At 67.9% G+C, this 224,566-nt stretch carries 213 protein-coding genes, 3 tRNA genes, 1 pseudogene and 1 riboswitch (2 of these 218 only partly in view); of the genes and pseudogenes, 105 read left to right on the forward strand and 112 right to left on the reverse strand.

Annotated elements, in window-relative coordinates; all coding sequences use genetic code 11:
• The 7 genes from GOY17_RS16270 to GOY17_RS16300 form a co-directional block, all read left to right on the forward strand.
• Positions 1-269, forward strand: the end of a protein-coding gene (locus GOY17_RS16270; protein ID WP_157031162.1) for an aminotransferase class IV. Its footprint begins 688 nt before the window's first position; the window shows 269 of its 957 coding nt (coding positions 689-957); the start codon falls outside the window, past its left edge; it ends in the stop codon at positions 267-269.
• A gap of 1 nt (position 270) precedes the next feature.
• Positions 271-1,359 carry a threonine dehydratase gene (locus GOY17_RS16275; protein WP_157031163.1) on the forward strand — a complete coding sequence of 363 codons (1,089 nt, stop codon included), beginning with the start codon at positions 271-273 and terminating at the stop codon, positions 1,357-1,359.
• Positions 1,356-2,933 (forward strand): 2-isopropylmalate synthase, encoded by a 1,578-nt coding sequence (locus GOY17_RS16280; protein ID WP_157031164.1) that lies wholly within the window; start codon positions 1,356-1,358, stop codon positions 2,931-2,933. Before GOY17_RS16275 ends, GOY17_RS16280 begins: the two co-directional genes overlap by 4 nt.
• A gap of 23 nt (positions 2,934-2,956) precedes the next feature.
• A complete protein-coding gene (leuC, locus tag GOY17_RS16285) occupies positions 2,957-4,405 on the forward strand; it encodes a 3-isopropylmalate dehydratase large subunit (protein ID WP_157031165.1) in 1,449 nt (482 codons plus the stop codon).
• Positions 4,405-5,004: a 3-isopropylmalate dehydratase small subunit gene (leuD, locus tag GOY17_RS16290; protein ID WP_157031166.1), complete on the forward strand. Its 600-nt coding sequence runs from the start codon at positions 4,405-4,407 to the stop codon at positions 5,002-5,004. Before leuC ends, leuD begins: the two co-directional genes overlap by 1 nt.
• Positions 4,994-6,082: a 3-isopropylmalate dehydrogenase gene (leuB, locus tag GOY17_RS16295; protein WP_157031167.1), complete on the forward strand. Its 1,089-nt coding sequence runs from the start codon at positions 4,994-4,996 to the stop codon at positions 6,080-6,082. Before leuD ends, leuB begins: the two co-directional genes overlap by 11 nt.
• Before the next feature lie 78 nt (positions 6,083-6,160).
• Positions 6,161-6,769, forward strand: a complete 609-nt coding sequence (locus tag GOY17_RS16300; RefSeq protein WP_157031168.1) for a hypothetical protein — start codon at positions 6,161-6,163, stop codon at positions 6,767-6,769.
• 51 nt (positions 6,770-6,820) lie between these two features.
• Here the strand turns inward: GOY17_RS16300 and GOY17_RS16305 are convergent, their stop codons facing one another.
• Together GOY17_RS16305 and GOY17_RS16310 are read right to left on the reverse strand one after the other, a co-directional pair.
• Complete coding sequence (locus GOY17_RS16305; protein ID WP_269750048.1) at positions 6,821-9,988, reverse strand: efflux RND transporter permease subunit; 3,168 nt, start codon at positions 9,986-9,988, stop codon at positions 6,821-6,823.
• A gap of 200 nt (positions 9,989-10,188) precedes the next feature.
• A complete protein-coding gene (locus GOY17_RS16310) occupies positions 10,189-11,301 on the reverse strand; it encodes an efflux RND transporter periplasmic adaptor subunit (protein WP_157031170.1) in 1,113 nt (370 codons plus the stop codon).
• 77 nt (positions 11,302-11,378) lie between these two features.
• Between GOY17_RS16310 and GOY17_RS16315 the strand changes: the two genes are divergently transcribed.
• The 3 genes from GOY17_RS16315 to GOY17_RS16325 all read left to right on the forward strand — a co-directional run bounded on the left by GOY17_RS16315 (position 11,379) and on the right by GOY17_RS16325 (position 14,360).
• On the forward strand, positions 11,379-12,086 hold the full coding sequence (locus GOY17_RS16315) for a TetR/AcrR family transcriptional regulator (RefSeq protein ID WP_115844221.1): 708 nt from the start codon (positions 11,379-11,381) through the stop codon (positions 12,084-12,086).
• Positions 12,087-12,216: 130 nt separating this feature from the next.
• Positions 12,217-12,873 carry a protein-L-isoaspartate O-methyltransferase family protein gene (locus GOY17_RS16320; protein ID WP_198173714.1) on the forward strand — a complete coding sequence of 219 codons (657 nt, stop codon included), beginning with the start codon at positions 12,217-12,219 and terminating at the stop codon, positions 12,871-12,873.
• 68 nt (positions 12,874-12,941) lie between these two features.
• On the forward strand, positions 12,942-14,360 hold the full coding sequence (locus GOY17_RS16325; protein ID WP_157031171.1) for a TolC family outer membrane protein: 1,419 nt from the start codon (positions 12,942-12,944) through the stop codon (positions 14,358-14,360).
• 67 nt (positions 14,361-14,427) lie between these two features.
• Here GOY17_RS16325 and GOY17_RS16330 read toward each other — a convergent pair whose 3' ends face one another.
• Both GOY17_RS16330 and waaA read right to left on the reverse strand, forming a co-directional pair.
• Positions 14,428-15,303, reverse strand: a complete 876-nt coding sequence (locus GOY17_RS16330; RefSeq protein WP_157031769.1) for an acid phosphatase — start codon at positions 15,301-15,303, stop codon at positions 14,428-14,430.
• Between the two features lie 169 nt (positions 15,304-15,472).
• On the reverse strand, positions 15,473-16,768 hold the full coding sequence (gene waaA / locus GOY17_RS16335) for a lipid IV(A) 3-deoxy-D-manno-octulosonic acid transferase (protein WP_157031172.1): 1,296 nt from the start codon (positions 16,766-16,768) through the stop codon (positions 15,473-15,475).
• Between the two features lie 131 nt (positions 16,769-16,899).
• On the opposite strand from waaA, the gene lpxL reads away from it, so the two are divergent.
• Entirely contained in the window at positions 16,900-17,832 is a 933-nt protein-coding gene (gene lpxL / locus GOY17_RS16340) for an LpxL/LpxP family Kdo(2)-lipid IV(A) lauroyl/palmitoleoyl acyltransferase (protein WP_232338461.1), read from the forward strand.
• A 3-nt stretch (positions 17,833-17,835) separates the two neighbouring features.
• On the opposite strand, the gene GOY17_RS16345 is transcribed toward lpxL, so the two are convergent.
• The 6 genes from GOY17_RS16345 to GOY17_RS16370 form a co-directional block, all read right to left on the reverse strand.
• A complete protein-coding gene (locus GOY17_RS16345; protein ID WP_157031173.1) occupies positions 17,836-19,140 on the reverse strand; it encodes an O-antigen ligase family protein in 1,305 nt (434 codons plus the stop codon).
• Positions 19,127-20,248 (reverse strand): glycosyltransferase, encoded by a 1,122-nt coding sequence (locus GOY17_RS16350; protein ID WP_157031174.1) that lies wholly within the window; start codon positions 20,246-20,248, stop codon positions 19,127-19,129. The genes GOY17_RS16345 and GOY17_RS16350 overlap by 14 nt, the downstream gene beginning before the upstream one ends.
• Positions 20,249-20,294: 46 nt before the next feature.
• Positions 20,295-20,495, reverse strand: coding sequence for a zinc-finger domain-containing protein (locus GOY17_RS16355; protein WP_115844233.1), 201 nt, complete (start codon positions 20,493-20,495; stop codon positions 20,295-20,297).
• Between the two features lie 83 nt (positions 20,496-20,578).
• On the reverse strand, positions 20,579-21,289 hold the full coding sequence (locus GOY17_RS16360) for a pirin family protein (RefSeq protein ID WP_157031175.1): 711 nt from the start codon (positions 21,287-21,289) through the stop codon (positions 20,579-20,581).
• A gap of 73 nt (positions 21,290-21,362) precedes the next feature.
• Positions 21,363-21,956: a YceI family protein gene (locus tag GOY17_RS16365; RefSeq protein WP_232338462.1), complete on the reverse strand. Its 594-nt coding sequence runs from the start codon at positions 21,954-21,956 to the stop codon at positions 21,363-21,365.
• Positions 21,957-22,002: 46 nt separating this feature from the next.
• On the reverse strand, positions 22,003-22,602 hold the full coding sequence (locus tag GOY17_RS16370) for a malonic semialdehyde reductase (protein WP_115844239.1): 600 nt from the start codon (positions 22,600-22,602) through the stop codon (positions 22,003-22,005).
• Positions 22,603-22,708: 106 nt separating this feature from the next.
• Between GOY17_RS16370 and GOY17_RS16375 the strand changes: the two genes are divergently transcribed.
• Entirely contained in the window at positions 22,709-23,686 is a 978-nt protein-coding gene (locus GOY17_RS16375; RefSeq protein WP_157031177.1) for a mitochondrial fission ELM1 family protein, read from the forward strand.
• Here GOY17_RS16375 and glnE read toward each other — a convergent pair.
• From glnE to groES, 4 genes are all read right to left on the reverse strand, one after another.
• Positions 23,668-26,499, reverse strand: a complete 2,832-nt coding sequence (gene glnE, locus GOY17_RS16380) for a bifunctional [glutamate--ammonia ligase]-adenylyl-L-tyrosine phosphorylase/[glutamate--ammonia-ligase] adenylyltransferase (RefSeq protein WP_157031178.1) — start codon at positions 26,497-26,499, stop codon at positions 23,668-23,670. The genes GOY17_RS16375 and glnE overlap by 19 nt on opposite strands.
• A 296-nt stretch (positions 26,500-26,795) precedes the next feature.
• Positions 26,796-27,404 carry a DUF6445 family protein gene (locus GOY17_RS16385; RefSeq protein ID WP_157031179.1) on the reverse strand — a complete coding sequence of 203 codons (609 nt, stop codon included), beginning with the start codon at positions 27,402-27,404 and terminating at the stop codon, positions 26,796-26,798.
• A 110-nt stretch (positions 27,405-27,514) separates the two neighbouring features.
• Positions 27,515-29,152 carry a chaperonin GroEL gene (gene groL, locus GOY17_RS16390; protein WP_115844248.1) on the reverse strand — a complete coding sequence of 546 codons (1,638 nt, stop codon included), beginning with the start codon at positions 29,150-29,152 and terminating at the stop codon, positions 27,515-27,517.
• A 137-nt stretch (positions 29,153-29,289) separates the two neighbouring features.
• Entirely contained in the window at positions 29,290-29,577 is a 288-nt protein-coding gene (gene groES / locus GOY17_RS16395; RefSeq protein WP_115844288.1) for a co-chaperone GroES, read from the reverse strand.
• 528 nt (positions 29,578-30,105) lie between these two features.
• Here groES and GOY17_RS16400 point away from each other — a divergent pair.
• Positions 30,106-30,513: a helix-turn-helix transcriptional regulator gene (locus GOY17_RS16400; protein WP_157031180.1), complete on the forward strand. Its 408-nt coding sequence runs from the start codon at positions 30,106-30,108 to the stop codon at positions 30,511-30,513.
• 4 nt (positions 30,514-30,517) lie between these two features.
• Here GOY17_RS16400 and GOY17_RS16405 read toward each other — a convergent pair whose 3' ends face one another.
• The gene (locus tag GOY17_RS16405) at positions 30,518-30,976 is read right to left on the reverse strand and encodes a hypothetical protein (RefSeq protein ID WP_157031181.1); all 459 of its coding nucleotides are present in this window, start codon (positions 30,974-30,976) and stop codon (positions 30,518-30,520) included.
• 141 nt (positions 30,977-31,117) lie between these two features.
• Between GOY17_RS16405 and cutA the strand changes: the two genes are divergently transcribed.
• The 7 genes from cutA (at position 31,118) to GOY17_RS16440 (ending at position 37,969) form a co-directional block, all read left to right on the forward strand.
• On the forward strand, positions 31,118-31,459 hold the full coding sequence (cutA, locus tag GOY17_RS16410) for a divalent-cation tolerance protein CutA (RefSeq protein ID WP_157031182.1): 342 nt from the start codon (positions 31,118-31,120) through the stop codon (positions 31,457-31,459).
• The gene (locus GOY17_RS16415) at positions 31,452-33,881 is read left to right on the forward strand and encodes a protein-disulfide reductase DsbD (protein ID WP_157031771.1); all 2,430 of its coding nucleotides are present in this window, start codon (positions 31,452-31,454) and stop codon (positions 33,879-33,881) included. The genes cutA and GOY17_RS16415 overlap by 8 nt, the downstream gene beginning before the upstream one ends.
• The gene (locus tag GOY17_RS16420) at positions 33,881-34,477 is read left to right on the forward strand and encodes a TlpA family protein disulfide reductase (protein WP_157031183.1); all 597 of its coding nucleotides are present in this window, start codon (positions 33,881-33,883) and stop codon (positions 34,475-34,477) included. Before GOY17_RS16415 ends, GOY17_RS16420 begins: the two co-directional genes overlap by 1 nt.
• Before the next feature lie 139 nt (positions 34,478-34,616).
• The gene (gene aroQ / locus GOY17_RS16425) at positions 34,617-35,072 is read left to right on the forward strand and encodes a type II 3-dehydroquinate dehydratase (RefSeq protein WP_157031184.1); all 456 of its coding nucleotides are present in this window, start codon (positions 34,617-34,619) and stop codon (positions 35,070-35,072) included.
• Positions 35,073-35,122: 50 nt separating this feature from the next.
• On the forward strand, positions 35,123-35,593 hold the full coding sequence (accB, locus tag GOY17_RS16430) for an acetyl-CoA carboxylase biotin carboxyl carrier protein (RefSeq protein ID WP_115844262.1): 471 nt from the start codon (positions 35,123-35,125) through the stop codon (positions 35,591-35,593).
• A 66-nt stretch (positions 35,594-35,659) separates the two neighbouring features.
• Positions 35,660-37,027 (forward strand): acetyl-CoA carboxylase biotin carboxylase subunit, encoded by a 1,368-nt coding sequence (gene accC, locus GOY17_RS16435; RefSeq protein WP_115844264.1) that lies wholly within the window; start codon positions 35,660-35,662, stop codon positions 37,025-37,027.
• 69 nt (positions 37,028-37,096) lie between these two features.
• Positions 37,097-37,969, forward strand: coding sequence for an energy transducer TonB (locus tag GOY17_RS16440; protein WP_157031185.1), 873 nt, complete (start codon positions 37,097-37,099; stop codon positions 37,967-37,969).
• Positions 37,970-37,996: 27 nt separating this feature from the next.
• Here GOY17_RS16440 and GOY17_RS16445 read toward each other — a convergent pair whose 3' ends face one another.
• Positions 37,997-38,428: a hypothetical protein gene (locus GOY17_RS16445; RefSeq protein WP_232338463.1), complete on the reverse strand. Its 432-nt coding sequence runs from the start codon at positions 38,426-38,428 to the stop codon at positions 37,997-37,999.
• Complete coding sequence (locus GOY17_RS16450; protein ID WP_232338464.1) at positions 38,425-39,393, reverse strand: hypothetical protein; 969 nt, start codon at positions 39,391-39,393, stop codon at positions 38,425-38,427. The genes GOY17_RS16445 and GOY17_RS16450 overlap by 4 nt, the downstream gene beginning before the upstream one ends.
• A 200-nt stretch (positions 39,394-39,593) precedes the next feature.
• Between GOY17_RS16450 and prmA the strand changes: the two genes are divergently transcribed.
• From prmA to purD, 6 genes are all read left to right on the forward strand, one after another.
• Positions 39,594-40,514 (forward strand): 50S ribosomal protein L11 methyltransferase, encoded by a 921-nt coding sequence (gene prmA / locus GOY17_RS16455; RefSeq protein ID WP_157031186.1) that lies wholly within the window; start codon positions 39,594-39,596, stop codon positions 40,512-40,514.
• A gap of 34 nt (positions 40,515-40,548) precedes the next feature.
• Positions 40,549-41,463 carry a DUF3426 domain-containing protein gene (locus tag GOY17_RS16460; protein ID WP_157031187.1) on the forward strand — a complete coding sequence of 305 codons (915 nt, stop codon included), beginning with the start codon at positions 40,549-40,551 and terminating at the stop codon, positions 41,461-41,463.
• Between the two features lie 98 nt (positions 41,464-41,561).
• Positions 41,562-41,834, forward strand: coding sequence for a DNA-binding transcriptional regulator Fis (gene fis / locus GOY17_RS16465; RefSeq protein WP_115844272.1), 273 nt, complete (start codon positions 41,562-41,564; stop codon positions 41,832-41,834).
• A 370-nt stretch (positions 41,835-42,204) separates the two neighbouring features.
• Entirely contained in the window at positions 42,205-43,794 is a 1,590-nt protein-coding gene (gene purH, locus GOY17_RS16470) for a bifunctional phosphoribosylaminoimidazolecarboxamide formyltransferase/IMP cyclohydrolase (protein WP_157031188.1), read from the forward strand.
• A 353-nt stretch (positions 43,795-44,147) separates the two neighbouring features.
• Complete coding sequence (locus GOY17_RS16475; RefSeq protein ID WP_157031189.1) at positions 44,148-44,642, forward strand: GNAT family N-acetyltransferase; 495 nt, start codon at positions 44,148-44,150, stop codon at positions 44,640-44,642.
• 133 nt (positions 44,643-44,775) lie between these two features.
• Positions 44,776-46,074 carry a phosphoribosylamine--glycine ligase gene (gene purD / locus GOY17_RS16480; protein ID WP_157031190.1) on the forward strand — a complete coding sequence of 433 codons (1,299 nt, stop codon included), beginning with the start codon at positions 44,776-44,778 and terminating at the stop codon, positions 46,072-46,074.
• A gap of 155 nt (positions 46,075-46,229) precedes the next feature.
• On the opposite strand, the gene GOY17_RS16485 is transcribed toward purD, so the two are convergent.
• Positions 46,230-46,502 carry a hypothetical protein gene (locus GOY17_RS16485; RefSeq protein WP_157031191.1) on the reverse strand — a complete coding sequence of 91 codons (273 nt, stop codon included), beginning with the start codon at positions 46,500-46,502 and terminating at the stop codon, positions 46,230-46,232.
• 209 nt (positions 46,503-46,711) lie between these two features.
• Here GOY17_RS16485 and GOY17_RS16490 point away from each other — a divergent pair, with 209 nt between their 5' ends.
• The 4 genes from GOY17_RS16490 to GOY17_RS16505 all read left to right on the forward strand — a co-directional run bounded on the left by GOY17_RS16490 (position 46,712) and on the right by GOY17_RS16505 (position 51,485).
• Positions 46,712-48,493, forward strand: a complete 1,782-nt coding sequence (locus GOY17_RS16490; protein ID WP_198173716.1) for a serine hydrolase domain-containing protein — start codon at positions 46,712-46,714, stop codon at positions 48,491-48,493.
• 236 nt (positions 48,494-48,729) lie between these two features.
• Entirely contained in the window at positions 48,730-50,631 is a 1,902-nt protein-coding gene (locus GOY17_RS16495) for an MFS transporter (RefSeq protein ID WP_157031193.1), read from the forward strand.
• 75 nt (positions 50,632-50,706) lie between these two features.
• Complete coding sequence (locus GOY17_RS16500) at positions 50,707-51,069, forward strand: CD225/dispanin family protein (RefSeq protein ID WP_157031194.1); 363 nt, start codon at positions 50,707-50,709, stop codon at positions 51,067-51,069.
• On the forward strand, positions 51,066-51,485 hold the full coding sequence (locus tag GOY17_RS16505; protein ID WP_157031195.1) for a DUF2752 domain-containing protein: 420 nt from the start codon (positions 51,066-51,068) through the stop codon (positions 51,483-51,485). Before GOY17_RS16500 ends, GOY17_RS16505 begins: the two co-directional genes overlap by 4 nt.
• Before the next feature lie 3 nt (positions 51,486-51,488).
• Here the strand turns inward: GOY17_RS16505 and GOY17_RS16510 are convergent, their stop codons facing one another.
• The 6 genes from GOY17_RS16510 to GOY17_RS16535 all read right to left on the reverse strand — a co-directional run bounded on the left by GOY17_RS16510 (position 51,489) and on the right by GOY17_RS16535 (position 56,551).
• A complete protein-coding gene (locus tag GOY17_RS16510) occupies positions 51,489-52,433 on the reverse strand; it encodes a hypothetical protein (RefSeq protein ID WP_157031196.1) in 945 nt (314 codons plus the stop codon).
• Positions 52,434-53,104: 671 nt separating this feature from the next.
• Complete coding sequence (gene nudC, locus GOY17_RS16515; RefSeq protein ID WP_157031197.1) at positions 53,105-54,052, reverse strand: NAD(+) diphosphatase; 948 nt, start codon at positions 54,050-54,052, stop codon at positions 53,105-53,107.
• Positions 54,049-54,423, reverse strand: a complete 375-nt coding sequence (gene erpA / locus GOY17_RS16520) for an iron-sulfur cluster insertion protein ErpA (RefSeq protein WP_181902748.1) — start codon at positions 54,421-54,423, stop codon at positions 54,049-54,051. Before erpA ends, nudC begins: the two co-directional genes overlap by 4 nt.
• 82 nt (positions 54,424-54,505) lie before the next feature.
• Complete coding sequence (locus GOY17_RS16525) at positions 54,506-55,027, reverse strand: DUF6776 family protein (RefSeq protein ID WP_425482314.1); 522 nt, start codon at positions 55,025-55,027, stop codon at positions 54,506-54,508.
• Between the two features lie 322 nt (positions 55,028-55,349).
• A complete protein-coding gene (locus tag GOY17_RS16530; RefSeq protein WP_115841831.1) occupies positions 55,350-55,766 on the reverse strand; it encodes a bactofilin family protein in 417 nt (138 codons plus the stop codon).
• 53 nt (positions 55,767-55,819) lie between these two features.
• Positions 55,820-56,551: a DUF6776 family protein gene (locus GOY17_RS16535; protein ID WP_232338466.1), complete on the reverse strand. Its 732-nt coding sequence runs from the start codon at positions 56,549-56,551 to the stop codon at positions 55,820-55,822.
• Between the two features lie 75 nt (positions 56,552-56,626).
• On the opposite strand from GOY17_RS16535, the gene GOY17_RS16540 reads away from it, so the two are divergent.
• Entirely contained in the window at positions 56,627-57,208 is a 582-nt protein-coding gene (locus tag GOY17_RS16540; protein WP_157031198.1) for a DUF4126 domain-containing protein, read from the forward strand.
• A gap of 68 nt (positions 57,209-57,276) precedes the next feature.
• Here GOY17_RS16540 and bfr read toward each other — a convergent pair whose 3' ends face one another.
• The 3 genes from bfr to GOY17_RS16555 all read right to left on the reverse strand — a co-directional run bounded on the left by bfr (position 57,277) and on the right by GOY17_RS16555 (position 58,756).
• The gene (gene bfr / locus GOY17_RS16545) at positions 57,277-57,747 is read right to left on the reverse strand and encodes a bacterioferritin (RefSeq protein ID WP_157031199.1); all 471 of its coding nucleotides are present in this window, start codon (positions 57,745-57,747) and stop codon (positions 57,277-57,279) included.
• Between the two features lie 115 nt (positions 57,748-57,862).
• On the reverse strand, positions 57,863-58,066 hold the full coding sequence (locus tag GOY17_RS16550) for a (2Fe-2S)-binding protein (RefSeq protein WP_157031200.1): 204 nt from the start codon (positions 58,064-58,066) through the stop codon (positions 57,863-57,865).
• Positions 58,067-58,168: 102 nt separating this feature from the next.
• Positions 58,169-58,756 (reverse strand): RNA pyrophosphohydrolase, encoded by a 588-nt coding sequence (locus tag GOY17_RS16555; RefSeq protein WP_157031201.1) that lies wholly within the window; start codon positions 58,754-58,756, stop codon positions 58,169-58,171.
• Positions 58,757-58,875: 119 nt separating this feature from the next.
• Here GOY17_RS16555 and GOY17_RS16560 point away from each other — a divergent pair.
• A tRNA-Met gene (locus tag GOY17_RS16560) sits at positions 58,876-58,952 on the forward strand.
• Positions 58,953-59,092: 140 nt separating this feature from the next.
• Here GOY17_RS16560 and GOY17_RS16565 read toward each other — a convergent pair.
• The 3 genes from GOY17_RS16565 to GOY17_RS16575 are packed head-to-tail and all read right to left on the reverse strand — an operon-like array spanning position 59,093 to position 61,080.
• Entirely contained in the window at positions 59,093-60,295 is a 1,203-nt protein-coding gene (locus GOY17_RS16565; RefSeq protein ID WP_157031202.1) for an NAD(P)/FAD-dependent oxidoreductase, read from the reverse strand.
• 10 nt (positions 60,296-60,305) lie between these two features.
• On the reverse strand, positions 60,306-60,575 hold the full coding sequence (locus tag GOY17_RS16570) for a hypothetical protein (RefSeq protein ID WP_115841844.1): 270 nt from the start codon (positions 60,573-60,575) through the stop codon (positions 60,306-60,308).
• Between the two features lie 49 nt (positions 60,576-60,624).
• Positions 60,625-61,080, reverse strand: a complete 456-nt coding sequence (locus tag GOY17_RS16575; protein WP_157031203.1) for a PA2169 family four-helix-bundle protein — start codon at positions 61,078-61,080, stop codon at positions 60,625-60,627.
• A gap of 188 nt (positions 61,081-61,268) precedes the next feature.
• Between GOY17_RS16575 and GOY17_RS16580 the strand changes: the two genes are divergently transcribed.
• The 9 genes from GOY17_RS16580 to GOY17_RS16620 all read left to right on the forward strand — a co-directional run bounded on the left by GOY17_RS16580 (position 61,269) and on the right by GOY17_RS16620 (position 71,882).
• Positions 61,269-62,009, forward strand: a complete 741-nt coding sequence (locus GOY17_RS16580) for a response regulator transcription factor (RefSeq protein WP_115841846.1) — start codon at positions 61,269-61,271, stop codon at positions 62,007-62,009.
• Positions 62,010-62,079: 70 nt separating this feature from the next.
• A complete protein-coding gene (locus GOY17_RS16585) occupies positions 62,080-62,622 on the forward strand; it encodes a biliverdin-producing heme oxygenase (protein ID WP_157031204.1) in 543 nt (180 codons plus the stop codon).
• Positions 62,619-64,322 carry a GAF domain-containing protein gene (locus tag GOY17_RS16590; protein WP_157031205.1) on the forward strand — a complete coding sequence of 568 codons (1,704 nt, stop codon included), beginning with the start codon at positions 62,619-62,621 and terminating at the stop codon, positions 64,320-64,322. The genes GOY17_RS16585 and GOY17_RS16590 overlap by 4 nt, the downstream gene beginning before the upstream one ends.
• 402 nt (positions 64,323-64,724) lie before the next feature.
• Positions 64,725-65,504 (forward strand): DUF2092 domain-containing protein, encoded by a 780-nt coding sequence (locus tag GOY17_RS16595; protein ID WP_198173717.1) that lies wholly within the window; start codon positions 64,725-64,727, stop codon positions 65,502-65,504.
• On the forward strand, positions 65,501-66,067 hold the full coding sequence (locus GOY17_RS19010) for a hypothetical protein (protein WP_232338467.1): 567 nt from the start codon (positions 65,501-65,503) through the stop codon (positions 66,065-66,067). The genes GOY17_RS16595 and GOY17_RS19010 overlap by 4 nt, the downstream gene beginning before the upstream one ends.
• 111 nt (positions 66,068-66,178) lie before the next feature.
• On the forward strand, positions 66,179-67,981 hold the full coding sequence (locus tag GOY17_RS16605; RefSeq protein WP_198173718.1) for a hypothetical protein: 1,803 nt from the start codon (positions 66,179-66,181) through the stop codon (positions 67,979-67,981).
• 916 nt (positions 67,982-68,897) lie between these two features.
• A complete protein-coding gene (locus tag GOY17_RS16610) occupies positions 68,898-69,851 on the forward strand; it encodes a SphA family protein (protein ID WP_198173719.1) in 954 nt (317 codons plus the stop codon).
• A gap of 22 nt (positions 69,852-69,873) precedes the next feature.
• A complete protein-coding gene (locus tag GOY17_RS16615) occupies positions 69,874-70,671 on the forward strand; it encodes a transporter (RefSeq protein WP_157031208.1) in 798 nt (265 codons plus the stop codon).
• Positions 70,671-71,882, forward strand: a complete 1,212-nt coding sequence (locus GOY17_RS16620; RefSeq protein ID WP_157031209.1) for a BamA/TamA family outer membrane protein — start codon at positions 70,671-70,673, stop codon at positions 71,880-71,882. The genes GOY17_RS16615 and GOY17_RS16620 overlap by 1 nt, the downstream gene beginning before the upstream one ends.
• A 7-nt stretch (positions 71,883-71,889) precedes the next feature.
• Here GOY17_RS16620 and GOY17_RS16625 read toward each other — a convergent pair whose 3' ends face one another.
• The gene (locus GOY17_RS16625) at positions 71,890-72,381 is read right to left on the reverse strand and encodes a low affinity iron permease family protein (protein ID WP_157031776.1); all 492 of its coding nucleotides are present in this window, start codon (positions 72,379-72,381) and stop codon (positions 71,890-71,892) included.
• A 177-nt stretch (positions 72,382-72,558) separates the two neighbouring features.
• Between GOY17_RS16625 and GOY17_RS16630 the strand changes: the two genes are divergently transcribed.
• Genes GOY17_RS16630 through GOY17_RS16640 form a run of 3 tightly spaced genes read left to right on the forward strand, consistent with a single transcriptional unit; the run spans position 72,559 to position 74,702 of the window.
• The gene (locus tag GOY17_RS16630) at positions 72,559-72,747 is read left to right on the forward strand and encodes a hypothetical protein (protein WP_115841854.1); all 189 of its coding nucleotides are present in this window, start codon (positions 72,559-72,561) and stop codon (positions 72,745-72,747) included.
• A 7-nt stretch (positions 72,748-72,754) separates the two neighbouring features.
• A complete protein-coding gene (locus GOY17_RS16635; RefSeq protein WP_157031210.1) occupies positions 72,755-73,924 on the forward strand; it encodes a DUF3182 family protein in 1,170 nt (389 codons plus the stop codon).
• Complete coding sequence (locus GOY17_RS16640) at positions 73,914-74,702, forward strand: alpha/beta hydrolase family protein (protein WP_157031211.1); 789 nt, start codon at positions 73,914-73,916, stop codon at positions 74,700-74,702. The genes GOY17_RS16635 and GOY17_RS16640 overlap by 11 nt, the downstream gene beginning before the upstream one ends.
• 629 nt (positions 74,703-75,331) lie before the next feature.
• On the opposite strand, the gene GOY17_RS16645 is transcribed toward GOY17_RS16640, so the two are convergent.
• From GOY17_RS16645 to GOY17_RS16655, 3 genes are all read right to left on the reverse strand, one after another.
• A complete protein-coding gene (locus GOY17_RS16645) occupies positions 75,332-76,333 on the reverse strand; it encodes an SDR family oxidoreductase (RefSeq protein WP_115841856.1) in 1,002 nt (333 codons plus the stop codon).
• 93 nt (positions 76,334-76,426) lie between these two features.
• Positions 76,427-76,789: a BON domain-containing protein gene (locus GOY17_RS16650; protein ID WP_115842069.1), complete on the reverse strand. Its 363-nt coding sequence runs from the start codon at positions 76,787-76,789 to the stop codon at positions 76,427-76,429.
• 135 nt (positions 76,790-76,924) lie between these two features.
• A complete protein-coding gene (locus GOY17_RS16655; protein WP_157031212.1) occupies positions 76,925-77,857 on the reverse strand; it encodes a S41 family peptidase in 933 nt (310 codons plus the stop codon).
• A 93-nt stretch (positions 77,858-77,950) separates the two neighbouring features.
• Here GOY17_RS16655 and queD point away from each other — a divergent pair, with 93 nt between their 5' ends.
• Positions 77,951-78,304, forward strand: a complete 354-nt coding sequence (gene queD, locus GOY17_RS16660; protein ID WP_157031213.1) for a 6-carboxytetrahydropterin synthase QueD — start codon at positions 77,951-77,953, stop codon at positions 78,302-78,304.
• Between the two features lie 24 nt (positions 78,305-78,328).
• Here queD and GOY17_RS16665 read toward each other — a convergent pair whose 3' ends face one another.
• Positions 78,329-80,608, reverse strand: coding sequence for a patatin-like phospholipase family protein (locus tag GOY17_RS16665; protein ID WP_157031214.1), 2,280 nt, complete (start codon positions 80,606-80,608; stop codon positions 78,329-78,331).
• 189 nt (positions 80,609-80,797) lie between these two features.
• On the opposite strand from GOY17_RS16665, the gene GOY17_RS16670 reads away from it, so the two are divergent.
• The 3 genes from GOY17_RS16670 (at position 80,798) to GOY17_RS16680 (ending at position 82,331) form a co-directional block, all read left to right on the forward strand.
• Positions 80,798-81,214: a phasin family protein gene (locus GOY17_RS16670; protein WP_157031215.1), complete on the forward strand. Its 417-nt coding sequence runs from the start codon at positions 80,798-80,800 to the stop codon at positions 81,212-81,214.
• A 194-nt stretch (positions 81,215-81,408) separates the two neighbouring features.
• Positions 81,409-81,789 carry a DUF2384 domain-containing protein gene (locus GOY17_RS16675; protein ID WP_157031216.1) on the forward strand — a complete coding sequence of 127 codons (381 nt, stop codon included), beginning with the start codon at positions 81,409-81,411 and terminating at the stop codon, positions 81,787-81,789.
• Entirely contained in the window at positions 81,786-82,331 is a 546-nt protein-coding gene (locus GOY17_RS16680; protein ID WP_157031217.1) for an RES family NAD+ phosphorylase, read from the forward strand. The genes GOY17_RS16675 and GOY17_RS16680 overlap by 4 nt, the downstream gene beginning before the upstream one ends.
• 78 nt (positions 82,332-82,409) lie before the next feature.
• Here the strand turns inward: GOY17_RS16680 and GOY17_RS16685 are convergent, their stop codons facing one another.
• The 3 genes from GOY17_RS16685 to bioD all read right to left on the reverse strand — a co-directional run bounded on the left by GOY17_RS16685 (position 82,410) and on the right by bioD (position 87,604).
• On the reverse strand, positions 82,410-85,577 hold the full coding sequence (locus GOY17_RS16685) for a multidrug efflux RND transporter permease subunit (RefSeq protein ID WP_157031218.1): 3,168 nt from the start codon (positions 85,575-85,577) through the stop codon (positions 82,410-82,412).
• Positions 85,578-85,586: 9 nt separating this feature from the next.
• The gene (locus tag GOY17_RS16690; RefSeq protein ID WP_157031219.1) at positions 85,587-86,813 is read right to left on the reverse strand and encodes an efflux RND transporter periplasmic adaptor subunit; all 1,227 of its coding nucleotides are present in this window, start codon (positions 86,811-86,813) and stop codon (positions 85,587-85,589) included.
• 122 nt (positions 86,814-86,935) lie between these two features.
• Positions 86,936-87,604, reverse strand: coding sequence for a dethiobiotin synthase (gene bioD / locus GOY17_RS16695; protein ID WP_157031220.1), 669 nt, complete (start codon positions 87,602-87,604; stop codon positions 86,936-86,938).
• Positions 87,605-87,700: 96 nt separating this feature from the next.
• On the opposite strand from bioD, the gene GOY17_RS16700 reads away from it, so the two are divergent.
• The 4 genes from GOY17_RS16700 to GOY17_RS16715 all read left to right on the forward strand — a co-directional run bounded on the left by GOY17_RS16700 (position 87,701) and on the right by GOY17_RS16715 (position 91,826).
• Positions 87,701-88,186, forward strand: a complete 486-nt coding sequence (locus GOY17_RS16700) for a free L-methionine (R)-S-oxide reductase MsrC (RefSeq protein WP_157031221.1) — start codon at positions 87,701-87,703, stop codon at positions 88,184-88,186.
• Complete coding sequence (locus GOY17_RS16705) at positions 88,183-88,575, forward strand: TfoX/Sxy family protein (protein WP_115841866.1); 393 nt, start codon at positions 88,183-88,185, stop codon at positions 88,573-88,575. Before GOY17_RS16700 ends, GOY17_RS16705 begins: the two co-directional genes overlap by 4 nt.
• 302 nt (positions 88,576-88,877) lie before the next feature.
• A riboswitch (cobalamin riboswitch) is annotated at positions 88,878-89,077 on the forward strand.
• Positions 89,078-89,238: 161 nt separating this feature from the next.
• Positions 89,239-91,107, forward strand: a complete 1,869-nt coding sequence (gene btuB, locus GOY17_RS16710; RefSeq protein ID WP_157031222.1) for a TonB-dependent vitamin B12 receptor — start codon at positions 89,239-89,241, stop codon at positions 91,105-91,107.
• A 173-nt stretch (positions 91,108-91,280) separates the two neighbouring features.
• Positions 91,281-91,826: a cysteine hydrolase family protein gene (locus tag GOY17_RS16715; RefSeq protein ID WP_198173720.1), complete on the forward strand. Its 546-nt coding sequence runs from the start codon at positions 91,281-91,283 to the stop codon at positions 91,824-91,826.
• Here the strand turns inward: GOY17_RS16715 and GOY17_RS16720 are convergent.
• From GOY17_RS16720 to GOY17_RS16770, 11 genes are all read right to left on the reverse strand, one after another.
• Positions 91,813-93,642, reverse strand: a complete 1,830-nt coding sequence (locus GOY17_RS16720; RefSeq protein WP_157031223.1) for a carboxypeptidase regulatory-like domain-containing protein — start codon at positions 93,640-93,642, stop codon at positions 91,813-91,815. The two genes, GOY17_RS16715 and GOY17_RS16720, sit on opposite strands and share 14 nt — an antisense overlap.
• Positions 93,639-95,816: a hypothetical protein gene (locus GOY17_RS16725; protein WP_157031224.1), complete on the reverse strand. Its 2,178-nt coding sequence runs from the start codon at positions 95,814-95,816 to the stop codon at positions 93,639-93,641. Before GOY17_RS16725 ends, GOY17_RS16720 begins: the two co-directional genes overlap by 4 nt.
• On the reverse strand, positions 95,813-96,976 hold the full coding sequence (locus tag GOY17_RS16730; protein WP_157031225.1) for a BatA domain-containing protein: 1,164 nt from the start codon (positions 96,974-96,976) through the stop codon (positions 95,813-95,815). The genes GOY17_RS16725 and GOY17_RS16730 overlap by 4 nt, the downstream gene beginning before the upstream one ends.
• Positions 96,973-97,887, reverse strand: a complete 915-nt coding sequence (locus GOY17_RS16735) for a DUF58 domain-containing protein (RefSeq protein WP_198173721.1) — start codon at positions 97,885-97,887, stop codon at positions 96,973-96,975. The genes GOY17_RS16730 and GOY17_RS16735 overlap by 4 nt, the downstream gene beginning before the upstream one ends.
• 13 nt (positions 97,888-97,900) lie before the next feature.
• Positions 97,901-98,896 carry an AAA family ATPase gene (locus GOY17_RS16740; RefSeq protein ID WP_115841871.1) on the reverse strand — a complete coding sequence of 332 codons (996 nt, stop codon included), beginning with the start codon at positions 98,894-98,896 and terminating at the stop codon, positions 97,901-97,903.
• Between the two features lie 119 nt (positions 98,897-99,015).
• Positions 99,016-99,717, reverse strand: coding sequence for a DUF4159 domain-containing protein (locus tag GOY17_RS16745; protein WP_157031226.1), 702 nt, complete (start codon positions 99,715-99,717; stop codon positions 99,016-99,018).
• Positions 99,714-101,339: a TldD/PmbA family protein gene (locus GOY17_RS16750; protein WP_157031227.1), complete on the reverse strand. Its 1,626-nt coding sequence runs from the start codon at positions 101,337-101,339 to the stop codon at positions 99,714-99,716. Before GOY17_RS16750 ends, GOY17_RS16745 begins: the two co-directional genes overlap by 4 nt.
• Before the next feature lie 15 nt (positions 101,340-101,354).
• Positions 101,355-102,689, reverse strand: a complete 1,335-nt coding sequence (locus tag GOY17_RS16755) for a TldD/PmbA family protein (protein ID WP_115841874.1) — start codon at positions 102,687-102,689, stop codon at positions 101,355-101,357.
• Between the two features lie 23 nt (positions 102,690-102,712).
• Complete coding sequence (locus GOY17_RS16760) at positions 102,713-104,341, reverse strand: TldD/PmbA family protein (protein ID WP_181902753.1); 1,629 nt, start codon at positions 104,339-104,341, stop codon at positions 102,713-102,715.
• Between the two features lie 252 nt (positions 104,342-104,593).
• Positions 104,594-105,427, reverse strand: a complete 834-nt coding sequence (locus GOY17_RS16765) for a PhzF family protein (RefSeq protein ID WP_157031228.1) — start codon at positions 105,425-105,427, stop codon at positions 104,594-104,596.
• Positions 105,428-105,553: 126 nt separating this feature from the next.
• Positions 105,554-110,149, reverse strand: coding sequence for an autotransporter domain-containing protein (locus GOY17_RS16770; protein WP_157031229.1), 4,596 nt, complete (start codon positions 110,147-110,149; stop codon positions 105,554-105,556).
• A 310-nt stretch (positions 110,150-110,459) separates the two neighbouring features.
• On the opposite strand from GOY17_RS16770, the gene GOY17_RS16775 reads away from it, so the two are divergent.
• Positions 110,460-111,839 (forward strand): DUF1214 domain-containing protein, encoded by a 1,380-nt coding sequence (locus tag GOY17_RS16775; RefSeq protein WP_157031230.1) that lies wholly within the window; start codon positions 110,460-110,462, stop codon positions 111,837-111,839.
• A 44-nt stretch (positions 111,840-111,883) separates the two neighbouring features.
• Positions 111,884-113,404: a DUF1254 domain-containing protein gene (locus GOY17_RS16780; protein ID WP_157031231.1), complete on the forward strand. Its 1,521-nt coding sequence runs from the start codon at positions 111,884-111,886 to the stop codon at positions 113,402-113,404.
• Between the two features lie 159 nt (positions 113,405-113,563).
• Here GOY17_RS16780 and GOY17_RS16785 read toward each other — a convergent pair whose 3' ends face one another.
• The 7 genes from GOY17_RS16785 to GOY17_RS16815 form a co-directional block, all read right to left on the reverse strand.
• Complete coding sequence (locus tag GOY17_RS16785; RefSeq protein WP_157031232.1) at positions 113,564-114,646, reverse strand: fimbrial protein; 1,083 nt, start codon at positions 114,644-114,646, stop codon at positions 113,564-113,566.
• Between the two features lie 102 nt (positions 114,647-114,748).
• Positions 114,749-117,304 carry a fimbria/pilus outer membrane usher protein gene (locus GOY17_RS16790; RefSeq protein WP_198173722.1) on the reverse strand — a complete coding sequence of 852 codons (2,556 nt, stop codon included), beginning with the start codon at positions 117,302-117,304 and terminating at the stop codon, positions 114,749-114,751.
• 146 nt (positions 117,305-117,450) lie between these two features.
• The gene (locus GOY17_RS16795; protein ID WP_232338468.1) at positions 117,451-118,176 is read right to left on the reverse strand and encodes a fimbrial biogenesis chaperone; all 726 of its coding nucleotides are present in this window, start codon (positions 118,174-118,176) and stop codon (positions 117,451-117,453) included.
• Between the two features lie 76 nt (positions 118,177-118,252).
• Positions 118,253-118,822: a fimbrial protein gene (locus tag GOY17_RS16800; RefSeq protein WP_157031234.1), complete on the reverse strand. Its 570-nt coding sequence runs from the start codon at positions 118,820-118,822 to the stop codon at positions 118,253-118,255.
• Between the two features lie 285 nt (positions 118,823-119,107).
• Positions 119,108-119,725: a dihydrofolate reductase family protein gene (locus GOY17_RS16805; protein ID WP_157031235.1), complete on the reverse strand. Its 618-nt coding sequence runs from the start codon at positions 119,723-119,725 to the stop codon at positions 119,108-119,110.
• A 72-nt stretch (positions 119,726-119,797) separates the two neighbouring features.
• Positions 119,798-120,193 carry a GFA family protein gene (locus tag GOY17_RS16810; protein WP_157031236.1) on the reverse strand — a complete coding sequence of 132 codons (396 nt, stop codon included), beginning with the start codon at positions 120,191-120,193 and terminating at the stop codon, positions 119,798-119,800.
• Positions 120,190-121,461: an amidohydrolase family protein gene (locus GOY17_RS16815; protein WP_157031237.1), complete on the reverse strand. Its 1,272-nt coding sequence runs from the start codon at positions 121,459-121,461 to the stop codon at positions 120,190-120,192. The genes GOY17_RS16810 and GOY17_RS16815 overlap by 4 nt, the downstream gene beginning before the upstream one ends.
• Before the next feature lie 214 nt (positions 121,462-121,675).
• Here GOY17_RS16815 and GOY17_RS16820 point away from each other — a divergent pair, with 214 nt between their 5' ends.
• Positions 121,676-122,926 (forward strand): threonine synthase, encoded by a 1,251-nt coding sequence (locus tag GOY17_RS16820; RefSeq protein WP_157031238.1) that lies wholly within the window; start codon positions 121,676-121,678, stop codon positions 122,924-122,926.
• A gap of 143 nt (positions 122,927-123,069) precedes the next feature.
• Here GOY17_RS16820 and GOY17_RS16825 read toward each other — a convergent pair whose 3' ends face one another.
• The 3 genes from GOY17_RS16825 to GOY17_RS16835 form a co-directional block, all read right to left on the reverse strand.
• A complete protein-coding gene (locus tag GOY17_RS16825) occupies positions 123,070-124,182 on the reverse strand; it encodes an L-dopachrome tautomerase-related protein (protein ID WP_157031239.1) in 1,113 nt (370 codons plus the stop codon).
• Between the two features lie 17 nt (positions 124,183-124,199).
• Positions 124,200-125,339 carry a glutathione-independent formaldehyde dehydrogenase gene (locus GOY17_RS16830; protein ID WP_157031240.1) on the reverse strand — a complete coding sequence of 380 codons (1,140 nt, stop codon included), beginning with the start codon at positions 125,337-125,339 and terminating at the stop codon, positions 124,200-124,202.
• A gap of 532 nt (positions 125,340-125,871) precedes the next feature.
• On the reverse strand, positions 125,872-127,422 hold the full coding sequence (locus GOY17_RS16835) for an ATP-binding response regulator (protein WP_198173723.1): 1,551 nt from the start codon (positions 127,420-127,422) through the stop codon (positions 125,872-125,874).
• A gap of 267 nt (positions 127,423-127,689) precedes the next feature.
• Here GOY17_RS16835 and GOY17_RS16840 point away from each other — a divergent pair, with 267 nt between their 5' ends.
• Together GOY17_RS16840 and GOY17_RS16845 are read left to right on the forward strand one after the other, a co-directional pair.
• The gene (locus GOY17_RS16840; protein WP_198173724.1) at positions 127,690-128,706 is read left to right on the forward strand and encodes a glycoside hydrolase family 43 protein; all 1,017 of its coding nucleotides are present in this window, start codon (positions 127,690-127,692) and stop codon (positions 128,704-128,706) included.
• A 174-nt stretch (positions 128,707-128,880) separates the two neighbouring features.
• A complete protein-coding gene (locus GOY17_RS16845; protein WP_157031242.1) occupies positions 128,881-129,663 on the forward strand; it encodes an alpha/beta fold hydrolase in 783 nt (260 codons plus the stop codon).
• A 29-nt stretch (positions 129,664-129,692) separates the two neighbouring features.
• Here GOY17_RS16845 and GOY17_RS16850 read toward each other — a convergent pair whose 3' ends face one another.
• A complete protein-coding gene (locus GOY17_RS16850) occupies positions 129,693-130,133 on the reverse strand; it encodes a HEPN domain-containing protein (RefSeq protein ID WP_157031243.1) in 441 nt (146 codons plus the stop codon).
• A gap of 423 nt (positions 130,134-130,556) precedes the next feature.
• On the opposite strand from GOY17_RS16850, the gene GOY17_RS16855 reads away from it, so the two are divergent.
• Complete coding sequence (locus tag GOY17_RS16855) at positions 130,557-133,550, forward strand: sensor histidine kinase (RefSeq protein WP_198173725.1); 2,994 nt, start codon at positions 130,557-130,559, stop codon at positions 133,548-133,550.
• 30 nt (positions 133,551-133,580) lie between these two features.
• Here GOY17_RS16855 and GOY17_RS16860 read toward each other — a convergent pair whose 3' ends face one another.
• Entirely contained in the window at positions 133,581-134,120 is a 540-nt protein-coding gene (locus GOY17_RS16860) for a hypothetical protein (protein ID WP_198173726.1), read from the reverse strand.
• A 195-nt stretch (positions 134,121-134,315) separates the two neighbouring features.
• Here GOY17_RS16860 and GOY17_RS16865 point away from each other — a divergent pair, with 195 nt between their 5' ends.
• Positions 134,316-134,942, forward strand: coding sequence for a response regulator (locus tag GOY17_RS16865; RefSeq protein WP_157031781.1), 627 nt, complete (start codon positions 134,316-134,318; stop codon positions 134,940-134,942).
• Between the two features lie 14 nt (positions 134,943-134,956).
• Here GOY17_RS16865 and GOY17_RS16870 read toward each other — a convergent pair whose 3' ends face one another.
• From GOY17_RS16870 to GOY17_RS16880, 3 genes are all read right to left on the reverse strand, one after another.
• Entirely contained in the window at positions 134,957-136,816 is a 1,860-nt protein-coding gene (locus tag GOY17_RS16870) for an amidohydrolase (RefSeq protein ID WP_198173957.1), read from the reverse strand.
• 101 nt (positions 136,817-136,917) lie between these two features.
• Positions 136,918-137,196: a XapX domain-containing protein gene (locus GOY17_RS16875; RefSeq protein WP_157031245.1), complete on the reverse strand. Its 279-nt coding sequence runs from the start codon at positions 137,194-137,196 to the stop codon at positions 136,918-136,920.
• A gap of 64 nt (positions 137,197-137,260) precedes the next feature.
• Positions 137,261-137,917, reverse strand: a complete 657-nt coding sequence (locus tag GOY17_RS16880; RefSeq protein ID WP_157031246.1) for a hydrolase — start codon at positions 137,915-137,917, stop codon at positions 137,261-137,263.
• A gap of 299 nt (positions 137,918-138,216) precedes the next feature.
• Between GOY17_RS16880 and GOY17_RS16885 the strand changes: the two genes are divergently transcribed.
• The 4 genes from GOY17_RS16885 to GOY17_RS16900 are packed head-to-tail and all read left to right on the forward strand — an operon-like array spanning position 138,217 to position 141,847.
• Positions 138,217-139,221, forward strand: a complete 1,005-nt coding sequence (locus tag GOY17_RS16885; RefSeq protein WP_157031783.1) for an alpha/beta fold hydrolase — start codon at positions 138,217-138,219, stop codon at positions 139,219-139,221.
• A 52-nt stretch (positions 139,222-139,273) separates the two neighbouring features.
• The gene (locus tag GOY17_RS16890; RefSeq protein ID WP_157031247.1) at positions 139,274-139,771 is read left to right on the forward strand and encodes a hypothetical protein; all 498 of its coding nucleotides are present in this window, start codon (positions 139,274-139,276) and stop codon (positions 139,769-139,771) included.
• Positions 139,772-139,817: 46 nt separating this feature from the next.
• Positions 139,818-140,897, forward strand: coding sequence for an NHL repeat-containing protein (locus GOY17_RS16895; RefSeq protein WP_157031248.1), 1,080 nt, complete (start codon positions 139,818-139,820; stop codon positions 140,895-140,897).
• 35 nt (positions 140,898-140,932) lie between these two features.
• Positions 140,933-141,847 (forward strand): alpha/beta fold hydrolase, encoded by a 915-nt coding sequence (locus GOY17_RS16900; RefSeq protein ID WP_157031249.1) that lies wholly within the window; start codon positions 140,933-140,935, stop codon positions 141,845-141,847.
• Positions 141,848-142,002: 155 nt separating this feature from the next.
• Here the strand turns inward: GOY17_RS16900 and glmU are convergent, their stop codons facing one another.
• Positions 142,003-143,373 carry a bifunctional UDP-N-acetylglucosamine diphosphorylase/glucosamine-1-phosphate N-acetyltransferase GlmU gene (gene glmU / locus GOY17_RS16905; protein ID WP_157031250.1) on the reverse strand — a complete coding sequence of 457 codons (1,371 nt, stop codon included), beginning with the start codon at positions 143,371-143,373 and terminating at the stop codon, positions 142,003-142,005.
• A gap of 113 nt (positions 143,374-143,486) precedes the next feature.
• Between glmU and GOY17_RS16910 the strand changes: the two genes are divergently transcribed.
• Positions 143,487-143,891, forward strand: a complete 405-nt coding sequence (locus GOY17_RS16910; protein ID WP_157031251.1) for a GtrA family protein — start codon at positions 143,487-143,489, stop codon at positions 143,889-143,891.
• A 94-nt stretch (positions 143,892-143,985) separates the two neighbouring features.
• Here the strand turns inward: GOY17_RS16910 and GOY17_RS16915 are convergent, their stop codons facing one another.
• The 9 genes from GOY17_RS16915 to GOY17_RS16955 form a co-directional block, all read right to left on the reverse strand.
• Positions 143,986-144,411 (reverse strand): F0F1 ATP synthase subunit epsilon, encoded by a 426-nt coding sequence (locus GOY17_RS16915; RefSeq protein ID WP_157031252.1) that lies wholly within the window; start codon positions 144,409-144,411, stop codon positions 143,986-143,988.
• A gap of 144 nt (positions 144,412-144,555) precedes the next feature.
• Entirely contained in the window at positions 144,556-145,956 is a 1,401-nt protein-coding gene (atpD, locus tag GOY17_RS16920) for a F0F1 ATP synthase subunit beta (protein WP_115841919.1), read from the reverse strand.
• Between the two features lie 63 nt (positions 145,957-146,019).
• Positions 146,020-146,883, reverse strand: a complete 864-nt coding sequence (atpG, locus tag GOY17_RS16925; RefSeq protein ID WP_157031253.1) for a F0F1 ATP synthase subunit gamma — start codon at positions 146,881-146,883, stop codon at positions 146,020-146,022.
• Positions 146,884-146,950: 67 nt separating this feature from the next.
• Positions 146,951-148,501, reverse strand: coding sequence for a F0F1 ATP synthase subunit alpha (gene atpA / locus GOY17_RS16930; RefSeq protein ID WP_115841921.1), 1,551 nt, complete (start codon positions 148,499-148,501; stop codon positions 146,951-146,953).
• A gap of 48 nt (positions 148,502-148,549) precedes the next feature.
• Positions 148,550-149,077, reverse strand: coding sequence for a F0F1 ATP synthase subunit delta (locus tag GOY17_RS16935; RefSeq protein ID WP_115841922.1), 528 nt, complete (start codon positions 149,075-149,077; stop codon positions 148,550-148,552).
• A gap of 48 nt (positions 149,078-149,125) precedes the next feature.
• Complete coding sequence (locus tag GOY17_RS16940; RefSeq protein ID WP_115841923.1) at positions 149,126-149,596, reverse strand: F0F1 ATP synthase subunit B; 471 nt, start codon at positions 149,594-149,596, stop codon at positions 149,126-149,128.
• Positions 149,597-149,691: 95 nt separating this feature from the next.
• Positions 149,692-149,970 (reverse strand): F0F1 ATP synthase subunit C, encoded by a 279-nt coding sequence (gene atpE / locus GOY17_RS16945; RefSeq protein ID WP_115841924.1) that lies wholly within the window; start codon positions 149,968-149,970, stop codon positions 149,692-149,694.
• A gap of 77 nt (positions 149,971-150,047) precedes the next feature.
• Positions 150,048-150,878, reverse strand: a complete 831-nt coding sequence (gene atpB, locus GOY17_RS16950) for a F0F1 ATP synthase subunit A (protein ID WP_115842075.1) — start codon at positions 150,876-150,878, stop codon at positions 150,048-150,050.
• Between the two features lie 10 nt (positions 150,879-150,888).
• Positions 150,889-151,257, reverse strand: a complete 369-nt coding sequence (locus GOY17_RS16955; protein ID WP_232338469.1) for a hypothetical protein — start codon at positions 151,255-151,257, stop codon at positions 150,889-150,891.
• 260 nt (positions 151,258-151,517) lie between these two features.
• On the opposite strand from GOY17_RS16955, the gene GOY17_RS16960 reads away from it, so the two are divergent.
• A complete protein-coding gene (locus GOY17_RS16960; RefSeq protein WP_157031254.1) occupies positions 151,518-151,712 on the forward strand; it encodes a DUF2061 domain-containing protein in 195 nt (64 codons plus the stop codon).
• A gap of 434 nt (positions 151,713-152,146) precedes the next feature.
• Positions 152,147-152,950, forward strand: coding sequence for a hypothetical protein (locus GOY17_RS16965; protein ID WP_115842077.1), 804 nt, complete (start codon positions 152,147-152,149; stop codon positions 152,948-152,950).
• Positions 152,951-153,022: 72 nt separating this feature from the next.
• Here GOY17_RS16965 and lpdA read toward each other — a convergent pair whose 3' ends face one another.
• The 4 genes from lpdA to GOY17_RS16985 form a co-directional block, all read right to left on the reverse strand.
• Positions 153,023-154,843 (reverse strand): dihydrolipoyl dehydrogenase, encoded by a 1,821-nt coding sequence (lpdA, locus tag GOY17_RS16970; RefSeq protein ID WP_157031255.1) that lies wholly within the window; start codon positions 154,841-154,843, stop codon positions 153,023-153,025.
• 19 nt (positions 154,844-154,862) lie between these two features.
• Complete coding sequence (locus GOY17_RS16975) at positions 154,863-155,540, reverse strand: hypothetical protein (protein WP_232338470.1); 678 nt, start codon at positions 155,538-155,540, stop codon at positions 154,863-154,865.
• A complete protein-coding gene (locus GOY17_RS16980; protein ID WP_157031256.1) occupies positions 155,537-156,976 on the reverse strand; it encodes a dihydrolipoyllysine-residue acetyltransferase in 1,440 nt (479 codons plus the stop codon). Before GOY17_RS16980 ends, GOY17_RS16975 begins: the two co-directional genes overlap by 4 nt.
• A 92-nt stretch (positions 156,977-157,068) precedes the next feature.
• On the reverse strand, positions 157,069-157,953 hold the full coding sequence (locus GOY17_RS16985; protein ID WP_232338471.1) for a DUF2884 family protein: 885 nt from the start codon (positions 157,951-157,953) through the stop codon (positions 157,069-157,071).
• Positions 157,954-158,206: 253 nt separating this feature from the next.
• Between GOY17_RS16985 and GOY17_RS16990 the strand changes: the two genes are divergently transcribed.
• The 3 genes and pseudogenes from GOY17_RS16990 to GOY17_RS17000 all read left to right on the forward strand — a co-directional run.
• Complete coding sequence (locus GOY17_RS16990; RefSeq protein ID WP_157031257.1) at positions 158,207-158,857, forward strand: OmpW/AlkL family protein; 651 nt, start codon at positions 158,207-158,209, stop codon at positions 158,855-158,857.
• A gap of 180 nt (positions 158,858-159,037) precedes the next feature.
• Positions 159,038-159,232, forward strand: coding sequence for a hypothetical protein (locus GOY17_RS16995; protein WP_115841930.1), 195 nt, complete (start codon positions 159,038-159,040; stop codon positions 159,230-159,232).
• 7 nt (positions 159,233-159,239) lie between these two features.
• Positions 159,240-159,971: pseudogene (locus GOY17_RS17000) on the forward strand (DNA-formamidopyrimidine glycosylase family protein); the annotation flags it as partial.
• A 192-nt stretch (positions 159,972-160,163) separates the two neighbouring features.
• On the opposite strand, the gene GOY17_RS17005 reads toward GOY17_RS17000, so the two are convergent.
• Together GOY17_RS17005 and GOY17_RS17010 are read right to left on the reverse strand one after the other, a co-directional pair.
• On the reverse strand, positions 160,164-161,051 hold the full coding sequence (locus GOY17_RS17005; protein WP_157031258.1) for a DMT family transporter: 888 nt from the start codon (positions 161,049-161,051) through the stop codon (positions 160,164-160,166).
• 726 nt (positions 161,052-161,777) lie between these two features.
• Positions 161,778-162,848 carry an NAD(P)-dependent alcohol dehydrogenase gene (locus tag GOY17_RS17010; RefSeq protein WP_157031259.1) on the reverse strand — a complete coding sequence of 357 codons (1,071 nt, stop codon included), beginning with the start codon at positions 162,846-162,848 and terminating at the stop codon, positions 161,778-161,780.
• Positions 162,849-163,006: 158 nt separating this feature from the next.
• On the opposite strand from GOY17_RS17010, the gene GOY17_RS17015 reads away from it, so the two are divergent.
• Both GOY17_RS17015 and GOY17_RS17020 read left to right on the forward strand, forming a co-directional pair.
• Positions 163,007-163,489, forward strand: coding sequence for a YajQ family cyclic di-GMP-binding protein (locus tag GOY17_RS17015; RefSeq protein ID WP_157031260.1), 483 nt, complete (start codon positions 163,007-163,009; stop codon positions 163,487-163,489).
• Between the two features lies 1 nt (position 163,490).
• Complete coding sequence (locus tag GOY17_RS17020; protein WP_157031261.1) at positions 163,491-164,027, forward strand: DUF1415 domain-containing protein; 537 nt, start codon at positions 163,491-163,493, stop codon at positions 164,025-164,027.
• 5 nt (positions 164,028-164,032) lie between these two features.
• Here GOY17_RS17020 and GOY17_RS17025 read toward each other — a convergent pair whose 3' ends face one another.
• The 3 genes from GOY17_RS17025 to GOY17_RS17035 are packed head-to-tail and all read right to left on the reverse strand — an operon-like array spanning position 164,033 to position 166,460.
• A complete protein-coding gene (locus GOY17_RS17025) occupies positions 164,033-164,701 on the reverse strand; it encodes an HAD family hydrolase (protein WP_157031262.1) in 669 nt (222 codons plus the stop codon).
• Complete coding sequence (locus GOY17_RS17030) at positions 164,698-165,405, reverse strand: pseudouridine synthase (RefSeq protein ID WP_157031263.1); 708 nt, start codon at positions 165,403-165,405, stop codon at positions 164,698-164,700. The genes GOY17_RS17025 and GOY17_RS17030 overlap by 4 nt, the downstream gene beginning before the upstream one ends.
• On the reverse strand, positions 165,402-166,460 hold the full coding sequence (locus tag GOY17_RS17035) for a class I SAM-dependent methyltransferase (protein WP_157031264.1): 1,059 nt from the start codon (positions 166,458-166,460) through the stop codon (positions 165,402-165,404). Before GOY17_RS17035 ends, GOY17_RS17030 begins: the two co-directional genes overlap by 4 nt.
• 133 nt (positions 166,461-166,593) lie before the next feature.
• Here GOY17_RS17035 and GOY17_RS17040 point away from each other — a divergent pair, with 133 nt between their 5' ends.
• Positions 166,594-166,854, forward strand: a complete 261-nt coding sequence (locus GOY17_RS17040; RefSeq protein WP_115841939.1) for a hypothetical protein — start codon at positions 166,594-166,596, stop codon at positions 166,852-166,854.
• Between the two features lie 40 nt (positions 166,855-166,894).
• Here the strand turns inward: GOY17_RS17040 and GOY17_RS17045 are convergent, their stop codons facing one another.
• Positions 166,895-169,405: an ABC transporter permease gene (locus GOY17_RS17045; protein ID WP_157031265.1), complete on the reverse strand. Its 2,511-nt coding sequence runs from the start codon at positions 169,403-169,405 to the stop codon at positions 166,895-166,897.
• Complete coding sequence (locus tag GOY17_RS17050) at positions 169,402-170,103, reverse strand: ABC transporter ATP-binding protein (protein WP_157031266.1); 702 nt, start codon at positions 170,101-170,103, stop codon at positions 169,402-169,404. The genes GOY17_RS17045 and GOY17_RS17050 overlap by 4 nt, the downstream gene beginning before the upstream one ends.
• 73 nt (positions 170,104-170,176) lie before the next feature.
• Here GOY17_RS17050 and GOY17_RS17055 point away from each other — a divergent pair, with 73 nt between their 5' ends.
• The 3 genes from GOY17_RS17055 to GOY17_RS17065 all read left to right on the forward strand — a co-directional run bounded on the left by GOY17_RS17055 (position 170,177) and on the right by GOY17_RS17065 (position 171,708).
• Complete coding sequence (locus GOY17_RS17055) at positions 170,177-170,899, forward strand: arylesterase (RefSeq protein ID WP_269750032.1); 723 nt, start codon at positions 170,177-170,179, stop codon at positions 170,897-170,899.
• 669 nt (positions 170,900-171,568) lie between these two features.
• Positions 171,569-171,639: transfer RNA gene (locus GOY17_RS17060), tRNA-OTHER, on the forward strand.
• Between the two features lies 1 nt (position 171,640).
• Positions 171,641-171,708: transfer RNA gene (locus tag GOY17_RS17065), tRNA-Leu, on the forward strand.
• A gap of 16 nt (positions 171,709-171,724) precedes the next feature.
• Here GOY17_RS17065 and GOY17_RS17070 read toward each other — a convergent pair.
• Entirely contained in the window at positions 171,725-172,012 is a 288-nt protein-coding gene (locus GOY17_RS17070) for a hypothetical protein (RefSeq protein ID WP_157031267.1), read from the reverse strand.
• Between the two features lie 74 nt (positions 172,013-172,086).
• On the opposite strand from GOY17_RS17070, the gene GOY17_RS17075 reads away from it, so the two are divergent.
• Both GOY17_RS17075 and GOY17_RS17080 read left to right on the forward strand, forming a co-directional pair.
• A complete protein-coding gene (locus tag GOY17_RS17075; protein ID WP_157031268.1) occupies positions 172,087-173,214 on the forward strand; it encodes a slipin family protein in 1,128 nt (375 codons plus the stop codon).
• 57 nt (positions 173,215-173,271) lie between these two features.
• On the forward strand, positions 173,272-174,498 hold the full coding sequence (locus GOY17_RS17080) for an RtcB family protein (protein ID WP_157031269.1): 1,227 nt from the start codon (positions 173,272-173,274) through the stop codon (positions 174,496-174,498).
• 719 nt (positions 174,499-175,217) lie between these two features.
• Here the strand turns inward: GOY17_RS17080 and GOY17_RS17085 are convergent.
• Entirely contained in the window at positions 175,218-175,739 is a 522-nt protein-coding gene (locus GOY17_RS17085) for a hypothetical protein (RefSeq protein WP_157031270.1), read from the reverse strand.
• Complete coding sequence (locus GOY17_RS17090; protein WP_115841943.1) at positions 175,736-176,308, reverse strand: RNA polymerase sigma factor; 573 nt, start codon at positions 176,306-176,308, stop codon at positions 175,736-175,738. Before GOY17_RS17090 ends, GOY17_RS17085 begins: the two co-directional genes overlap by 4 nt.
• Before the next feature lie 154 nt (positions 176,309-176,462).
• Here GOY17_RS17090 and GOY17_RS17095 point away from each other — a divergent pair, with 154 nt between their 5' ends.
• On the forward strand, positions 176,463-176,789 hold the full coding sequence (locus tag GOY17_RS17095; RefSeq protein ID WP_115841944.1) for a DUF6249 domain-containing protein: 327 nt from the start codon (positions 176,463-176,465) through the stop codon (positions 176,787-176,789).
• Between the two features lie 138 nt (positions 176,790-176,927).
• Here GOY17_RS17095 and GOY17_RS17100 read toward each other — a convergent pair whose 3' ends face one another.
• The gene (locus GOY17_RS17100; RefSeq protein WP_115841945.1) at positions 176,928-177,362 is read right to left on the reverse strand and encodes an Lrp/AsnC family transcriptional regulator; all 435 of its coding nucleotides are present in this window, start codon (positions 177,360-177,362) and stop codon (positions 176,928-176,930) included.
• A gap of 99 nt (positions 177,363-177,461) precedes the next feature.
• On the opposite strand from GOY17_RS17100, the gene GOY17_RS17105 reads away from it, so the two are divergent.
• Complete coding sequence (locus GOY17_RS17105; protein ID WP_157031271.1) at positions 177,462-178,079, forward strand: cysteine hydrolase family protein; 618 nt, start codon at positions 177,462-177,464, stop codon at positions 178,077-178,079.
• A 216-nt stretch (positions 178,080-178,295) separates the two neighbouring features.
• On the opposite strand, the gene GOY17_RS17110 is transcribed toward GOY17_RS17105, so the two are convergent.
• Both GOY17_RS17110 and GOY17_RS17115 read right to left on the reverse strand, forming a co-directional pair.
• Positions 178,296-179,969: a M28 family metallopeptidase gene (locus tag GOY17_RS17110; protein WP_157031272.1), complete on the reverse strand. Its 1,674-nt coding sequence runs from the start codon at positions 179,967-179,969 to the stop codon at positions 178,296-178,298.
• Positions 179,970-180,236: 267 nt separating this feature from the next.
• The gene (locus GOY17_RS17115; protein ID WP_157031273.1) at positions 180,237-180,668 is read right to left on the reverse strand and encodes a PepSY domain-containing protein; all 432 of its coding nucleotides are present in this window, start codon (positions 180,666-180,668) and stop codon (positions 180,237-180,239) included.
• A gap of 307 nt (positions 180,669-180,975) precedes the next feature.
• On the opposite strand from GOY17_RS17115, the gene GOY17_RS17120 reads away from it, so the two are divergent.
• From GOY17_RS17120 to GOY17_RS17140, 5 genes are all read left to right on the forward strand, one after another.
• Complete coding sequence (locus GOY17_RS17120; RefSeq protein ID WP_157031274.1) at positions 180,976-182,265, forward strand: CynX/NimT family MFS transporter; 1,290 nt, start codon at positions 180,976-180,978, stop codon at positions 182,263-182,265.
• Positions 182,266-182,371: 106 nt separating this feature from the next.
• Positions 182,372-182,563 (forward strand): hypothetical protein, encoded by a 192-nt coding sequence (locus tag GOY17_RS17125; RefSeq protein ID WP_157031275.1) that lies wholly within the window; start codon positions 182,372-182,374, stop codon positions 182,561-182,563.
• Positions 182,564-182,648: 85 nt separating this feature from the next.
• Positions 182,649-183,416 carry a HipA family kinase gene (locus GOY17_RS17130; protein WP_181902769.1) on the forward strand — a complete coding sequence of 256 codons (768 nt, stop codon included), beginning with the start codon at positions 182,649-182,651 and terminating at the stop codon, positions 183,414-183,416.
• A complete protein-coding gene (locus GOY17_RS17135) occupies positions 183,403-183,813 on the forward strand; it encodes a DUF3037 domain-containing protein (protein ID WP_157031276.1) in 411 nt (136 codons plus the stop codon). The genes GOY17_RS17130 and GOY17_RS17135 overlap by 14 nt, the downstream gene beginning before the upstream one ends.
• 109 nt (positions 183,814-183,922) lie before the next feature.
• Positions 183,923-185,572: an outer membrane protein assembly factor BamB family protein gene (locus tag GOY17_RS17140; protein ID WP_157031277.1), complete on the forward strand. Its 1,650-nt coding sequence runs from the start codon at positions 183,923-183,925 to the stop codon at positions 185,570-185,572.
• 108 nt (positions 185,573-185,680) lie between these two features.
• Here GOY17_RS17140 and GOY17_RS17145 read toward each other — a convergent pair whose 3' ends face one another.
• On the reverse strand, positions 185,681-185,890 hold the full coding sequence (locus GOY17_RS17145; RefSeq protein ID WP_115841954.1) for a cold-shock protein: 210 nt from the start codon (positions 185,888-185,890) through the stop codon (positions 185,681-185,683).
• 237 nt (positions 185,891-186,127) lie between these two features.
• Between GOY17_RS17145 and GOY17_RS17150 the strand changes: the two genes are divergently transcribed.
• Together GOY17_RS17150 and GOY17_RS17155 are read left to right on the forward strand one after the other, a co-directional pair.
• The gene (locus GOY17_RS17150; protein ID WP_157031278.1) at positions 186,128-186,412 is read left to right on the forward strand and encodes a DUF4031 domain-containing protein; all 285 of its coding nucleotides are present in this window, start codon (positions 186,128-186,130) and stop codon (positions 186,410-186,412) included.
• Positions 186,413-186,499: 87 nt separating this feature from the next.
• Positions 186,500-186,751, forward strand: coding sequence for a DUF3297 family protein (locus GOY17_RS17155; protein ID WP_115841956.1), 252 nt, complete (start codon positions 186,500-186,502; stop codon positions 186,749-186,751).
• Between the two features lie 3 nt (positions 186,752-186,754).
• On the opposite strand, the gene GOY17_RS17160 is transcribed toward GOY17_RS17155, so the two are convergent.
• Positions 186,755-187,474, reverse strand: a complete 720-nt coding sequence (locus GOY17_RS17160) for a M23 family metallopeptidase (RefSeq protein WP_198173729.1) — start codon at positions 187,472-187,474, stop codon at positions 186,755-186,757.
• 299 nt (positions 187,475-187,773) lie between these two features.
• Here GOY17_RS17160 and GOY17_RS17165 point away from each other — a divergent pair, with 299 nt between their 5' ends.
• Positions 187,774-188,328 carry a DUF3016 domain-containing protein gene (locus tag GOY17_RS17165; protein WP_157031280.1) on the forward strand — a complete coding sequence of 185 codons (555 nt, stop codon included), beginning with the start codon at positions 187,774-187,776 and terminating at the stop codon, positions 188,326-188,328.
• 66 nt (positions 188,329-188,394) lie between these two features.
• On the opposite strand, the gene GOY17_RS17170 is transcribed toward GOY17_RS17165, so the two are convergent.
• The 3 genes from GOY17_RS17170 to GOY17_RS18855 form a co-directional block, all read right to left on the reverse strand.
• Positions 188,395-189,156, reverse strand: a complete 762-nt coding sequence (locus tag GOY17_RS17170; protein ID WP_115841959.1) for an ABC transporter permease — start codon at positions 189,154-189,156, stop codon at positions 188,395-188,397.
• Positions 189,153-190,091, reverse strand: a complete 939-nt coding sequence (locus GOY17_RS17175; RefSeq protein WP_115842082.1) for an ABC transporter ATP-binding protein — start codon at positions 190,089-190,091, stop codon at positions 189,153-189,155. Before GOY17_RS17175 ends, GOY17_RS17170 begins: the two co-directional genes overlap by 4 nt.
• A gap of 104 nt (positions 190,092-190,195) precedes the next feature.
• Positions 190,196-190,465, reverse strand: coding sequence for a DUF2798 domain-containing protein (locus GOY17_RS18855; protein WP_181902759.1), 270 nt, complete (start codon positions 190,463-190,465; stop codon positions 190,196-190,198).
• A gap of 205 nt (positions 190,466-190,670) precedes the next feature.
• Between GOY17_RS18855 and GOY17_RS17185 the strand changes: the two genes are divergently transcribed.
• On the forward strand, positions 190,671-191,045 hold the full coding sequence (locus GOY17_RS17185) for a YciI family protein (protein ID WP_115841961.1): 375 nt from the start codon (positions 190,671-190,673) through the stop codon (positions 191,043-191,045).
• Positions 191,046-191,051: 6 nt separating this feature from the next.
• Here the strand turns inward: GOY17_RS17185 and GOY17_RS17190 are convergent, their stop codons facing one another.
• The 4 genes from GOY17_RS17190 to GOY17_RS17205 form a co-directional block, all read right to left on the reverse strand.
• Complete coding sequence (locus GOY17_RS17190; RefSeq protein WP_157031282.1) at positions 191,052-191,936, reverse strand: bifunctional helix-turn-helix transcriptional regulator/GNAT family N-acetyltransferase; 885 nt, start codon at positions 191,934-191,936, stop codon at positions 191,052-191,054.
• Between the two features lie 40 nt (positions 191,937-191,976).
• The gene (locus GOY17_RS17195) at positions 191,977-192,201 is read right to left on the reverse strand and encodes a hypothetical protein (RefSeq protein ID WP_157031283.1); all 225 of its coding nucleotides are present in this window, start codon (positions 192,199-192,201) and stop codon (positions 191,977-191,979) included.
• Positions 192,202-192,358: 157 nt separating this feature from the next.
• Positions 192,359-195,121 (reverse strand): S8 family serine peptidase, encoded by a 2,763-nt coding sequence (locus GOY17_RS17200; protein ID WP_157031284.1) that lies wholly within the window; start codon positions 195,119-195,121, stop codon positions 192,359-192,361.
• A 324-nt stretch (positions 195,122-195,445) separates the two neighbouring features.
• Positions 195,446-196,774 carry a metal-dependent hydrolase family protein gene (locus tag GOY17_RS17205; RefSeq protein ID WP_157031285.1) on the reverse strand — a complete coding sequence of 443 codons (1,329 nt, stop codon included), beginning with the start codon at positions 196,772-196,774 and terminating at the stop codon, positions 195,446-195,448.
• A gap of 333 nt (positions 196,775-197,107) precedes the next feature.
• Here GOY17_RS17205 and GOY17_RS17210 point away from each other — a divergent pair, with 333 nt between their 5' ends.
• The 4 genes from GOY17_RS17210 to GOY17_RS17225 all read left to right on the forward strand — a co-directional run bounded on the left by GOY17_RS17210 (position 197,108) and on the right by GOY17_RS17225 (position 198,746).
• Entirely contained in the window at positions 197,108-197,446 is a 339-nt protein-coding gene (locus tag GOY17_RS17210; RefSeq protein WP_115841965.1) for an RcnB family protein, read from the forward strand.
• 165 nt (positions 197,447-197,611) lie between these two features.
• Positions 197,612-197,821 (forward strand): hypothetical protein, encoded by a 210-nt coding sequence (locus GOY17_RS17215; protein ID WP_115841966.1) that lies wholly within the window; start codon positions 197,612-197,614, stop codon positions 197,819-197,821.
• Between the two features lie 9 nt (positions 197,822-197,830).
• A complete protein-coding gene (locus GOY17_RS17220) occupies positions 197,831-198,007 on the forward strand; it encodes a hypothetical protein (RefSeq protein ID WP_157031286.1) in 177 nt (58 codons plus the stop codon).
• 136 nt (positions 198,008-198,143) lie between these two features.
• Complete coding sequence (locus GOY17_RS17225; protein WP_157031287.1) at positions 198,144-198,746, forward strand: hypothetical protein; 603 nt, start codon at positions 198,144-198,146, stop codon at positions 198,744-198,746.
• Between the two features lie 132 nt (positions 198,747-198,878).
• Here the strand turns inward: GOY17_RS17225 and GOY17_RS17230 are convergent, their stop codons facing one another.
• Positions 198,879-199,865 carry an NAD-dependent epimerase/dehydratase family protein gene (locus GOY17_RS17230; protein ID WP_115841968.1) on the reverse strand — a complete coding sequence of 329 codons (987 nt, stop codon included), beginning with the start codon at positions 199,863-199,865 and terminating at the stop codon, positions 198,879-198,881.
• Between the two features lie 167 nt (positions 199,866-200,032).
• On the opposite strand from GOY17_RS17230, the gene GOY17_RS17235 reads away from it, so the two are divergent.
• Positions 200,033-200,515, forward strand: coding sequence for a Cif family virulence factor (locus GOY17_RS17235; protein WP_157031288.1), 483 nt, complete (start codon positions 200,033-200,035; stop codon positions 200,513-200,515).
• 259 nt (positions 200,516-200,774) lie between these two features.
• Here the strand turns inward: GOY17_RS17235 and GOY17_RS17240 are convergent, their stop codons facing one another.
• Entirely contained in the window at positions 200,775-201,179 is a 405-nt protein-coding gene (locus GOY17_RS17240; RefSeq protein ID WP_157031289.1) for an SRPBCC family protein, read from the reverse strand.
• Between the two features lie 290 nt (positions 201,180-201,469).
• Here GOY17_RS17240 and GOY17_RS17245 point away from each other — a divergent pair, with 290 nt between their 5' ends.
• Complete coding sequence (locus GOY17_RS17245) at positions 201,470-202,000, forward strand: DUF6630 family protein (protein WP_157031290.1); 531 nt, start codon at positions 201,470-201,472, stop codon at positions 201,998-202,000.
• A 3-nt stretch (positions 202,001-202,003) separates the two neighbouring features.
• Here the strand turns inward: GOY17_RS17245 and GOY17_RS17250 are convergent, their stop codons facing one another.
• Positions 202,004-203,155, reverse strand: coding sequence for a PAS domain-containing sensor histidine kinase (locus GOY17_RS17250; protein ID WP_198173730.1), 1,152 nt, complete (start codon positions 203,153-203,155; stop codon positions 202,004-202,006).
• Positions 203,156-203,184: 29 nt separating this feature from the next.
• Between GOY17_RS17250 and GOY17_RS17255 the strand changes: the two genes are divergently transcribed.
• Positions 203,185-204,528, forward strand: coding sequence for a serine hydrolase domain-containing protein (locus GOY17_RS17255; protein WP_232338473.1), 1,344 nt, complete (start codon positions 203,185-203,187; stop codon positions 204,526-204,528).
• A 207-nt stretch (positions 204,529-204,735) separates the two neighbouring features.
• Here the strand turns inward: GOY17_RS17255 and GOY17_RS17260 are convergent, their stop codons facing one another.
• Positions 204,736-205,950 carry an MFS transporter gene (locus GOY17_RS17260; protein ID WP_157031292.1) on the reverse strand — a complete coding sequence of 405 codons (1,215 nt, stop codon included), beginning with the start codon at positions 205,948-205,950 and terminating at the stop codon, positions 204,736-204,738.
• Positions 205,951-206,230: 280 nt separating this feature from the next.
• On the reverse strand, positions 206,231-206,854 hold the full coding sequence (locus GOY17_RS17265; RefSeq protein WP_157031293.1) for an HAD-IA family hydrolase: 624 nt from the start codon (positions 206,852-206,854) through the stop codon (positions 206,231-206,233).
• A gap of 63 nt (positions 206,855-206,917) precedes the next feature.
• On the opposite strand from GOY17_RS17265, the gene GOY17_RS17270 reads away from it, so the two are divergent.
• Positions 206,918-207,328, forward strand: a complete 411-nt coding sequence (locus tag GOY17_RS17270; RefSeq protein WP_157031294.1) for a DUF2784 domain-containing protein — start codon at positions 206,918-206,920, stop codon at positions 207,326-207,328.
• Between the two features lie 58 nt (positions 207,329-207,386).
• On the opposite strand, the gene GOY17_RS17275 is transcribed toward GOY17_RS17270, so the two are convergent.
• Both GOY17_RS17275 and GOY17_RS17280 read right to left on the reverse strand, forming a co-directional pair.
• Positions 207,387-208,133 carry an SDR family NAD(P)-dependent oxidoreductase gene (locus GOY17_RS17275; protein ID WP_157031295.1) on the reverse strand — a complete coding sequence of 249 codons (747 nt, stop codon included), beginning with the start codon at positions 208,131-208,133 and terminating at the stop codon, positions 207,387-207,389.
• A 217-nt stretch (positions 208,134-208,350) separates the two neighbouring features.
• Positions 208,351-209,754 (reverse strand): vanadium-dependent haloperoxidase, encoded by a 1,404-nt coding sequence (locus GOY17_RS17280; protein WP_157031296.1) that lies wholly within the window; start codon positions 209,752-209,754, stop codon positions 208,351-208,353.
• A 273-nt stretch (positions 209,755-210,027) separates the two neighbouring features.
• Here GOY17_RS17280 and GOY17_RS17285 point away from each other — a divergent pair, with 273 nt between their 5' ends.
• Positions 210,028-210,882 carry a hypothetical protein gene (locus GOY17_RS17285; RefSeq protein WP_157031297.1) on the forward strand — a complete coding sequence of 285 codons (855 nt, stop codon included), beginning with the start codon at positions 210,028-210,030 and terminating at the stop codon, positions 210,880-210,882.
• Between the two features lie 81 nt (positions 210,883-210,963).
• Here GOY17_RS17285 and GOY17_RS17290 read toward each other — a convergent pair whose 3' ends face one another.
• Positions 210,964-211,206 (reverse strand): XAC0095 family protein, encoded by a 243-nt coding sequence (locus GOY17_RS17290; RefSeq protein ID WP_157031298.1) that lies wholly within the window; start codon positions 211,204-211,206, stop codon positions 210,964-210,966.
• A 378-nt stretch (positions 211,207-211,584) separates the two neighbouring features.
• Here GOY17_RS17290 and GOY17_RS17295 point away from each other — a divergent pair, with 378 nt between their 5' ends.
• The 5 genes from GOY17_RS17295 (at position 211,585) to GOY17_RS17315 (ending at position 215,135) form a co-directional block, all read left to right on the forward strand.
• Positions 211,585-212,178: a PAAR domain-containing protein gene (locus GOY17_RS17295; protein WP_198173731.1), complete on the forward strand. Its 594-nt coding sequence runs from the start codon at positions 211,585-211,587 to the stop codon at positions 212,176-212,178.
• On the forward strand, positions 212,175-212,951 hold the full coding sequence (locus tag GOY17_RS17300; protein ID WP_157031300.1) for a peptidoglycan recognition protein family protein: 777 nt from the start codon (positions 212,175-212,177) through the stop codon (positions 212,949-212,951). Before GOY17_RS17295 ends, GOY17_RS17300 begins: the two co-directional genes overlap by 4 nt.
• Positions 212,948-213,571, forward strand: coding sequence for a hypothetical protein (locus GOY17_RS17305; RefSeq protein ID WP_157031301.1), 624 nt, complete (start codon positions 212,948-212,950; stop codon positions 213,569-213,571). Before GOY17_RS17300 ends, GOY17_RS17305 begins: the two co-directional genes overlap by 4 nt.
• A 241-nt stretch (positions 213,572-213,812) precedes the next feature.
• Positions 213,813-214,136, forward strand: a complete 324-nt coding sequence (locus tag GOY17_RS19100) for an excalibur calcium-binding domain-containing protein (protein ID WP_198173732.1) — start codon at positions 213,813-213,815, stop codon at positions 214,134-214,136.
• 129 nt (positions 214,137-214,265) lie between these two features.
• A complete protein-coding gene (locus GOY17_RS17315; RefSeq protein WP_157031303.1) occupies positions 214,266-215,135 on the forward strand; it encodes a protein NO VEIN domain-containing protein in 870 nt (289 codons plus the stop codon).
• Between the two features lie 77 nt (positions 215,136-215,212).
• Here the strand turns inward: GOY17_RS17315 and aceE are convergent, their stop codons facing one another.
• A complete protein-coding gene (gene aceE, locus GOY17_RS17320) occupies positions 215,213-217,912 on the reverse strand; it encodes a pyruvate dehydrogenase (acetyl-transferring), homodimeric type (protein ID WP_157031304.1) in 2,700 nt (899 codons plus the stop codon).
• Between the two features lie 547 nt (positions 217,913-218,459).
• The gene (locus GOY17_RS18860) at positions 218,460-218,804 is read right to left on the reverse strand and encodes an EF-hand domain-containing protein (protein WP_198173733.1); all 345 of its coding nucleotides are present in this window, start codon (positions 218,802-218,804) and stop codon (positions 218,460-218,462) included.
• Between the two features lie 55 nt (positions 218,805-218,859).
• Between GOY17_RS18860 and GOY17_RS17330 the strand changes: the two genes are divergently transcribed.
• The 3 genes from GOY17_RS17330 to GOY17_RS17340 all read left to right on the forward strand — a co-directional run bounded on the left by GOY17_RS17330 (position 218,860) and on the right by GOY17_RS17340 (position 221,960).
• Positions 218,860-221,001, forward strand: a complete 2,142-nt coding sequence (locus GOY17_RS17330; RefSeq protein ID WP_198173734.1) for a TonB-dependent receptor family protein — start codon at positions 218,860-218,862, stop codon at positions 220,999-221,001.
• Between the two features lie 69 nt (positions 221,002-221,070).
• The gene (locus tag GOY17_RS17335; RefSeq protein WP_157031307.1) at positions 221,071-221,580 is read left to right on the forward strand and encodes a hypothetical protein; all 510 of its coding nucleotides are present in this window, start codon (positions 221,071-221,073) and stop codon (positions 221,578-221,580) included.
• 92 nt (positions 221,581-221,672) lie between these two features.
• Positions 221,673-221,960, forward strand: a complete 288-nt coding sequence (locus GOY17_RS17340) for a hypothetical protein (RefSeq protein ID WP_157031308.1) — start codon at positions 221,673-221,675, stop codon at positions 221,958-221,960.
• A 140-nt stretch (positions 221,961-222,100) separates the two neighbouring features.
• Here GOY17_RS17340 and GOY17_RS17345 read toward each other — a convergent pair whose 3' ends face one another.
• Together GOY17_RS17345 and GOY17_RS17350 are read right to left on the reverse strand one after the other, a co-directional pair.
• Positions 222,101-224,395, reverse strand: a complete 2,295-nt coding sequence (locus GOY17_RS17345; protein WP_157031309.1) for an NADP-dependent malic enzyme — start codon at positions 224,393-224,395, stop codon at positions 222,101-222,103.
• 114 nt (positions 224,396-224,509) lie between these two features.
• A protein-coding gene (locus GOY17_RS17350; RefSeq protein ID WP_157031310.1) for a flavohemoglobin expression-modulating QEGLA motif protein crosses the window boundary here: on the reverse strand, positions 224,510-224,566 show its 3' portion. Its footprint extends 1,206 nt past the window's final position; only the last 57 of its 1,263 coding nucleotides appear in the window; its start codon lies beyond the right edge, outside the window — the gene reads right to left on this strand; its stop codon occupies positions 224,510-224,512.

Here is a 224,566-nt window from a genome sequence, read left to right on the forward strand (position 1 = left end):
CCGTGTCGCATCGCGACGCGCTGCCCGGGATCACGCGCGACAGCGTGATCGCGCTGAGCGGCGCGCAATCGCGCGCGGTCACGCATCACGAACTGCTGGATGCCGACGAAGTCTTCGTCTGCGGCACGGCGGCGGAGATCGCACCGATCAGCGCGCTCGACCGGCGCGAGTTCGGCGACAACCCCGTCACGCGCGAGCTGCAGGCATTGTACGGTCGCGTCGTTCGTGGCGAAGAGTCGTCGTACACGCACTGGCTGACGGCCGTCTGACATGGACGGCGACGTACCCACCGACGTACGCGTCACCGCGGCCGACGTGCTCGCGGCACAGGCGCGGCTGCGTCGCTACCTGCCGGCGACGCCGCTGCACCACGCCGAACGCTTCGGCTGCTGGCTGAAGCTGGAGAACCTGCAGCGCACCGGTTCGTACAAGGTGCGCGGCGCGCTCAACGCGCTGCTCGCGGCGCGCGAACGCGGCGACCATCGACCCGTGATCGCCGCCTCCGCCGGCAACCACGCGCAGGGCCTGGCGTGGGCCGCGTATCGCCTGGGCGTCAACGCGATCACCGTGATGCCGCGCAACGCGCCGCAGACGAAGATCGCCGGTGTCGCGCATTGGGGCGCGACCGTGCGCCTGCATGGCGACACCTACGACGAAGCGAAAGCCTTTGCCGCGGAGCTGGCCGAGCAGAACGGCTACCGCGTGCTGTCCGCGTTCGACGACGCCGACGTGATTGCCGGCCAAGGCACGGTAGGGCTGGAGCTGGCCGCGCTCGCGCCGGACGTCGTGCTCGTGCCGATCGGCGGCGGCGGGCTCGCGTCCGGGGTTGCGCTGGCCTTGAAGTCGCAGGGCGTTCGCGTGATCGGCGCGCAGGTCGAAGGCGTCGATTCGATGCTGCGCGCATTGCGTGGCGACCGCACGCCGCGCGATCCGGTCGCGACGCTCGCCGATGGCGTGCGCGTGAAGGAACCCGGCCATCTCACGCAACGCCTGCTCGCCGAACTGCTCGACGACGTGGTCGTCGTGCGCGAGGCCGAACTGCGCGAAACGCTGGTGCGCCTTGCACTGGAAGAGCACGTCATCGCCGAAGGCGCGGGCGCGCTGGCCCTTGCCGCCGGCCGTCGCATCGCCGGCAAGCGCAAGTGCGCCGTCGTGTCCGGCGGAAACGTCGACGCGGTCGTGCTCGCGCAACTGCTGTCCGACGTGCGCCCACGTGCGCCGCGCCGGCCGCGTCGCCGCCATCGCGATGCGATGCCCGCGCCCGCGCTGGAGCCCGCCATCGCGACCCTGAATCCCGCTTTCCCATCCAAGCCGCGCGCCGCCGTCGCCGCGCGCGACCACGAGGAGCTCACCGCATGAACGACCCCGCCGCCCGAGTACGGATCTTCGACACCAGCCTGCGCGACGGCGAGCAATCGCCCGGCTGCAGCATGACCGCGCCGCAGAAGCTCCGCTTCGCGCACGCGCTCGCCGAGCTGGGTGTCGATGTGATTGAAGCGGGCTTTCCGGCGAGTTCGGAAGCCGACATGGACGCGGTGCGCGCCATCGCGCGCGAGGTGCGCGGCGCAACCGTTGCGACGCTGGCGCGCTGCCACGTCGGCGACATCGAAGCCTGCGCGCGCGCGCTCGACGGCAGCGTGCATCCGCGCATCCACGTGTTCATCTCCACCAGCCCGCTGCATCGCGAACACAAGCTGGGGCTGACGCGCGAGCAGGTGCTCGAACGTGCCGTCATGGCGGTCGAACTGGCCAAGCGCCACGTCGACGACGTCGAGTTTTCCGCCGAGGACGCGCTGCGCACCGAGCCGGACTTCCTCGCGCAGGTCTGCATCGCCGCGGTGCAGGCGGGCGCGCGCACGCTCAATATTCCCGACACCGTCGGTTACACCACGCCGAGCGAGATCCGCACCCTCTTCGAATACCTGCGCGCGTCCGTCGTCGAATCGGGCGTCGCCGGCGCGAACGAAGCGGTGTTCAGCGCGCACTGCCACAACGACCTCGGCTTGGCCGTCGCCAACTCGCTGGCCGCGATCGAAGGCGGCGCGCGGCAGGTCGAATGCACGATCAACGGCATCGGCGAGCGTGCGGGCAACTGCGCGCTGGAGGAGCTGGTGATGGCGCTGCGTGTGCGCGGCGAGTACTACGGCGCGCACACGCGCATCGACACGCGACGCCTGGTTCCCACCTCGCGCCTGCTCTCGCGCATCACCGGCATGGCGGTGCAGCGGAACAAGGCCGTGGTCGGGCAGAACGCCTTCGCGCACGAGTCGGGTATCCACCAGCACGGCATGCTCAAGCATCGCGGCACGTACGAGATCATGCGGCCGGAGGACGTCGGCTGGGCGCAGTCGCAGATGGTGATGGGCCGCCACAGCGGCCGCGCGGCGCTGAGCGATCGCCTGCAGGCGCTGGGCTTCACGCTGCCCGAAGCGCAACTCAACGCGGTCTTCGCCGGCTTCAAGTCGCTGGCCGAAAAGAAGCGCGAAGTGTTCGATGCCGACCTGGAAGCGCTGGTGCTCGGCGCCGACGCACGCGCGGCTCGCGGGCATCGCCTGGCGCGTTTCCACGTCAGCACAGGCGTCGCGCAGGACAGTCTGCCCACCGCGAGCGTGCAGCTGGTCGATGCCGAGGGCGCATCGGTGAGCGAGGCGGCGGTCGGCGACGGGCCGGTGCACGCCCTGTTCGCGGCGCTCGCGCGCGCCACCGGCATCGCGCTGGAGATCGACAGCTACCAGGTCTCCAACGTCACCACCGGCGACGACGCGCAGGGCCAGGCGCAGGTGATCGCGCGCGTGGACGGGCGCGAGTTCACCGGCTCGGGCACCAGCACCGACATCCTCGAAGCCAGCGCGCTCGCGTGGCTCGACATCGCCAACCGCCTGCAGCGCACGCGTGCGCAGGCCGCAGACACGCGCGCCGCGGCGATCGCCTGACCTCATTCCAGAAAGCCAAGTCAATGACGAGCCAAGCAAAAACCCTGTTCGACAAACTGTGGGACGCCCATGTCGTGACGCCCGAATCCGAGGCGGCGCCGGCGATCCTCTACATCGACCTGCACCTGATCCACGAAGTGACCTCGCCGCAGGCGTTCGCCGAACTCGACGCGCGCGGCCTGCCGGTGCGCCGGCCCGAACGCACCAAGGGCACGCTCGACCACTCCACGCCGACGTTGCCGGTCACCGCAAACGGGCAGCGTCCTTACGTGAACGATGAAGCACGTGCGCAGGTCGACACGTTGCGCGCGAACTGCGCGCGCTTCGGCGTGGAGCTGTTCGATTACGACAGCCCGCAGCGCGGCATCGTGCACGTGATGGGGCCGGAGCTCGGCCTCACCCAACCCGGCCAGACCATCGTCTGCGGCGACAGCCACACGGCCACGCACGGCGCGTTCGGCGCGCTTGCGTTCGGCATCGGCACCAGCGAGGTCGGCCACGTGCTCGCCACGCAATGCCTGCTGCAGCGCAAACCGAAGACGCTGGCGATCACCATCGACGGCGAACTCGCGCCGGGCGTCGGCGCGAAGGATCTGATCCTGCATGTCATCGGCGTGATCGGCGTCAACGGCGGCACGGGCCACGTCATCGAGTACCGCGGCAGCGCGATCCGCTCGCTGTCGATGGAGCAGCGCATGACGGTGTGCAACATGTCGATCGAAGCCGGCGCGCGCGCCGGGCTGATCGCGCCGGACGAAGTCACTTTCGAGTACCTGCGCGGCCGTCCGCGCGCGCCGCAAGGGGAAGCGTTCGAGGCCGCGGTCGCAGCGTGGAAGGAACTGCGCACCGACGAAGGCGCGACGTTCGACCGCGAGGTGCGCATCGATGCGCGCGACATCCAGCCGACCGTCACGTGGGGCACGCATCCGGGCCAGGTCGCGGCGATCAGTGTACATGTGCCCGGCAGCGGCGATGCGGACGAAACGAAGGCGCGCGACTACATGGGCTGGGATGCCAACGCCGCGATCGCCGGCCGCGCCGTCGACGTGGTGTTCGTCGGCAGCTGCACGAACTCGCGACTGTCGGACCTGCGCGAAGCGGCCAGCGTGCTGCGCGGCCGCCGCGTGCATCCGCGCGTGCGCATGCTCGTGGTGCCGGGATCGGAGCAGGTCAAGCGCGATGCCGAGCGCGAAGGCATCGATCGCATCGTGCGCGACGCCGGCGCGGAATGGCGCGAACCCGGCTGCTCGATGTGCATCGCCATGAACGGCGACATCGTCGGCGCCGGGCAGCTGGCGGTATCCACCAGCAACCGCAATTTCGAAGGCCGACAGGGCAAGGGCGCGCGCACCGTGCTTGCCTCGCCCGCGACCGCGGCCGCGTGCGCGGTGGCCGGCGAGATCACCGACCCGCGCCCCTACCTCACCACCGAACCCGCGCCGCACGCGGCCGCCGAGCTGGAGACCGCCTGATGCAGCCGCTGACCGAAGTCGTATCGCGCACCGTCGTCCTGCGCGAACGCAACATCGACACCGACCAGATCATCCCCGCGCGCTTCCTCACCACGACCGAACGCAAAGGTCTGGGCAAGCACGCGTTCAACGACTGGCGCAGTTTGCCGGACGGTTCGCCGAACCCCGAGTTCCCCTTCAATCGCGCGGAGAACATCGGCGCGCGGATCCTCGTCGCCGGTCGCAATTTTGGCTGCGGTTCTTCGCGCGAGCACGCGCCGTGGGCACTGACCGACCTCGGCCTGCGCGCGGTGATCAGCGCGGAGATCGCCGACATCTTCCGCAGCAATGCGCTGAAGAACGGCCTGCTGCCGATCGTGCTCGATGAAGCCATCGTCGACGAACTGCTCGAACAGCCGGGCGTGGAGCTGCGCATCGATGTCGCGCAACGCAGCGTGACGCTGCCCGATGGGCGCCGCGTGCAGTTCCCGCTGGATGCGTTCGCGCAGACCTGCCTGCTCGAAGGCGTCGACCAGCTCGGCTTCCTGCTGAAGCAGTCGCCGGCCATTTCGCAGTTCGAACAACAACGCCAAACCCAGGAGTTCCGCCATGCAAGCTGAGATCGTCGTTCTGCCGGGCGACGGCATCGGCCCGGAAGTCACCGCCGCCGCGGTGCAGGTGCTGCGTGCCGTCGGTCAACGTTACGGGCACGAGTTCCACTTCACGCACGAGCTCATCGGCGGCGCGGCCATCGACGCCACCGGCGAGCCGCTGCCGGCACGGACGCTCGATGCGGCCAAGCGCGCCGACGCCGTGCTGCTCGGCGCCGTGGGCGGGCCGAAGTGGTCCGATCCGGGCGCGAAGGTGCGACCGGAACAGGGCCTTCTCGCGATCCGCAAGGCGCTCGGCCTGTACGCCAACCTGCGCCCGGTGAAGCCGCATCCGGCGGCGCTCGGCGCTTCGCCGATCAAGCCGCACCTGCTCACCGGCGTCGATCTGATCGTCGTGCGCGAACTCACCGGCGGCGTGTATTTCGGCCAGAAGCAGCGCACCGCGACCTCGGCGAGCGACCTGTGCGAATACAGCGTCGAAGAGATCGAGCGCGTCGTGCGTCGCGCGTGCACGCTCGCGCGCAGCCGGCGCGGCCACGTGACTTCTGTCGACAAGGCCAACGTGCTGGAGACCTCGCGGCTGTGGCGCGAAGTGACGACGCGCGTGGTTCGCGACGAGTTTCCGGATGTCACGCTGGAGCACCAGCTGGTCGATTCGATGGCGATGCACCTGCTCTCGCGACCGCGTGAGTACGACGTGATCGTCACCGAGAACATGTTCGGCGACATCCTCACCGACGAGGCCTCGATGCTCGCCGGATCGCTTGGGCTCCTGCCTTCGGCGTCGCTGGGCGAAGGGCGCGTGGGCCTGTACGAGCCGATCCACGGCTCGGCGCCCGACATCGCCGGCCGCGGCGTCGCCAACCCGTACGCGACCATCCTCAGTGCGGCGATGCTGCTGCGGCATTCGCTGGGCCTGGAGTCGGAAGCGCGCTGTGTCGAGAAGGCGGTCGATGGCGCGCTTGCGGCGGGCGTGTTCACGGCGGATCTCGCGCCGGCCGGCCGCGGCGTGTCCACGCAGGCGGCGATGGTCGCGGTGCTGGAGCAGCTCGAACTGGAATGCCACCCGGTGGTGATGCGCGACTGAGACGGCCGGCGCGATTCGACGTTACTGGGCCGAGGTCGCATTGCCGGCTTCACGTGCTTCGGGCTAGCGTGGGCGCCCATGAGCCCACGCACCGCCCTCGTTTTCGCGTTCGCCCTCGGCCTGACCGCCTGCGGTTCCACACCCGATGCCGGCAGTTCGGCCGCGCAGGACGTGTTTTTCCAGCGCGTCGCCGCGCTTTGCGGCCAGGCGTTCGCCGGCCGGATCGTGGCCGATCGCCCGCCCGCCCCCGATAACCCGCTGGCCGGCAAGGCGCTGACCATGCACGTGCGCGAATGCAGCCGCGACACCATTCGCATCCCGTTCTTCGTCGGCAGCGATCGTTCGCGCACCTGGGTACTCACGCGCACCCCGACGGGGCTGCGCCTGAAGCACGACCATCGCCACGAGGACGGCACCGAGGCCGAACTGAGCCAGTACGGCGGCGACACCCTCGACATGGGCACGGAGGAGCGGCAGGAATTCCCGGCCGACGCCGCATCGAAGGCGCTGTTCGCCCGCGAGGACCGTGCCACGTCGGTGTCGAACGTTTGGGCGATGGAAATCGAACCGCACGAGCGCTTCACCTACGAACTCACCCGCCCCGGTCGCGAAGTGCGCATCGAGTTCGATCTCGAACACCCGATCCCGGCGCCGCCACCGCCGTGGAGCGTTGCACCGAAGCAGTAACAAGAAGGGCGCCCGGAGGCGCCCTTTTCGTTTCCTGCCACCGCGTCGCGGTTACGCCGCCTCCGGCGCCTTCACCCGGAACCATGCCGCATACAACGCGGGCAGGAACAGCAGCGTCAGGAACGTGGCGACCGTCAGGCCGCCCATGATCGCCACCGCCATCGGCCCGAAGAACGCGCTGCGCGACAGCGGGATCATCGCGAGGATCGCCGCGAGCGCGGTCAGCACGATCGGGCGGAAGCGACGCACCGTGGCCTCGACGATCGCCTGCCATGGGGCGGCGCCCTCGCCGATGTCGTGCTCGATCTGGTCCACCAGGATCACCGAGTTGCGCATGATCATGCCCGCCAGCGCGATGGTGCCCAGCATCGCAACGAAGCCGAACGGCACGCGGAACACCAGCAGGAACAGCGTCACGCCGATCAGGCCCAGCGGCGCAGTCAGCAGCACCATGAAACTGCGCGAGAAACTGCGCAGCTGCAGCATCAGCAGCGTGAACACGACGAACACGAACAGCGGCATGCCGGCGGCGATCGATTTCTGGCCGCGCGCGGAATCCTCCACGCTGCCGCCGATGTCGATCGAATAGCCATACGGCAGCTTCGAACGCAGGCCGTCGAGCGTCGGCGAGATCTGCGCCGTCACCGTCGCCGGTTGAGTGCCGTCGTAGATGTCGGCGCGCACCGTCATCGTCGGCTGACGGTCGCGATGCCAGATGATGCCTTCCTCGAAGCCGTAATCCAGCGTCGCGATCTGCGTGAGCGGAACGCTTGCGCCGCTTTCGGTCGGCACCATCAGGCTGCCGAGCATGTCGAGGCGAAGTCGCTCCTCGGCCGGGCCGCGCAGCAGCATCTCGATCAGTTCGTTGCCTTCGCGATACGTGCTGATGTGCGAGCCCGACAACGAACTGGACAGGAACTGCGACAGCCGCGCCGAACTCACGCCCAGCGCGCGGGCGCGCTCCTGGTCGACGACCAGGCGCACGACCTTGTTCGGCTCGTCCCAGTCCAGGTTGACGTTCACCACGTGCGGGTTCTCGCGAATCTTCTCGCGCACCTGGTAGGCGATCTTCCGCACCTGGTCGATGTGCTCGCCCGAAACGCGGAACTGCACCGGATAGCCGACCGGCGGGCCGTTTTCCAGGCGCGTCACTCGCATCTGCAGTTCGGGGAATTTCTGGAAGACGTCATCGATCAGCCACGTGCGGATTTCCTCACGCGCTTCCAGGTTCTTCGGCGTCAGCACGAACTGCGCGAAGTTCGCCGCGGGCAGCTGCTGGTCGAGCGGCAGATAGTATCGCGGCGAACCGGTGCCCACGTACGCGACGAAGTTCGCGAGATCCTTGTTCTGCTTCAGGATCTGCTCGAAGCGTTGCGCCTGCTCGGTCGTCGCGCGCAGCGAGCTGCCTTCGGCCAGTTCCATGTCGACCATCAGTTCCGGTCGCGTGGAGTCGGGGAAGAACTGCTGCGGCACGAAGCGGAACATGACGATGGACAGCACGAACGCCGCCGCCGTCACCGCGATCACCAGCCACCGGCGACGCACGCAGAACGTCACCCAGCGACGGAAATTCACGTAGAACTTCGTGCCGTACGGATCGTGCGCATGGCCGTCGATGGGCGGCTTGGGCGCGATGTAGTCGTGCAGCTTCGGGAAGCGGCTGGCGATGCGCTCGCGGAGTTCGTGCCAGCGATACGCGATCGATCCAGGCTTGAGCGGCTTGGCCGCGTGGCCGTAATCGGGCAGCAGCTTGTCGCCGAGGTACGGAATGAACGCAACCGCGGCGATCCACGACACCAGCAGCGCGATCGTCACCACTTCGAACAGCGAGCGCGTGTATTCGCCGGTGCTCGACTTCGCGGTGGCGATCGGCAGGAAGCCGGCAGCGGTGATGAGCGTGCCGGTGAGCATCGGGAACGCAGTGGAATCCCACGCGAACGCCGCGGCCTTCAGGCGACTGAAGCCCTGCTCCATCTTGATGGCCATCATCTCCACCGCGATGATCGCGTCGTCGACCAGCAGGCCGAGCGCGAGCACGAGCGCGCCGAGCGAGATCTTGTGCAGCCCGACGCCGAACAGGTCCATCACGGCGAAGGTCATCGCCAGCACGAGCGGTATCGACAGCGCGACGACGAAACCGGTGCGCAGGCCAAGCGAGAAGAAGCTCACCAGCAGCACGATGGCGACGGCTTCGGACAGCACGCGCACGAACTCGCCGACCGATTCGGTCACCGCGGCGGGCTGGTCGGCGACCTTGCGCAGTTCCATGCCGGCCGGCAGCGTGCCCTGCAGTTGCGCGAACTGCGTTTCCAGCGTCTTGCCGAGCTTGAGGATGTCGCCGCCCTCCTTCATCGCGACGCCGATGCCGATCGCGTCCTCGCCCATGAAGCGCATGCGCGGCGCCGGCGGATCGGAGAAGCCGCGCTTCACGTCGGCGACGTCGGCAAGACGGAACGTGCGGTCGCCGACGCGGATCGGGAATTCGCGGATTTCCTCGACGGACTTGAACTTGCCGCCCACGCGCAGCGCCACGCGCGTGCTGCCTGTTTCGAAGAAGCCGGCGTGCACCATCGCGTTCTGTTCGTCCAGGGCCTGCTGCACGGCGGCCGCGGGAATGCCGAGCGTGGCGAGCTTCACGTTCGACAGCTCGACCCACACCTTCTCGTCCTGCACGCCGAACAGCTCGATCTTGCCGACGTCGGGTTGCTTCTGCAGCTGCAGCTGCACGCGCTCGGCGTAGTCCTTCAGTACCGCGTAGTCGAAGCCCTTGCCGGTGAGCGCGTAGATGTTGCCGAAGGTGTCGCCGAACTCGTCGTTGAAGAATGGGCCGACGACGTCGCTGGGCAGGGTCGCGCGGATGTCGCCGACCTTCTTTCGCACCTGGTACCACAACGGTTCGATGTCCTTCGAACGCAGCGAATCGCGCGCGACGAAGATCACCTGCGATTCGCCCGCGCGCGAGTACGAGCGGATGAACTCGTACTGGCCGGTTTCCATCAGCTTCTTTTCGATGCGCTCGGTGACCTGGCGCGAGGTTTCCTCGGCGGTCGCGCCGGGCCACAGCGTGCGGATGACCATCACCTTGAAGGTGAAGGCCGGATCCTCGCTGCGACCCAGCCGCAGGTACGAGAACGTACCGGCGATGGCCATCACCAGCATTGCGTAGATGATCAGGCTGCGATGGCGCAGCGCCCATTCGGAGAGGTTGAAGCGCATCAGGCGTCAGCTCGTCTGCTTGTCCCCTTTCCCGCGTGCGGGAGAGGGTTGGGGTTAGGGGTGGGGTGCTGCGCCGGCTTCGTCGAACGCGACCGGCGCTGTCCCCCATCCCGTCCCCTTCCCCCGCGAGCGGGGGAAGGGCATGCGTGCCGTGCGGGTGTCGCGCGCTGCTTGCATCGGCGCGTCGCTCGCACTGGCTTCGCTCAGTTGTTCTTGATCGGGCGATTTTCCCGATCGACCGGCTGCACCTTCTGCCCGTCGCGGAGCAGATGTCCCCCGGCGGCGACGATCCACTCGTTCGCGGCGAGTTCGCCCTGCACCGGCACGCGGTCCTCGCCGAACGCGCCGGCCTGCACCGGGCGCAGCTTCACCGTGGAGGTCTTCATGTCGACGACGAACACCGCCGCCTTGCCGTTCTCGCGCTGGAGCGCGGCGATCGGCACGCTCAGGCCGCCGCGGTCGTCGGTGGGCAGGTAGACGCGGGCGCTCTGGCCGAGGTCGATCGCGCCAGCTGGCGCATCGACGGTGACGCGAGCGGCGAACGTGCGCGACGCCGGATCGGCCGCGGGGGAGATTTCACGGATGCGGCCGTTCCAGCGCTGGCCGGGGCGCGACCACGCTTCGACCTGCACCGGCTGGCCGGCCTTGACCTTGCCGGCCATGGTTTCGGGCAGGGCGAAGGCGATCTCGCGCACGCCGTCGGCGGCAAGCGTGAACACCGACTGCCCGGCCGCGACGACCTGCCCCGCTTCGGCCTGGCGCGCGGCGATCACGCCGTCGCGCGTGGCGCGCAGTTGCGAATAGGCGGCCTGGTTGCTCGCGACTTCGACCTCGGCGCGGGCGGCATTCACCTGGCCCTGCGCAGCGGTGGCCGCCGCGTTCTGGGCGTCGAGGGTGGAACGGCTCACCAACTGCTCGTTCGCCAGCTTCGCGAAGCGCGCCTGATCGGCGCGGGCGCGGCCCAGTTCGGCTTCGGCGGCGGCCAGTTGCGCCTTCGCGGCGCGGGCCTGCGCCTCCAGGTCGCCCGGATCGAGCGTCGCCAACACCTGGCCGGCGCGCACGTGGTCACCGACGTCGACATTGCGCTGGACGAGCTTGCCGCCGACTCGGAACGACAGCGGGCTCTCCTCGCGTGCCCGCACGTCGCCGGCGAAGGCGCTGGCGGTGTGGTCGGCGGCGACCGGATGCGTGACCAGGACCGGGCGCGGGGCTTCCTCGACCGCGCCATCGCGCCCACAGGCGCTCAATAGAAAGGTGGAAAAGGCGACCAGCGTCCATGCCGACAGGCGGAACGCAGCGGGGAAAGGACTGCGCATTGCGAGGGTCCCTGCAGTTAATTAATGTACTTGCGGGTACTGTATAAATATCAAACTGATTAGTCTAGTATTGCCGCATGACCGCTCCACGCCAGCCTTCCGCGCCGCAGGGCGCAACCGCCAAGCCGGCCGGCCCCGGACGTCCGAAGGACATGGGCAAGCGCGCCGCCATCCTGGAGGCGGCGAAAAGAATGTTTACTCAGCACGGCTTCGATGGCGCCAGCATGGACCAGATCGCCGCCGAGGCCGGGGTCTCCAAGCTCACCGTCTATAGCCACTTCGGCGACAAGGACGCGTTGTTCCTCGCCGCGGTGGAGTCGCACTGCGACCTGTCGCTGCCGTCCTCCCTGTTCGAGCCCTCGCCCGACACGCCGTTGCGCGATCGGCTGATGGACATCGCCCACGCGTTCTATTCGATGGTGACCGCGCCGGAAGCCGTCGCCGGGCATCGCATGCTGTGCTCGCCGCAGATGTCGAATTCCGGCCTGCCCAAGCTGTTCTGGGACGCCGGCCCGATGCGCGTGCAGTCCGATTTCTCCGCGCTGCTCGAGCGGCGCATCAAGGCCGGCGAGCTGGAGATTCCCGACGTCGCGCGCGCCGCGGGCCAGTTTTTCAGCCTGCTCAAGGGCGAACCGCACGCGTGCCTGGTGTTCGGTGGGCCGGGGCCGGCGGAGGACGAAATCCAGGCGCATCTGGCCTCGGCCGTGGACCTGTTCCTGCGCGCCTACCAGGTGCGCGACACCGCGGCCGGCAAGCCCGCCGCAAGCGGTCGGTCGCGTCGATGACATCCGTCTTGGTTACTTCTGGCACTCAGTCTGACTTGGGGCCGCGGCCATCCTGTGCGCCGCGCCCGCAAAGGCCGGCAGCGGTATTCCCGGTACAATTCGCGGTCTTCCGCGCACGAGTCAGCCCCCGATGAACCCCATGGATTACAACAAGGCACGCGAATTGATGGTCGAGCAGCAGGTGCGTCCCTGGGACGTGCTTGATGGCCGCGTGCTCGATGTGATGGCGACGCTGCCGCGCGAAGCCTTCCTGCCCGTGGCGCATCGCAACCTGGCCTACGCCGACCTCGCGCTGCCGCTGGCCCATGGCGAATTCACGATGAAGCCGGTCCTGCAGGGCCGCGCCCTGCAGGCGCTCGCGCTGGATCCGGCCGACGACGTGCTCGTGATCGGCGCCGGCACCGGCTACCTGGCTGGTTGCGCAGGCCGCCTCGCCCGCGACGTGCTCGCGCTGGAGCGCCACGCCGACCTCGCGCAGGCCGCCTCGGCGGCGCTGTCGGAGCAGTCGGTCGACAACGTGCAGGTCGTGGTCGGCGACGCGTTCGCCTGGACCACCGAGCGCCGCTTCACCGCGATCCTCGTCGCTGGCGCCGTGGACACGATCCCGCAGCGTTTCATCGACTGGCTGGAGCCGAACGGCCGCATGTTCGTCGTGCGCGGTCGCTCGCCGGTGATGGAAGCGGTGCTGGTGCGCAACGATGTCAACGCGCTGCGCATCCAATCGTTGTTCGAAACCGATCTTCCCTATCTCGCCGGTGCGGCCCCCGCCCCGGTATTCAAGTTCTGAAGCAGTACCCCCACACGCCTGCAGACCGCGGGCGGCTCAACAAAACGCAACACGGACAAGGACCTCGCATGATCCGCCGCCCGCTCGTCATCGCCCTCGCCGCAGCCGTGAGCCTGTCGGCCCTGTTGCCGGCCACGGCCTCCGCCGAAGACCTCCTGCAGACCTACGAGCTGGCACGCACGGCCGATCCGCAACTCGCGGCGGCCGAGTCCAATCGCCTTGCGATCCGCGAAGGCCAGGTGCAGACGCGCGCGGCGATGCTGCCGCAGATCGACGGTTCGGCCTCGATCACCAAGGGTCGCAGCTACTCGCGCGGCAATAACTCGGTCAACGCCGACGGCACCATCAACCCCGGCGACAGCGACACCGAGAGCACCACGCGCAGCACCGGCGTGAACCTCAGCCAGATGGTCTACGACCGCGGCAACTTCACCCGCCACAAGAGCGCCAAGGCGCTGGCGCAGGCGGCGGACTTCCAGCTGGCGGCGTCGGGCAACGACCTGATCACGCGCACCTCGGCCGCGTACTTCAACGTGCTGATCGCGCTGGAATCGCTGGCCGCCGCCGAAGCCGCCGAGACGGCGCTGAAGAAGCAGTTCGACTACGCCTCCAAGCGCCTGGAAGTCGGCCTGGCGCCGATCACCGACGTGCATGAAGCCCGCGCCCAGTACGACAGCGCGCGCGCCAACACGATCCTGGCCCGCAATGCCGTCGAGGATTCGTACCAGGCGCTGGCGGAAATCACCGGCCAGCAGGTGCGCAACATCAAGGGCCTGCCGAAGGACTACCAGCCGTCGCTGACCGAATCGCGCGACGCCGACGGCTGGGTGAGCACGGCCATCGAGAACAACCCGGCGCTGCGTGCGAAGGAACTGCAGGTCTCCTCTACCGAAGCCGACGTCGAGACCGCGCGCGCAGGCCACTGGCCCCGCCTTTACCTCAGCGGTTCCTATGGCGACAGCACGACTTGGGGCGAGCGCGAAATCCTCGACGCGACGCGCGACATCGACAGCCGCACCTTCGGTCCGCAGGTCGGCCTGACGCTGTCGGTGCCGATCTTCTCCGGTGGCGCCACGCAGTCGGGCGTGCGCCAGGCGCTGGCGCGTCGCGACGTCGCGGCCGATGAGCTGGAACAGCAGAAGCGCCTGCTCGTGCGCAACACGCGCAACGCCTACCAGACGCTGGTCGCGAGCATCAGCGAAGTCGAGGCACGCCGCCTCGCGCTGGTCTCGGCGCAGGCCGCGTACGACGCCTCGCAGGTCGGCCTGGAAGTCGGCACGCGCACCGTGCTGGACGTCCTGCAGAACCAGAACAACCTGTTCACCGCGCAGCTCGAGTTCGCGCGCGCGCGCTACAACCACCTGCAGAGCCGCCTGCTGCTGGAACAGGCCGCCGGCACGCTCGACATCGCCGACGTGCAGGACGTGAACCGCCTGCTCACCGTGGACACCGCTTCGCAGCTGCCGGCGGGCGACGTGCCGGGCTGATCGGTACCGACACGCACGAATGACGAAGGCCGGACGGAACGTCCGGCCTTCTTCTTTGGGCGATCGCCTACAAGACGCCGTCGATGGGAATGGCGAGCGCCGCTGCTTCCGCGCTGCAATCCACCGAAGGCGTCTTCCCGCTCGCCCGCAGCGACTGCACTTCCTGTGATGCCGCGGCGACATCCGCCTGGAAGGTCGCGTTCGATTGCAGCTTTGCGTACGTGCCCGACGCGATCGTGCGACCCGCCAGGATGTCGCTCTGCCAATGCGCATTGCAGACCAGCCGGCTTTCGCCGAAGGAACGCCCGCGCGCCAGCAACGCATCGGCGCGATCGGGTGCGACCTGTGTCAGCACCAGCGCCCACATCCAGCCGATCGAGGTGTGGCCGGACGGATACGAGCCGTCGTTGCGCAGCGCCGCTTCGTCCTTCGGCGCGCACGTGCCTTCCTTGTAGAACACGAATGGACGCGTGCGCTTGTAGTGGTCTTTCGCGGCGTATGTAGCGAGCCCCGCGTCGGTCAGCGTGCGGCGAAGCAACTGGTACAGGCGCGGCGACTGATCCTGTGAGACCGGCACGCCGAGCGCGCACGAGAACGCGTCGGCCACGTGCGGGAAGCTCAGGTCTGCGTCGGAAGTCGCCTGCGTGTCGCGCGCGGTTCCGCGCAGTTTCTGCGAAGCACGGCTCACGGCCTGGTCCTGCCTGAAGGCGGCCGATCCTTCCTTCGGCGGCGCGGGCAGCAGTTTCAGGCTGTCCGGCAATTCGCGACCGAGGTAGCCCGCGAGCACGCCAGGACGAATCTCGGGCACCGCTTCGGCAGTCGCCGGAGACGACACAGTCGCAGCAGGCGACATGGGCGAAGCGGGCGAGGTAGACGAGGCGGACTCGCTCGTGCTCGCGCAGGCGGACACCAAAAGCGATGCCGCCAGGGCCAGGCCCGGCATCGCAAATGCGGAATGGTCGTGCGCGATGGACTTTCCGGATGGCTGCTTCACGTCACTCGCTCCTTCAGGTGATGTCCGTCGCCAGATGCAACACCGGGCGTTCACGGGCCGTGAAGTCTGTCGGCGTGCGCGGTCGCGCACCATCAGAAGAATCGCGAAGTCCCGCGAATCAGCCTTGCGGCGGCAGCAGCGGCTGCAACAGGTCAAGCGTGCGGGCGAGCGCCCCGCGACCGGTTTCGACCAGCGCACGGCCGGCGTCGGTCATGCGCTCGCGTCGTTCCCGATCAGACAGCAGTTCGGCCAGCGCGCGTTCGACGTGCTCGGCGTCGGGCGCCACGCACAACGCGCCGGCATCTTCCAGGCGCTGGGCGATCTCGACGAAGTTGTGCAGGTGCGGCCCGGTGACGATCGCCGTGCCGGTCGCCGCAGGTTCGAGCAGGTTGTGCCCCCCGATGGCCTGCAGACTGCCGCCGACGAAGGCGACGTCGGCGCAGGCGTAGAAGCTCATCAGTTCGCCGAGCGTGTCGATCACGAACACCGCATCGTCCGCCTGCGGCCATTGCTGGCGCGAGCGCGTCGATACGTTCCAGCCCGCGGCACGCGCGGTATCGGCGACGGTGCGGAAGCGCTCGGGATGGCGCGGCGCCCACAGCATCAGCAGGTCGGGAAACTGCGCGCGCAGCTGGCGATGGATCGCGATCACCGCCATCTCCTCGTCCTCGTGCGTGCTCGCGGCGATCCAGACGGGACGTTCGCCGCAGCGTGCACGGCACTGCGCCGCAAAACCGGCGAGGTCTTCCGGCACGGCGACGTCGAACTTCAGGTTGCCCACTTCAGCGACCTGCTCCCGATTCGCGCCGAGCCGCACGAAACGCTGGCCATCGGCATGGGACTGCGCGGCCACCGTCCGCACCGTGCGCAGCGCGCGCGCGACCAGCGGCGCAAGCACGCGATACCCGCGCAGCGAGCGCTCCGACAACCGCGCGTTGAGGATGACCGCGGGGATGCCAGCGTCGCGGCAGCCGAACAACAGGCTAGGCCACAGCTCCGTTTCCATGATCAGTGCGGCGTACGGGCGGTAATGCTTGAGGAAACGCCCGACCGCGCCCGGCAGATCGTAAGGCAGGTAGACGTGTTCGACCGCATCGCCCCACAGCGCCTGCACGCGCTCCGAACCCGTCGGCGTGATGGTGGTGACCAGCAGGCGCAGGTCCGGCCTCGCGCGTCGCAGCGCGTTGACCAGCGGCACGGCGGCGTTGACCTCCCCCACCGAGACCGCGTGGACCCACAACGTGCGCATCGGCGGGGCATCGCCGTAATGCGCGTAACGCTCCTGCCATCGCAGGAAATACGCGGGCTGCCGCAGGCCGCGCCAGATCAGGTGATAGACCGTGATCGGCGCCAACAGATACAGGGCGACCGAATACAGGCCGCGCAGCAGGCGCTCGATGGGGTCTTTCGGCATCGGCATAAGGATAGCGAAGCCGGTGACGGCCGGGCGAAGATCCGCCGTCCGCGCGTTGCTCAGTCGGCGCGGATAGCGCTCGCATCGCGAGCGTCTACTGCATGCAGGCAGCCGCCCCGTAGAATCTGCGGATGCCCAAGGCTGTCGAATCCCCCACCTCGCCCCCGTCTCCGCCGTTCGGTCCGCGCCACTGGCCGATGTGGCTCGCGCTCGGCGTCATGTGCCTGGGCGCGCGCCTGCCGTGGTCGGTGCAGCGCGGCCTCGGTCGGCTGATCGGCGCGTTCGCGCTGCTGGTGGGATCATCGCGGCGCAAGGCCGCGCAGATCAATCTGGAGCTGTGCTTTCCGGAGATGTCCGCCGACCAGCGCGAGCGCCTGCTGCGCGACAGCTTCCGCGACCTGGGCATCGGGTTCTTCGAGTTCGCCCGCGCGTGGTGGGGCTCGGCCGCGCCGATGCGCCGCACCGTGCGCATCGAAGGGCTGGAACTGCTGGACGACATCCGCGCGCAGGGCCGCGGCGTGCTGATGGTGTCGGGCCATTTCATGACGCTGGAGATGTGCGGCCGCCTGATGTGCGACCACCTGCCGCTGACCGGCATGTACCGCCGTCATCGCAGCCCGGTGATGGAATGGGCCGTCAAGCGTGGTCGCCTGCGCTACGCCAAGGCGATGTTCACCAACGACGAGATCCGCCCGGCAATCCGGCATCTCAAGCAGGGCGGCTTCCTCTGGTACGCGCCAGACCAGGACATGCGCGGCAAGGACACCGTCTTCGCGCCGTTCTTCGGCGTGCCGGCGGCGACGATCACCGCCACGCACCAGTTCGCGCGCCTGAGCGGCTGCGCCGTGGTGCCGTTCTTCCATCGCCGCGAAGGTGCCGACTACGTGTTGCGCGTCGGCGCGCCGCTGGAGGATTTTCCGTCGAACGACGCCGCGGCCGATTCCACCCGCGTCAACGCGGCGATCGAGGCGATGGTCCGCGAGGCCCCGACGCAGTACCTGTGGATCCACCGCCGCTTCAAGCGCCGCCCGCCGGGCATGACCTCGCCCTACGGCAAGCGCTGACGGCTATTCGCGCGCGAGCAGGCTGCCGGCGTACAGCGCGGCGAGCAGCAGCGTCAGCCCGCCCCAGAACGTCGAATAGAACGCCAGGTGCGTGTTGATCGGGAACACCGTCACCGCGAGCGCCCACATCGCCGGACGTGCGCGTTCGCGCGCCTGCTCATCCGCGAAGCGCCACGCGCGCCATGCGAGTGCGAGACCGGCCAGCCACAGCAGCATGCCGAACGCGCCGGTTTCGCTGAGCACTTCCAGCACGATCTGGTGCGCGTGCAGCGCCGGGCCCGTGCCCCACGCCGCCGTCTGACCCGGCGCGGGATCGCATGCGGGAAACGCCTCGCGGAAGCCACGCGCGCCGATGCCGTTGATCGGGTGCTCGCGCGCCATGCACAGCGCCGCGCTCCAGATGCGTGCGCGGCCGGAGAGCGCGCTGTCCACGCCTTCCACATCCGCGGTGACCGCATGCGTGGTGCGCATGAGGCGCTCGCGCACCTGCGGCACGGTGGCACTCAGCGTGGCGATCACGATGGCGCCCAGCGCGAACACGCCGATCAGCTTCTTCCAGCCGACCAGTCGCCAGCCCGACAGCACCAGCGCGACGGCATAGGTGATCCACGACGCCCGCGAACCGGCCAGCACCAGCACGATGCCGATCGCCGCGGCGGCCAGCAGCCAGCCGGCCGTGCCCATGCGACGCCCGCCGACGAACAGCAGGAACGGCGACAGGCTCGCAAGCACCGGGCCGAGCTTGAGGTTGCACGGGCCGAGCACGCCGCTGAGGCGATCGACGGCTGCCACTTCCTGCGGCGTGCACATGCCGTGGCCGCTGATGGCGCGCTTGATGCCGTCGATGCCGGAGAACAGCGGGCTCGCGCCGGTCGCCGCCTGCGCGAGCGCGTCGAGCGTCCAGATGCCTACGATGATCGCCAGGCCGCCGAAGGTGATGCGCCGACCGCGCGGATCGGCCACGGCCGAGGCGACCAGCCACAGGAACGGCAGGTAGCGCAGGTCGACCGCCGCTTCGCGGAGCGCGCGTGCGGGGTCGATGGCGTCGATCGCCGACACCAGCTCGGGCGTCCAGTACGCGAAGAACAGCACGCTGGTGAGCGCCCACGCGGGATTGCTCAGCAGCTTCGCGCCACCGCGGAATCGCGACAGCGCCAGGTGCACGATTGCCGCCAGCGCGCCGAGCACGAGCACGCCTTCGGCATAGCCCGGTGCGGGCCAGAGCGCGACGTAGGCGAGGATCCACGCAGGCGCCCAGCGCCAGCCGCGCACGCGACCTTCGGCCGGCGCGGTGTCAGCGGGATTCATCGACGAGCTCGGCGTAGACGGCAAGCGTGGCCTCCTGCATCGCATGCAACGAATGCGGAATCGTAGCCGGCGGCGTCGCCGGATGCGTAAGAAGTTCGTAGCCGCGGCGATACAGGGCATCGAGATCGAATTGCGCCACCGCGCCATCGGGCTGCCAGTTCGAGAGCAGTTCGCCGACGCCGCCGTGCGCCCAGCCGAGCACCGGGCGACCCACCGACCAGGCTTCGAGCACCGTGCGGCCGAACGCCTCCGGCTTGCGCGACAGCTGCAGCACGACGTCGCTGGCCGCATACGCACGGGCGATGGCGTCGGTCGGTTCGGTGAAGGCCACCGCGTCGGCAATGCCGAGCGTCGCCGCTTCGCCTTCCAGTTCGGCGATGTACGCCTCGCGTCCGGCCTCGCGCGCGCCGGGCAGCCAGAGTCGTGCGTCGACGCCGTCCCCGCGCACGCGCGAAAGCAGTGCGAGTGCGTCGGCGTGTCCTTTCAGGCGCGTGCCGCGTCCGGGCAACAGCAGCAGCGGACCATCGCCCCCGAGCGCCGGATGCAGCGCCGCGGCCCACGCACGCGCCTCGCGATCGGGATGCGGCGCGCGCGGAAACGTGCGCGGATCGATACCGCGCGGGATCACGCGCAGCTTCGATGCATCGACCGCGGGGTATTGGCGCAGCACGAAGTCGCGCACGGTGTCCGACACGCAGATCACGCGTTCGCCATGCGTCATCACCGCGCTGTAGCGCGACGGCGAATTGAGTCCGTGCACGGTCGTGACCCAGCGCGGGCGTGTCGACGCCGGCAGGCTGCGCAGCGCGAATTCGCCCACCCATGCGGGCAGGCGCGAACGCGCATGCACGATGTCCACGCCTTCGCGCTCGAACAGCGCACGCAGCGCGAACACGTGGCGGAAGGTCAGCGGCGACTTGCGCCCGATGTCGAGCGCGACGTGCTCGGCGCCCGATGCGAGCAGGCGCGGCACGAGCCGGCCGCCCCTGGACACGACGATCGCGCGATGGCCGGCATCGACCAGCGCCTGCGCGATCTCGAGGGTGGAACGTTCGACGCCGCCCGATTCGAGGGCGGGCAGCAGCTGGACGACGGTCAGCCGGCGCATGCGCGGCTCCGCGGAAGGAATTCGCGGCACCGGCGCGGCGCGGAGGTCAGTCTTCGAGGACGAAATGCGAGCCGCAGTACGGGCACTGCACCTCGCCGTTCTCGGCTTCGATGGGCAAGTACACGCGCGGATGCGAGTTCCACAGCGCCATCGAGGGCAGCGGGCAGCTCAGCGGCAGGTCGGCGCGATGCACGACATAGCGCTGCTCGGCGTTGGCCTGGGTCGGATGGGCGTTGGCTGCGGTCATGGGTCGGAACGGCTGTGGCGACGCGGGGCCGCAAGTTTACCAGCCCCGATGCGAAGGCCGGCGCGAAACGGCGCGACTCACCCCTACTGGGGCAGGTCCAGCAGGAGGACGAGCGCCCGCCCATCGCTGGCCCCCGTCAGGCGCAACGTGCCGGCCTCGTCGTGAACGCCCAGCGCGTCGCCGGCACGCAGCGCGATGCCGTCGTTCGCGGTCGCCTCGCCGTCCACGACCTGTACCCAGTACAGCCGCGACGGATCCATCGCGACGTCCGCCGTCTCACCGCGATCGAGCCGGACCTGCAGGACGCGCACGTCCTGCCGGATCGCGAGGCTGCCGTCGGCGCCATCGCCGGAGGCGAGCAGCGTCCAGCCGCGCGCGTCGGCGGGCGCAGCGGCGCGGCGCGCGTAAGCGGGCTCATGGTTCAGGCGCGACGGCTGGATCCACAACTGCAGCAGGTGCAGCGGTTCGGAGGCCGATGCGTTGCGTTCGGCGTGCTCGGTGCCGTGGCCGGCGCTGAGCCATTGCAGCTCGCCGGTGCGAACGACGCCGTTGCCGCCGATCGCGTCCTCGTGCGCGAGTTCGCCGGACACGACGAACGCCAGCAGTTCCATGTTCGCATGGCGCGCCGTGTCGAAGCCCGCGCCGGGATCGAGGCGATCCTCGTTGAGCACGCGCAACGGGCCGAAGCCCATCCACTGCGGGTCGTAATGGCCGCCGAAGGAGAACGCGTGGCGGCTGTCGCGGCCGGAGGCGGCGGACTGGCCGCGTTCGCTGGAGGGGCGCTGGACGATCATCTGGACGCTGGAAACGACAAGGGCGGGAACCGGGACATTGTCCCCGTTCCCGCCCCCGATGTCCGCCCGCGGCTTACTTGGCGGCAGGCACGACCGCTTCGGTCGTGATGCGGATGGTGACGTTGTCGCTCACGTTCGGCGCGTACTTGTCGACGCCGAAGTCGCTGCGCTTGATCGTCGTGGTCGCATCGAAGCCCGCGGCGGCGCGCTTGGCCATCGGCTGCTCGCCGATCTTGTTGATCGTGGTGTCGAGCACGACCTGCTTGGTCACGCCCTTGATGGTCAGGTCGCCGAACACGCGCAGCTTCTTGTCGCCGGCCGCTTCGACCTTGGTGCTCTTGAAGGTGATGTTCGGATACTTCTCGGCGTCGAAGAAATCGGCGCTGCGCAGGTGTTCGTCGAACTTCTCCACGTGCGAATCCAGGCCCGCGAGCGGGATCGTCACGTCCACCTTCGAGGTGCCGACGTTCTTCGGATCGTAGGTGATGCTGCCGTCGACCTGGCCGAAATGCGCGATCGGGTTGGAGAAGCCGAAGTGGCTCCAGCTCGCGACGACGTCGGTGTGGTTCGGGTCGATCTTGTAGGTGACGGGGGCGGCGAAGGCGGCGGTACTGGCGGCGGTACTGGCGGCGATGAGGGCCGCGGTGAGGGCGATGCGCTTGAACATGCGGGAAATCTCCGTGAGGTGTGCAGGGCGAGCGGGTACTGCGGCGTTACAGGATCCGCGCCGCCTCGTCGAAGGACAGGCGCGGCGAACGGGGGAACAGCTTGGCGGTGTCGCCATGGCCGAGGTTGATCAGGAAGTTGGACTTGATCTTCGTGCCGGCGAAAAAGGTTTCGTCCACCAGCGCATTGTTGAAGCCCGACATCGGGCCGGTATCCAGCCCCAGCGCGCGCGCGGCCATGAGCACGTAGGCGCCCTGCAGGCTGCCGTTGCGCAGCGCGATGGTGGTCAGGTCCGCCTCCGGCTTGCCCTCGAACCAGCCGCGCGCATCGGTGTGCGGGAACAGGTACGGGAGCTTTTCGTAGAACGCGAGGTCGTGGGCGACGATCGCGGTGACCGGCGCGGCCATCGTCTTGGCGTGGTTGCCTTCGTCCAGCGCGGGGGCGAGCTTGGCCTTGGCTTCGGGCGATTTCACGAAGACCAGGCGCAGCGGCGACATGTTGGCGCTGGTCGGGCCCCACTTGGCCAGGTCGTAGAGTTCGCGCAGCGTCTCGTCGCTCACCTCACCCTTGAGCTCGTTGTGCGTGCGGGCGGTGCGGAAGAGCTGGTCCAGCGCGGACGCGGGCAGCGGCGGGGTGTTCTGCGACATCGTGTGCTCCGTGGTGAGCCGCGACACCGCCGCGGCCGAGGTTCGAGAGTGTAGAGTCTGGCACGTTCGCAACAGCCGACTGATCCGGAACGGATTACTCACAAACGTGCAACGAACGAGACCCGATTCCGCACCCTCACGCGGGCCCTCGACCTGGACGATCACCGACGGCCATGCCGGCAACGTGCGCCAGGCGCAGGCGCTCGCGACCGCGCTGGCCGAGCCCTTCCGCGCGTGGACGCTGGCCCCGCGCACGCCATGGCGGTGGTTCGCGCCACGGGCGTTGCCGGGTTGCTCGAATGCGTTCGGCCGCACGTTCAAGCAGGCGATGCGAACCCCACCGTCGCTGGCGATCGGTTGTGGCCGCCAGGCCGGCCTGGCGACGCGGCTGTTGCGATCGCGTGGTGCGCGTGCGGTGCAGATCCTCGATCCCCGCATCGATACGCGGCACTGGGACCTCGTCATCGCGCCCGAACACGACGGACTTCACGGCGACAACGTCATCTCGATGATCGGCAGCCTCAATCCGGTCGACGACCTCTGGCTCGCGGCCGGTCGCCACGCGTTCCCCGACATCGGCGCCCTGCCCGGCCCACGCACGACGCTGCTCGTCGGCGGCGCCAGCGCGCACGCGCGTTTCGACGACGCGATGTACGACGCGCTGCTGCTCAACGTCGAACGTGTCGCGCGCGATGAAGGCGGCAGCGTGCTCGCCACGACGTCGCGCCGCACGCCGACGCATGTCGCCGCCGCGTTGCGCGATCGACTGCGCGGCGTGCCCGGCCTGATCTGGACCGACGGCGCCGATGGCCCGAACCCCTACGCCGGCCTGCTCGCCTGGGCCGACCGCATCGTCTGCACCGCCGACTCGGTCAACATGCTGTCCGAAGCCTGCGCGACATGGGCACCGGTGTTCGTCGCGGGCCACGAACGCGTCGAAGGACGACCGCGCCGGTTCGTCGAATCGCTGCTGCACACCGGCCGCGTGCGTTCGTTCGGCGATGATGCCGGACGTTTTGCGATCACGCCGCTGCGCGAAACCGCGCGCGTGGCGGGCGAAGTCCGTCAGCGACTGGCGTCCTGATCGAAGTCCAGTCCGTGCCGCTTCGCCGCGCCTGAAATCGCCGCGCGTGCGGTGGCGATCGCGTCGTTGATCGGGAGCCTTCGAGGGCGACGATCGAGCGTACACGCAAGGCCCGCATCGACGAGCGTCGCGTGCGCCTGCGTCAACGCTCCGACTTCGTTTTCGTCGAGCCAGCCGCTTTCGCCGGTCGCCTGGATCAGCTCGCAGGTGTTGCGCGAGGACAGCCACTGCAGGTGCTGCGCCGAATGCGCGAGCACGGCGTACTGCAGCAGGAATTCGAGATCGACCAGGCCGCCTTCGCCCTGCTTCAGGTCGAACGCCGCGGCGTCGGTGCGGTCGAGTTCTGCACGCATGCGACGGCGCATCGACACGACGTCCTCACGCACGCGCTCCATGTCGCGCGTGCGCGACAGCGTCTGGCGACGCACGTCCTCGACGTCCGCGCCCAGCGATTCATCGCCCGCGACGAAACGCGCCCGCACCAGCGCCTGGTGTTCCCACGTCCACGCGCGATCGCGCTGGTAGTCGCGGTAACTCGCAAGGCTCGACACGAGCAGGCCTTTCGCGCCGTCGGGGCGAAGGCGGACATCGACGTCGTAAAGCCGACCCGCACCCGTCACCGCGCCGAGCAGCGCGACGACCTTCTGCGCGACGCGCGCGAACCAGCGCGTGACTTCGAGCGGTCGCGCACCATCGGAATGCGCGTGTTCGCCGCCCGGCGCGTCGTAGATGAAGACCAGGTCGAGGTCGGAACCGAAGCCGAGCTCCTCGCCGCCGAGGCTGCCGTAGCCGATCACCGCGAAGCGCGCACCGGGGACACGGCCGTGCGCACTGGCGACTTCATGTTCGGCCAGTCGCAGCACGCGCATCACCACGCCGTCGGCGAGCCACGCGAGCTGGCGCGCGCCATCGACCGCGGACAGGCGGCCGTCGCGTACCGCCATCGCGATGCGGAAGCTCAATGCCTGCCGGACTTCGTTCAACACCTGGAGCACGGCTTCGGCGTCGTCGTCGGCGCCAGGCGCGGCGTCTGCGCATGCCGCATGCAGTTCGTCGCGACCCGGCAGCGGGCCGGCGACGCGTGCGTCCAGCAGCTCGTCGAGGAGCAACGGATACGACGCGAGGCGTTCGGCGAGCAGCGCGCTGTGCGAGACGACTTCGACCAGACGCGCCAGCGCGACGGGTTGTTCGTCCAGCAGCGCCAGGTACGCGCTTCGACGCAGCACGTTGTGCAGCAATGCGAGCAGCCGCCGCAGCGCGAGCATCGGCTCGCTCGACGCGGCCGCCGCCTGCAACAGCGACGGCATCACGCGATCGAGGCGTCCGCGCGCACTGTCCGACAGGCCACGCACGCCCGGACTGCGCGCGAAATCGCGCAGCGCGCCGTCCGCGTTGCCCGCTTCGACGAAGCCCGCGTCGGCCAGGGCTTCGCTGTCCCCGCCGTCGGGCAGCGCGCGCCAGTACGTCGTCAGCGCGTCGGGCGCGTTGCGGCGGCGACGTGGCGCGAGCAGCGCTTCGAATTCGGTGGCGACGCGGGCGCGTTGCACGTCGAGCGCTTCGCGCAGCGCGGTCCAGTCGTCGAAACCCAGTGCGAAGGCGATGCGGTCGCGGTCGTCCTCGCGCTCGGGCAGCGCATGCGTCTGCGCATCGCGCAGCATCTGCAGGCGGTTTTCCAGTCGCCGCAGGAAGCGGTACGCATCGGCGAGCAGGTCGCCGGCCTCGGCGCCCATCTGCCGCGCGTCCACCAGCGCGCGCAACGACAGTAGCAGGCGGCGATCGCGCAGGTCGGGCTCGCGCCCGCCGTAGATCAGCTGCAGCGCCTGCACGAGGAATTCGATCTCGCGAATGCCGCCGGGCCCGCGCTTGATGTCGTCGGCCAGTTCCTTGCGCGCGACTTCGGCGGTGATGGCCGCCTTCATGCCGCGCAGGCCATCCAGCGCGCCGAAGTCGAGGTAGCGGCGATAGACGAACGGACGCAGGCTGTCGAGAAAGCGCTCGCCCGCTGCCGCGTCGCCGGCGACGGGTCGCGCCTTCTGCCACGCATAGCGCTCCCAGTCGCGGCCTTCGCGCTGGAAGTACTGCTCCATCGCGTTGAACGACCACGCGACGCGGCCTGCGTTGCCGTACGGCCGCAGGCGCAGGTCGACGCGATGGCAGAAACCGTCCACCGTCGGTTCGTCGAGCAGTTTCGCCAGTTGCTGGCCGAGGCGCGCGAAGTAGTGCTCCGCATCGAGCGGACGCGCGCCGTCCGATTCGCCGTCGTGTTCGTAGGTATAGACCAGGTCGACGTCGGAGCTGAAATTGAGTTCGCCGCCGCCGAGCTTGCCCAGGCCGAACACGACCAGCCGCTGCGCGTTGCCGTCGCGATGGCGCACCACGCCGTGGCGCTGGGCGAATTCGGTCTCTACCGCGTTCAGGCCGATCTGCAGGCACCGCTCGGCCAGATGCGTGCTGCCGGCAAGTGTCGCGTCGACGTCGTCCAGGCCGAGCGCGTCGCGCCAGATCAACCGCGTGGAGCCGGCGGCGCGATAGCGACGCAGCAGCGCGGGCCAGTCGGCGCGGTTGCCGGCGTCGAGCACCGGTTCCGCAGGCGGCTCGGCGCCGTCGTCGCGCAGGAGGCGCTCCAGCAGTTCCGGCTGTCGCACGAGCGTGTCGATGGCGAAGTCGCTCGCGATAGCGACACGTTCGATGCGGACGATCGCGTGCGGATCGGTGAGAAGCTCGCCGGGCAGCACGGCGCGCAGGCGCGGAAGGACACGCGCCAGCAGCGGTTGGAATCGGTCGGGCGGCGAAGCGGATGCGGGGGAAGTCATCGCGCCGATTCTGTCACGCGCGTTCGCTTCGTCGATCTGAACTGCGCGCTATCGGAGCGCGCACGACATGCTCGCGGCAAGAGGCATGCCGACGAGGCAAATAAAAAGCCCGCCCCGGTCGAACCGGTTGCGGGCCTGCTCCCTCCCCCACGTCGGGATGCGCGCTGATCGTGAAGGAACCGTTAGGTGCAATGCACGCTGCACTGCAAAATAGAACTCAGCGGTTCAAATAGCGCTTCAATCGACCTGTAACGCCAGCCCTGTTCAGGTTTGGAAACAGGGTCTTCCGGGCGCAATTACGCGCCCGCGAAGAACATCAGGTACACCAGCCGGCCATTTTCCATGCGGTCGCCAAATGCCGGCCCCGCGGTGTGCCACAGCCATGGGCGCAGCAGCACCAGCCGGTTGAAACGCATCGGCGCGGTCATCGTCCGCTCCCATTTCGCGTCGTCGTTGGTGTCCTTCTCGATCACCTGCTGGTGCATGTGCTCCAGCGAGTCGTACCCCATCGCGCGCGCTTCCTCCTGGCTCCACGGCGCACGTTCGCTGTTGGTCGGGAGGTGTCGGAAGAATTCGGTGCCGCCGCGGCAATCCTCGGGACGACTGAGGTAGAGGATCCCGGACCAGTACGCCTGGTCGATGTGCACCTTCGCGCGGCCCTTGTCGGCGGCCAGCGTCATGCGGAACTTCGCGTGCGATTGCAGCGGCGAGATCGGCTTGACCCGTTCGCCGACGATGTTCGACACCGTGCGGTCCAGGCCGTCCATCTCGATGCGTTCGAGCGAATTGCGCCCCGGAAACGCGCCCTGCTGCTCGGGATAGGTAAGTTGCAGTCCGACCTCGCGCAGCGATTGCGCGTCGCGCGTGCTGAGGAAGTCGTCGACGATGATCAGGGAGGTCGGCATGCGCGCGAGCTTATCGGCTCGACGCGTTGTGCGCACGACGCCCGATCGCACAAAAAAGAACCCCGCATCGCTGCGGGGTTCTTCGTGTCGCGTGACGCGGGAAGCGGGACTTAGAAGTCCATGCCGCCCATGCCGCCCATGCCACCGCCCGGCATCGCCGGCTCTTCCTTCTTCGGCAGCTCGGCGACCATCGCTTCGGTCGTGATCATCAGGCCGGCGATCGACGCGGCGTTCTGCAGCGCGGTACGCGTGACCTTGGTCGGGTCCAGGATGCCGGCTTCGAGCATGTCGACGTACTCGCCGTTGGCGGCGTTGTAGCCGAACGCACCCTTGCCTTCGATGACCTTGTTGAGGATGACCGACGGCTCTTCGCCGGCGTTGGTCACGATCTCGCGCAGCGGCGCTTCCATCGCGCGCAGGGCGATCTGGATGCCGTGGTTCTGGTCTTCGTTGGCGCCCTTCAGGCCGGCGATCGCCGCCTTGGCACGCAGCAGCGCGACGCCGCCGCCCGGCACGATGCCTTCTTCCACCGCCGCACGCGTGGCGTGCAGGGCGTCTTCGACGCGCGCCTTCTTTTCCTTCATCTCGATCTCGGTCGAGGCACCGACCTTGATCACCGCCACGCCGCCGGCCAGCTTGGCCACGCGCTCCTGCAGCTTCTCGCGGTCGTAGTCGGAGGAGGTCTCCTCGATCTGCGCCTTGATCTGCTTGATGCGGCCTTCGATGCCCGAGGCATCGCCGGCGCCGTCGATGATGGTGGTGTTCTCCTTGGAGACCTGCACCTTCTTCGCGCGGCCGAGGTCCTTGATGGTGGCCTTGTCCAGCTGCAGGCCGACTTCCTCGGAGATCACGGTGCCACCGGTCAGGATGGCCATGTCTTCCAGCATCGCCTTGCGACGGTCGCCGAAGCCCGGGGCCTTGACGGCGCAGACCTTCACGATGCCGCGGATGGTGTTGACCACCAGCGTCGCCAGCGCTTCGCCTTCGACTTCCTCGGCGATGATCAGCAGCGGCTTGCCGGCCTTCGCGACGCCTTCCAGCACCGGCAGCAGGTCGCGGACGTTGGAGATCTTCTTGTCGTGCAGCAGGATGAACGGATCGTCCAGTTCGGCCTGCATCGACTGCTGGTTGTTGATGAAGTACGGCGACAGGTAGCCGCGGTCGAACTGCATGCCCTCGACGACGTCGAGTTCGTTCTCGAGGCCCGAGCCGTCTTCGACGGTGATCACGCCTTCCTTGCCGACCTTGTCCATCGCCTGCGCGATGAGGTCGCCGATGTTGGTGTCGCTGTTGGCCGAGATCGCGCCGACCTGGGCGATTTCCTTCGACGTCGAGGACGGCTTGGAGATCTTCTTCAGCTCGCCCACGGCTTCGGCGACGGCCTTGTCGATGCCGCGCTTGAGGTCCATCGGGTTCATGCCGGCGGCGACGGCCTTCATGCCTTCGCGGATCAGCGCCTGCGCCAGCACGGTGGCGGTGGTGGTGCCGTCACCGGCGTTGTCGGAGGTCTTGGACGCGACTTCCTTCACCATCTGCGCGCCCATGTTCTCGAACTTGTCGGCAAGCTCGATTTCCTTGGCGACGGACACGCCGTCCTTCGTGATGGTCGGGGCGCCGAAGCTCTTCTCGAGCACGACGTTGCGGCCCTTCGGGCCGAGCGTTGCCTTGACGGCATTGGCGAGGATGTTGACGCCGCGCACCATCTTGACGCGCGCGTCCTCACCGAAACGGATTTCCTTGGCTGCCATGGTTCTTAACTCCGGGATTCGTGATTCGTGATTTGTGATTCGTGGAAAGCGACAACCATGAGGTTCGTGATGCGGGGGGATCGGTCAGCGCGCTGCGCTCGTCCGAATCGCCATTCCCGGAACACGAATCACGGCTTTCAGCCGAGCACGGCGAAGATGTCGTCTTCCTTCACCACCAGGTATTCGGTGCCGTCCAGCTTCACTTCGGTGCCGCTGTACTTGCCGAACAGGACCTTGTCGCCGACCTTGACCTTTGGGGCGCGCACGTTGCCGTTGTCGAACGCCTTGCCCTCGCCGACGGCGACGACTTCGCCCTTGATCGGCTTCTCGGTGGCGGAGTCCGGGATCACGATGCCGCCAGCGGACATCTTTTCTTCTTCCATGCGCTTGATGACCACGCGGTCGTAGAGCGGCTTGATATTCATGGCGACGAACACCTCTGTAAGTGGTTGAAACAGCGGAAAAAGTGTCGAAATTTTAGCAGTCGCCCGCGACGAGTGCCAAGATCGCGGGCAAACAGTACCCGGCGAACCGGGATCCGTCGGAGATGGGGCGGCAGCGGAACCTTTCAAGGCCTGCCCGACATATCCGGTGCAGGCGGGAGCGACTGGTTCGAACGCGGGAAGCGTGCGGCGCCGGCAAGGCGCCGGCCAAAAAAAGAAAGAGCGCGCCCCGTGGAACGCGCTCCTTGGTATCGAAGTTGCCGTCCTGGCCCGGCGCCATCCCTGCGCACGTGCTTCGAACCTGCGCCTGACGCGGCGCACGGCAATGGTGTGCGCTCCTTCGCGTTCGGGCCAGCTCCGGACTGCTTGCGCCTGCTGACCAGCGGTATCCATCCGGCCCGAAGGTTTGCCAGAATCTGCGATCCGGACTTGCTTTCGGTGGCGCACCGGCTACCGACAGCGCACAGCTTCGAGTGTATGTCGTTCACCCTGTGACCATAGGTAGCCGCGATGACACCCCAGCAGCGGATCCGCCTCGCCCGCCGTCACGCCGGCCTCTCGCAGGCCGCACTCGGGGCCGCCGTCGGCGTGCAGCGCAGTGCGGTCGGTCACTGGGAGGCGGCGCGCGGCAAGTTCCCCAGCGTGGCGCACCTGCGCGAGATCGCACTGGTCACCGGTGTCCAGTTCGAATGGCTGGCGACCGGCCGCGGCAGCATGGGCCTGTCGGCCGATACGGCGCTGGATTCGGTGGCGGCGGCCGACGCCGTGCTGGTCGAGGATCCGCTCGAACTGCGCCTGCTGGCCGCCTTCCGCGCGGCGCCGACGCGCTCCAGGGCGCCGCTGGTGGAAGTCGTCGAGCAGCTGGCCGAATTGCGTACCGGGCGAGCGCGCGTCACGGCGAAGACGGCGCGCGTGTAGCGTCTCAGCCGCCTGCCAGGCGCCGGACCGCGGCCGCCGGAAGCGCCGCGCAATCGGCGGCCGGGGCGAACGCCGCCGTCGCGGTCTCGTCGCCCTGCACGAGCTGGAGCTGCTTCGCGGTCAGCGGCGCGGCCAGCACGGCCGTCCACACGGCGCGGATCGTGCCCTGCATCGGCGGCTCCGCCTGCGGCGCGCCGGACGCGTCGACGTAGACCAGGTCGCGCCCGGACGTCGCCAGGCGCTCGCCGGACTCCAGGTCGAGCACGCTGAGGTCGGCCGGATCGCTCCAGCAGTTCATCGCGCTCTCGCAGCTGAGGTCCAGCAACAGCCGTGGCGCCGGCGTCGCCTGCGCGCAGGCGGCACGCACGCGGATGCCGTGCGCGTCTCCGGTCTGGGCCATCGCGACGGAACTGGCGAGTGCCAGCACGAGGCCGAGCGATGCGAGCAACGGGCGATGGGACATCGAACCTCCTGGCCGGCCAGCGGAACGCCGGCGCCGGCAGCCTACGCCATCCGGGGGCGCATCGTGCAAGGTCCGACGGAACGCTGCGGGCCGGCCCGGCACGGGCAGCGGCCGCAGGCAGGCCCTACACTGGCGCCCCTCATGCCCACGGCCACCGACCCGCGCGTGCGGCTGGTGCTCAGCACCTGCCCCGACGCACAGACCGCCGACGCCCTCGCCACCGCGCTGGTGGACGAGCGACTGGCCGCGTGCGTGAACGTGCTGCCCGGCCTCCGCTCGGTGTACCGCTGGCAGGGCGCGATCGAACGCAGCGGGGAAGTCCTGCTGCTGATCAAGACCACGGCGGCGCGCCAGGACGAACTGATCGCGCGGCTGAAGACGCTGCATCCGTATGAACTGCCCGAGGCGCTCGCGGTCGAAGCCGTCGGCGGCCTCGCCGCCTACCTCGGCTGGGTGGACGAACAGACACGTGACGATGACTGACCCGATCCGGACGCGCGCCGCGCGCCTGCTTTCCTTTTTCCTCCCGCTCGCGCTCGCATTCGCCGCGATGCCCGCCGCCGCCGCGATCGATCCCGACGACCTGCTGCCGGTCGACGACGCCTTCGCGCTGCGGGCCGAGGCGCCGTCCGCCGACCGCATCGAGATCCGCTGGCGCATCGCCGACGGCTATTACCTGTATCGCCACCGCATCGCCGTGCAGGCCGACGCCGGCTTCGCCGCGCAGCCGCTGCAACTGCCCAGGGGCGATCAGCACGAGGACGAGTTCTTCGGCAAGGTCGAAACCTACCGGCAGCAGCTCACCGCCGTGCTCCCCGGCCAGGCCAGCGCGCGCCAGGTCACGCTGAAGATCAAGTACCAGGGCTGCGCCGACGCCGGCATCTGCTACCCGCCGCAGACGCGCAGCGTGACCGTTGCGCTGCCCCCCGCCGCGCAGGACAACGCCAAGCCGCTGGTGAACTTCGGCCCGCGTGGCAACGCGCCGCTGGGTGGCGGGCTGCTCGGCCAGAACGCCGGCACCGGCACCGATGCGCTGCCGCTGCCGCCGGAGCAGGCGTTCGGTTTCGAGGCGATCGCCGGCGACGGCAACACGCTGCTGCTGCGCTTCACCCCGGCGCGCGGCTATTACCTGTATCGCGACAAGACCACGCTGAAACTCGACGCCGCTGCGACCAAGGCCGGCTTCGCGCTCGGCGCACCGCGCTGGCCGAAGGGCGTGGCGCATCGCGACGAGCATTTCGGCGACGTCACGGTGTACTTCGACCAGATCGACGTGCCGGTGCCGGTGAGCGCACGCACGACCGAGCCGGCGACCCTGCGACTGACGGCCGGATTCCAGGGCTGCCAGACGGACGGCATCTGCTATCCGCCGATGACGCGGGTGGTTGACGTCGCGCTGCCCGCGCGGAAGGTGCAGGCGATCTCGAACGGGCCTTCGACGCAGCTTCCGCTTGCGGCCGGTGAGCAGGGCGCGGCGCCCGCGCAGCCTCCCGCGAGCGATACCGCCGTCGCACCGACGCCGACCGCGCCCGCTCCTTCGGCCGCGACATCGACCGGCGATCGCGCGCCCGCGACCAACGCAGCCAACGGCGAACAGGCCGAAGACGCGCGCCTCGCCGCCGCGCTGTCCGGCAAGGGGCGCTGGTTCGCGCTGCTGACTTTCTTCGCGCTGGGTCTGGGACTGTCGTTCACGCCGTGCGTGCTGCCGATGATCCCGATCCTCTCCGGCCTCATCGCCGGCCAGGGCCCGAACCTCGGCGTCCGTCGCGCGCTGACGCTGTCGTTCGTGTACGTGCTGGCGAGCGCGCTGGTGTTCACCGCGGCCGGCGTCGTCGCGGGCCTGGTCGGTGCGAACCTGCAGGTGGCCTTCCAGACGCCGTGGGTGATCGTTGCCTTTGCCGCCCTGTTCGTCGTGCTTTCGCTGTCGAGCTTCGGGCTGTACGAACTGCAGCTGCCGTCCGCGTTGCGATCGAAGCTCGGCGCGATGAGCGATCGCCAGCGTGGCGGCTCGCTCGCCGGCGTGGCGATGATGGGCGCCCTGTCGGCGCTGATCGTCGGCCCCTGCGTCGCTCCGCCGCTGGCGGCAGCCGTGCTTTACATCGGCCAGACGCAGGATCCGGCCTTCGGCGGCGCGGCGCTGTTCCTGCTGGCGATGGGCATGGGCGTGCCGCTGCTCGTCTTCGGCGTCGCCGCCGGCAAGGGCCTGCCGACCAGCGGGCCGTGGATGGTCGCGGTGCAGCGCGCGTTCGGCTTCGTCTTCCTGGGGCTGGCGGTGTGGATGCTCTCGCGCATCGTGCCGGCGCCGGTGACGCTCGCGCTCTGGGGCGTGCTGCTGCTCGCCGCGGCGGCGACCACGGCCACCGCGGTGCGCAATTCGCGCCACGACGGTGCGCGGATCATGGGCTGGACGGCGGCGCTGGTGCTCGGCCTGTTCGGCGCCGCGCAGTTGGTCGGCGCGATGGCCGGCAGCCGCGATCCCTTCAAGCCGCTGGCCGGTCTCGTCGGCGGAGGCGCGCAGGTCGAAGCCGAGCTGCCGTTCCGCAAGATCAAGTCGACGGCCGACCTCGACCGCGAGATCGCCGCAGCGCAGGCGGCCGGAAAGCCGCTAATGCTCGACTTCTATGCCGACTGGTGCGTGGCCTGCAAGGAAATGGAGAAGTACACCTTCCCCGATCCGGCCGTGCACAAGGCGCTGGACGGCTTCGTGCTGCTCAAGGCCGACGTCACCGCCAACGACGACGTCGACCAGGCACTGATGAAGCGCCTGGGCATCATCGGCCCGCCGGCGACGCTGTGGTACCAGGGCGGCGCGGAGCGCCGCGAACTGCGGCTGTTCGGCTTCGAGGAAGCAGAGAACTTCGTCGAACGTGCCGGCCGCGCAGGGTCGGAGCAGGCGACCCGCTGATGGGTTCGACTGCGAAGATCCTGCTCGTTGCGGCCATCGCCGGCGCGCTGGGCGTGGTCGCCGGCCTCGTGGTCAACGGTCCGGGTCCGCTGCTGCGTACCGAGGTCGGCCAGCGCGCGCTGCAGTCGGCGATGGACGCGAGCGCGCCGAAGCCGCCCGCCGATCTTCCGGTCGCACGGCGCGGCGAAGCCGTCCCGACGATCCGCCTTCCCGCACTCGACGGCGCCACCGTCGAATTGCCCGCCGCGTACGCCGGCCGACCGGTGCTGGTGAACCTGTGGGCGAGCTGGTGCGGCCCGTGCATCGAGGAAATGCCCGAGCTGGATCGCTATGCGGCCTCCCAGGGCGCGAACGGCACGCAAGTGGTCGGCATCGCGCTGGATGACGCGGCCGCCGTGGAGGCGTTCCTCAAGCGTGTTCCCGTGCGCTATCCGATCCTGCTGGACGAAGCCGGCCCGCGCGACGCGGGCGTCCAACTGGGCAATCCGAAGGGCGTCCTGCCCTATACGGCGCTGATTTCCGCCGACGGCCGCCTGATCAGGCAGAAGATTGGGCCGTTCCAGCATGGCGAAATCGATAACTGGGTCGCGGATTAGAGCGACCACTCAAACGCCCGATTAAATTCCGCGAACTTCGTCGATACGGCGGCGAACGTCTGGACACCCCATCGGGCATGGCGCACACTGCCGGCCTTCGCCCCCAATCGACGCGCGTTGGCGCGTGTTTCCGGCCCCGATGGCAAAGCTGCTGCTCCTGCACGGCCCCAACCTCAACCTGCTCGGCACGCGCGAGCCGGAGGTCTACGGCCGCGCGACGCTCGCCGACATCGACGCCTCGCTGCGCGAGCGCGCGCAGGCGGCCGGCCACGCCTTCGAGAGCCTGCAGTCCAACGCCGAGCACGTGCTGGTCGACCGCATCCAGGCCGCGCGCCAGGACGGCACCAGCTTCATCCTGATCAACCCGGCGGCCTTCACCCATACCAGCGTGGCCATCCGCGACGCTCTGGCGGCCGTCGCCCTGCCCTTCATCGAAGTCCACCTGTCCAACCCGCACCGCCGCGAGCCCTTCCGCCACACCAGCTACTTCAGCGACCTGGCGGTCGGCGTGGTGTGCGGCTTCGGCGCGGACAGCTACCGATACGCACTCGACGCAGCGCTGGCCCGGATGGCCGCGCCCGCCGGGACGCCCTGACATCCACCTGCCTGCCCGCTCGCCGGGCGCACGCAACCTGAGGCCCGAACATGGACCTGCGCAAAATCAAGAAGCTGATCGACCTGCTCGAGGAATCCAACCTCGCCGAGATCGAGATCAAGGAAGGCGAGGAATCCGTCCGCCTGGCCCGCACGCCGAAGGGCATCCAGGTCGCCGCGGCGCCGATCATGCAGGCCGCCCCGCAGCCGGCGCCGGTCATGCCGATGCACGGCCCGACTGAAGCAGCCAGCGGCGGCGCGCCCAAGCCTGCCGCGGACCTGCCGCCGGGCCACATCGTCCGTGCGCCGATGGTCGGCACCTTCTACGGCTCGCCCTCGCCGGACAAGCCGGCGTTCGTCACGGTCGGCCAGGCGGTCAAGGCCGGCGACACGCTGGGCATCATCGAGGCGATGAAGATGTTCAACCCGATCGAGGCCGACGTCGCCGGCACGGTGTTGAAGGTGATGGTCGAGAACGGCCAGCCGATCGAGTTCGACCAGCCGCTGTTCGTCATCGGGTAAGCGCGACGGGCGAGGCTCAGGCCACGCCCACGTGAACTGCCCCGTCCCCGTTCCAGAGAACAGCCCATGCTCGACAAAGTCGTAATCGCCAACCGCGGTGAAATCGCGCTGCGCATCCTGCGCGCGTGCCACGCGCTGGGCATCCGCACGGTCGCGGTGCATTCCACCGTCGACCGCAACCTCAAGCACGTCGCGATGGCCGACGAGTCGGTCTGCATCGGCCCGGCGCCGTCGACCGACAGCTACCTCAACATGGCGTCCATCATCGCCGCGGCGGAAGTCACCGACGCGCAGGCGATCCATCCCGGCTACGGCTTCCTGTCGGAGAACGCCGACTTCGCCGAGCGCGTGGAGCAGTCGGGCTTCATCTTCATCGGGCCGAAGGCCGACACGATCCGCCTGATGGGCGACAAGGTCGAAGCCATCCGCGCGATGAAGTCCGCCGGCGTGCCGTGCGTGCCCGGCAGCGGCGGCCCGCTCGGCGACGACGCGGCGACCAACGTCAAGATCGCGCGCGAGATCGGCTATCCGGTCATCGTCAAGGCCGCGGGTGGCGGTGGCGGTCGCGGCATGCGCGTGGTGCACACCGAGGCGCACCTCACTGCGGCGATCCAGACCACGAAGTCCGAGGCGAAAGCCGCGTTCGGCAACGACATGGTCTACATGGAGAAGTTCCTGGAGAACCCGCGCCACGTGGAGATCCAGGTCCTCGCCGACGGCCAGGGCGGCGCGATCCACCTGGGCGAGCGCGACTGCTCGATGCAGCGCCGTCACCAGAAGGTCGTCGAGGAAGCGCCGGCGCCGGGCATCACGCCGGAACAGCGCGCGGAAATCGGCAAGGTCTGCGTGGAAGCCTGCCTGCGCATCGGCTACCGCGGCGCCGGCACGTTCGAGTTCCTCTACGAGAACGGCCGCTTCTACTTCATCGAGATGAACACCCGCATCCAGGTGGAGCATCCGGTCACCGAACTGGTCACCGGCATCGACCTGGTGCGCGAGCAGCTGATGATCGCCGCCGGCCACAAGCTCTCGATCAAGCAGAGCGACGTCGTGCTGGAAGGCCACGCGATCGAGTGCCGCATCAACGCCGAGGATCCGGAGACGTTCATGCCGTTCCCCGGCCTGATCCAGCACTTCCATGCACCGGGCGGCCCGGGCGTGCGCGTGGACAGCCACATCTACGAAGGCTATCGCGTGCCGCCGAACTACGACTCGATGATCGGCAAGCTGATCGTGCACGGGCCCGATCGCGAAACGGCCATCGCGCGCATGCGCGTTGCGCTGTCGGAGATGGTGGTGGACGGCATCAAGACGAACATCCCGCTGCAGCAGCGGATCATGTCCGACGCCGGTTTCCAGCAGGGCGGCATGAACATCCACTACCTGGAAAAGCGCCTGAAGGAACAGAAGGAAAAGGCGCTCTCCATCGTGTGACCCCAGACCGCGGCCCAGGCCGCGGTTTTTCTTTGTACGCTGGTCGCAGCACCCGCCTCCGGAGCCCGCATGTCCCCGCGCCTGCTCGTCATGCTCATGATCGGCCTGTCGTCGCTGCAGGTCGCCGCCGCGTCGAAATCCCCCGCGGCCGACAAGCGCACGTCCCAGAAGCAAGCCGCCGACAAGCGCGCCGGGGCGAAGGCGCCGACCGACTGGCTGAAGGTCGAACTTGTCGGCGACGCCGACGACGACGTCGCGCGGCTGTACCGCGAGCAGTTGCTCGCCTGGTACCGCACCAGCGGCGCGATGGACGAGCGCGAACTGGCCGCGTTGCCGGACGCGGACTACTTCGCCTTCCGCCCCGATCTGACGAGCTTTTCCATCGACAGCGGCGAGTCCGCCGGACAGTGGACCTTCTCGCCGCCGGACGCGGGACGCTGGCCGGGCGCGGCGGTGCAGGTGATCGACCGCTCCGACGCTCAGAACTACCGCGTCCTCGCCCGCGTGCACTGCGATCCGGCCGCCGCTTCGTGCCGCAAGCTGCGCGCCGACACCGCGGCGATGGCGCCGCCCGAACCGGCCACGCGCGACGATTCGGCGTCCTACGACGCGTGGCGGGGTCTGATAGAGAAGGAAGCCTGCACGCCGGCACCGAAACAGATGCCGGCGCCGCGCTACCCGGCTTCGCTCGCGCGCCACGGCGATGGCGGCCGCGTCGAGCTGCGCCTGCTGGTCAATCCGTGCGGGGAAGTGCGTGCGGTGCGCCTGAGCGAGTCGTCGGGCTATCCGCAGCTGGACCAGTCGGCGATCACTACCGCCTGGGGTTGGCGCATCCAGTCCGAGCGCCAGGAATCGGGGTCGATCGTGCGGGTGCCGGTGGATTTCGTCCCGCCGCAGTTCGAGACCGCGCCCGCCGGGCGCGCGGAGCGGGCGTCGCGCTGAAGGGCGCCCGCAAAGAGGTTCACAGCATCAGCGATGCACGGCCCCGGAGGCATCGGCCGCGGCATCGGTCAGGTCGTTGTTGCCGATTTTCCTGCCCGTGCTCTGCGTACCGGCGATGGGCTGCGTGCCGGCGCTCGACGCCGGATTGACCACCATGACGTATTCGCTGGAGCCGTCGGGCCAGACGACCTTGAACGTGCTGCCCGGCGGCAACGTCGAGAACGGCGCGCCGCTGCTGGCCCGGTACACCGCCGCAACCTGCGCCGCACCCGACATCCGCAGCTCCTCGGACGAACGCGCCGTCGTCACCGCGACCTGGGACAGGTGGCGGTACTCGTCGGCGAGCACATCGATCATCACGCCGGCCGCCCCCACCGAGTAGGTGGCGAACAGCAGCACCCAGAAATACCGGCGGACCTTTCCCGCCAGCGGCCTCGTTGTCAGTGCAACACTCTTCATCTCAGTTCCCTCTTCCCGCCCATGAGCGAGTCGACCATGTCGTTGATCACGTCCACGCCCTGACGCGGCACGGCGGCGTCGAAGACGAAGCGTTCGAAATCCTGCCCGGGCACGCTGGAACAGATGCCGCCGTTGGCGCAGTAGGAGGTCATCAGCGCGCTGTCGGCCGTGCAGTCCATGCCCAGCCGGCATGCCGCCAGTTGCCAGGCCAGTTCGGAGAACTGCGTGCCGGCGACCTTGTCGCTGTACTCGACCTTGCCGCTGGCCGCGATGCCCATCGCCGGCGCGAGCGCCGAATAGGCTTCGGGGTCTTCGGACTTCTGCACGCGCTCGACGAGCTCGCGCTTGTATTCGGGCGTGTCCTTCAGCGGCTCGCCGGAGGCCATCAGCGAGGCCTCGGCGGCAACGCTGCCGGCTTCGGCCGCTTCCACGCGCTTGAGCACGATCATCCGCGGCGTGAGTTCGTCCTGCGGGGCGAAACGCGCGCAACGCTCGCTGACGCGCTCGCGCGCGGCGACCATCGCCGCGGAGCCGCGCATGCCCATCTCGCCGATCACGCGCGTGTCGCGATCGAACGCGGCCGGCGATGTCGCGAAGCCGGAGCAGTATTCGTAGACGCGGCTGATCATCCAGATCGCGTCGGCATCGCGCTCGCGCGCGGCCGGCTCGAGCGATTGCGCGTAGGCGAACAGGTCGCGGCTGGAATCGAACGCCTGCCGGACCGCCGAACGCGTCGCCGGTGCGGCGTCCGGCGCCTGGATCGCGCTCGCGCGCGGTCGGTCTATCGTGCGATCGACGCTTCCTTCGGGAAGACGGGCATCCACGGCCGTCGCGATGGCGACGCGCTCGACGCTGTCGTGATCGCCGCCCTGCACCCACGCCGCCACCGAAGCGACGACGAGCAGCACCAGCGTCGCCCAGGCGAGCGTGCGGGTGCCCGGCCACGAAGGCGATCGTCTGCTCATCCCGGTTTGCAGGGTGTCGGTCATCGGCGGGGGATCACCGGCTGGCGCCGGCGTTGCGCCATTCTAGGCCAAGTGGTGCAAAGCGCCGCGGCGCGTCACCTGAATGCGGGCGCCGAATGCAGGCATGTGATCCGCGCCCGCTTTACGCCGCCCCGGCCACGGCCCACCATGGCCGCCCGTCGCCGTTGTCCCGAGTCGCCATGCCGTTCCTGGAACTCACCCTGCCCTGCACCGAAGCCCAGCAGCCGCGCTACGAGCGCGCGCTGGAAAACGTCGGTGCGCTGGCCGTGACGCTGGCCGACCAGCATGCCGACGCCCCCGACGAACAGGCGATCTTCGAGCCCGGCGTCGGCGAGCAGCCGCTGTGGAACGAGATGCTGCTGACCGCGCTGTTCGAAGGCGGCACCTCGCCGGAGCTGCTGCTCTACGCGCTCGATGCCGCCGACGAAGGACTGGACTGGTCGCGCGCGAGTTTCCGCGAGGTGGAGGACCAGGACTGGGAACGCGCCTGGATGGACCAGTACGAGCCGCTGCGTTTCGGCCGTCGCACCTGGATCGTGCCGTGGAACCACGACCTTCCCGAAGGCGCCGACGCCGCCGATGCCGCCGTGGTCCGGCTCGATCCGGGCCTGGCCTTCGGCTCGGGCACGCACCCGACCACGGCGCTCTGCCTGCAATGGCTCGACGAACTCGCTGACGAAGGCGCGCTGGCCGGCCAGCGCGTGCTCGATTTCGGTTGCGGGTCGGGCATCCTCGCGCTCGCGGCGATCAAGCTCGGCGCCGCGCAGGCCATCGGCGTCGACAACGACCCGCAGGCGCTCACCGCCACCGACGACAACGCGCAGCGCAACGGCGTGGCCGACCGGCTGGTGGCGTACTCGCCGGAGACCGAACCGGTCGACACCTATCCGGTCGTCGTCGCCAACATCCTCGCCTCGGCGCTGGTGGCGCTGGCCGACACGCTCGTCGCGCGCCTTGCCCCGGGCGGTCGCATCGCGATGTCGGGGATCCTCGCGGGGCAGGAAGACGAGGTCATGGCGCGCTACCGCGCCGACTTCGACGACCTTCGCGCCGAGCGGCTGGAAGACTGGATGCGCGTCACAGGCGTGCGCCGCCGATAACATCGGCGCACGGCGGCATGTTTGAATAGCCGCCATGTTCGTTCCCTGCCCGCACTGCGGTTTCCTCGTCGCGCTCATCGTCCGTCCGGACGGTGCGCCACAGCGTTGCCCGCGTTGCGATGGCCTGGTGCAGGACGAAGCGTCGACGGAATCGTCCGTCGAGGAAACCATTTCGACGATTGAAGACGCGCGGCCAGGCGAACCGACGCAGGCGACCTCGCAAGCGACGGACGACGCTGCGCCGCTCGACGCAGCATCCGACGCGACACGCCTCGACACGACGACGGTTACGTCCGCAACCACCGACGACGAAGCCGTCGATGCGGGCGATGGCACGATCGAATCGCCGTCGCCGACTTACGAAGACGCCATCGCCGCGGCTACGGCCGGCGGTACGCCGGCACGACCCGCCAAACGTACGGCGCGTCCGCGTCGGAAAGGCGCGCCGAGCTTCGCGCGCCACGGCGTGCAGCACGCGGCCATGCCCACGCACTGGGGCTGGTACGCCGGCATCGCCGCGCTCGCACTGTTGTTCGCCTTGCAGTTATTGCTCGCTCAGCGACATGAACTCGCCGCCGATCCGCGCTGGCGACCGCTCGTCAGCGGCGCATGCGGCGTGTTGCGCTGCGACGTGCCGGCGTGGCGCGAACCGGCGGCGTTCACGATGCTCCAGCGCAGCGTGCGACCGCAGCCGAACGCGCCGGGCGTGCTCGCGGTGGATGCGAGTTTCCGCAACGATGCGCGTTGGCCGCAGCCTTGGCCGACGCTGGTGCTGAGCCTGTCCGACGTGGATGGCCGCCCGGTCGGCGTGCGTGCGTTCGCCCCTGCTGAATACCGCGGCGCGCATCGTCCCGACGACCGGTTGTTGCCCGGACAGAGCGCGAATGTGACGTTCCAGGTCATCGAACCGGCACCGCGCATCGTGGCGTTCACGTTCGACTTCCGCTGACCTCGCCGCATCATTGGCGCCTGCGACAGGCGCGCGATAGACTCGCCCTCCCGCCGATCCCGCACCGGGCCGGATCGACGCGACACTGGGGATTCCGTTTGAACGCCGCGACCGACCGAAACGACATCGCACGACCCGCGCCGCGCGTGCCGCTGCGCGACCATGTCGCCACGTCGATCCGTCGTTTCCTCGGCGACCTGGACGGTCACGGCACCGAGAACCTCTACGAGATCGCGCTGCGCGAACTCGAGATCCCGCTCTTCGTGGAAGTGCTGCAGCACTGCGACGGCAACCAGAGCCGTGCGGCATCGATGCTCGGCATCCATCGCGCCACGCTGCGCAAGAAGCTGCGCGAATACGGACTGGATTGAGCGCGCCAGCTCGACGCGCGTAAACGCCGTTCGTTCTTTGCCGTCGTCCGTTTCCGACGTCCTCTGTTCTCTGCTGTCGTCTCTCGCGCTTTCCGCTGTCGTCGCGCCCTCTGCTGTCATCCCCGCGAAGGCGGGGATCCATGCCTGCGCGCATCACGCCCTCCGAAAGCCGTAGCACTTCCGACAGATGACTTCCCGCCTGCGCGGGAATGACGGCTTCAAGGCGCCGCGCCTTCGCGGGAATGGCGGCTTATCAAGCGCCACGTCCTCGCAGGAATCGCGGCGTCAAGGCGACCGTGCTTCGGACGCCGGAGCCCGCCCAGCCCCGCTGCGTATAATTCCCAGCTCCCCGCCGCACGCTGCCACCCCCATGACCTCCGAACTCCTGTCCGGCCCGCCGGTCACTGTCCGCCGCGCCCTGCTGTCCGTCTCCGACAAGACCGGCCTGATCGAACTGGCGCGCGCGCTGCACGCGCTCAACGTCGAGCTGCTCTCCACCGGCGGTACCGCCAAGGCCATCCGCGATGCCGGCCTGCCGGTGAAGGACGTCAGCGACGTCACCGGTTTCCCGGAAATGATGGACGGCCGCGTCAAGACGCTGCATCCGATCGTGCACGGCGGCCTGCTCGGCCGCGCCGGCCTGGATGAAGCGGTGATGGCGCAGCACGGCATCGGCGCGATCGACCTGCTCGTGCTGAACCTGTATCCGTTCGAGAAGGTGTCGGTGGATCCGGCGAGCACGCTGGAAGACATCATCGAGAACATCGACATCGGCGGCCCGGCGATGCTGCGTTCGGCGGCGAAGAACTTCGCGCGCGTGACGGTCGCTACGGATCCGGCGCAATACGACGCGCTCGTCGCCGAGCTGAAGGACAACAACGGCGCCGTGTCCGGCAAGACGCGCTTCGCATTGTCGGTCGCCGCGTTCAACCGCGTCGCGCAGTACGACGCCCGCATCAGCGATTACCTGTCGTCGATCAACGTCGAGGACGGCTCGCGCGCCGCGTTCTCCGCGCAGGCCAACGGCAGCTTCGTGAAGGTGATGGACCTGCGGTACGGCGAAAACCCGCACCAGGCGGGCGCGTTCTACCGCGACCTGTGGCCGGTGCCGGGCACGCTGGCGACGTTCACGCAGCTGCAGGGCAAGGAGCTGAGCTACAACAACCTCGCCGACGCCGACGCCGCGTGGGAATGCGTGCGCCAGTTCGAGCGCCCCGCGTGCGTGATCGTCAAGCACGCCAATCCGTGCGGCGTGGCCGAAGGCGTCGCTTGCGGCGACGCATACGAACTCGCGTACGCGACCGATCCGACGTCCGCCTTCGGCGGCATCCTCGCGTTCAACACGAAGCTCGATGCGGCGACCGCGAAGGCGATCCTCGACCGCCAGTTCGTCGAAGTGCTGATCGCGCCGGACTACGAGGAAGGCGCGCTCGACTACGCACGCAAGAAGGCAAACGTGCGCGTGCTGCGCATCCCGCACGGCGACGGCCGCAACAACGTCGACGTCAAGCGCGTCGGCTCGGGCCTGCTGATGCAGACGGCCGACATCCGCGAAGTCACGCGCGACGAGCTGAAGGTCGTCACGAAGATCGCGCCGACGAAGGAGCAGCTGGACGACCTGCTGTTCGCGTGGCGCGTGGCGAAGTTCGTGAAGTCCAACGCCATCGTGTATGCGAAGGACCACCGTACCATCGGCGTCGGTGCCGGCCAGATGAGCCGCGTGTATTCGGCGCGCATCGCCGGCATCAAGGCGACCGATGCGGGCCTGATCGTGCCGGGTTCGGTGATGGCGTCGGATGCCTTCTTCCCGTTCCGCGATGGCATCGACGCCGCGGCCGAAGCGGGCATCAAGGCCGTGATCCAGCCGGGCGGCTCGATGCGCGACAACGAAGTCATCGCCGCGGCCGACGAACACGGCCTGGCGATGGTCTTCACCGGCGTGCGGCATTTCCGCCACTGACCCGGGATTCGCTGGAGCAGGTCCGTGGTCGTCATCCCGGCGAAAGCCGGGACCCAGGCCCGTACCGCCCGGGCACTCCGCATTCCGGCAACCACCTGACCGTCATTCCCGCGAAGGCGGGAATCCATGCGTGCAAGCGTCACGCCTCACGAAAGACGGTGACGGACCGGAAAGATGGATCCCCGCCTTCGCGGGGATGACAGCAACTCGATCGACAACGGGCTCCCCGTCATCCCGGCGAAAGCCGGGACCCAGGCGCGTGCCGGCCGGCACTCCCGCATTGCACCCGCGACGCGCACGACACCGCCGTAACCGCCGATCCCCCACACTCCGCCCACACGCCCGGAGGCTTTATGTGGATCCGCACCGAAACCCAGGACGATCACGCGGCGATCCGCGCACTGCTCGGCGAGGCGTTCGCCGAGTCGGACGGAAAGGGGCGCATCGAGCAGCGCATCGTCGATGCCCTGCGCGAGGACGGCGAGCTCAGCCTTTGCCTGGTGGCCGACATCGACGGCCGCATCGCCGGCGTGGCGGTGTTCTCGCCGGTCGCGATCGACGGCGCGCAGTCCTGGTACGGCCTGGGCCCGGTCGCGGTCGCGCCTCGCGATCAGGGGCACGGCGTGGGAACCGCGCTGATCCGCGCCGGGCTCGCCGAACTGGCCGACCAGGGCGCGGCCGGCTGCGTCGTGCTGGGCGAGCCGGAGTACTACGCCCGCTTCGGCTTCAACAACGACGGCGAACTGCGATACGCCGACGCGCCGCCGCAGTACTTCCAGTCGCTGGCCTTCAACGATGCGGGCGCGAAGGGCGACGTTCGCTACCACCGCTCGTTCTCGACCCATTGAGCGATCCGCATGAACGCGCGCGGCCGATGCGCCGGCGCGGGCGCGTTCCATTCCATGAGCCACGCGCGCCGGTCGCGGCCCGCGGAAGGCTTTGCGTAAAATCGCGATCCCACGTCGCGCGGCAGGAGTGAGCATGAAAGTCCTCGTCATCGGATCCGGCGGTCGCGAGCACGCCCTGGCCTGGAAACTGGCGCAATCGCGCCGCGTGAGCGAAGTCCTCGTCGCCCCGGGCAACGCCGGCACCGCGACCGAAGCCAAATGCCGCAACGTGGACGTGCCCGCTTCCGATATCGAAGGCCTGCTCGCGCTGGTCGAACGCGAGGGCGTCAGCGTCACCGTCGTCGGCCCGGAGGGCCCGCTGGTGAACGGCGTGGTCGACCGATTCCGCGAGAAAAAGCACCGCATCTTCGGCCCCACCGCCGCCGCCGCGCAGCTGGAAGGCAGCAAGGCGTACGCGAAGGACTTCCTCGCGCGCCACGGCATTCCCACCGCGCACTACGCGGTGTTCACCGAAACCGAGGCCGCGCTGGAGTATGTGCAGGACAAGGGCGCGCCCATCGTCATCAAGGCCGACGGCCTGGCCGCGGGCAAGGGCGTGATCGTCGCGATGACGCTCGCCGAAGCCGAGGCGGCGATCACCGACATGCTCTCCGACTACGCGTTCGGCGCCGCGGGCGCGCGCGTGGTGATCGAGGAGTTCCTCGACGGCGAGGAAGCCAGCTTCATCTCGATGGTCGATGGCAAGACCGCGCTGCCGATGGCGACCAGCCAGGACCACAAGCGCGTGGGCGACCGCGACACCGGCCCGAACACAGGCGGCATGGGCGCGTATTCGCCCGCGCCGGTGGTCACGCCGGAGGTGCATGCACGCATCATGCGCGAGGTCGTCGAACCGACCGTGCGCGGCATGCAGGCCGACGGCATCCCGTTCACCGGTTTCCTCTACGCCGGCCTGATGATCGACAAGAGCGGCGCGCCGAAGGTCATCGAATACAACGTGCGCTTCGGCGATCCGGAAACGCAGCCGGTGATGTTGCGCCTGCGCTCGGACCTGCTCGACCTGGTCGAAGCCGCGATCGACGAACGCCTCGATACCGCCAGCGCGCAGTGGGATCCGCGCCCGTCGCTCGGCGTGGTGATGGCCGCCGAGCATTACCCGAACACGCCGCGCACCGGCGACGTCATCAACAGCTGGGACGCGCCCGAAGTGGATGACGTGAAAGTCTTCCACGCGGGCACGAAGCTGGAAGGCGAACACGTCGTCACCGCCGGGGGCCGCGTGCTGTGCGTGTGCGCGCTCGGCGAGACTGTCGCCGATGCGCAGCACAAGGCGTACGAAGCGGTGGCGGGCATCTCGTGGCACGGCGAGTTCCACCGCCACGACATCGGCTGGCGCGCGATCGAGCGCGAGCGGGCGGAAGAGCCGGCGTGATCTGAAGCCCCTCACCTGCCTCTCCTGCTGGCCCGAGCCCCTCTCCCATCGGGAGAGGGGTTGGGGTGAGGGGCAACGAAGCGCTCGCGGCAACCCACCTCAAACGCACAGCGCTGCTGGTTCTGGCTTCTTAGCGCACCAGCTCAAGGAAGCCTTTACGCCGCCCCCTCCTCCGGCGCCGGCGTCAACTTCACCACCACGTCCTCCAGCTCCGCGATGACGCGCTCCAGCGCATCGTAGAACTCGGCCTGCCGTGTCATCAGGTCCTCGATGTTCCCGGCTTCCTTCAACTTCGCCAGCTCGCCGTCGAACAGCAGCCACTGCGCGGTGAGCCGTTCCACGTTGCCCTTCGCGTAGTGCCGCATTTCCTTGAGCTGCAGCAGCGTGTCGTTGACGTGGTCGAGCGGAGACTTGGTGTCGGACGACATGACGACCTCCTGGTGTGAATCGCATCCGCAGCGTAGCCATGCACGAGTGAACCGACCGAAAAATCGCCGCGTCAGCCGCCGTTCGGCCTCGTGACGAAGGACACAGGCTCCGATCGCGGCCTCGCCCGACACTGTCGCCTGCCATCGCAAGGCCGCACGACGACGTGAACACTGGAATGTTCCAAGGCGCGCTTCGCCGCCTCGCATGCATGCTCTCGCTACTCGCACTTCCCTTCGCCGGAAGCGCCGCGGCACTGCACGACACGATGGCGCAGGAACTGACATCGCAAGGCCTTCAGGGCGCCGTGTGGTCCACGCTCATCGATGACACCATCGCCACCGGTGCCGCCGGCACGCGCGATGCCCGCACCGGCAAGCCGATGCAGGCGAACGACCGCGTCCACGTCGGCTCCGTGGCGAAGACGCTGCTCGCGACCGGCGTGCTTCGACTCGTCACGCAGGGCAAGCTCGCGCTCGACACACCCGTCGCTCCGCTGCTGCCGGAAATCGAAATCGACAATCCATGGGCGTCGACGGACCCGATCCGCGTCCGCCACCTGCTCGACCACACCGCCGGGCTGGATGACGTTCGCTTCTCGCAGGCGTTCACGCTTGTGCCGCGCGAAGACACGCCGCTGCGCGACGCCTTCGATGGACGCGGCCCGCTGCGCGTCCGCAGTCGCCCGGGCGCGCGCCATTCGTACTCGAACACGAGTTACACGCTGCTCGGCATGGTGGTCGAACGCCTTACCGGCACGCGTTACGAAACCTACCTCGACGCGCACCTGCTCGCGCCATTGCGCATGCACGACAGCACGTTCGGCTTCACTACACAGGACGGCGAACGCGCGGATCCGCGCCTGGCGATGGGGCATTTCGAAAACGGTGCGACGCACGCGGCCGTGCCCAGCTACATCCGCCCCGCCGGACAATTCACGACCACCGCGGCCGACATGGGCCGGCTCGCGCGCTTCCTGATGAGCGACGGCCGCATCGACGGCGCGCCGTTCATCGATGCCCCGCTGCTGCGTGCGATGGGCGAGCCGGTCGCCACCGAAGCCGCCGATGCCGGCCTGCGCGTCGGCTACGGACTTGGCCTGTCCACGCGCGACCGGCACGGCGTCGTCGGCCGCTGCCATGGCGGGAGCACCGTGGGCTATCGCGCCATGCTGTGCCTGTTTCCTCGCGAACAGCGCGCGTTCTTCATCGCCGTCAACGCCGACGTGGAAGGCGTCGACTACGGCAAGCTCGACAGGCGCCTGATCGAAGCGCTGCACTTGCCCGCGTCGCCGCCGAAGCACGTGAGCGGCACGGTGCGCGACCTGTCCGAGTGGAACGGCATCTACGTACCCTCGCCGAACCGCTTCGCCAGCCTGGAATGGCTCGATACCACGCTGAACTTCGTGCGCGTCACGCACGAGGGCGATGCATTGCGCTTCAAGCCGTTCCAGGGAAAGGAGCTCGCGCTGCATCCCGTCGGCGACCGTCTTCTGCGTGCGCCAGAGCGCGTCATCGCCTCGCACGCTCTGATCGCCGCGCCCGATGGACGCCGCGTCATCAGCACCGGGCTTCAGACCTACGAGCGCGCACCGCTCGCACGCATGGTGTTGCTGTGGGGCAGCCTGGTCGCCGGCCTGCTCGGTTGCGTGTGGTTGCTCGCGTCGGGCGCGCATGCGCTGATCCGCCGGCGGACCACCGCGAACATAGCCGTGCTGATTCCCTTCTCGGGCCTGCTCGCGCTGCTGCTGCCGCTGCCGTTCTTCTACCGCCAGTCGTTCCTTGAGCTGGGCGACGTGACCGCCGCGAGCGTGCTGCTCGCCATCGTCACCGCGCTGTGGCCGTTGACGATGCTGGCGGGTCTGGTTGCGACGCTGCGGCGGAGGCCTTGGTCCGTGCTCACGAAGCTGGACGTGTTCGCGATGCTTGCCGTGCTGCAGTGGACGTGCGTGCTCGCATGGTGGGGATTGGTGCCGCTGCGGATGTGGGCTTGATTGCGTTTGCTGCGTCGCCCTGAGGAAGGATGACGAGGCGTCCACCTCCTTCATTCCCGCGCGCGGGAATCTGCGCCTTTCACCACCGGGACGGCGGCAACACGCCGCCGCCCCTCACCCCAACCCCTCTCCCGCAAGCGGGGAGAGGGGCCAATGTCGGGGCATCGCCCAGCCGGGATGACGCTGTTTTCCCCCATTTGCTAGTCTCGCGCGCATCGCCCCAACCACTCGCGTGCATGGCACACAGTCAGTTCGACCTGCTTCGGCAGCGGCGCTTCCTGCCGTTCTTCGTGACCCAGTGCCTGGGGGCGTTCAACGACAACGTGTACCGGCAGGCGATCATCGGCCTGCTGTTCTGGCTCGGGGTGACGCCAGAGGAGCGCACGCTCTATACCAACATCGCGCCGGCGTTGTTCATCCTGCCGTACTTCCTCTTCTCGGCCACGGCGGGGCAGATCGCGGAGAAGCTGGAGAAGTCGAAGCTCATCCGCATCACGACCACGATGGAAATCGTGATCATGTCGCTCGCAGCGGTGGGCTTCCTGACGCAGAACATGGTGGTGCTGCTCGTCGCGCTGTTCTGCACCGGCGTGCAATCCACGCTGTTCGGGCCGGTGAAGTATTCGATCCTGCCGTCGGTCCTGAAGCCGGAAGAACTCACCGGCGGCAACGGACTGGTCGAGATGGGCACGTCGATGTCGATCCTGGTCGGCATGATCTTCGGCGGCCTGATCTTCGAACTGGCCGGCTCGCACGGGCCGGTGGTGGCGGCCACAGCCATCATCCTTCTCGCCGTGGGCGGCAACATCGTGAGCCGCTTCATTCCCCGCGCAGAGCCGGGCGCGCCGGACCTGCGCATCAACTGGAACCCGATCCCCGAATCGCTCGCCGTGCTGCGGCTGGCGAAAAAGCAGCTCGCGGTGCGCAACTCGGTGCTGGGCGTGTCGTGGTTCTGGTTCATCGGCACGGTGCTGACCTCGCAGCTGCCGACCTATGCCGAAGCCAACCTGGGCGGCAGCGCCACGCTGTACATCTTCGCGCTGGCGCTGTTCTCCGTCGGCACGGGCGTGGGGTCGATGCTGTGCGAGAAGCTGTCCGCGCGCACGGTGGAAATCGGCCTGGTGCCGATGGGCGCGTTCGGCATGAGCGCCTTCATGATCGACCTGTATTTCGCGCGCAGCGGCGCGGCGACGGCCACGGGGCTCAGCATCGGCGCGTTCCTGCAGCAGCCGGGCAGCTGGCGCATCGCGATGGACCTGACGGGGATCGGCCTGTTCGCGGGCTTCTTCGTGGTGCCGCTGTTCGCGCTGATCCAGAGCCGCACGCCGCGCAGCGAGATCTCGCGCGTGATCGCCGGCATGAACATCCAGAACGCGGGCTTCATAGTGCTCGCGGCGGCGCTGGGCATCGTGGTGCAGCGCTTCTTCGGCTGGACGATCCCGCAGGTGTTCCTGGCACTCGCGGTCGCGAACGTGATCGTGGCGATCTACATCTTCACGATCGTGCCCGAGTTCATGATGCGGTTCCTGAGCTGGGTGTTCGTGCGCGTGCTATACCGCATGCGTCCGCATGGCATCGAGCAGCACGTCCCGGACGAAGGCGCGGCGCTGATCGTGTGCAACCACGTGAGCTACATGGATGCGCTGATCCTGTCTGCAAGCGTGCCGCGGCCGATCCGCTTCGTCATGTACTACCGGATCTTCAACATCCCGGTGATGAGCTGGATCTTCCGCACGGCGAAGGCGATCCCCATCGCCGGTGCGCGCGAGGACCCCGAGCTGATGCGCAAGGCGTTCGACGAGATCGACGCCGCATTGGCCGAAGGCGAACTGGTCGGCATCTTCCCCGAAGGCGCGCTGACGAAGGACGGTCAGATCGCGCCGTTCAAGTCCGGCGTGGAGCACATCCTCGAACGCGCGGCCGCGCGCGGCCAGATCGTGCCCGTGGTGCCGATGGCCCTGCGCAACATGTGGACGAGCATGTGGAGCCGGCGAGACACGCGACTGGGCCGGATGCGCGTCCCGCGAAGGTTCCGAGCGCCGGTGGACGTGATCGCGCACGCGCCGATCCTGGATCCCGCCATCGACGCGGCCACGCTGGAAGCGAAGGTGCGGGCGATGCGCGGCGACGCCGCCTGAGCCATCACGGCGGGACCATGGGGCGTTTCCTAGGATCGGTTCGCCGCGGCGTCGCGGCGCACCCGAAGGATCGCCATGAACGTGCCGCCTCCCATCCCGCCGTCGTCGCCACCGCCTTCGCTGGCGCCGCGCATTCCCAACTACATGATCTGGGCGATCCTCATCACGATCGCCTCGGTGCTGTTCTGCTGCATCGTGGGCACGATCCCGGGCATCGTGGCCATCGTGTTCGCCGCGCAGGTCAACACCAAGCTCGCCGCGGGCGATGAAGCCGGCGCGTGGGTCGCGTCGCGTCGCGCGAAGCTGTGGTGCTGGATCACCACGGGCCTGACGATCCTCGGCCTGTGCTGGACGATCTGGTTCATCAGCGCCGGCGGCATGGCGCATTACCAGCAGATGATGCAGGAGTTGGAAAACGTGCAGCGCGTGCAGCAATGAACGCCGTCGTTTCACGCGCATCTTCGCTTGCGTTCGACGTGCGTACCGCCGCGGTGGGTGCCGCGGCGGTGGTCGCGTTCGGCGGCGTGGCGGTGTTGCGGGCGTTCGGACCCGATGCGCTGTGGGCGTGTGCGTTCCATGCCATCACCGGCCTGCACTGCCCCGGCTGCGGGCTTACGCGCATGCTGCACGCGCTGGTGCATGGTGATGTGGCGCGTGCGTGGTCGATGAATCCGCTGGCGATGATCGCGCTGCCATTGCTCGCGGCGATGCTGGCGCAGTGGTGGCTTGCGCGGCCGCTGCTGCCTGCGTCGCTCAACCGGTACGCGCACGATGGACGCGTGTGGATCGTCGCGCTTATCGCGTTCGGCGTGCTGCGGAACCTGCCGATGTTCGCGTGGATGGCGCCGGGCTGAGCGTCAGCTCACCCAGCCCGCGATGACGAACAGCGCGAGCACCGCAAGCCATACCAGCAGGCTGCGCCAGACCAGGCTCATCGCGTCGCGCAGTTCCGGCACTTCGCCGGAGAACGCGGGAATCGGAGGCGGTGTCGGCACCAGGCCGGCATCGCCGGCTTCCACGCCGGTGGTGACGTCGTCGTAATCGGCGGCCTCGTCGGCGAGTTCGCACTTCACGCTGGCACGCGCGACGGCGCCGAGGAACGGACGGCGCACGTCGAACGACGCGCCACCGGCATCGCGCCACGCGCCGAGCACGGTGTCGAAGTTGCCGACCAGCGCGAGCGAGAGCGTCATCAGCTGCGCGACGGGCCAGTCGAGGATCGCGAACAGGTAACGCGCGCCTTCGCGCGTTTCGTTCGGCAATGCGCTGGCCGCTTCGCCTTCGGCCGAAATGGCGGTAAGCCGGTAAAGCAACGCGCCGAACGGCCCGAGCAGCAGGAACCAGAAGAGCACGCCGAACCAGCGGTGCTGCGCGTTGCGGAAGACGGCTTCGACGAGGCTGCCGCCGTCGAGCACCGCGGGCATGCCCCCTTCGGGCCACAGGCGCATCGCAGCGGTGCGGCGCGCGACGGGATCGGGCGCGTTGGCGACGGCATCGACATCGACGTCCAGATCGCGCGGGCCCCACGCGTAGAACAGCACGGCAACGCCGAAGATCAGGCTCGCGAGGCCGAAGAAGGCATCGTGCAGTGCGAGCTGGAACAGCGTGACGAGCAGCGAGATCGGCGCCAGCGCAAGCACGAGGCCCCAGCGGCCGCGCCAGAAGCTGCCTTCGGGGAAACGCGAGTCGAGCCAGCGCAGCCAGTCGCGGTACCAGCCGTACTGGCGAACCGACGCCGCAAGCGACGGCGCCATGTGGCCGAGCACCAGCGCGACGACGACGGCGATCAGGGTGGCGGACATTGCGCGGCGGCTCCGGTCGCGTGGGCTGGATCGATTCTAGCGTGGCGTTGCGGGAGCGATGGCGTCTGCTCATAGCCCCTCTCCCGCCGGCGACCGAAGGGAGTGCAGAGCTGAGAGGGGGCGGGGTGAGCCTGGCGGAGTGATGGCCCACACGTCTCGCGGGCGTCTTTCGCGACGTGAGGCAGTTGCCTGCTGCAGCCAAGATCATTCGCGATGCAGTGCACTGCGCCCTTGGCTGTCATCCCCGCGAAGGCGGGGATCCATGCCTGCGAGCATCAACGCCTTCGAATGAGGCGCGGCGGTGGACCGATGGATTCCCGCCTCCGCGGGAATGACGGTGAGGTAGGTTTCGGGTGCGGGAGTGCCCGTGTGTTACAGGCCTGGGTCCCGGCTTTCGCCGGGATGACGGCATTCTGTTGCGACACATCACCGAAATGATTCGAAGATACGGCGCACTACACCCTTGGCTGTCATCCTCGCGAAGGCGGGGATCCATGCTTGCGCGCATCAACGACGCCGAATGAGGCGGGGCGTCAGACCGTTGGATTCCGGCCTTCGCGGGAATGACGGTGCTGTTGGTTGCTCGTACTAGAGTGCCCGTGCGCTACAGGCCTGGGTCCCGGCTTTCGCCGGGATGACGGCTTCTTCTAAGGCGACTGATAACGGCTCGCTTACGCGCCGCCCTGCTCCGCCAGCCACTGTTCGATCAACCAGCGCGAGATCGAAATGCTCGGCGACAGCACCGGGCCTTCGCCGTCGTCCTGCGTGCTGCCCCATTCGCCGCGTTGGCGTGCACGACGCACGTCGTCAGCGGTGAACCACCGCGCTTCCTCGAGCTCGTCGTCGACCTGCGGCTCGTCGGGTTCGGCGTCGGCGTGGAAACCCAGCATCAGCGAGCCCGGGAACGGCCACGGTTGCGAGGCCATGTAACGGCAACGACGCACGCGCACGCCGGTTTCTTCCAGCACTTCGCGCGCGACGGTCTGCTCCAGCGATTCGCCCGGTTCGACGAAACCCGCGAGCACCGAGTAGCGCCGCGCGGGCCACGCGGCCTGGCGACCGAGCAGCAAACGCGAACCATCGGTGACGGCGACGATCACCGCCGGATCGGTGCGCGGGTAATGTTCGACACCGCACTTCGTGCACGTGCCCTGCCAGCCGGCGCGCGACAACGCTACTTCCCCGCCGCACACACCGCAGAAGCGGTGGCGGCTTCGCCAGTGCTGGAGCGCGCGCGCCTGTGCGAACACACTCGCATCGAACGCCGGCCACGACGCCGCGGCGCTGCGCAGGTCGACGCGACGCGGCGCATCGAGCGCGGTCAGCGCGCCTTCCAGCGCGAACCATGCCGTGTCATGTGGGTCGAGGCCGAGGAACACCGCGGCGCCTACACCGCCAGGACCCTCGCTGACGTCGTGCCCGGTGATGGCGAGTAGTCGGCCTTCGGCGTCGGCGTACGCGTTGCCCTTCTCGTCCAGAAGGATCACGCGCGAGGTGGGCCAGCGAGATTTCAGCGCGTCGGGATCGTCGCGAAGGCGGTCGGCACGATCGAGCGCACCGCGGCAGGCGGCATCCGCGCCGGCTTCGACGAACGCGAAGGGTGCCGGCGTGTCGCTCACACCGCGAACGAGGAACCGCAGCCGCAGGTGGTCTTCGCGTTCGGATTGCGGATCACGAACTGCGCGCCGTGCAGGCTTTCGGTGTAGTCGACCTCGGCGCCCATCAGGTACTGCAGGCTCAACGGGTCTACCAGCAGCGTGACGCCATCGGTCTGGATGGCGAGGTCGTCCTCGCCCTGCGCCTCGTCGAACTCGAAGCCGTACTGGAAGCCGGAGCAGCCGCCGCCCTGGATGTAGACGCGCAGCTTGAGGGCGTCGTTGCCCTCCTCCGCGATCAGCTCGCGCACCTTGCGGGCGGCGGCCGACGAGAACTGGAGGGGACGATCGAGGGACTGGTAGTCCGGCGTGGGGGAAACGGTGGGCAATTCCATGCGAAAAAGGATGGGGCGCGCGGCCGGGTTGTTCAAGCCGCAGGACGGGTCGCTGCGTCCTGCGGGCGCCGCAACGCCGGTTTCAGGGCGTCGCGGTGGCCGGCGCGACGTCGCGAGTGGCGTCGGCCCAGGTGAAGGACTGCTCGATCGGCGCGCCCGAGCGCGGCGCCAAGCGCACGGCGACGCGCACCGGGGTGAAACCCGGCGGCAGGAAGATGTCGCCTTCGACCTGCTGGAAGTACTTGAACGAGTACGTCATGCCCGGCGCGTTGGCCTGCTGGCGCAGCACCGGCCAGGTGAGCTTTTCGAGCTTGCCGCCGCGCGTGCCTTCGATCGCCAGCGTGAGCTGCCCGGTGCTGACCGCGCCGCGGTTTAGGTTCTGGGTGAGCGTGCCGGTGAAATGCCAGGCGGTGTCGTTCTGCGGCTGCAACCGGAGCGAGTGCACCGCCAAGCCGCGGCGCTGTGCCGTGCTGCCGACCAGGCGCTCGTAGAAGGCGACGTCGGCGCGCAGGCCGGCGATTTCCTCGTCGCGCTCGGCCAGCGTGCTCTGCAGGTCGCGGTTGGCGTCGCGGCTGATCTGGTCCGAACGGCTGAGCGTCGCCACGCGCTGCTCGAGCTGTTCGATCTGGCGCCGCTGGCTGCGCGTTTCGCGTTCCCGGTTCTCAAGCTGCGCCTGCGGGCTGTCCGGCGCCGGCGCGAACACGCGCCACGCGCCCCACAGGCCGAACAGCAGCGCCACCGCGACCATGCCAAGCAGCAACGGCGTGCGGCCGCCGACCAGCGTGTCGCGCGCGGCCGAAGGCGCGGCGACGGGCTCCGGCACGTGGCCGGGCGGTCGGGGCGACGTGGATTGCTCGGGATCGCTCGGGGTCATGCCGGGGCGCCGTGGGAATCGGCGCCCAGCCTACCGCGAGCCGGTGTGACGGTCAGCGCAGAACGGCGGCGCCGTCCAGATCCGCTTCAGTCAGGGCGTGGCCTTCGTGGGCGCCGGCGTGGATCAGGCGGCCGGTCAGCACCGAGCCGGCCAGCATCTCGACGACCTGGTAGTGCACGTTGCCCTGCACGCGGGCCTTCGCGGCCAGTTCGACGCGCTCGCTGGCGTACACGTCGCCATCGAGGCGGCCGTTGAGGATGACCACAGGCGCGCGTACCTCGCCCTCGATGCTGCCGTTCTCGGCCAGCGTGATCGTGGCGCGCTGGCCTTCCTCGGCGATCACCTTGCCGACGATCCGGCCTTCGACGTACAGGCCGCCGCTGAACTTCAGGTCGCCGTGGATGACGACCTGCGCGCCGATGAGGGTGTCGACCTGGCCGTCGATCTGGGCGGGTTTGTTCTTGAACATCGGGTACTTCCGGTTGCGCGCCGGCGGACCGGCAGTAAGGGGGAATCGTCGGATCAGGTGGCGCCGAGCTGCCAGCCCAGCGTCTGCTCCACGGCGACGTCGCCGCCGTCGAGCGACACGCGTACGCGCTGCGGCGTGAAGTCGGCCGGCAGCATCACGCTGCCGTTGAGCTGCTGGAAATAGCGGAACGAATAGTCCTGCGGCGGCGCGGAGCTGCGCTGGTGGAGCTCGTCCCAGCTGATCGTCGCGAGCTTGCCGTGGCGCACGCCCTCGACGGTGAAATGCAGGCGGCCGCGGCTGATCGCGCCCTTGTTGAGGCTCTGCGTCAGCACGATCTGGTAGCGCCAGCTGCCGCCGGACTCGGCATCGAAGCGCGCCGAGTGCACGCTCAGGCCCTTCGGCTGACCCGTGGCGCCGACCAGCCGCTCGTAGAAGGCGAGGTTCGCGCGCAAGTCGGAGATTTCCTCCTCGCGCTCGGCTAGTTCGCCCTGCACTTCCTTGTTCGCGGCGCGACTGATCTGGTCGGAACGCGACAGCGTGGCCTCGCGCTGGGCGAGCTGCTCGGCCTGCGAGCGCCAGCGGCGCAGTTCGTCCTGGGCCGCGTCCAGCTGCGCCGTCACCTGCGGCAGCTTGGGCGCGGCATGGCGCTCGGCACCGAACCACACGCCCGCCAGCGAGCCCAGCCACGCGATGGCGAGCACGGCCGCGATCAGCGGCCGGCGGTCCGGACGCTGCTGGACGATCGTGAAGCGCGGCGGCGGCGCCCTGCGCGGCGTGTTGTTCATAAGCGTGTTTCCGGCGGTGAGTCGCCGGATTCCCCAGCCCGTATACTTCGATGGACAGTCTAGCGAGGGAGCGACATGACGGATGCGCACCTGTTCGCAATTGGCGTAGTTCTGGCCTGGCTGGCCGGAATCCGCGTGTACCTCACGGTCTTCGGCGTCGGCCTGGCGGGCTTCTTCGGCTGGCTGGACCTGCCGCAGGCGCTGCAGGTTACCGCCTCGCCCTGGGTCCTTGGCGTCTCGGGCCTGCTCGCCGCTGGTGAATTTTTCGCCGACAAGATTCCGGGCGTCGACTCCGGCTGGGACCTGCTGCACACGCTGCTGCGCGTCCCGGCGGGCGCCTTCCTAGCGGCCGCCACGCTGTCGCCCGACGGGCAGCTCGGCGTTGGCGCGCTCGCCGCCGGCGCGGGCGTCGCGCTGACCAGCCACGTCCTCAAGTCGGGCTCGCGCGCCCTGCTCAACACCTCGCCGGAACCGGTCAGCAACTGGACGGCCTCGATCACCGAGGACGCGGCCACGATCGGCGGCCTGGCGCTCGTGTTCGCGCATCCGTGGATCGCGCTCAGCCTCGTCGTGCTGATCAGCATCACCGTCGCGCTGCTGCTGTGGTGGGTATGGCGGATGCTGTTCCGCCGCACGCCGAAACCCGGGCCGATCTGACGGGCCGCCAACGAAAAACGCCGCCGGATCCGGCGGCGTTTTGTTTCAGCGTTCGCGATGGAAGGCGATCAGTCTTCCAGCTTCGTGAGCAGGTAATTCTGTTCGCCCAGGCGCTCGATCAGCGACAGCTGCGTCTCGATCCAGTCGATGTGTTCTTCCTCGGAATCGAGGATGTCAGCGAAGAGCTTGCGGCTGACGTAGTCGTTCACCGACTCGCAATGACGGATGGCGTCGCGCAGCAGCGGCAGGCCTTCCAGTTCGAGCGCGAGATCGCACGCCAGCACTTCGCGCGGATTCTCGCCGATGCGCAGCTTGCCCAGCGCCTGGAAATTCGGCAGACCTTCGAGGAAGAGGATGCGCTCCGACAGCTTGTCGGCGTGCTTCATCTCGTCGATGGATTCCTTGTATTCGTGCTCGGCCAGTTCCTTCAGGCCCCAGTTCTTCAGCATCTTGGCGTGCAGGAAGTACTGGTTGATCGCGGTCAGCTCGTTGTAGAGCGCCTTGTTGAGGAACTCGATGACCTTGGCGTCGCCCTTCATGGCCGGCCTCCGTAAGACGTGGGATGGCGGCACTCTAGCCCGTTAAGGGGCGCGATGACGGAACGCGAATCGGGTGCAGCCGCGTCCGAGAATCAGTCTCGGTTGGGAAAGAAGCTCAGGCGGCTTCCTGCATCACCGGGAAGGGCAGCTCGCGGACCGCGTGGGCGGCATCGAGCAGCGACGCGGCCATGTCCAGGCAGCTGCCGCAGTTGGCGCCGGCGCCGGTACGCATCGTCAGCTCGGTCACGCTGCGGCAACCGGCCTCGGCGGCCGAGCGGATGTCGTGATCGGTGACCCCATTGCAGATGCAGACGTACACGGCGGCGGTATTCGGCTGGACAGCCGGATCGGCTGCAGGGCCATTCCGCCATGAATGAGAATGATTGTCAATTAATCGACGACAACCGGTTCGGAGCCCCGGTCAGCGGGGCCCGGACCCCGCTCCGGCACCGCGCCAGCGCGGGCCGCGGCTGCGGCCGATCTGGTCCTGGGGGCGGAATTCGGGCCCCGGCGTCGGTACCGCCGCCGGTCCGGCCACCTGCCGGGCGGCGGGGGCCAGATGCCGCAGCGCCCGGGCGTACACCGAGCGCTTGAACATGACCACATGCTCGACGGGGTACCAGAAGTCGACCCAGCGCCAGTGGTCGAACTCGGGCTTGTCGGTCAGGTCCAGGCGCAGGTCGGACTCCTGCCCGCACAGGCGCAACAGGAACCACACCTGCTTCTGGCCGATGCAGACCAGGCGGTCGTTGCGGCGGATGGCCCGCTGCGGCAGGCGGTAGCGGAGCCAGCCGGGCGTGGCGCCCAGGACCTCGACGTGCTCGGGAAGCAGCCCGGTCTCCTCGCGGAGCTCCCGGTACATGGCTTCCAGCGGCGTCTCGTCGCTGTTCATCCCGCCCTGCGGGAACTGCCAGCCGTCGCGATGCACGCGGCGCGCCCAGAACACGCGTCCGTCCGGGTGCATCAGGACGATGCCGACGTTGGGTCGGTAGCCGTCCGGATCGATCACGATGCGGACTCCTGAATTCACTGCCCCCGACTCTGCCACGCCCTCGCCCGCGACGACAACCCGGCCGGAGGCGATTGACGGACACCCCTTCGGCATGAATAATTCGCGGTTCTCCGCGGGGCTATGTAGCTCAGCCGGTTAGAGCACAGCACTCATAATGCTGGGGTCGGTGGTTCGAGTCCACCCATAGCCACCATCCGCGAGAACACACGAAAACCCGCAGCGATGCGGGTTTTTTGTTGCCCGCTGGGTGGCGACGAGGCCGTTCCGCCGCCACCAGGCGCCACCTGCTCGCGTTCACGGACGTCAGCAGGGCCGGACACGCTTGGCGCACCCTCAACGCAATCGTTCGAACCCGAACAGCGCCTGCAGTGGGTGTCGACGCCGCTCGAGCCACGCGCGCATCAGCCCAGCCCCCAGCATGCTGTAGACGATGCCGTTGCCGCCGTACGCCATCGCGAACAGTACGCGCGGGCCCCATTGCGGATGGGGCCCGAAGAAGGGCAGCCCGTCCTTCGTTTCGGCGAACGTCCCCGCCCAAGCGAACGACGGGACGGTGGTCAATCGCGGAAACAGGTCCTGCACGCGCTTCATCAGCTGGCCCGCCTTCTTGTCCACGCGCAGGTCGCGACGCCGGGGGATGTCCACCGCATCGTCCTCACCGCCGACCAGCAGGCGCGAATCGCCGGTGGCACGCATGTAGAGGTACGGCCGCGCGGTTTCCCACAGCATGGTGTCCGCGAGCGCGCCCAGCTCCACCGGCTCCGTGATGCACGCGTAGCTGCTGCGATTTCGGGCCAGGCTCTGGTCGATCCAGCGCTGCGACTCGTAGCCTGCTGCCACCACGACGTCCCGCGCGACCACGCGTGCGCCGGCATCGCTTTCGAGCACGACCTGCCGTGAGGTGGTCCGCACCGGCTTCAACCGTGTGCGCGTGTATACGCCACCGCCGCGTTTGTGCAGGCGTTGCAACAGCCGATGCGCGAGCCGATACGGGTCGACGCGCGCAGCCTGGGTCGTGAGCAGCGCCGCCGGCGCGTCGAACTCGTACTCACGCGCGACATCGCCGCGATCGAGCCAGTGCGTGTCCAGGCCCGCGCGACGCCTGGCCTCGAATTCGGTACGCAGACGTGGCACGTGCCACCGACTGCTCGCGAAGTACAGGCTGTTGGTACGGGCGAAATCCACATCGCGGACACCACGCGCCAGGTCGCCGATCATCTCGATCGCGTCCTCGCATGCGCGATACGCCATCGAAGCCGGTTCCTCGCCGTACTCGCGTGCGAGGTCGGTCAGGTGGGTGTCGATCTCGTACTGGAGCAGCGCCGTACTGGCAGCACTGCTGCCCCAGCCGACGTCGCGCTGGTCGAATACCGCGACCTCGTGCCCGGCGTCGGCGAGCGCGTCTGCGATGATGGCGCCGGTAATCCCGGCGCCGATGACGGCCACGTCGCAACGAAGATCCGTGCGAAGCGGTCCATACGACTGCATCAGCCCGTTCTTGACCGCCCAGAACGGGTAGCCGCTTTTCAGGTCCATGGCGCGATCGTCAGGCGCGCGCGTGGCGCGACTTGCGCCGCGCCACGATGCATTGACCGACGATGGCCGTGATGAGGATCGCCACGTTGGTGGCGACGAACACCTTGTTTCCCACCATCGCGCTGTAGGCGACGAAACCTACGGACGCCACGCACTGGCCGATGAACAGCCAGCGCGAGACGCCTTTCGCCTCCGGGTCGCGCGCCATGGTCACGACCTGGCGGATGAGCGTCGCAAGAAGAACGATCGACGCGAGCCAGCCGATCACGTCAGGATTCATGCGGCGCGTCCCGTGCGGTGGCCGGCGCGGTTGATGGTGACGCGCTCGATCAGCCCAACGCCTCGAAGCCGTGCTTCAGGCGGCTCATTTCCTCGTGTCCCTGCTTGACCGAGGCGTAGGCCTTGTCGATCGCGTCGCGCGCGGCCGGCGAGAGCTCGAGGTCCTTCAGCGCTTCCTCGTACTTGTGCTTGATGTGGTCCTCGCCGCGCTCGACTTCCTTGACCACCGCCTCGTCGCCCTTCGACAGCGCGGCGCGCAGGTCCACGAACACGCGATGCGCGCCGGCGAGCACGGTGCCGTCGTCCTCAGGCTTGCCGCCCTGCGAGACGACGTAGGCCTGCAAGGCCGCGACCGCTGCCTGGCGCTCGCTCGCGCGGCGCTCGAACAGCGTGCGCAGCGTCGGGTTCTGCGCGTCGCTGGCCGCCTCGCGGTAGCCGTCCACGCTGTCGATGGTGGTTTCGATGAGGCTGTTCACCACGCGCAGTTCATGTTCGATGTTCGCCATTGCAGTCTCCGTTTCGGTTTGCGATGAGCTCGATCATCAGCGCGATGCGGCGACGGAATCGTGAACGCGCAGACGACGTTAAGTCTCTTCATCGTTGCGTTAAGCGTGTTGCGATAACGCTCTCACGTGCGCGTCACGGTTCTTCACCGAGTCTTGAAATCCAGAGGTTTTCTTGCATCGGTACGCACATGAACCAGAACGGTCGACTCATCCTGATCGTCGAGGACCACCTTTCCATCGCGGAAATGCTCGGCGGTTATTTCGAGGCGGGTGGCTACGAAGTGGATTACGCCCGCGATGGTGCCGAAGCGCTGCGGCTCTCGGCGAACAACCCGTACGACGCGATCCTGCTCGATCGCAACCTGCCCCGCATCGACGGCGTGGAAGTGTGCCGCCGCATCCGGCAGGAGCAGCGCCGCTCCACGCCCATCCTCATGCTCACCGCGCGCGACACGGTGGAAGATCGCGTGGAAGGCCTGGAAGCGGGCGCCGACGATTACCTCACCAAGCCGTTCTCGATCGAGGAACTCGAGGCACGCCTGCGTGGCCTGATGCGCCGCTCGCGCAAGACCGCGGGTGAGCCGATCCGCGTCGGGGATCTCGTGCTCGATCCGCATGCGATGAGCGCGGAGCGCGGCGGCACGACGATCCACCTCACGCCGATCGGCTTCCAGATCCTGCACCTGCTGATGCGCGAAGCGCCGCGCGTGGTCAGTCGCGAGGAAATCCAGCGCGAGGTGTGGCGCGACGAGCCGCCGGATTCGGATTCGCTGCGCAGCCACCTCTACATCCTGCGCAAGGCCATCGATCGCGGGCACGACACGCCGCTGCTGCAGACGATTCCCGGCATGGGTTTCCGCATCGGGGAACATCCGTCGGCGTTCACTGCATCGCGCAACCAGCGCGAGAGCGCCACGGCGCAGGGCTGAGCCTGAACGGACCACCGCGGCAAGCACGGATCGGGTAATCTGGAGCTCCTCGATCGCGCGGGAGCGCCCGATGTCGCTGGGCCCCGTCCGCTCGCATCTGCGCCATGCCACCGCGTCCGCGCATGGACGCGTCGATGCGTTGCTTCCCGATGGCGTTTCGAAGCACCGCGACTACGCCGCCTACCTGCGCGCGATGCATCGCTTCGTCGCGACCAGCGCATTGCCCGACGGCGCCCGCGATCGCTACCTGCCGCTGCTTTCCGACGATCTGCATACGCTCGGAATCGTCGGCGAAGCGACGCCCGCGGACGTGGAACTGGAAGATCGCTACGAGCGGCTCGGCTGGGCGTACGTGTTTGAAGGCTCCTCGCTCGGCGCGCGCCTGCTGCTGCGCCAGGCCGGCGCATTGGGTTTCGATGGACGCGCCGGTGCGCGCTACCTGAACGAGCACGCCGCCTCCAGCGGCTGGCCGGACCTGCTCCGGCAACTGGAAGACGCCACGCCCGACGAAGGCCAGCTCGATCGCCTCGTCGCCGCCAGCCATCGCGCCTTCGCCGCCGTCGAAGCCGCATTGCGCGACGCATTGCGCGTCGAAAAGGAAGGAACCGGATGAACATCGCCAACGCCACGGACGCGGAAATCTGCGCGCGCGAACCGATCCACCTGTCCGGCGCGATCCAGCCGCACGGCTATCTGGTGAGCTGCAGCTGGCCCGACTGGACGGTGCGCCATGCCTCGGCCAACGTCGCCGACCTGTTCGACCAGACGCCGGCGCAGCTGCTGGGCACGTCGCTGCGCGAGCACGTCGACGAAAGCATCCTGGAAGCGATCGCCGATGCGCTGCGTTTCATCGAGCCCGGACTGGCCGCGCAGCGCGTGGCGACGACGAACATCGGCGGGCACGGCGCGCTGTGCGATATCAGCACGCACCTGCACCAGGGGCTGGTGCACATCGAGATCGAACCGCAGCAGCCGGGCACGGACAACGTCGGCCCGCTGACGGCCAACGCGATGATCAGCCGCATCGCCGGGCAGGATCCGGGCCCGGCGTTTTTCCAGCAGGTCGCGGCACTGGTGCGCGAGCTGACCGGATACGACCGGGTGATGGTGTATCGCTTCCGCCCGGACGAGGCCGGCGAAGTGATCGCCGAAGATCACGCCGACGGCATGGAGCCGTACTTCGGCCTTCGCTATCCGGCCTCGGACATCCCGGTGCAGGCGCGGCACCTGTACCTCATGAACCGGCTTCGCGTGATTCCCGATTCGGGCTACATGCCGGTGCCGATCGAACCGCCGCGCCATGCCGGCGGTGCATCGCTGGATCTGTCGCATCACGCGCTTCGCAGCGTGTCGCCCGTGCACCTGGAATACCTGCGCAACATGGGCGTGGGCGCGTCGATGTCGATTTCCATCGTCAGCGGCGGTCGCCTGTGGGGCCTGATCGCGTGCCACCACCGCGTTGCCCGGCTCGTTCCGCCCGGCATCCGCGCCACCGCCGACCTGTTCGGCATGTACGTGTCGATGCGCGTGGCGGGCCACGAGCAGGCCACCGCGATGGCGCTGTACGACCAGAGCCAGCAGCTCGGCGACGTGCTGCGCGAAGCGACGCAGAAGGGGCGCGTGCTCGCCGACGTGCTGCCGACGTACCTGCGCGTGATCGCGAAGCTGCTCGATGCCGACGGCGTGATGATGCTGCTGGGCAACCGGCAGCTGAGCATCGGCACGGTCCCGGGCGGCGAGTCGTTCTCCGAGCTGTGCGCGTGGGGCGCCGCGCGCGCGGGTGCGGTCGCCTCCACGCACCTTCGCGAGGACTGGCGCAGCCAGGAACGGCCGGCAGACGGTCTCGCCGGCGTGCTGGCCATGGCGTTCGGACGCGATGGCGACGGCGTGTACTGCTTCCGCAAGGAACAGGTCGAGGAAGTCACCTGGGCCGGCCATCCCCACAAGGCGACGGTACCGACCGACGACGGCCTGCGAATCGCGCCACGACGCAGTTTTGCCGCGTGGCGCGAGACGGTGCGCGGACAGAGCGTGCCGTGGAGCGACGGCGACCGCCGCATCGCCGAACGGCTCTACGACGTGCTCATCGACCTGCATCGCCGCAGCACCGTGAATGCCGAGGAGCAGTTCGCGCTGCGCCAGCGGCAGCATGTGCGCGACGAAAGCGAACGCCTGTCGCGGCTGGCCGCGATCCTCGGCGACATGCAGCATCTGGACGACGAACAGACGCGGCGCCTGGCCGAACGCATCGGCGAACTCGAACAGCACCTGCGCGGCATCACCGGCACGATGCTCGCGCCCGACGCGGCGTAATCACGCAGCAGGAATGACGGCTCGTCGGCGGACGCGTCGTCGTTCAGCCTGAACGGACACGCGTTCGCGCGCTCGTCACGACGGTTTCACGCCACATTGCCGGAAATGTGCCGGCGGGTAGCGTCGCGCCTGTTGCATCGCGCAAGCACCGCATGCGTCACGCACCAACCGCAACGGGATTGCCGGGAGGGAGGACGATGTCGAGCAGGCAAACCGTGCCTGGCCGCGGCGGCGAAGCAGCGCGCACGATGCGCGGCTGCAGCTTCGCGCGCGACATCATCCTCTGCATGCACATGAAGACAGGCGCGTCGCCAGCCCCTCGCGGACGGTGACGTGTCGCCATGGCCGCAGCGCGGCCACGCGGCGCCCGTCATGGCCGCCGCAACATCGAGGAGGTGCGCAATGCGTCGTTCTTCGTTGTTCGTCGTCATCGTGGCCATCGCGTGCGCGCCGGCGCTCGCGCGTGCGCAGACAGGCGATGTACCCTCCTCCGCCATCATGGCCGCGCCGCAGGTGCAGCCCGAGGCGATCGCCGCGCTCGAGAAGATGTCCGCTTACCTCCGGTCGCTGAAGCAGTTCGGCCTGCATGCCGACACCACCATCGACCTGGTGATGGAAGACGGGCAGAAGCTGGAGTTCCCCGGGACGCTCGACTACAAGGTGCGTTCGCCGAACGGCCTGTATATCGGCATGAAGAGCGACCGCAAGGAGCGCGAACTCTATTACGACGGCAAGACGCTGACGGTCTATGGCCCGCGCAACAAGCTGTACGCGCAGACGCCGGCCCCGCCGACGATCGCGGGACTGCTCGCGCTGGCCGAAGACAAGTACGGCATCGAACTCCCGCTGGCCGACCTGTTCCTGTGGGGCACGGCGCGGGCGCCGGTCTCGTCGCTGCGTTCGGCGGCTTACGTCGGTCCGGCGCGCATCGACGGCAGCGTCACCGATCAGTACGCCTTCCGGCAGGACGGCGTGGATTGGCAGATCTGGATCGAAGCAGGCGACAAGCCGCTGCCGCGCCGCATGGTGATCACCACCACCGACGATGCGGCGCAGCCTCAGTACGCCAGCACGCTGCGATGGAACACGAATGCGACGATTCGCGATGCGGATTTCGCGTTCACGCCGCCGAAGGATGCGCATCGCATCGAGCTGGTCGCCGTGCAGGAGGTGTCGCCATGAGACACGCTGCGACGAAACATCGTGCGTCGAAGCGGCACGCCCCACCGCACGCGAGCCCGTGGCGCAACACGATCGCCATCGGCGCGGGCATCGGCCTGCTGGCCGGTGCGGTCGCGTTGCTCGCGGTCACGTCCGATGCGCACGCGGGTCCACGCGCCCGCGGCGGTGCGCGCACGAGCGTCAATCACGCTGGCGCCGGTGGGCATGCGGTCGCACCCAGCCGCAGCGCGAACACGAACGTCAACCGCAACACCCAGGTCAACCGCAGCACGAACGTCAGCCGCAACACGAACATCGACGTCCACAACGACATCGACATCGACGTGGACAACGGCTGGCATCACGGCTGGTATGACGACCATCCGGTCGCGACCGCGGCCGCGGTCACCACGGCCGTGGCCGTGACGGCGGCGGCGGTCGGTTCGATCGTGAATTCCGTGCCGCCCAGCTGCGTCACCACCGTCGTCAACGGCATCGCGTACCAGCAGTGTGGCAACACCTGGTATCAGCCGCAGTACGCAGGAACGTCGGTGCAATACATCGTCGTGAATCCACCGAATTGACGATTCGTCGCTGAAATTTTCTGGGCTTGCCTGCTCGCGTTTCCTGTCACCATCCGCCGCCCACCACGTCGTTCACGCGTCGCTGGGAACGACCTTGCAAACGGAGTGCATATGCGTATCCAGTCGTTGGTGTTGAGCGCGGCGGTGGCGTTTTGTGTCGCGGTTCCTTCGACAGCGCAGGTCTTGCTGGTCGCGCAGTCGTCCACATCGGATGCTACGGCGAACATCGACGCGCGTCCCTTCCCGCGGCAGTTCACGCAAAACGGCACCACCTTCAGCGTTCACCAGCCGCAATACGACAGCTGGAACGACAACCAGCTCAAGGGACGTTTCGCGATGTCGGTGGACACCGGCACGCACAACGGCGCGGACGGCAAGCCGGAACAGACCGCCGACTACGGCGCGGTGACCTTCCAGGCGCGCACGCAGATCGACAAGGATGCGCGCGCGGTAGTGTTAAGCGACATCCAGCTCACGAACGCGAGCTTCCCCACCGCCACCGCGAAGCAGGCGCAGTACCTGGAACTGGTGCGCGCGCAGCTGGAACAGAAGTCCACGCTCACCGTCTCGCTCGACCAGCTCGAATCCGCGCTGGCGATCGCCGCCGTGGATGCGAAGACGCCGGCCTCGCTTCCCGTCCGCAACGATCCGCCCGACATCCTCTTCAGCACGCAGCCGGCGGTGCTCGTGCTGGTCGACGGAAACCCCGCGCTGAAGCCCAGCGGCGTGGCCGGCGTGCAGCGCGTGATCAATAGCCGTTCGCTGCTGCTCGAGCAGAACGGCCAGTACTACACGCATCTGGCGGGCCATTGGGCGAAGGCCGCGTCGCTCGACGGTCCGTGGACGCTTGCGCCCACGGTCGACGCGAAGCTGACGCAGGCGATGCAGCAGGCGGTGTCGTCGAAGCAGGTCGACACGCTCGACAAGCCGCCGCAGGCGCTCGCCGACGCATTCGCCAACGGCGGCATGCCCGCGCTGCATGTGCGCACGCATCCGGCCGAACTGATCACGGTGCAGGGCGATCCGCAGTTCGCCGCCATCGAGGGCACCCGACTCAGCTACGTGACCAACACCGGTGCGGACGTGTTCGTCGATGCCGGCGCGGACAACGCGTGGTACGTGCTGGTATCGGGCCGTTGGTTCACGGCGCCGGGAAGCAAGGGGCCGTGGCGGTACGTGGCGCCGAACCGACTGCCGGCGGACTTCGCGAGGATCCCGCCGGAAAGCCCGAAGAGCGGCGTTCTCGCGTCGATTCCCGGAACGCCGGAGTCGAAGGAAGCGCTGATACGCCAACGACATCCCGCAAACCGCGACGGTGAAGAAGGCGCAGGCGAAGCTCACCGTCGCCTACGACGGCGCGCCGCAGTTCGCGAAGATCGAAGGAACCTCGCTGCAGTACGCGCGCAACACGGCGGTGCCGGTGATCCGCGTGGCGAACGACAGCTACTACGCCGTCGACAAGGGCATCTGGTTCGCCGCGTCCTCGCCGACGGGACCGTGGACCGTCGCCACCAGCGTGCCTCCCGCGATCTACGGCATCCCGACCAGTTCGCCGCTGCATTACGTCACCTACGTACGCGTGTACGGCAACGACGGCGACGACGTGTACGTCGGTTACACGCCGGGTTACTACGGCACGGTGGTGACCGACAACGTCGTCGTGTACGGCACGGGTTACGCGTGCACGCCGTGGGTCGGCGCGTACTGGTACGGCTGCCCGGCGACGTACGGCATGGGCGCGTATTTCGGCTGGAACCCGTGGGTCGGCTGGAGCTTCGGCTGGGGCTGGGGCTGGTACGACGGCTGGTACGGCCCGTACAGCCCGTGGTGGGGCCCGTGGTACGGCCCGGCATATCCATACGGCTGGTGGGGTGGCGGCGCGGCGGCATGGAACGTCTACGGCCATTGGGGTAACGCCGCGGTGCGCGGCACGGCCGCGGCGTGGGCGGATCCGTGGACCGGCAACGTCGGTCGCGGCGCGCGCGGCGGCTACTACAACGAAGCCACCGGCGGACGCGGCATCGGCCGTGCGGGCGTCAACACCAACGTCTACACCGGCACGACCAGCGCGGGGGCGCAGGGCATCCGCTACAACCCGGAGACCGGTCGCGTGGTCGCGGGCGGCGGCGCCGCGGCAGTGAATCCGTACACCGGCCAGGCCGCGCGCGCGGGCGAACGCACCGTCGTGAACACCAACACCGGCCGAGTGACGCAGGCCGCGGGCGGCGCGGCAATCGGCCCCAACGGCGCGGGCGCGGCCGGCGCGTTCAACACGCAGGGGCCGAACGGCAACGATGCACGTGGCGCGGGCGGCTTCCACTACAACGCCGACACCGGGACGTTGAACCGCGGTGGCGTGGTGCAGGTGAACGACGACGTCTACGCCGGTCGCGACGGCAACGTCTACAGGCACGACGAGAACGGCTGGACGCAGGTCGATCGTCCCGACCGCTCGCAGAACCTGTCCGGCCAGACGCGGCAGAACGTGGATCCGGGTTCGCTCGACGGCGACCGCTTCGCGCGCGAACGCGGCGATGCGCGCATCCGCGGCGATGGCGGCTCGCTCAATCCCGCTGCGTTCGAGCGCCAGGGCGGCGCGATGGAACGCACCGGCGGCTTCGAGCGCGGCGGTGGCATGCAGCGGCCTGCGGGCGGCATGCAGCGGCCGGTCGGCGGCTTCCGTCCGGGACTCGGCGGTGGCGGCTTCCGCGGCGGCGGCGGTTTCCGTCGTCGCTGATCGATCAACGCGCGGCGGCGGCCATGCACCGCGCCGCGTCTGTTTCCTCGACGCCGGATGAGACGGCGTCTGAATTGGCTTGGAGAGAGAACGATGAACACCCGTCACCTGCTCGCCGCCGGCATCGCGCTGGGTTGCGCCGCGCTGGCCCAGCCCGCGTTCGCGACCGAAGGCGCACTCGGCCGCACCATCACCGGCACGAACGTGCAGTCCTTCGCCGGCGTCGTGCCGCCGACGCCCGGCTTCAATGCCGCCATCGGCTACGTGCACTACAGTGGCGAGATCAGCGCTTCGCGCGAAGTCCCGCTGAACAACCAGCTGACGCTCGGCATGGACGCGACCTTCGACATGCTCAGCGTCACCGGCCTGTATGTCTGGGACACGGGCGAAGGCCGCTGGAACTTCGCATCAATGGCGACGCTGCCATTCGCGGAAGTCGACGTCACCGCCAACGTGTCGATCGGCTCGCGCACCGGGCGGGTGAACGACAAGGCCGACTGGGACATCTTCGACCCGTTCTTCGCGCCGATCATCGCCGGCTACCACTTCGACCAGACCCGGCACATGACGCTGGCGCTGTACGTCTACACGGACTGGGGCGATTACGACCCCGACCGCCTGGCGAACCTGAGCCTCAACAACTGGACGTATTCGCCGACCATCGGCTACACGCAGCTGATGCAGAAGGGCACGCTGGAATTCACTACCGTCGGCGCCGTCGACATCTACACGAAGAACGACGCCACCGATTACCAGAACGGCGCGGTATTCCGCCTCGACGCGCAACTGGTCAAGCGTTTCGCCAACGGCTGGGGCGTCGGTGGAATCGGTGGCTGGATCCAGCAGATCGAGGACGACGAGGGCCCCACGGCGGACCGGCTCAACGGTTTCAAGGGTCGCGCATTCGCGCTGGGCCCGACGGTCAACTACACGAACAAGTGGGACGGCGGCCAGGTCGAATTCGCCGCCCGTTGGCTCACCGAGTTCGACGTGAAGCGGCGCATCAAGGGCGATCCGCTCATGGTGACGGCGACGATCGCCTTCTGATCACGAACACGGAGGTTCGAGCATGTGCACGCGCGTCCTTTTCGCAATCGTTCTTGCCGCCGCCACGGTGCCTGTCGCGCATGCGCAGGAAAGCGCCGACGAACTGGCGAAGAAGCTGTCGAACCCCGTCGCGTCGATGATCAGCGTGCCGTTCCAGTACAACGCCGATTTCGGCTACGGCAGCGAGGACGGCACGAAGCAGACGCTGAACATCCAGCCGGTGATCCCGGCATCGATCTCGCAGGACTGGAACCTGATCACGCGCGTGATCGCGCCGGTGATCTACCAGGAGGACATCGCCGGCAAGTCCGGCAGCCAGTTCGGCCTGGGCAACGTCACGCCGACGTTCTTCTTCTCGCCCAAGCAGCCCACCGCCGGCGGCCTGACGTGGGGCATCGGCCCGGTGTTCCTGCTGCCCACCGCCAGCGACGACCTCCTCGGCGTGGACGAATGGGGCGCGGGGCCGAGCGTGCTCGTGCTGCACCAGGGCAAGCACTGGACGGTCGGCGCGCTCGCCAACCACATCTGGTCCTTCGGCGGTTCGGCGAACGATCCCGACCTCAGCAACACGTTCCTGCAGCCGTTCTTCGCGCGCCAGTTCCCGGGCGGGCGCACGCTCACGTTCAATTCCGAGTCCACCTACGACTGGGAAAACCAGCAGTGGACGGTGCCGATCAACGTGCTGTACTCGAAGGTCACGCGCATCGGCGGGCAAACGCTGAGCTTCGCCAGAGGCGTTCGCGGTTACGTCGACGCGCCACGCGGCGGGCCGGACTGGGGCGTGCGCCTGGTCGTCACGTTCCTGGTGCCGGAACACTGATGCGCCGCGCGGGACTGCGCTGCGCGCTGACGCTCGCGGGCGTTCTCGCGTACGCCACGGCCTTCGCGCAGTCGGGCTCCGGAACCGCGGCGCCGGAGCCCGACGACGCGGCCGCTGAAAAGCCCGGCCTGCGCGCCCTGCTCCACGATCCGAAGGACGGCAAGTTCGACATGTCGCGCTGGCTGCTGGAGCGCAAGGGCGGTTTCCTGCCGGTGCCGATCATCGTCAGCGATCCGGCCGTCGGTTATGGCGGCGGACTGGCCGCGCTGTTCTTCCATCGCCCCGCGGGTGCGGCGACCACGCGCACGACGGCCGACGGCCGCCAGCAACTCGTGCCGCCCAACCTCTTCGGCGGCATGGCGATGAAGACCGAGAACGGCACGCATGCCTATGGCGGCGGCGCGATGCTGCACTTCAAGGACGATCGCTGGCGCTACACCGGCGGCGTCGCGAAAGCGTCGGTAAACCTCGACTTCTACACGCCGGGCCGCTTCACCGAGCCGCTGGCGATCGGCTACAACGCCGAGGGCATGGTGTCGTTCCAGAAGATCGCGCGGCGACTCGGCGAGGAGAACCTCTACCTCGGCCTGTCGTGGACGTACATGGACCTCGACCTGAGCTTCGACATTGCCGGCGACGCGCAGCGTTTCACGCCCAAGGAGCGCGCGCAGACCACGTCGGGGCTGGGCCTGTCGCTGCAGTACGACACGCGCGACAACTCGTTCACGCCCAACAGCGGCTGGCTGGGGCAGATCGAAGGCAACTTCTACGACGACGCCTTCGGCAGCGACACGACGTTCCAGAGCTACCGCTCGCACGCCTTCGCCTACCTGCCGATGGGCGGGGAACGTTTCGTGCTCGGCGGTCGCATCGACGTGCGCTGGGCCAACGGCGACATCCCGTTCTATCGCCTGCCGTTCATCGACCTGCGCGGCGTCGGTTCGGCACGCTACGCGGATACGCGCGCGGCGACGCTGGAAACCGAACTGCGCTGGAACACCACGCCGCGCTGGGCGCTGATCGGCTTCCTCGGCGCCGGCCGCACGTGGGGCCGTCACAACGATTTCGGCGAGGCGCCGAGCCAGGTCGCGAAGGGCGCGGGCGTGCGCTACAAGATCGCCAGCGTGCTCGGCCTCTACACCGGCGTCGATTACGCGTGGGGCCCGGAAGACGAGACGCTCTACGTGCAGGTCGGCAGCGCCTGGCGCTGAGGCCGCGTCACTCTCCGCGCGGCGCCGGCTCGCGATGTTCGCCGCGATCGTCGTAGCCGCCGTCGCGTTCGCCCGATCGCGCCGCATCCGTCTTGCGCGCATGCTCGTGCGCGGGCGAGTCGCGCCGCCGGGAATCGCTGTGTTCGCGCGCGAGGCGGGCGAGTTCCTCGTAGCGCTTGCGCAGGCGATCCAGTTCGGCCTGGTCGAGTTCCTCCAGGTCCAGCAGCGTGTTCTCGGCCATGCGCGTGGCGCGAATCAGCTCGTCGAGCTTGATCTGCATCGCCTCGGTGTCGCGGTTCTGCGTGTTCTGGATCAGGAACACCATCAGGAAGGTGATGATCGTCGTGCCGGTGTTGATGACCAGCTGCCAGGTGTCGCTGAACCCGAACATCGGCCCGCTGACCAGCCACACGACCACCACCAGCACCGCCAGGCCGAAGCACGAGGCGTTGCCGGTCCAGCGGGCCGCACTCTTGGCGAACTTGCTGTGCCAGTCCATACGAGGCGTCGCGGCGCGGCCTGTCGCCGCGACAAAACCATCCGCCGCGCCGGCGAAAATCCACGTGAACAGCAGCGTCCGGTGGCGCATTCACGGACACCCGCGCCATCACGCGGCGTTACCCGGGCGCGGTCGTATCGTCGATGCAACATCGATACGAAACACCGGAGCCGCGCCATGTCGCAGGATCGTAAAGACCCGCCGCTGCACGACGACAAGAAGACCTCGCAGGACAAGCCCGAGGACCCGCGCGAGCGCGAGAAGCGCAAGCAGCACGAGAGCGAGAACCAGGACCAGGCGCTGGAGGAAACCTTCCCGGCGAGCGATCCGGTATCGCCCTTCGTGCCGGCCAAGGCACCGGACTGACCGCACGATGGCGGCCGGCGGAGTCTGGACCCAGACCGCACCCGACCCCGGCCGCGCTGCCTGCGCAGACGGTGCCGGCTGCGTGGTCGAACTGCTGCGACGCGATCGTCGCAGCGAACACGAGGTGGCGACCGGCCGCTGGATAGGCGAACGCGTCGCGACGCTGCTCGACTTCGAGTACGCAGGCGTGCATGACGCCGGCGCGCGGTATGACGCGCCGCCGTTCTTCGTGCCCGATGTCACGCTGCTCGCCTCCGATGCGCACGAACTGGGCATCGCCGGGCCGCAGCAGTTGCTCGGCGGCGTCGTGCCGCACGCGTTCGTGGCGACGAAGACGATCACGCATCCGCTGGTCGACGGCGCACGCATGAAGCCGGAAGGCTGGTCCGACGAGCTCGGCCGCGCGCTCGACGACGTCACGCTGCCAGGGTTTGCGGCCTTCACCGTCGAAGACGTCGGCCGCGCGGCGCGCTCGCTCTTCGAACAGGGCCTGCCGGCGCGCATCAAGCGCGCGGACGGCATCGGCGGGCTCGGGCAGTCGGTCGCGACCGAGCGCAAGTCGCTCGACGCCGCGCTCGCGCACCTGGACCCGCAATCGCTCGCGCGCGTGGGCGCCGTGGTCGAACTCAACCTCAAGCCGGTCAAGACCTACAGCGTCGGCACCGTCGCGCTCGGGCCGCACCGCATCGCCTACTTCGGCATGCAGAGGCTCACGCGCAACCGGTCGGGCTTGTCGGTGTACGGCGGCTCCTCGCTCGCGTGCATCCGGGGCGACCTCAACGACCTGCTCGCCACGTTGAACGATGAAGCCGAGCGTCGCGTCCTGCGTTGCGCGATCCGCTACGACGTGGAGGTGTCGCGCGCGTATCCGGCGTTCTTCGCATCGCGCCGAAACTACGACGTAGCACTCGGCGTGGATCCGTCCGGCATGCCGCGTACCGGCGTACTCGAACAGTCCTGGCGCGTGGGCGGTGCGACGCCGGCGGAGATCCTCGCGCTCGAAGCGATGCACCGCGATCCGCTGCCGTCGCGCGTGAACGTGTCCACGCACGAGTTCCACGCGCTGGTCGATCCACCGCCGGGCGCGCAGGTGTCCTTCCGTGGCGAGGATCCGCACGTCGGCCCGATGACGAAGTACGCCCTGCTCGACGCGCAGGACGATGCGCATGGACGTTAGCCTCGAAACCATCGAACTGGCGGTCGAACAGGAGCGCATCAGCGGCACGGTGCTCTCGCCGCCGTCGCAGTTGCCCGGCGTGCTGTTCGTGCACGGCTGGGGCGGGAGCCAGGAACACGACCTGGTGCGCGCGCGCGAAGCGGCGGGCATCGGCTGCGTCTGCCTAACCTTCGACCTGCGCGGGCACGAGCGCACCGCGCGTCACTGGGAGAAGGTCAACCGCCCGCAGAACCTCGCCGACCTGCTCGCCGCGTACGACTGGCTCGCGGCGCGGCCCAATGTCGATCCGGATGCGATCGCGGTGGTCGGCATCAGCTACGGCGGGTATCTGGCGGCGTTGATGACGGCGCAGCGACCAGTGCGCTGGCTCGCGCTGCGCTCTCCTGCGATCTATCGCGACGAGGGCTGGGAACGCCCCAAGCTGCAGCTGCATATCGACACCGACCTGGTGGCGTATCGACAGCGCCGCATGGACTGGCAGGACAACGCCGTGCTGCGTGCGTGCGCGGAGTATCGCGGCCACGCGCTGCTCGTCGCGGCCGAACACGACACCGTCGTGCCGCATCCGGTGATCGACAACTACGCCAACGCGCTCCACAACACGCGCTCGCTGACGCGCCGCGTGATCGAGGGCGCAGATCACGCGTTCTCGCAGAAGCCCGCGCAGAAGGCGTACCAGACGATCCTCGTCAAATGGCTCGCCGAGATGATCATGGGCGCCCGCGAGGAGGCCGCGATGACGAAGCTGCGGGAGCGGAAGGTGGAGGAGGCGGAGTAGCGGCGGGTTGGATTGGAGCTGCCGTCGGGCGGTGCTTTACGTGCAGCGACGTGAGGATGGCTGTGGTTGGTTGATGGCCTCCATCACGACAGATCACCGCAATTACTTCAGATCACCCGCCGTCACTTCATCACCGTCGTCGCTCCAGATCACCCGTCGTTACTTCATCACCGCCGTCACTTCACGACCGCCGTCACCTCAGAACACCGTCATCCCGGCGAAAGCCGGGACCCAGGCCCGGAACGCTTGGGCACTCCCTCACGGGTAAACCATGCCCCCGTCATTCCCGCGAAGGCGGGAATCCATGGACTTTTCACGCTTGGCGGTCAGCGTTTGCGACCTGCGCGTGCCGCTGTTCTCCTCACACTCCAAATGCAACGCGAAAGCGTGGAACGCCCATGGATTCCCGCCTTCGCGGGAATGACGAGCAACAGCACGAGCGACGGCAGAGGCGGCTCCCGGAGCAACAGCAAAGACAAAGGCGCTACTCCGTCGACCGCACCACCGCCATCCATGGCGTTACGCATCAGGCTTCGAACGCCCTGCCCGGCCCTCCGTGGCCGGTCGTTCGTCGGGGCGCGCGGCAATGCCGCGCAAGCACCCCTACTCACCCGCGCAAGCGGCCTGCCTCACCCATACGGCCCGCCCATGACCGGCAGCACGATTCCGTTGACGTACGACGAGCACACGGGCGAAGCAAGAAACACATACGCGGGCGACAGCTCTTCCGGCTGGGCGGGACGGCCCATGTCGCTGGATTCGCCGAACTTCGCCACTTCCTTCGCATCCCGGTCCGCCGGATTGAGCGGCGTCCACACCGGGCCCGGCGCGACGGCATTCACGCGGATGCCGCGTTCGAGCAGGTTGCTCGCCAGCGACTTGGTAAAGGCGTGGATCGCGCCCTTCGTGGCCGAGTAATCGAGCAGCTGCTTCGAACCGAACAGACCGGTTTCCGAACCCGAATTGACGATGCAGCCGCCCTTGGGCAGGTGCTTGAGCGCCGCGCGCGCCATGTGGAAATAGCCGCCGATGTTGGTCTGCAGCGTTTCCTGCAGGTGTTCGTCGGTGAGGTCTTCCAGCGACTGCGCATGCATCTGGAACGCGGCGTTGTTCACCAGGATGTCGAGTTTGCCGAACGCCTGCACGGTGGCGGCGACGGCGCCCTCGCAGAACTTCGGATCCTTCACGTCGCCAGGAATGACCAGGCAGCGCCGGCCTTCCTTCTCGACCGCGGCGCGCGTTTCCTCGGCATCCTCGTGCTCGTTGAGGTAGACGATCGCGACGTCCGCGCCTTCGCGCGCGTACAGCACCGCCACGGCCCGACCGATGCCGGAATCGCCGCCGGTAACGATCGCGACCATGTCCTGCAGCTTTCCGCTGCCCTTGTAGTCCGGCGCGAGGTAACGCGGGCGCGGATCGAGTTCGTGTTCCTGCCCGGGCTTGTCCTGGTGCTGCGCGGGCAGCGGATTTTCGGGCTGCTTGCGCGTGCCGGCCTGCACCGGCTTCTTCTTCGACTCCGAATCGCCGGCCGACGACTTCTTCGCTTCCTTCGCCTCGACCTGCTCCTGGATCGCCTGCTGCTTCGCCGCCGTGCCATCGGCATTCGACGTCGGCTTCTTCTCTTTCGCCATCGCGTTGTTCTCCTCTTTCCACGACAAAACGCCCGGGTGCGGACACCCGGGCGTTTGCCGCCCGCACGGCCCCAGGGCCGCCCTATCGGTTCGTTACTTCTTGTCGCCCTTGGCGACGGTCAGGCCCTTGGCATCGACGCTCTTCACGCCCTTGATGCCCTTGGCGACCGAGATCGCCTTGTCATGCTTGGCCTTGCTGTCGACCGTGCCGGACAGCTTCACCACGCCGTTGGTGGTGTCGACGTCGATCTCGGTGCCCGGCACGTCGGAGGTGGCCATCAGATCGGCCTTCACCTTGGTGGTGATCCAGGTGTCGTTGACCGGCTGCGCGGAGTCGCTTTCCTCTTCCGCCTCGGTCTGGGTGCGATCCTGCGCAAGCGCCATGGCCGGCGCGGCGATCATCGCGGCCGCGCCGAAGACGGCGGCGAACAAGGTCGAATTCGTTCGGATCTTCATGTCGTGGCTCCCGTTGAAGGTGCGCACAGCTTTCAGCGCAAATGCGTAGTTCCGCGTGAAATCCGCGATATCGCCCGCTTCGCGCGTCGTGTTCGTTCACCGATGCGAATCCGGCGTGTACGACGCTTTTTCCGTTCAGCGTGGCGCGTGGGCGAGACGTAGCGCGGCGTCGAGCGCCTGGTGGGAGGTGGTCACAACGTCGGGCGCGATGCCGGTCGATTCCCAGTTCGTGCGCGTGATCGGATTGATGGGCGAGCCGTCGGACACGAACACGCTGTAACCGTCGCCGAGGTCGATCATGCCGCCGGGATTGGCCGCACCCGCGCTGCGTGCGCCGACGATGGTGGCGCGCTTCGCGCTCTGCAGCGTATAGGCGAACGACTCGGCCGCCGAGGCGGTGCCCTTGTCGATCAGCACGTACAACGGCACCTGCGTGCGCGGCGTGGCGTAAGGCGCGTCGGGCGCCTCGCTCAGCGTCTGCGTACGTGTATGGAAGGTGTTGTAGATGTCGGCGCCCGGCGCGACGAAGGCGCTGGCGAGGTAGCCGACCATGCTCGGCGAACCGCCGCGGCAACCGCGCAGGTCGACGATCATCGCGCGCTTGTCGGCGAGCTTTACGAGTGCCGCATCGATCGCGGCGCGTTCGGGCGCGTTCGCGTCGCCGAACTCGAAATGCGCGAACTCGCTCAGACGGAGATGCCCAATGTCGCCCGGCAGGGTTTCCACCGTTGCGATGCCGTGGTTCGCCGGCGGCGAGCGGCGGCGCGGGCCGGCCGGTTGCGTATCGGTCGCGCCACCGCCCTCCCATCGCACGCGGAAATGGCGATCGAGCGGACGCAGGCGCGCCGTCAGTGCGTCGGCCAGCGCCTGCGGCGCGAGCGCATCGAACTTACCGCTCGCGGCATCGCGACGCAGGTCGTCGGCGATGGTTTTCCCACGCGCGGGATCGAAGTAGTTCGCGGCGATCGCATCGGCCACGGCGTCGACCCGCTCGCGCGGGACGGGCTCGGCATGCGCGGCGAAGGCGGACAGCAGCAAAAGGGCGGCGACGCGGAGCAGCTTCGGCATGGAGGAGTTTCCCGAGGGATTTCTATCTCTGGATGCCGCCCGCGCCAGGAGCGTCGCAGCGCCCGGGCGACGGCCCGGCGGTACACTGCGCGCATGAAAATCTTCAAGGCCTTCACGCTCGAAGCCGCGCACCGCCTGCCCAACGTCCCCGAGGGTCACAAGTGCGCGCGCCTGCACGGGCACAGTTTCCGCATCGAGATCCACGTCGAGGGCGACATCGACCCGCACTTCGGCTGGGTGATGGACTTCGCCGACCTGAAGGCAGCGTTCAAGCCGATCTACGACCGCCTGGACCACCACTACCTCAACGACATCGAAGGCCTGGAGAATCCGACCAGCGAAGTGCTGGCGAAGTGGATCTGGGACCAGCTGAAGCCCTCGCTCCCGCTGCTGTCGGAAGTGGTCGTGCACGAGACCTGCACGTCGGGTTGCCACTACAAGGCCTGAGGCGCGCCACCGGCGCGCCCGGCATCACTTCACCTGCGGCCGCAGCAGCGAGCCGAACGTCAGGTACCACGAGTTCTCGCCTTCGTCGTTGGCGCCGTACGCCAGGAACATCGGCCCCAGCGGCGTGCTGAAGCCGACGAACAGGCTGCCGGCGAGGATCAGGTCGTCGTCCACCTCGTCCTTCGTCGCCCAGACGTTGCCGGTTTCAACGCTCGCACCGACGAACATCGGCATCGAGAACAACCGGCTCGTGTTGCCCGTGCGGCGGTACATCACCGCGCGTGCCAGCGCGGTCTGCGTGCCGAACAGCGCGCGTTCGTCGAAGCCGGAAAGATTGAGGAAGCCGCCGAGGAAGCCCTGCGTCTGGAAGAAGCTGTCGTCTTCCAAGGCGCTGCTCAGGTGCGCGCCGAGCAGCAGGTGGTAGCGGCCCCACGCCTGCGCCCAGTCGGCGGTGAGGCGCGCGACGTCGCCTTCGACGTTCGCGCCGGCCGTGTCGTGGTAGGTCTCCAGGTCCGCGCTCACGCGGATGCCGCGCGTGGGGAAGTTGATGTTGTCCAGCGTGTCCCAGGTCGCGTTGTAGAACACGCCTGCGTACTTCTCCTCGCTGTTGGTGAAGTCGGCCGGATTGCCGATGAGCAGGTCGCCGCGATCCTTGCCGGCGACCAGCTGCGCGCTGACGCGCCATTCCGGTTGCGGCGACCAGCCCGCTTCGACGGCGACCTGGCGCCGGTTGACCCGGTACTCGGCCAGCTGCGCGTCCTCGATCCACAGCGGGAAGGATTCGTTGCGCAGTTCGAGCGCGGGCTTCACGTAGAACGCGCCGGTTTCGCCCAGCGGCTGGTAGAACTCCGACAGCAGTCCGGTGATGCGCCCCAGCCGCAGCACGTTGCGCCATTCCGCGCCCAGTGTGTTGACGTCGTTGAACGTCAGCTCCGCCGAGACCATATAGCTGTTGCGGCCGTTGAAGTTGTCGTCCAGCTGGAAGCCGAGCTTGCCGAACGCCGACCATGGTTTTTCCGCCGGAATGATCTGCAGGCCGCGTTCGCCGTTGCGTTCGACCAGGCGGTAGTCGATCTGCTGGAAGCGGCCGTCTCCGTACGCCGTGCCGATGGTCTTCTCCAGGCGCTCCGCATCGAACGGCTCGTCCAGGTTCGGCGCGACGGCGCGCTCGACTTCACGCGTCGCCGATGGCGAGCGGCCTTCAACGACGTCGAGGAACGCCACCAGCTTCGGATCGAAATCGCGCTTGCGCTGGCGCTCGCGATAGGCGGCGTACGTCGCCTCGTCCACGGACAGCGCGCGCAGCCGCGGCAGCGCCGCTTCGGCCGCGCGTTCCCCGATGGCGATGGCTTCGGCACCGCGGTTGAATTCCGCCGCGGTGATGTCGCCCAGTTCCGGGCGGATGAGCACGTCCTCCGGGCGCAACGTGGCGAGCGTCGCCTCGGTCTTCTCGGTCATCAGCGCCGAGATCATCTGGTCCATGATCACCAGCGGATTGGTCAGCGCCTCTTCCTTGTGCAGCGGCGAGCCGACGTCGACGACGATGAGGCGGTCGGCGCCCATCTGTCGCACGACATCGACAGGCACGTTGTCGACCATGCCGCCGTCGACGAGCAGGCGGTCGCCCACGCGCACCGGCGCGAAAGCGCCGGGCACGGACATGCTCGACCGGATCGCCAGCGCGAGGTCGCCATCCTCGAACACCACCTTGTCGCCGTTGATGATGTCGGCGGCGACGGCGCGGAACGGGATCGGCAGCTGGTCGAAGTCATTGACGTTCCAGGTCGAGATCGTCAGCCGGCGCATCAGCATCAACAGCTTCTGCCCCTGCACGATGCCGACCGGCAACACGACGCGGCCGTCGACGTAGCCGATCTCCAGGTCGAGCAGGTAGCGGAAATCGGCGTCCTTCCGGCGCATCGGCTGGCCGGGCCGCGGCGGGTCGTCGACGAACATGTCCGCCCAGTCGATGGTGTCGATCAGGTTTTCCATCTCCGCCGGCGTGTAGCCGGTGGCGTACAGGCCGCCGACGATCGAGCCCATGCTGGTGCCGGCGACCTTGCAGACGGGGATGCGCTCGCGTTCGAGCACCTTGAGCACGCCGACGTGGGCCGACCCGCGCGCACCACCGCCGCCGAGCACCAGGCCGACGCAGGGGAGATGGGCGGAATGCGCCGGATCCGGAGCCGCGGTCTGGGCGATGGCCGGGGATGCGACCGCTCCGAGCAGGACGGCGACGAGGACGGCCAGGCTGGCCATCAGCCCCCGGCAGCGCGGCGTGGAGGGGAGGCGGGCCTGCATCATCGTCCGGTCATCCTGGTTGGCGATCCTGCGCGGGCAGAGCCCGTTGCAGCGGGATTCTGCCACCGGACTTCAACTCCCCCAATGGGACCTGAGTCCCGTGCCGCCCCGTGTTGCACCGCAACAAATCCTCGGTTATGCTGCACCGCACAATCCGAACCCCCTCCCTCCCCGGATTGCCTGGAGACCACCATGTACCAGCCGTTCAACGAACAGTTCGCCGCCGCGACGCGCCAGTTCGCGGACACGGCCGCACAGGTCAACCGCCTCGCCCTCGACAACGCCGAGGCCGTCTTCGGCCTGCAGCTTTCGGCGATCGAGGACCGCGTCAACGCCACGTTCGCCTTCCTCGGCGAAGCGGCCGAAATCCGCGATTTCGACGGCTTCAAGAACCTGTGGCCGAAGGGCACGCAGGTCGCCCGCGAGAACTTCGAGCGCGGCGTCGCCACCGGCCAGGAAGTCTTCGGCCGCACGATGAAGACGCAGGGCGCGATTTCCGAGCTGGCCAAGTCGCAGTTCGAAGCCGCCGCCCGCGGCGTCCAAGGCGAGGTCGAGAAGACCGTGAAGGCCGCCGCGTCGGTCGCCCCGAAGGCCGCCAGCGTCAAGTAATCCCTACCGCTTCAACTCTCTCCTTTCGCTTTCTTTTTCCAAGACGTCCGCCTCCCCTCCCGGCGGACTGGAAACCCGGCAGCCCGTGCTGCCGGGTTTTTTCTTTGGGCGATCGTGCAGCCGGTCGGGCCCTGCAGGTGGAATTACGTGCGAATTTCGTGCATGATTCGTGCATGCCTCGACCGGAGTTCCTGATGAACGCCGTCATGAAATCCCGCGCCAGCCTGGCCGAAGCCGTTCGCGAGCCCGACCAGGTCTACCTCTCGCCCCGCCGCATCGGCGACGCGCTGGGCCTGCAGGTGCAGAGCCTGGCCGAACGCGCCCGCGTCAGCCGCAACACGCCGACCGCGCGCCCGCAGAACGAACACCTCCAGCAGTACTTGCGCGAGGTCGTGCGCGTCATCGCCGCGGCGGAGGACGCCGCCGGCGGCGATCGCACGCGCGCCATCTTCTGGTTCATGAACGATCCGCTGGCCGACTTCGATTACCTCACCGCCGATGCGCTGGTTCAGGCCGGCAAGGCGCAGGTCGTGATCGACTACATCGAATCGGTTGCCGGCGGCGCGACCGGATGATCCTGCGCCAGTTGGGCGATGGCGACGCGCTGTATCGCGTCATCGTCCCGCGCTGGTCGCACGCGCCGACCTCTGGCGCCGGCGCGGCACGCAAGGGCGGCCGCTTCAACCGGCCCGGACTCGAAGCGCTCTATCTGTCGAAGGACGCGATCACCGCGCTGGAGGAATACCGCCAGCACGAGCTCCTGCTGCCACCCGGGACGCTGGTGACCTTCCTAGTCGGCCCGCTCGTGGTGGTCGACTTCTCCGCCGGTTTCGACAGCGTTCGCTGGGAGCCGATCTGGGCCGATTACGCCTGCAACTGGCGACGCCTCGCCTTCGACGAACGCAGTGAGCCGCCGAGCTGGGTGCTGGGCGATATCGCGCTCGATGCCGGCGCCGCCGGCATTCTCTTTCCGTCGTCCGCGCATGCAGGCGGTACGAATCTCGTTCTGTTCAACTCCAGCCAGCTGCCTGCGCGGATGCTGCGCGTGCACGATCCGGACGGGCATCTTCCCGGCGACGCGCGATCGTGGCGCGATGCGGACGACGCACGCGATTGATCGCCGCGCGCACGACATCGACGCTGCAAAGAAAAAGCCCGCCAACCGGCGGGCTTTTTCGTGAAGCAGACGATCGCGTTACGTCGCCGGACGTGGCGTCGGCTCCTCGTCGTCGCGTTCGATCACCGGCTTCTCGTCCATCTTGTCGCCCAGCAGGCGACGTACCGCGACGTAGAACACCGGGATCAGCAGCAGGCCAAGGAAGGTCGCGAAGATCATGCCGCCGATCACGCCGGTACCGATCGCGTGACGCGAGTTGGCGCCGGCGCCGCTGGAAATCGCCAGCGGGAACACGCCCATGATGAAGGCGAACGACGTCATCAGGATCGGACGGAAACGCAGGTGCGCCGCTTCGATCGTCGCCTCGCGCAGCGTCTTGCCGTGCTGGCGCTGCTCGATGGCGAACTCCACGATCAGGATCGCGTTCTTGGCCGCAAGGCCAATGACCGTGATCAGGCCGATCTTGAAGTAGATGTCGTTCGGCAGCCCGCGCAGCAGCGAGAACAGCACCGCGCCGAGCGCGCCGAGCGGGACGACCAGCAGCACCGCCACCGGCACCGACCAGCTTTCGTACAGCGCCGCCAGGCAGAGGAACACCACCAGGATCGACAGCGCGAGCAGCGCCGGCGCCTGGTTGCCCGACAGGATTTCCTGGTACGACTGGCCCGTCCAGTCGTAGCCGAAGCCCTGCGGCAGGTCCTTCTCGACGATGTTCTGCATCGCGGTCATCGCTTCGCCCGAGCTGTGGCCCGGTGCCTGCGAACCCACGATTTCCACCGCGGCGTAGCCGTTGTATCGGGTGAGCGACGGCGATGCGGTGATCCAGTGGCTGCGCACGATGTTCGACAGCGGCACCATCGACGTGGCTTCGCCCGGGGCGGCTTGCGTCAGCGGGCTGGGCGTGTAGAAGCGCGTGAGCGATTCCGGACCGGTGCGGTACGGCGCGTCGGCCTGCATGGTCACCCGCTTCACGCGGCCTTCGTCGACGAAGTCGTTGACGTACACCGGCGCCAGCATCAGCTGGATCGCGCTGTAGATGTCGCCCACCGACAGGCCCATCGACTGCGCCTGCACGCGGTCGACGTCCAGTCGCAGCTGCGGCGCCGCTTCCAGTTCGTTCGGACGCACGCCGGTCAGCGCCTTGTCCTGCGCGGCCTTGCCCAGCAGCGTGTTGCGCGCCTCGGTCAGCGCGGCGCGACCCTGGCCGCTGCGATCCTGCAGGTACATGTCGAAGCCGCCGAACTGGCCGAGGCCCGACACCGTCGGCAGGTTGATCACGAAGATCTGCGCGTCGCGGATGCCGAACAGCGCCATGTTCGCCTTCTGGATGAATTCAGAAGCGGTGACGTTGCGGTCGTCCCACGGCTTGAGGCGGATGAACGCGATGCCCACGTTCTCGCCCTGGCCGACGAAGCTGAAGCCGGCGACGGTGAAGATGCCGTCGAACGCGTCGTCCTTCGCCACCGTTTCGCGCACCTGGTCCAGCACGGCGTTGGTGCGGTTGATCGTGGCGCCGGCCGGCAGGTTGATCAGCGCGATGGCGTAGCCCTGGTCTTCCTCGGGGAGGAAGCTGCCCGGCATGCGCGTGAACAGGAAGCCCGCGAGCACCACGAGCACGCCGAACACCATCATCCAGCGCGGCGCATGGCTGATCGCGTGGCCGATGTGGCCGACGTAGGTCTTGGCGATCTTGTCGTAGTACTTGTTGAAGGTACGGAAGACGATGTTGTCGCGGTGGTGGTCGGCGGTCGGCTTCAGCAGCGTCGCGCACAGCGCGGGCGTGAAGCCCAGCGCGAGGAACGCCGAGAAGAACATCGCCATTGCGATGGTGATGGCGAACTGCTTGTAGATCTCGCCCGCCGAACCGCCCTGGAACGCCGACGGGATGAACACCGCCGCCAGCACGACCGTGATCGCCACGACCGCGCCGCTGATCTGCGACATCGACTTGCGCGTGGCGGCCTTCGGCGACAGGCCTTCCTCGGTCATGATGCGTTCGACGTTCTCGATCACCACGATCGCGTCGTCCACCACGATGCCGATCGCCAGCACCATGCCGAACAGGCTGAGCTGGTTGATGGTGAAGCCGATGAAGTACATCCCCAGGAACGTGCCGAGCAGCGCGATCGGGATGACCAGCGTCGGGATCAGCGTCGCGCGCAGGTTCTGCAGGAAGATCAGCATCACCAGGAACACGAGCACGATCGCCTCGAACAGCGTCTTGATCACTTCCTTGATCGAGACGGCGACGAAGGTCGAGCTGTCGTACGGCGAGAACCAGGTCACGCCCTTCGGGAACGTGGCCTGCAGTTCGTTCATGCGCTTGGTGACGGCTTCGGCCACGCCCAGCGCATTGGCGCCCGGCGCCAGCTGGATCGCGAAACCGGCCGCGGGCTTGCCGTCCCAGCGGCTGTCGAAGCCGTAGGACGTCGCGCCGAGGCCCACGCGCGCGACGTCACGCAGGCGCACCGAGGTGCCGTCGGTGTTGGTGCGCAGGATGATGTTGCCGAACTGCTCGGGCGTGCTGAAGCGGCCTTCGGCGGACACCGTCGCGGTGAAGCCCTGCTCCACCGGCGCGGGGTCGGCGCCGATCTTGCCGGCGGCGAACTGCACGTTCTGCGAGCGCACCGCCTGCAGCACCTGCGTGGCCGACAATCCGAAGCCACGCAGGCGATCGGGGTTCAGCCAGATGTTCATCGCGTATTCGCTGCCGAACAGCTGCGTGCTGCCCACGCCGGGCACGCGCGCGATCTGGTCGAGCACGCGCGAGGCGATGATGTCGCTCAGCGCGTCGCGGTCCATCGACTCGTCGTCCGAGCGCAGCGCGACGACCTTCAGGAAGCCCGCGTTCGCCTTGGCGACGACCACGCCCTGCTGCGTCACTTCGGTCGGCAGTCGCGGCGTGGCGAGTGCGACCTTGTTCTGCACCTGCACCTGCGCGATGTCCGGATCGGTGCCCGGCGAGAACGTCAGGGTGATGTTCGAGCCGCCGCTGGAGCTGGACGAGGAGGAGAAGTAGACGAGGTTGTCGATGCCCGTCAGCTGCTGCTCGATGACCTGCGTGACCGCGCCTTCGGCCGTTTCGGCGCTCGCGCCGGGATACGACGCGGACACCGTCACCTGCGGCGGCGCGATGGAGGGATACGACTCGACGCCGAGGTTCAGGATCGCGAGCACGCCGCAAAGCGAGATCAGGATCGCGATGACCCAGGCGAAGACCGGGTGGTTGATGAAGAATCTGGACATGGCGGGGGATTAGTCCTTCTTGGCCGGTTCCTGACCGGCGGCCTTTTCAGCCGGCTTCTGGCCAGCCTGTCCCTGCGCGGGAGCGCCCGGCGCGGCCGCGGCACCCGGCTTGCCCGCATCGCCGGCGTCGGCCGGCTTGGCGGTGGCCGGCGAACCCGGCTGCGCACGCTGCACGCCCGAGACGATCACCTGGTCGTTGGGCGACAGGCCCTGCGTCACGACCCAGTTGCCGCCCTGCTGGCGCTCGGCGCGCACGTCCTTGCGCGCGACCTTGCCGTCGCTGCCGACGACCAGCACGTACGCGCTCTTCGCGTCGCGCTGCAGGCCGGTCTGCGGGACGAGGTACGCATTCGGCTGCGTGCCGAGCGTCGCCTGCAGCGTCACGAACGTGCCCGGCAGCAGGTTCTTTTCCGGATTCGGGATCAGCGCACGCAACGCGATCGCGCCGGTGGTCGGATCCACGACGTCGCCGGAGAAGTCCAGCTTGCCCGGGTGCTCGTACGGCGTGCCGTCGGGCAGGATCACCTGCACCTTCGAATCGCCGGCCAGCTGCTGCGCGCGACGCACCTGCTCCAGCTCGCTGACGCTCAGCGAGAAGTTCACGTACAGCTGGTCGATCTGGTCGACGGTGGTCAGCAGCGTGGCCGTGCCCTGACCGACGAGCGCGCCTTCGGTGACCTGCTGCTGGTTGGCGCGGCCGCTGATCGGCGCGGTGACCGTGGCGTAGCCGAGGTTGATGCGGGCGTTGGCCAGCGCGGCCTCGGCCTGCTTCACCGACGCGCCGGCGCTGCGCTCGGCGGCCAGCGCGTTGTCCAGGTCGGACTGCGAGACGAACTTGTCCGGGGCGAGGCGGCGCGCGCGATCGGCCGCGGCCTTGGAATTGGCGTAGTTGGCCTGCGCCGAAGCCAGCGACGCCTGCGCCTGACCGACTTCGGCCTGCAACGGCGCCGGATCGATCAGGAACAGCACCTGCCCGGCCTTCACGTCGCTGCCTTCCTCGTAGACGCGGCGCTGGAGCACGCCCGGCACGCGGGCGCGCACGTCGGCGCTGCGGAAGGCGGCCAGCCGGCCCACCAGATCCTTCTGCAACGGCACGTCGCCCGGCTTCACTGTGACCACGCCGACTTCCGGCGGCGGCATGCCGCCACCCTGCTGGGCTTGATCCTTGCCGCCGCAGGCGGACAGTGCGAGGGCCAACGCGGCGGCGATCGCCACCGTGCGCGGGTTCTTGACCATGGGGGAAGACTCCAGTTCCTTCATGACGAGCGGTGAAGCCCGGACGGGTTCGAATTCCTATACCGATCAGTCTAGCATTGCACGGGAGCAGCCCATCTCCCATTGGTCACGCCTATCGACGATCAGGCCGGTTGGAGCAAAGACCACAGCTGTGCGGGATCGGGCATTTCGCGGAACGGGAGCCGTCCCCAGCATTTCACCGGGAGCCGCTGGTTCAGCAGCTCAAAGTTGTCGTCGGCGCGGGCCATCGCCGGGTCGATGTCGTTGGCGATCCAGCCCGCAAGCCGCAATCCGTCGTGTTCTATCGCACGCGCGGTCAGGCGCGCGTGGTTGATGCAGCCCAGCCGAAGGCCTACGACCATCACCACCGGCAGGTCGAGCGCGCGCACGAGGTCGACCTGGTCCAGGTCGGCCGACAGTGGCGCGGCCCAGCCGCCCACGCCTTCCACGACCACCGCATCGGCCTGCGAGGACAGGCGCCGGAATGCGGACACGATGGGCGCAAGGGTAACGCGAATGCCGGCATCGGCGGCCGCGAGCTCCGGCGCCAGCGGATTGGGCAGGGCGAACGGATTGACGTCGTCGTAGGCCGGTCGCGGATCGCTCGCCGCCTGGAGCGCGAGGGCGTCCTCGTTGCGCCAGCCGTCGGGCGTGGATTCGCAACCGCTCGCCAGCGGCTTCATGCCCACCGCACGCTGCCCGCCCGCGCGCAGCGTGTGCAGCAGCGTCGCACTGGCCAGCGATTTGCCGATGCCCGTGTCGGTGCCGGTGACGAACCAGCCGCGCGTCATCGCCGCACCTGCCCGCCAGGCAGGTTGCGGCGATGCGGTCCGGCCCCATCTACACTGGCATCCCAGGCACTATGCGACGGCAGGTTCGAGGCACTCATGTTCACCAGCGCAAGTCTAAGCGGCAGCAAGCCGGAACAATACGAACAGCTGCTTGCGCAGGCCCAGGCGCTGATGCACGGCGAGCGCGATCGCATCGCCAATGCCGCCAACCTGTCGGCGCTGGTGTACAACGCGCTGCCGCAGCTCAACTGGGCCGGATTCTATTTCTTCGACGGCACCGAACTGGTCGTCGGCCCGTTCCAGGGCCTGCCGGCCTGCGTGCGCATTCCGCTCGACAAGGGCGTATGCGGTGCCGCGGCCTCGACCCGCCAGACGCAGCGCATCGCCGACGTGCACGCGTTCCCGGGCCATATCGCCTGCGACTCGGCCTCCAACTCCGAGCTCGTCGTCCCGCTGGTGTCGTCGACGGGCGCGCTGATCGGCGTTTTCGACCTCGACAGTCCGGTTCAGGATCGTTTCGACGTTGAAGACCAGCACGGCCTGGAGGCAATCGCGCGGGCTTTCGTGGAGTCACTGGAATGACCGACAAGCCCGACCCGAAGCAGGCCGACAAGCTGCGCAACATCGGCCCCAAGTCCGCCGCCTGGCTGCGCCAGGTCGGCCTGCGCACGCGCGAGGACCTCGCGGCCGCCGGCACGGTGGAAGCCTTCATGCGCGTCAAGCGTGCCGGCTTCAAGCCGACGCTCAACCTGCTCTACGCCATCGAAGGCGCGCTGCAGGACTGCCACTGGCAGGAAATCTCCGACGAACGCCGCAGCGAGTTGATCCTCGCCGCCGACGCGGCCACCGCGTTGCTGCCGCCGCCGCGCTACAAGCCGGCCGCCGCGCCGGTCACCACGACCCAGATGGCGCGCGAGGAAGAAAGCATCGCGATGCCGACGCTGTTCGACGAGCCGGCGGATCGGGACTGAGCTTTTCTTTCCCTTCTCCCGCAAGCGGGAGAAGGTGCCCGAAGGGCGGATGAGGGTGAGCCGGACCGCTTACGCGGCATTGCCGCGTGGTCCGGCGAACGACCGGCCAGGATGGCCGGGCCGGGCGTTCGGCAAGCCGGTCTTCTTTCGCCACGGATGGCTGCGTCGACATCGATCGATGCCGATGCTTTCCAGATAGTTGCCTGCGCCTCCTGCCCTCACCCCAACCCCTCTCCCGCAAACGGGAGAGGGGCTTTCAACTGGCCTCGCCGAGAAAATGCCGTAGACTTCGCCCCGCTTCGAGGTGACCCGGCGGCGTCTGCCCACGGGTTGAAACGGGAAGCCGGTGACGCCCACGCGGCCATTCCGGCACTGCCCCCGCAACGGTAAGCGAAGGCGGATCCATCCGGATCCGGGCTAGGCACTGGCCACTGTGCGCACGCACGGGAAGGCGCCGCTGCCCGAGGACCCTGTCCTGCCTCGCGAGTCCGGAGACCGGCCTCTCCGCACGGACCGCCTGGCGACAGGCCGGACCACCCCTGGTTGCGATGCGGAGGGCGTCGCGGCGGCGACGTCGGTGCGTCCGCGCCCTTGTCCGCAGCCTCGATTCTCCCGGCAACCGTTCCCCTTGCCGTTGGCGCGAACACGCGCCGGAGAACCCCGATGTCCTTCCGCAGCATCCACGTCCAAGCGCTCGCCCTGGCCTGCGCGTCCGCCCTGCCCCTGCTCGCGCACGCCGCGCCGCAGGCGACGGACCTGGACGAAGTCGTCGTCACCGCCAACCGCACCGCGGTCACCGTCAACGATGCGCTCGCGCCGGTCGAAGTGATCGACGCCGAGCAGATCCGCCGCAGCCAGGCGCGTTCACTGCCGGACCTCCTGCGCGGTCGCGCCGGCATCTCGCTGTCGAACCAGGGCGGCGCGGGCAAGCTCACGACGCTGTTCCTCCGTGGTGCCGAATCCGACCACGTGCTCGTGCTCGTCGACGGCATCCGCATCGGCTCGGCGACTTCGGGCCTCGCGTCGCTGCAGGATCTCCCGGTCGACCTGATCGACCGGGTCGAAATCGTGCGCGGTCCGCGTTCGAGCCTCTACGGCGCCGACGCCATCGGCGGCGTGATCCAGGTGTTCACGCGCCGCGACCGCGAAGGCTTCGCGCCGCGCGTCACCGTCGGCGGCGGTTCCAACGGCCTCAACGAATTCGCCACCGGCTTCGGCGGCCGCAGCGGCCGCACGTGGTTCGGCGCGGACTACTCGCACAGCCACACGCAGGGCATCAACGCGTGCCGCGGTTATTTCGACCCGGTGACCTTCGACGGCGCCGGCTGCTTCATCGCGCCGGATTCGCAGCCCGACCGCGACGGCTACACGCGCGATGCGCTGTCGGTCCGCGGCGGCATCGAGTTCAACGAGCAGTGGAGCCTGGAAGGCCACGGCCTGCGCAACGAAGGCGACAACGAGTTCGACGGCGACTTCACCGATCGCGCAAAGACCGTGCAGCAGGTCGTCGGCGGCAAGCTGCGCTGGCACCCTAACGACCGCGTCGACCTGCACCTGACCGCCGGCCGCAACACCGATGCGTCCGACAACTACCTCGGCGACACCTACCTCGACTACTTCAGCACCTACCGCGACAGCGCGACACTGCAGGGCGATTTCGGCCTCGCCGAGAAGCACCTGCTGAGCGTGGGCCTGGACTGGCTCGACGACAGCGTGAGCAGCACGACCGAGTACGACGAGCTGTCGCGCGACAACAAGGCCGCCTTCGTGCAGTACCAGGGCCGCATCGGTGCGCAGTCGGTGGAAGCGTCCGTGCGTCGCGACGACAACGAGCAGTTCGGCGGCCACACCACCGGCAGCGCGGCGTGGGGCATCGAGTTCGCGAAGAACTGGCGCGTCACTGCCGGCTACGGCAGCGCGTTCAAGGCGCCGACGTTCAACGAGCTATACTACCCGTTCTTCGGCAACGCGAACCTGCGTCCGGAAGATTCGGAGACGTGGGAACTGGGCGTCGCGTGGCGCGGCGATACGTTCAACGTGCGCCTGGATACCTTCGACACCGACGTCGACGACCTGATCGCCTTCGACGCCGCAATCGGCCTGCCGAACAACGTCGAGCGCGCGCGCATGCGCGGCGCCGAACTGGGCGTGGACACCACGGTGGCCGAATGGACGATCAACGGCGCGATCAGCTACCTCGACACCGAGAACCGCAGCGGCTTCTACGAAGGCAACGACCTCGCACGTCGCGCGAAAAACAGCGCCCGCGTCGATGTGGATCGCGCCTTCGGCAAGTTCCGCATCGGCGCGACCGCGGTGGGTGAAGGTTCGCGTTTCGACGACGTCGCCAACACCCGTCGCCTCGGCGGCTACGGCACGCTCGACCTGCGCGTGGAGTATGCGATCACCACCTCGCTCACGCTGCAGGCCCGCGTGGCGAACGTGTTCGATCGCGATTACGAGACCGTCGCGTTCTACAACCAGGCTGGACGGGAGTGGTTCCTGACGCTGCGCTACGCGCCGGTGAACTGAGCGTAGTCGCCGCTCACTTGTTGATGCCCTTCTCCTGCCTGCGGGAGAAGGTGCCCCGGAGGGGCGGATGAGGGCGCTTCCAAGCGAATCAGCCGCTCACGGAAATGACTTCTGACGGCACGCTCACCTCGTCGCGTCGATCCTAGCCTTCCCGTTCCTCATTGCAGCGACGCGTGAAAGGCCACGCCCTCCTCATCATCGACATGATCAACGCCCTGGATTTCCCGCGGGGCGACAAGCTGCTCGCCGCGGCCCTGCCGGCCGCACGCAACATCGCGCGCCTGAAGAAGCGGCTGAAGCCGCGCGGCGTGCCGGCGATCTACGTCAACGACAACTACGGCCAGTGGCGTTCGGACTTCAAGCAGGTCGTCGCCGAATGCGGCGCGGCGGGTTCGCTCGGTGCGCCGCTGGTGAAGCTGCTGCATCCGGAAAAGGACGACTTCTTCGTCCTGAAGCCCGAGCGCAGCGGCTTTCGCGATACGCCGCTGCGCATGCTGCTGGGCAAGCTCGGCGCGAAGAAGCTGATCCTGACCGGCGTCGCGCTGGACGTGTGCGTGTTCGCCACCGCAACCGACGCCGACATGCACGGCTTCGAACTGCGCGTGCCGTCCGATTGCGTCGCGTCCGAGACGCAAGGGCGGCGCACGGCGTCACTGAAGCTGCTGCGCGATGCCTTGCAGGCCGATACGCGGCCGTCGCGCTCGATCACGCTGCGCTGATGCGGCGCCCCATGCGCGAACGCTCGAACCACCACAACGCCGCGCTCGCGACCAGCCAGCCGAGCCACCACGGCCAACGCGCGCCCGGTCGATCCGGTCCCGTCGCCTGATCGTTCGCAACATTCGAAGAGGACGATGCGAGGCGCAGCGTCGCCTCGCGCATCGCCTGCGTGCGCAGGCCCGGCGCCGCATCGTGGGCGCGCACGAAGAACGCCTGTTCGCGATCGCCCGATCGCACGCGGTGCCAGCCCGCGGATTCGGGCCAGAACGCGGCGCAACCACGGGCCGCCGGATCGCGCAGCACCCGATGCATCGAACCGTCGGGCGCGACGACCGCCGCACCCTCCTGCACGCCGCAGAGCGACATCCGCTCGCCCTGCCATGCATCGGCGTCGATATCGAACGCCGCGTGGGTTCGCGCGCGCGCCAGCGTCGAGACGGCATCGCTCCACAGCTGCGCATGGCGATCGTCGCGACCGCCAAGCACCAGGCGATAGCTGTCGGCCAGCAACGACACTCCCACGCGACCGCGCCCGTGTGCGCGCCACATGGCGAGCACCGCGCCTTTCGCATCGCGCAGCAGCGTCACGCCATCGGCGGCGCCGAGCTTCGCATCGCGACGCGTGAGTTCCGGCACCGCGACCGGCGGTTCCTCGTGCGAACGCGGCGCGTCCTGCGTGCCGGGACCCAGCCGTGCACGCTCGGCGGCATCGTCGCGCGCGCCCTGCGCAAGCTTCGCGACAGTGGAGTCGCGACCGCCTTCGACGACGAAACCGAGTGCGCGCAGGCGCGCACGTTCGTTCGCCGACAACGCGCCCGTCACGCGAATCAGCAGGCCCAGGCCGTCGCGCACTGCGGCATCAAGCGCGCCACGCTGCGCATCGCCGAGCGACGACCACGCGCGTTCGTCGAGGATCGCGACGTCGAAGCGCGACAGCGTTGCGGCATCGATTGAAACCGGCGCATCGCCCAGCTGCACGCCACCGCCGACCGCCATCTGCGTCTGCGCCGGCAGGCCAGCGTCTTCCAGCCAGCGACGCAGGTATTTCACTTCCGGGTTGGGTGCACCGGCGATCACCAGCACGCGCGGCGGCACCTGCGCCTCGACCTGGACCGGCACGTCGACGTCTTCGACCGCACGCTGGCGCGCATCGAACACGCGAATGCGGAACATCGCGCTGCCTTCGCCGCGCGCGGTGGCGGTCAGGGCGAAGCGCCCGTCGGCCGGCAGCGTCATCTGGTCGACGCGACGCCGCGCCGGATCGAGCAGTTCAACGACGCCCCCCTGCACGCCGCCGACGCGACCGGACACGCTGAATTCGTCGCCCACCGCGATGCGCTCTTGTGCATGCAGCTCGAGCACGCCGCGCGGTAGCGGCGGCGCTGTGAACTCGACGACGAGGCCCGATGCCGCATCGCGATCGCGCGCATCGAGGCCTTCGCCGATGACGCGCACGCGCTGCGTGCCGGGATGTCGTCGCAATGCGGTCGCGAGATCTGGCGCGCGCTCGACCTCCGCCCACGTGGGCGCTTCGGGAAGCGCGACCAGCGCATCGCCGGACGCGACCTGCGTGCGCTGCGCGCCAGCGGTGGCGATCACCAGCGTGCCCGCGCGACCGGGCACCGTCGGCGGCCACAGCGCGAAGTAGAGCAGCGCGGCACACAGCGGTTGCGCGACAAGCAGCGCCGCGATGCGCGCCGGCTGCGAGCGCTGCGCCGGCTTGGCGCGCAGGTGGCGCACAAGCAGGCGCACGATCGCGATGACCGTCGCGAGCCCGAGCACCCAGGCCGTCGTCGTCGGCGTGAACCACGTCATCGCGCGTTCTCCTGCCGCAGTGCGTCGAGATAGCGACGACCGGCCGCATCGCCGTCGTCGCGACGCGGCACGGCGGCCGGCGGCCGCGACAGCAGCGGCCACAGTTGCGCGCGCAGTTCGCTTCGGCACGGCGCGCACGATGGTTCGGCGCGCAGCGCGTCGATCGCGGCGATCAGCGACAGCGGATCGGCCACGCGCGATTCGTTGGCGCGCAGCCAGCGGTCCAGCGCGGCGAAGTCCATGTCGTCGCTACGAGCGCGCGCATCGTCGAGCGCCTGCCACAACTGCAGCAGCGCGGGATCGGGCGCCGTCGCCGCGACCAGCGCATCGCCGCGGCGCGCGATGCCCGTGCGGTCGCCGCTCATGCGGCGCGATTCGTCGATGGGCGGCAGCTCAGGCCCCACGCGCGCAAGGTAGATGCGGCTGGCCTGCTGCACCTGCTTGATGTGCTTGAGCGCGGTGTACGCATAGGGCAGCGCGAGGTCGGGATGCCCCTGGCGAAGATGGCCTTCCGACTGCCACATCGCGTCGAGTGCTAGCTTCAGCGTCGCGCGCGTTTCCGGATCGAGCAGCGTCGCCGCTTCGGCGTGATCGTGCGTATGGCCATATTCCTCCAGGACCGCGCCTTCCTGCCCGAAAGCCGGGGGCGTCGCGGCGGCGTTGTCGTGCGCATGATCGTCCGTCGCCGGTTCGTTCGCGTGGTCGTGTTCGTCTTCGGTCGCAGATTCGGTGACGGCGGCAACGTCATCCGACGTCGGCGGCGGCTTCGGCTCGCCTTCGGCCTCTTCACCTAGGAACTGGCCGTAACGCAGGCGCAGGATGCGCTGGTCGACGCCGATCGCATCGCTGCGCCGCAGGTATTCGGTGGCGTCGAGGCGGCGCTTTTCCTTCAACAGCGCTTCGGCGTCGATGATGATCTGGCGCTGGCTGCGGAAGTACGCCGGCATCACCTTGCGCACCATGCCTTCCATGTCGCTGGTTTCGGTGCCGAGATCCGACGGCCAGCGCAGGATGAGGCTCGCGCTGCGCGCGTTCTGCGGCGACGGCGTGCGGTTGTCTTCCACCTCCAGCTGCGCGATGAGGTCGTCGCCCACCGCGAAGCCGAGCGCGCGCAGGTCCAGCGAATGCAAGAAGCGCTTCGTGGCAGCACTGCCGGCGCCTCGCAACGTCACGGTCTGCTCCCGGAAGGTGATGTTCTCGCCGCTGCCCTGCGCAAGCGTGACGCGCAGCTTCGCCGTGTTCGCGATGCCGTAATCGTCGCTCGCTTCGAACGAAACCGACCACGCCTTCTGGTTCGCGGTGGCGAGGCTCAAGCTGCGGTCGGGTTCGATCACGCGCACCTGCGGCGGGCGGTCGGCGACGGCATCGAGGCGATGCGGTTTAGCATCGCGCAGCGGCGGCGCATCGGTCAGGCTCAGTCGATACAGCGCCGAACGCGTGAGCACGTGCTCGCCGCGCCAGACGTCGCCATCGCGACGCAGCGCAGTGCGGCGGCCGTCGTGGAAGACGAGTTCGGCGGCGACGGGCTGCGGCGCGAGGCGCAGCGTCCATATCAGCTTCGTGCCCTGCGGCGCGCGCGTGTCGAGCGAAGGCTCGTCGCGCGCGGCCTGTCGCGTGTAGGTGGGCGGCGCAACGCGCAGGTTCTGCTCGACGATGCGCGTGTGCGTCGGTCTGGCGGCCTCGCCGCTGAGCTGCGCGACGACGTCGTCGAAGGCCTGCGCAGGACGATTCGGCCAAAACAGCGCGGCGGCGGACACGATGGCGGCGATCGTCACTGAAAGCACGATCGCGCGCGTCCACCAGCGCGGACGAAGGTCCGGCGTCGCGCCGCGCTCAAGACGCTCGATCAGGCGAGCGCGCTGGAGGCGTTCGAGCGTCGTCATCGACGCCTCGGGCGCGAACAGCAGGTCGGTGCTGTCCTCCATGTCCGGACGCGTCGCGTCCAGGCGCTGCACGAGCCAGTGCGTGTCGAGCCTGCGCGCGCGATGGATCGCGAACGCCACGGCGACGGCGGTCGCGATGACGAACACCGCCAAGGCCACGCCGACGCCTTGCCAACGCCAGGCGATGGCCGCGATGGCGAGGGCCCACGGCAACGTGCGCGCCACGGCGTCGAGCGCGACGCGCGTGCGGGCGTGCTGCAAGGTCTGGCGTAGCAGCGTGGTCGCGTTCATGGCGCCACCGCGCGTCGCGACGACGTCGCGAGCCAGCGTTCGAGCAGGAAGACCAGCGCGATGAGCAACGCCAGCCATGCCTGGAGATCGCGCGGCGAGATCGGGAACGTCGGGCCACCCGTCAACGGCGCGTGCTCAGCGGACAAAGCGCGCGACGGCGACGCGGCCGGCGGTTCGAGCGCGTCGCGCAGATGCTGCGGAAACGTAGCGTCGAGAAGCTGCGGCATCGCCTGCGGCGCCAGAGCGCGAGTGAAGCGCAGCACGCGGCCGCGACCGTACGCTGCGCCTTCGATCAGCGTCGAGCCGCTTTCATCGCGCCACACCGGCGTCCACGTCGATACGTCGGCGAGCTTCGCATCGACGTCGAGAAGCAAGGTGCCGCCATTACGCGCCCAGTCGCGGACATTCGTCGGAACATCGCCCGGCGCGAGCCACGCGAGCTGCTTCGCATCGGAAGGCAACGGCTGGTCGGTGGATGCGGAATCCACCTTCGAATTCGAACCCGTCGGCTGCCACGCGAGCGAGGCGGCACGCAGATAGCGCGCTGCCGTCGCACGATCAGCCGCGTGGCGGACGATCAATGCAGGCGCGGCGGATGCCTTCCGTGCAGCGTCAGCCGGCATCGCACGCGGCACGACACGCCAGTCGACCTTGCGCGACAGCACGATGCGTCGGCCATCGGCATGATCGATGCGCTCCGGCACGAAGACGGTGAGCGCGACCTCTTCCGGCAGGCTCGCATCGAGCTCGCGCAGCAGGCTCGGAAGCGATGCGTGCGCCGCATCCGGCATCGCCTCTACTTCCGGAAAGCCCGCCGCCAGCCAATGCCAACGCGCCTGCGGCGAATCGAACACCGCTCGCGCTTTTGCCAGATCTACGCCCGGCGCCACGGCGACGTACGGCGCATGCGATTGCCCACCGTGCAGCACGGGACGCGCGAGCAGCAGCGCCATCAGCGCGACCAGCAGCAGGCGCACGATCAGCAGCGGCCATTCGTCGAAGCGGATGCGATGGCGCGGCTTGGGCTTCTGCCGCAGCCAGCGCAATGCGGCGAACGCGGTCGGACGCTGCTCGCTGCGGCGCGCGAGGTGGATCGCCAGCGGGATCAGCAGTGCGCCCAGTGCAGCCAGCGCGGCGGGGATCAGGAACGCGAGACTCACGCGTACTCCGCGGCGTCGCGCGCGCCGAACAGCCGCCGCAGCGGCAGGTCGAGCGGCTGGTCGAGCACGTATTCGGCATGGCGGATGCCGCTGGAATCCAGCCGCGCATCGAGTTCACGCCGAGCCTGCGTGAAGCGCGCCAGGAACTCCGCACGCATCGCGGCACCGTCGCCGAGCAGTTCCTCGCCCGTTTCCGGATCGTGGAAGCGGTGGCCGCCGCTGAAGGGGAAGTCGCGTTCCTCGGCGGTGAGGATGCGCACCGCCAGCACTTCGCGACGCGCGGCGGCCAGGCGCGTCATCACGTCGATGGCGCCTTCGTCGAAACCGTCGCTGAGCAGCACCACCAGATCGCCCGCGCCGATGCGTTCCCACAGCGGGCGCAGCTTTTCCGGCGACGGCCATTGCCCGCGCGCTTCAAGTCCGTGCAGTTCGAGCAGGAAACGGTCGCGCTGGCGCAGCCCCGCGCCCGGCGCGAGCAGACGAACACCATCGTCGCGCAACGCGACCAAACCGAAGCGGTCGCCCTGCCGCAGCGCGAGTTCGGCCACGCAAGCCGCAAGGCCTTTCGCCGCCGTCAGCCGCGACCAGCCCGGACGCGCCTTGTCTTCCTGCGCCATCGACGCGCTCGCGTCGATCAGGAGCCACGCGGCGAGCGGGCTCTCGCGTTCGGCCTCGCGTACGAAGAAGCGGTCCGAGCGCGCGTAGAGCTTCCAGTCGATCTGGCGCAGTTCGTCGCCCGGCTCGTACGCGCGGTACTGCGCGAATTCCAGTCCCGCGCCGCGACTGCGGCTGTGATGCAGCCCGAGCCCCTGCAGCCCGACCGCGCGTCGCGAGGTCAGGCGCAGGTCCTTCAGCCGCGCGCGCACGGCGGGCGGGATGAAGTCGGCGATGCGGGTGCCGGGCGCGTTCATCGGAACGTGGCGATCAGCCGTTGAACGGCACCGCGCGCAGCAGCGCGGCGATCACGTCGTCGGCGCTCTTCTGCTCGGCTTCGGCGGCGAACGACAGCAGCAGGCGATGGCGCATCACCGGCGCGGCGAGCGCGGCGATGTCCTCGCGCGTCGCGGCGAGGCGGCCGTGCAGCAGCGCACGCGCCTTCGCGGCGAGCACCAGCGACTGGCCCGCGCGCGGACCTGCGCCCCACTTCACCCACTGCTTCACTTCGTCGGGCACGTCGGCGCCCGGGCGCGTGGCGCGCACCAGGCGCGTGACCCACGCGAGCAGGTCGTCGCCAAAATGCACCTCGCGCACCAGCGCCTGCAACGCGAGCACTTCCTCGCCGTGCATCACGCTGGGCACGTGCGCGCTGTGCGTGCCGGTGGTCTGCGCGAGGATGTCGCGCTCCTCGCGTTCGGTCGGGTAATCCACGCGGATGTGCAGCAGGAAGCGGTCCAGCTGCGCTTCCGGCAGCGGATATGTGCCCGCCTGTTCGATCGGGTTCTGCGTCGCCAGCACGAAGAACGGCGCGGGCAGCGTGTGCGTCACGCCGGCGTAGCTGACGGTCCGCTCCTGCATCGCTTCCAGCAATGCGGCCTGCGTCTTCGGCGGCGTGCGGTTGAGTTCGTCGGCCAGCAGCAGGTTGGTGAAGATCGGGCCCGGCTGGAAGCGGAAATGACGATGACCCGTGCCGTGGTCTTCTTCCAGCAGCTCCGTGCCGAGGATGTCGCTGGGCATCAGGTCGGGCGTGAACTGGACGCGGCGGAACTGCAGTTCCAGCGCCTGGCCGAGCGAGCGCACCAGCAGCGTCTTGCCCAGGCCCGGCACGCCTTCGAGCAGGCAGTGGCCGCCGGCAAGCAGGCCGATGAGCAACTGCTCGACGACGGATTCCTGGCCGACGATGGCCTGCGCGATGGCGCTGCGCAGCGTGCCGAGGCGTTCGAGCTGGGTCTTGAGTTGCGCTTCGGTGAGGGTGTGGTTCATGTGTGGAGTCCGTGTTCGCTCTTGCTCGTCATTCCCGCGCACGCGGGAATCCAGTGCCTTCGTCGTCCGCCCTGAAGTCGCTGGATCCCCGCTTTCGCGGGGATGACGACCCTGGGGCATCAACTGCTCAACGCATACATCACGATGTTGACCGCGAACTTCGTGTTGTCCTCGGCGAGGAAACGCTTGTTGCGCCAGTCGTAATCCCACTCGCAGCCGTAATCCTTGTTGCTGTAGAGCACGCCCAGGCGGCCGTCGATCTCGATGCCCTTCAGGTAGTCATGCACCAGGTCGTCGCCCCAGCCGTTGAGTTCGAACGTGGTGGCCGGCGGGCCGTCCTTGAACTCGAAGAAGCTGCGGTACAGCGCGTGGTTGTTCGGCAGCTTCTTCAGCGCCTTCGGGCCGAAGATCTTCGCCATCTGTTCCTCGAACGACTTGGCGAACAATCCGTCGATGTCATGGTTGCAGTCGTCGACGAAGACGAAACCGCCGTTGCGCACGTAACGCTCGAAGTTGCGACGTTCGGCCGGATTGAAGTCCACCAGCTTGTGGCCGGCGAGGTAGCAGAAGGGCGCAGTGATCATCTTCGGATCGGCCAGCGCCAGCACGTGTTCCTTCGGGTCGACGCGCAGGTGGGTGTAGTCGATCAGCGAGGTGATCAGGTTCGCCGGCATGCGCTGGTCGACGTCCCAGTCGCCGGAGTCGTACTTCAACCGCGTCAGCCAGAAGTCGTAGTCCGCAGCCGCCGCCTGCGCGAGAGGCGGCAGCATCGCGGCTGCCGCGCTTCCCAGCATCAGGCGGAGGAACTGCGCGCGGTTCATATCGACCGCGCGGTATTGATGACGTTGATTCCGTTGAACCGCGCCGTGGCCGCGCCGTGCGACACCGCCGAGACCTGGCTCGGCTGGCCCTTGCCGTCGAAGAACGAACCGTTGAGGCGGAAGTCGCGCTCGTCGCAGATCGCCACGCACGCGTTCCAGAATTCGGGCGTGCGGATCTGGTACGCGGCGTCTTCGACCAGGCCGGTGACCTTTCCGTTCCTGATCTCGTAGAACAGCTGGCCGCCGAACTGCGCGTTGTAGCGCTGCTGGTCGATGGAGTACGAACCGCGGCCTTGCACGTACAGGCCGTTCTCGACGTCCTTGACCATGTCGGCGACGCTGAGCGGCGTCTTACCCGGCATCAGCGAAACGTTCGCCATGCGCTGGAACTGCACGCTCGACCACGAATCGGCATAACTGCAACCGTGCGATTCGGTGTGGCCGAGGATGTGCGCTTCATCGCGCGTGGCCTGGTAATCGACGAGTACACCATCGCGCACCAGGTCCCACTGCTTCGTCTTCACGCCTTCATCGTCGTAACCGACCGCGCCGAGGCTGCCCGGCCGCGTCTTGTCGGCGACGAAGTTGACGATGTCGCTGCCCCACTTGTAGCCGGCGTCGCGCTTGTCGAGCGTGGCGAAGCTGGTGCCGGCGTAGTTGGCCTCGTAGCCGAGCACGCGGTCGAGTTCGAGCGGATGGCCGACGTTCTCGTGGATGGTGAGGAACAGGTTCGTCGGATCGATGACCAGGTCGTACTTGCCCGGCTTCACCGACGGCGCCTTGAGCTTCGCGCGTGCGTCGCGCGCGGCCTGCACCGCGTCTTCCACCACGTCGTAGCTGGTGGCGTAGGCGGTGATGCCGCCGGGCAGCGCGCGCTTGCCCGCCGCCGCGCCGTCCAGGTATTCGTAGCCCATGCCCATCGGTGCGGACAGGCCATTGCGCGTGCGGAACTTGCCGCTCGCCTTGTCCACCGCGGTGGCCGTCACCGGCAACCAGATGCGGTGGATGTCCTGGTCGACGTAACTGCCGTCGGTGGACGCGAAGTATTTCTGTTCGTTGATGAGGAACAGCGTGGAGTTGAAGAAATCCGCGCCGGCCTTCATCGCCGCGGCATTGACCGACAGCAGCAGGTCGACCTTGTCCTTGATCGGCACTTCCATGCCGTTCTTGCGGATCGGCGTGGCCCAGCGCACCTCGCCCAATGCGGGCGTGGGCGCCAGTTCGACCTTGCGCGTCTGGTTGCGCGCGTTCGCCTTTGCGATCGACAACGCGGTGCGCGTCGCCTGCGCGACGGCCTCGGGCGTCTGCACGTGCGTGGCGGCAAAGCCCCACGCGCCATCGGCGAGCACGCGCACGCCAACGCCGGAGGACTCGGCGTTGACGACGTTTTCCACGCGCGCTTCGCGGGTAATGACCGACTGGCGCAGGTAGCGGCCGATGCGCACGTCGGAATACTGCGCGCCGCCGGCACGGGCGGTGGTGAGCGCGGCGTCGGCGAGCTGCCGGCGACGCGCGTGATCGACCGGTTCCAGCAGCGCTTCCGCAGCAACGCTGCGCCCGAACGGGAGCAGCGCGCCTGCCGTGGTCAAACCGGTGAAGCTGAGGAAATCACGACGTTGCACGATCGAACTTCCCCGTCACACCGCGTCGGACAGCGAGGTGAAGGTGAAATCGCGCAGCTTCATCGGCGGGATCATCATCACGAACGAGGATTCGTCGCCGGCCACGCGCACCGGACGGCCGAGTTCCTCGATGTTGTTGAGCATGATCACCGGCGACTCGTTGAAGCGGAAGTTCTTCACCGGGTGCTTGATCTGGCCGTTCTCGATGTAGAAGGTGCCGTCGCGCGTGAGGCCGGTCAGCAGCACGGTCTGCGGATCGACCATGCGGATGTACCAGGTGCGCGTGACGAGGATGCCCTTCTGCGTGCCCCGCACCAGGTCGGCCGTGGACTTGTCGCCGCCGGCGACCAGCAGGTTGCCCGGCTCGCCCACGGCGCGCTTGCCCTGCTTCTTGGCCCAGTAGCGCGAGTAGTTGAGCGCGACGACCTTGCCGTTCTCGACGATGTTCATCTTCTCGCGCGGCAGGCCTTCGGAATCCCACGGCAGCACCGGCGCGCGCGGATCCCACGGGTCGGCGCTGATGTTCACGCGCGAGTCGTAGACCTGCTCGCCGAGCTTGTTGCCGCCGCCCTTCTTCGACAGGAAGCTGCGGCCTTCGTCGGCCTGGCGCGCGTCGAAGAAATTCATCATGAACGAGATCAGGCCCGCGGCCGCGGCCGGTTCCAGGATCACGGTGTACTTGCCCGGCTCCAGCGCCTTGGCCTCGGCCGATTCGGTGGCCTTGCGCATGGCGGTGCGGATGTCGGCATCGGCCTTGAAGTCGGACGCATCCTTCAGGTTGCGACCGACCCAGCCCGAACCGCGGCCGTCTTCGGTGCGCACGGTACAGGTGTAGTTGAAGTTCGCGCCGCGCTGGTAGGCGAAGTTGCCGTTGGAGTTGGCGATGGCAACGAAGTTCTGGCCGTCTTCCAGGAAGCCCGCGGCGATCAGCTTCTCGCCCTTGCACGGGCCGATGGAATCGGCCGCCACCTTGGCGCGGTATTCCGGCGTGATGCCCGCCGTGGATTCGCTGAAGGTCGGGCTCGGCTTGTAGGTCTGCTTCTCGATCGCCGGCATGAACTCCGGGTTTTCCGGCGCCAGGCGCGCGAGGTCTTCGGCGCGGCGCACGACGCGTTCGAGCGAGGCGTCGTCGAACTCGTTGATCGTCGCCGTGCCCACGCGGTTGCCGAAGGCGACTTCGACCGCGAGTTCGGTGTTGTCGACGATGCCGCTGGTGGAGATGTTGTTCAGCGCGAAACGGATGTTGCCGTCGACCGAGCCCGACAGCGTCGCGCTGATCTGGTCGGCCTTGGACAGCTTGATGACCTTGTCCAGGATGGCCTTGGACTGTTCTTCGGTGAAGATGCTCATTTATTCAGTTCTCCAGCGCGCGATCAGCCGAGGCTGCGGGCGGTGTTGATGACGTTGATGCCGTTGAAGCGCGCCGTGCTCGAACCGTGCGAGACCGCCGAGACCTGGCCCGGCTGGCCCTTGCCGTCGAAGAACGAACCGCCGAGGCGATAGTCGCTTTCGTCGCAGACGGCGGCGCAGGCGTTCCAGAATTCCGGCGTGCGGATCTGGTAGGCGACGTCCTCGATCTGCTGGGTGATCTTGCCGTTCTTGATCTCGTAGAACAGCTGGCCGCCGAACTGCGCGTTGTAGCGCTGCTGGTCGATGGAGAAGGAACCGTCGCCGATGATGTAGATGCCGTTCTCGACGTCCTTGATCATGTCGGCGACCGACAGCTTGTTCTTGCCCGGCGCCAGCGACACGTTGGCCATGCGCTGGAACTGCACGCTCGACCACGAGTCCGCGTAGCAGCAGCCGTCGGATTCGGTCTTGCCGAGGATGTGGGCCTGGTCGCGGATGGTCTGGTAGTCGACCAGCTTGCCGTCGCTGATGAGGTCCCACTTCTTGGTCTTCACGCCTTCGTCGTCGTAACCGACGGCGCCGAGGCTGCCCGGCTGGATCTTGTCGGCGAAGATGTTGACGATGCCGCTGCCGTACTGGAAGCGCTCCTTCTGCTTGTCCAGCGTGGCGAAGCTGGTGCCGGCGTAGTTGGCTTCGTAGCCGAGCACGCGGTCGAGTTCGAGCGGATGGCCGACCGACTCGTGGATGGTGAGCCAGGTGTGCGACGGATCGAGCACGAGGTCGTACTTGCCTGGCTTGACCGAGGGCGCCTTCAGCTTGGCCTTCGCCTGCTTTGCGGCCGCGATGGCGTCTTCCTTCATGTCGTAGGACAGGCCGTAGTTCACCACGCCGTTCGGCGAGATGACCTTGCCCGACGATGCGCCGTCCAGGTATTCGAACCCCAGGCCCATCGGCGAGGACAGGCCGTCGCGCGTGCGGAACTTGCCGGTGGCCTGGTCGATGGCGGTGACGGTCATCGGCGCCCAGATGCGGTGCACGTCCTGGTCGATGTAGCTGCCGTCGGTGGACGCGAAGTACTTCTGCTCGTTCACCAGGAACAGCATCGAGTTGACGAAGTTCGCGCCGGCGTTGATCGCCGCGGCGTTCACGCCAAGCAGCAGGTCGGCCTTGTCCTTCAGCGGCACTTCCATCGCGTTCTTCTTGATCGGCGTCTTCCACGACACCTCGCCCACGCCCGGCGCCTTTGCGAGCTGGACCGGCGTGGTCTGCATCTTCGCGTTGGCCTTGGCGATCGCCGCGGCCTGCTGCGCGGCCTTCACCACGCCCTGCGTGTTCAGCGCGTTGGTGGCGGCGAAACCCCACGCGCCGTTGACCAGCACGCGCACGCCGATGCCGGTGGATTCGGTGTTCACGACGTTCTGGACCTTGTCCTCGCGCGTGATTACGAACTGGCGCAGGTAACGGCCGATGCGGACGTCGGAATAGCTGGCGCCCGCGGACGTGGCGGCCTGCAGCGCGGCGTCGGCCAGCTGCTTCTTCTTGGCCACGTCGAGGGTGGTGAGCAGCTCTTCGGCGGCGATGGCGCGGCCGAACGGCAACATCAGCCCGGCGACACCGATGCCGGACATGGTGAGGAAGGAACGTCTATCCACTGTTGTAGTACCCCCGGAGTGGGCCCGCGGACGCCGGAACGGCGGGCGGGCAGGCGATCGAGACAAAATCGCACCGACTGTGGGTGGGGGGCTCGGGGGCCGTCAAGTGACGAACGGGCTATAGGCGTTGGTCGTAAGGCGGCGCGGGGCGGAAGTGTGCGCTGGGTCGTGTGCGACGCTCCGGGCAGCGACTGTGCCGAATGCGGTGGAATGGCGAGGAACTCGCCAGGCACCGCATTCAATGGATGGCGATCAACCGTCGATCGCCACCGCCGCGCCGCTGACGCGCACGCCATCGCGAAGGTTTTCCGGCACGGCGACGTCCAGCCGGCTCGGTCGCCCAAGGTCCACGCCCTGATGGATGACGAACGCGCGTTCCGCAGGCAGCGCGTCGTTCGCCGCCAGGTACGCGCCCAGCGCTGCGGCCGCGGCGCCGGTCGCCGCATCCTCGACCACGCCGCCGGGCGGGAACGGGTTGCGCGCGTGGAAGGTGCTGTCGTTCTCGCGATGGATGAGGTCGATCGTCGTCCAGTCGCGCGCGGCCATGAGCGCGGCGAGTGCGTCGTAGTCGTAGTCCAGGCGCGCGAGTCGATCGCGCGACGCGACCGCGATCACCGGATGCCACGCACCCGCGTATCCGATCGCCGGCGGCAAGGCGGGATCGAGTTCATCGCGATCCCAACCCAGCGCGGCCAGCACGGCCGTCAGGTCCTCGTCCGCGAGTGGCTCCACGCGCGGCGCCACGCTGACCAGCGTCGCGCGCTCTCCCGCATCGACGTCCACCCGCACGATGCCCGCGCGCGTATGCAGCGTGCGCTCGCCCGCGCCGTGCCGCTGCGCATGCGCGATGACGGCGGCGACGGTCGCGTGCCCGCAGAAGGTGACTTCCGCCCGCGGGCTGAAATAGCGCACGTCGAACGCGCCGTCGTCGCGCGGCGAGAAAAACGCGGTTTCCGAATAGCCCACGTCCGCGGCGATCTGCTGCATCTGCGCGTCGGTGAGTCCGCGCGCGTCGAGCACGACACCGGCGGGGTTGCCGCCGGCCGGATCGGTGGTGAAGGCGGTGTAGCGCAGGATCTCGGTCATGGCGGGCGTCCTTGGAGTGGTGACGGTCCATGGTTGGCGCCGCCCCGTGTCCAGAACAACCCGCGCCAAAGGACGCTGTGTTGTGCACAGGCCGGCACCGCGCGTGGCGGTGCCGGCGTGCGTGCGTCAGGGCTTCGCAGCGTCTTGCGGCTGCGCCGCCGCGTCCACGACGTCGTCACGGAAGTTCGCTGCGCTCGCCGCCGCCGCCGGCGAGAACGACAGCAGCAGGCCGAAGGTGCTGCTCGGGCGCTGGCCGTCGGCGTGCTGGCGTCGGCCGAGCAGCGACAGCTTCCAGCCGCGGGCCAGTTCCATGTCGATGCCGCCGCCGTAGGTCAGCGCGTTGTCGCCATAGCCGCGCATGCCGAGCACGTAGCCACCGTCCACCGGCAGCACGACGTAATTCAGTTCCACGTCGCTGCGGTTCTCCAGCGTTTCGCGGTATTCGAGCATCCAGTACGGACGGAACGCCGAACCGCGCGGGGTGAGGATCGGGAAGCTGCCTTCCACGCCGAGCGACGCGCCGCTGTTCTCGACCGTTTGCGAACCGTAGGCGAGGTCGTAAATGCCCAGGCCCTGCTCGCGGTACGCGTCGAGCGTCGTGCGGCTGGCGTCGAGGCGACCGTAACCGGTCAGCGTCATGCCGATGCCGCCGCCGTGCTCGTAGCCGGCGGTGAGCGCGCCGAACGCCTGGTCGCCGCTGCGCGTGGCAGTGGCGGTCGCGTCGGCTACCTCGCTGTGGCGGCGGATGTCGAAGTCCAGTTCGCCCCAGCCGACGATGCCGTCGACGAACCAGCGCTGCGCCGGACGCCACAGGCCGTACATCGACACGGCGCGCTGCTGCGCGTCCAGTCGCGAACGCGCGTCGTCCAGGTCGGTGTCGTCCCAGCCCCAGCCGCCCGCGACGCCGAACAGCAGGCGATCGTTGAAGCGCCAGTCGGCGCCGACGGTCACGCCGTCGCTCTGGAAGTCGGAATCGCCCTCATCGCGCCCGCCGCTGGTGATCGCGCCCGCCGACCACACCGCAAGACCGGTCGGCAGGTGAGCGGTTTCCATCGACGCGAACTGCTCGGCGCTCATCGACACCGCGCCGCCGGAACGGCTCGCCATCGCGAAGGTGAGGTCGTTGCGCGAGTGGTTCGCGGTGGCGAAGCGCTGTTCGCGCAAGCGGCCCTGGATGTTCGACAGCTGCGCCGCGGCGAAGCGCACGCTCGCATCCACCTGCGCCTGCAATCCGCCGGCGACGCTCGCGTCCTTGGTCGGATCGGGGCGATCGGTGACGGTCAGCGTCGCGCTAACCGTGCCCTGCGCGTAGTTGCCGTCCGCGGCCTGCGTGGCGACGAGCGTGGTCACGCCCGCGCCGACGATGGTCACGCGACGTCCGCTCACGGTGGCGACGGCCGGATTGCTGCTGGTGAAGGTGAACGCGCCGCGGCTGTCGCTGCCCGGATCGGGCAGATCGAACGCGGCCTCGCCGACGACGCGGCTCATCTCGCCCAGCCACGACAGCGTCGGCGTCGCGCGACCGATCACCACCTGCAGCGCGACCTGCGGAGCGGCGACGTAATCGTTCGTGCCGGCCTGGTCGGCGGTGAGGGCACACGTGCCCGCCGCCTGCATCGTCACGACATTGCCCGCGACGGTGCACACGGCCGGCGTCGTGCTGGCGAAGGTCACCGGATTGCCCGACGCACCACCCACGGCAGCGAGCGCGAAGGTGCCGTTCGGCGCATACACCGGGGCGGTCGGGGTGGCGCTGAAGCCGGTGATCGTCTGCGTCGCCGTGCCGATCGCCACATCCAGCGTGACCTGGGGCGCGGCGTTGTAGTGGCCGTCGCCCGCCTGGTCGGCGGTGAGCGAACACGTGCCGGCCGCAAGCATCGTCACCGTGTTGCCGGCGACCGTGCACACCGACGCCGTGGTCGACGCGAACACGACCGGCTGGCCCGACGCGCCGCCGGTGGCGGCGACGGTGAAGGTGCCGTTCGGCGCAAACGTCGGCGTGGTCGGCGTTGCAGCGAAACCGGTGATCGCCTGCGCCAGCTGGCCGACGACGATGCCCGAGGTATTGCCGACGTTGTTCAGCGTGAGCAGCGCCGCATTGCCCGCGGCATCGGCGATCGTGCCGCCGTTCGACACGACGGCGTTGCCGAGCGCCGGGCCGTCGAGGTCCTGGTCGCCTGCCGCCACGGTGTAGTGGAAGGTCAGCGTGGTCGAGCCCGAACCGCTCACGTAGGTCGCTTCACGCGCTCCGCCCACGTCCAGCGTCAACGGCAGCGACGGCGTGCCGGTGACGGTCACGTTCTCGTCGAACGTCACCTGGAACGTCAGCGTCTGCCCGGCGACGTACTGGCCGGCCGCAGGCGTGGCGACGCTGTCGATCTGCGCCCCGGCCTGGTCGATCGCGTAGGCCGGCCCGGCCGTGTAGCCGGGAGCCGCGTTGCCGGCCGCATCGGTGATGCCCGTGCTCGCGTTGAGATTGAGCTTCAGCGTGCCGCTGCCCGACACACCGGTGACGGTGATGCGGTAACGGATGTTGTCCGACGTCACCAGTCCGGCAGCGGAGCCGGTGGTGCCGTTGGTGCCGAGGAGCGTGAAATCGCTGACGGTCACGCCGATGACGGCTTCGCTGAAGGTCACGTCGAACGACACGGTCGTCGCGTTCGTCGGCGATGCGTCGACGAGGGCGATCGCGCTCACGACCGGCGGCGTGTTGTCCAGCGGCACGACGGTGATCGCGACGTTGTCGGTGTCGGTCTTCGCGCCGCCAAAGCCGGTGTTGCCGAGGTCGTTGGTCGTGATCTGCAACGACGCCGCGCCGTGATAGCCCGTCGTCGGCGTGAACGTGAGACCGTTCAGCGCGGCGTTGATGCTGGCGAGCGTGCCGTCGAAGGTCATCGTGGCATCGGCATTGCCGTCGCCCGTGAGGAACGCCAGTCCCGCCGCGTTCGACAGCGACAGCGTGCCGTTGTTCACGGCGAGGGTGACCTGCACCTGCGCGCTGCCGGCATCGGCGTCGTCGATCGAGATCGTGTTGCCGAAGTTGAGCGTGGCGTTCTCGGTGACCGAACGCGCACCCGGCACCGTGTTCACCGGCGCCTGGTTGTTCGTGCCGACCAGCACGCCGGCGGTGCTGCCGACGGAGTTGAGCGTGAGCTGTGCCGGCGTGCCGTAGCCGTTGGCGATGCTGCCGCCGTTCAACGACAGCGCGCCGACGGTGATGCCGTTCGCGTCCATCTGGCCGGCGAGCACCGTGTAGCGGAACACGGCCGTCGAGGCCGTCGGGTTCGCCACGTACGTCGCCTGCACCGTCGTCGAGCCGATGGTCAATGCGATCCGCGGCGTCCCGGTAACGGCGACGTTCTGGTCCCACGTCACGGTGAAGTCGAGGTTCTGCCCCGGCCCGTACAGCCCGTTCGCCGGCACGGCGACGGATGTCACCTGCGGCGCGGTGTTCGGCACCACGCTGTTCGACGCCGCCGACGCCGGTCCCGTGCCGGCGGTGTTCTCCGCGGTAACGGTGAAGGTATAGGCGACGAAATTGGTGAGACCGTTGACGCGGATCGGGCTCGCGTTGCCCGTGGCGGTGTTGCCGCCGGGATTCGCCGTGACCGTGTAGTTCGTGATCGCCGAGCCGCCGTTGGAGGCCGGCGCGGTAAAGGCCACCGTCGCTTCGGCATCGCCCGCGGTCGCCGTGCCGATCGTCGGCGCATCCGGGAGGATCGCGTTGACGACGAACGACTGCGACACGCGCGGGGCCGGGTCGTACACGGTGTCGCCGGCCTGGTCGGCGTGGATGGTGCAGGTGCCGGCCGAGAGGAAGGTCAGCGTGCCGCCAGCGGTGATCGTGCAGATCGAGGTCGTGCCGGAGCTGAAGGCGACCGCCAGGTTCGACGTCGCCGTCGCGGTCAGCGTCGGCGAGGTGCCGAAGTTCTGCGCGCCCGGGTTCTGGAAGTCGATGCTCTGCACCGCCTTGGGCGTCACGGCGTTGGACGATGGGGACGCAGCGCTCGAGCCCATCGTGCTGCGCGCGGTGATCGCGAAGCGGTACGTGACGCCGTTGGTGAGGCCGTTGACGGTGATCGGACCGTTCGCACCGGTCGCGGTGATGCCGTCGGGCTGCGAGGTGACGGTGTAGTCGTCGATCGGATAGCCGCCGTCGAACGGCGCGGCGAAGTTGACCACTGCCTTGCCGTCGCTGGCCGTCGCGGTAACGACCGTGGGCGCGTCCGGTGCGCGCGGCGGCGCGTAGCCCAGCTCGACGGTGTTGGTGGAGCCGGAGCGTGCGGCGGCGCCGGTGCGCGTCGCGCGCCAGCGACCGAGCGCGGTCACCTTGCCCATCGCCACGTCCATGTCGGTCGTGGTGTAGGTGAAGGTGCACGTGGTGGTCGCGTTGACCGCGACCGGCAGGCTCGGGCAACTCACGGCCGACATGCCGGACGGGCTGCCGCTGGTGAAGCTCAGCCCGGCGATCTCGGCGTTGCCCGCCGAGAGCTGGACGTAGAACGTCAGCGGCTGACCCGCGCGCGAGAACGAGGGCCGGTTGGCGCCCGTGATCGACACCGTGGTGCTCTGCGCGGCCACCGGCGCGGCGAACACGCCGGCCAGCAACGCCACGATCGCAATGGCCGCGTGGCGCATCGCGCCCGATCGACCCGACATGCGCAGCGCGCGCACGACACCGTTCACGCCGACCCATCGCTGGGTCGCGCCCGAATTCCACATGGTGATTCCCCTGTTTGGTGCTGCTTCCCCGGCGGCGCCACGAAATGTGATGGCGCTCGCACTTCAGCGGCGCGCATATGACCACGTTCGGCGCCCGAATGCCAGCACGCAGGCGCCCGCAACCGCCGCACCGCATGAGTTCGCTTCGCGCCGCAACGCGACAGTTTCGGGGTAGTCGGGAGCGGTTTCCTTCGTAGCATCAATAACTTGCGACGCCGTACACATTCAGCTCGCTTCGGCTTTATCCGACTTCACCGCCGTTTCACGCCGGCGCTCGCATCAACCCCCTACCCCGCAAGGAGTTGCCGCCATGCCCCGTGTCCGCTGGTTGGCTGTCGCTGTTGCCGTCGCCTTGGTCCCGCTCACCGCGTGCAATCGCACGCCCGCACCGGAGGGCGCCGCCGAGACGCCGCCCGCAACCGCAACTCCCGCGGCAACGCCCGCCCGGTCGTACACCGACCAGGACATCAGCGATGCGTACATCTACCTGCTGTCGCGCCTGCTGGTGCTGCGCCAGCAGCAGCTCGACCTGAAGGAAGGCTTCAAGTGGAACGAGATCGTCCACCGCAAGCCCGGCGCGGTGGACTGGCCGAATCCCAACCTCGACGTTGCCTATTCCGAAGCGTGGATCGCCGTCGACGAGAGCAGTTGCACGCTGGTGACCGTGCCCAAGGTGACGGGCCGCTATTACACCGTGCAGTTCCTCAACGGCTGGGGCGAGACGCTGGCGAACATCAACGAACGAACGCAGCGTGCGCATCCGAACGGCGAGTTCGCGGTGTGCCTGAAGGGCGCGAACGTGCAGCTGCCGGCGAATGCGACGCGCATCGATCTGCCGGTGAAGTACGCGCGCGTCCTGGCGCGCGTGGAACTGGGCGACGACTGGAAGGGTGCCGAAGCGTTGCAGCACCAGTTCGCGTTCAAGGCCACCGGTACGCCGGCGCTGCCCACGTTGCCGGTGATCCCGCCCTTCGACATGGACAAGCTGCCCGGCGTCGAGGCGTTCGAAGCCGCGCCGGCCGTACTCGATAGCGAAGCCGACATCAATGCCGGCATGGACGCGGTGGCGGCGAAGGCGCGTGCGATTGCCGAAGGCATCAAGGACCCCGCCGAACGCGCACGCGTGGACCAGGTCATCCGCGAGAAGGCGCTGGTCGACTTCGCCAAGGCCTCGCCGACCATCGGCCACGGCACGACGAAGAACCATTGGGCCCGCCCAGCCGTATCGGGCACCTACAAGGACGACTGGCTTGGTCGCACGCTCGTCAACTACGCGGGCATCTGGGCGAACGACATGGACGAGGTGGTCTACTACAAGGGCAATCTGGACGCCACGGGTACGCAGCTCAACGGCGACCACGTGTACACGCTGACCTTCCCCAAGGACGACCTGCCGGAGAAGTACGCGAACTACTTCTGGTCGGTGATCGCGGTGGACCCTCGCCACATGCGCGTCCTGCCGAACGCGAAGAACCGCTTCCTGCTCAATCGCGAATCCGGCCTCAAGTACAACCCCGACGGCTCGCTCACGCTCTACTTCGCCGCCGACAAACCGGCCGACGCGCCCGACGGCAACTGGCTGCCGACGCCGCGCGGCCAGGACTACCGCCTCACCTTCCGCTTCTACGGGCCGAAGGGCGGCGTGAAGGACGGCAGCTACTTCCCACCTCCGCTGGTGAAGCGCTCCTGATGCGCAGGCACCCGAACACACGATCCCCACGACAAGGACAGCCCATGCGCATCCACACCCTCGCCCTCGCCATCGTTGCCGCGACGTCGCTCGCGGCCTGCCAGAAACAGCCGTCTCCCGACGCGGCGACGCCTGCGCCGCAACCCACCGCCGCCACCGCACCAGCGCCCGCTGCCACGCCAACGCCCGCACCCGCCGTGCCCGGCCCCGTCGCCGGCACGCGCCTCACCGAGCCCTACGTGCGCATGGCCGCGCGCGACACGTATTTCTGGGCGTGGCCGATGGTGAACATCTACAACCGCCGGCTCGGCTTCAAGGATCTGCCCGGGCCCGGAAAGCTCGGCGGCGTGCTTCCGGCGGCGCCGCCCAACAGCCTGATGATGCTCACCGACTACGTCGCGCCGTCCGAGCGCGAAGTCGCCTGCCCCAACCAGGACGTCGTGTACGGCGGCGGGCCGCTCGCGCTCGACATCGAACCGGTGGTGATCCAGGTGCCGGACTTCGGCGACCGTTTCTGGGTGTACCAGGTGGTGGACTCGCGCACCGACAGCTTCGTGAAGCTCGGCAAGATGTACGACACCAAGCCGGGCTTCTACCTGCTCGCCGGTCCCGACTGGAAGGGCGAGGTGCCGCAGGGCATCACCGAAGTCTTCCGCGCCGGCACCAACACCGGCTACGTGATCCCGCGCGTCGCCTTGCTCGACACCGCGGAAGATCGCGCCGCCGTGCAGCCGCTGGTGGCGCAGATCGACATGTACCCGCTGTCGAAGTTCGACGGAAAGCTGAAGCAGCACGACTGGTCGAAGAATCCGTCGTTCCCGCAACCGCCGCGCGCACCCGGTGGCGGCGAAGCGCCGAAGGTGAATCCGGATACGTTCTTCGACGAACTGCCCGTCGTGCTGAAGGACGCCAAGCCGCTGCCCGGCGAGGAAACCCGCTACGCGCAGGCGCTGGCGCTGGTGGACGCGTTGCAGAAGGATCCGGCGTTGAAGGCCGCCGCCATCGACGAAGCGAAGAAGGCCGAGCAGGAACTCATCGCGCCGCTGCTGCAGTTCCGCAACTTCGGCGTGCCGCTGCCGCACAACTGGACGACGGTGCGCAACGGCGCGCAGTTCGGCTCGGATTACTTCACGCGCACCGCCGTCGCCAAGTCGAACATCTACGTGAACAAGCCGAACGAGGCGACGTACTTCTACCAAGACCTCGACGACACCGGCGCGCGGCTCAACGGCAGCAAGCGCTACACGGTGACCTTCGACAAGGGCGGCCCGCCGGTGAAGGGCTTCTGGTCGCTGACGTTGTACGACGCGGATCACTTCTTCGCGCCGAACGAGATCAACCGCTACTCCGTCGGCACGAAGAACAAGGACCTCAAGCCCAACCCCGACGGCACGCTGACGATCTACGTGCAGCCCGACGCTCCGAGCGACCCGGTGCAGCGCGCGAACTGGCTGCCCTCGCCCAAGGGCGCCGACTTCTCGCTGTACGTGCGCACGTACTGGCCGGAGCAGGCGATCCTGGACGGCCAGTGGTCGCCGCCGGCGGTGAAGCCGGTTTCGTCCTGAGTCTTCGCATCAGACAGGAAATGAAGAACGGCGGGAGCGATCCCGCCGTTTCTTTTGGGTGTCGCACTGCAATGAGGCGGCGAGCGCCACGGAAACAGGAACGCCGGATGTGCATCGCGAGTGTCGGCGATGCGCATCCGGCGTCGGTGTGCGTGTTGGCTAGTTGTACGTGGTCGTGAACGTCGCGATGGCCGTAACCGAACCCGCGGTCATGTTGCCAGTGCGCACGTAGCGCGCCTTCAGCGGGATATCGACCGTCGGCGTGTTGACGACGATGTTGCGGGTGATGTCGGTTGTCGGCGCCGCCGACGTCTGGCCGAAGGTAACCGGCGTGCCGTTGTTGACTATCTGCACGCCCACGCCCGCCGCGGTCGAACCGGACGTCAGCGACAGGATGTTCGTCTGGTTGGCTGGCGTGGTCTGGTCGGTCAGGAACATGTGCAGGTTCGTGCTGCTGCTCGGATCGCCACCGGAGCAGGCCAGCGAGACGTTGAAGTCCTTCTCGCCCAGCGCGCTTCCGACGCTGCTGAAATCGGCCGCCGACGCCTGGTCCAGCGACACCACCACGTCGGGGGTGGACACGCTGCACGTGGGAAAACTGGGCTGGATGATGATCCCACCACCGCCAATCTGGATCGCAAGGAAGCCCGGGGAAGCAACCCCGTATGCGTGGAAGAAGCGTTGGGCAATGATCCCGGTCAACGGCCCACCCTGCGTGATGGGGCCCACCTTGTAGAACCTCACGGTGTAAGTGAAATCGTTGATCAGGAACGAAGTGCCGGCGGCGCCAATGGTGCTGCCCATGATCGGGAGAAGCGTGTGGTTGTACGCATACTCGATCGTTATCGCCAGGCCGGGAATGTTGGTCTGGAAGTAATTCGACGGGTAGCCGGGCACACTCGGCAACGGCGATGTCCAGTCCCAGCTTAGGACGCCGTAATCGCAATTGACCCGGACAATCGTCACGCCGGGAGGCGCCTGCGTGATGACGGTAGCGGTGGCGAGAAGCGTGCCGTTGGGTGCATTGCTATTGATCGGGATGTTCGTCGCCGGAATGTCGAATATGACGGGCGCGCTTCCCGGCGGACCGCCGGGTTGCGTGACTGTGCACTCAGCGTGGCTGACGGACGGAAGGAAGGCCACCGCCATCAACACGGCGGCCAAGACGCCCGTCCGATGGCCGGATACAAGCCTTCCCAGGGCTGCGCGCCCCCGATAGGCGATGTCTTCTAGAAACTTCATGGTGCTGCTCCTGACGAGGTGCGCGTCCGACCGTACGACGTAGCCGGGCGTTTGCTCTGTTGGTTGTGATGGCGAAAGGCGTTTGAACGACGCGGCCGCCAGTCAATGCGCGCGGCAGACGCCGCTGGTGGTGGCGATCCCTGCTGCGTTCTTGGTAGCCGCTGCCGGCGACCAGTCGATGGCGCAGCTCGTGCCATCGCCGACGTCCACCGACAGCGCGATCGTGTTCGCGTCCGGCAGCCGCACGAAGGCCTGCCCGCTCTGTGCGACATAGCCGACGACTTGGCCCGCAGCGCTCTTCACTTCCGAACCGAACGGCAGCGGCTTGCCGTCGTCGCGCGTGGTCTGGATGACGTAGGCGCTGCCGGTCTTGGTTTCGAACGACACCGGGATGATGGCGCCGGCGCGCGGCACGACGGTGGCGCGCGTCTGTTCCAGTTCGACGTCGTACGAAATGCCCTTGGGATCCAGCGACACCTCGTTGAGGCGGTACGGCATGAGGCTGTTGGTGATGGCGTAACCGCGGCGATCGATCTTGCCGATGCCGTCGCCCAGGCGCGCGCCCTTGGCGCCGTCGGCGTGGAGGATCGCCATCGTGTCGCCCAGCGACGAGGCCAGCGTGACGCCGCCCGGATGCACGACCAGGCCGCCCTGCGCCGACAGGCTCTGCGAGCGCGTACCCGTGCCCTGCGTGTAGGAGCCGTTGACCGAACCGTATGCACCGCGCCAGCCGCCGTAGAGGTTGACGGTGTCGTCGTTCTGGTCGCTGAAGTTGCCGGTGGCGCCGTAGCTGTACTGGTAGCGGTCGCCGGCGACGCCGGCCACGCCGGCCTGCACGCGGTTGCCCTGCGTGTCGTGCGCGGTGCCGACGTTGAGCACCGGCGCGCTCACGCTGCGGTCGTTGCCCAGCGGCACCGACAGCGTCATGCCGTAGGTGGTGTCGTAGCTGCCATCGTTGATGCGCGAGCGGCCGGCATTGACGCCGAAGTTCGCACGGCGCCAGCGCGCCGACCAGCCGAGCTGGTAGCTGGTGTTGACGTCGCGGCCCGACCAGTAATCGTGGCGCGAGCCGGTCAGGCTGAGCGAGCCGGCGCGGCCGAGGCTCTGGCTCATGCTGACGGAGAAGCGGTTGCGCTCCACGCCGGAATCCTTGAGCAGGCCGTTCATGCCCTGGTTGCGGATGAGGTCGTCCCACTGCGCGGCCTGCGACAGGTCCGCATAGCCCTGGCTCGAATAGCGGTACGCGGCCAGCGCGAAGTTGGTGTTGGTCGAGGGAATGTTCTTGTTGTACGTGGCGCGCGCCGAGTAACCCGACTGGCTGCCGCGGTCTTCGCTGAAGTTGACGCGCGAACCGGACACGTCCACCGACACGGCACCGATCGGCGTGTTGAACGCCGCGCCGACCACGGCACTGCGATACAGGTCGCCATCGCTGGCCTGCAGGCCGGCATAACCGGTGAGCCAGTTGTTGATGCCGCGCTGGTAGGTGGCTTCGACGAACTTCGGTGCATCGGTGAGGTTCTGGTCGCGCAGTTCGCCGGCGATGGCCGAATAGCGCCACGAGCCCGGACGCAGCAGGTTCGGCACGGCCGCGAACGGCACGTTGAACGAACGCTGCCGGCCGTCGGCTTCGGTGACGACCACTTGCAGGTCGCCGCCGTAACCGGCCGCGGGCAGGTCGCTGATTTCGAACGGACCCGGCGCCACGCTCATCTGGTAGATGACGTAGCCGGCCTGGCGGATTTCCACCGTCGCGTTGGTTTCGGCCACGCCGCGCACGATGGGCGCGTAGCCGGTCATCGAGTCGGGCAGCATGCGGTCGTCGGTCGCCAGCGACACCCCGCGGAAGCCGACCGAATCGAACAGCTGCCCCGAGGTGAACGTGTCGCCGACGGTGAGCTGCGACTTCAGGCGATCGACGTCGTGCTGCGCGTAGGTGCTGATGTTGGTGAAGTCGGAACCGCCGCGCTGGTTCCAGCTGTAGTACGACTGGTTGCGCACGCGCCAGCCGGCGACGTTGAGGCCGGCGTTGAGGCCGAGATAGCCCGAGCGGGTGTTGCCGCCGAAGTCGTTGTCGGTGTTGGTGACGTTGGCTGAGTAGCCCAGCGTGAACGCGGTGACGCCGTCGTCCCACAGCTTGGGGTCGACATAACCGCGAGCACTGCGGCGCAGGTAGCTCTGCGGGATCGACAGGTGCAGGCCCATGTCGCCGGCGTCGGCGTGCACGCGCGCATCGGCGATGAGTTCGCGCAGGTCGAGGCAATTGCCGTCGAGCGTGTGGCCTTCGGCTTCGAGCTTGGTGGTGTCGATGCCGGCGGCGACGAGCAGGTTGAGGTCGAAGCAGGCCTGGATGTCGTTGTTCGCCTCGCGGAACGTCACCGTCTCGCGCGAGATCAGCGCGTCGTTGACGTAGAGGTCGACCGACTGCTGGCCGGGCAGGATCGGGTTGCCGTGCTCGAAGCGCGAGAGGTCCGCGCTGGCGCTGCCGCTGAGGAAGGCCGAGGTGAATTCGACGTTCTGCGGTTCCGGCGACGGATCGGGCGCCGGCGCGGCAAGCGCGATGACCGGCGCCGTGCCCAGTGCCGCCAGGATCGAAACGGTGAGGTTGCGGCGGTACGCGGCCGGCGTGGAGCGCGAAAGGGAAGCGATGCGGGACATTGCGGATACCGTTGATCTGGGCGCCTCCCGCTGCAGCGGCATGCGCCGCGCTTTCGAGGGGCAAGACGTTCCCGTGCGCCTCGCGAACGAGGCGCCTGGAGTGCGAATCGGTGGATGCCGGTGTTGGCGGCGGAGCGGCTCGGGCGTCAGCGCGTGTACGCCGCTTCGCCGTCGAGGTAGGCGCCGTAATCGTCGATGGCGCGATAGACGAGGCGACCGGCGTCGTTGCCGCCCTTGATCGGGAAGGTCTCGCGTCCCTTCGCCGGGCACAGGCCGCCCTTGCCGATGGACGGATCGGCCGGTGCCCCCTTCAGGCGGACGTCGGCGATGGACACGTTGAACGGCGTGCCGTTGGTGCACTCCATCGCCATGCCGTCCTTGTCGTGCACCAGGCGCCAGGTGACCTGGCCGATCGCGCTGGCGGCGTCGCCGGTCAGGCCGGTCGGGCGATAGAAGATCTTGACGCGCGTGCGCACGGCGAACTGCAGGTAGCTGCGCGTGTCGGACGACGGCTTCGGCGGGATTTCCAGCACGTTGAGCCAGTAGACGGATTCGCGATCCTGCGGCAGGTCGCCGCCGGTGAACATGATGCGCAGCGTCTGGCCCTTGCCCGGCTCCACGCGCGACAGCGGCGGCGTGAGCAGGAACGGCGCCTTGGCGGTTTCGGCCGTGGCGTTGGCGTCGCCGTCGTCGATCCACGACTGCACGATGCGCGGCGTGTCGCCCTTGTTGTTCATCGTGACGGTGACTTCGCGCTCGGAAGCGGGGTAGATCACGCGCGTACCGACCAGCGAGATGCCCGCCTGTGCCGACGAGAAGCACCCGACCGCCGTGAGCATCAGCGCGAGGGTGGTGCGATGGAGGAGTTTCATGGGGGAGGTCCGGAGCAGGCGTGCGGAAGAGGGGGTGATGCCGGACGTGCCGGCATCACCGGGTACTGCGGATGGATCAGTACGAGACGGTGTACATCACGTACGTGTTGACCGTGCCGGCCGTGGCGCCGCCGGTCTTGCTGTAGTACTGCGCCTGATAGTTCAGGACGCCCGGCGTACCCGAGACCGGCGTTGCGACCGGGTTGTTGGCGTCGCTCGGGTTGGCCAGGTTGATCGTCGCGTGGGTGTCGCCGTTGAGCAGGCGCACGCCAACCTTGGTCGCGGTACCCGTGGCCGAGTTGTCGAGGTAGCCATCGGCGTTGATCAGGGAGCCCGAGGTGTTCTCGAAGTTCAGGTGGGTCACCTGGTCATTGCAGGTATCCGATGCGCCACCGCCCACCAGGACCTTGAACGGGGTCGTCTCGGCATAGCTGTCGGCGGCCGACAGGGCGCCCGCCGGCGTGCCCGGCAGGGTCACGACCATGTCGGCGGCGCTGCCGCTCGCGCCGGAGCTCGGCGTCACGGTGCAGGTGCCGGCGCGCAGCACGCCATTGATCGTGATCTTGCCGGTGGCGGCGAAGGCGGACGGCATGGCGACGGCGGCCACGACGGCGACCAGGGCGGTGGAGAGCAGGGTCTTCTTCATTACGGAGTTCCTGATGTGTGCTTGGGGGATTGGTTGGGCCGCAAGGCCTTGGCCCTAGCGACGGGTGCATGTTCCTCGTCGCGGCCCGCCCACAACATCGGACAGTTCCGAAATCAATCAGATAAGTCGCCCAACATTGCGTTGGGACAGCGGGCGATCAGGCCTCGACGGCCGACCGCACGCGGCGCACCTTGCCTTGGCGTCGCCGCGCCGGCAGGAAAGTTTCACGCCCGGGAAATGTCGCGTGCCGACGGTCGGGCAGCGCGAGCGATGCGGCGGCAGGAATCAGGATTCGAACGAACCCGTCCGCACCTCGCCTTCGCGCACATAGCGATTGACCAGCACGCCGGTGGACGTCGTGCGCGTGGCGTCGAGCCGGAACGCCGATGGCTGCGCGCGATCGTCGAGCAAGCGCTTGCCCTGCCCCAGCAGGATCGGATGCACGATCAGTCGCAGCTCGTCGACCAAACCGGCGGCCAACAGTTGATGCACCAGTTCGCTGCTGCCCTGCGTGACGAGGTCGGGGCCGTCGGTGCGCTTGAGTTCGCGCACGGCCGCGACGATGTCGGCGTCCAGCGCGCGGCTGTTCTGCCATTGCAGCGTGTCGGCATGGTGCGTGGCGACGTGCTTGGTCACGTGGTTGAACATGTCGGCGATGAAGCGGTGCGGCGCGCCTTCGCGCACGTGCGGCCAGTACGAGGCGAAGATCTCGTAGGTGCGACGGCCCAGCAGCAACGCGAACGGCCGCGTGAACACGCCGTCCATCACGTCGCCGGAACCATCGGCATACGGCACGATCCAGCCGCCGTACGCGAAGCCGCCGCTGGTGTCTTCCTCCGGCCCGCCCGGCGCCTGCATGACGCCGTCCAGGCTGATGAACGCGGCCACGATGAGCTTGCGCATGGGATCACTCCGTGCGGATCGACGTGTCCGCCTGTTCTGATGACGAACGGGGACGCGCGGAATCGACAGCGGTCAGTCGAGCGACTGGATGCCGTCGGGTAACCGCACCCACGGGTGCTTGCGGTCGACATACACCGTCACGGTCGGCGCCGGAAACGTCGGATCGGCGAATGCGCCGACCGGAATCGTCACGAAGCCGGGAATGGCGTCGGCGCGCCAGAACACCGTCGCCCCGCACGTGGGACAGAAGTGGAAGTGCGCCGTCGTACCTTCGTCGCCGGTTCGCGCGAATTGCGTGCTGTCGCCTTCGACGGTCGTCGCCTCTTCGGAAAACCGCGCCTGCACGCCGAACGCACTGCCCGTGCGCTGCTGGCAGCACAGGCAGTGGCAGATCGACACCCGCGCGGGCTCGCCGCGCGCGGTGATGCGCAGCTGCCCGCAACTGCATGAGGCGACGTGGTCGGTCATGGCGTCGGTTCCCGCGCGCCCGCATCGTAGATGACCACGCCGTCGCGCACCGTCATGCGCACATCGGCGAATGCGTCCGGCGCGCGTTGCGGATCGGCGCCCAGCACGACCAGGTCACCCGCCATGCCCTTCGCCACGCGCCCGCGCTGCGACGCCTGGTTGAACCGCGTCGCCGGGGCCGTGGTCAGGCTTGCGAGGATCTGGCGCCAGTCCAGTCCGGCGCCGGCCATCAGCTGGTACTCCTGGTGCGTGTCGTAGACCTGGATGTAGCCGGCGTCGGTGCCGAACAGGATCTGCGCGCCACCATCCGCCATTGCCCTGACCTGCTGCTGCGCGGCGCCGACGAATCGCTGCACGACCGCGTCGGGCGCGCGTTCGCGGCGCAGTTCGGAATCGAACAGCGTCAGCGTCGGCACGAGCGCGATGTCCTGAGCCTTCAACTGCGCGACGAGCGTCGGCGACCACTCGCCCGCGTCCGGCGCCGTATGCGCCAGCACGTCGACGCCGCTGTCGATGGCCACCTGGAGTCCGGCCTGGTCGGTCGGATGCGCGAAGGCCGGTTTGCCGTGCGCGTGCGCGGCGTCGACGATCGCGCTTGCGACGTCCTTGCGCATCGGCAGCACGCCCTGGGGCTTGCCGACGATGGCGCCGGTGAAGAGCTTCACGCCATCGGCGCCGGCCCCGACCTGCGCCGTCGCGCGCGAACGCGCCGCTTCAGGCGTGGCCACCTCGGCGCTGGGCGCCTTTGTGACTGCCCACAGTTCGCGCACGTAGATGGGCGTGCCGTGCTCGGGATAGAACGGCATGTCCACCGTCAGCAGTTGCGGGCCGACGACCTCGCCGCGCTCCACGCGGCCGCGAAGCGCGCGCACGTCGCCGGGCAGCGAAGCGATGTCGAACAGCGTGGTAAAGCCCCATCGCGTGAACCGTTCGCGCAGCGCATCCGCCAGCGCTGCGGCGGGCTGCGCGTCGGGTTGGTGGAACGGCGGTTCGATCAGGTGGACGTGACTGTTCCAGAACCCCGCGGTCACGCTGGTGCCCTTGCCTTCGATCACGCGTACGCCGCGCGGCACCTTCACGCTTCCGCGCGGACCGACGGCCTCGATGCGGCCATTGCGGATCAGCACCGTCGCGTCCTCGATGGGCGCCACGTCGGGAGACGGATACACCCGCGCACCGACCACCGCGAGGTCCTGCGCCGCGGCGGGTGCGACGATGCCAACGAGCGCGACGCCGAGGGTGCGCAACCAGGGATGGGGCTTCTGCATGTGGATCCTCCTGTTCCGGTCCGCCATCGTGCGTCAGATGGCGTGCAGGAAGAAGCGTCGGAAGTCAGGGACGCGCCCAGGTGAGGTCAACCGGGTTGCCAGCGCGAAAGCATTGCGACGCGCGTCGCGGGACCGCGAGGGAGGCAGCGCCGTGCGTGGTTGCAATACGCGCGCAGGGCTGCGACAAGGACGGACCTCCCCGTCCGGCCCACCCATGTCCTACGTCCGCTGCCTTCGTGGTATCGCCTCCGGCGTCGAGTATTCCGCCGACGTACCGATGAACCTCGATCCCGTCGACGGCCGGCCGGTCGAGATGGTGCTCGATCTGGAGCGACTGGCGCGCGAGAAGCCGGATGCCGCGTGGTATCGCCCGCAGCGTCGCGACCTGTGGCGCTTCGGCGCGTTGATGGCGCTCGATGCCGACGATCCGGTCGACGCCGCGCATCTGGTGCCGCTCGGCGAAGGCGCGACGCCGCTGCTCGATTATTCGGCGCATCCGGTTGCGGCTAAGGCAGGCCTCGCGCTCCAGCTCAAGGACGAAGGCAAGGCACATCCCGGCTACGGCGCGAACCCGACACAGAGCTTCAAGGACCGCGGCATGGCGATGGTGGCCGCGCAGGCGCGTCGCCTGGGCCTGACCAGGCTCGCGGTGCCGACGCAGGGCAACGCCGGCGATTCGCTGGTGCGTTACGCGCTGGAAGGCGGGCTGAGCGTCGTGGTCGCGATGCCGGACGACACGCCGATGCCGATCCTCGGCGGCGTCGCTGCGGCGGCCAAGCGCCATCCCGATCGCGTGACGCTCGAACTGGTCGGCCCGACCATCCGCGAGGCCGGCGCGTTCCTCAAGGAGCGCTACATCCCCGATGGCTGGTTTTCCGTCGCGACGTTCCAGGAACCGGGCTGGCGCATCGAAGGAAAGAAGTCGCTCGGCCTCGAACTCGCCGAGCCGTTGCCGGGCGAAACGCGCTGGTCGTTGCCCGACGCGGTGATCTATCCGACCGGCGGCGGCACCGGCGTGCTCGGGATGTGGAAGGCGTGGGACGAACTTGAGGCGCTGGGCATGATCGATTCGCGCCGCCCGCGCATGCTGTGCGTGCAGAGTGCACGAACGGCTCCGCTCGTGCGTGCATTCGACACCGGCGCAGCGGACACGACCGTCGTCGAAGCAGGCGGGACGCTGGCCGTGGGCCTCAACGTGCCCGGTGGCGTCGGTCATTTCCGCGTTCTGGACATCATCCGCCGGAGCGGTGGCGCCGCGGTTGCGGTCGATGAAGGCGACATCGAATCCGAACTCGCGGCGACGTGGCGCCGCACGCACGACTGGATTTCGCCCGAAGGCGCAGCGTGCCTCGCGGCGCTGCCGCAGCTGCTCGACCGCGGGCTCGTCCAGCGTGGCGAGCGCGTGGTCGCGGTCAACACGGGCTCCAGCGAGAAGTACCTGCCGACGCTGCGCCACCTGCTTTGACCGCACGACTGATCACGTGGGCATGGCTTTAATGGGCCATGCCAACCTCAGGGTCGCGTATTCGCGGCCTCGGCCCGAACCGCGCGTGCTGCGCGCGCATCGGGCTTCATGCCGCCAGCGCCATCATCGGCCGGTCGGCCGTGTCAGTGCGGTCGCGTGTTCGCTCCGTCCAGCGTGAACCGGAACAGCGTCGTCGACAGCCGCGCCGGCGCTTCGGGATCGTGCCAGGCGTTGTCCATGATGCGCGACGCGGTGACGTACATCGTGCCGTCCGGCCCCTGCGAGAAGGTATCGGGCCATCGCAGACGCGAATCCTGCAGCAGCACCTCGACGTGGTCGCCCTCGCGGACCTTGATCGCGTCGTCCTCCAGTGCCGAGATGTACATGCGTCCCTGTGGATCGATCCACAGGCCGTCCGAGACACCGTTCTCGCCGACCATCTCCACCGCGTCGGCCACCTCATGCTCCGACAGCGTCACGTCGTGCAGCACGCGCGTGGGAATGCGATACAGCGTGCGGCCGGTGACGGCCTGCCAGTAAAGCGTTTCGCCATCGGGCGCAAGCGCGATGCCATCGGAGCTGAACTCCACGCCGCGGCCGTCCGGTCGGCGGATTTCCTGTCCGTGATGCGTGACCACCACGTCCTTCTCCAGCTGCGTGCTGGGATGGCCGTCGAGCACGCGCCGCGCGCGGCCTGTTTCAAGGTCGACGATCACCAGCGCGCCCCGCGTGCCCGAATCGGTGATGTAGGCGTGGCGACCATCCGGGCTGAAGCGCACGTCGTTGAGGTACGAACCCTCACGGGCGATCTGCTCGTCGAACGCGATGGTCTGCACGACCGCGTCGCTCGCAAGATCGATGCGCACCAGCTTCGGTCCGCCCTGCACGAGGAACGCCGTCGCCGGCGCAGCGGGGTCGATCACCCAGAGCGAGCCGCGCCCGTCCGCCACCACGCTCTGCACGCAGACCCAGCGGTCGCCGGGCGACAACGCGTTCTTCTTCGCATTGCGCCATTCGTTCCAGCGCGCGTCCGGATAGGGGCGCAGGCTGCCGTCCGGCAGCAACTCGGCGACGGACACTTCGATGTCTTCGGTCCAGCGCGGGAAGTTGACGAAGATGCGGCCGTCCTCGCTCACGCTGACGCCGGTGACCTCGTGGTCGAAACGCGCCACCTCCACCAGGCGCGGGTCGGAAATAGCCGAAAGCGCGCGGCCTCGCGCGGTCGATTCGGCACGCTCTGATCGGGTCGTCGCCATGTCGGTATGCACTCCAGTCAGCGGCCGGGCTTGAGCACGACCTTTGTCCAGCCATCGCTGCGCGCGTCGAAGTTCTCGTAGCCTTCGGGCGCGTCCTGCAAGGGCAGCTCGTGCGAGATCACGAACGACGGCGTCGCCTTCTCTGCGTGGATGAGGTTCATCAGGTAGCGGTTGTAGCGCTTGACATGGCACTGGCCGATGGCCATCTGCTGGCCCTTGTAGAAGAACATGCCGATGTCGAACGGGATCTTGCCCTCCTTCGCGAGATCGGTCGCACCGCCCGGGTCCTGCGGAACGAACACGCCGACCACGCCGATGCCGCCGGTGCCCTTCACCGCCTTCACCAGGTTGTTCATCGTCAATCCGGGCGTTTCGCGTTGCGCACAGTTGAAGCACTGGTAGCCGACGCATTCGCAGCCGCGGTCCGCGCCCAGGCCGTTGGTGAGTTCGAGCACCTGTTCCACGCCGTCCTGCTCGGTGTCGTCGATCGGGATCGCGCCGATCTGCTCGGCGAGCGCGAGTCGATCCTTGTTGGTGTCGACGACCATCACCTGGTAGGCGCCGCGGATCGTGGCCGAGTACGCCGCCATCAGGCCGACGGGGCCGGCGCCATAGATGACCACGCTCTCGCCCGGCCGCACGCCGGCGAGTTCGGTCGCGTGATAGCCGGTCGGGAAGATGTCCGCGAGCATCACGTAGTCGTTTTCCTTCTCCTCCGCATCCTCGGGCAGGACCAGGCAGTTGAAGTCCGCGTACGGCACGCGCAGGTATTCGGCTTGGCCGCCGGCGTACGGCCCCATGTCGGCGAAGCCGTACGCGGCGCCCACGCCACCGGGATTGGCGCGGATGCACGCACCGGTGAAGCCGCGCTCGCAGTTCTCACAGCAACCGCACGACACATTGAACGGCAGGCAGACGCGATCGCCCTTCTTGACGCGTTCGACCGCCTTGCCGACTTCGATCACTTCACCCAGGTTCTCGTGCCCGAGGATGCGGCCGCTCTCCATGGAGGTGCGGCCTTCGTACATGTGCAGGTCGGAGCCGCAGATGTTCGTGGTGGTGATGCGAACGAGCGCATCGGTGGGCTTCTCGATGGTGGGATCCGGCCGCTCGACGACGCTGACGTCGCGCGGTCCGTTATAGACGAGTGCGCGCATGGGACCTCCAGGAATGGGGCTACGTAGATACGTGCCAGCAATGGAGTGGGTCTTGTGCTGGAGCGATGGATCCTACGCTCCGAAAAGTTCGCGTAGTGCATAAGCGGCCGCGAGTGGAACGCACACGAACGCGCGCAGATGCTTGAGTCCGTTTCATCGCATGTCGCTTCAGATGGTCACCTGCGCGACGACGGTTTTCGTTGCGCGATGTGCAGCAGCGACGCCCGCAGCGGTCACGGGATCATTCGGGACGACGCTGCGAGCCACGCGTAGCGACAGCACGGCGATGTCGCTGTGCCTGCGCATTGCAGCGGAGCCGGCTCGCGTACGGTTGGCCTCGCAGCAGATCAGTAACCATCTGCCGTAAGGCGCAATCTCATGCCACCTGGCTCTTTGCCAGCGCTCAGCTCTATGTCAACCAGCGCACCGCGACCACGTGAGCCACGGCCGGTCGAGAAGGAACCACGCTCGGCCCGTTCGCATTGCGTCGCCAACACGCCAGCAAGTTCCCGTGACCAACCGTGCAACGCGCTCAATTCGCCGCAGAACGATCCTCGCCGCGCAGCGCCCGCATGATCGTGTCCGAATCGACGGGCTTCACCAGATGCGCATCGAAACCCGCACGCCGCGTGCGCTCGAAGTCCGACGCCTGTCCCCATCCGGTGAGCGCGATCAGCCGCGTGCGACGCGACCACGGTCGGCTGCGAATCCAGCCGCACACCTGCAGGCCATCTCGGCGCGGCATGCCGAGGTCGATGAAGGCCGCGGCCGGACGCACCGCCTCGGCCAGTTGGCACGCTTCTTCGCCGTCGCTGGCCACATGCACCGTGTGGCCTTCGAGCTCGAGCATGAGCCGCAGCGTGGTGGCGGCATCGGCGTTGTCGTCGGCAACGAGGACGCTGATTGCTTCGGTGCTTCGCGCAGGGAGCACCGGATCGACGGCAGGCGCCACGTCGTGCGCACGCGGCAGGCGGAGTGTCGCGCGGGTGCCGGTGCCATCGGGCCCGCGTTCCAGCGCCAGCGAGCCGCCGTGCAGCTGCGCGATCTGGCGCGAAAGCGCCAGCCCGATGCCCAGTCCCGACGGTGCCATGTGCGGCGGCGGGACGCCCTGCTCGAACGGCTGCATCAGGCGTTCGATGTCGTTCGCGTCGATCCCCACGCCGTTGTCCGTCACGGTGAACGACAGCGTCGCATCGTCCGCCGTTACTTCCACCCGGATGATCCCGCGCGGCGGCGTGAACTTCGCCGCGTTGTTGAGCAGGTTGGTGATGGCCTGCGCGACTCGCACGAGATCGCCTTCCAGCGCCCATCTCCGATCGGGCTCGACGATGTCCAGCCGATGCAGCGCGCCTTCGATGACCGGGCGTGCGGTTTCGAGCGAAACCGCGAGCACGTCCTCCGCGCGCACGATGCCGGTACGCAGTTCCAGGCGATCGCGCGCGATGCGGCTGACGTCCATCAGGTCTTCGACGAGACGACTGAGGTGATCGACCTGGCGGTCGATCGTCGCAAGCGCATCGGACGCGTAGGCGGGATTGCGCCGCGCGATTTCCACCGCGTATCGCACCGGCGCGAGCGGGTTGCGCAGCTCGTGCGCGAGCGTCGCGAGAAAACGATCCTTGCGTTGCGCCTCGGCCGCGAGCTGCGCGGTCTCGGCCACCGTCATCGCTTCGCGCAGTTTGACCTCGTGCAGCGCGGCCTGCACCACGCGCTGGCGTCGTCGCGACGCATGCAGCGAGTGGCACGCAAGGCAGATGCCCGTACCAAACGCGAGGTACAGCGCCATTCCCAGCTGGCTTCGCGGATCGGAGACGGCGAAATTCTCGAGCGGCGGGAAGATGGTCCACGCCATGAACGCCGCACCGAGCGCCACCGCCAACAGCCCCGGCCCGAGGCCGCCGTACCACGCGGACAGCAGGACGGCGCCGAACAGCGGCATGAACGTCGCTTCGCGGAAAAGGTCCGGCCACAGCACCGCGCGTGCGAGGCAGGCGATGAGTACCGCGCCCACCGCCACGGCCCATCGCCGCCAGCCGTGTCCGTTCGAGTTGTCCATGGTGGCGGTGGCGTTAGCGTCGGGCATGCCGGCGCCCTGTATCTCATGAATCGGTCCTACTGATGCACCGGGACGGGTCATGACTGCGTGAGGAACCCCAACTGCGGCTGACCAACGCCGTCCGGTGCCCGGTGGAAACGGCACGACGTCGAGCGGAGGCGGCCGACGACCGACGTGTCGCCTGCGAGGCCGGCGTGCGAGGGCGCGCACTGCCGCGGTCTCGTACACTCGGCGCAGGCTCTGGACACGCGATTTTCCACGCCGCACCTGCGGCCGCACACGACGGGGAACAGCATGGGCAACCGCACGAGGCAGGCCACGCGTGTCATGTCGATCATGCTGCTGGCACTGGCGGTGGCGCCGTTTGCGGTCGTGGCGCAAACGAAGACCGCGCCGGGGTCCAATCCCCTGTTCCGCGACAAGTTCACCGCCGACCCCGCACCGCTGGTGGTGGGCGACCGGCTGTACCTCTACGTCGGGCACGATGAAGCCCAGCGCGACGAGATGTTCAACATGCGCGAGTGGCTGGTCTATTCGACGGCCGACATGAAGACCTGGACCGACCACGGCCCGATCATGAAGGTGGCCGACTTCAAGTGGGCCAAGGCCGATGCGTGGGCGTCCCAGGCCATCGAGAAGAACGGGCGGTTCTGGTTCTACGCGGCGGTGGAGCACGACGGCACGCATCCGGGCAAGGCGATCGCGGTGGCCGTGGCCGACACGCCCACCGGGCCGTTCGTCGATGCGAAGGGCTCGGCGCTCGTCACCAACGAGATGACGCCCAAGGGCACGCACAGCTGGGAAGACATCGACCCGACGGTGTTCACCGACGACGATGGCACGACGTGGCTCGCGTGGGGCAACCGGCAGTGCTACATCGCCCGGCTCAAGCCGAACATGATCGAGATCGACGGGCCGATTACCGAAATCACGCCGCCGCACTTCGAGGAAGGCCCGTGGCTGCACAAGCGCGGCGCGATGTACTACCTGACGTACGCCTCGCTCGACCGTGCGACACACCGGGACGAAAAGGTGTCGTACGCGACCGCGCCGTCGATCCAGGGGCCCTGGACGTATCGCGGCGAGTTGACGGGTTCGGGCAGGTACAGCTTCACGATTCACCCCGGCATCGTGCAGTTCAAGGGCGACTGGTACCTGTTCCTGCACAACGCCGCGCTCGCCATCGGCGACCAGAACGGCGCGATCGGACGGCGCGCGGTCACGGTCGAGCACCTGCAATACAACCCCGACGGCACGATGAAGCCCGTGGTGCAGACGGACGCCGGCGTTTCGGTGCCGCCTGCGCGGTAAGCGCGCCAGTCGGGGCGCTTCAGGCGCCCTTGGACTCGGAAGCGCCAATGGCGCATTCTTCGTTCGTTCGCCGGCAGGTTCCATTCGCCGGCCGGTTCGCGCTTCAGGCCCTCGCACTGCGCTTCCACTCCGCTCGCGAGGACAGGATCCCTCTTCCAGATCCGGAGACGCCCGATGGACCGCAGGACCTTCAACACCGCACTGCTCGCGGGCGCTGCGGCCACCGCGGTGGGACCCTCGTTCGCGAAGGAAACGTCCGCACCAGGCAAGGCGAGGAATGTCGTGCTCGTGCACGGCTTGTTCGCCGACGGATCGAGCTGGCTGGAAGTGATTCCGCACCTGCAGGCCGCAGGGCTCAACGTGACGTCGGTGCAGAATCCGTTGACCACGCTGGAGGAAGCGGTCGCGTCCTGCCGCCGCGTGCTGGACCGGCAGGACGGTCCGACGGTGCTGGCCGGGCACTCCTTCTCGGGCATGATCGTTACCGAAGCCGGTGCGCATCCCAACGTTTCATCCGTGGTCTATGTCGCCGCGCGCGCACCCGACGCGGGCGAAGACTACGCCGCGCTGGCCAAGCGCTTTCCCACGCCGCCCGCTTCCGCCGGGATCGTGTACGACGGCGACGAAGGCCGGCTTTCGGAAGCCGCATTCCTGCGCGACTTCGCGGGCGACCTGCCAACGGCGAAGGCACGTGCGTTGTTCGCCGTGCAGCAGCCTTTCCGCAAGGCATTACTCACCGGCCGCACCACGCAGGCGGCGTGGCGCACGAAGCCGAGCTTCTATGCAGTCTCCACGAAGGACCGGACGATCGATCCCGACCTGCAACGCTTCATGGCGTCGCGCATGAAGGCGCGCACGGTGGAACTGGCATCCAGCCATGTTTCGCTGATCTCGCATCCGCGCGAGGTCGCCGATCTGATTCTCGAAGCAACGAAGGCCCGCTCAGCCGCCGCCTGACATCGCGGGGCAATCGCGTCGTTGCGCGCTCAGGCGGGCTCCTGGTCCCATGTCCTGCTGGCTTCCTGCGTGATTTCGCGCAGGCGCTGGACCAGGCGGTCGGCCACGTCGTTGACGGTCTTCCACTCGGGAATCGGCACGGTGTTCGGCTCGTAGTAGCGGAATCCGTGCGTGGAATAGACGTCGTTCAGCACGCCGATTGCCGTGCGGTGGTCGGCCGCGAACTCGACATAGCTGTTGAGGTCCAGCGCATCGGCCGCGTCGAGCATGTAGCCGAGGTCGTGCCCATACGGCTTGAATTTGAGCTGTTCCATGGGAATTCCCTTCGCCAGCAGGAATGCCTTCAGCCCCAGCTCGATGGAATGCCCGATCAGCGTGTGGCTCGCCATCACGCTCTCGTCGGCGACCACGTTCGCCGCATCCATGAACTCTTTCGCGTAGTGCAGCAGACCTTCCGGACTCGTGCCCATGTGATGTTTTTCCTCGCGGCAGGCTTCGAACGCTAACAGAGAAGCGTGTCCACCGCGGGATTCATTGCAGCGGCTGGCAGCTGGACGGCTGCAGCGGCTTGCCGTCGACGTGCCGCTGGCCGGTTCGACGCCGATCCCGAAGGCACGTGACCGCTACGCACGCCTTTCAACGTTGACTATCCCGGGTGCTGTCGGTCAGAGGAAAAGCGGGCGACGTACCGATGTCATCCGCAACCGTTCGCATCGTCGTGCGGGCTTGCCTTACGCTTCCGTTGCACGAAGAAGTGCCGACTACCGGGCGGTCGTCATACGTCGAAAGGATGAGCCGGTCCTGGCTGGAGAACGGTTAGGATGGGCTCCTGCGCGAGGGGACTCCGCGCACGCGATCAATCCCACACGATCAGACAGCCTACGGGGGCTGTGGTGCGCCAACTCCTGGCAGTCCTTTCCGGTCTTGCGATGCTGCTGTGCGCGGCGGCCGTGCATGCGCTGGATCCCAACGTCGGGATCAACCAGTTCCGACACACGCGATGGACCGCCGAGGACGGCGTGCCGCTGGGCATCTATGCCCTCGCGCAGACGCCGGATGGTTTCCTCTGGACCGGCAGCGACAGCGGACTGCATCGCTTCGACGGCGTGCGCTTCGAGGTCGTCCCCGCCCGCGCAAACGGCGCGCGCGTGGGCGAGCCGGTCTCGGCGTTGTTGACGGCGCGCAACGGCGACCTCTGGATCGGCTACCAGTCCGGCCGCATCGTACTGCTGCGCAAAGGAACGCTGATCGACCGCTCGCCGGCGGCCAGCGACCGATGGGTGTACCGCTTTCTGGAGGACCGCTCGGGCGCGGTCTGGACCATCACCGGCAATTCGAACCACCCGTTCATGCGCTATGCGGCGGGCCGCTGGGAAAGCATCGGCGCGCAGTGGGGCATCACCGCGCCCTCCGCATGGGGCATCGCCGAGAGCCGGGATGGACGCCTCTGGGTCTCGGATGGCGCCAGGACGCTGGTGCTGGCCCCCGGTGAACGGAGCTTCCGCAACGTGGGCATCGCGGGCACCCGCGGCGATGGCTACAACGAAGGACTCGCGACCGACCGCTCCGGACGCGTGTGGCAGTCGAGCGGCGTCGAAGGCACGCGCCGGTTGCCGTCGGTTCCGCTCGCACGACCGGACGTGCCGCCCTTCGCGACGGTGCCGGCCGCATCGGCGACGCATTCGTACCGGACGTTCCTGTTCGATCGCGACGGTTCGATCTGGGGTGTCACGTATTCGGCGGGCATGTTCCGGATCGCGACGCCCGACGCCCTGTACCGCGGCGGCCGTCCCGTCGAGGAAACCTTCACCGCGAACGACGGCCTGTCTTCCGATCGTGCGTTGTCGATCCTGGAAGACCGCGAAGGCAATCTCTGGGTCGGCACGAGCGCGGGGCTGGATCGCTTCACGCCGGCCAACGTGCGCCCGGCGACCGACATCCCCGCGTATTCGCGATTCGGCTACATCGTGATGGGCGCGCGCGACGGAACCGTCTACGCCGCCGATTCCGACAGCCTGTACGGCATTTCGCCGAAGGGCATCACGACGCGGCTGCTCGATGGCCTCAACAACCCGCAGGCCCTGTGCGAGGACGCGATGGGCGTGGTCTGGTTCGCGACCAGCGACGCCTTCTTCCGCGGCGTCGGGCAGCGTTTCGAGCGCATCCCCACCGACAAGCGCCGCAATGTGCTGGACTGCGTGGCGACGCCGGACGGGCGCCTGTGGTTCAGTCGCACGCGCGGCGGCATCACGCGCTACGAGAACGGCACCTGGACCGACAGCCTGCCCGACGGACCGGACGGGCCGCTCAAGGTCACCACGCTGATCGCCTACCGCAACGGGCTGCTCGCCCACGTGCGTTCGCGCGGGCTGGTCTACATGGAACTTCCCGACACCCGCGTGGTGTGGAAGAAGGACGACATCCCGGGCGGCGAGATCACCGCGTTGCAGCCGATGGGCCACGATGTCCTGCTCGCCAGCGTGGGCGGCATGGCGCGGCTGCGCGACGGGAAGATCACGCCACTCGGGCGCGATGCTCCCTGGCTGCAGGGCGTCGTCGGGATCGCCGACGACCGGCTCGGCTACACCTGGATGCTCTCGCGTGCGGGCATCGCGAGGGTGTCGCGCGACGCCCTCGCCCGCGCCTTCGACGACCCGGATGCGCCGCTGCACGCGCAGCTGTTCGATTTCGACGATGGCCTGAAGGCGCCCGCCGTGACGGGCTATTCGAGGAACAGCGCCGTCCTCGGGGGCGACGGCGTGCTGCGCTTCCTGACGACGGACGCGATCGTGCAGGTGCAGCCCGCGCGGCTGGCGCGCAACCGCATGCCGCCGCCGGTGAGCATCACCGGACTCGCGTTCGGGTCGCAGCGGTTGCGCGATCCCGCGTCGGCGACGCTGCCCGCGGGTGCGTCGCGGATCGAGATCGACTACACCGCGCTCAGCCTGACGGTGCCCAGGCGCGTGAGGTTCCGCTATCAGCTGCTCGGCGTGGACGACGACTGGGTCGAGGCCGGCAACCGCCGCCAGGCGTTCTACACCAACCTCGCGCCGGGCGATTACCGGTTCCGGGTCGTCGCGGCGAACAACGATGGCGTGTGGAATCCGCAGGGTGCGTCGCTCGATTTCACGGTGCCGCCGACGTTCATCCAGTCGATGTGGTTCAAGGCGCTCGTCGTCGCCGCGCTCGCGCTCGTCCTGTCGATGCTCTACGCGCTGCGGCTGCGCTACGCGACGGCACGCCTTCGCGATCGTTTCGATGCGCAGATGGCGGAACGCAACCGCATCGCGCGCGACCTGCACGACACCCTCCTGCAAGGCATGCAGGGCATGCTGCTGAGCTTCCAGGCGCTCGCCTCGAAGCTGCCGCAGGACGCGGCGCTCCGCCAGCAGATGGAGCGCGTGCTCGATCGCACGCAGGACACCATCCGCGAAGGGCGCGACCGCATCCACCAGCTGCGCGATCCCGAAGCGAGCACGATGGACCTGGCCGAGTCGCTGGGGCGGCACGCGCAGGAACTCGCGGCCGAGCACCAGCTCGTGTGCGACATCACCGTGCCGTTACCGCCGCGACCGCTTCAGCCCATCGTCTACGAGGAGCTGCGCCAGATCGGGCGTGAGGCGATCAGCAACGCCTGCGTGCACTCCAACGGCACGCGCGTGGACATCCGCCTGACCTACGGCAACGCCGGTGTCGTCCTGACGGTGCAGGACGACGGCGTCGGCATCGCCGAGGACCGGATGGGCGTGGAGCGCCACTGGGGCCTGAAGGGCATGCGCGAACGCGCACTGCTGATCGGCGCGACGTTGTCCATCAGCGGCAGGTCGGGCGGCGGTACGGAGGTCAAGGTCGGCATCGATGCGGACGAGGCGTACCCGAGGCGTTGAACGAAGCGGCCCCGCCGACCATCCAGGCTGCTACCAGCGCAGCATCGGAAGTGGACTGAACGGATGGGTGAGCATCCGCTTCAGCGACAGCTTCAGCAGCAGGCGATGGAAGCCGAAGCCCGGGAACATGTCCATGACGGACGCGACGACGCGGCGCTTCAGGCCGAACCGCAGATGGCCGCGGGACACGTCCACCCAATCGGCGCGGCGGAAGGTCTCCACGCTGGCGCGCTCGCGCGGATCGCACGGCGTCAGCTTGTGGTGGTGGTCGATCATGGCCGAGATCTCGCCGGCCCACTCCGTGCGCCCGATGTCCTCGAGGTACGCGTTTGCCATCGCGATCGAAGGCGCCAAGTAATCGAACGTGCCCGCCGACCAGATGCCGAGGTCGTGGTACGCCGCGGCGATGGACAGCTTTTCCAGGTCGATGTCCTCGCCGCCGAGCAGGCAATGGAAGTTGACCACCCGGTACGCGTGGTTGCGGTACGCGTTGAACGACGCGCCCAGCGGGTCGGCGTGCCGGTCGAGCAATGCATCCAGGCAGGGAATATTGACGAGCATCGTGGCCACTCCCGGTCCTTGCCCGCGAGAGGCCAATGTAGAAGCCGGCCGACGCCATGCAATCCACCATCCTTGCCCTGGCGACCTCCCCCATCCGGGTGAATGACGGACGCGATCCGCTGTCGCGCCGGCCGTCACCGCGGAGGTACTCTTTCCACCACGAGCGGACTCGACCGTTCGACCACGTCCCCCAGCGTGAGCGCCATGCCGATACGCGTGCTGACCATCGACGACCATCCCGCGCTGCGCGAAGGCATCGCGGCGATGCTGTCGAACGAATCCGACATCGAAGTGGTGGGCGGCGAGTCGAACGCCGAGGCCGGGCTGGACGCGTTCCGCCGCCTGCTGCCCGACATCACGCTGATGGACCTGCAGATGCCCGGCATGGGCGGCCTGGAAGGCGTGCGCACCCTGCGCGGCGAGTACACGGCAGCGCGCGTGGTCATCCTGACGACCTTCCGCGGCGATGCGAACGCGCGCGATTCGATGGCGGCGGGCGCAGCCGGCTACCTGCTCAAGAGCGCGCTACGCGACGAGCTGCTCGACTGCATCCGCAAGGTGCATGCAGGCGGGCGGTACGTGTCGGCGGAAGTGTGCGCGGACGTCGCGACGCACCTGGGCAACGAACTGCTGACGCCGCGCGAACTGCGCATCCTCCAACTCCTGTCGGAAGGCAAGGAGAACAAGCGCGTCGCCAGCGACCTCGGCATCTCCATCGAGACGGTCAAGTCGCACGTGTCGCGGATCTTCGAGAAGCTCGGATGCCACAACCGCACCGAGGCCATCCGCATCGGCATCCGGCGCGGCATCCTGCGCCAGATGACGCAGTAACGCCGCACTCGCCCTCACACGGCCCAGCACGCGCAGCCGAGCGCACCCCAGAACCCCTTGAGGTCGCCGGTGGGCACGTTCGCGGCCCACGCCTTCGCGTGTGCGTGTCCATGCACGTTGCAGGCGTGTGCGCATCCGCAACCGGCGGTCTGCACGAGCGCATCGCGCGCCGGCACGTCGGCCGATCGGGCGTAGCCGCCCTGCGTGCGCACCGGCGACCAGTCCGGCATCGCCGGCGGAATCGGTGGATCGTGCGACGCGAAGTCGCCGGAGGCGTACACGATGCGACCGCCGACCACCGTCATCAGCGACGCGATGTGCGCGATCTCGTCTTCCGCGCAGCCGAAGTAGTCGCGCGACGGCACCACCAAGTCGGCGAGTTGGCCTTCGGTGATCGTTCCCTTGTTCCCTTCCTCGTTGGAGAACCACGCGACGCGCTCGGTCCACATGCGCAGGGCCGACTCGCGATCCAGCCGGTTTTCCGGCGGATACAGCGACATGCCGCCGACGGTGCGCCCCGTGACCAGCCATGACAGCGACACCCACGGGTTGTACGACGCGACGCGCGTGGCGTCCGTGCCCGCCGAGATGCGTGTGCCCGATGCCATGATCTTCGCTACCGGCGGCGTCGCCGCGGCGGCCGCCTTGCCGTAACGCTCGACGAAATGCTCGCCCTGGTAGGCCATGCGGTGTTGCACGGCGATGCCGCCGCCGAGCGCCGCGACGCGATCGATCGAGCGATCCGAAATGGTTTCGGCGTGGTCGAAGAACCAGTGCAGTCCGTGGAGCGGGATCTCCCGGTTCACCTTCTCGAACACGTCCAGCGCGCGGCTGATCGTTTCGTCGTACGTGGCATGCATGCGCCACGGCCAGCGGTTCTGCGCGAGGATGCGCACGACCGCTTCCAGGTCGCCTTCCATGTTCGGCGGCATGTCCGGACGCGGCTGGCGGAAGTCCTCGAAATCGGCCGCGGAGAACACGAGCATCTCGCCCGCGCCGTTGTGGCGGAAGTAGTCGTTGCCCTGGCGGTACTTCGACGTGCGCGTCCAGTTGAGGAAGTCCTCCTTTTCCTCTTTCGGCTTCTGCGTGAAGAGGTTGTACGCCAGCCGCACCGTGAGCTGGTCTTCGTCGGCCAGGCGTCGGATCACTTCATAGTCTTCCGGGTACTTCTGGAAGCCGCCTCCGGCATCGATGACGCTGGTGACGCCGAGCCGGTTGAGCTCGCGCATGAAGTGGCGCGTGGAGTTGAGCTGGTAGTCGAACGGCAGCTTCGGCCCTTTCGCCAGCGTCGCGTACAGGATGCTGGCGTTGGGCCGCGCGAGCAGCAGGCCGGTCGGATTGCCGCTGGCATCGCGCGCGATCTCGCCGCCCGGCGGATCGGGCGTGTCGCGGCCGTAGCCCACCGCACGCAGCGCCGCGGCGTTGAGCAGCGCGCGGTCGTACAGGTGCAGGATGAACACCGGCGTGTCGGGCGCGACGGCGTTGAGTTCATCCAGCGTCGGCAGCCGCTTCTCCGCGAACTGGTGGTCGCTGAAGCCGCCCACCACGCGCACCCATTGCGGCGGTGGCGTGACCGCGACCTGTCGTTTGAGCATCGCCATCGCATCGGCCAGGCTGCGCACGCCGTCCCAGCGCAGCTCCATGTTGTAGTTCAGGCCGCCGCGGATCACGTGCGTGTGGTTGTCGCACAGGCCCGGAAGCACGCTGCGGCCCTGCAGGTCGATGACCTTCGTCGCCGGTCCGGCGAGCGCCAGCACTTCGCGATCGTCGCCCACGCGCAGGAAGCGGCCGTCGCGGATCGCTACCGCCGATGCGCGGGGACGCGTGCGGTCGAGCGTGGTCGTGCGTGCGCCGTGCAGGATCAGGTCTGGCATCGTCGAAGTGCCCATCGCGGGAAGGACCGCCACCGACGTGGCGCCGACGGCCGCGCCGAGGAAGGCGCGCCGCCCCGCGTCCACGCCGGTTCGGTCGGAGGTCATGAGCGCGCGTCCGGATCGTCCGGCGCGGCGGGCGTGCGGCGGCATTGCGGCAGGTCGCCGAACACGTGCGGCCTGACCTGCTCGTCCATCCACGCCGTCGCCCGCGCGTCCTTGCGCAGGTAATGCTTGAGAAGCGGCGGGATCTGCTCGCCCAGCAGGATGCCGAGCAGCCCCACCAGCGCGATCACCGGCGGCGCGGGCGAGCGGACGTTGAGCAACGCGTACACGATGCCGACGAGCAGGCCGGCACCGAGCGACAACACATACGGTTTCATCGTGCTTCTCCCGATGGAAGCGTGGCGGTGCGACCCGGGGGAGGTGGTGGCCGCACCGCCGCGCTCAGTGCCCGCCTTCCTGCGCGCCGAACATGGCCTTCGCGTACTGGATGCCGATCCCGTAGCCACCGGCGAGTTCGCGCGCGATGCCGGTCGTCAGTCCGTACGTCTCGCCGCGCGCCCAGTCGCGCTGCAGTTCGAGCATGTACTGCAGGCTCGTCATCGGCACCGCGCCAGCCTGCACCATGCGGGTGACGGCGCGCTCGTGCGCTTCGTCGGACACATCGCCGCAGGCATCGGTGACCACGTACGTCTGGAAGCCCTGTTCGATCGCCGACAGTACCGGCCCGACGATGCACACGCTGGTCCACAGTCCGGCGAACACCAGCCGGTCCTTCCCGATTTCATTGATGCGCTGGACGACCGGAACGTCTTCCCACGCGTTCATCGTGGTGCGGTCGTACACGGCGCCCTGCGCGAAGGTGTCGCCGATCTCCGGGAACAGCGGGCCGGAAAAGCTCTTTTCGGCGACGGTGGTGACGACGGTCGACACGCCGAAACCGACGGCCGCGCGCGACAGCAGGGCGGCATTGGTGCGCAGCGATCCGACATCGATCGAACGCACCGCGAAGGCCATCTGCGACTGGTGGTCGATCAGCACCAGCGTGTGATCCGTTGGGGTCAGCAACGTCGAACTCGGACCGGGGGAAGCCTTGGGCATGGGAGCGCTCCGACGGGGATGGCACGCGGACTCGCGTGCTGCGTCCAGACTGGCTTCGCGCGCACGCCGCGCAAACCGCCAGCGGTAGGAATCGCGACTCCCCAGAACGGGGGATGCCGTGGCGATCACGCCATCGCGCGATCCGCACTCCCCCGAACAGGGGGGACGGCCTCACCCCTCATGCGGGTACGCCGCGGGGCGACCGGCTTCCTATCGTGGACATGCCGGGCGCGCGCCACACCGCCGCGCCGGCCTTCCTCCGTGGCACCCAGGTGCCGACCACAGATCCGGCGAAGACCATGCCAAACGACGATCGCGCCACCCCCATCGACGAAGGCCGCCGCACGGTGCTGATCGGCGGCACCGCCCTGGCCGCCGCCTCGCTGCTTCCCCTCGTCGGCTGCTCGTCCTCCGAACCGCCGCCGGCGACGCAGGCCGCCGCCACCCCCACTCCCCCTGACGCAGGAATCGCAAAGACCATGAGCACCATCACCACCAAAGACGGCGTCGAGATCTACTACAAGGACTGGGGCACCGGCCCGGCGGTCGTCTTCAGCCACGGCTGGCCGCTCAACGCCGACAGCTGGGAATCGCAGATGTTCCATCTCGCCTCCAACGGCTTCCGCTGCATCGCGCACGATCGCCGCGGGCACGGACGCTCGAGCCAGCCGTGGGATGGCAACGACATGGACCACTACGCCGACGACCTGGCGCAGCTGCTCGACAAGCTCGACGTGAAGGACGCGATGCTGGTCGGCTTCTCCACCGGCGGTGGCGAGGTCGCGCGCTACGTCGGTCGCCATGGCACCAAGCGGGTGAAGAAGGTCGCACTCGTGTCGGCCGTGCCGCCGATCATGGTGAAGACGGATAGCAATCCCGGCGGGCTTCCGCTCTCGGTGTTCGACGGCATCCGCCAGGGCCTTGTCGCCAACCGCGCGCAGCTGTTCCTCGACATCCCGTCCGGCCCGTTCTTCGGCTACAACCGTCCGGGCGCGAAGCCCTCGCCGGGCGTCATCAACGCATGGTGGATGCAGGGCATGCTCGGCGGCCACAAGAACACCTACGACAGCATCAAGGCCTTCTCCGAGACGGACTTCACCGAAGACCTCAAGCGCTTCGACGTGCCCACGCTGATCATCCACGGCGACGACGACCAGATCGTGCCGATCGATGCCGCCGGTCGCGCGTCGGCGAAGCTGGTCAAGGACAGCAAGCTGATCGTCTACGAAGGCGCGCCGCACGGCATCACCGACACGCACAAGGACCGCCTCAACGCGGACCTGCTGGCCTTCGCCAAGTCCTGACGCCGCACCGCCGCCGCGAACGTCCGCCGGCGCGAACGCTGGAGTGCTCGCCATGCTCGACATCTCGCCGTTCGGAATGTTCCACACCGCCATCGCACTGGTGGCGGTGTTCTTCGGGATCCGGTCGCTCGTGCGTTACGGCGAGATCGGGACGCGCACGCGTTCGGGCGCGCTGTATGTCTGGCTGACGGCAGCCACCGCGTTCACCGGGCTTTTCATCTTCCGCCATGGCGGGTTCGGCGCGCCGCACATGCTCGCGATCGCCACGCTGGTGGTGCTCGCGGTCGCGGCGATGGCGGAACGCGCCGGCGGATCGGGCCTCGCGCGATACATCACGGTGCTGGGCAACTCGCTGACGCTGTTCTTCCATCTGATTCCCGGATTGACCGAGACCGGCACGCGCATTCCGATCGGCGATCCGGCCTTCACGGGTCCGGAAGATCCCGTGCTGAAGGCGATCGTGGGCGTAGGTTTCCTCGCCTATCTCGCCGGCGCCGGGGTGCAGGCGATGCGCATACGGCGTGGGCTCCGGACGGCCGCGGCGACGTGATGCGTCGCGAAACACCAGACTCGACTTCGGACAGAGGTGCGTGGAGATGAAGACGACGCTTTGCGTGATCGCGTTGACGCTGGTGTGCCCGCTTGCGGCAGCGCAATCGGCGGGTGCGCCGATGCGCATCGAAACGCGTCCGTTCGTGACGTTGCCGGACGACTTCCGCCATCCGGAAAGCCTCGCGACCCATCCCGCCACCGGCGAGGTATACGTCGGTTCCTTCGACAGCCGCGAACCCGCGACGGCGCGCCGGAACCAGGTCGTTCGCCTGTCGCCGACGGGAAAGCTGCTCGCCCGCGTGGACCTCGGGCCGACGCCCATCACCGGCCTGGCGTATGCCGACGGCGCGCTCTACTTCCTCAACTTCGGCGCATCGAAACTGCAGCGCCTGCCCGCGAAGTTCGCGACGGGCCAATCCCCCGAGGACATCGCGAGCTTCGCGGCGCTGACGCCGCCCGCGCCTGGCGATCGCCTCATCGCCAATCCCGATGGCAGCCAGGACCGGATCGTCTTCGGTTCGGCGGGCTTCCCCGCGATCAACGGACTGGCGTTCAACGCCGCAGGCGATGCATACGTGTCCGATTCGTTCCAGGGCGCGATCTACCGCATCCAGGATGCGACCACCTGCCGGCCGTGCAAGGTCGACGTGCTGGTGCGCGATCCGCTGCTCGCCACGACAGGCGCGCTGCCGTTCGGCGCGAACGGCATCGCGATCGACGAAGCCGCCGGCCTGCTCTACGTCAACAACGCCGGCGACGGCCGCGTGCTGCGCACGCCGCTGGCCGGCGGCAAACTTGATGTGCTCGCCGACGGCGTCTACGGCGCCGACGGGCTGCTGCTGCACGACGGGCTGCTCTGGGTCGCCTCGAACCAGATCGACGCGGTGGTCGCGCTGGATGCCAACGGGCTCGTTCGGGCCCGCGCGGGCCACTTCGACGGCATCGGCAACGATGGCGCGCCGCTGGGCCTGCTCTTCCCGGCTGCCACCGCGGTGCAGGGCAAACGCATGCTCGTGGCGAACCTCGCCCTTCCGCTCACGCCGCGCGAGGGCGACGAGTGGGAGGAGAAGGTCACGCGCTGGAACCTGATGCAGTTCGATATCCCGGACATCGATCCACGCTGAGCCAACGCGCGCGAGCGCATCCACGAGAGGATTCCATGCGCAGGCTGCCGTTGCTGTTTCTCCTGATCGCCGGCACGTTCTTCCCGCCGCACGCGCTCGCTGCCGACGGCGCAGCCGGGGCCGAAACGCGCACGGTGCAGGTCGGTTCCGCTCGCATCGCGTACCGCAAGCTGGGACGCGGATCGCCGCTCGTGCTGGTGAACCGCTTCCGCGGCACGCTGGACACCTGGGATCCCGCATTCGTCGATGCACTTGCGCGACAACACACGGTGATCCTGTTCGAACTGCCCGGCATCGGGTATTCGCCGGGCACGCAGCCGCAGACGATGGAACAGGCCGTCGCCTCGCTGGACGGCTTCGTCGATGCGCTGGGTTTGCAGAAGTTCGACCTGCTGGGATGGTCGTGGGGCGGATTGCTGGCGCAGGCGTACCTGATCGACAAACCGGGTCGCGTCGACCACGCGGTGCTTCTGGCGACGAATCCGCCGGGGAAGAACGAGATTCCGTTGCAGCCGGCGTTCCTGGAACGCGCACTGAAGCCAGTCAACGACCTTGCCGATGAAGAAGTCCTGTTCTTCGAGCCGGCCTCCGCGCTGAGCCGCGACCGCGCCCGCGCATCGCACGAACGCATCCGGGTGCGGCCCGACATCGATGCGCACATCCCGTCGCAGCAGGCGCAGTTCGAACGCTATTTCAAGGTCGCCGGCGAGTTCCACGAAGACGCGGCCGGACGCAGGCAGAAGCTCGCGCAGCTTGACCTGCCGATCCTCGTCATCGCCGGCGACCACGACACCAGCACCGCCGGCCAGAACTGGTTCCCGCTGATCGGCAAGATGCAGGACGCCCGGTTCGTCTTCTACTCGCGCACCGGCCACGCGCCGCACCATCAGTATCCCGACGAAGTGGCCGGACTGGTGCTGGATTTCCTCGCGCGCACCGGGGATCGCTGAAGGATTCGCGCCGCGTGGCTGCATTCCGTTCGCGACGCAATGCGGTCGCCGCTGTTGGCGTGTCCAAGCACTGAACCGTCATCGCGACGAAAGCCGGCTCCGGCCAAGTGGGGACCGGGTAGCTGCGTCACGCAGCACCCGGTTCCGATGCGAAATCAGGGCTTCGGCTTCTTCTTCGGCCGCTGCCAGCCTTCGATCGTCGCCTGCCGCGCGCGAGCGACCGTGAGCTTGCCTTCGGGCGCATCGCGCGTCACGACGGAGCCGGCCGCGATCGTCGCCTCGCGGCCGATCGTCACGGGCGCGACCAGCGAGGAATTCGAGCCGATGAACGCACCGTCCTCGATCGTCGTCGTGGACTTGTTCACGCCGTCGTAGTTGCAGGTGATCGTGCCTGCGCCGACATTCACGCCCGCGCCGATGACCGTGTCGCCCAGATAGGTGAGGTGATTGGCCTTGCTGGTGACGCCGATGCGCGCGTTCTTGGTCTCGACGAAATTGCCGACATGCACGCCATCGGCGAGCACGGTGCCCGGACGCAGGCGCGAGTACGGGCCGATCTGCGCGGCGCCTTCGACGATCACGCCATCGAGATCGCAGTGCGCGCGCACTTCCGTGCCCGGGCCGAGCGTGACGTCCTTCAGGCGGCAGAACGGACCGATGCGCACGCCGTCGCCGAGCACGACCTTTCCTTCGAGCACCACGTCGACGTCGATCTCCACGTCATGGCCCACGCGCACGTCACCACGCTGGTCGAATCGCGACGGATCGGCCAGTCGTGCACCCTGCAAACACAGCGCACGCGCGGCGCGGCGCTGGAACGCGCGCTCCAGCTGCGCGAGCTGCCACGCGTCGTTAGCGCCTTCGACCTCGATCGGATCGACGACGTGCACCATCTCGGCCGCGTTGAACTCGGCGGCGGCGGAGGCGAAGACGTCGGTGAGGTAGTACTCGCCCTGCGCGTTGTCGTTGCCCAGGTGCTGCAACCAGCGGCGCAGCGCCTCGCCGTCGGCGACGAGGATGCCGGTGTTGACGGTGCGGATCTCGCGCTGCTCGTCGTCGGCGTCCTTGTGTTCGACGATGCGGCCCACGCGGCCCTGCGGATCGCGCACGATGCGGCCGTAGCCGGTGGGATCGTCGAGGTCGGCGACCAGCACCGCGATGCGGCCTTCCGCAGCGAGCAGACGCTGCAGCGTCTCGGCAGTGATGAGCGGCACGTCGCCGTACAGCACCAGCACGCGTGCATCGACCGGCACCGACGGCATCGCGTGCTGCACGGCATGGCCGGTGCCCAGGCGCTGCTCCTGCTCGGTCCAGTGGAGATCGGTCTGGTCGGCAAACGCGGCCCGTACCTGCTCGCCGCCGTGGCCGTAGACGATGTGGATGCCGGCGGCGCCGAGCTGGCGCGCGGTGTCGATCACGTGACCCAGCATCGGCTTGCCGGCGATCTTCTGCAGCACCTTGGCCGTGGCGGACTTCATGCGCTTGCCCTCGCCAGCGGCGAGGATGACGACGTGGAGCGGGTTCATGCGATGAGGGACTCGTGGACGCGACCGCGGGGATCTTATCAATGCGAAACGCAACGCGCCGTGCGTGTGGGTCGCGTGCAGGGACGCGCGCGGGCCTCGCTTAGAATCGCGTCATGCGTACCCGCCCCGATCGTTCGACCCTCGCCCGGCAAGGCGGCCGCTACGTCGTGGTCGGCGGCGTGCAACTGCTCGTGGACTGGGCCGTGTTCGTCGCGCTCAGCGCGTCGGGGCTGCTGGTGGAACCGGCGAACATCGTCGGACGGATCAGCGGTGCGGCGATCGGGTTCTGGGCGAACGGCCGGTTCACGTTCGCCAGCGACGAGACGGCGGTCGGTGGCCGGCAGTTCGCGCGCTTTGCGCTGATGTGGCTCGCGACAACGGCGATCAGCACCTGGGCAGTGGGGCACATCGACGACGCCGTCGGCTTGCGTTGGGCGTGGTTGGCGAAGCCGGCGATCGACATGACGGTCGCGGCGATCGGCTTCGTGCTGTCGCGGCACTGGGTGTATCGGCGGTAGGCGCGTACGCCGCTCGCCGGCGAGGCCAAACAAAAAAGGCGACGGGGTCTCCGTCGCCTTCTGTGCATCGAGCGGGCTGCGCGCAGCGTTGCCGTCAGTGCTTCATGTTCTTGCGCAGGCGCTCCAGCGCGCTGAGCTGGGCGATGCTCATGGCCAGCTGGCTCTGGGCTTCTTCCATGCTCATCTTCGGATCCTTCTTCGACAGGATCCGCTCGGCTTCTTCCTTCGCGTCGCGGACGGCGGCTTCGTCGATGTCCTGCGCACGCACGGCGGTGTCGGCCAGCACGGTGACGACCGTCGGCTGCACCTCGAGGATGCCGCCGGAGATCGCGAAGTCCAGCTGCTCGCCACCCGGCAGGGTCACCACGACCTTGCCCGGCTTCAGGCGGGTGATCAGCGGCGCGTGCTTCGGCGCGATGCCGAGCTCGCCGATTTCACCGGTGGCGACCACCAGCTCGGCGTCGCCGTGGAAGATTTCCTGCTCGGCGCTGACGATGTCACAACGAATCGTGGATGCCATGGAGAACGTGCCTTTCTTCTGCGTCCCCCTCTCCCGCCTGCGGGAGAGGGTTGGGGTGAGGGCGGAAGCGGAGCCTCCACCCTGACCCTCTCACCTTCGCGCACCGTTCAGTGCTGCGATGGGAGAGGGAACAAGATCAACCGATCAACCGGTGATCTTCTTGGCCTTCTCGACCGCTTCCTCGATGCCGCCGACCATGTAGAACGCCTGCTCCGGCAGGTGGTCGTACTCGCCTTCCACGATGCCCTTGAAGCCGCGGATGGTGTCCTTCAGCGACACGTACTTGCCCGGCGAACCGGTGAAGACTTCGGCCACGTGGAACGGCTGCGAGAAGAAGCGCTCGATCTTGCGGGCGCGCGACACGGCCTGCTTGTCTTCTTCCGACAGCTCGTCCATGCCCAGGATCGCGATGATGTCCTTCAGCTCCTTGTACTTCTGGAGCGTCGACTGCACCTTGCGCGCGACCTCGTAGTGCTCCAGGCCGATCACGTTCGGATCGAGCTGGCGCGAGGTGGAGTCGAGCGGGTCCACGGCCGGGTAGATACCCAGCGAGGCGATGTTTCGCGACAGCACGACGGTGGCGTCGAGGTGGGCGAAGGTGGTCGCCGGCGACGGGTCGGTCAGGTCGTCCGCGGGCACGTACACGGCCTGGATCGAGGTGATCGAACCGGTCTTGGTCGAGGTGATGCGCTCCTGCAGGACGCCCATTTCCTCGGCCAGCGTCGGCTGGTAACCCACCGCCGACGGCATGCGGCCCAGCAGTGCCGACACTTCGGTACCGGCCAGCGTGTAGCGGTAGATGTTGTCGACGAACAGCAGCACGTCACGGCCCTTGCCCGAGGCGTCCTTCTCGTCGCGGAAGTACTCGGCCATCGTCAGGCCGGTCAGCGCGACGCGCAGGCGGTTGCCCGGCGGCTCGTTCATCTGGCCGTACACCATCGCCACCTTGTCGAGGACGTTGGAGTCCTTCATCTCGTGGTAGAAGTCGTTGCCCTCGCGGGTACGCTCGCCCACGCCAGCGAACACGGACAGACCCGAGTGCGCCTTGGCGATGTTGTTGATCAGTTCCATCATGTTGACGGTCTTGCCGACGCCGGCGCCGCCGAACAGGCCGACCTTGCCGCCCTTCGCGAACGGGCACATCAGGTCGATGACCTTGATGCCGGTTTCCAGCAGCTCGTTGGCCGAGGACTGGTCTTCGTACGTCGGGGCCGCGCGGTGGATTTCCCAATGATCGGCAGCCTGCACCGGGCCGGCTTCGTCGATGGCGTTGCCCAGCACGTCCATGATGCGGCCGAGCGTGCCGGCGCCGACCGGCACCGCGATCGCGCGGCCGGTGTTGGTGGCGACCAGGTTGCGCTTCAGGCCGTCGGTGGAGCCCAGGGCGATGGTGCGGACGACGCCGTCACCGAGCTGCTGCTGGACTTCGAGCGTGATGGCGGTGTTGTCGACCTTCAGCGCGTCGTACACCTTCGGCACGGACTCGCGCGGGAACTCGACGTCGACGACGGCGCCGATGATCTGAACGATCTTGCCCTGACTCATGGTGATTTCCTCTAACTTGAATCTGTGTGGCGGTCGCGGATGGCGCGCCCGCCTCGTGTTGGTTTAGACCGCCGCGGCGCCGCCGACGATTTCCGAGATTTCCTGCGTGATCGCCGCCTGGCGGGCCTTGTTGTAGACCAGGTTCAGCGTGCCGATCAGCTTGGTGGCGTTGTCGGAGGCGGCCTTCATCGCGACCATGCGCGCGGCATGCTCGGACGCGACGTTCTCCAGCACCGCCTGGTACACCAGCGACTCGACATAGCGGTTGAGCACGTGGTTCAGCACGCTCTCCGCATCAGGCTCGTAGATGTAATCCCAGTCGTGCCTGGCGACCTGCGTCTCCGACGGCGGCAGCGGCAGCAGCTGGTCGAACGCCGCGCGCTGGGTCATCGTGTTGACGAAGTCGTTGTAGCAGACGAACACGCGGTCGAGGTTGCCGCTGCTGTAGCCGTCCAGCATCACCTTGACCACGCCGACCAGGTCTTCCAGCTTCGGCTGGTCGCCCAGGTGGGTGACCGAACCGACCATGTTGACCTTGATGCGACGGAAGAACACCGAGGCCTTCTGGCCGATGGTGACCACGTCGATCTCGACGCCCTGCTCGTGCCACTTGCGGAACTCGCCGAGCAGCTTGCGGAACAGGTTGTTGTTCAGGCCACCGGCGAGGCCGCGGTCCGACGACACGATGATGTAGCCGACGCGCTTCACGTCCTGGCGCTCGACCAGGTACGGATGCTGGTAGTCGGAGTTGGCCTGCGCCAGGTGGCCGATCACCTGCTTCATCACGCGCGCATACGGACGCGAGACCTTCATGCGTTCCTGCGCCTTGCGGATCTTGGAAGCCGAGACCATCTCGAGCGCGCGCGTCACCTTGCGGGTGTTCTGCACGCTCTTGATCTTGGATTTGATTTCGCGTCCGCCTGCCATGCTGCTCTCGTCTGCTTGGATTCAACGGCGCGGGCCTGAGCCCGCGCGGATGACCGACTTTCGTCGCTTACCAGGTACCGGTCTGCTTGAACTCGGCGATGCCCTTCTTGAAGGTCGCCTCGATCTCGTCGTTCCAGTTGCCGGTGCTGTTGATCGTCTTGACCAGTTCGCCCTGCGTGTTGACGAAGTGGGCGTGCAGGCCCTCTTCGAACGCCAGGATCTTGTTGACCGGCACGTCGTCGAGGTAGCCCTCGTTGACGGCGTAGATCGACAGGGCCTGCAGCGCGATCGACATCGGCGCGTACTGCTTCTGCTTCATCAGCTCGGTGACGCGCTGGCCGCGCTCGAGCTGCTTGCGGGTGGCTTCGTCCAGGTCGGAGGCGAACTGCGCGAACGCAGCCAGCTCACGGTACTGGGCGAGCGCGATGCGGATGCCGCCCGACAGCTTCTTGATGATCTTGGTCTGGGCCGCACCACCGACGCGCGACACCGAGATACCGGCGTTCACGGCCGGGCGGATGCCGGCGTTGAACAGGTCGGTTTCCAGGAAGATCTGGCCGTCGGTGATCGAGATCACGTTGGTCGGCACGAACGCGGACACGTCACCGGCCTGCGTTTCGATGATCGGCAGCGCGGTCAGCGAACCGGTCTTGCCCTTCACTTCGCCGTTGGTGAACTTCTCGACGTACTCCTCGGACACGCGCGCGGCGCGCTCAAGCAGACGGCTGTGCAGGTAGAACACGTCGCCCGGGTAGGCTTCGCGACCTGGGGGACGCTTGAGCAGCAGCGAGATCTGGCGGTAGGCCACGGCCTGCTTGGACAGGTCGTCGTACACGATCAGCGCGTCTTCGCCGCGATCCATGAAGAACTCGCCCATCGTGCAGCCCGAGTAGGCCGAGATGTACTGCATGGCGGCCGATTCGGACGCCGTGGCGGCGACGACGATCGTGTGCGCCAGCGCGCCGTTCTCTTCCAGGCGACGCACGATGTTCGCGACGGTCGAGGCCTTCTGGCCGATCGCCACGTACACGCACTTGATGCCCGTGCCCTTCTGGTTGATCACCGCGTCGATGGCCAGGGCGGTCTTGCCGGTCTGGCGGTCGCCGATGACCAGCTCGCGCTGGCCGCGGCCGATCGGGATCATCGCGTCGACGGTCTTGTAACCGGTCTGCACCGGCTGGTCGACCGACTTGCGCCAGATCACGCCCGGGGCGACGCGCTCCACCGGAGCGGTCTGCGAGGCGCCGATCGGGCCCTTGCCGTCGATCGGCTCACCCAGCGCGTTCACGACGCGGCCGAGCAGTTCGCGACCCACCGGCACTTCGAGGATGCGGCCGGTCGTCTTGGCGACGTCGCCTTCGCGCAGGTGCTCGTAGTCACCCAGGACCACGGCGCCGACCGAGTCGCGCTCCAGGTTCAGCGCCAGCGCGTAGGTGCTGTTCGGCAGCTCGATCATTTCGCCCTGCATCACGTCGGCCAGGCCGTAGATGCGCACGATGCCGTCCGACACCGAGGTGACGGTGCCTTCGTTGCGCGCTTCGGCGGTCAGCTTGACCTTCTCGATGCGGGTCTTGATCAGTTCACTGATTTCGGACGGGTTGAGCGTGGTGGTTGCCATGGGTTGAGTCCCTTGATCCGGCATAGACCGGAATTGCAGATGAATTCGTTATTGCGACAGCGTCGACTGCAGGCGCTCGAGCTTGCCCTTCAGCGAGCCGTCGATGACCACGTCGCCCGCGTCGATCACGGCGCCGCCGATCAGCGAGGCATCGACCGCCGTCTCGATCTCGACCTCGCGGCCGAAGCGCTTCTTCAGCGCGGCCTTGATGGCGTCGAGTTCGGCGGACGGCAGCTCGCTCGCAGCGGTGACCTTCGCCTTGACCACGCGCTCGGCTTCGGCGCGCAGTTCTTCGAACTGGCCGGTGATTTCCGGCAGCAGCACGAGGCGGCGGTTGTCGGCGAGCAGGCCGAGGAAGCGGGTGAAGGCTTCATCGGCGCCGTCCGGCGCAAGCAGGCCGACCGCGTCGGCAGGGTTCAGCAGCGGGTGGCCGAGCAGCGCCTGCGCCTGCGGATCGGCAGCCACGCGCGAAGCGAAGGCGAGCGCCTGCGACCACGCAGCGGTGCGACCGCCCTCGCGCGAAAGCGCGAAGGCGGCACGTGCGTACGGACGGGCGAGGGTCAAGGCCTGGGTCATTTCAGATCATTCCGCTCGAGCGAGCCTGGGTGATGCCGTGTGCACAGATCAAAGCTGGGCTGCCAGCTCGTCGAGCAGCGCCTTGTGGGCGTTGGCGTCGATTTCGCGCTTGAGCAGCTTTTCGGCGCCGGTCACGGCCAGCGTGGAGACCTGCTTGCGCAGTTCCTCGCGGGCGCGGTTCGATGCCGCCGCAATCTCGGCTTCGGCCGCCGACTTCTGTCGGTTGGCTTCGGCGATCGCGTCGTTCTTGGCCTGGTCGATGATCTGATTGGCGCGCTGGTGCGCCTGCTCGATGATCTCGTTGGCCTTGGTACGCGCGCTGCGCAGCTCGGCGTCGACGCTCTGCTGTGCCTGCGCGAGGTTCTTCTGGCTCTGCTCGGCAGCAGCCAGGCCCTCGGCAATCTTTTGTTGACGTTCTTCGATCGCCTTGTTCAGCGGCGGCCAAATGAACTTCATCGTGAACCAGATGAGGATCGCGAACGTGATCATCTGGCCGAAGAAGGTCATGTTGATATTCATGACAGCTCCGATGGAACGCTTGTCTTTCGGGCGGTTACGCCCGGGAGAGCCGCCCGGGTCACGGACGGCTCAATAGATCGGCTTGCGGCCCGGGATCAGGCGCCAGCGGCGGTCTGCAGCGCGCCCAGCAGCGGGTTGCCGAAGGCGAACAGCAGGCCGACGGCCAGCGCGATGATGAACGCCGCGTCGATCAGGCCGGCCAGCAGGAACATGCGACCCTGCAGCATCGGAACCAGTTCCGGCTGGCGGGCAGCCGACTCAAGGAACTTCGAGCCCATCAGCGCGATGCCGAGGCACGCGCCGATCGCGCCGAGGCCGACCATCATGCCGATCGCGATAGCGGTCAGGCCCTGCACACTGGCGATGAATTCCATGGTTTTCTCCTACTGAAACGTTTTGGTTTGGACGACTAAGGAAGGTGAAGCTTGGAAGGTGAAGCGGTAAAGCGAAATCAGTGACTCTCGTACGCGCCGGCGATGTAGACGACGGTGAGGATCATGAAAATGAAGGCCTGAAGCAGCACGATCAGGATGTGGAACAGGGCCCACGCCGTGTTGAACAGCACGCCCGGCACGAACATCAGCAGGCCGCCGCCCAGCAGGCCGGCGATGAGCATGAAGACCAGCTCGCCGCCGTACATGTTGCCGAACAGTCGCATCGCCAGGCTGACCGGCTTGACGAGGTATTCGATGACGTTGAGGCCGAGGTTCGCCGGTGCCAGCGCGATCTTGGCGCCGGTGCCGTGCGCATGGAACGGCGCGGTCAGCAGTTCCTTGCCGAAGCCGAAGCCGCCCTTGGCCTTCACCGAGTGGTAGAGGATCAGGAAGAACACGACGACGGACAGGCCGAGCGTGGTGTTGAGGTCGGCGGTCGGGACCCAGCGGAAATAGGTGTGGTGCGCGACTTCCGCACCGGCGGTCGTCTTCACCAGCCAGCCCGGCAGGTCGAGCGGCAGCAGGTCCATGCCGTTCATCAGCACGACCCACATGAAGATAGTCAGCGCCAGCGGCGTGATCGAACGGCGGTCGCCATGGAAGCTGTCCTTCACCTGGCCGTCGATGAACTCCAGGATCAGCTCGACGAATGCCTGCCCCTTGGACGGCACGCCGGCGGTGGCCTTGCGCGCGAAGAACGCGAACCAGCCGATGAAGATCAGACCCAGCACCAGCGACACCGCCCAGGTGTCGATATGGAACGCACCGCCGAACACTTCGATCGTGTTCTGCTGCAGGTGATGCTGGATGTATTCGTTCAGGCCGCCCGAACCGGTCTGTTCGCTCACGAAAGACACCTTATCGTTTCAAAAGATTGGCCAATACGAATGCCAGCGTCGCCGCGAGCACTCCCACCAGCATCGGCAATGGCGGCAGCTTGAACCCGGCCAGGCCGAGGGTTAAAACTCCAAACACCACCACCCACTTCAACATCACCCCGGCCAGAAGCCGCCCCATCGCCATGCCGGCCGGCTGGATGCCGCCGCCCAGGGCCATCAGGGCCGCCACCAGTCCGCCTGCGACGACTGCACCGCCGCCCACCGCCGCCGCCAGCGCCATTGGCGCCCCGAGGGGGATGAACGCCAGCGCGGCCAGCGCTGCCGCGGCGGCCTGCCAGGCAGTCGCGCGCGACGCCAGCCGGCGGCCTGCGGACAAGGGATCGTGCACGCGGGACTCGTCGGTCTGGGGCAGGCGCAAAGCGCCCGGTAGAGCCGCAAAAGTATAAAGGTCCCCTTAAGTCCGGGCAACCGGCGCCAGTCACGAAGCCCGGATTTCGCCCGGATTCGGGCCAATCCGCACGGTTCGGCGGCCCTACGACTCTTTCTCGAACAATAGGCCGAAACTATCGGGCCGGCCGGAACATTCGATTGGACCCGCTGGCAGGCGTCCGCATAATGAGAACCACTCTCGTTGGAAGGACTCTCCCCATGGCCAAGACTTTCAGCTTCGCCGCCGTCCATTTCAGCGTCGCCTTCATGGTCGGCTACCTGATGACGGGCAGCGTCTGGGTCGGCGGCGCCCTCGCCCTCGTCGAGCCCGCCTGCAACACGGTCGCCTTCCACTTCCACGAGAAGATCTGGAAGCGCATCGAGGCGCGCCGGCAGGACGCCGTCGCAGTGTGACGTCGATCCGGTTTTTCGATGACGGCCGCGAAGCGCGGAACCTTTCGGGACTTGCCCGGTCCCAACCAGCGATCGCCCGCCGACGCTCTCTCCTCGTCAACGGCAGTCTAGGTGGGCCCTCCGAAGCCCCGGCTCGCGCCGGGGCTTCTCCTTTTGTGTCGACCCGCGCTTTGTGTCGCCCCGCGCTGTGTGCGCGCTTGTTCTTCGCTGACGTCTGGTCGCGCATCGCACTGAAGTGATGCGCACTGCGCATCGACGTCATTCCCCACTTCGCGCAACGACGATGCAGCTCGCGTGAGTCGCATGTGAGCGCGCTTGCGCTCGAACGCGCCATCGCCACATCAACGCATGCGATGCGCGCGCTTTCACTTCTGCTGCATGTCCGTTGAGGCTCCATTACGCACTCGCAATCGCCTCGATGGAGTGGACTGATGATGGAGTTGAAGCGTTTGGGCCTTGCGTTGGCCCTGTCTTCCGTATTTTTCGCCGGCGCCGCGCAGGCGCAACAGAACGATCGATTCACCCTCCGCATCGGCGCGATGGATGCCGATGCTTCCAGCGAACTGACTGCCAACACGACCTTCATGGGGCAGGACTACCGCTACAGCCAGGACTTCGATTTCGGCAGCAACGAAGTGTCGCCGCGAATCGACGGCACGTTCCGCTTCAGCGATCGCCAGCGCCTGGTGTTTGATTACTTCCAGTACGACAAGGAAAACACCACCACGCTCGATCGTGACCTGTCCTACGACGTGTACACGATCCCGGCCGGCAGCTTCGCGCGCGCCGAGGTGGAGTTCACGCTGGCCAGCCTGATGTACGACTACGCGGTGGTGGATACCGACACCTTCGAGATGGGCCTGCAGATCGGTGCCGAGTGGGCGAAGCTCGACGGCAAGCTGCTCGCCGAAGCCGGGCCGTACCGTTACGAGGACAGCGACCAGGAAGACGGCTATGCGCCGGTGGTCGGTGCGCGCTTCACGTTCACGCCGAGCGAGAAGTGGCTGATCAACCTGCAGGGCCAGTACCTGGACGCCGACTGGGGCGATTTCGGCGATTACGACGGAAGCATCTCGCGCGCGAATGCAGCGGTCGAATACCGCTTCACGCCGGTGTTCGGCGCGTTCGTGGGCTACGACTGGTTCAAGCTCGATGCACGCCGCGGCGGTCGCGATGGCTCGCTCGGCCTCGACCACCGCTTCAAGGGTCCGGTCGCGGGCGTGTCGTTCTCGTTCTGATCCGGCTTGCTGCGACGCAAACGAAACAGGCGTGGAAATCCGCGCCTGTTTCGTTGCAGCTGCTGTCCCGACTTACTTCTTCTTCGGGATGTACAGGTCGGTGATGGTGCCTTCGTAGACTTCGGCCGCCATCGCCACCGTTTCGCTGAGCGTCGGGTGCGGGTGGATCGTCGCGCCGATGTCGCCGGCCTCGGCACCCATTTCGATGGCGAGGGCGACTTCGCTGATCAGGTCGCCCGCGTGCACGCCGGTGATGCCGCCGCCGATGATGCGGTGCGTCTTCTCGTCGAAGATCAGCTTGGTGAAACCTTCGCCGCGGCCGATGCCCACCGCGCGCGCGGAGGCCGCCCACGGGAACTTGCCCACGCCGACATGCAGGCCCTTGGCCTTCGCCTCCGTTTCGGTGACGCCGACCCAGGCGATTTCCGGATCGGTATACGCCACCGACGGCACGACGCGCGCAACCCACTCGCGCTTCTCGCCGGCCGCGACTTCCGCCGCGAGCTTGCCTTCATGCGTGGCCTTGTGCGCCAGCATCGGCTGGCCGACGAGGTCGCCGATGGCGAAGATGTGCGGCACGTTCGTGCGCATCTGGCGATCGACCGGGATGAAGCCCCGATCGGTCACCTGCACGCCGGCCTTGTCGGCGTCGATCTTGTTGCCGTTCGGCGCGCGGCCGACCGCGACCAGCACGCGATCCCATGTGCCGTTCTCCAGCGCGGGCGTCGCGCCGGCTTCGGCCGCCTCGAACGAGACGGTGATGCCGGACTTCGAGGCTTCCACCTTCGCGGCCTTCGTCTTGAGATGGACGATGACGCCCTGCTTCTTCAGGCGATCGGCCAGCGGCTTGACCAGGTCCTTGTCGGCGCCCGGCATCAGCTGGTCCATGAATTCCACGACGGTCACTTCGCTGCCCAGCGCGCGGTACACCGTCGCCATCTCCAGGCCGATGATGCCGCCGCCGACGACGAGCAGCTTCTTCGGTACCTCGGCCAGTTCCAGCGCGTCGGTGGAATCCATGATGCGCGGGTCGTCCCACGGGAAGTTCGGCAGCTTCACGGCCTGCGAACCGGCCGCGACGATGCACTGCTCGAAACGCAGCAGCTGCGTCTTGCCGTCATCGCCGGTGATTTCGAGTTCATTGGGCGAGACGAACCTGCCGACGCCCTGCACCGTACGCACCTTGCGCTGCTTGGCCATGCCGCCAAGGCCCTTGGTGAACTGCCCGACGACCTTGTTCTGCTTGAAGTCGCGCAGCTTGTCGAGGTCGATCTTCGGCTTGCCGAAGCTGATGCCGATGTCGGACGAATGCGCGGCTTCATCGATCAGCGCCGCTGCGTGCAGCAGCGCCTTGGACGGAATGCAGCCGACGTTGAGGCACACGCCGCCGAGGCTGGCGTAGCGCTCGATGAGGACCGTATCCAGGCCGAGGTCGGCCGCGCGGAACGCCGCCGTATAGCCGCCGGGGCCGGAGCCCAGGACCACGATGCGGCATTCGATGTCGGCCTTGCGGCCCGTGCCGAGCGCGGGCTTGGGCGCCTCGCTCGGCGGTGCGGCCGGCGACGGTGCCACCGGCGGCTTGGCCTGTTCGGGAGCAGCCGGCGCGGCAGGCGCAGCGGCCTTGGGCGCTTCGGCCTTCGGTGCAGCGGCTTCGCCCGCGCCTTCGAGCACGACGATCACTGCGCCTTCGGCGACCTTGTCGCCGACCTTGACCTTGATTTCCTTCACCACGCCTTCGTCGGACGAGGGCACTTCCATCGTGGCCTTGTCCGATTCCAGCGTGACCAGGCCCTGGTCCTTCTTCACCGTGTCGCCGACGGCGACGAGCAGCTCGATCACCGGCACGCCGTCGTAATCGCCGATGTCCGGCACCTTGACTTCAATCGTCGCCATTGTGGGGGTCTCCTGCGACTCAGCCGGTGGCGCCGGCGAGCGTCTGTTCCAGTTGCGATTCCAGCTCGTCCAGCGACTCCTCGAGCTTGCGCCAGCGCTTGAAGCGCTTCTCGTCGCTGTCGTCGGTGGCCTCGATCAGCAGGCCGAGCTGTTCCATGAGTTCGGCGGTCGGCCCGCACGCGGGTTGCAGCCCGCTGACGCGCAGCGGCTCGCCAGTGGCGGATTCACCGACGACGAACAGCAGCACCTCGCCTTCGTGGAACTGCGCCGCGCGGTCGGCCGGCACCTGCGTGCTGAGCGCGCGCTGCCAGTCGGTCACGACGCGACGCGCAAGCGCGGCCGGCATCGGCACTTCGACGACGTCGGGCTGCTGGCCGACGCGAAGCTCGCGCTTGCCGCCGCTCCACACTTCGACACGTTCGTCCGCTTCGGTGAAGCGAAGCCGCCAGTCGCCCTCGCCTTCGCCGGCAAACAGCTGCACGCCGCTCTCGACGCTGCGCGCGGGCAGGCGGGTCAGGCTGAGCACGGGCTTGGCGCCGCCGAAGAACAGCTGCTCCACGGCCGTGCCGTAGTTCTCCGTCGCCGGCGGCCAGCCCCGGCCGAGGTCGACCGCGCACGCATCGGCGGCGTGTGCGGCGGACGTCGTCGCCAGCGCTGCTAACGCCGCAAGCGCCACCCCCAGCGCGCGCTGCGTCACAGCAGCACGCGCCGCATGTCGGCCAGCAGCTGCGCCAGGTACGCGGTGAAGCGCGCGGCGGCGGCGCCGTCGATGACGCGGTGGTCGTAGCTCAGCGACAGCGGCAGGATCATGCGCGGCGCGAACTGCTTGCCGTCCCACACCGGACGGATCGCCGACTTCGACACGCCGAGGATCGCCACTTCCGGCGCGTTGACGATCGGGGTGAACTTCGTGCCGCCGATGCCGCCGAGCGAGCTGATCGAGAAGCAGCCGCCGGTCATGTCGGCCGGGCCGAGCTTGCCGTCGCGTGCCTTCTTCGCCAGCTCCGAGGTTTCCTGCGCGATCTGCAGCACGCCCTTCTTGTCGACGTCGCGCACGACCGGAACGACCAGGCCGTTCGGCGTGTCGGCGGCGAAGCCGATGTGGAAGTACTTCTTCAGCACCAGGTTCTCGCCCGAACCATCCAGCGAGGCGTTGAAGGTCGGGTACTTCTGCATCGCGGCGACGGATGCCTTCATCAGGAAAGCGAGCATCGTCAGCTTGACGCCGCTCTTCTCGTTTTCCTTGTTGAGCGCGACGCGCAGCTCTTCCAGATCGGTGATGTCGGCATCGTCATGCTGCGTGACGTGCGGGATCATCGCCCAGTTGCGCGCGAGGTTCGCGCCGGACAGCTTCTGGATGCGCGAGAGCGGCTTGCTCTCGATCTCGCCGAACTTGGCGAAGTCGACCTTCGGCCACGGCAGCAGGTTGAGGCCGCCACCACCGCTGACCGGTGCGGCGCCGGCCGACGGCGCGGCGCCGCCTTCCATCACCGACTTCACGAATTTCTGCACGTCCTCGCGGCTGATGCGGCCACCGCGCTCGCTGCCGCCGACCTGCGCCAGGTCCACGCCGAGCTCACGCGCGAACAGGCGCACCGCCGGGCTGGCGTAGGGCACCTTGTCGGGCATCAGTTCATTGGAGTCGAACGTCACCGGCGGGCTGCGCGGCGGCATGGCTTCCGGGTCCACGCCCGGACGCGAGGCATCGATGGACGCCTGCGCGATGCGGTCGGCCTGCTGCGGGACGACGACGGGCTCCACGCTGGTACCCGTCTCCGCCGCCCGCACCTGCTGCGACGGCGCGGCGGGTTCGGCGCGGGCCGGCGCGGCGGCCTTGGCTGGCTCGGCCTTCGGTGCCTCCGGCTTCGGCGCTTCGGCCGCCGGCGCGCCGTCGGTCGGTTCGATCAGCGCGACCACGCTGCCTTCGGCCAGTTCGTCGCCGATCTTGACCTTGATCTCGCGGATGACGCCGGCGAACGGCGCCGGAACCTCCATCGTGGCCTTGTCCGATTCGAGCGTGACCAGTCCCTGGTCCAGCTTCACCGTGTCGCCTACCGCGACCAGCAATTCGATCACCGGCACGCCGTCGTAGTCCCCGATGTCGGGAACGCGTGCTTCTTTGAGCTCAGCCATTGTGGGGGGGTCCCGCAGACGCGAAAACCCTATTGTGCGGTTTGGCGGCCCATGCGCCAACCAAGACTTCCGTACGTACCGGTATCCGGTACTCAGCGTGTCTTTTCAGGAAGTTGCCCGGCCCGGGCCGCTTCCTCGGCGGCGTTCGCAGCCGGGGTGTCTTCGTCCGGCCGGCTCGCCCGGAGCAGCCCCAGCGGCTGTCCGCCCGGCAGGCGGAATTCGAGCGCGTCGTCGATCCGGTCCAGTTCGACCATGCGGCGACACAGGCCCTGCGCCCGCGCTTCCAGCGCCCGGGCACGCGGTTCGACGCGGGCGTCGATCTGGGCGTCCAGGTCTTCCAGCCGCTTGAGCCGCGACGCATCGCCGCTGAAGGCCGCGCCGATCGCGCCGGACACGATGTCGCCGATCATGCTCGGGATCACCTCGGCCACCGCTTCGCCGATGCCGTCGCCGAGCTCGCGGCCGTTGAAGCGCGTCGCGGTGACCGAGCGTGCGAGCCGCGCGTCGATCTGCGAACGCGCGCGATCGAGTTTCTGCTGCACCAGCTTCGGGTCGCTGGCGAATCCAGTCGCCACTTCGCCCAGCACCGTGAAGGCGATGTCCGCGGCGTCGCGCCCGATGGCCTGGGCCTCCGGCATCGCGGCGCGCGCGCCCTGCTCGAATTCGGCGATGCGCTGGCGGTCGGCGGCGTTCAACTCGACCCAGCGGTCGTCGACGAAGAGCCTGCCCTGCCGCATGACGATCGCGTGCGGCACGCCGGCCTCGCGCGTCAGGATGACGCTGCGTTCGTCGATGGTCAGGTCGTAGTCACTGTCGATGTCGCACGAAGCGTCGATGTCCACCTCGGCCGCGAAGGCCGGCGCGGCCACGAACGCGAGGCACAACGCGCACGACGCTAACTGTCGATTCATGGAGCACTCCCCCCGCCCTTTCCGTGGGTTTCCATCTTGCCTCCTGCGTGCCGCGTTGTCCTCCACCGCGAATACACGCCCGTCGGAAAGCCGATGCGTGGAGCGTTCGTCAACGACGCGAGCGCATGGTCAAGCACGATTCATCACGAACGTGGCAGACGCTCGCACAGCGCGTAGCCGTGAGCGCGGCGCGAAAGTTCCGCGCATCGCGATTGCACGGCAAGAACGGTTCATCGACCGATCGCTACGGTGGCGGCGCCTTCAAAGGCGATGCCTCCCCCAAGGCGTGATCGATAAACCAATAACAGGAGATTTCTCCATGAAGCACTTTCGTCAGTTGACCCTGGCCGTCGTGGCCACCCTCGCCATCGCCCCTGCCTTCGCGCAGGAGATCACCGGTCCCGATACCAGCGTCAAGAAGTTCGCGGTCGTCGGCGGCTACACGCTGGCCGAACCGACCAAGAATCCGATGATTGCCGGCGAGCGCACCAACGTGGACGGCGACGGCGCCGCCACGCTGAGCGCGAACTACTACATCACCGACAACATCGCCATCGAGGCGTGGGGCGCGGCCGACAAGTTCGGCAACCGCGTGCGCACGCCCAATGGCAAGGTCGCCAGCGTCGACACCCAGCCGTACGCGCTGAGCGGCCAGTACCACTTCGGTAACACGCAGAGCATCGTGCGTCCGTTCGTGGGCCTGGGCTACTTCGAAGCCAATACCGACGGCGAGAAGGCCGAGCCGACCGGCCCGCTGGCCGGCCAGCACATCGGCGTCGAAACCGCCAAGGGCGCCATCGCGACCGCCGGCGTGGACGTCAACATCACCCCGACGTGGTTCGCCCGTGCGGACGTGCGCTACATGCACGACACCACCGGCCAGCCGAACGTCACCGTCGACGGCGCCAACGTCGGCAAGGCCGAGTTGAATCCGGTCACGGTGGGCGTGGGCCTCGGCGCGCGCTTCTAAGTCGCACCGTTCCATGCACGCGAGACGGGCCCCTCTGGGGCCCGTTTCGTTTCGGTCGCGGGACGACTTCACACGAAGCGCGCTCGCGGCTCGACCGCACGCTGAACGCATTCACGCCACGCTAACCGCCTCCCCGTAGGGTCGCGGTGACCCCTGAATTCCCCCTGCAAGGAGTTGCGCATGACCACCAAGCTCGACAAGCCCCTGCGTCGCGAAATCCAAATCGAGGAACGCGCCTACACCCTGACCATCGATGCCGACGGCCTCAAGCTCGTCGAGAAGGGTCGCCGCAATGGCCAGGAATTGCGCTGGGCCGATCTGGTCAGCGGGAACGCGCAGCTGAACGCGGCGCTGTCGGCCAGCACCGAGCGCTGATCCGCCCGTGCCCGAAGGTCCCACGATCGTCATCCTCCGCGAGGAGGCGATCGGATTCGAAGGGCGCGTGGTCGAGGAGGTCAGCGGCAACAGCCGGCTCGACCTCCAGCGCATGCGCGGTGAGCGCATCACCGCGCTGTGCAGCTGGGGCAAGCACTTCCTGATCCGCTTCCCCACGTTCGCGACGCGCGTGCACTTCATGCTGTTCGGCAGCTATCGCATCAACGAACGACGCGAAGCCGCACCGCGCATGAGCCTGCGCTTCGACGACGGGCAGGAACTGAACTTCTACGCATGCTCGCTGCGCTACATCGAAGGCGACCTCGACGTCGTCTACGACTGGAGCGGCGACGTGATGGCCGATGCGTGGGATCCGAAGAAGGCGCGCCGCAAGCTCAAGGCCAGGCCAACGCTGCTCGCAGCCGACGCGCTGCTCGACCAGACGATCTTTGCCGGCGTCGGCAACATCATCAAGAACGAAGTGCTGCACCGCATCCGCGTGCACCCTGAGAGCCAGGTCGGCGCGCTGTCCTCGCGCAAGCTCGGCGAGCTGATCACGCAGGCGCGCGAATACAGCTTTGATTTCCTGCACTGGAAGAAGCAGTTCGTCCTGCGCAAGCACTACCAGGTGCACACCAAGCAGATCTGCCCGCGCGACGGCACGCGGCTGTCGTATCGCGCCAAGCTCGGCCATTTCCAGCGCCGCGCGTTCTTCTGCGAGACCTGTCAGGTGTTCTACGGCGAGCGGCTGCCACCGCCGGAACCGATCACGCGCGGGCGGAAGGCGATCTCGAAGAAGGCGACGAAAGCGCCGGCGAAGGCGGTGAAGAAGGCTGCGAAGAAAGTGACGAAGAAGGTCGCGAAGAAGACCGTCACGAAGGCCGCCAAACCTGCGGCGAAGCGAACGACCGCACGACGCGTGTGATGCTGCCTACGGGTGCTCGGCTTCCGCGTGCACCTTCTCGCGACGGATCAGGTACAGGCCGCTGGCGACGATGATCGCCGCGCCCACCCAGGTGATCGCGTCGGGCAACACGCCCCAGAACGTCAGGTCGAACAGCACGCCCCACACCAGCGCGGTGTACTCCAGCGGCGCGATGGCGGAGGCTTCGCCCAGGCGGAATGCCTCGGTGATGGCGTACTGGCCGAACGCGCCTGCGACACCGATGAAGGCGATGAGCCAGAAGTCCTCGCGGCGGATCGCCACCCATTCCGGCCACGCCAGCGCGCCCGCGCCGAGCGCGATCATCACCATCAGCCAGACCATCATCGACTGCGTGCTGTCGGTGCGCGCGAGGATGCGGACGGTGATCGCGCTGACGGCGTACATCACCGCAGCGATGAGCACCGCCAGTGCGGCGAGGCTGATCATGCCCTCGCCCGTCGGCCGCAACAGGACGATCACGCCGATGAGGCCGACGACGATCGCCGCCCAGCGTCGCGGCCCGACCTTCTCGCGCAGTACCGGCACCGAGAGCGCGGTGATCAGCAGCGGCGCGATGAAGAAGATCGAGTAGGTCGTCGACAGCGGAAGCTTGGACACGGCGTAGACGAACGTCGCCATCATCGCCACGCCCAGCACCCCGCGCAGCACGTGCAGCGACCAGCGCACGCGCAGCAGCGGCGCAACGCCGCCCGTCCACAGCGCCCACACCAGCACCAGCGGCAGCGATGCCGCGCCGCGCAGCGACGCCACCTGGAACGGCGGATAGTGCGTGGACAACTGCTTCAGCCCCGCATCCATCATCGCGAACATCGCCACCGCGACCAGCATGGTCAGCATGGCGCGGCCCTGGTGCGCGTTGCGGGAGGGAGGCATGGCGGGAACCGGCGGGTGGGGTCCGCACTATAAGGCCAGGAGCCGCTCATCGGCGAAGGCCTTCAGCGTTGCCGTCGCTGTGTGCTGTGTGCTGTGTGCTGTGTGCTGTGTGCTGTGTGCTGTGTGCTGTGTGCTGTGTGCTGTGTGCTGTTGCTGTTGATTCGAACAGCCTATACGTCGCTAGCCCCAAAGGGCGCCGCACAGGATGTGCGGCGGTGAGCGCTGAGCCATGGATGGCGAATCGCGAACGCGCCTACTCGCTTTCCGGTCGTGGGATTGATTTGGGCATATGGAAGGCCCTTTCTTTTGGTTACTTTTCTTTGGGCAAGCAAAGAAAAGTGACCCGAGCGCCGCAGGCGATCGGAAGCTTGGCGGGTGATTCTTCTTTTGCTCTTCGCACGTTACAGGGAAAGCATGAAACGTCCCTGGATGGTGCCGCCATTCGGCGGCCCAGAAGCGGCCCGCCTTCTCGGGAATGACGAGCAAGAGCAACGACAAGATGGATTCCAGCTTTCGCTGGAATGACGGTGATGTGGCTCACCGCTGCCGGAGTGCCCGGATGTTGCGGGCCTGGATCCCGGCTTTCGCCGGGATGACGGTTGGGACCGGTTCCAGCTTTCGCTGGAATGGCGGTGAGGTGGTTCGCCAGTACGAGAGTGCCCGGACGCTACGGGCCTGGGTCCCGGTTTTCGCCGGGATGACGCGAGGAGACCGCGGCAGACCAGATCAGCCCTTTAAACTCGCCATATCGATCACGAACCGGTAGCGCACGTCCGACTTCAGCATGCGCTCGTACGCCTCGTTGATCTGATCCATGCGGATCACTTCGATATCCGACGCCACGCCGTGCGCCGCGCAGAAATCGAGCATTTCCTGCGTCTCGGCAATGCCGCCGATCATCGAGCCGGCCAGACGGCGACGCTTGCGGATCAGCACGCCGGCGGCCACGGATTCCGGCGCTTCCGGCAGGCCGAGCAGCACCATCGTGCCGTCGAGCTTGAGCAGGTTGAGGTACGCGTTGTAGTCGTGCTCGGCCGATACCGTGTCGAGGATGTAGTCGAAGCTGCCTGCGAGCTTCTTGAACACCTCGCCGTCGCGCGTCGCCGCGAAATCCTGCGCGCCCAGCGCGAGCGCATCGGCACGCTTGGATTCGGACGTGCTCAGTACCGTGACGTGCGCGCCCATCGCGGCGGCGAGCTTCACGCCCATGTGCCCCAGGCCGCCGAGGCCGACCACGGCCACGCGATCGCCTGGCTTCACGCCGAAATGCTTGAGCGGCGAGTACGTGGTGATGCCCGCGCACAGCAGCGGCGCGGCGCGATCGAGCGGAATCGACTCGGGAATGCGCAGCACGTAACCGGCGTCGACGGTGATCTGCGTGGAATAGCCGCCGTAGGTCGGGCGGCTGCGATCCTGACGGCGACGATCGGCATGGTCGCGCTCGAAGCTGTTGTAGGTGCCGGTCATGCCGAAGTCGCAGTACTGCTGCTCGCCGGCTTCACACGACGGGCACTGGCGGCACGAATCGACGAAACAGCCGACGCCGACCGCCTCGCCGAGCTTGAACGCAGTGACCTCGCTGCCGAGCTTGGCGATGCGGCCGACGATCTCGTGCCCCGGCACCATCGGGAATACCGAGCCGCCCCATCCGTCGCGCGCCTGGTGGATGTCCGAGTGGCAGACGCCGCAGTAGAGGATGTCGATCAGCACTTCGCGCGGGCCCGGCTCGCGGCGCTCGATGGCGAACGGCGCAAGCGGCGTGGTCGCGCTCAGCGCGGCATAGGCGGGCGTGGACATGCGGTGCTCCTTCAAGACGAATCGGCAAAGTCTAGTCGGCCCGATGTTTCCGCGCCGTGCGCCAACGGCCGTCATGCGCCGACACAGCGTTCCAACGCTGCAGCTTCGCGCCCGCTGCGCTACCCTTTGCGCCCCCGAAACGCCCTCCGGAGCGGCCCATGCCTTCCTTCGACATCGTCTCCGAAGTCGACAGCCACGAACTCACCAACGCCGTCGACCAGGCCAACCGCGAGCTCGGCACCCGCTTCGATTTCAAGGGCGTGGACGCGAAGTTCGTGCTGGAAGACCAGACCATCACGCAATCGGCGCCGAGCGATTTCCAGCTCAAGCAGATGAACGACATCCTGCGTGCGCGACTGATCGCCCGCGGCATCGACGTGCGCTGCCTGGAGTTCGGCGACGTGGAAACCAACCTCGCCGGCGCGCGGCAGAAGATCACCGTCAAGCAGGGCATCGAGCGCGAACTGGCCAAGAAGATCCAGGCGTCGATCAAGGATGCCAAGCTCAAGGTCGAAAGCCAGATCAACGGCGACAAGCTGCGCGTGACGGGCAAGAAGCGCGACGACCTGCAGGCCGCGATCGCGCTGCTTCGCGGCGTCGAGTTCGAACGGCCGCTGCAGTTCGAAAACTTCCGCGACTGACATGAGCGGCGAGGACCCCATCGCGCAGACCCGCCGCTGGCTGGAGCGCGCGGTGATCGGGCTCAACCTGTGCCCCTTCGCGAAAGCCGTGTACGTGAAGCATCAGGTGCGCTTCGTGCTGAGCGAAGCGACGACGACCGAGGCGCTGCTGGACGAACTGACCGCGGAGCTGTCGCTGCTGTCGCAAACCGATGCGCAGGCCGTGGACACCACGCTGCTGGTGCATCCGCACGTGCTTACGGACTTCCTGGACTACAACGATTTCCTCGATCGCGCCGACGCGGCCGTCGCGGCGCTCGGACTGGAAGGCGAGATCCAGGTCGCGAGCTTCCATCCGCAGTACCAGTTCGCCGGCACGTATCCCGACGAGATGGGCAACTACACCAACCGCGCGCCGTTCCCGACGCTGCACCTGCTGCGCGAGGCGAGCATCGATCGCGCGGTGGCCGCATTCCCGGATCCGGATGTGATCGTGGAGCGGAATATCGCGACGCTGGAGGAGCTGGGCGTCGAGGGGTGGAAGCGGTTGATGGAGTAAGGGCTTTACCTCAGCGCCGGCTCGATCAATGCCCGCGCATGCACCAGCGAATCGACGATGCGGTGGCCGAGCGCACGCACGGCGTCATCGGGGATCACCAGGTCCGGCACCTGGATCGGCGTCATGCCAGCCGCGAGCGCCGCGCGCACGCCAGGCACGGAATCCTCCAGCACCACGCATTCCGACGGCGGCACGCCCAGGCGTTGCGCGGCGAGCAGGTAAATGTCCGGGGCGGGCTTGGTGTGTTGCACCTCGTTGCCGGCGATCACGTCGTGGAAGTGCGGCAGCAGGCCGGTGGTGGTGAGCTTCTGCAGCGCGCGCTCGCGGCGGGTGGACGTGACGACGGCGCGCGGGATGCCGCGTTCTTCCAGCAACGCGAGCAGTTCCAGCACGCCGATCTTCACTGGCAGCCCCGCTTCCACGTGGGCGTCGTAGCGCACCTGCAGGCCGTGCAGCAGCGACTTGAGCAGTGCCTCGTCACCCAGACGTTCCAGAAGCAAAGCGTGGCAGGCGCGATCGGACAGCCCGACGAACGACAGCCACAGCGCATCCTCGAGCTCGAGCTCGAGTTCCTGCGACGCCTCGCGCCAGCACTGCAGCAGCGCGCGTTCGCTTTCGATCATCAGGCCGTCCATGTCGAACAGCACCGCCGCGGGCGTGAAGTCGAGCGTCATGCCGCGCCTCCGAAGAGCGCATTGAGATCTGCCGCATCGAGCATGCGCCACTTGCCGGCAGACAGATCGCCGAGCGAAAGACCGCCGATGCGGCTGCGATGCAGCGCATCGACGTGGTTGCCGACGGCCGCGAACATGCGTCGCACCTGGTGATAGCGGCCTTCGGTGAGCGTCAATGCAGCGTGGCGCGCGTCATGCACCTCCAGCGCGGCGGGCGCAAGCGGCGTGTTTTCCGATTCGAGCATCAAGGTGCCGCTGGCGAACACCTCGCCCTCGTCGCCGCGCAGATCGTGCGCGAACGTCGCTTCGTACACCTTCGCCAGCTTCGCCTTCGGCGAGACGATGCGATGCAGCAGCGCGCCGTCATCGGTCATCAGCAGCAGGCCGCTGGTGTCGCGATCGAGCCGACCGACGCTCGACAGCAGCGGCGAACGCGCGCGGAAGCGCAGCGGCAGCAGGTCGTAGATCACGCGGCCCGGATCCTTGGTCGAGCACGTGTAGCCGATCGGCTTATGCAGCATCAGCGTCATGCCGGCTGGCGGATCGAGCGGTTCGCCGTCGATGCGGATCGCGTCGTGGCCGACCTTGTCGTCGGCGTATAGCACTTCGCCCTGCGCATCGGTGATACGGCCTTCGCGGAACATCGCCGCGACGTCCTTGCGGCTGCCGTAACCGAGGTTGGCGATGAGTTTGACCAGCTTCATGCAGTGCGTCCTTCGCGCGATTTCGTTGCATCCACGATCTTGAATCCGCCTTCCTGCGCCACCGTGCGCACGTTGCCGAAATGCGCATCGAGTTCGGCTTCGTACGGAAGATGCCGGTTCGCCACTAGCCACAGGCGTCCGCCGGGCTTCAGCGCCTGCGCGGCGACGGCGATGAAGCGTCGGCCGATGTCGGGGCGATCGCCGCGGCCCTGCGCGTGGAACGGTGGATTGCAGACGATCACGTCGAAGCGGTCGTCGATGCCGCGCGTGACGTCGTGCCAGTGAAACTGCAGCGCGACACGCTCGGCGAACGGCGCGAGGTTCACGCGCGCCAGGTCGAGCGCGCGACGCTCCGCTTCGTACAGATCGACCGCGCGGATGCCGGGGCAGCGCGCGAGCAGCTCGGTGGTGAGGTAGCCGTAACCCGCACCGAGATCCGTCGCGTGCCCCGCCAGATCGTGCGGGAGGTGATCGGCGAGCAGGCGCGAGGCCGCATCGATGCGATCCCACGCGAACACACCCGGCCGGCTCACGAAGCGGCCGTCGGCGATGGGGCGCGGTGCGTCGGCCTGCGCCCACTGCGCGGCGAGATTGGCGTCGGCGGGGCCATCCAGCGGCGCGGTCCAGAACACGCGGCACTTGTTCTTCGACAGGTTGCCCACCGGGCCCGCGATACGCGCGAGGTCCGCCTCGGCCGACTTCGCACCCTCGTTATTGGGCACGCACGCGACGACGCGCCCGCCGGGGGCGCAGCGCGCGATGGCACGTGCGAACAAGGCGCGGGATTCGTCGCGCTGGCGCGGCGGGAGGACGAGCACGAGCGGGACGCGCGAGGTCTCGTCCTCCTCGGCCAGCGACAGGCCCGAACGCTCCAGCGCATCGGCGGCAGGGCGGAAGCTCTGTTCGCACCGCAGCCCGGGCCAGGCGCGCTGGTGCAGCGGCCAGCCGTCGCGTGCACGCAGGAACAGCGCGCCGTCGGACGGCCACGCGAGCGTGCCGTCGATGAACGGCAGGAACAGGGTTTCCAGTGCGTCGTCGCCGTCTTCGGCGCGCATGGGCAGTCCCGGGCATGGAAAAAGGGTGATTGCCGTCAATTCTACCCGCGTGCGACGCCGCGTCCGGCCTCGGCTTCATGCCGATTCAACGCGCGGCGCGCCACCATCGTGCAAAGCCCAAAGGAGAATCGCGATGCGCGCCCTCTTCGTCGGCGGTACGGTCGACAACAGCGAACTGGACATCGATGGCGCCGAGCCGCCGCTGCATTACCCCGAGAACACCGGGGGCGGCCGCCCTCGCTACCGCCTGCACCAGATCGGGGTACGCGACGGCGAGATCGCCTACGCCGTCTACGGCGCGCCGGAGCTCGCCACCGAAGAGGTCGACCGCGTCGTCGAGGAGCGCGATTACGCGCGTCGTTTCAGCGCACGCCCGCAGCCGGTGATGCAGTAACCCGCCCAGCCCCTCTCTGCGGAGAGGGGCTGCTTGCGAATCAGCCCTGCAATTCCCGCAACGTCACCGACGGCGGCGCATCCAGCACGCGTCGCGTGGCGAACATGCCGGCGAGCAGCGCGGCGAGCACGCCGGCCACCGCGCCGACGGCCGCCATCCGCCAGTCCGCTTCCCAGGGCAGGTCGAACACCTGCGTGGCGACCACACCGGCCAGCAGCGAGGCGGCAATCGCCGCCGTCAGGCCGGACAGCAGGCCGATCGCGACGAACTCCGACGCCTGCGCCAATCGCAGCTGGCGACGGCTGCCGCCGATCGCGCGCATGACGCCGCCTTCGAGCAGGCGTTCGTCCTGGCTCGCGCTCACCGCGGCCATCAGCACCAGCAGCCCGGCGACCAGCGAGAAGTAGAAGACCACTTCCACCACCGTGGACACCTGGTCGGCCGTGCTGCGCACCTGCTTGAGCACCGCGTCGATGTCGATGACCGACAGGTTCGGGAAGCGCGCCACCAGATCGGCCGTGAATCGCGTGCGCTCGGGCGGCACGCTCACCGCGGTGATGTGGCTGGCGGGCAATCCGTCCATCGAGCCGGGCGAGGCGATCACGAAGAAGTTCGGCCGGAAGCTCTCCCATTCCACGCTGCGCAGGCTGGTGATGGTGGCTTCGAACGGCTGGCCGGCGATGTCGAACGCGATGCGGTCGCCGATCTTCCAGCCGAGACGCTTGGCGAGCTCCTCCTCGACGGAGGCTTCGGGTTTTGCAGGCTTGCCGGTCCAGAACTTGCCTTCCGTGATGCGGTTGTCATCGCGAAGATGGTCCGCGACGGACAGGTTGAACTCGCGTTCGGCCAGACGCTGCGCGCGTTCGCCCTGCGCTTCGTAGTCCTTCCCGGTGACCGGCTTGCCGTTGTGCGCGGTGAGGCGACCACGGATCATCGGATACAGCGTCGGCGCGGCCACGCCCTGCTCGGCGACGAAGGCGCGCACGGCGTCGACCTGGTCGTCCTGCACGTTGATGATGAAGCGGTTCGGCGCGTCCGCGGCGAGCGCGAGCTGCCAGCGGTCCAGGAGGTCCGTGCGCACGAAGGTGAGCAGCAGCAGCGCCATCAGGCCCAGCCCCAGCGCCGAGACCTGCGCGATGCTCGTGCCGGCGCGACGGCTCACGTTCGCCAGACCGTAGCGCAGGCTGCCGCGCAGGCGCGAACGCACGCGGCGCACGACGAGGATCAGCGCCCACGCCAGCAGCGCGAGCACCAGCAGCGTTGCGGCGATGCCGGCGAGCATCGACAGCCCAAGCGCCGCCGAACCCGCCTTCCACCACAACAGCGCGGCGAGGCCGACAAAGCCGGCGATGCCGACCAGCCACGCGCTCGGCTCGGTGGGATCGAGATCGCGACGCAGCACGCGAAGCGCGGGCACGCGACGCAGCGCAAGCACCGGCGGCGCACCGAACGCCATCAGCACGACCAGACCGACGCCGTAACCCTGCAGCGCGGGCATCAGGCCGGCGGGCGGTATCGACAGCTTCAGCGCCTGTGCGAGCCAGCCGCCGATCGCCCACTGCAGCGCGAACGCGAGCAGCACGCCGATGGTGCTGGCGATGACGCCCAGCATCAGCAGTTCGCCGACCTGGATGCCGACCAGCGTCCGCTGGCTCGCGCCGAGGCAGCGCATCACCGCGGTGCCGCTCAGATGCCGTGCGCTGTGGCGACGCGCGGCCATCGCGACCGCGACCGCGGCGAGCACGACGGAGACGAGCGCGGCGAGACCGAGGAAGCGGCCGGCACGATCGAGCGCGGAACGGATTTCAGGACGCGCGTCGGCGATGGTTTCCAGGCGCTGCCCACGTCCGAGCGCCGGCTTCGCCTTCGCGACGAAGGTCTCCACCGCGGCAGCAGGCCCCGCAACGACGAGGCGATAGCGGATGCGGCTGCCCTCCTGCACCAGCCCCGTGGACGGCACGTCGGCGAGATTGAGGAACACCTTCGGCGCGACGTTGAAGTAGTCGAGCGCGGCGTCCGGCTCCTGCACGACCAGCGCGGCGAGGCGGAACTGCGCGTCGCCCAGCGCAATCTGGTCGCCAGGCTTCGCGCCGAGCTTGTCGGCGCCGGCGCGGCTCATCCAGATCGTGCCGCGTGCTGGCACGCTGCCGGCATCGCGTTCGACGCCATCGCTGCCGTTGATGCGGAACGCGCCACGGAGCGGAAAGCCCTCGCCCAGCGCACGCAGGTCGCCGAGCTGCAGGCGCTCGCCGACGCGGATCATCGTCTGCAGTTCGATGGTTTCGGTGCGTTGCAGTTGCGATGCGTTGGCGGCCTGGCGCACGGCGCCGGTGATGGGCGAATCGGCGCGCACGACGGCATCGCCGCCGAGCAGTCGGTTGGCCTCGATCGCCAGCGCGCGCTCGGCGCGATCGGTGACGAAACCGACCGCGGTGACGGCCAATACCGCGAGCACCAGTGCTGCGATCAGGATGCGCACGTCGCCGGCCGCGAGATCGCGGCGCAGCTGGCGCCACGCGAGTCCGAACGTATTGCCCGACGTGCGGCTCACGACGCCACCAGCCGGCCGCTCTCCAGGCGCAGCAGTCGGCCGCAGCGCGAGGCGAGGTGCTCGTCGTGCGTGACCAGCACCAGCGTCGTGCCGGCGTGCGCATTCAGTTCGAAAAGCAGTTCGATGATCGCCTGGCCCGTGTGCGTGTCGAGGTTACCGGTGGGCTCGTCGGCGAACAGGAGCGAGGGCCGCGTGACGAACGCGCGCGCGAGCGCGACGCGCTGCTGTTCGCCGCCGGACAGCTGGCGCGGGTAATGGTTCAGGCGCTGACCGAGGCCGACCTTCTCCAGGATCGCGCGAGCAGGCGCATCGACCTCGCGATCGCCGCGCAGTTCGAGCGGCAACATCACGTTCTCCACCGCGGTGAGCGACGGAAGCAGCTGGAAGTTCTGGAACACGAAGCCGACCTTCTCGCCGCGCACGCGCGCGCGTCCGTCTTCATCCAGCGTCGACAGCGTTTCGCCGTCGACCACCACGCGCCCGCTGCTCGGCGTATCCAGCCCCGCCAGCAGCGACAGCAGCGTGCTCTTGCCCGAGCCGGATGCACCGACGATCGCCACCGTGTCGCCCGGCGCGATGTCGAAGGACACATCGTCCAGGATCACCAGTTCGCCCGACGGCAGCATCACGCGCTTGCCGAGCGCGGCGACCTGAAGCGCCGCTTGTGCCTGCGTGCGCGGTGCGATGGAATCGGCCATGTTCGTCCTTATGCTCTTGTCGTTCATCGTGGGGCGGTACATTCCTGTGACCATCATTGGGAGCGCGGATTAAATGTTCTTTAAGAAGGCCATCATTGGCGGTTCCGGCGCCGTCCTCTCGGGATATGCGCGCCTTTCGCACGCCGTGCAATGTGCCATCGGCTGGGTCGTGACGGCGTCGCTGATGCTGGCGGTTGCGTTTCCGGCGGCGGCACAGGCCGCGAAGGCTGCACCCGCCACGCAGCCGGCGCGCACCGTGCTGGTGATGGGCGATTCGCTCTCGGCCGGCTACGGGCTCGCCGCATCGCAGGGCTGGGTGTCGCTTACCGCCGACCGCATCGCGAAGACGAAGCCCGGCTGGCGCGTGGTGAATGCGAGCATCAGCGGCGAGACCACCGCCGGTGGTGCCGCGCGCATCGATGGCGAACTCAAGCGCAACAAGCCGGCCGTGGTGGTGATCGAACTCGGCGCGAACGACGGCCTGCGTGGATTGCCGCTGACGCAGTCGCGCGCGAATCTCGACCGCATGATCACCGCATCGAAGAAGAGCGGCGCGAAGGTGCTGCTGATCGGCATGCGCATGCCGCCGAACCTCGGTCGCGAATACACGCAGGGTTTCAGCGACAACTACAGCGCGCTGGCGAAGCAGCACGGCATCGCATTGCTGCCGTTCCTGCTGGAACCCATCGCGACCGACCGCACCGCGTTCCAGGACGACAACCTGCATCCGGTCGCGAGCGCGCAGCCCAAACTGCGCGATCACGTGTGGACGCAGCTCGCGCCGTTGTTGCGTTGATTCGCCGATGTTGATTTGCTGGTTGCATTGCATACGACCGTTCATTTCCCGACGAACGGTCTTGCATTCGTTTTAACGAATGCGTAACTTGCGCGACCTTCGTTCCACCACACACTTTTCGAGTCAGTCGATTTCCATGAACGCCGTCGCCCACATCGCCAAGCGCCACGCACTGCAGCCCAAGGGCCGCGGTCTGTGCGCGTCCGCGCCGCGACTGCGCGACGAAGGCAAGCCCATCGACTGATCTCCTGCACACGGGAGGTCGGTTACCCCGATCTCCCCGAGGCAATGCGAACGCCCTCGGGTTCACCACCCGGGGGCGTTTTCTTTTCGGCGTTCGCAAAGGCCCTTTTTTCAAGGCATTTCAAACAACGACAAACGCGAGTGCATCGCGCATCCCGAAGCATCCGGAACATGCTGGTTTCGATGAAGGGAATGCCGTGAGCGCAACAGCGCTGCGCCTGGATGCTTCGGCGCGGGCGGCGGGCGGTTGCATTCGCACACAGGATTGACGTCACGACTCATCGCTTGCGGTGGATCGCGACGCCAATGAACGACGCATCACGCGAAACGTCCACAGCGGCGCAGGTTCGCGGCGGAAGCCGTACCTGCCCGGTGCGCGCGGCACTGCCGCTGCGTATGCCGGGATGTAGAGCGGTGCGTCGTGCCGGGACAGTAGCTCAGAGGTAGAGCAATGGCGCACGCCATCGGCCGCCGGTTCGATTCCGGCTTGTCCACCACTGGATAGCTCAGTTGGTTAGAGCATCAGGTCCAAAGCCTGAGAGTCGCGGGTTCGATTCCCGCTCCAAACGACCTTTCACGTCGTTACATCGGGACGAAAGTCCCTTCATCGGAAACGCCTCTTGCGGCGTTCCGTGTCGCATCCGGCTTCATGCGGATGCGATCGGAGTATCGCAGCGGTGGATCCGCCGGGCCGCCGCCCTCGCGCATGCGTGCGCTGGCTGCACGGGTCCGTTCGCAGGCGATGTCGGCCTGCGACGCGATCCATGTCGCCATCGCATCGAATGCGTCGAGCGCGACGTGCTCCGCGGATTCGGCGTCGGGGGCGTTTCCAACTTTTTCCTGCGTCGCGGCGCTTTCGCCGGACGCCAATCAAACGCGACGACCGATCCCTCGCGCCCCAAGCGGATCGAAACATCAGAGCCAACAACAAGGAGGACATTCCGATGTTCTGGACCAAGAAGGTCGTGATCGGCGACGGCGAGCGCGGCCTGGTGTATCGCAACCGTCAATTCGAAGGCGTCATCGCGCCGGGTGTGCACACGTGGTTCGACCCGTTCGGCGCGGTCGAGGTGAAGGTGCACAACATCGCGCTTCGCGCCGAGTACCTCGGCAGCGACGAGAACGCGCTGATCGACGCGCTGGGCACGCGCCTGGCCGACACGTTCGTGCTCGCCGACATCGGCGTTGGCGAAGTCGGCCTGGTGATGAAGAACGGCCGCCTGGAGGAAATCCTCGCGCCGGGTTCGCGCCGGTTGTACTGGAAGGGCCCGATCGCGATCGAGGTCCGCACGCTCGCGCTGCAGGACGAGCCGGATGTGCCGACCGACGTCGCGACGCGTCTGCGCCAGCTCGGCGTGCTCGAGAAGGTCGCGGTCGTGCTGCCGGTGCCGGCGGAGTTCGCGGGCCTGGTGTTCATCGACGGCAAGCTCGCGCGTGTCGTCGGTGCGGGTTCTTACGCCTTCTGGAATTTCCGGAAGAACGTCGTGGTGCAGGCGGTCGACCTGCGCGTGCAGTCGCTCGAGGTGTCCGGCCAGGAGCTGCTCACGCGCGACAAGGTCAGCCTGCGCGTGAACCTCGCCGCGAGCGTGCGCATCGTCGATCCGGTCGCCGCGATCACGAAGGTCGGCAAGTACGCCGACTACGTGTACCGTGAGCTGCAGTTCGGCCTGCGAAAGGCGGTCTCCGCCAAGACGCTGGACGAACTGCTCGGCGACAAGGCCTCGCTGGACGCCGACATCTTCGGCTACGTGCGCGGCCGCGTCGGCGAGGTCGGTGTCGAGCTGCTCGGCGTGGGCGTGAAGGACGTGATCCTGCCGGGCGAGATGAAGGAGATCCTCAACAGCGTCGTGCAGGCGGAAAAGTCGGCGCAGGCCAACGTGATCCGTCGTCGCGAGGAGGCGAACGCCACGCGTTCCCTGCTCAACACCGCGAAGCTGATCGAGGAGAGCCCGGTGCTCATGCGCCTGAAGGAGCTGGAAGCTCTTGAGAAGGTGACCGAGAAGATCGACAAGCTCACCGTGTTCGGCGGCCTGGACGGCGTCATGAAGCAGCTGGTGAGCCTCAAGCAGTAAGCTTCCGTGCGGAGCGAACGGATTCGCGCCGCACGGTTTTTCACAAGGAATGGAACCATGAACACGCAACACGCTTCATTCGACCTGCTGCACGCCGAAGGTGCGACCACGCCGATCAAGGGCTGGACGCACGGCGTGCCGGTCGAGGACCAGGCGCGGCAGCAGCTGCGCAACATCGCCACCCTGCCCTTCGTCGGGCCGTGGGTCGCGGTGATGCCCGACGTGCACCTGGGCATCGGCGCGACGGTGGGATCGGTCGTGCCGACGAAGGGCGCGATCATCCCGGCCGCGGTCGGCGTCGACATCGGCTGCGGCATGGCCGCGGTTCGCACCACGCTGCGCGCCGACGACCTGCCGGACGACCTGTCGCTGCTGCGCAACTCCATCGAGCGCAGCGTTCCGGTCGGCAACGGTCCGGGCGGCGAGCACCGCCGGATTCCCGACAGCGTCGAGACGGCGCTGGAGAAGTCCAACCTCGTCGCGCGACTGGCGAAGATCCGCCAGAAGCATCCGAAGATCCGCCCGGACAAGCTCGATCGCCAGATCGGCACGCTCGGCGGCGGCAACCACTTCATCGAGATCTGCCTCGACGAGGCCGATCGCGTTTGGGTGATGCTGCACTCGGGCTCGCGCGGCACCGGCAACCTCATCGGCACGTACTTCATCGAACTGGCGCGTCGCGAGCTGGAAAAGCGCGTGCTCGGTTTCCACGTGCCCGATCGCGACCTCGCGTTCTTCCTCGAAGGCGAGCCGCTGTTCGACGAGTACGTCGAAGCGGTCTCGTGGGCGCAGGACTACGCGCGTGCGAACCGCGAGGCGATGATGGCGCGCGTGCTGCACGAGATGCGCCACCGCCTGCCGAAGTTCCAGACGGAGAAGTCGGCGGTGAACTGCCACCACAACTACGTGCAGCGCGAGGACCACTTCGGCGAATCGTTGCTCGTCACGCGGAAGGGCGCCGTCAGCGCGCGCGAGGGCGAGCTCGGCATCATCCCGGGCAGCATGGGCGCACGCAGTTTCATCGTGCGCGGCAAGGGAAACGCGGACAGCTTCCACAGCTGCAGCCACGGCGCCGGCCGCGTGATGAGCCGCACCGCCGCACGCGCGCGGATCACGCTCAAGGAGCACCGCGAGGCCACCGCGCACGTCGAATGTCGAAAGGACGCAGGCGTGATCGACGAGTCGCCCGCCGCGTACAAGGACATCGATGCGGTGATGGCGGCGCAGCGCGACCTGGTGGAGATCGTGCATACGCTGCGGCAGGTGGTTTGTATCAAGGGGTGAGCGGCCGCGCTTGCGCGCCACTGGCGCGCGCGGCCGCGAACGCACGGCCATGGATGGCCGGGCCGGGCGATCCGAAGCCGGTGCGTTGCGCCATGGATGGCAGTGGCATCCCTTTCGAAGCTCGTGCTGCGCGGCACTGCCGCGTGGCCTGCCGAACGCACGGTTATGGATGGGTGAGGCAGGCCGCCTACGCGGCACTGCCGCGTGGCCTGCGGAACGCCCGGCCAGGGATGGCCGGGCCGGGCTTTCCGGAGCCTGACGTGCGGCGCCATGGATGGCATCGACTCGTCATTCGAAGCGGCGCTTCTTCAAATCGCACTCGCGCTGGAAGACGTCATCCCCGCGAAGGCGGGGATCCAACTTCATGCCGCATCACGCCTTACGGAGGCCGTGAGGGATCGGACAGTTGGATTCCCGCCTTCGCGGGAATGACGGCCTTTTGTGCACGGGCATGCGCCCGTGATCGCACGTCCCGACCCTCACTCCAACCCCTCTCCCGTGGGGAGAGGGGCTTTGGCATCGATCGAATCGAACGCCGTCATCCCCGCGAAGGCGGGGATCCATCTTCACGACACATCACGACTTACGAAGAGCGTGAGAACGCGGACAGTTGGATTCCCGCCTTCGCGGGAATGACAGCCTGGGCATCGTGAGTGCATGCGTGATCGCACGTCCCGGCCCTCACCCCAACCCCTCTCCCGCAGGGAGAGGGGCTCAACTCAGGCCAACCCCGCCGGCATCTCCTCATCCGCGCGCATCAGGCGGACCACGCCCTGCCATGCCAGCGATACCGCGAGGCATCCGACGAGCAGCCCCGCCCAGTCGGCCGATTGCGGCGACAACGACGGCCATAGACTGGCGAAGGCCGGCATCCATTGCGCGCCGTACGCGGCGACCACCGCGATGACCGCGATCGCGAAGATCGCGGTGAGCACGCGGAGCAGCCAGCGTTCGAACAGTTCGCCAGCCGCGGGCATGCCTTCCACGTGGCGCACGATCTGCGCCGCGAGGTCGTAGGGCACCGGCTCCATCGCCGGCGTGCGCAATGCGCGCGCGATCAGGCGGTACTCGGCCAGGCGCGAATCGGCCGGATCGAGCGGCTGCCCGCGGCGTTCCTGTTCGAGTGCGTGTTCCTGCGCCTGCCATTCGGCTTCCAGGCGCAAGGCGTCGATGCCGCGCCAGCCGGTGCGGTGGATCGGCGGGTCTTCGCTTCCGGGCTTGCGATCGTCAGGTGTGTTCATGCGGTCACTCCCATCCGGGCCTGCAGGCGTTCGCGCAGCCGCGCCCGGGTGCGGAACAGATGGCTCTTGATCGTACCTTCGGCGAGGCCAGTGATGCGGGCGATCTCGACGATGGGCACTTCATCCAGGTGATACAGCGTCAGCAGCGTACGCTGCAACGGCGGCAGCGATTCGATTTCCTCGTGGAGGCCGGCGGCGATCTCGGCATCGGCACAGGCCGTTTCCAGGTCGAAGCCGTCGCTGAGCTGGTCCAGCAGGCTGACGCCGTCGTCCTCGTCGCCTACCGGTTCGGCGATGGCGATGCGGCGCTTCTCGAGGTGCCGCTTGGCGACCGAATAGGCCACCTGCCCGATCCACGACTTCAGCGCGCTCTCGCCGCGGTACTGGTGCAGGCACTGGTGCACGCGCAGGAAGGCTTCCTGGCACAGCTCGCGGGTGTCCTCCGGCTGGCGGACCATGCGCTGGATGATGTGCCAGCACAGGCCCTGGTACTCGCGCACGAGGCGTTCGAACGCGCCGGGCACGTTGCCCAGCACGGCATCCACCAACCTGCGGTCGTCCTCGGTCACGGGGTTTCACCGGTCATGACCTTTGTGGATACGTTCAGGGGCCGGATGGTTGCAACGCGGCCTTCACGAAGTTTGTTTCCGGCCGCTGCAACCGGTCGCGCGGCGGCCGTATCTCTTGCCCCGTACCCCACGCCACGGTCCCGAGAACACACCCATGAACTTCGAAATCCTGATCCCGATCACCCTGTTCATCTGCGTCGTCTACGCCATCAAGGTGGTCGTGGACGCGCGTACCCGCGCCAAGCTGATCGCCAGCAACGGCTCGGAAGACCTGATCCGCTCGCTGGTGCAGGCCGAAGCGCTGCAGCGCCGCCACGCCTCGCTGCGCTGGGGCATCCTGCTGCTGGCCGTCGGCCTCGGCTTCGCGCTGATCGAAGCGTTCGGCTGGACCGAGATCACCCCCGGCGTCGTCGCCGTACTGCTCGGCGTGACGGGACTCGGGAACCTGGCCGCCTACGCAGCCTCGCGGAAACTGGGGTAAGGCCGCGCGCTGGCGAGCCACTGGCTCGCGCGCGGCCGAACGCCCGGCCATGGATGGCCGGGCCGGGCAATCCGACGCTCGTCGCGTGACGCCATGGATGGCGGGGCTATAGGCACCGAGCGCGGCAAGGCTTGCCAGTCACCGCCGATCCAGCGTCGTACGCAGGACCGGCACCGTGGTGACATCGTCCACGCCCTTGATCGCGGCGACGCGCTCGCGCAGATCGGCAAGCTCGCCCGGCGACTCCGCCTGCACCAGCACGAGCAGGTCGAGCTCGCCGGCGACGCTGTGGCACAGCCGTACCTGCGGCATCGCGGTCAACTGCGGCATCACGTCGTCGCAGCTGAAACCGTCGGCATAACGCAGCATCAGCCACGCCTGCAGCGGATCGCCGCCGCTGCCCAGTCGCACGGTGTACTGCGCGATCACGCCTGCGCTTTCCAGCCGTTGCAGGCGCTCCTGCACGGTGGTGCGTCCAAGGCCGACAGCCTTCGCGAGCGCGACCGTCGACAGACGCGCGTTGTCCTGCAGCAGCGCGATGAGCTGGCGATCGATGGCGTCGAGGTGTTTCATCGCAACGGGCGTGCCGGTGTCCCGGCATTCTGCCGGGTTGAGACCGGCGCTGGCGAGCGCGCATCGTGGGCGCCCACCGCCCCGGGAGATCCCCGATCGATGAATGCCCCGCGTTCCACCCTAGAACTCGACACGCGCAGCGCGCTGATTCCCATCGACGTGCAATGCGGTTTCGACCTGCCGCCGTGGCCGCCGCGCAACAACCCGGCGATGGAGGCCAATGCGCTGCGCATGCTGGATGCGTGGCGCCGCGCCGGCTTGCCGCTGATCCACGTGCGGCACGATTCGGTGATGGAAGGCTCGGTGCTCGCGCCCGGGCATCCGGGCAACGCGCATCGTCCGGGCTTCGTGCCGCTGGAAGGCGAACCGCTGGTGAGCAAGTCGGTCAATGCGGCCTTCATCGGTACCGATCTGGACCTGCGCCTGCGTCGACTGAATGTCGACACCGTCGTGTTGTTCGGCATCAGCACGGACATGTGCGTGTCGACGACCGCACGCGTCGCGGCGAACCTGGGCTATCGCACGATCGTCATCGGCGATGCGTGCGCGTGCTTCGACCTGAAGGATGCCGACGGATCGGTGATCCCCGCCGACGCGATACAGCGCGCGCACCTGGCGACATTGCGGGCGGAGTTCGCGCAGGTGGTGGAGAGCGATGCGGTGATCGAGGCGCTCAAGCCCCTCTCCCAGCGGCGACCGAAGGGAGTGCAGAGCTGAGAGGGGTCGGGGTGAGAAGGCGCTGCTTGCGAACCACTGGTTCGCGCGCCTTTCGAACGCCCGAACGCTACGCGTTCGGGCCGGGTAGGGGCAACGAAGCGACACGGGAGAACAGCCAAGGAAGTGAAACGCTGCGGGCTGCTCTCGACGTTACCGCACGGACTTCACCCCTCCCCTCCCTCCCCTGCACGCAGGGGAGGGAGGATCAGCGAGGCGTTACTTCCGATCACCCGCCGTCTGGTCACGCGCCGCGCGGAACTCGCTCGACGCGTCCCAGTTCGGCCAGCGATCCGAATCGGCCAGGTTGCGGCCGACGGTGTAGAGCAGGCCCAAGTCGCGCGCCATGCCGAGGAAGGTCCAGTCGGCTTCCCATTCGTCGGCCGGCTGGTGGTAGCGGTCGGCGACGTACGCGTCTTCCATCTTCTTGCCCGCTTCCAGGCCGCCGTCGACCAGGTCGTTGCCCGAGCCGAACGACACCGCCGGAACGCCGCGCTTGGCGAAGGGGAAGTGATCGGAGCGGAAGAAGTGGCCGGCTTCGGGCTTCGGATCGGTCACGTAATCCAGGTTCGCCACCTTCTTCGCCGTGTCGATCAGTTCGTCGAGCAGTTCCTGCTTCGCGCTGCCGGAGGTGGTGAAGTTGCGCGCCGGACCGTGCGGATCGAGCGCGTCCATATTGATCACCGCCACCGTCTTGCCCAGCGGGTACAGCGGCTTGGAGGCGTAGTACTCCGAACCGAGCAGGCCCTTCTCCTCCGCCGTGACGGCGAGGAAGACGACCGAACGCTCCGGCTTCGTCGGCGCCTTGGCGAACGCGCGGCCGATCTCGATCAGCGCGGCGGTGCCGGTCGCGTTGTCGACCGCGCCGTTATAGATCTTGTCGCCCTTCGCGTCCGGCTGGCCGACGCCCAGGTGGTCCCAGTGCGCCGAGTAGATGACGGTTTCGTCAGGGCGCTTCGTGCCGTCGATGCGGCCGACGATGTTGTGCGAGGTGATGATCTGGCGATCCACGTCGTACTTCGCGCTCAGCGTCGCGCCCTTCAGTTCGACCGGCTTGAACGCCTTGGTCTTCGCCTGCGCCTTGAGCGCGTCGAAATCCAGGCCCGACTGCTTGAACAGCTGCTGCGCGAAATCGCGCTGGATCCAGCCTTCCAGCTTGGGATGCACCGAGGCCGGCTTGTCGCGCACGACGTCGAACATCGTGTTGGTGTTGGAGTTCTTGACCGTCGCCCAGCCGTACGAGGCCGGATCGGTTTCGTGCACGATCAGCAGGCCGAGCGCGCCCTGGCGCGCGGCCTCTTCGTACTTGTAGGTCCAGCGACCGTAGTAGGTCATCGCCTTGCCGCCAAAATCGCCTTCACCGCCATCGAAGTCCGGATCGTTGATCAGGACCACGGCAATCTTGCCCTTGAGGTCGACGCCCTTGAAGTCGTCCCAGCCGCGCTCCGGGGCGCTCACGCCGTAGCCGGCGAAAACCAGCGGCGCCTTGCTGATGTCGACGGCGGTCGAGCCGTCCTGCGCGGCGCGCACGGCGATCTGCTCGCCCTGCGTCAGCGCCTGCGTCTTGCCCTTCACGGCAACGGAAATCGTCGGCGTGCCCTTGATCTCGGCGCGTGCCAGCGGCACGGCCTGGGTCCATTCGCGCTTGCCGTCCTTCAGGTCGCCACCGGGCTGCAGGCCGGCCGCCTTCATCTGCGCGACGACGTAATCGATGGTCTTGGTTTCGCCGGCCGTGGCGGGGCCGCGGCCCTCGAATTCATCGGAGGAGAGGACCTTCACGTCCTGCGAGAGGCGCGCGGGGTCGATGTCGGTCGCCGCCGGTTTGCCGGCGACGGCGGGATTCAGGGCGAGCGAGAGGGACAGCGCAAGCAGCGATACGGCCGGTAGCTTCATGGATGGGACCTGGGGTCGGAGTGCCGGCCGATGGTACGGAGCGGGGAGGCGGGGTGCCAGCCAACGTTATGCACAGGGGCCGGGGGTGCTGCCCTTCTCCCGCTAGCGGGAGAAGGTGCCGGCAGGCGGATGAGGGCGGAGCCCGCGGTCAGCACAATGCCGCTGCCCGGCCCTCACCCCAACCCCTCTCCCGCAGGCGGGAGAGGGGCTAAGTGCATGGGCGGAGTGCCCCTGATCACCGGGTCAGGGGAGAGCACCGCCTGAAACTCAATCCTTTTCCTTGCCGATCACCTTGCCCGTCGCCGGATCGATCTTCAGCTCCACGTCCTTGCCCGACGGATCATCGGCCTCGGCGTTCCAGATGCCGTCCTCGAAATCGACGTCGTGCACGTTGGTGTAGCCCTCGGCCGACAGCCGCGCACGCACGTCGGCCTCGCTGAGGTTGGCGACCTGCTTGTCCGGGTAGACCTGGCCGGTCTTCGCATCCAGGCGCACGTCGACGCTGTCGCCCTGCGCGCTGTGCGCGTCGGCCTTCCACACGCCGTCCTCGAACTTCACGTCGTTGACCTTGGTGTAGCCCTGCTCGGTCAGGCGCGCACGCACCTGCGCTTCGGTCAGCGGGGCCGCCGGCTTGGCGTCCTGCGCGAACGCGACGGTCGACAGCGACAGCAGCGCGGTCAGCACGATGGTCTTCTTCATTCGATGACTCCCTGGTTTGCAGTGGATCGTTGCAGTGGGCTGGAGTCTTCGTCGGCCGATGCGAATCGCGGGTGAATCCTCGCGGCACGTGTGCGGAAGCGGTCAGCATGGTGATTCGGCCGTGAAAACCGATGTCCGGCGGTCCACACTGGAACCCAGTGTTGCCGCCCGCCGGGTGGCCGCACATGCCTCCATCCCGCAAACTTCACGTATTCAGCCGCGCGCCGCGCATCTTCCGCAGCATCCGCGACATCGAACCGCACGCATCGCCCTGCTTAGATCCGCGGGGTGCACAGGACTTCCCGCAATGAACGCAGACTCCCTCGCCGCCCCGCTCGTCCGCCCGTTGTGGCGCGACCGCGCGCTCGTGCTGGCGGGCATCGCGATGTCGGCGTTCAACCTGCGCACGGCGGTGACCTCCCTCACGCCGCTGCTCGACACCCTCGGCGACACCTTCGGCTTCGGTCCGACCATGACCGGCGTGCTTGGCATGGTGCCGACGGCGGCATTCGCCGTGTTCGGCGTGGTGACGCCGGCCATCGCGCATCGCCTTGGCCTCGAACGCACGGCGCTGCTGGCGATGGCGCTCGCGGCGATCGGCCTGTTCGTTCGCGCGTTTGTCGGCGACACGGCGATGTTGCTGGTGACCTCGGCGATCGCGCTGTCCGGCATGGGTATGGGCAACGTCGTGCTGCCGCCGCTGGTGAAGCGCTACTTCGCCGATCGCGTCGGCACCGTCAGCACGCTCTACATCACCGTGCTGCAGCTGGGCACGATCCTGCCGGCGCTGCTCGCCGTCCCCATCGCCACCGCCGCCGGCTGGCGCGTGTCGCTCGGCGCGTGGTCTCTGGTCGCCGCCGCCGCCGCGCTGCCGTGGATCGGCGTGTTGTGGATGGAACGCTACGGGCAATCGCGGCAGGCGAAGGCGCTCTGCCAGGCGCACGACGAAGCTGTCGCGAGCGGCGATCCCGCACCGGAACTCGATGGCGCGAAGGATGGCGCGAACGGCAGCGCGCGCGGTCGCGTCTGGCGTTCGCCCGTCGCGTGGGGCCTCACGCTGATGTTCGGCATGACGTCGCTGACGACGTATTCGATGTTCACGTGGTTGCCGAAGCTGCTCACCGAAGCCGGCGGCTCGCACGCGCTCGGCGGCACGATGGTCGCGCTGTTCTCGACGATGGGCCTGCTGAGCGCGCTGTTCCTGCCGGCGCTGGCGGTGCGCATCCGCAATCCGTTCCCGATCGTCGTCGCATGCGGCGCGAGCTACATCGCCGCGTTCGCCGGCCTGCTGCTCGCGCCGATGGCCGCGCCGCTGCTGTGGGTCGCATTCCTCGGCCTGGGGCCGAGCACGTTCCCGCTCTCGCTCACGCTGATCAACCTGCGCACGCGCACGCCGGGCGGTTCCTCGCGGCTGTCGGGCTTCGTGCAGGGCGTGGGCTACAGCCTCAGCTGCCTCGGGCCCCTGCTGTTCGGCTGGCTGCACGAGGCCACGCACGGCTGGGAGTGGCCGTTCGCGTTCCTGACGCTGTGCCTGCTCGCGCTGCTGTACGGCGGCTGGCTCGCGAGTCGCCCGCGCATGCTCGAGGACACCTGGTAGGCATCACCGGCGCGATTCTTCGCGCGACGCATACATCCTCGCGACAAGGGGTTCAGCCCGAATCGCCCACGCTCCATGCACGTTCCATTCTGAGATGGAGTCCGTCATGGGCCAGCGTCACGTCGAAAACGACCCGAACACCAGCGGCAAGTCCGAGCGCGAATACGAGCACAGCTCGGGCGATCGCAACACCAAGAAGAGCGAGAACGACTGGCAGGGCTTCAGCGGCGGCAAGCAGCGCGACGCCACGCCGGGCGCGCCGGGCACGCCGCCGGCGAAGGATGCCGATCGCCGCTGATAGAAAGTAACGAGCGGACGTTCCTTTCGCTCGTTTCCCGTGCCAAGTACCCTGTCGCGGCCCTCATCCGCCGCGACCCATGACCCTGCGCACCGTCAACGTTGCCCGTTACGTCACGCCATTGCGCGAAGGCGGTTCGTTGCCTGCGATCGTCGAAGGCGACGATGACGGCCTCTATGTCCTGAAATTCCGCGGCGCCGGCCAGGGCGTGAAGGCGCTGGTGGCCGAGCTCGTCGCCGGCGAAATCGCCCGCAAGCTCGGCCTTCCGATCCCGGAACTTGTGTTCGTCGAACTCGACGCCGAGCTCGCGCGCACTGAACCGGATCCGGAAATCCAGGAACTGATCAAGGCCAGCGACGGCCTCAACCTCGCCCTCGATTACCTGCCCGGCGCGATCAATTTCGATCCCGTCGCCGAACGCGTGCCGGGCGCGCTGGCGTCCGACATCGTCTGGTTCGACGCCTTCACCAGCAATGTCGACCGCAGCTTCCGCAATCCGAACCTGCTCGTCTGGCATCGCAACCCGTGGCTGATCGACCACGGCGCGGCGCTGTACTTCCACCACGGCTGGGACGGCTCGCCGACGCATGCCGGCAGCGCGTTCCCGATGATCCGCGAGCACGTGCTGCTGCCGCAGGCAGACGACATCGCCGGCGCGGACGCACGGCTGTCGGGAAAGCTGACGCGGGGCGATTTCGACGCGATCCTCGCGCTCGTGCCCGACGCGTGGCTCGTCGGCGCGGACACACCGGCCGATCCCACCGAACATCGCGCGGCCTACGTCGAGCATTTCATGCAGCGGCTGGCGCAGCGCCAGCGCTTCGTCGAGGAGGCGATCCATGCACGCGCCTGAGACGCCGCGCCGCGATACCTACGACTACGCGGTGATCCGCGTGGTCCCGCGCGTGGAACGCGAGGAGTTCGTCAACGTCGGCATCCTGCTGTCGTGCCCGACGGCGAAGTTCCTGCAGGCGCGCATCGAAGTCGACGAGGCGCGGCTGCGCGCGCTCGATCCCGACATCGACCTGGACACGGTGCGCCGTCATCTGGAGGCGATGGAAGCGATCTGCGCCGGCGGCCCGGGCAGCGGTCCCATCGGCCTGTTGCCGCAGCGCGCGCGCTTCCACTGGCTCACCGCCAAGCGCAGCTCGATCATCCAGACCTCGCCCGTCCACCTGGGCCGCTGCACCCACGCCGGCAACGCGGTCGAGCACCTGATGGACCGGATGGTGCGGGTGCGGCGCGGCTGACGCGTCCGGCGCGGGCCGGCTATAGTCGGCGCGGGGACAATCCAGGGACGGCCCATGCCGGGAAACCGGCACGCAACCCCATGCGCGCGGGCCAAGGAAGGGGAAATTCATGAAGAAGACACGCGCCTTGGGCGCGCTCGTAGTGATCTGCGCGCTTTCTGCATGCGGAGGCGGTGGTGGTGGGGGGGGCGGCAGTACGCCAGCTCCGGCACCTTCAACACCGCCTCCCACGACGCCTCCCACGACGCCGCCGCCGGCAACACCCTCGGTGGGACTGACTCTGTCCACCCCGCCGATCTCGCTGACGCTCGCCTTTGGCGACGACGCGAAGGCCGACGTGACCGGTCGATGGACCGCGGCCAATCTGGGTTCGGCCCAGGTCTACCTGCAGGTCGCCGACGACGGCGGCACCTTCGTCACTCCCGCTGTCACCGCCAGCGGCAATCCGGACTTCGTCTATTCATTGCCGTTGTCCAATGCGGTCGTGCCGGGGACGCGCGCGGGCACGATCACGGTGCGCGCGTGCGAAGACGTCCAGTGCGTCAAACCCTACGCGAGCGCTTCGCAGACCTTGTCCTACAAGGTGGAGATCACGCCGATGCCCGAGTGGGAGACCACCCAGGGCAATGCGGCCCACAACGCTTACGTCCCCATAACGCTGGACGTGACGCGGTTTGCCAAGGCATGGGAATGGAAGCGTCCGGCCGTCTCCACTTCAACCACGACGGGCCCGATCTTTCCGGTCGTGACCAGCGGCCGCATGGTGTACGTGGCCGCAGACGGTGTCAGTACGGCGGGACCGGGCCTGTTCGCTCTCGATGAAAAGGACGGGACGGTGAAGTGGTCCCAGCAGTTCACGCTGCGCTACGGCTCGCTCAATCCGCCCGCGGCATCGGGTGGCACGGTCTACGTGCCGACGACGGGGCATGAGGACACGTTCCTCTGGGCGTTCGATGCGGCCGATGGCACGCCACAGATGCAGTCGGGCTTTCGCACGCAATGGGCCGACATCCTCGCGCCGACCGTCAAGGACGGCGTGGCTTACGTGAACTCGGGCTATTACGGCGGTGTCGTCTACGCGTTCGAGCGGAGCACGGGACTGAAGAAGTGGGAAGCGTCGGGCGGCACCTACGGCATGAACACGCCAGCCCTGGACGACGCGAACCGTCTGTATGCCCACAACGGCAGCACCCTGACTGTTCTGGATTCGCGAGATGGCACGCTGCTGGGCAGCATCGGCCCGCAGCCGGGCGGCTTGCAGGTCGACCACCGCGCCACACCGATCGTCGGCGCGGAAAACAGCGTGACCGGCTTCGTCGGCGACTGGTACAACGAGACGCGCCCGCTTCGCAATTACGCGATCGACACCTTGAGCGAACGCTGGACGTCGGTGAAGACCTACCACGCCTACCCGGCCGTCGCCAAGGGCGTGATCTACGCGGCGTCGAACAATCCCAAGTCGTTCGACGCGATCGACGAGAAGACCGGACAGTTGCTCTGGTCGTGGATCCCGGGGACGGCAGACACGGTGTTCTTCCACAACGTGGTCGTCACCAACAACCTCGCGTTCGTCAGCACGAACCGGGCGCTGTACGCGATCGACCTGGCGACCCGCAAGCCGGTGTGGCAGACGCCGACGCCGGGGCAGGTGGCCATCTCCGCCAGTCGCATGCTCTACATCATGCCCGGAACGACCGATGTCTACGGCTACCCGTCTTCGGGCAGCGACGGACGCCTGCTTGCGTTCCGTACCCGTTGAGCCGGTAGCCCGCCCATGCGTGGGGACGCCCGGCCTGCCGCCGGGCGTCACGCAAAAAAAAAAGCCCGGCTTTCGCCGGGCTTTTTGGTAACGCTTGGCGCTAAAGGCTTACAGGGCCTGCACGGCGTCGGCCTGAAGGCCCTTCTGGCCCTGGACGACGGTGAAGGACACCTTCTGGCCTTCCTGCAGGCTCTTGAAGCCCGAGCCCTGGATCGAACGGAAGTGGACGAACACGTCCTCGCCGTTCTCGCGGCTGATGAAGCCGAAGCCCTTGGCATCGTTGAACCACTTGACGGTACCGGTTTCACGGTTCGACATGACTTTCTCCTATACGGATGGTGAGACCGCTATCGCGGCATTGGAGCTGGTCGCAAGGAGAAAGCGAGGTGCAACGATGGAGAAGAAAATCCACATCGGGTCACATTCACCGTGACCCTTGGCTAACGCAGCGCGAGGCATGTTGGACGTGTTTGGTCGGATTTGCAAATCCGGACCGGCCCGGGCGGTTCAGATAGGATCCCCATTCAGCATGTCCACCGATTACCTCTCCCCGCGATGACGGTCTATGTCGATGATGCGGTCCACCTCTGGCGCGGCCGCCGCTGGGCCCACCTGATGGCCGACACCCTCCACGAACTGCATGCCATGGCCGAGCGCCTGGACATCCCGCGTCGGGCCTTCCAGAACAAGACCTCCGGCGCGCATTACGACGTACCGTCCGAGTTGCGCGAACGCGCGATCGAGCTGGGCGCGGTGGCCATTTCGCGCCACACCGACCGCGACCGGGTCCGGGCGGTGATCGCCCGCGCCAAGGCGCAGGGCCGCGGCGAGCACCCCTGAGGCTGCGGGATCGCGCGGCCGCACGTATCCTGTGCGGCCCCGGCGCCTGCCCGGTGCCGACACCCGCGCCAGAACACGAATCCCGCCATGACCGACACTCCGCCCGACCGCCTCTCCAACGACCCGCGCAGCCCGTTCTTCGATGAGACGGTGCTCGAGCGCGGCATCGGCATCCGCTTCAACGGGGTCGAGCGCATCAATGTCGAGGAGTACTGCATCAGCGAAGGCTGGGTGCGGCTGCCGGTCGGCAAGGCGCTGGATCGCCGCGGCAACCCGATGACGATGAAGCACAAGGGCAAGGTCGAGGCCTGGTTCCGCGACGCGGAAGCCGGCGAGTAAGCCTCAGAGCCCCGCCAGGTAACGGCCCGGGTCGATCCGGCGCCCGTACTGGCGCACTTCGAAATGCAGGTGCGGACCGGTCGAACGGCCGGTCGAGCCCATCTTCGAGATCTCCTGCCCGGCGAGGACGACGTCGCCCGGCCGCACTTCCAGCCGGCTGTTGTGCGCGTACAGCGTCACGATGCCCTGGCCGTGGTCGATCATGACCACGTTGCCGTAGTCCTTCGTGTAATGCGCCTGCACGACCACGCCGTCGCCGCAGGCATGCACCGGCGTTCCGGTCGTGCCGGCGAAGTCGATGCCGCTGTGGAAGGCGTCGCCGCGCCCGAAGGGATCGTGGCGGCGGCCGAAGCCGGACGTGATCCGCACCGGCGCCACGGGCAGCAGGCTCAGCAGCTTCTCGCGCCAGTCGCGCTTGACCGGATTCCAGGCGACCGCCGACGGGTCGATCGCGTCGTCCGCCTTGTGCAGCGGCACCGCGTCCAGGTGCGCGAGGTCCGCGGCGAGGTCGTAGTGCGGCGCCTGCGAGGCCGGCAGGTACGGACCGCCCATCCCCGCTTCGACCGCGACCGCGCGCGCCGGCACGGCGACGTGCGTGCGCGCCCAGCCGGAGCCGGCGCTCGTGGCGGCAACCAGCATCGCGGCTGCGCAGATCACCTGCAGGCTGCTGCGCCAACCGCAGCGGATGGGACGGATTCGGGCTTTGCGTGCGGCGGGGGACATGGAACGGCTCCGTGGGCGGATGGCGGCGCCCGGCGACCGGACGCGGTGGACTTCTGGCCGGGGAATTCCGGCTGCGATACGTGCCGGGCGAAGCGCCATCGCGGCGCAGGAGGAAGTTTCCGGATCGGTCCCCGGGGCCGATATGAGACGGGTCCGAAAAACTCTCAGCCGAAGGCCTTGACCTGTTAAGGGTTCGTGGCTCGAAACCGCGAACGCCGGCTGTACGTCGCTGCGAGCCGCGTCGCCGGCGCGCGTCGGCGGTGGGAGAATCCGAGTTCCCCATCCTTTCGGAGGTCGCCATGAAATCGCGCCTCGCCCTTCTTCTTCTCGCCGCTGCCCTCGCCTCCACCGCGACCGCCGGCGTCCGCAACGTCACCGATCCGGATGCACCGCGCGCCTTGCCCGAAAGCGATTCGGTCAACGTGCGATGGGAAGACCCGTCGCGCTTCAGCGAACTTCGCTACAGCGGCAACCGCTGGGAAGCCTCGCAGGGCAACTGGGTGCAGGAACTCGCGGGCTACCTGCGCGAGCGCGCCGAGAAGCGCCTGCCCCAAGGCCAGCGCCTGGATGTCGACATCCTCGACATCCGCCGCGCGGGCATGTTCGAACCGTGGCACGGCCCGAACCTGCAGAACACGCGCATCATCCGCGACGTCTATCCGCCGCGCATGACGCTCAACGTGCGCCTCACCGATGCCGACGGGAACGTGATCGCGCAGGGCGAGCGCAAGCTGAGCGACCCGGGCTTCCTGATGAGCGACAGCGCTTCGCTCAACAGCGATCCGCTGCGCTTCGAGAAACGCCTGATCGATCGCTGGCTCACGCAGGAATTGCGCGAAGGCGAGCGCAGCTAGTCATCGAAGTCGCCGGAAACATGAAGGGCCGCAGCTGCGGCCCTTCTTTTTGTCGCGCGGAGCGGCTTACTGCTTCAACTTCCAGCCCGTGCGGAAGATCCAGTACACCACGCCCAGGCACAGCAGCAGGAACCCGAGGATCGCCGCCGCGCTGATGCCGACGTTGACGTCGGAAATCCCGAAGAAGCTCCAGCGGAAACCGCTGATCAGGTACACGACCGGGTTGAACAGCGCGACCTTCTGCCACAGCGGCGGCAGCATGCTGATCGAATAGAACGCACCGCCCAGGAACGTCAGTGGCGTGATGATCATCAGCGGCACCAGCTGCAGGCGCTGGAAGCTGTCGGCCCACAGACCGATGATGAAACCGAACAGGCTGAAGGTCAGCGCCGTCAGCACCAGGAAGCACAGCATCCAGAACGGATGCTGGATTTCGTACGGCACGAAGAAGCGCGCGGTGAGCAGGATCAGCGTGCCGAGCATCAGCGACTTGGTCGCGGCGGCGCCGACGTAGCCGATCACGATTTCCATCGCCGACACCGGCGCCGACAGCAGTTCGTAGATCGTGCCCGCCCACTTGGGCATGTAGATGCCGAAGGATGCGTTGGAGATGCTCTCGCTCAGCAGCGACAGCATGATCAGGCCGGGGATGATGAAGGCGCCGTAGCTCACGCCGTCGACATCGCCCATGCGCCCACCGATCGCCGCGCCGAAGACGATGAAGTACAGCGACGTCGACAGCACCGGCGAGACGATCGACTCCATCAGCGTGCGGAACGTGCGCGCCATCTCGAAGCGGTAGATGGCGCGGATCGCGTGCAGGTTCATGCGCGCGCCTCCCGGTTCTGGCGGACCAGGCTGACGAAGATGTCCTCCAGCGAGCTTTCGGACGAATGCAGGTCCTTGAAGTCGATGCCGTGCTGCGTGAGGCGACGCAGCAGCGCGGCGATGCCGGTTTCCTGCGCCTGCACGTCGAAGGTGTACACCAGCGAATGGCCGTCTTCGGCCAATTCCAGCGGGTATTCGGCCAGGTCGTCGGGAATGCGCTCCAGCGGCGCCTGCAGCGTCAGCGTGAGCTGCTTCTTGCCGAGCTTGCGCATCAGCGTGGCCTTGTCCTCCACCAGCACCAGCTCGCCCTTGTTGATCACGCCGATGCGGTCGGCCATGTCCTCGGCCTCCTCGATGTAATGCGTGGTCAGGATGATCGTGGTGCCGTTCTCGCGAAGGCGACGCACCATTTCCCACATGTCGTGGCGCAGTTCGACGTCGACGCCCGCGGTCGGTTCGTCGAGGAACAGGATCGACGGCTCGTGCGACAGCGCCTTGGCGATGAGCACGCGGCGTTTCATGCCGCCCGACAGCGCCATGATCTTGCTGTCCTTCTTGTCCCACAGCGAAAGGTCGCGCAGCACCTTTTCCAGGTATGCGTCATCGCGCGGCTTGCCGAAGAGGCCACGGCTGAACTTCACCGTCGCCCACACGCTTTCGAACGCGTCGGTCGACAGCTCCTGCGGCACCAGCCCGATCTTCATGCGCGCGGCGCGGTAGTCGTGGACGATGTCGTGGCCGTCGGCGGTGACGCTGCCGGAGCTTGCGTTGACGATGCCGCAGATGATGCTGATCAGCGTCGTCTTGCCCGCCCCGTTGGGCCCGAGCAGCGCGAAGATCTCGCCGCGACGGATCTGCAGGTCGATGCCCTTGAGCGCCTGGAATCCGGTGGAGTACGTCTTGGTGAGCCCCCTGACATCGATCACGGGGTCGATGACGGGATCGTGTGCCTGCAAGCCGGCGGTGGACGCCATGCCGTGTTCCTTTTCCTGCGGAGAACCCGCGGCATCGTACCGGAGCGGCGCCGACGGCATGTCGCTCATCCCATGCGGCCGAGGCGGCGCGACGATCCGGTGGCTTCGCTGCACACCTTCGTCACACGCGCCAGCAGCGCGCGCACGCCAGGCAGGATCACCCACGCGGCCGGCAGCGCGACGGCGAACGCGACGGGCCATCCGCGCAGCCAGGCCTCGACAAGCCCGGGGCCGAAACCGCGGTGCAAGGCGATCATGGCGAAGCTCATCACGCCCGACATCAGCGTGACGACCAGCGGAACGAAGGCGAACTGGGCCTGGCGTGGCGTGAGCATGGCGGGCATTCCGTTGCGGGGGAGGATTGACAGGTTAGGCACGCGACCCCGCGCCGATAAGCCCGTATCGGGGGGAAGAACCGTCCCGTCAGCGGGCGAATCGGCGAAACGTGCCATCGCGGCGCCGTCGTGTGTCTTCCGGTACATCGCGCCGTCGCACGCATGGGCCACAATGCGTGTCCCCAGTACGCATCCGCGGAGTGCCATGAAATTCCTGCTGATGATCTATACCGACCAGGCCTTGCTCGACGCGTTGCCGGAAGGCGAGTACGACCGCCTGATGAAGGACTGCATCGAAAAGGCCGACGCCCTGCGCGAGCGCGGCGTGCTGCTGGATTCGCAACAGCTCGAAGTCCCCAGCACCGCGCGTTCGATCCGCGCCCGCAACGGCAGCACGCACGTGTTCGACGGTCCGTTCGCCGAAGCGAAGGAAGTCTTCGCCGGCTTCAACCTGATCGAGGCGCCGGATATCGAAGCTGCGGTGGACATCGCGCATTCGTTTCCGTGGTCGCGCTTCGGTTCGATCGAAGTGCGTCCGGTGCGCGACTTCAACGCGGTGCGCGAGCGCGTGGGCGCGTAACGCGCGTCAGGCCAGGCGCTTCTCGAACCAGTAATCCGCGTAGGGATTGTCGTTGTAGCGCGGGATCTCGACGTAGCCGTTGCGCGCGTACAGCGCGCGTGCCTCCAGCAGCGTGCGGTTGGTGTCCAGGCGCAGCGTGTGCAGCGACATCGCGTGCGCCCGCGCTTCCAGTGCGTCGAGCATGCGCTGGGCGATGCCGAGGCCGCGTGCGGTCGGCGTGACCCACATGCGCTTGATCTCGCCGACGCCGTCACCGAGCACCTTCAGCGCGCCGCAGCCGAGCGCGTCCTCGTCCAGGCGCGCGAGCAGCAGCACGCCGGACGGCGGTACGAGTTCCTGCGGATCGGCGCTCGGGCCGCGCGTGGCGTCGAAGCCCGTGTCGAAGCGTTCGTCGAGTTCGCGCAGGTATGCGTCGATGCACGCGCGCGCATCGGCGCTGGCGGGATCCGCCGGTTCGATGACCACGGCGGCGGCGCGCATCAGGCGTTCGACGTCGGCCATCGCCCTGGTCAGGCGCTCACGCTGCGCCTCGCCGAGTGGCGACAGCATCGAGGTCGCGAAGTCCTGCGACAGCCGGTCCAGCGCCTCGAATTCCCGCCGTCCCTTTGCCGTCAGCAGCACGCGGCGGACGCGCGCGTCATCCGGCGCCGGCTGCGATTTCACCAGCCCCTGCGATTCAAGGCCGCGCAGCAGGCGGCTCAGGTAGCCCGAATCCAGCGACAGCCGCGCGCGCAGGTCGCGCACGTCGGCGCCGCCGCGGCCGATCTCGAACAGGAGCCGCGACTCGGCCAGCGGACGGCCGCGCCCGAGGAAGTCGTCCGACAGCGCCCCGATCCGGCGCGTCACCGAGCGGTTGAAGCTGCGGACCTGTTCGATCTGACGTTCGTCCATTGCCTGACTTTAGTCAGGCAATTACTCCGGCGCAAGCGTTTCAGGCTTGCCTGGAGGCCGGTTGCACCCGGCGACGCGACAGGTACGGCAACGCGAACATGTACAGCCCGCTGACCAGCAGCAACGCCAGCGGCACCAGCGTCGCGAAGCCGACCCACAGCGCGATGTCGCCCCGCCCCATCACGGCGAAGTTGGCGATGACGAACAGCGTGAAGGCAATCGACAGCCAGCGATGGGCCTGGCGGATCCACTTGTTCCAGTTCATTCGAGCGCTCCGTGGCGGATGGCCCGCACGATGCGGGCCGGCGGAAGGCATCCTCGCGCGGCGCCCGCGGCGCCGCTTCTCGAAAACTGATCACTTGCGCGGATCCTACCAACCCGCGCATACGGCGGCGCCGCGCGTGGCACGACAAGGGCCCAGATCAGAACTCGCGCTGCCACTCCAGCATGGCGGTGCTCCACTGCGACCCCGCCGTGCTGCGCGTGCCGAAGTTCAGGCGCAACTGCGCCCCGCCCGCCTGCCGCTCCAACCCCAGTTCGAACAGGCCCATGTCCTCCCCCCAGCCGGTGCCGTCCAGCGGCGCCCATGCGTCCAGACCCGTGAAACGCGCCCGCATGCCGTCCGACTGCGACAGCAACGATTGCCATTCGATCCGCCCCTGCAGCATCCACCCGGCGCTGGCGAACGGCATCTGGTGGTTCATGCGCGCTCCGAAAATGCCCATCGCAGCAGTGGCATCCGACGCAGGCGCGGCCAGCCCGAAGCCCGCAGCGCCTTCTTCACGGAACGCGTCGCGCTGCAGCCGGATCGCCTGCAGCCCCATGTAGGGAACAACGGACGTGGCCGACCACCGCACCCGCGCGCCTGCCTGCAGGCCGAGCGTGGCATGCCGCTCGCGAAGATCCGAGTCCACCCGATACCGATCCGCGCCGAGGTCGATCTCGCGACGGAGCGCACGCCGCCCCTGGCCAACGCCGACGCTACCGAGCAGGTAGCGACCTTCACCAAGCTCCCAGTTCGAATACCACTGGCCTTCGAAGAGACGGGCGTGTTCGCGGTCGCTGCGCGCGCCGTGCCAGCGATTGCCGTCCGATGCCGTCATCGACAGCCCCATCGTTGCGCCATTCGCGCGCGTGACATCGGCGCCCATGGTCCAGCCGCTGGCCCGCACGTCCACGCCGCCATCAGCGCGTTGCTGTTCGAACGACCTCGACCAGAGGTGCGATACATCGCCGGCACCGACGGCATCCATGCGCGCCTCAAGCGAATGCCGCGCGTCGTCCATCGTCATGCGGACGAACCCGGCGTCCATTGCGTGGAACTCGCCCGACAACGAGGCCAGCGAACGCTCCAGTCCCGCGGCCGAATCGCTCGCCTGCAGGGCCGCGGCTGCCGAGAGGAAGGCCGGATCGGCCGATGCCGGCGTCGCGTCGAGCTGGCCGAACGCTTCCTCCACGCGCTGCGCACCCTGCACCGCCGCGGCCGACAGTCCGAGGCGCGACGCGGTAGCCGTGACGCTGTTTCGCGTGAGTTCGAGCCAGACGCCCTGCGGCTCGTAATGCGGCGTGGCACTAAGCAGGTACGAAGGCGCGGTCCAGTCGACGGAGTCGAAGGTGCCCTCCACCTGCGACGCGTTCAGGACATCGGCGCGCGCATTGAAAACATAGCCGTTGACCGTGCCGGCTATGCGGAGACGGCCGTCCAGGCGGGCCGTTCCGGCGATGTCCAGCGGCTTGCCGCCCAGGTACATCGACAGCATGCCGGTGTCCGATTGCAGGTAATCGCCGCCGACGTGCACGGCGATGCCACTGCTCGGCAGCTGGACTTTGGAGGCGTTGGACAGTTCGCCAAGTACGCGCACGTCGCCTGCACGGACGCTTGGCCATCCCGCACCGCTGGGCGTCCCGAACGTCACGCCGCCGGTACCCGTTTCGGCGCGCACGTCGGCCTTGAGCAGCGCCCCGTCGGCGAGGGTCACCCAGCCGGCGTCGCGGACGATGACGTCGCTCGCCTGCTCGCCGAGGATGCCCACCGTCATTCCGGAGGTGCCGTGCACGACGGTGGGACCGGTGTACGTGTTGTTGCCTGAGAGGAACATCAGCAGCGAACGGTTCGAGTACAGGGTGAGGCCGCCCTGGCCGCTCATGTCGTTGGCCCAGTTGCCACCGAAGCCACTGTTGACGATGCCGCTGAAATCGAACTGCATCTGGCCCCAGTCCAGACGCCCCGGCCCGTTAAGCGCCTTTTCCAGATCGATCCGGCCGTGTCCGAACACGTCGTCCACGCCGGCAGCGCCCAGGTCCGTGGCCGTGCCGAGGAGGATCTGCCGCGTCTGTTCGGCACTGAGGTAAGTGAATCGATCGCGCACTACGGCCGCCGCGCCGCTCACCTGCGCGGCCGCGAAATCGGTGCCGTGCGCGTTGACCAGTCCCGTGGAATTCGGATCGACCGTCTTCACGTCGCCCGTCGCCATCAGGCAGATGTCCTTCGCGACGCCGCACGCGTTCGACGTGGACGAGAGGCGGTCGGGCATTTCGCTCGAGACTGCGCCCACGACGAGCCAGTTGTCGCGCAAGCCCTGGGGATCCGCGCCCGTGAGCGGCAACTTCGCGAGCTGCGAGGGTTCAAAGTCCGTCGCGTCGCCAGCGGCGACCACGATCAGGGCGTCGCGCGAGGCCAGGCGCGAAAAGCCGTCGTAAAGCTCGTTTCGTCCCGCCTCACTGTCCCAGCGCAGCCTATCGGTCGAAACGTTGACCACGTTCGCCCCGCCATCGGCCAGCCATTGCGCACCCGCGGTGAAGGTGCCGTCGGCTTTGACGTTCTGTACCGACGCTGCGTCGTCCTGGAGATAGCGGAACGATGCCAAGGTCGCCCGCTGCGCGACGCCGCCTGGGTGCCCATCGACGTTGTAGCCCAGGATGATGCGGGCAACTTGCGTTCCGTGTCCGAGTTTGTCGGGCACGGATGTGTCCATGGTGGACGGATCGGCAACGCGGTGCGCCCCGAAGGGGGTGCCCAGGCGCGACAAACGCTGGCTGTCGACACCCGAATCGATGATGCCGACCCGCGACCGCTCCCCATAGGACGGATGGCCGCCGAACGTGTCGTCGAGCTGCAGGTGCGCGTCGATGGCCGGATCGAGCACCGGCGGTGCACGATCGAGCGGCGTACGCGGCGGAGTCACCGGCGGCGTGACGGGTGGGGTGACCGGCGGCGGCTCTGCCGTGGTCGGCGGCGGAGTGGGCGGCGTCGGGGTAGTGGGTGGCGGCGCGCTGCCGCCTGCGGGCGGCGTTTCGTTTCGGACATTGCCGCCGCCTCCGCCTCCCCCGCACGACGCTACAGCCATCGCGCACATCACAGCTGCCACCGCACGCGTCAACGGCGCGCGGATACCGATCCGACGGTCCATGCCTTTCCCCTCTTCCCTGCCAGCGCGCGGCCGGCTCCCCGCCCAAGAGGGTAGGCAATCCCACGGGGCCGCTCAAGCGGGTGGCCGCGGGGCGCGCCTTCAGCGATCGCCTTGAGGCCCGCGCACCAGCGCACCCTGCTTCATCACCAGCAGCGGCTTCTGCGTGGCGCGGATGTTCTCCAGCACGTTGCCGGGCACGGCGACGATGTCGGCGAACTTGCCCGCCTCCAGCGTGCCGGTTTCATTCTCGATGCCCAGCAGCTTCGCCGAGCCCTGGCTGCTGGTGAGTAGCGCCGCCGACGGCGTCATGCCGAGGTCGACCATGTCGCCGAATTCCTGCGCGTTGAGGCCGTGCGGATACACGGCGGCGTCGGTGCCCAGCGCGATCGGCACGCCCACGCGCAGCGCCTCCTTGAACATCTTCTGGTGCGCCGCGCCGGCCGCGCGCGCCTTGGCGCCGATCTGCGGCGGATACGTGTCGGCCTTGTCGAGCACCCACACCTGCGTCATGCGCGTGGGCACCAGGTACGTGCCCTTGCTCTTCATCAGCTGCAGCGTGGGCGTGGTGAGGAAGCTTCCGTGCTCGATCGAATCCACGCCGGCTTCCACCGCGAGTTTCGCGGCCAGATCGCCGTGGCTGTGCGCGGCGACCTTGCGGCCCCAGGTGTGGGCTTCGGTCACGATCGCGCGCAGCTCGTCGGGCGTGAGCTGCGGGACGTCGACCGGATCGGCTTCCGACAGCACGCCGCCGGAGGCGCAGATCTTGATGAGGTCGGCGCCGTACTTCATCTGCTCGCGCGTGGCGAGGCGGCACTGCTCGGCGCCGTTGCACACGCCGTCGCGCGGGCCCAGCGGCACGACGCGCTCCGGCGGGAACGGCGCGGCATCGCAATGCCCGCCGGTCGAACCGAGGGCGTGGCCTGCGACCAGCATGCGCGGGCCCTCGGCCAGGCCGTCGCGGATCGCGTTGCGCAGCGCGATGTCGACGAAATCCGGCGCGCCGACCTCGCGCACCGTGGTGAAGCCGGCTTCGAGCGTCAGCTTCGCGTTGCGCGCCGCGTGGAACGACTGCTCGGTCGGAAAGCGCAGCATGTTCTCGTAGAAGCCCTGCGCCCAGTTGTCGTCGTGGTTGGACGCGATGTGCGTGTGCGCGTCGATGAAGCCCGGCAGCAGCGTGGCCTCGCCCAGGTCGATAACCTTCGCGCCCGCCGGCACGGCGGCATCGCCGACGGCGGCGATGCGATCGCCCTGCACCACCACCAGGCCCGGCGACACCAGTCGGCCGCTGCGGCCGTCGAACAGGTGCGCGGCCCGCAGCACGACGGGCGCCGAGGCCCGCGCGGTTGGCGCCTGCGCGGGCGTCGCGGCGGTGGCCAGCGACAAGGCGACGGACAGGCCCGCCAGGGCCACGACGGCACGACGCTTCATTCCCTTCCCCTCAGGCGTTCACGTTCGGGCGAGTGTAGGAGGCGGCGCGGCGCGCCGTCTCGCCTCCTGCGACGGGCGGCGGCCACACTGGGCACACTCCTCGTCAGGGAGATTGCCGGGGTGGCGCGCGACCGGTTCGCGCGCCACCCCGGCTTTTTTTCGTTCCAAAGGGGTGCTGTAAGCGCTTACCTAAAGCCGAGGTGAAGGATTCCGGTCACAAAGCGCGAACTGCGTCGCGATTCGGCGCGAACCCGATTGCCAGGCGGTGCGCCCCAGTCAGGATCGACACAAACCAGATCCATCACCGCAACTCGCATGCACACAGGGGATTTCATGAAGCGCCTGCTTTCGACTCTCGCGATCGGCTTCCTGCTGCTTTCGCCGGTCGCCGCCTCGGCCCATGACAAGCATCACGACCGTGATCGTCACGACCACTACGACGATCATGACGACCACCACGACCGTGGTCGCGGCCACAAGAAGGGCCACAACAAGCACGATTACCGCCGCGGCGTGGTCTATGTCGAACGTCGCGTCTACGTCGACGATTACCGCCACTACGACCTGCGCGAGCCGCCCCGCGGCCACCGCTGGGTACGCAGCGACGACGGCCGTTACGTCCTGATCGCCGTGGCCACCGGCATCATCGCCGACGTGCTGCTGCATCACTGATCACCGCCGGCGTTCAGCTGCATCGACCGAAAAGGCCCCGGAATTCCGGGGCCTTTTCGCATTCAGGCTGAACGCGCGTGCGGTAACGCCTGCGTTACATCGCGATTCCAAACCGCTAACAGCGCGCTCTCTAGGTTGGTGTTCCCTCGACGAAGCGGAGACACCATGGGCACCAACAAGCACGCGCGGGATCGGGTCAAGAGTGACCACACCACGCCGCCGTCCGGTGGCAATCGCGACACCGATCGCGACCACGCCATGCGCGCCGGCCACGACGGTCCGACACAGCGCAAGCACGCGGTGCACAAGGAGCCGTCGACCCGCGACGAAGGCCGCGACGACCATCGTTCCGGCAGCGACAAGCGCCACCACTAGGAGGACGCGATGCGACCGGACAAGCAGAAGGGCCAGGCGCAGCAGAAATCAGGCGCCAAGGATCAGAAGAAGGACCTGGAGGACCGCAAGCAGCCGAAGGCGGCGTCCCGGAGCGAGGAACCCTCGGACGAGAACGCGCTGGCCAAGGTGCGTTACCGCGAGCAGGACGGACCCACGATCCACTGAGGTCCCGCGATGCGAAGGCCGCGCAACATACGCGGCCTTCACTTTTCCGTGCACACACTGAACCGCGCCGCCCGGACTGGGCGGCGCGTTGCCGTCGCGCGCCGCGCGATGCGCACCCACTCGCACGGAGGACGCAGTGAAGACTTCCCCGCTCCCGCTCCGCCCCGTTTTCCTCGCCATCGTCCTGGCCCTGGCCACCACGACCGCGTACGCCGCCAAGCCCTCGCCACCCGATCCCAACCGCAGCGAGTCCGCGGCCGTCGTCGTGACGGTCGAAGGCAAGGTCGTCGACATCAACACCCCCAACCGGCTGATCACTGTGGAAGGGCCGGACGGCAACAAGGTGGAAGTGCACGCCGACGAGACCGTCCGCAACTTCGACCAGATCCACAAGGGCGACACCGTGTCGCTGGATTACATGCGCGCGGTGACCGTCGACATCCAGCCCGCCGGCAGCGCCGAGCCCGGCGCGTACATCGCGAAGGACGAGCAGGTCGGCAAGCTCGGCGAGAAGCCGAAGGTGGGCGCGGCCGAAGTCGTCACCGTACTGGCGCCGATCCGCGCGATCGACACGAAGAACAACACCATCACCGTCGAAGGCCCGCGCGGCAACGTCGTGACGCTGGACGTGCGCAAGCCCGAATACCAGGCGCGCCTGCCGAAGCTCAAGGTCGGCGACATGCTGCGCGTGGCGTTCACGGAAGCCGCGGCGGTGCAGGTGCGGCCGAAGGGGCAGTAGTCGTTCGAGATCCCCGCAATGCCGTCATCCCCGCGAAGGCGGGGATCCATCCATCGGACGCCTCAGCCCTTTCGGAGGACATGACGCGTCGGAGCGATGGATTCCCGCCTGCGCGGGAATGACGGCGTTGGTTCAAGACACCACCGGATACGGTCCGTCCTCGAACACCACGTCGTGGTAGCCCTTGCTGCCGACCGCCTCGGCCAGCGGGCTCCGGAAATCCTCTCCACTGCGCAGCGCGTCGAGCACACGTGCGAAGTCGTACTTCGGCTGCCAGCCCAGTTGCTCGCGCGCACGCGCGTTGTCGTACACGCGGTCGATCTGCGGGAACATCCGCCAGCCACGCGAGGCGTACAGCGCCGGCGCTTCGGGGAAATGCCGCGCCAGCACGGTCGCCGGATCGCGACGGAGTTCCGGCAGGTCCTCGCGCGTAAACGGTGTCGTCGACGAAATGATGTAGCGGCCGAAGCCGATCGCTTTCGCGCGTTCGACCGCCAGAAGATGCGCGTCCACCGCGTCGGCGATGTCGACGCGACGGTAGAGCAGCTCGTTCGCCTGCGCGTTGGCGGTGGAAAACCCGTTGCGCACGTCGATGCTGTCGTCGGGCTCGGGGAAGAAGCGCGAGGTGCGCAGCACCAGCACCGGCAGGCGGCGCTTGCGGTGGAACAGCTCGCACAGCTGCTCGGCCGACAGTTTGGTCACGCCGTAGATGTTCTTGGGGATGGGCGCGACGTCCTCGTTGATCCACGCCGCCGGCTCGCCCATCGCCGGCGTCAGCGCGGCGCCGAAGGTGCTGGTCGTGCTGGTGAAGACGAACGACTCGACGTTCGCGGCCAGCGCTTCCTCGAGCAGAACGAGCGTGCCGCTGATGTTGGTGTCGATGAAGTCCTGGTGCGGATGCGTCGCCACGTGCGGCTTGTGCAGCGTCGCGGCGTGGACCACCGCGCGCACGCCCTTCATGCGTCGGCGCACGAAGTCGCGATCGGTGATGGAACCGACGTGGTCGGTGAATGCCGAAGGCTTGATGTCGATGCCGACCGCGTCGCGACCGGTGGCGCGCAGCTGCCGCATCAGTCCTTCGCCCAGATGGCCGGCGCTGCCGGTCACGAGCAGGGTCATGGGTGGGGCTCCGATGACGTGTGGGGCACTCGATTATGCGGGGAATTTGTGGCCGCACCGCGGCAGGCCCGCGACGGAATGGCCCCATGGAATGCCTCGATAGTGGCTCTCGAACGGGGCCGCTTGCGGGCCTACCGTCCGTCTGCCCCCACGTCGAGGACACGACGATGACGATCCGCCCGCTCCTGCTCCGCTGCCTTCCGGCCGTTGCCTGCCTGCTGTTCCTGTCCGCTGCCGCGCCTGCATTCGCTGGCGATGGCGGCGGCGAACACCGCGCCCGCGGCTGCGCGCGCCAGTTCGAACTGGCCCAGCGCATGGACATGGAATCCTTCCGCGACTACGACGCCGAGACCTTCCGCGCCGTCCACGACGAACGTGCGATCACCATCTTCGCCAGCGGCGCCAGGCGCGTCGGCATCGACGCGATCATGACCGCGCTGGCCAGCCACTTCGCCAACCGCGAGGCGCAGTGGACCTGGACCGAGGTCTATCGCGTGGTCGACGGCTGCAACGCCGCGTTCATCCTGTACGAGACGGTGTACGAGATCCCCCGCATCGGCTTCCGCCAGCACGCCTACACCGGCGTGACCTACAGCCACAACGGCCACCGCTGGCTAGCGATCGCGGACCAGGGGACGCCGTTGCCGTAAGGCGGCCTTTGAGCCCCTCTCCCACCGGGAGAGGGGTTGGGGGTGAGGGGCAACGAAGCGGCAACGGTCACCTACCTCGGGCGCACAGCGCTGCTGGTTCTGCGCTTTGCTCCCACTTGGATCACCGCAGCAACGTCCATGGATTCCCGCCTTCGCGGGAATGACGAGCCACGACAAAGACACTGGATTCCCGCGTTCGCGGGAATGACGAGCACGAGCAAAGCCGATGGATTCCCGCATTCGCGCCGCGCACCGATGCTCAACCCCCGCCCGCCCCCTCCAACGTCCGCTTCATCACCGACAACCCCTCCGCGATCATCCCGTCCACTGTCGAAGCCGCCTCATCCGGCAGCAGGTCGGCGATCCAGCGGATCCGCGTTCGCGCGCCGTCGAGGTCGAACGCCTGCACCGACGCGTTGTAATGCTCGAAAGTCCCTCCGACCGCGGCCCACGCAACGCGATGACGCGTCTGGTCGATATCGAGGATCGGCTCGCGCACCACGGTGCCGTTGCCGAACGTCACCACGCGCACGCGGCCTTCCATGCGGCAGTCGACAACGAAGCCGGGCACCAGACGGGTGTGGATCTTGCCGACGTCGCGCAGTGCGTCCCACGCATCGCGCAGCGGAATGTCCACGTCGATGTCGCGCTGGATCGAAGCCACGGGCGCACTCCGCGCGGGCGATGCGGGCAGCGTGATCCCGCCTCCGCGTCATCGCCACGGCCGCATCCAACCTCCCGACGGAAGGCGCGATTCGGATTCCTCCTATGGAGCGCTCATCGCCGCGCAGCGACGCTGGCGTCGGCCGCTGCGAGTCGGCCGGACGCCCACCTCCCCCCGGGCGTCCACTCCTTTCAGGGCTGCCGGTGTTCTTCGGCAGCCTTCTTTTTTGCCTGCACGCGCCACCGCCGCGTCGCGCCGTATCCTGTGCGCCCCGCCCGCAGTAGCGCGCCATGCATTCCGAATACGACCCCGACGACAACTTCGCCCGTTCGTTCCACGACGACGCCGACCTCGACGAGGACGCCGCACAGGAAGCGGTCGCCTGGCAGTTCCTGCTGCTGGTCAATCCGGACGACGAGGACGCGGCGATGGAACAGTTCGCCCGCTGCCGCGAAGCGCTCGCCGACGGCGAGGATCCCGTGCAGGCGCTGCGCGATGCCATCGACTGGCGCGCCGGCTTCCATGTCGAGGAATCCGATCCCGCCGGGCTGATCGAAGTGCTCGATGAGCTCGCCGCGCGGTTCGGCCTGCGCATCGACTGGGGCGACGACGTGGACGATGACGACTTCCTCGCGGAGGCCGAAGTGCCGGCGCTGGTCAACGTCGCCTTCGACCGCCTGCGCGAGCACCACTACACGCTGTGGACGTACGAAACCGGCGAGCACGCGCAAGCCGGATTCATCACGCGCCAGCGCGACGACGAAGCGCTGCGCATGGTGGCCGGCGCACTCGGTTTCCACGTGCGCACCGGCGCGCTGTAACGATCAGCGCAGCGGGAAGCGCACCACGAACTGGCTGCCCTTCCCCGGCCCTTCGCTGCGCGCCTGCACGGTGCCGCCGTGCAGCTCGATGATCTTCTTCACGAGCGCAAGGCCGAGCCCCAGCCCGAGCTTCGAGCTGTCCAGCCGCGGCAACGTGAACATCTCGAACAGGCGCTCCAGCCGGTTCGGCGCGATGCCGATGCCTTCGTCGGTCACGCGCACGATCGCCTCCGGGCCCTCCAGCGTGCCGGTGACCCAGATCTGCCCCGGCGCCGGCGTGTAGCGCAGTGCGTTGGCGATCAGGTTCACGAACACCTGCTGCATGCGCATCGGGTCGACTTCCACGACGATCTCGTGCTCCGGCAGCAGCACCTCGACGTGCCGGCCTTCCTGCTCCATCTGGCGCTTGGCGATGGACACCGAGTGGTCGAGCATCTCGCGCAGGTTGCAGGTCGCCTTGTCGAGCTTGAAGCCGTCCGCACCGACCTTGCTGTGCTGCATCAGGTCCTCGATCAGGCGTGCTGCAAGCGTCACGTTGCGTTCGATCAGGTCCAGCGGCTCGCCGGTCGCCGGCAGCTGGTCGCCGATCTTCCGCTTCAGCATGCCCGCGGCGAGGCTGATGCCCGACAGCGGATTGCGCAGTTCATGTGCGAGCAGCGCGATGGCCGCGCTCTTCTTGTCGCTCGACTCGGTGGCCGCGCGGCAACGCTTGCGGCTGCTTTCCAGCTGCATCTTCACTTCGGTCAGGTCGCGGAACAGCTTGAGGAAGGCGCAGCACGCCTTCTCTTCGATGAATGGCCCGAGATACACCATCGTGCCCGACGCCCAGAAACGCGAGCCGTCGAGCCGGGCCATCCAGCGATCGTCCGATGCCGTGCCGCGCGATCGCGCTTCCAGCATTTCGTGCTCGGGGATGCCAGCGGCGATGTCGCGCGGGATGAAGATCGAGGAGATGTCGCGGCCGACCAGTCCGCCGGGCTCGGCACCGAGGATGACTTCGGCGCCTGAATTGGTCCACGTGATGCGCCCATGTGCGCCGACCAGCAGCGCGGCGTGTTCGGGCGATCGCACGGCGAACGCCCAGAGCATGTCCTTGATGACGGTATCGTCGACTCCGTTTCCCTCTGGCGACGTGGAGCGCGTTCCGTCGTTCATCGCAGGCCCCCGCATCGTTCGTCACGAGTGTGCGCCCGCATAACGAGCTTGTCCGTGAAGGGCCTCATGCGGCTTTCGCGACGGCAGGCAAGCGTTTCATCGCTGCAACATGCGGCCCCTGCCGCTACGCTTGGGACTGCCCTCCTGCGAGCGACCCCATGCGAATGATCCGCTGCCTAGCCCTGTCGATGTTCCTCGCCGCATGCTCGACTCCGGCAAGCACAACAACACCGATCGCGAGCGTGCGCGTGGCGTTCGATCGCAACGGCACGACGGATACCCAGCTGCACGGATTCGCCGACTTCGAGGCGAAGCGCAAGATCACCGCCGACGATCCGGTGCGCATCGCGTCGATTTCCAAACTCGTCACCACCATCGGCGCGATGCGCCTGGTCGAGGAAGGCAAGCTCGACCTCGATGCCGACCTGTCGCCGCTGCTCGGCTGGCGGCTGCGCCACCCGGCGTTTCCCGATACGCCGATCACGCTGCGACTGCTGCTTTCGCACCGCGCTGGTCTAACCGATGCGGCCGGTTACTGGAAGGTTCCCATCGACGGCGCGCTCCGCGACATCACCGACGATCCCCGCGCCTGGAACGCCACACGTGCGCCCGGCACCTTCTTCCGCTATGCGAACGTCAACTTCCCGCTCGTCGCTTCCGCGATGGAGAAGGCCACCGGTGAACGCTTCGACATTCTGATGCAGCGGCTCGTTCTGGCGCCGCTGAAGATCGACGCCTGCTTCAACTGGGAAAGCTGCAGCCGCGAGACCGCGGCGCGCGCGGTCGTTCAGTACGATCCCACGGGCAAGCCGGTGTACGACAACCTGCGCGGACGCAAGCCCCGTTGCGCCGTGATCCGCGCGACGGACGGCGGCTGCGATCTGTCGCAATGGACGCCGGGCCGCAACGGCGCGATGTTCTCGCCGCAAGGCGGCCTGCGCATTTCCGCCAATGGGCTGGCGCGCATCGGCCGCATGCTGCTGCGCGAAGGCGAACTCGACGGCGTTCGCGTGTTGTCGCCCGCGTCGGTGCGGACGATGTTCGAACCGCAGTGGACGTACACGGCCGACAACGGCCTCACCGTGGAAGAGGATTCCAGCGGCCAGTCGCGAAAAGGTTTCTTCTGCCGCTACGGTCTTGCCGTGCAGACGCTGGCGACGAAACGCGAAGGTTGTCGCGACGATCCCTTCGGCGATGGCATCGAGCGCAGCGGCCACGCCGGCGCGGCGTACGGCCTGCTGTCGGGCGTGTGGATCGACCGTGCGTCGGGCACGGGCGTCGTGTACTTCGCCACCGGCATGGAAGACGCGCCGCCCGGTACGCATTCGGCGTTCACTGCGGTGGAAGAAACGCTCGCGCGCGGCGCACGCTGACCGCGCTCGCTCGTTTTGCCGTCATTCCGACGAAGGCGTGGAATCCACTCGGTTTTTGCCGTCATTCCCGCGAAGGCGGGAATCCATCTGTCCGACGTCGCTCCGGCCTCCGGAAATGGTGAGGCTCGCAAGCATGGATCCCCGCCTTCGCGGGGATGACAGCTGAGAACGGCTGTAGTGCTACCGGTGCCCGCGTAACGCGACGCTTCAGGCCGCGTCTTCCAGCGCCGCCCCCTCGCTACGCCGCAGATCCGCTCGCGCCCACGCATAGATCAGCAAACCGCACACCGCGGTGGCCGCGCCGACCACTCCGGTGGACGTCCAGCCGTAGCCGGCGGTGATGGCCATGCCGCCGAGCCACGGGCCGAGCGCGTTGGCGAAGTTGAACGCCGAGTGGTTCGACGCGGCGGCCAGCGTCTGCGCCTCGCGCGCGACGTCCATCAGGTGCGCCTGCAACACCGTCGCCAGCGCGCCCATCGTGCCGACCGCGAGCACCGCCGGCAGCACGGTCCACGGCGACTTCGCCGCGAACGGGAAGACCAGCAGCACCACGATCGACCACACCAGCAGCATCGGCACGGCGCGGAACTGGTAACGGTCGAACATCCATCCGCCGCCGAGCGTGCCGAGGATGCCGCCGATGCCGAACGCGACCAGGCCGAACGGAACGAAGCTCTCGCGCACGCCGGTGACGTGCACCAGCGTCGGCGTCAGATAGCTGAAGACGCAGAACATGCCGGCAAAGCCGATCGCGCCGATGCCCAGCGCCAGCCACACCGGCTTACGGTTGAAGTCGCGCAGCTCGCGCAGCGCATCCGGGCGTGGCGCATTCATGCCGCGCGGCAGCACGTGCATCGTCATGAACACCGTCGCCATCGCGAGCAGCGTCACCAGGCCGAACGCCCATCGCCAGCCGAACGTCTGCCCCATCCACGTCGCGAGCGGATTGCCGACCAGCAGCGAGATCGCCAGGCCCAGCATCACGCGACCGACCGCGGCACCGCGCTGTTCCGGCGGCGTGATGCGCGCGGCGACCAGCGCGGCGATGCCGAAGTAAGCGCCGTGCGGCAGGCCTGCGATGAAGCGCGCGCCCATCAGCGTGAAATAGCCCGGCGCGAGCGCGCTGGCGAGGTTGCCCAGCGCGTAGAACCCCATCAGGCACAGCAGCAGGCTGCGGCGCGAAAGCCGGTTGCCGAGGATCGCCAGCGTCGGCGCGCCCACCACCACGCCCAGCGCGTAGGCGCTGATGACATGGCCGACCTGCGGCTCGTTGACGCCGAAACTGCGCGCGATCTCGCTGATCAGCCCCATCACGACGAACTCGCTGGTGCCGATGGCGAAACCGCCCATCGCGAGGGCGAACAGGATCAGGGCGACCTGGCGCGGGCTCAGCACCGGCGCGGTGGGGGATTCGGGGGACATGGGGCCATTATGTTGCATTGCAGCAGGTGGCGCGACCTTGAGGATGTGAACGGGCTCGGGCGCAGGGCGTTCTAGCGCGGTAGGTAGCTCACCGGGCTGCTAAAGCTGTCATTCCCGCGAAGGCGGGAATCCATCTGACCGTCCATCATTCCGGCTTCCGGAGGGGGTGACGCGCGCAAGCATGGATTCCCGCCTTCGCGGGAATGACAGCGAAAGAGCGGCGTGACGGCAGCCGCGAGCGGTTTCTTCCGAGCGCGCTTCCGTTTGGGCTACATGCGCGCTACAGCGCCAGCCGCCCCAGCTCCGGCACCGTCTCGAAGAACTCCTCCGCGCCCATCGCCCGCAGCGTGTCCGCGTGCGAATAGCCCCAACCCACGGCGCCGAACGCCACGCCCACGCGTCGCGCCGCTTCGCCGTCGCTGACCTGGTCGCCGACGTAGATCGCCTGCGACGCATCGGCCTTCGCCTGCTTCAGCATCCGCGCGATGCGCCGGTGCTTGCCGAGCACGTGCGCGCCGCCGTCGATCAGTTCGATGGCCTCCATCAGCTCCGCATCGAGCACGCGCCGCACGTTCTCGACCGAGTTCGACGTGAGGATCGCCAGCCGCGCACCGCGTTCGCGCAGCTGGCGCAGCACGTCGGCGACGCCCGGAAACAGCGGGACCGGCGGCGCGCCGCGCATCATGCGGATGAAATCCGCCGCGACGATGGGCACCTTCCACGTCGGGAACTTCAGCTCCTGCAGCAACTCGCGCGTGCCGAGGCGACGCAGGTCCTCGACGCGCGCCTCGTCGATCGCGGTGAAGCCGTGACGCTGCGCGAGCGCGTGCTGGGCCTTCACGAAGAACGGGAATGAATCGGCCAACGTGCCGTCGAAGTCGAAGATGACCAGGGGATAGCGCATTCGCCGCATTGTGCACGAGGCGGCGTGAGCGGCATGGGCACCGGTTGGCTACAGTGCGCGTGAATGAATCCGACGCTCGCCGCCGCCCTCGCCGACGCCATCCTCGCGCTGCACGTGGGCATCGTCGCGTTCGTGATCTTCGGCGCGATCGCGATCTTCATCGGCCGCACGCGCTGGCGCTGGGTGCGCGGGTTCGGCTGGCGCATCGCGCACGTGCTGCTGATGGTGTTCATCGCGCTGCAGGCGTGGCTCGGCGCGCTGTGCCCGCTCACGGTGTGGGAGCAGGCGCTGCGCCGACGCGCGGGGCAGGCGAGCTACGGCGAATCCTTCATCGAACACTGGCTGTCGCGGCTGATCTTCTTCGACGCGCCGTGGTGGACGTTTGTCGCCGCATACAGCGCGTTTGCCGCGCTGGTGATCGCGGCGTGGTTCTTCGTGCCGCCGCGTCGTCGCCGAGACCAAACGCTGCGGTGACACCGCTTCACAGCCAGAAGCAACGCAGGGGCGCGGCGCACCCCTGCGTCGTGAATCCTCAGCGAAGGCCGCCCGCGACCTTCAGCAGTTCGCCGGTCATGTAGCGCGAGGCGTCCGTCGCGAGGAACACCGCGATGTCGGCGATGTCGTCCGGTTGGCCGATGCGGCCCAGCGGCGTCTGCGCGACGATGGCGTGCTGGAAATCCGAGCCGATCACGCCGATCTCGCGCGAGCCTTCGGTCTCGATCATGCCGGGATTGATGGAGTTGACGCGGATGCCGCGCGGACCGAGCTCGCGCGAAAGCACGCCGGTGATGGCGTCCACTGCGCCCTTGGTGGCGGTGTAGACGGCGGTTTCCGGCATCGTCAGGCGCGAGACGATGGAACCGATGTTGATGACGCTGGCGCCTTCGCCCAGGTGCTTCGACGCGGCCTTCGTGGTCAGCAGCAGGCCGAGCACGTTGATGTCGAAGTGGCGGTGGAAGTGCTCCGGCGTGATCGCCTCCAGCGGCGCGAATTCGTACACGCCGGAGTTGTTGACCAGCACGTCGAGGCGGCCGAATTCCTTCACGGCAGCGTCGATCAGCGCCTGCGCGTCGTCGGCCTTCGAGACGTCGGCCTTCACCGCGATCGCCCTGCCGCCGGCCTTCGTGATGCGTTCGACCACGGCATCGGCGCCGCTCTTGCTCGACGCGTAATTGACGACGACCGCCGCGCCTTCGGCGGCCAGCGCCGTCGCGATGCCGGCGCCGATACCCTTCGATGCGCCGGTCACGACGGCCACTTTTCCTGCGAGCTTGCTCATTTGAGTTCCTGATGGGAGAGAGAACGCGAAGGCGCGTTGTGCCCTTCGTCCCCCAATCAGCTGGGTACTCGCATGCCCCGGCCAAAGACGGGATTCCGGGGAATCAGAATCCCGCCGTCGGGATGTTCCGAACTCCCATCTCCTCCAGATGACAGAGCCCCTCTCCCGCTTGCGGGAGAGGGGTTGGGGTGAGGGCAAGGCAAGCCGAGCGCGCCAACTACTTCACCTGCAGCTGATGCCCGAACACCCAATCCGCCACCTTGTTGCCCGCCCTGAGCCCGGCCAGGCAGCCTTCGGTGAAGTGGATGCCCGAGTACACGCGCGCCATCGCCTGCTCCTGCTCGGCGGTGGACAGCGATGGATAGCTGCGCGTGATCGCCTTCACCGGCAGGTCCACCAGTGGCGCCGGCAGCGGCGCGATGGGCGCATTCACCGTGCGCGTGAACGTCAGCGCATCGCTCTTGAAGAAACGCCGCATGGTCTGCGCCGCAGCGCCGGTGAGCGTCGTCGACGCGCACGGGTAGTCCGGGTACGGCGGCGTCTGCAGGAACGGCCGCCACGTCGCGTCGCTCTTCGTGAAGGGGTTGCCGTCATCTGGCCAGCGGATCGCGGTGACGGGACGCCAGAAGTTGTACTGGTACTTGTCGGCGATGTTGGTGATCGCGGCGTCTGCCAGCGACATGTTCACCAGCGCGAACAGACGCGCGTTCTGCCAGCGGTCGAGCCCGCGGTTGATCGCGATGATGCGCACGTTGCCGTTCCAGTCCAGGCCACCGCCGGCCCAGAAGCGCGCGATGTCGCTGGGCGGCGAATTCGGCAGCGCGCCACGAACACGCGCATCCCCGATGGACTTCACCAGGTTGTACTCGGACGCGTACTTCGCACTGGTGACCTTGAAGATCTTTCCCGGCGCCGAATGGAACTGCGTCGCGCTGGTCACCGCGAACGGCGTGACGAACGCCCAGCCCATGAAGGCTGGCGTGGTGACGGCCGGGAACTCCGGCGCGGGTGTCGGCTGGTGCACGCCCACCGATGGCGGCAGCGAATACGCCGGCAGGTTCGGCGTGCCCGAGCCGTCGGTTGGCGTGAGCCCGCCCGAACCGTTGTCGGCGTAGCGCAACGCGAGCAGCGTGTCCGCCGCCGATTCGCCCGCGGCGATGCCGGCCGCTTCCGATGCATCCGGCGCGCCGGGGCCGATGGCCGCGTCGTAGGCCGCGTTGATCGCGAGGATGGCGTTCGCGCGAGCGGTGCCTTCGGCGGGCGTCGGCGGAGGCGGCAGCGCATCGAGCATCGCCAGCAACGCAGTGCGATTGGCCGCCGCGACGGCCGCATCCGGCGACGCGTTGCCCGGCGCGCTCGCCACCGGCCGATACGTGTTGTAGCGCGACTGGATCGAATTGAGCGCGTCGTGCACCGAAAGCGACGCGATGGCCAGCGCGCGCGACTGCTGTTGCGGCCCGCCGAACCGCGGCGCGACGGTCGGCCCGCTGGCAAGCGCGTTCCAGTCGGTCACCGAATCGGCGTAGGCGGGCAGCACGGAACACAGCGCGAGTGCGGCCGCCAGCGGCGTGCACGCGCGCGCACGGAGCGAACGCGCGGAAAGCGTGTGTGGGGAGTTCATGGCGATGTCCTGTGGGGGATGGAGGACGCGCCCGACGGCAAGCGCCAGCAGGCGCATGGATTCCAACGCAGGTCATGCGCACACCGGCCGCCCTTGCGTCGCGTAGTGCGCGCCGGGCGACGGGCGGGCGGTTGGTGGCATGGATGTTGGCGGGATGGCTACACATCCACGCACCTGCGACACTCAGAACATCGCCTGGGGAGGCGAATCAGCAGGAGCATTCGTGGAGATGCGACGCGCGATGGGGGATTGGCGTTGTGTGGCGCGCTTGCGGTGACGGCGTGGTTCGCCCTTCGGCACCCGCCGCACGACGCGGCGCCGCTTGCCTCACGTCCTGCCGGGCACGCTTCGGTCGTCGGCAATCGTGCCTTCCACGCGAACACCGAGACGACGCATTACGCCATCGCGAGCCACGCCAACGCTGAACAGACGACGCAGATCGCCGAAGCGGTCGAAGCGCTGCATCGCGCATTCCTCGGCATCTTCCCCGGCGTGCCGTCACAACGCGCCGACGGACGCAAGCTGCAACTGGTGCTCTATCGCGATCGGGCGCAGTTCAAGGCTAACAACCACAGCAAGCCTTGGGCCGAGGCGTACTATCTGCCCCCCACGTGCTTCGCGTATTACGCAGCCAACGAACGCAATCCGTACCACTGGATGCTGCATGAAGCGACACATCAACTGCACCACGAAGTTGCGGATTTCGCCCGCGCGCGGTGGTTGAACGAAGGCCTAGCGTCCTACCTTGGCGCAAGCCGTATCGTCGGCGGCACGTTGGTGCCGGGGTCGGCGGACCGGAATGCGTATCCGATCTGGTGGCTGCCGAGCCTGTACCTCAGCGGCGACCTTCGGGAGGACTTCGCTCAGCGCCGACTCGTGCCGTTGCGCGATCTCGTCGAGGGCACCGGTCCGCCCATCGGCCAGCACGTCAACCTTTACTACATTGAGTTCTGGAGCCTGACCCACTTCCTCCTTCACTACGACAACGGCCGCTACGCCAAGGGGTATCGAAGCTTGCTCGACGGCAGCGGCTCGCTAGCGGAGTTCGAGGAGGCGATCGGCCCCGTGGAGCGGGTTCAAGCGGAGTGGTACGCACATCTACGGGCGCAGGTTGCGGCCGCGCGGTAAGCGCCAGCGGCAGGTCAGGCTGCAAGACTGGCGTTCCAGCATCCTGGAACGCCATTAGGTTGCGGCAGTTTCAACGCCGTCTTACGGCGGCGCCTCAAGCACGCAGCACAGCACCTCGTCCAGGTACGCGGCCTGACGGTCGAACAGCTCGGCGAGCACGCCGGGCGCGATGCGGAACTCGGCGTCATCGCCATCCCCGCCGGATCCGGCGAGCTGCGCCAGCAACACCAACTGGTCGCGCGCCAGTTTCAGCTTGTGGTGCGCGAAGTCGGGCAAGAGCACGCCGACGAACGAGGCGTGCGAACAGCAAACTTCCTTTTGCATCTGAGGGTCTCCAGCAAACCAGCCGGCTTTCGCCGCGGGATGCGGCGCAAGGTGTCGGGAGGTTCAAAAACCGAAGCTAGCCGGCCGGGCTTATTCCCTCTTTCGAGGTGTTGTATTTCGCCGCCCTCCCGACGCGGAGCTACTTGCGTCGGACTGCCCAGACGTCGGGCATAAAAAACCCACCGAATGACGGAGGTGGGTCCCGCTAGCTTTCGGAGTTTTGAAGCTCCTTGGGCAGCGAGAGTGCGTGCGGAGGCGCGTGTGATCAACGCGAAGAAGTAGCAGGTGAACTGGCAGTTGGCCCCGCACGTTTTTCGCGTTGCGCCGTCGCCAATGCGTTGTTGTGCTGCGGTTGTTCCCAACAGCAAGGAGCAGCACGTGGCACAGAAGTACCTGATCGTGGTCGGCGACTCGACCACCGCAGGCGGCGAAGCGATCGAAGGCGACCCCGGCTGGGTCATCGAGTGCCTGGATGGCGTATCCCGCCCGCTCGTCCGCGTCAACAACACCGTGATCTGCGGCCAATGCGGCCCGACCAAAGTCGTGCAAGGCGCCACGCTGTTCTTCAGCAACAGCGCATTGGCCGCATACGACGGCTGCCTGCTGGCGTGCGGCCACCAGATGGTTTCGACGAAGCAGCGGCTGCATAGCGTGGAGATTGCGGATGTTTCGCCAAGGAAAGCGTCCCACTCAGTCGGTAGTGCGGCCGCGGCCTTCACGAGCGCGGACATGAGGCCGCAGGAGAAGGCGAAGTACGCACTTCGCTTTCATGCCACCGATTACGAGACGGGCGAGTCCCTGCCGCATTGCCGGTATGTACTCACCCGCGAGGATGGACGAGTCCAGCGAGGACAGTGTGACGAGGACGGGTTGACGGAAGTCATCACGTCAAGCGCTCCAGAGCGGGTGTCAATCCACTTCGTTTTTACCTCTCCCATCGGCAACTCCATTTCCAAGAGCGACCTGTCATGACGTACAGAGCACATGAATTCAGCAGCAGCCCGTTTGATACGGCGGAGAACCTGCGAAGGATTTCGGATGAGCCGGGAAGGGTCGAGACGATCAAGGCAAGGATCAACAACCCTGCCGCCACTCGTGAGGCGATCATTGTCGCGCTGCGTCGTAGCGGCTTCACGTTCAATGAGCGATCCCAATGGAAGGCGAAGCCCGAGGATCCTGCGCGCACGGATGGACCTGACTGGGATTACACCTGCCTCGTACTCCATCACGCCGGGAACAGCTACTCATGCAGCGCCAACGAGCTTGATCAGCTCCGACGGGTTGAGTCCACCGACGTGAAGAAGTTCGGGTACATGAGCTATCACTACGCAATCTCGTGCACCGGCATCATCTACGAGGCACGAGACATCCGTTTCAAGGGTGCACACGTATCCCAAGGCAATACGGGCCGAATTGGAATCGTGCTCTTGAACGACCTCAGCGAACCCGGTGAGGCATACCAGCAGGAGTACAAAGAGAAGCCTCGCGCCGAACAGATCAAGAACGCACCGGAGTTGCTGGCAGATCAGGTGAGCGGCGGCGTCAGCCCGCCACCTCCTGCGCAGGTGCGGGCACTCGCGCAGTTGGTTCACACTCTGAGGAGCTACTTTCCCATTCGAATGCTCGGCGGACACCGCGAGTTCCAAAGACTCGCGAGTCAGGAAGGACGTGCTTGCCCCGGGCTGTTGGGGATGGCGATCGTCAACCGCCTGCGAGCTGAGTTCCGCCTGGAGGCGCCGCAATGAGGCACCTCGGTCGCATTCTTCTGGCTCTTGGAACCGGTTTGGTTCTATGGCTGTTTATTGGCTTCGAGGCCATCGACCACGAGCACACGACCAGCTACCAATTCTTCCTCAAACAGTATCCGTCGTGGACCGTCGTTTATCGCAACCCCGTGCTTTGCGGCGAATGCGACTTGCGCCGCCCTGAAAACATCGGCCGTGAAGCAAACAGACGATTCGAAGCGTTCTGCCGTGTGCGCTTCGACCTCGATCCGGGCCTGTGCTACGCCATCTACGCGATGGACCAAAGACGCGCCGATGAACGAGCCGGACGCGAAAGCATGCGGGCGCGCTTCGATACCTCGCGCGAGGAACTTTCCTGGGCGCCGGGCTTCCCGTACGGAACGCCCGAGGAAGTGGTGGATTTCGCCAGGTCCCGGAACCTGTGCGATTACTTTCGAACCGAGAAGCCGACGCCCGAGCAGCGAGAACGGGCTCTGGAGCTTGAGCTTGGGAAAGCCGCGTATTGCTCCGGAACGGACAAGGCGCTGGCACGCTTACGGGACAAATACGAGGGCGACGAAGAGGTCGCCCGCAAGCTCGCCGAGTACGACTCGGTGGTCGAGCAGAGGAGCAAGCCGTGAACTTGCTCGTTCGGATCCTCGCGGCTCTTCTACTTCCTATTTGCCCTGCCCAGAAGCTGTCAACGCGATCGTCTCGAGAGTCAGCAGGCGAACACGAACAGTTATCTAGCGCGCATGAGCAGATTCTAGGCGACTAGCTTGTAAGCCGAGGCGAATCAGAGGCCGAATAAGGCTTTCCGGTAGAGACGCCGATATGCGACTTACCGACCTCGGCCGGGCCAACCCACATGGGGTCGTGAGTATGAAGTTCATTGTCGGAATCCTCGTTTTTGCCGTGTCCGCATCCGCCTGGTCGCACGGCGGTCGAACCAACTCCGAGGGCTGCCACAGCGATCGAAAGAATGGCGGGTATCACTGCCATGGCGGCGGCAAGTCATCCTCGACTCTCAAATCGCGCGTGCCCCCGACTTCTCCGAACGAGTTCGCGCCCTCGAGATCAGCGGGCGGCACCTATTTCGCCAACTGCTCCGAAGCTCGTGCGGCAGGCGCCGCACCGATTCGTCGTGGCGACGCGGGGTATAGCAGCAAGCTTGACCGAGATGGCGACGGAGTTGCCTGCGAATAGAGGCGGCACAGACCCCGGTGTTGCCACGGGTGAGCTTGCGTATTCCCCGGGCTACGATGCCCGGACCGGGGGGGGGGGGGGGGGGCGAGCCCGTCGCCTGTATCCTGGAGGCACCAAGAGGTGTCTTTTATGGACAACGAACAGGGCGAAACCGGACTTCCGTGGACGCGAGCAGAAGTGGAAGCGACGGTCGCAACATACTTTCAGATGCTGCGCATGCAGGAACTCGGTCAGAAGGCGAACAAGGCCGAACACAACCGGCGTCTACTCGCGGCCCTGCCCGCTCGGAGCATTCAGGCAGTTGAGTACAAGCATCGGAATATAAGCGCTGTCATGAGCCTTTACGGAGCGCAGGCTTTGAGCGGCTATAAGCCTGCGGCCAATTTCCAGCAACTTTTGGTGGAAGTAGTCGGGAATACATTGGCTCAAGACCGAGCGTTTGATGAAGCGGCGCTCCGCAGCGTCGAGAGACCGGCTGAAACTCCGGTCGTAGATAACTTTGAAGATTTCGTGGTGGAGGCGCCAAAGGCAAAGGAGCGCGTACAGGAGCAGCGCGCGGAATGGATACGCAGATCGCCGATCAAGCGTGACTATTTGGAGCGGGAAGCGCGCAACCGCTCGCTCGGCCTGGCCGGGGAGCTCCTTGTCATGGAGTTCGAAGCACGTCGCCTCCATGAGCAAGGCGCCAAACGCTATGTCGATAGAATCGAGCACGTCTCGCAAGTGCGAGGTGACGGCACGGGCTACGACATCCTGTCCTTTGATACTGATGGACGCGAACGCTTCATCGAGGTCAAAACGACTGCGTACATGGCCGAGACCCCATTCTTCGTGACACCGAACGAGCTGGATTTTTCTAGCGAGCAGTCTCGCCAGTTTCACCTCTACCGTCTCTTCGCGTTTCGGAGGAAGCCGCAGATGTTTGTGCTCACAGGACCGGTGGCCGCGAACTGTCTTCTAGAGCCGCATAGCTATCGCGCGACGGTTATCGGAACCTGAAGCGCCGAGGACCGCGCGCAAAAAGGGCGGCCTCTCGGCCGCCCTTCTTCTTAACTACTACGATTTACCGAAACGCCTTACACACCCAGCGGATTCGGCTTCTCGCTATCAATCTTGTACTGCTTGATAGCCCGAGCCACGTCCTTGTTGGTCATCTTCCCTTCCGCCGCCAGGGCCGCGATGGCGGCGTGGGCGATATGGAAGCGGTCGACTTCGAAGTGGCGGCGCAGGTTTTCGCGGGTGTCGCTGCGGCCGAAGCCGTCGGTGCCCAGCACGGTGTAACGCGTGGGGACGAACTCGCGGATCTGGTTGGCGAAGGTGCGCACGTAGTCGGTGGCGGCGATCGCCGGGCCGCTGCGGCCTTCCAGCAACTGGGTGACGTACGGCTTGCGCTGTTCGCCTTCCGGGTTGAGGCGGTTGGCGCGGATCGCGTCTTCGCCGTCACGGGCCAGTTCGGTGAAGCTGGGGCAGGACCAGATGTCGGCGGTGACGCCGAAGTCCTTGTCCAGCAGCTCCGCCGCGGCGATGGCTTCGCGCAGGATGGTGCCGCTACCCATGAGCTGCACGCGCAGCTCGCCCTTCTTCGCCTTGCCGGCGTCCTTGAGCAGGTACATGCCCTTGATGATGCCTTCGGCCGCGCCCTCGGGCATGTCCGGATGGCTGTAGTTCTCGTTCATCAGGGTGAGGTAGTAGTACTCGTCCTGCTGCTCGGTGAGCATGCGCTGCATGCCGTGCTGCAGGATCACCGCGACTTCGAAGCCGAAGGTCGGGTCGTAGCTGCGGCAGTTCGGGATGGCGCTGGCGAGCAGGTGGCTGTGGCCGTCTTCGTGCTGCAGGCCTTCGCCGTTGAGCGTGGTGCGGCCGGCAGTGGCGCCCAGCAGGAAGCCGCGAGCGCGCATGTCCGCCGCCTGCCACGCGCTGTCGCCGATGCGCTGGAAGCCGAACATCGAGTAGTAGATGTAGAACGGCAGCATCGGCAGGTCGTTGGTGCTGTAGCTGGTGGCCGCGGCCATCCAGCTGGTGAACGCACCGGCTTCGGTGATGCCTTCTTCCAGCACCTGGCCGGCCGCGTCTTCGCGGTAGTACATCAGCTGGTCGCGATCGACCGGCTTGTACTTCTGGCCGTGCGGCGCGTAGATGCCGATCTGGCGGAACAGGCCTTCCATGCCGAAGGTGCGCGCTTCGTCGGCGACGATCGGCACGCAGCGCGGGCCGACCTGCTTGTCGCGCAGGATGATGTTGAGCGACTGCACGAACGACATCGTGGTGCTGATCTCGCGATCGCCGGTGCTCTTGAGCAGGCGGTCGAAGGCTTCGAGCTTGGGCACTTCCAGCGTCTGGCTGCTCTTGCGGCGGCGCTGCGGCAGGTAGCCGCCGAGCTGCTTGCGACGCTCGTGCATGTACTCGATTTCAGGCGACTTCTCGCCCGGGTGGAAGAACGGCACCTTGCCGTCGGCCAGCTGCGCGTCGGTCACCGGGATGTTGAAGCGGTCGCGGAAGATGCGGACGGCTTCGTCGTCGAGCTTCTTGGTCTGGTGCGTGGGGTTGAGCGACTCGCCGGCCGCGCCCATGCCGTAGCCCTTCACCGTCTTGGCGAGGATCACGGTGGGCATGCCCTTGGTGTTCACCGCTTCGTGGTACGCGGCGTAGACCTTGTGCGGGTCGTGGCCGCCGCGGTTGAGGCGCCAGATGTCGTCGTCGGACAGGTTCGCCACCAGCTGCGCGGTTTCGGGGTACTTGCCGAAGAAGTTCTCGCGCGTGTACTTGCCGCCGAAGGCCTTGCAGTTCTGGTATTCGCCGTCGACGGTTTCCATCATCAGCTGGCGCAGCTTGCCGCTGGTGTCGCGCGCCAGGAGCGGATCCCAGTAGCTGCCCCAGATGGTCTTGATGACGTTCCAGCCGGCGCCGCGGAACTGGCCTTCCAGTTCCTGGATGATCTTGCCGTTGCCGCGCACCGGGCCGTCCAGGCGCTGCAGATTGCAGTTGATGACGAAGACCAGGTTGTCCAGGCCTTCGCGACCGGCTACGGAGATGGCGCCGAGCGATTCGGGCTCGTCCGTCTCACCGTCGCCGAGGAACGCCCACACCTTGCGGTCGCTCTTGGGCAGCAGGCCGCGGCCTTCCAGGTACTTCCAGTTGCGCGCCTGGTAGATCGCCGCGAGCGGGCCCAGGCCCATCGACACGGTCGGCACCTGCCAGTAGTCGGGCATCAGCCAGGGATGCGGGTACGACGAGATGCCGCGGCCGTCGACTTCCATGCGGAAGTTGTCGAGCTGCGATTCGCTCATGCGGCCTTCGAGGAACGAACGGGCGTAGATGCCCGGCGAGCTGTGGCCCTGCACGCCGATGACGTCGCCCGGGTGGTCGCCGTCCGGGCCGCGCCAGAAGTGGTTGAAACCCACGTCATAGAGCGTGGCGGCGGAGGCGAACGACGCGATGTGGCCGCCGAGTTCGCCCGGCTTGCGGTTGGCGCGCACGACCATGGCGAGCGCGTTCCAGCGGATGATCGAGCGGATGCGCCATTCCATCGCGTGGTCGCCGGGGCTCTTGGCCTCCAGGTGCGCGGGAATGGTGTTGATGTATTCGGTGGTCGGCTGGAACGGCAGGTGCGCGCCGGCGCGGCGCGTGACTTCGACCATGCCTTCGAGCAGCTGGTGGGCGCGCTCGGCGCCGTCGCGCGCGATGACCGCCTGGACGGACTCGATCCACTCGCGGGTTTCGGTGGGGTCCGGGTCGTTCTGGATCAGGTCGTTGATGACAGCGTGGAGAGACGTCATGCGTATCGCGGCCCCTATTGGCCGCGCCTCGTGTGGGGACGGGTTAGAGCATCGATTCTAACAGCCGGACCTGCCCCGCCGGACCCCGTGGGTGGGCCACTTCGTTGCTACGAAAGGCGAATGGCGGCGCGGGGTTGCGTACGGGGGCGGATGCTTTTAGCCCCTCTCCCAGCGGGAGAGGGGTTGGGGTGAGGGGCGGGGCGCGAGACTGCGCTCGCACTGGCGATGTTTTCGGCCGCTGCAAGTCATGGATTCCCGCCTTCGCGGAATGACGTGATGAGGCGGATCGCGTGCGGGCCTGGGTCCCGGCGTTCGCCGGGATGACGGTGTAGGCCGGGATGACGATGTAGTTGGGGAATGGCGATCACGCCGATGCCAGGATCACGCCGTCTCTTGGCCCCTCTCCCGCCTGCGGGAGAGGGGTTGGGGTGAGGGCGCAGGCGGCGATATCGACGGACTTGCCCTCACCCTAACCCTCTCCCGCGCGCGGGAGAGGGGACCACAAGCGCTGCACCGAACCGGTGGAATCGCCGCGCCAGCAGCCGCCTCACCTCACCGGCGGAATCGCCGCGCCCAGCACCTGGCGCTGGAAGTCGGTCATCTCCTTGCGGGTGACGCTCCCATCGTGGTCAGCGTCCATGTGCTCGAACAGCGCGCGGGCGCCGGCGGCGTGTTCGGCGGCGGTGACCACGCCGTCACCGTCCAGGTCCATCGGCATCGGGTCGTCGATGGGCGGCTCGGGCGACACGGGCGGCGCGGCGGGCGCAGGCTGCGTTGCCGGATCGGGCGGAACCACCGGGGCCGGGGTCGTCGGTGAGCTCGTTTGCGCCGAGATGACGATGGGCACGGCCACAATGGCCAGAACGAGCATTGCGCGGATTGCGACCTTCATGACCCCACCCCAGCAGGACGATTCCGGCCGACACCCTAGCGGGGCGGCTGTGTGCGTGATTTCACGGCGTAAGCGGCCCGCTCCGGCCGCGTACGTCCCGGCCACCGCCCCCCTCGCGCTCGCACTGGCGACACTGCTCTTCCACTCCCCTGCCCCGGCGCAGTCGGTTTCGGCCGAAGCCACCACGCTCGACACCGTCGAAGTGCTCGGCGCGCGGCATTCGCTGGCTGATTTCCCCGGTTCGATCAGCGTCATCGAAGGCGACACGCTGCGTGCCGGCCAGCGGCAGGTGTCGTTGGCCGAATCGCTCGTGCGCGCGCCCGGCATCACCGTGCTCGATCGACAGAACTACGCGCAGGACCTGCAGGTGCAGAGTCGCGGCTTCGGCGCGCGCTCCACGTTCGGCATTCGCGGGATCAAGCTGATCGTCGATGGCATTCCCTCGTCGGCGCTCGACGGGCAGGGGCAGGCGGCAAGCTTTCCGCTGAGCGCACTCGACCGCATCCAGGTGCTGCGCGGCCCGCTGGCGCTGCAATACGGCAACGCGGCTGGCGGGGCGATCATCGGCGAAACCGCGTTCGATGGCCCCGCCGCCGAAGTCGAAGGCTGGATCGGTTCGAATGCCACCGCGCGCATGGCGGCCGGTTTCGAAGGAGCAAGTGCGAACGACGCGTGGCAATGGCGCGCGCTCGGCAGCTGGTTCACCACCGACGGCGATCGCCCGCACAGCGCGGCCGAACGCGCGCAACTCGACGGCGTCGCGCAGTACACGCCGAACGATCACGCGCGACTGCGCATCGTCGCCGGCGCGCTGAGCCAGCCGTATACCGACGACCCGCTCGGCCTCACGCGCGAGCAGTGGGAACGCGATCCGCACGGCACCGATCCTGTCGCCGAACAGTTCGACACGCGCAAGAAGATCGACAACGCGCAGCTCGGCGCGCGATGGGAAGACGAATACGCGCCGGGCCGCGAGTATTGGATCGGCGGTTACGGCGTGACGCGCGACGTCGTGCAGTTCCTCGCGATCCCGCCGGTCGCGCAGCGCGCGCCGAGCAGCGCGGGAGGCGTGATCGACCTTGGTCGTCGTTCATCCGGCGTCGACGCGGGGCATCGCTGGGAATTCGCGCGCGGCGCACTGACGCTCGGCGCCGAAGCGGGTTGGCTCGACGAACAACGCCGCGGCTACGAGAACTTCGTCGGCGACGAACTCGGCGTGCGCGGACGGCTGCGTCGCGACGAGGACAACGGCATCCGCAGCACGGAGGCGTTCGTGCTCGGTGAACTGCGACCCGCGCAGGACTGGACCGTGCTCGGTGCGGTGCGTCGCGCGAAGCTGCGCTTCGAATCGGACGATCACTACATCGCGCCCGGCAATGGCGACGACAGCGGCTCGCTCGATTACGGCGAAACCGCGGCGGCGCTGGGCGTGTCGCGCGCGTTCGGCGATGGCGAGGTGTTCGCCAGCGTCGGCCACGGCTTCGAAACGCCGACGGTGACCGAGCTCGCGTATCGCCCCGACGGCAGCGCCGGTTTCAACACCGAACTCGAGCCGGCGCAGTTCGACACGGCGGAAATCGGTGCGCGCTGGCGGTTTTCCGCTGGCAAGGCGAGCGTGTCGGCGTATCGCATCGATGGCGAGGACGAGATCGTGCCGGCCGACAATCGCGGCGGCCGTGCGAGTTTCGCCAACGCCGGACGCACGCGGCGCGAAGGCATCGAAGCGGGTTTCGAAGGCCGCTTCCATCCGCAATGGTCGTACGCGCTCACCGCCAACTGGCTCCGCGCACGCTTCACCGAAAGCTTCTCGTACACCGTGCTGACCAGCGGCGTGGAGCGTGTGCAGGTGGTGGAGGCCGGCAACCGCATCCCCGGCATTCCGCGCGCCGACGGTTACGCCGAACTGGCCTGGAACACGCACGACGGCCGCACCAGTGCCGCCGTCGAGATGCGCGCGAGCGAAGGCATACCGACAGATGACCGCAATACGGATGCGTCGAACGGCTACGCGACGTTCGCGCTGCGACTGCAGTGGCGGGCGGCAAACAGCGGGTGGTACGGATTCGCGCGCGTGGACAACGTGTTCGACCGCGATTACGTGGGCTCGGTGATCGTGAACGAAGGCAACGCACGGTATTTCGAACCTGCGCCGGGGCGCGCTTTCACGCTGGGACTGGGCTGGAGGGCGGGCGGCTGAACGGCATCGCGCGGCCGCGACGCACGCCGCGCTAGGTTGGGCGGGAGCGTTTCGGCCACGGAGGCAACCATGCGCGCGCGATCATGCGTCCGGATGCGGCGCGATGCACTGACCGCGTGTTGCATCGCGCTTGCGCTCGCGGCGTGCGGTACGACGCCGGCGCCCGTGGCGGTACCTTCGAAGGAGGAAGCGCGCGAGCAGCCGATTCCGACCGTTGTGGTCACGCGCGGCGAGTTCACGCTCGCGGCCGACAAGCTCGACGTGTGGAACGCCGTCGGACAGATCGTCGTGAATGCGCGCGGCGTGGAGTATCTCGGGCGCGCGCAGATGCTCGACCTCTATTCGCTGCGTTATCGCGGCGTGGAGTTCCTCGTGCTGACCAAGGCGATGACCGCCGCCGAAACCGGCAACGTCATCCGCACGCGCGTCACCGCACGGACGCCGGCGGGCAAACCCATCGACAACGATGCGACGGCGGAGGTACTCGCAATGCTGCAGCGCGCGTTGCCGGCCGAGGTGGAGCGCGTCCGTGCGCAGCAGGCGAAGCAGAAGAAGAAACCCGTGAAGCGCGCCAAGTAGTGCGGCGGATGCACGACTCATGCACGCGATATCGACTGCCGCCTCACGCTTGGCGACCTAGCCTGAGCACGTCTTCCATCGAGGAACGCGGGATGAAGCAGCTCACCGACAAGCACAAGGGCGATACGCGCAGCGGCGTCGGCCGCCAGCCCGAGCGCGACGAACTGGGCCGTCGTCCGACGGAACTGGAGGAAGCCTCCTCGGAAGAGGAAGGCCTGACGCGCGTGGAAGGCGTTCCGAACGGCGGCATGAATCCGGAAGTCGGCGAGCTCGATGCCGATGCGGACGCCGAGCGCGATCCGGACGCGGACGACGACCAGGACGACGGCGACGACAACTCGCTGCCGGGGAAGATGGGGGGAGGATTGCTGGGGGCGTAGCGGGCGCTTTGCCCTCACCCCAACCCCTCTCCCGCACGCGGGAGAGGGGTACAAAGCGAATGGATCGTTCAAGCCCTCCTGCTCCCTGAGCCCCTCTCCCGTTTACGGGAGAGGGGTTGGGGTGAGGGCAATCGCCGCGATTATTGCGACGAAAGCGACGCGCGGATCTGCGCGTCCACGGCCGCGATGGCCGTCATGTTCACCACGCGGCGCGGCGTCGAGGCCGGCGTCAGGATGTGCGCCGGCTTGTCCAGGCCCATCAGGATCGGGCCGATCGCCACGCCTTCGGTCATCACGCGCACCATGTTGTAGGTGATGTTCGCGGCGTCGAGGTTGGGCATCACGAACAGGTTCGCGCGGCCCTTCAGCAGGGTGTTCGGGAAGATGCGGTGGCGCAGCTCCTCGTCCCACGCGGTGTCGGCCTGCATCTCGCCGTCGACTTCGAGCTTGGGATAACGCTGCTTGATGAGCTGGAACACGCGGCGCATCTTCGCCGCCGACGGGTTGTCGTGGCTGCCGTAGTTGCTGTGCGACAGCAACGCGACCTTCGGCTCGATGCCGAACAGCTTCAGGCGGAACGACGCCTGCAGCGTTGCCTCGGCGATCTGCTCGGCGGTCGGATCGCACTGCACGTGCGTATCGAGGAAGAACCACACGCCCTGGTCGTTGATGACGCCGGTCATCGCCGACGTGCCGGTCACGCCCGGGTCGAAATCGAACACGCTGCGCAGGTAACCGAGCTTCTTGTGGAAGCGACCGACCAGGCCGCAGATCATCGCGTCGGCTTCGCCGCGTTCGACCATGAGCGCGGCGATCAGCGTCGGACGCGAACGCAGCAGGTTCTTCGCCGCCGCCGGCGACACGCCGCGGCGTTCGGTCAGCGCGTGGTACTGCTGCCAGTAGTCGTTGAAGCGCGGGTCGTCGTTGATGTTGGTCAGTTCGAAATCGACGCCCACGCGCATGCGTAGGCCCAGGCGCTTGATGCGCGTGTCGATGACGTCCGGGCGGCCGATGAGGATCGGCCACGCGAGCTTCTCGTCGATCACCGTCTGCACGGCGCGCAGCACGGTTTCCTCTTCACCTTCGGCGTAGACGACGCGCTTGAGGTCGCTGCGCGCGCGGTCGTACACGGGCTTCATCACCAGGCCCGTGCGGTAGATGAAGGTGCCGAGCTTTTCCTCGTACGCGCGCATGTCCTCGATGGGACGCGTGGCGACGCCCGATTCCATCGCGGCGCGGGCCACGGCGGGGGCGAGCTTCACCAGCAGGCGCGGATCGAACGGGCGCGGGATCAGGTATTCGGCGCCGAATTCCGGCGCTTCGCCGCCGTAGGCCGCGCCGAGGTCGGCCGATTCCTCGCGCGCCAGCTGCGCGATGGCGCGCACGCAGGCGAGCTTCATCGCCTCGTTGATGCCCGTGGCGCCCACGTCCAGCGCGCCGCGGAAGATGTACGGGAAGCACAGCGCGTTGTTGACCTGGTTCGGGTAGTCCGACCGGCCCGTCGCGATGATGCAGTCCGGACGCACGGCCTTCGCGTCTTCCGGGAGGATTTCCGGATAGGGATTGGCCAGGGCCAGGATCACCGGGCGGTCGGCCATCGTGGCGACCATGTCCGGCTTGAGGATGCCGCCGGCCGACAGGCCCAGGAACACGTCGGCGCCGCTGACGATTTCCGCCAGCGAGCGCGCGCTGGTGTCGCTGGCGTAGCGCGCCTTGTCGGGATCCAGGTGTTCGCGGCCGCGGAAGATCACGCCATCGCGGTCGAACGCGATGATGTTCTCCTTCTTCAGGCCCAGCGCCACCAGCATGTCCAGGCACGCGATGCCCGCCGCGCCGGCGCCGGTGGTGGCGAGCTTCACGTCCTCGATCTTCTTGCCGACCACTTCCAGCGCGTTGAGCACCGCGGCGCCGACGATGATCGCCGTGCCGTGCTGGTCATCGTGGAACACCGGGATCTTCATGCGCTCGCGCAGCTTGCGCTCGACGATGAAGCACTCCGGTGCCTTGATGTCTTCCAGATTGATGCCGCCGAAGGTCGGTTCCAGCGAGGCGATGATGTCGACCAGCTTGTCCGGATCGCGCTCGTCGATCTCGACGTCGAACACGTCGATGCCGGCGAACTTCTGGAACAGCACGCCCTTGCCTTCCATCACCGGCTTGCCGGCGAGCGGGCCGATGTCGCCCAGGCCCAGCACGGCCGTGCCGTTGCTGATCACCGCCACCAGGTTGCCGCGCGCGGTGAGTTCGCTGGCGCGGTTGGGGTCTTCCACGATCGCCTCGCAGGCGAAGGCCACGCCGGGCGAATACGCCAGGGCGAGGTCGCGCTGGGTCACCATCGGCTTGGTCGCGGTGACCTTGATCTTCCCGGGCGGGCTGAGGCGGTGGTAGTCGAGCGCGGCCTGCTTGAGCTCGTTGGACGACGATTGTTCGGACATCAGGGCGAAAACCACGGGCGGGCCGGTGATTCTAGCCGCTTAACGCCGGGACCGAAGACGCCACGGTATGGCGGAAACGCGCCGTGGCTCCCGGATCGGAGCAGCCGAGGGGCCCTAGAGGTCCGGCACGTGGCCGTCGGCGACGATCTTGTCCAGGCGAATCCGGTTGGC

The organism is Lysobacter soli, assembly GCF_009755585.1.
Taxonomy (GTDB): Bacteria; Pseudomonadota; Gammaproteobacteria; order Xanthomonadales; family Xanthomonadaceae; genus Lysobacter_J; species Lysobacter_J soli.

Bases quoted from the DNA above. Each gene is read 5' to 3' on its own strand.
- GOY17_RS17005 (WP_157031258.1), bottom strand. From the start codon at position 161,051: ATGCCTCCCTCCCGCAACGCGCACCAGGGCCGCGCCATGCTGACCATG.
- GOY17_RS16670 (WP_157031215.1), top strand. From the start codon at position 80,798: ATGTACCAGCCGTTCAACGAACAGTTCGCCGCCGCGACGCGCCAGTTC.
- GOY17_RS16620 (WP_157031209.1), top strand. From the start codon at position 70,671: ATGCGCCGCGCGGGACTGCGCTGCGCGCTGACGCTCGCGGGCGTTCTC.
- GOY17_RS16755 (WP_115841874.1), bottom strand. From the start codon at position 102,689: ATGAGCATCTTCACCGAAGAACAGTCCAAGGCCATCCTGGACAAGGTC.
- accC (WP_115844264.1), top strand. From the start codon at position 35,660: ATGCTCGACAAAGTCGTAATCGCCAACCGCGGTGAAATCGCGCTGCGC.
- purH (WP_157031188.1), top strand. From the start codon at position 42,205: ATGACCTCCGAACTCCTGTCCGGCCCGCCGGTCACTGTCCGCCGCGCC.
- atpA (WP_115841921.1), bottom strand. From the start codon at position 148,501: ATGGCAACCACCACGCTCAACCCGTCCGAAATCAGTGAACTGATCAAG.
- GOY17_RS16785 (WP_157031232.1), bottom strand. From the start codon at position 114,646: ATGAAGTTTCTAGAAGACATCGCCTATCGGGGGCGCGCAGCCCTGGGA.
- GOY17_RS16775 (WP_157031230.1), top strand. From the start codon at position 110,460: ATGCCCCGTGTCCGCTGGTTGGCTGTCGCTGTTGCCGTCGCCTTGGTC.
- GOY17_RS16725 (WP_157031224.1), bottom strand. From the start codon at position 95,816: ATGAACGCGACCACGCTGCTACGCCAGACCTTGCAGCACGCCCGCACG.
- cutA (WP_157031182.1), top strand. From the start codon at position 31,118: ATGCCCACGGCCACCGACCCGCGCGTGCGGCTGGTGCTCAGCACCTGC.
- GOY17_RS16275 (WP_157031163.1), top strand. From the start codon at position 271: ATGGACGGCGACGTACCCACCGACGTACGCGTCACCGCGGCCGACGTG.
- GOY17_RS17115 (WP_157031273.1), bottom strand. From the start codon at position 180,668: ATGAAGAAGACCATCGTGCTGACCGCGCTGCTGTCGCTGTCGACCGTC.
- GOY17_RS16370 (WP_115844239.1), bottom strand. From the start codon at position 22,602: ATGTCGCAGAACACCCCGCCGCTGCCCGCGTCCGCGCTGGACCAGCTC.
- GOY17_RS16365 (WP_232338462.1), bottom strand. From the start codon at position 21,956: ATGTTCAAGCGCATCGCCCTCACCGCGGCCCTCATCGCCGCCAGTACC.
- GOY17_RS16995 (WP_115841930.1), top strand. From the start codon at position 159,038: ATGACCACCAAGCTCGACAAGCCCCTGCGTCGCGAAATCCAAATCGAG.
- leuD (WP_157031166.1), top strand. From the start codon at position 4,405: ATGCAGCCGCTGACCGAAGTCGTATCGCGCACCGTCGTCCTGCGCGAA.
- GOY17_RS16645 (WP_115841856.1), bottom strand. From the start codon at position 76,333: ATGGCGAAAGAGAAGAAGCCGACGTCGAATGCCGATGGCACGGCGGCG.
- bfr (WP_157031199.1), bottom strand. From the start codon at position 57,747: ATGAAGGGCGACGCCAAGGTCATCGAGTTCCTCAACAAGGCGCTCTAC.
- GOY17_RS18855 (WP_181902759.1), bottom strand. From the start codon at position 190,465: ATGCTCACGCCACGCCAGGCCCAGTTCGCCTTCGTTCCGCTGGTCGTC.
- erpA (WP_181902748.1), bottom strand. From the start codon at position 54,423: ATGGAATTGCCCACCGTTTCCCCCACGCCGGACTACCAGTCCCTCGAT.
- GOY17_RS16745 (WP_157031226.1), bottom strand. From the start codon at position 99,717: ATGAACCGCGCGCAGTTCCTCCGCCTGATGCTGGGAAGCGCGGCAGCC.
- GOY17_RS17195 (WP_157031283.1), bottom strand. From the start codon at position 192,201: ATGAACTGGAACAAGTGGATCCGCCAGGCCCATCGCTGGCTGTCGATT.
- GOY17_RS16580 (WP_115841846.1), top strand. From the start codon at position 61,269: ATGAACCAGAACGGTCGACTCATCCTGATCGTCGAGGACCACCTTTCC.
- atpD (WP_115841919.1), bottom strand. From the start codon at position 145,956: ATGAGTCAGGGCAAGATCGTTCAGATCATCGGCGCCGTCGTCGACGTC.
- GOY17_RS17160 (WP_198173729.1), bottom strand. From the start codon at position 187,474: ATGTCCCCCGCCGCACGCAAAGCCCGAATCCGTCCCATCCGCTGCGGT.
- GOY17_RS16665 (WP_157031214.1), bottom strand. From the start codon at position 80,608: ATGATGCAGGCCCGCCTCCCCTCCACGCCGCGCTGCCGGGGGCTGATG.
- glnE (WP_157031178.1), bottom strand. From the start codon at position 26,499: ATGACTTCCCCCGCATCCGCTTCGCCGCCCGACCGATTCCAACCGCTG.
- GOY17_RS16700 (WP_157031221.1), top strand. From the start codon at position 87,701: ATGTTCACCAGCGCAAGTCTAAGCGGCAGCAAGCCGGAACAATACGAA.
- GOY17_RS17185 (WP_115841961.1), top strand. From the start codon at position 190,671: ATGAAATTCCTGCTGATGATCTATACCGACCAGGCCTTGCTCGACGCG.
- GOY17_RS17300 (WP_157031300.1), top strand. From the start codon at position 212,175: ATGACGTACAGAGCACATGAATTCAGCAGCAGCCCGTTTGATACGGCG.
- GOY17_RS17025 (WP_157031262.1), bottom strand. From the start codon at position 164,701: ATGACGCTCGACTTCACGCCCGCGGCGGTGCTGTTCGACATGGACGGC.
- GOY17_RS16765 (WP_157031228.1), bottom strand. From the start codon at position 105,427: ATGACCGAGATCCTGCGCTACACCGCCTTCACCACCGATCCGGCCGGC.
- GOY17_RS17165 (WP_157031280.1), top strand. From the start codon at position 187,774: ATGAAATCGCGCCTCGCCCTTCTTCTTCTCGCCGCTGCCCTCGCCTCC.
- GOY17_RS16865 (WP_157031781.1), top strand. From the start codon at position 134,316: ATGCCGATACGCGTGCTGACCATCGACGACCATCCCGCGCTGCGCGAA.
- GOY17_RS16575 (WP_157031203.1), bottom strand. From the start codon at position 61,080: ATGGCGAACATCGAACATGAACTGCGCGTGGTGAACAGCCTCATCGAA.
- GOY17_RS17170 (WP_115841959.1), bottom strand. From the start codon at position 189,156: ATGAACCTGCACGCGATCCGCGCCATCTACCGCTTCGAGATGGCGCGC.
- GOY17_RS16705 (WP_115841866.1), top strand. From the start codon at position 88,183: ATGACCGACAAGCCCGACCCGAAGCAGGCCGACAAGCTGCGCAACATC.
- GOY17_RS16940 (WP_115841923.1), bottom strand. From the start codon at position 149,596: ATGAATATCAACATGACCTTCTTCGGCCAGATGATCACGTTCGCGATC.
- GOY17_RS17290 (WP_157031298.1), bottom strand. From the start codon at position 211,206: ATGCAAAAGGAAGTTTGCTGTTCGCACGCCTCGTTCGTCGGCGTGCTC.
- GOY17_RS17135 (WP_157031276.1), top strand. From the start codon at position 183,403: ATGCACGCGCCTGAGACGCCGCGCCGCGATACCTACGACTACGCGGTG.
- GOY17_RS16565 (WP_157031202.1), bottom strand. From the start codon at position 60,295: ATGGACCTGAAAAGCGGCTACCCGTTCTGGGCGGTCAAGAACGGGCTG.
- GOY17_RS17095 (WP_115841944.1), top strand. From the start codon at position 176,463: ATGAACTTCGAAATCCTGATCCCGATCACCCTGTTCATCTGCGTCGTC.
- GOY17_RS16850 (WP_157031243.1), bottom strand. From the start codon at position 130,133: ATGGGCACGAGTCCGGAAGGTCTGCTGCACTACGCGAAAGAGTTCATG.
- GOY17_RS17340 (WP_157031308.1), top strand. From the start codon at position 221,673: ATGAAGCAGCTCACCGACAAGCACAAGGGCGATACGCGCAGCGGCGTC.
- GOY17_RS17235 (WP_157031288.1), top strand. From the start codon at position 200,033: ATGACGATCCGCCCGCTCCTGCTCCGCTGCCTTCCGGCCGTTGCCTGC.
- GOY17_RS16420 (WP_157031183.1), top strand. From the start codon at position 33,881: ATGGGTTCGACTGCGAAGATCCTGCTCGTTGCGGCCATCGCCGGCGCG.
- GOY17_RS17030 (WP_157031263.1), bottom strand. From the start codon at position 165,405: ATGAAGCTGGTCAAACTCATCGCCAACCTCGGTTACGGCAGCCGCAAG.
- GOY17_RS17250 (WP_198173730.1), bottom strand. From the start codon at position 203,155: ATGAACGACGGAACGCGCTCCACGTCGCCAGAGGGAAACGGAGTCGAC.
- GOY17_RS17230 (WP_115841968.1), bottom strand. From the start codon at position 199,865: ATGACCCTGCTCGTGACCGGCAGCGCCGGCCATCTGGGCGAAGGACTG.
- GOY17_RS16615 (WP_157031208.1), top strand. From the start codon at position 69,874: ATGTGCACGCGCGTCCTTTTCGCAATCGTTCTTGCCGCCGCCACGGTG.
- aroQ (WP_157031184.1), top strand. From the start codon at position 34,617: ATGGCAAAGCTGCTGCTCCTGCACGGCCCCAACCTCAACCTGCTCGGC.
- GOY17_RS17145 (WP_115841954.1), bottom strand. From the start codon at position 185,890: ATGTCGAACCGTGAAACCGGTACCGTCAAGTGGTTCAACGATGCCAAG.
- GOY17_RS16735 (WP_198173721.1), bottom strand. From the start codon at position 97,887: ATGAACGCGCCCGGCACCCGCATCGCCGACTTCATCCCGCCCGCCGTG.
- GOY17_RS17155 (WP_115841956.1), top strand. From the start codon at position 186,500: ATGACCGACACTCCGCCCGACCGCCTCTCCAACGACCCGCGCAGCCCG.
- accB (WP_115844262.1), top strand. From the start codon at position 35,123: ATGGACCTGCGCAAAATCAAGAAGCTGATCGACCTGCTCGAGGAATCC.
- GOY17_RS17020 (WP_157031261.1), top strand. From the start codon at position 163,491: ATGAGCGGCGAGGACCCCATCGCGCAGACCCGCCGCTGGCTGGAGCGC.
- GOY17_RS17050 (WP_157031266.1), bottom strand. From the start codon at position 170,103: ATGGCCGATTCCATCGCACCGCGCACGCAGGCACAAGCGGCGCTTCAG.
- GOY17_RS16630 (WP_115841854.1), top strand. From the start codon at position 72,559: ATGTCGCAGGATCGTAAAGACCCGCCGCTGCACGACGACAAGAAGACC.
- GOY17_RS16360 (WP_157031175.1), bottom strand. From the start codon at position 21,289: ATGATCGTCCAGCGCCCCTCCAGCGAACGCGGCCAGTCCGCCGCCTCC.
- lpdA (WP_157031255.1), bottom strand. From the start codon at position 154,843: ATGGCGACGATTGAAGTCAAGGTGCCGGACATCGGCGATTACGACGGC.
- GOY17_RS17210 (WP_115841965.1), top strand. From the start codon at position 197,108: ATGAAGCGCCTGCTTTCGACTCTCGCGATCGGCTTCCTGCTGCTTTCG.
- GOY17_RS16685 (WP_157031218.1), bottom strand. From the start codon at position 85,577: ATGTCCAGATTCTTCATCAACCACCCGGTCTTCGCCTGGGTCATCGCG.
- GOY17_RS16680 (WP_157031217.1), top strand. From the start codon at position 81,786: ATGATCCTGCGCCAGTTGGGCGATGGCGACGCGCTGTATCGCGTCATC.
- GOY17_RS17100 (WP_115841945.1), bottom strand. From the start codon at position 177,362: ATGAAACACCTCGACGCCATCGATCGCCAGCTCATCGCGCTGCTGCAG.
- GOY17_RS16415 (WP_157031771.1), top strand. From the start codon at position 31,452: ATGACTGACCCGATCCGGACGCGCGCCGCGCGCCTGCTTTCCTTTTTC.
- GOY17_RS17125 (WP_157031275.1), top strand. From the start codon at position 182,372: ATGGGCCAGCGTCACGTCGAAAACGACCCGAACACCAGCGGCAAGTCC.
- GOY17_RS17105 (WP_157031271.1), top strand. From the start codon at position 177,462: ATGAATGCCCCGCGTTCCACCCTAGAACTCGACACGCGCAGCGCGCTG.
- GOY17_RS17265 (WP_157031293.1), bottom strand. From the start codon at position 206,854: ATGCGCTATCCCCTGGTCATCTTCGACTTCGACGGCACGTTGGCCGAT.
- aceE (WP_157031304.1), bottom strand. From the start codon at position 217,912: ATGACGTCTCTCCACGCTGTCATCAACGACCTGATCCAGAACGACCCG.
- leuB (WP_157031167.1), top strand. From the start codon at position 4,994: ATGCAAGCTGAGATCGTCGTTCTGCCGGGCGACGGCATCGGCCCGGAA.
- GOY17_RS16300 (WP_157031168.1), top strand. From the start codon at position 6,161: ATGAGCCCACGCACCGCCCTCGTTTTCGCGTTCGCCCTCGGCCTGACC.
- GOY17_RS16840 (WP_198173724.1), top strand. From the start codon at position 127,690: ATGGGCAACCGCACGAGGCAGGCCACGCGTGTCATGTCGATCATGCTG.
- GOY17_RS17215 (WP_115841966.1), top strand. From the start codon at position 197,612: ATGGGCACCAACAAGCACGCGCGGGATCGGGTCAAGAGTGACCACACC.
- GOY17_RS16820 (WP_157031238.1), top strand. From the start codon at position 121,676: ATGTCCTACGTCCGCTGCCTTCGTGGTATCGCCTCCGGCGTCGAGTAT.
- GOY17_RS17040 (WP_115841939.1), top strand. From the start codon at position 166,594: ATGCGCGCCCTCTTCGTCGGCGGTACGGTCGACAACAGCGAACTGGAC.
- GOY17_RS16795 (WP_232338468.1), bottom strand. From the start codon at position 118,176: ATGAAACTCCTCCATCGCACCACCCTCGCGCTGATGCTCACGGCGGTC.
- GOY17_RS16835 (WP_198173723.1), bottom strand. From the start codon at position 127,422: ATGCCCGACGCTAACGCCACCGCCACCATGGACAACTCGAACGGACAC.
- GOY17_RS16385 (WP_157031179.1), bottom strand. From the start codon at position 27,404: ATGCCGACCTCCCTGATCATCGTCGACGACTTCCTCAGCACGCGCGAC.
- GOY17_RS17345 (WP_157031309.1), bottom strand. From the start codon at position 224,395: ATGTCCGAACAATCGTCGTCCAACGAGCTCAAGCAGGCCGCGCTCGAC.
- purD (WP_157031190.1), top strand. From the start codon at position 44,776: ATGAAAGTCCTCGTCATCGGATCCGGCGGTCGCGAGCACGCCCTGGCC.
- GOY17_RS17190 (WP_157031282.1), bottom strand. From the start codon at position 191,936: ATGGACGAACGTCAGATCGAACAGGTCCGCAGCTTCAACCGCTCGGTG.
- GOY17_RS16330 (WP_157031769.1), bottom strand. From the start codon at position 15,303: ATGCCGGGCCTGGCCCTGGCGGCATCGCTTTTGGTGTCCGCCTGCGCG.
- GOY17_RS16535 (WP_232338466.1), bottom strand. From the start codon at position 56,551: ATGAACAACACGCCGCGCAGGGCGCCGCCGCCGCGCTTCACGATCGTC.
- GOY17_RS16490 (WP_198173716.1), top strand. From the start codon at position 46,712: ATGCTCTCGCTACTCGCACTTCCCTTCGCCGGAAGCGCCGCGGCACTG.
- GOY17_RS19100 (WP_198173732.1), top strand. From the start codon at position 213,813: ATGAAGTTCATTGTCGGAATCCTCGTTTTTGCCGTGTCCGCATCCGCC.
- GOY17_RS16895 (WP_157031248.1), top strand. From the start codon at position 139,818: ATGAAGACGACGCTTTGCGTGATCGCGTTGACGCTGGTGTGCCCGCTT.
- GOY17_RS16595 (WP_198173717.1), top strand. From the start codon at position 64,725: ATGCGTCGTTCTTCGTTGTTCGTCGTCATCGTGGCCATCGCGTGCGCG.
- GOY17_RS16720 (WP_157031223.1), bottom strand. From the start codon at position 93,642: ATGACGTGGTTCACGCCGACGACGACGGCCTGGGTGCTCGGGCTCGCG.
- GOY17_RS16495 (WP_157031193.1), top strand. From the start codon at position 48,730: ATGGCACACAGTCAGTTCGACCTGCTTCGGCAGCGGCGCTTCCTGCCG.
- GOY17_RS16990 (WP_157031257.1), top strand. From the start codon at position 158,207: ATGAAGCACTTTCGTCAGTTGACCCTGGCCGTCGTGGCCACCCTCGCC.
- GOY17_RS16530 (WP_115841831.1), bottom strand. From the start codon at position 55,766: ATGTTCAAGAACAAACCCGCCCAGATCGACGGCCAGGTCGACACCCTC.
- GOY17_RS16880 (WP_157031246.1), bottom strand. From the start codon at position 137,917: ATGCCCAAGGCTTCCCCCGGTCCGAGTTCGACGTTGCTGACCCCAACG.
- waaA (WP_157031172.1), bottom strand. From the start codon at position 16,768: ATGCCGAAAGACCCCATCGAGCGCCTGCTGCGCGGCCTGTATTCGGTC.
- GOY17_RS16980 (WP_157031256.1), bottom strand. From the start codon at position 156,976: ATGGCTGAGCTCAAAGAAGCACGCGTTCCCGACATCGGGGACTACGAC.
- GOY17_RS16350 (WP_157031174.1), bottom strand. From the start codon at position 20,248: ATGCGCCGGCTGACCGTCGTCCAGCTGCTGCCCGCCCTCGAATCGGGC.
- GOY17_RS16320 (WP_198173714.1), top strand. From the start codon at position 12,217: ATGAACCCCATGGATTACAACAAGGCACGCGAATTGATGGTCGAGCAG.
- GOY17_RS16655 (WP_157031212.1), bottom strand. From the start codon at position 77,857: ATGCCGAAGCTGCTCCGCGTCGCCGCCCTTTTGCTGCTGTCCGCCTTC.
- GOY17_RS16965 (WP_115842077.1), top strand. From the start codon at position 152,147: ATGGAGTTGAAGCGTTTGGGCCTTGCGTTGGCCCTGTCTTCCGTATTT.
- GOY17_RS16505 (WP_157031195.1), top strand. From the start codon at position 51,066: ATGAACGCCGTCGTTTCACGCGCATCTTCGCTTGCGTTCGACGTGCGT.
- groES (WP_115844288.1), bottom strand. From the start codon at position 29,577: ATGAATATCAAGCCGCTCTACGACCGCGTGGTCATCAAGCGCATGGAA.
- GOY17_RS17260 (WP_157031292.1), bottom strand. From the start codon at position 205,950: ATGTCCCCCGAATCCCCCACCGCGCCGGTGCTGAGCCCGCGCCAGGTC.
- GOY17_RS17275 (WP_157031295.1), bottom strand. From the start codon at position 208,133: ATGAGCAAGCTCGCAGGAAAAGTGGCCGTCGTGACCGGCGCATCGAAG.
- btuB (WP_157031222.1), top strand. From the start codon at position 89,239: ATGTCCTTCCGCAGCATCCACGTCCAAGCGCTCGCCCTGGCCTGCGCG.
- GOY17_RS17245 (WP_157031290.1), top strand. From the start codon at position 201,470: ATGCATTCCGAATACGACCCCGACGACAACTTCGCCCGTTCGTTCCAC.
- GOY17_RS16345 (WP_157031173.1), bottom strand. From the start codon at position 19,140: ATGAATCCCGCTGACACCGCGCCGGCCGAAGGTCGCGTGCGCGGCTGG.
- GOY17_RS18860 (WP_198173733.1), bottom strand. From the start codon at position 218,804: ATGAAGGTCGCAATCCGCGCAATGCTCGTTCTGGCCATTGTGGCCGTG.
- GOY17_RS16485 (WP_157031191.1), bottom strand. From the start codon at position 46,502: ATGTCGTCCGACACCAAGTCTCCGCTCGACCACGTCAACGACACGCTG.
- GOY17_RS16445 (WP_232338463.1), bottom strand. From the start codon at position 38,428: ATGAAGAGTGTTGCACTGACAACGAGGCCGCTGGCGGGAAAGGTCCGC.
- GOY17_RS16635 (WP_157031210.1), top strand. From the start codon at position 72,755: ATGGCGGCCGGCGGAGTCTGGACCCAGACCGCACCCGACCCCGGCCGC.
- GOY17_RS16310 (WP_157031170.1), bottom strand. From the start codon at position 11,301: ATGCGCAGTCCTTTCCCCGCTGCGTTCCGCCTGTCGGCATGGACGCTG.
- bioD (WP_157031220.1), bottom strand. From the start codon at position 87,604: ATGACGCGCGGCTGGTTCGTCACCGGCACCGACACGGGCATCGGCAAA.
- GOY17_RS16910 (WP_157031251.1), top strand. From the start codon at position 143,487: ATGCGTACCCGCCCCGATCGTTCGACCCTCGCCCGGCAAGGCGGCCGC.
- glmU (WP_157031250.1), bottom strand. From the start codon at position 143,373: ATGAACCCGCTCCACGTCGTCATCCTCGCCGCTGGCGAGGGCAAGCGC.
- GOY17_RS16570 (WP_115841844.1), bottom strand. From the start codon at position 60,575: ATGAATCCTGACGTGATCGGCTGGCTCGCGTCGATCGTTCTTCTTGCG.
- GOY17_RS16315 (WP_115844221.1), top strand. From the start codon at position 11,379: ATGACCGCTCCACGCCAGCCTTCCGCGCCGCAGGGCGCAACCGCCAAG.
- GOY17_RS16815 (WP_157031237.1), bottom strand. From the start codon at position 121,461: ATGCAGAAGCCCCATCCCTGGTTGCGCACCCTCGGCGTCGCGCTCGTT.
- GOY17_RS17120 (WP_157031274.1), top strand. From the start codon at position 180,976: ATGAACGCAGACTCCCTCGCCGCCCCGCTCGTCCGCCCGTTGTGGCGC.
- GOY17_RS17010 (WP_157031259.1), bottom strand. From the start codon at position 162,848: ATGTCCACGCCCGCCTATGCCGCGCTGAGCGCGACCACGCCGCTTGCG.
- GOY17_RS16625 (WP_157031776.1), bottom strand. From the start codon at position 72,381: ATGGACTGGCACAGCAAGTTCGCCAAGAGTGCGGCCCGCTGGACCGGC.
- atpG (WP_157031253.1), bottom strand. From the start codon at position 146,883: ATGGCAGGCGGACGCGAAATCAAATCCAAGATCAAGAGCGTGCAGAAC.
- GOY17_RS16900 (WP_157031249.1), top strand. From the start codon at position 140,933: ATGCGCAGGCTGCCGTTGCTGTTTCTCCTGATCGCCGGCACGTTCTTC.
- GOY17_RS16870 (WP_198173957.1), bottom strand. From the start codon at position 136,816: ATGCCAGACCTGATCCTGCACGGCGCACGCACGACCACGCTCGACCGC.
- GOY17_RS17015 (WP_157031260.1), top strand. From the start codon at position 163,007: ATGCCTTCCTTCGACATCGTCTCCGAAGTCGACAGCCACGAACTCACC.
- GOY17_RS17110 (WP_157031272.1), bottom strand. From the start codon at position 179,969: ATGAAGCTACCGGCCGTATCGCTGCTTGCGCTGTCCCTCTCGCTCGCC.
- GOY17_RS16650 (WP_115842069.1), bottom strand. From the start codon at position 76,789: ATGAAGATCCGAACGAATTCGACCTTGTTCGCCGCCGTCTTCGGCGCG.
- prmA (WP_157031186.1), top strand. From the start codon at position 39,594: ATGCCGTTCCTGGAACTCACCCTGCCCTGCACCGAAGCCCAGCAGCCG.
- GOY17_RS17055 (WP_269750032.1), top strand. From the start codon at position 170,177: ATGTTCTTTAAGAAGGCCATCATTGGCGGTTCCGGCGCCGTCCTCTCG.
- GOY17_RS16280 (WP_157031164.1), top strand. From the start codon at position 1,356: ATGAACGACCCCGCCGCCCGAGTACGGATCTTCGACACCAGCCTGCGC.
- GOY17_RS16585 (WP_157031204.1), top strand. From the start codon at position 62,080: ATGTCGCTGGGCCCCGTCCGCTCGCATCTGCGCCATGCCACCGCGTCC.
- GOY17_RS16510 (WP_157031196.1), bottom strand. From the start codon at position 52,433: ATGTCCGCCACCCTGATCGCCGTCGTCGTCGCGCTGGTGCTCGGCCAC.
- GOY17_RS17315 (WP_157031303.1), top strand. From the start codon at position 214,266: ATGGACAACGAACAGGGCGAAACCGGACTTCCGTGGACGCGAGCAGAA.
- GOY17_RS16590 (WP_157031205.1), top strand. From the start codon at position 62,619: ATGAACATCGCCAACGCCACGGACGCGGAAATCTGCGCGCGCGAACCG.
- GOY17_RS16805 (WP_157031235.1), bottom strand. From the start codon at position 119,725: ATGCGCAAGCTCATCGTGGCCGCGTTCATCAGCCTGGACGGCGTCATG.
- GOY17_RS17035 (WP_157031264.1), bottom strand. From the start codon at position 166,460: ATGCGCGCCGAAGACGGCGACGACGCACTGGAAACCCTGTTCCTGCCG.
- GOY17_RS16875 (WP_157031245.1), bottom strand. From the start codon at position 137,196: ATGAAACCGTATGTGTTGTCGCTCGGTGCCGGCCTGCTCGTCGGCATC.
- leuC (WP_157031165.1), top strand. From the start codon at position 2,957: ATGACGAGCCAAGCAAAAACCCTGTTCGACAAACTGTGGGACGCCCAT.
- lpxL (WP_232338461.1), top strand. From the start codon at position 16,900: ATGCCCAAGGCTGTCGAATCCCCCACCTCGCCCCCGTCTCCGCCGTTC.
- GOY17_RS16675 (WP_157031216.1), top strand. From the start codon at position 81,409: ATGAACGCCGTCATGAAATCCCGCGCCAGCCTGGCCGAAGCCGTTCGC.
- GOY17_RS17085 (WP_157031270.1), bottom strand. From the start codon at position 175,739: ATGAACACACCTGACGATCGCAAGCCCGGAAGCGAAGACCCGCCGATC.
- GOY17_RS16690 (WP_157031219.1), bottom strand. From the start codon at position 86,813: ATGGTCAAGAACCCGCGCACGGTGGCGATCGCCGCCGCGTTGGCCCTC.
- groL (WP_115844248.1), bottom strand. From the start codon at position 29,152: ATGGCAGCCAAGGAAATCCGTTTCGGTGAGGACGCGCGCGTCAAGATG.
- GOY17_RS16405 (WP_157031181.1), bottom strand. From the start codon at position 30,976: ATGTCCCATCGCCCGTTGCTCGCATCGCTCGGCCTCGTGCTGGCACTC.
- GOY17_RS17140 (WP_157031277.1), top strand. From the start codon at position 183,923: ATGAAGAAGACACGCGCCTTGGGCGCGCTCGTAGTGATCTGCGCGCTT.
- GOY17_RS17220 (WP_157031286.1), top strand. From the start codon at position 197,831: ATGCGACCGGACAAGCAGAAGGGCCAGGCGCAGCAGAAATCAGGCGCC.
- GOY17_RS17270 (WP_157031294.1), top strand. From the start codon at position 206,918: ATGAATCCGACGCTCGCCGCCGCCCTCGCCGACGCCATCCTCGCGCTG.
- GOY17_RS16830 (WP_157031240.1), bottom strand. From the start codon at position 125,339: ATGCGCGCACTCGTCTATAACGGACCGCGCGACGTCAGCGTCGTCGAG.
- GOY17_RS16440 (WP_157031185.1), top strand. From the start codon at position 37,097: ATGTCCCCGCGCCTGCTCGTCATGCTCATGATCGGCCTGTCGTCGCTG.
- GOY17_RS17205 (WP_157031285.1), bottom strand. From the start codon at position 196,774: ATGAAGCGTCGTGCCGTCGTGGCCCTGGCGGGCCTGTCCGTCGCCTTG.
- GOY17_RS16810 (WP_157031236.1), bottom strand. From the start codon at position 120,193: ATGACCGACCACGTCGCCTCATGCAGTTGCGGGCAGCTGCGCATCACC.
- GOY17_RS16825 (WP_157031239.1), bottom strand. From the start codon at position 124,182: ATGGCGACGACCCGATCAGAGCGTGCCGAATCGACCGCGCGAGGCCGC.
- GOY17_RS16890 (WP_157031247.1), top strand. From the start codon at position 139,274: ATGCTCGACATCTCGCCGTTCGGAATGTTCCACACCGCCATCGCACTG.
- GOY17_RS16960 (WP_157031254.1), top strand. From the start codon at position 151,518: ATGGCCAAGACTTTCAGCTTCGCCGCCGTCCATTTCAGCGTCGCCTTC.
- GOY17_RS16885 (WP_157031783.1), top strand. From the start codon at position 138,217: ATGCCAAACGACGATCGCGCCACCCCCATCGACGAAGGCCGCCGCACG.
- GOY17_RS16325 (WP_157031171.1), top strand. From the start codon at position 12,942: ATGATCCGCCGCCCGCTCGTCATCGCCCTCGCCGCAGCCGTGAGCCTG.
- GOY17_RS17150 (WP_157031278.1), top strand. From the start codon at position 186,128: ATGACGGTCTATGTCGATGATGCGGTCCACCTCTGGCGCGGCCGCCGC.
- GOY17_RS17305 (WP_157031301.1), top strand. From the start codon at position 212,948: ATGAGGCACCTCGGTCGCATTCTTCTGGCTCTTGGAACCGGTTTGGTT.
- GOY17_RS16400 (WP_157031180.1), top strand. From the start codon at position 30,106: ATGACACCCCAGCAGCGGATCCGCCTCGCCCGCCGTCACGCCGGCCTC.
- GOY17_RS16355 (WP_115844233.1), bottom strand. From the start codon at position 20,495: ATGACCGCAGCCAACGCCCATCCGACCCAGGCCAACGCCGAGCAGCGC.
- GOY17_RS16475 (WP_157031189.1), top strand. From the start codon at position 44,148: ATGTGGATCCGCACCGAAACCCAGGACGATCACGCGGCGATCCGCGCA.
- GOY17_RS16780 (WP_157031231.1), top strand. From the start codon at position 111,884: ATGCGCATCCACACCCTCGCCCTCGCCATCGTTGCCGCGACGTCGCTC.
- GOY17_RS17080 (WP_157031269.1), top strand. From the start codon at position 173,272: ATGAACACGCAACACGCTTCATTCGACCTGCTGCACGCCGAAGGTGCG.
- GOY17_RS17075 (WP_157031268.1), top strand. From the start codon at position 172,087: ATGTTCTGGACCAAGAAGGTCGTGATCGGCGACGGCGAGCGCGGCCTG.
- GOY17_RS16540 (WP_157031198.1), top strand. From the start codon at position 56,627: ATGACGGATGCGCACCTGTTCGCAATTGGCGTAGTTCTGGCCTGGCTG.
- GOY17_RS16740 (WP_115841871.1), bottom strand. From the start codon at position 98,896: ATGAACCACACCCTCACCGAAGCGCAACTCAAGACCCAGCTCGAACGC.
- GOY17_RS16770 (WP_157031229.1), bottom strand. From the start codon at position 110,149: ATGTGGAATTCGGGCGCGACCCAGCGATGGGTCGGCGTGAACGGTGTC.
- GOY17_RS16935 (WP_115841922.1), bottom strand. From the start codon at position 149,077: ATGACCCAGGCCTTGACCCTCGCCCGTCCGTACGCACGTGCCGCCTTC.
- GOY17_RS16845 (WP_157031242.1), top strand. From the start codon at position 128,881: ATGGACCGCAGGACCTTCAACACCGCACTGCTCGCGGGCGCTGCGGCC.
- GOY17_RS16915 (WP_157031252.1), bottom strand. From the start codon at position 144,411: ATGGCATCCACGATTCGTTGTGACATCGTCAGCGCCGAGCAGGAAATC.
- GOY17_RS16790 (WP_198173722.1), bottom strand. From the start codon at position 117,304: ATGTCCCGCATCGCTTCCCTTTCGCGCTCCACGCCGGCCGCGTACCGC.
- GOY17_RS16610 (WP_198173719.1), top strand. From the start codon at position 68,898: ATGAACACCCGTCACCTGCTCGCCGCCGGCATCGCGCTGGGTTGCGCC.
- GOY17_RS17335 (WP_157031307.1), top strand. From the start codon at position 221,071: ATGCGCGCGCGATCATGCGTCCGGATGCGGCGCGATGCACTGACCGCG.
- GOY17_RS16460 (WP_157031187.1), top strand. From the start codon at position 40,549: ATGTTCGTTCCCTGCCCGCACTGCGGTTTCCTCGTCGCGCTCATCGTC.
- GOY17_RS16605 (WP_198173718.1), top strand. From the start codon at position 66,179: ATGCGTATCCAGTCGTTGGTGTTGAGCGCGGCGGTGGCGTTTTGTGTC.
- GOY17_RS16450 (WP_232338464.1), bottom strand. From the start codon at position 39,393: ATGAGCAGACGATCGCCTTCGTGGCCGGGCACCCGCACGCTCGCCTGG.
- atpE (WP_115841924.1), bottom strand. From the start codon at position 149,970: ATGGAATTCATCGCCAGTGTGCAGGGCCTGACCGCTATCGCGATCGGC.
- GOY17_RS16640 (WP_157031211.1), top strand. From the start codon at position 73,914: ATGGACGTTAGCCTCGAAACCATCGAACTGGCGGTCGAACAGGAGCGC.
- GOY17_RS17280 (WP_157031296.1), bottom strand. From the start codon at position 209,754: ATGAACTCCCCACACACGCTTTCCGCGCGTTCGCTCCGTGCGCGCGCG.
- GOY17_RS16500 (WP_157031194.1), top strand. From the start codon at position 50,707: ATGAACGTGCCGCCTCCCATCCCGCCGTCGTCGCCACCGCCTTCGCTG.
- GOY17_RS16800 (WP_157031234.1), bottom strand. From the start codon at position 118,822: ATGAAGAAGACCCTGCTCTCCACCGCCCTGGTCGCCGTCGTGGCCGCC.
- GOY17_RS19010 (WP_232338467.1), top strand. From the start codon at position 65,501: ATGAGACACGCTGCGACGAAACATCGTGCGTCGAAGCGGCACGCCCCA.
- queD (WP_157031213.1), top strand. From the start codon at position 77,951: ATGAAAATCTTCAAGGCCTTCACGCTCGAAGCCGCGCACCGCCTGCCC.